This window comes from Streptomyces sp. WMMC940 (assembly GCF_027460265.1).
Classification (GTDB): Bacteria; Actinomycetota; Actinomycetes; order Streptomycetales; family Streptomycetaceae; genus Streptomyces.
Genome location: NZ_JAPZBC010000001.1, coordinates 7419605 through 7630919 on the forward strand (window position 1 = coordinate 7419605; position 211315 = coordinate 7630919).

The window sequence follows — 211315 nt, forward strand, 5'->3', positions numbered from 1 at the left end:
CCGGGTAGCCGGTGATGGTGGGAATCCCGTCGCGGGCGTACTCGGGTGGATAACCGCCCACGGGATCCGGATAGAGCACCGCAAGGATCTTTGCCATGGCCGTCCTCCATCGGTGTGGCCACTGATCCGGTAGACCGGTCGGGCCGAGAACCGGTCTGCACCGATGATCTTGAATATTAGTCGAGTGGGCGTCGGCCGTGCAATCCCGTGGATAATGATGCGGGTGTGCCGGTGGACAGAGATGCGGACGTTTCGTTGACGAGTCGACGCGAGCCGTTCCGGGCCCGGGTGCAGGGAGGAGTCCTGGCTGCGATCGCGCTGGGCGGGCTGCTGGGCGGGACGGCCCGTTACGCCCTGGGGCTGGCGTTTCCCACGTCTGCGGGGACGTTTCCGCTGACGACGTTCGCCGTCAATGTGTCCGGGGCGTTCCTGCTGGCGTTGCTGCTGGTGTACATGATGGATGGCCGGCAGCGGTCCCGGTACGTAAGGCCGTTCGCCGCCGTCGGGTTCCTCGGCTCGTACACCACGTTCTCGACGTGGATGGTCGACACCGATCGCCTTCTGGGCGACGGCCATTACACCCTCGCGGCGCTCAACGTGGTCGGCAGTCTGCTCGCCGGCCTGGCCGCCACCGTGCTGGGCCTGGCGGTCGGTCGGAAGGCAGTGATCTGGACCAGCGGCCGCGCCCGGACCGGGAGCGGGTCCGGGAGGGCGCGATGATCACCCTGCTCGGCGTCGGGGCGGCGGCGGCTCTCGGGGCGGTCGCGCGGTACGTGCTCGACCAGTACGTGCAGTACCGGAAACCCGGTGCGTTCCCGCGTGGCACCTGGCTGATCAACATCACGGGCTCGTTCGTCCTGGGGCTCTTCGTGGGCCTCTTGGCGCGGCACGGGCTTCCTGAGCAAGTCCTGACGATCGTCGGTGCGGGCTTCTGCGGGGCCTACACGACCTTCTCCACGTTCAGCTACGAGCTGGTCCGCCTGTGCGAGCAGGGCAGGGTCGGGAAATCGCTGCTGTACGGCGCGTCCAGCCTCGCGGTGGGATTGCCCGCGGCTGCGGCCGGGTTTGCCGCCGGGACGTTCTGAGACCGCAGTCGGCCCGTCCTGAGAACGCCGTCCGGGGAACAGCGCGGCCCGGATGTCCGGGACTTGACACGCGGATTCGCGAGTCGTCTCCTGGAAGGAGAAGGAACACGTCGTGGCACACGCTGATCAGAGCGACCGCCACACTTTATCTGGTTTGCCAGCACCCACCGGCACCCGGAGGCTGCTGATGGCAACCTATGAATACCTATGCAGCCGTTGCGGGCCTTTCGACGTGAAGTTGGCGATCGGGACAGCGCCCACCCATCACGGCTGCCCTGTTTGCACGGGCACCGCGCGACGCGTGTACTCCTCGCCCGGCCTCGCGCTGACCTCGCACACGGTCGCCGCCCTCCACGAGCGGGACGAGCGCTCCCGTGACGCCCCGGCAGTGGTTTCCGAAGTGCCGCCGGGCGAAAGGGTGCCACGGCGCCCCCATCCCGCCCTCTCGCGGTTGCCGCGACCCTGAGGGCGGTGGTCGCCAGGGCAGAGAACGTTGTCAGACGGGTTTCGGTAGTCTCCATACGGCCTGAGGAGGTGCGTCCCCGGTGGGCAACGTGGGACTGCTCTTCGTCGGTGCGGTGCTCTTCATCAACGGCTTGCTGCTCCTCGGAAAGGTTGACGCCAAGGCGGGAGCGGTGTTCAACCTCTTCATAGGCGCACTGCAGGTACTGACGCCGACCTACCTCATCTTCACCGCCGGCGACGACCCCATGAAGATCCTGGCGGCGTCCGGCATCTATCTGTTCGGCTTCACCTACCTCTACGTAGGTATCGGGCTGCTCGCCGGTCTCGACAGCACCGGTGTCGGCTACTACTCGCTGTTCGTGGCCGTCTCGGCCCTGGGATACGCGTTCGTGAACTTCCGGCTCCTCAAGGACCAGGCCTTCGGCGTCATCTGGCTCTACTGGGCCTTCCTGTGGTTCCTGTTCTTCCTGCTGCTCGGCCTCAAGATGGACGCCCTCAGGGAATATACGGGCTGGGTCACGGCCATTCAGGGCTGGGTCACCGGAGTGATTCCCGCCGGGCTGCTGCTCTCCGGCTACTGGAAGCACCCCACCGAGATCGCCATTGCTCTGGCGGTGTTCGGCGTCGTGGTGTTCGCGGCGCTGTGGCCGCTCACCCGGAGTTCACGGCAACCCACCCGTGCAACTCCGGGGGCAGAAGCGTGAGCACACCAATGTGACCTGATCGGAACTAAGGAGCTGTCATGCCCGAAGTGGTATTCAGTGTGGACCAGAGCAAGTCGATGCGTGATCAGGACGTGCCCGGGCACAACAGGTGGCACCCGGACGTCCCCACAGTCGCGATGGTGAAGCCGGGAGCGGAGTTCCGTGTGGAGTGCCGTGACTGGACCGACTGCCAGGTGGGCAACAACGACTCCGCCAACGACGTACGCGACATCGACCTGACCATCCCTCATATGCTCAGCGGTCCGATAGGCGTGGAGGGCGCCGAACCCGGCGACCTGCTCGTCGTCGACATCCTCGACCTCGGTCCCGTGCCGCAGCAGACCGGCGACATGGCGGGCCAGAACTGGGGCTACACCGGCATCTTCGCCAAGGCCAACGGTGGCGGCTTCCTGACCGACTACTTCCCGGACGCCTACAAGGCGATCTGGGACTTCCACGGGCAGCAGGCCGTGTCCCGTCATCTGCCCGGGATCCGCTTCACCGGGATCACCCACCCCGGGCTGTTCGGAACAGCACCGTCGGCCGAGATGCTCGCTCGCTGGAACACCCGTGAGAAGGCGCTGATCGACACCGACCCGAACCGGGTCCCGCCACTCGCCGTACCTCCGGACACCACCAACGCCCTCGCCGGCACGGCGACCGGCGACCTCGCCGATCGCATCGCAGCGGAGGGCGCTCGTACGGTGCCGGCCCGCGAGAACGGAGGCAACCACGACATCAAGAACTTCACACGCGGCTCGAGGGTCTATTACCCCGTGCACGTCAAGGACGCCAAGCTGTCCGGAGGCGATCTGCACTTCAGCCAAGGCGACGGAGAGATCACGTTCTGTGGAGCCATCGAGATGGGCGGCTTCATCGACTTCCACGTCGACCTGATCAAGGGCGGCATGGAGACGTACGGCATCTCCACCAACCCCGTGTTCGTCCCGGGCAACGTCGAGCCCAGGTACACGGAGTTCCTCACCTTCATCGGGATCTCCGTCGACCACGACACCGACACCAACTTCTATCTGGACGCGACGCTGGCCTACCGCCGGGCCTGCCTCAACGCCGTCGAGTACTTCAAGAAGTTCGGCTACAGCGGAGAGCAGGCCTACCTGCTCATCGGCTCCGCCCCCATCGAGGGACGCATCAGCGGCATCGTCGACATTCCCAACGCCTGTTGCTCGCTGTACGTCCCCACCGCCATATTCGACTTCGATGTCCGGCCCACCGCCGAAGGCCCGATGAAGGCCGATCGCGGCAAGTGCGCGGTGAGCACCGCCTGACCCGCACCGGACGACCACGCGGCCCCGCAGCAGGAAGGACTGTCGGGGCCCTGCGGTGCGGGGATCGGCCCCCCCACCGGGCCCAGGGCGATGGATCAGCTCTGCGAGTCCCCTTCGCGGACGGACGGCACTGCGACGGACGGCGACCACGCTGCCCGTGACCCCCGCGACCCGCGGTCGCCTCACCCCAGGACCGCGGCGAGCTCCGGGAGGTAGTCCGCCAGGAACCCCAGGTCGGTGGCCCGGCCGAAGTCCGGGTGGTCCCGGTGATCGGGCAGACGGGCCAGTTCCCTGCGGCCGAAGTACCCACTGGGGCCGGCGCCGCCGGGGCGGGCCGGATCGCCGTTCCAGGCGGGGTCGGCTGCCACCAGGGGCAGACATCGCTCGAAGAGCCGCTGGCAGATCCGCAGCCCGCGGCGCAGAACCAGGTGGAACGGCTCGTCGGGCCCGATCGGATAGCGATCGGCGGCAAGAACGGGGCCGGTGTCGATGCCCTCGTCCACCTGGTGGAGGGTCGCGGCGAACTCCCGCTCGCCGCGCAGCATCGCGTAGACCAGGGCCACTTCCGGCAGCCCCCGGTAGGCGGGCAGCGGACCGTGGTGGACGTTGAGGACGCGCAGCCCGCTGGACAGCACCGGCGCACGGAAGACGTTCCGGTTGTTCAGCGACCAGACGACGCCGTCCGTGCTGGCGTCGACCAGTTCGGCCGCCATGGAGTTGACGTCCGCGACGGCACGGAAGGGAACATCGGGCCGAGTGGCGTTCGCAGCCGGGGGAGGCCCGCAGACCAGGTCCACCGGCAGGTCGCTGTCGAGGGTGTGCTGAACGGCGCGCCACAGGAGAGCGCCCTCTCCGACGAAGATCACGAGCCGCTCCGCAGCGCCTCGACGGCCTCGACCACCCGGCCCAGTGTCAGTTCGTCGCTCAGGGTGCCGAGTCGGGTCAGGAACCGCTGCTCCGCGTCCCTCCCCAGCAGCTCCTGGCCCAGCGCTGCCAGCATCTCCAGGACGGCGAGCGAGTCGCCGCCCAGAGCATGGAAGTCGGACGAGGCATCGAGGTCCGTGGCTTCGCAGCGCAGGACACGGGCCCAGATCCCGGCCGTCACCGCGGCCACACCCGGACCCGGCTGGTGTGCCGACCCCGCGGGACACGGTCCGCCGGCGGGGGCCGGGACCTCGGTGGCCTCCGCGGGGCGCGGCCCGGCGGCCGGTTCCGGGACGTCGGTCGCCCCGGCAGGAGCGGCTGCCCCGTCGAAGGGGTTCGGCAGCGCGCCGCGGTCGGTCTTGCCGCTGGCTGTCTCCGGCAGTCCGGTGACCGTACACATCACCGAGGGCACCAGGTGGGACGGCAGCGAGCGCTCGAGCTCCGCTCGTACGGCCGCCTCGTCGAAGGCGGCAGTGCTCCGGGCCGGCACCACGAAAGCGCACAGCGCCGGCGCGCCGGTGTCGTTCCTGCGGCGGGCGACCACCGCGGCCTGCGCGATGTCCGGCAGAGCGGTGAGCGCGGCCTCGACCTCGCCCGGCTCGACACGGTGACCGCGGATCTTCACCTGGGAGTCGATCCGGCCGGCGTACTCCAGCTGTCCGTCGGGCAGGCGGAGCGCAAGATCACCCGTGCGGTAGGCGCGTCGGCCGTCCGGGAGATGGACGAAACGGTCGGCGGTCAGGTCGGGGCGGCCGAGGTAGCCGCGGGCCAACTGGACGCCGGTCACGTGGAGTTCACCCAGCTCGCCGTCCGGGACTTCGCGTCCCCGCTCGTCGAGTACGGCCACGGACGTGCGGTGCACCGGCACTCCGATCGGTGCCGACGGGCGTCCGGTGCCGTCGTCGACGACGGCGACGGTGCAGGCCACCGTGGCCTCGGTAGGGCCGTAGATGTTCACGAAGAGACAGTCGGGTCCGAAGGATGCGCGTGCCCGGCTGCTGCCGGCCGTGGTGAGATTCTCGCCGCCGGACTGGAGGGCGCGGATGCCCGTGGCGCGGATTCCGAGGCGCCAGGCGAGATCGAGGTGGGTCGGCGTCATCCCCAGGGTGTTGGCCAGCCGTCCGGAGAACATCTCGCGCAGCTTGACGTGGTCGAGCTCACCGGGCACCGGCACGACGGCACCGCCGTGCACCAGGGGCGGGAAGATCTGCATGATCGAGAGGTCGAATCCGGGGGAGAAGGAGTACGCGGCCCGGGTCTCCTCGTCGCAGCGCATGAAGGGGGCGATCCACCCGACGACGTTGGTCAGGCTGCGGTGCTCGATCTGTACGCCCTTGGGCCTGCCGGTGGAGCCCGAGGTGTAGATGACGTACGCCAGATCGTCGGGACCGGGAGCGGCGGCGGCGAGGGCCGCGCGGTCCTGCTCGTCGACCGTCGCTCCGTCGCCCGCGACGTGCTCGAGGAGGAGCGTCGTGCAACCGCTGCCCCGGGCCCGGTCGCACGAGGCCGTCTCCGAGAGGCAGATGCGAGCCCCCGCGTCGTGCAGCAGTTCCTCGACCCGCCGCGCCGGATTGCGCACGTCGACGGGCAGGAAGGCCGCGCCCGCCTTCAGGACGCCCCAGACTCCGGCCAGGCCCATTGCCGAACGGTCCGCCAGTACTCCGACGACCTCGCCGCGCCGGACGCCGCGGGCGAGCAGCTCGGCCGCGACGGCGTCGGAGCGACGGTCCAGTTCCGCGTACGACCACCGCAGGCCGTCGCCGAGCACAGCGGGTGCGTCCGGCCGGCGGGCGACCTGAGCCCGGAACAGCCGCACCACCGAGTCGTCCAGCGAAGGGAGGCCGCCGGGCCCGGGCGCGAGCAGCAGCTCGGCGGCGCCGGGCTCCCGCGGCGCCGCCGGGGGCGGCGTGCACGAGAGGGGTGCGTCCGCGCCCAGCGCGGAGTCGATGCGATCCAGCAGGGCCTCGCAGTGCTCGCCGACGTCCGCGGCTCCACGGGCGGAGACCACGAGCTCGATGTGCTCGGGCAGTTCCAGCAGCGCGATGCTGACCGGTACCAGGGGAGCGTGCACCGGCAGGGCGTACACGGTCGTCGCGGTGAACTCCCCTGCGCTGAAGTCGGCAGGCGCCAGCCGGCCGGCGTTCGACACGATGGCCGACGCCAGGTACCGGTGCCGTGCCGAGGCGGCGGCCCGCGACGCGCCCACCAGGGCCGCTGCCGCCGGAAGCGGAAGGCGGGCCAGAGCCGCTTCCACGCCGGCCGCCAGTTCCCGCCGGGAGGCCAGCGCGCCCAGCAACCGCCGGTGGACGGCGTCCGCGCCCTGGCCGGACGGGACGTCCAGGAACACCGGTAGCGCCAGATTGGCCGTCGACGACACACCGGGGTCGTGACGTCGCAGATCCACGGGCACCATGATCCGGGCTCCCGGGCCGGGAACGCCCTCCGCGATCGCGGCCGCCACCTTGGCGGCCAGCGCCGGGTGGCGGCCCGCCACCGTACGCCGCCGCCACACCGAACAGCTGCCGGACCGGCCGCCGAGCGGTGAGCGCTGGTCGAGCCCGAGACGGGGGCGCTGCCCGGTTCTGCCCACCGCGTCCAGGAGCGCGTGGTCGGTCAGCGAGTCCCCGGCGCCCCGCGGAGGTTCACCGCGCAGGGCCCGGAACACCTCCGTGGCCCATACCGACACGCCCTTGAGGTCCATCACGGCGTGGGACGCCCTGAAGACCACGGTGCCGGGTTCGCCGGTGAGTAACAGCACTTCGCAGCCCGGGCGGCCCTCCGCGTGGGCGAGCGGGGTGGTGAGCTCCGGCGGTCCCGTGAGCGCCGTGCGGTCGAGCGCCGTTCCTTCGACGACCACGACCCGCGGGGGACGTCCGCCGTCGACCCACATCCTGCCGCGGCGCACCAACCGCGCCCCGGGGCATGACGCCGAGGCCTCCGCCACGGCACGGCTCAGGGCCAGGGCGTCGATCGGCCCGGTGCCCTCGACCACCAGCTGGAGCACCAGCAGTTCGCCCAGCCGGGCGGCGGCGAGATAGGACCACTCGGTGGGGGAGACGGGTCGGCGGAAGGTCGCCCGGCCGCGAGACCCGGTACCGGCACCGCCGCCCACGGCGACGTGCTGCGTGCTCATGACTACCGCACCTTCCTGATGTACTCGTTGACGCCGCCGATGCTGTCGATCCAGGCCTCGAGCCGGGCCATCCCCACGTCGTGGGGGACCGGCGGCGGGGCCAGGTCCCGTCGTGCGGCGGAGGTGTCGTACGTCGCCGAACGCGTCAGCAGGGCCAGCGTGTACCGGGAGAGCGGCGGGGAGGAGTGCCTGGCCAGCGGCGGCAGCTTCCAGAGCGTGTCCGCCGTGGTGGCGAGCGCCCGCAGCAGCCCGTGGGAGATCTGCCGGGTGGGGGCCTTGCCCCCGAACCGTCCGGCGAGGACGGCGAGCATGCTCCACACCTCCACCGGCTCCCGGTCGGCGATGAAGTACGCCCGTCCGCCGACCCCGTCGGCACGTGCCGCCTTCACACAGGCATCGGCGGCGTTCTCGCAGTAGCACAGCGAGGCGTACACCGGCCTGCCACCGGAGAGGTCGGGCAGACGTCCCGTCATCATCTTCGCGATCAGCCGAGGCATGAAACCGGAGTGGTCACGCGGGCCCCACACGGCCCGCGGGCGCAGTGCGACGGTGGTGAACTCCCTGCGGTCCGCGGCCAGGACGAGACGCTCCGCTGCGGCCTTGGTCTCCGAGTAGAGGTTGAGGTGCCGTGCGGGGTAGGGCTCGCTCTCGTCGATGTCGAGCTGGTCACCACCGCGAACGCCCATCAGCGCGCTGGGGCTGCTGATGAACACGAAGCGCCGTGCCCCGGCCCGCCGGGCCGCCGTCATCAGGCGCTCGGTGCCCCCGACGTTCTCGTCCCGGAACTGTGCCCGGGTGCCTCGGTCGGTGACCCGGGCCGCGCTGTGGTGCACGACGTCGATCCCTTCCGTCGCCCTTCGCAGGGACGCGGTGTCACGCAGATCCCCGTACGCGAACTCGATGCCCGTGACGGTGCGCAGATGGCTGAGGTCGCTCTCCTCGCGGACGAGGACCCGCACCTTGTCGCCCGCGCGCAGACAGGCATCGACGATGTGGCTGCCCAGGAACCCGGACGCGCCCGTCACCAGTACCTTCACGCCGCCGCCCCCTTCCGCCTGCCGCCGCGCCGGCGCCACCAGGTCGCACCGAACAGCATCGTCAGCGCGGCCGTCGCCCAGGGCCTTCGCCCGGTGGCCAGCTCCTGCTCCCTGCGCAGGGCGGACGGTATCTGGAGCGCATGGACGACGACGCTGAGGAAGGCGTCGATCCACCACAAGGCCGTCAGCGCCACGTGGTCCCAGGGCAGCAGCGGCCAGGTCGGCAGATAGGCCCAGCCGAGCAGCGGGACGGTGCGCAGCGCCCGGTCCGCGGCGGTCGGGCGGCGACTGCCGGTGAGCCGGTCCTCGGCCCAGCCGGCCAGCAGCTCCCGGCGGATCTTGGCGTTGTGGCGGATGTCCACCGGGAAGGCGGGGTGCGGCAGGAAGTCCTCGATTGCCTTGGTCACCGGGTTGTCGGCGCCCAGAGCGCGCAACTCTCGCTCGATCCGCGGCCAGTGCCCCGGACCTGTGCCCGGTTCGAGCTCCACGCACAGCACGGGTCGCTGCTCGCCATGCGGGCCGAAGCCCACCAGTGCGGTGCGTTTGACCTGCGGATGGGCGTTGAAGACGCCTTCGCATCGCACGGTGTGCAGGTCGCCGTTCGCCGTGCGGACACGGTGGCTCTTGCGTCCGCAGAACCAGATGCGGCCCTCGCCGTCGATCCATCCGACGTCACCCGTGCGGTGCCAGCGACGCCCGTCGTCCTGGATCTTGTGCTCGGCATCGGCCCCGGGTGAGCGGAAGTAGCGCGGGCTGACCGTCCGGCCGCTGACCACGATCTCGCCGATCTCACCTTCCGCGACGGGGAGCTCGGGCGTCCAGAGGGGTACCGGTCCGTCGCTGACCTCGATGGTGCGGACCGTTGTGCCGGGTGCGGGCCACCCGACACAGACACCGAGGGCGGCGGCAGGGCCGTCGGCGCATCCGGCCAGTGCCTCCCTGCTCTCGACCAGCGCCATCGGCAGGGCCTCGGTCGATCCGTAGGTGCTGAACACGTTCGCGTCGTCCGGCAGTACGGCACGCAGCGCTCTCATCAGCCCAGGGCTCACCGGGGCTCCGCCGGAGACGATCAGACGCAGTGACGGCACTCGGGCGCCGGATTCCCCCAGATGTTCCGAGAGCGGTCCCAGCAGGGCGGGCGAGGCGAACATGGCGTCCACCCCGAAGCGCTGGATCGCGTCGGTGAGCAGCACCGGGTCGGCGGCGCCGACGCGGCCCATGTCCATCCTCGGCACCACCACCGTGCGGCCCGCCGCGAGGTCGAACACACCCATCAGCGGCATGGTGACCAGGGTGCTGGTCATGTCAGCGGTGAAGTGGCCGGCCTCGACGCCGTGCGCCATCCCCCGCAGCATGCCGACGGTGATCTCGACCGGCTTGGCCGGACCCGTACTGCCGGTGGTGTAGCCGATCAGCGCGATGTCGTCCGGCCCGGACGCCTGCGGAGGCAGTTGCGGCTGGTCCGCGCCGAGGGCGGACAGCTGCTTGAGCCCGCTTCCCCGGGGCAGCGTGATCACGCTCTTCACTCCGGCGAAGGCACGCGGCCGAAGGCGCCGGAGCATGTGCGCGGACGGTACGCCGATGAAGGCCTGGACCCGCACCCGGCGGATGCAGTCCAGCATGCGGCCCAGTCCCATGCCGGGGTCGACCACCACGGGAACCGCGCCTGTGTGCATCAGGGCGAGGACCAGGACGAGCAGATCGGCGCCGGGAGTGACCAGCAGGGCCGTACGGGTGCCACGGTCGATGCCCCGAGTCCTGAGACCGGCGGCGCATGCAGTGACCCGGGCGGCGAAGTCGCCGTAGCCGACCGAGGTGTAGGCGGGTGGCCCCGACGAGCCCTGCCTCCCGGCCGGATGGATGACGGCCGGCTTGTCGGGGGTACGGATGGCGTGCCGGGCGAGCAGCTCGGCCAGGGACGCGTTCCGGGGCGGCTCGGTCATGGTGCCGGACATCAGCGGGCGGCTCCCTCGGTGTCGCCGGTCAGACGGTAGAGGGACGTCGCCGAGCTCAGGCCCGCGCCGACGGCGAGGAAGAGGATCCGGTCGTGGCCCGTGAGTCGTCCCGAGTCCCGAGCCTGTGCGAAGCCGTAGGTGAGTGCGGAGGTGTGCGGGTCGCCCTTGAGTCCTTCGACGGTCACCGCGGCATCGGATGCCAGGCCCAGGCGCTTGGACAGGCGGGCGGCGAAGTCGTGCGACGGCTGAGAGGTGATCAGCAGTGTGCGGTCCAGGACCGCCGGTGCCCGGGCCGCTTCCGCACCGTACTCGGCTGCCAGCGCGTCGCGCACGGAGTCGACGGCGAGATCGAGCATCCGCTCCACCACGCCGCTGTCGAGGTCGACGGCTATGGTGTTCCGGCCTTCGGAGCCGGCCTCGTGCAGCGGCAGATACCCGTTGACGCCATGGCCGCCCGGCCGCGAACGGTGGCGCACCCGTCCGAAGCCGCGGGCGTCGTCGCTGCGTTCCAGCAGCAGTGCCGCACCGGTGCTCGCATACGGGAACTCGGCCGTCCCCGCTCTGGCCGGGTCCATCGAGGGGTGGGTGTCGGCCGAGACCACCAGCACCCGGCGGGCGCTGCCGGTCGCCAGCAGCGAACCCCCGGCCTGGACGGCGTTGAGCACGCCGCAGGCACCGTTCATCAGGTCGAACGAGAACGCGGCACGCCTGTCGGTGGCGTGCAGGTAGTCCAGGTTGATGCCGATGCGCTTCTGGATCAGCGCGGCGACGGACGGCTCGGAGACGTTGGAGTCGCGGTAGACGCCGACGTTGATCAGCACGTCGACGTCCGCGGGGGTCAGTCCCGCTCGCCGCAGACACGCACTACCGGCGGATGCCGCGTATCCGATCGCGCTGCCGGTCTCGTCGGCCGGGCTGAGCGCCGTCGAGGTGATGACGGTGGCCATGGTCATACCTCCAGGGACGAGACGGTCGCGGACAGGAACCCGGTCACCACGCCGGAGGCGGCGGGCACCATGAGGATCTTCGAGCCCCTGGGTATGCGGCGCTCCTGGAGTGCCTGGTGCAGGACCAGGTAGTGGGATGTGGTCGCGGTGTTGGCGAACTTCTCGACGACCGAGAGCGACTCGGGCATCGGTGTCCCGAAGTTGCTCTCGCCCACGTGGTTCATGAAATCGATGAAGCGACTGCCGACCTGGTGCTGGATCACGAAGTCGTACCCCTCGTCGATGAACCGGCGGCCGTCGTCGGCGAGTCTGTCGCGGTGGAAGGCGGGCCACAGCGAGAGACGGTCCTCGGCGTGCATCTCTCTGTTGTTGGTGTACATGGCCAGATCGCCGGTGTCGTCGCTGGGCATGCCCAGGCACAGGTGGGAGTACTCCGAGCAGGTCATCAGCTCGATGTCGTGGATGACGTCGGCGTCGTCGGTGGCGCGGTCGACGAGGACGGCGACGGCGGAGTCACCGACGGAGAGTGAAGCGAACTGAGGGTCCCGGCTGTCCTCCATCTCGCGCGCGGCGGTGAAGGCGATGGGGGTGATGTGCTCTCCGCTGAGCACCAGACCGCTGCGCACCTCACCCGAGCGGATCATCCGGTCCAGCAGATAGACACCGGTCATCATGCCTGCGCAGGCGTTGGACACATCGAAGTGAATCGCCCTGTCCGCGCCGAGTTCCCCGGCGATGCGGCGGGCGAACGAAGGCTCGAACTGGTGGCGTCGGCCGTCCGTCGTACGGCTGATGGAGCAGGAGATCACGATGTCGATCTCGTCGGCGGCGTGGCGCGACCGGCCGAGGCATGCGCGGGCCGCCGAGACGGCCATGGTGAGGCAGTCCTCGGGGGTGCCGGATGTGTCGTCCGCGACCCGTCGCTCGGCCATTCCGGTAATTTTCAGTAAGTCGAATTCAGGCGCTTTCTCCATGCGGGCGAGGAGTTCCGGCGTACTCATGGAAGCCGATGGCAGATAGGCCCCGATGGACTCCAAGCGACTGGTGTACACAAACATCTCCCGGTGGTTTCTCGTTCACGCGGCGCGGCGTCGCGGTGGATGATGAAACAGACGTCGGAGAATCTTTGTCCGCGTCATGTTCTCGTGCGGTGAAGCCATCGAAAAATTCTGGTTTCACCGTCGGCGGGACGTGGTCCGGCGACAGGAAATCCCGGACGTCGGTGCGCTGCACGCCGACGTTATCGCACCGGTCCGGGTGGTCTCACGCTGCGGGTCTGTGACGATCACCACTCGTCGTCGGCATGGGGTCGCTGTGAGTGATGGCGGAGAATCGGCGTCCGCTTATGGTGGCACGATGGCGGCACATATTCGGAGCGTACGATTCCGTTGAATGCGGAAACTTCTCATGAGGCTGTTGCGGGCCGTTGACCGAACAGTGCCGCAGCCGAAATGCCGTCTCGTCGTTTCCGGTAGATCGACGGCGCGAGAAGAACGGCACCGTGGCCGATTGTTCACGATCGGCCCACGAGTCTGGCTGGATTTCGACCGGGTCGGGTGCCGGCGTCACGACCTGCTTCGGCCGGGGACGAGACGACCGTGGACGAGGCGGAGCAGTGCCGGCCGGCGCAGCGCGGGCAGAAAAGGCAGTCCCCGCATCAGGCGTGTCGCGGCGGTGTCGTGGGCGACGCCGAACTGCGGCGAGGCGAGGAACGGCAGATGCCCGGAGACGTCCATGAGCGGATGGAACCGCCAATGGGTCAGACACGGCAGCTGTAAGTGGTTACATGTACCTGAGGGCCGGTGTGAACCCGTGCCGCAACAGGTGGGAGCGGCGCGCCGGATACAGGGACGGGGGTATCCATGCTGAGTTCCGGCCCCGGGAAACGACCCGTATGGCCGTTCGTGGCGGCGGGCTCGGTTGTCGGTGTGCTGCTCCTGGTCGCCGGGGGCCTGTGGGCGTTCGGCGTGTACAGCATGTCCGTGCCGTCCAGGCCGCTGCTCATCGGCGTCAGGATCGACGGCGCACGCGTCACGGTGAAGGCACCGACGTGCCCCACGGACACGGTGGTGCGGGTCGAGGTGTTCGACGGCGAGTCGACCGAGCCTCTCTGGCAGGCGCGCGAGCCGCGTACCTCCGAGGGGAGGAGCGGCGCCGTCACCCTCTGGGCCGACGACGAGTTCCTGAAACCCGGCTCGGGCACGCGGCCCGAGAAGCTGCCGCGGAGTCTCGACGTCCTCTTCGCCTACGCCGGGACGGGTGACGGAACGGGCGGCGCCATCGACGTCGCCCAGGTCACCTCCACGGAGATCCCCGAGGGCCGGTACTGGACCGAGGACGGGCCGAGGACCGCTCAGGAGATCGACGAGCAGCTGAAGTGCGCTCCGGAGGGGACGACCGCCCCGTAACGGGGATTGTCGGCGTCGACATCAGCGGACGGCCGGAGAGGGGAACTCCCCTCTCCGGCCGTCCGTCCGCGCCCCCTCCGACATGGACGCCGTTCCACTCGGCGAGCCGACGGCAGGTGACCGGCCACCGCCGCGAACGACGCCCCGCGACCGCCTGAAACGCGTGCGATCGACCGCGCCACCTCCGGCTGTTCGCGGGAGGGAACGGGTCAGCGCGGGTTCTGCCGGGCCTTCAGCGGGGTCGTCGGGAGTTCCGGGGCCGGAAGGCGGTCGCCCGGGTAGCCGATGACCTCGCCGAAACGGTCGGACGCGGCCGCCCAGTCCGCGCGGGCCCGGCGGACCTCCTCGTCCGTGCGGGCGACGAAGTTCCACCACATAGCACGGGTTTGCCGTTTCATCCCAGCTCAGGGGCTTGATCGACCATCCGGGGTCAGCAGAAGGTCAGCAAGACGCCCGGGAGTCGACAAACATGGCCACCATCAACCTCGTCCGCGGCATGGGCAGCTTTTCAGCCTGTTCGCCGCCGCCGTCCTCGCCGTCACCCACGCCCGCACCCGCACCGCCGACGGAGCCGGACACGGCCTGGAACTCGCCCCGGCCAGCGGCCGCGAACTCCTGGTCATCCTGCGGATCACCGCACTTCCGCAACCCCGACGCGACCGGGACCACATCCTGCACTGGTCCGCCTGGCGCCGCCATCACCAGCACCAGGCCACCGAGGCCCACCTCCGGTGGAACAACATCACCGCCGCGGCGGCCACGTGACCGAAGCCCGTGGACCAAGACTTACAGCTGCCGTGTCAGACCGGCCGACGACCGGCCGGGACAGGGAATCCGGAGTGGTGCTGAACTGCTCTCGCTCAAGTCGCGGCGGATGTGCGGCGAGTTCGGCCACGCCGGCGGATCGCGTGCTTCAGGGGGAGTGACAGAAGCCAGGTCCCCAGCGCCACCCGAGGGGAGACGGCGAAGGCGATCACCACTGATGCCGCGCAGATCAGGGCGACGGCGCCCTGCTCCGTAACGGTGGTCCAGCCGACACGGTCGGGGATCGGTCGGGCCTGAAGGCGTTCGCGCCGCCAGATGCCGGTGAACAGCGCGAGGTGCAGCAGGCTGATCACAGCGATGGTGGCCGCATAGGAGGACACGGCCAGTGGCTGCTCGCCTCCGTACTCGGACAGCAATGCGGTGGGAAACGGCAGCAGCGCGGCCGCGCCCAGGCCGGCCAGGGTGAGGCGTACCGTGAGGACGTCGGCAAGCCGCACCTGATGGAGGATCTGGCGCTGGTCGCGCCAGAAGGCGCCGAGAACGGCGAAGCTGAGCGCGTATGCACCGAGCTTGGGCCAGACCTGGCTCATCTCGTACCGGAAGCCCGTGGCGTCCAAGCCCTGGGGGATGGAGACATCGAGCACCAGCAGCGTCATGGCGATGGCGTAGATCCCGTCGGAGAGAGCGACCAGCAGTGCAGGGCTCTCCGCGTAAGGCGATTCACATGTGTCGCCCGTACTGCCCGTACCGGTCACAGTCATGACCGCACGCTAGACCGCGATGAGCCCGGTGGCGGGCAATCGCGGCCCGTGTCCTCCGGACACGGACTCGAGGACGATTCCGACGCTTCGCAGGCCGAGCGGATCCGGATGAGCGAAGGCCCGCGCGACTGTTTCCCGTGCCAGACCGAGCGCATCCTCGCCCAGCTCCAGCTCCAGCTCCAGCTCCAGCTCCGGCACCTGGCCGAACCTACTTCCGGGACGACTGGACCGAGCGCAGGGACGAGTCCTCGCGGTGCCGCCGACGGCTCAATGCTCGTCGGGCATCGCGCTGGCCCGGCGTCGACGGGGCCCCAGGCCCCCAGCGCAACCGCCCGCTTCCTTCGATCGACTGTGAGCACGGTGTCGGCCGGACGCCGAGGTGACCACGTGACCGACCGTTGCGGCAGGTGGGCAGCGGACTCATCTTTCACCGACGACCAGGAGGAACGGTGGCGTCGTCCGCTCCGTCGCCCAGCGCTCCGGGGCGGTGGCCCCGGCGCCATGCCGCCGCCGGACGTCGGCCGGCAGCGGTACGGTCTGCCACACACGGGCGAAGCCTGCGTGGCTCAGCATCTCGTGGTAGCTCTCGGCGGGCCAGTACGTGTCCACGATGTCCACCCACGCGCCGTCCGTCCGACGCAGCCGTACCGGTATCTGGTCGCCCGCCCGGTAGGTCCCACCGGGTCGGCCGATCTGGAAGCTGTCGAAGGTCACGCCGACGTGACTGGGGTGGGCGTTGAGGACGGCAAAGCGGCCACCGGGCCGCAGCACCCGGTGCGCCTCGGCCGCCATGGCCTCGGCTTGCTCCCGCCGCGCGATGCAGACGAGCACGAAGCAGGACATCACCGCGTCCGCCGAGGCATGGTCAAGGAACGACAGGTCCCAGCCGAAGGCCTGGTGGAAGGTGATACGGGGTTGGCCGTGTCGGGCGGCCGCGAGGGCCAGCATCCTCGGAGAGATGTCCACCGCGTGCACCTGGAGGCCGTGGTCCTCGGCGGCACGGCGCGCGACCTTCCCGGGGCCGCAGCCCACGTCCACCAGGACCCTTACATCCGGTTGCGCCAAGCGCAGCTGCTCGAACACAAAGGGGTAGCCCCACAGCCACCCGACCGTGTCGTCCCACAGGACGAAGTCGTCGGCAACCTCGGTGGTGTCCCAGACCGTCCGTCGGCCGGATGTGTCCACGAGGACAAGTCAAGCAGACGTCCGCCCCGCAGGCCCGCCGACAGGAAGACATCGGGTGGACGGCAGCCGGCAGCGGCTGTGACTCCTGGCGGAGGGTCGGGCGTCCAGGCTGTCGGACTGCTGGTGAAGAAGCAGAAGCTCGCCATCCACGCGCTGTCCGGGCCGTTCGCCGTCGTGCGGCACGGGGCGGGGGCGGCAGCAAGAGGCGGTCACAGTCGCCGCCGCGCCCCCGCCGTCGCGGCCGCCCGGACAATGTCAGGACGTACAGCACTCCAGTTCCGTCGTGGGATGGCCGGTGCCGGAGAGTGGTTGCCGTGGTGAGGCGTGTCGATCAACGACCCTCGGTATGCCGGTGCCGGTCGTTAGCCTGTTGGTATGGCAAAGCGTGTCACCCCCTGCCGTACGGGCGGCCTGATCCCTTTGGGCGCCGCCGACGCTCTGTGGGCCGGCTTGACGACCGACAGTGCCGTGCCGACGGCTTCCGCGGCGTTCACTTCCTCTCCTGCCGATGCCCGGGCGGGGTACGTCCTGCTCGGCGGTCGTGCGGTGGCGACGGTGCAGGCGAGCGGCGGGCAGTGGAGTGTTCCGGAGATCGAGGTGCGTCGGGCGGCAGCGGAACTGGACGCGGTGGAGATGGACCGCCGGGACCTGGTTCGCGTCGGTCCGTTCCGTGGCGCACCGCAGGGCGACCACATGGAGCGGCAGCCGCTGCGATGGCGCCGGCGCATCATCCGGGAACTGCAGGAGTTGGGCGACCCCGAGCGGGCAGCACGACATGACGGCGGTCGGCCGTACCATCTGGCGGGGATCGACTGGCGGCGGATACTCGTGGAACGAACCGGCGACCGCACGGCGCGTACGTGGTGGCTGCCGCGCGCCGTGGTCAGGCTCCTGGACGCGGCCGAGCACACCGAAGCGCAGTGGCTGCGAGCCGCACGGACCCGTCAGGAAGGCGCAGCCGCCACCGACCCGCCCTCCCGCCACCGGCAGGCCCCAGCCGCCGACGGTCGGCAGACGACGAGCCCTCACTGCCCAACCACCCCACCGCGCGCGTACGACGGGGAACTGCAGGGCCACCTGTACTCGGTGCTCAGCAGGAAACCCGGCATTTCCCGCAAGGTGGCCGGATGGATGTGTGCCGTCTGCCGCACCGCACCTGCCGCCGTACTCGACCACTGCCACGAACACGGCTATGTCCGCGCCCCCGTCTGCCACTCCTGCAACACACAAGAACGCCCCGACCACCTGTACCGCAACGACATCCGCGTGGCCGACCACTACACACCTCTCTTCCACACCCACGCCGTCGACTGGCTCCGCCACTGGCACCGCTGCCCCGGCTGCCGCACCCGCACGACCCTCCCACTGCCACACCTCGCCGCCTGGACCGCCCACACAGCGTGCCGATCACAGCGCCCGACCCACCGGGACCCCCGCGGCTCCCGCGCCCGCAAACCCTGCGGTGTGCTGCGCGTGTCCTGGACGGGTAGTCAGAACGCGCCCCGTTCCTGCCTGCTCACCGTTGCCGTCGACTTCTGCCCGTCCGGTGAGCACCGTGTCTTGGCGCGGGTCCCCTACCGTGAAGCCGCCCATCGGTTCGGCACCTGGCTGGCCGAGACCGCTCCTGCCGTGGCCGCCGCGGCCGGGCCCGACAGCCTGGACGGCCTTCCCACCCGGTTCCGGCCAGTCGTCGCGGACACCAGCAGTGAGGGCCTGGCACTGTTCTGAGCAACAGCGGGCGCCTTCTCAAGCGTCCGGCCGCCGGCTCGAGTCCGTCTGGGAGCAATGCCTGACGCCAGTCACGGCCGGCGGAGACCCTGCCGAAGAGGAGACGCTGACCGAGGCGCCGGAGCCGCCCCCGATGCTGCTTCCGCCCCCGCCCCTCCTGCCCCTCTGGCCTGTGCCGGGCCCCGGCTCCCAGGTCAGGGGGGCGCTCTGCCGTGACCGCAGCGACATGGGCACGCGGTGCCGGCGTGACTTCACCGACAACGGAGGCGGGGGCAGGTCCGCAGTACTAGGATGCGGAACTCGCCTACGACCAGGGCGACATGCCGAAGGGGCGGGGGCCATGGCCTACGGGAGAGTGTTACGAGCGGGGGCACCGGCGGCGCTGTTGGCCGTGCTTGCCCTGGGCGCTACGGCGATCGGCTGTACGAAGGGCGAGCGGGCCCCGAACGGACGCGCCGATCCATCCACCGGAACCACCCCGTCCGTGTCCCCGGGAACGGCCACGCCCGCCCCGGCGCCCACCACGTCCGACCGCCGCAGCGTCGAGGCCGACCCGGCGAAGCTGCCCCGCACGGCGTCCGCCGCGACGGAACTGATCGGCGCCGCGCTGGCGGCACCGGAGGAGTTCGGCCACGGTGTGGTGCGGAGCGCTCCCCACGAGCGAGACCCCGGCTGGTGGCCGGTCCTCGCGGAGAACTGCGTCTGGCAGCGGGCCGGATTGCCCGCCGGCGTGCTGGCCAGCCGGACCCGGGACTACGAACTGCCCGCGGACGGCGGCAAGGGCGCGGTGCGGTTGACCGCCACCGTCACCGTGTATCGCACCACGCACGCCGCCGACTGGGCGAACGCGGAGACCCTGGAGGAGACCATGCGCTGCCCCGACCAGCGGCTGGGCCAACGGGAACGCCTGAAGGCCGTGTTCTCGCAGGCGCACTACTTCGGCGAGGGACAGAACTCCTACGCCGAGGACTCGCTGCTCGAACGGGGCGGATACCTCCGCGACGGACAGGGCGGCCCGTACCCCTACATGTGGTGGCAGGCGCGGATCGGACCGGTGCAGGTGTCCGCCGCCGTGAAGGGTGCGAAGGGCCACTCCGAACAGGAGACCACGGGTCTGTTGGTCAACCCGATGGTGCAGATGATCGCCCGCGTCAAGGCCCGGATCGGCACCACGGCACAGCAGGGGACAGCGAGCCCCCGGGAGCAGGAGACGAAGGGCCGGGATGTGAACGGACAGGGGGCGCGGAGCTGATGGACAGGCTGCTGCCCTCCGACCCGCCGCGCATCGGCGGGTACCGTCTGCTGCGCCGCCTCGGTGCGGGCGGCATGGGCGTGGTGTACGCGGGACGGTCCGCCGGCGGGGACCTGGCCGCGGTCAAGGTGATCCAGCCGCAGTGGGCGGACGAGCCCGGCTTCCGCGCCCGCTTCCGTCGCGAGGTGGAGGCGGCCCGGCGGGTGAGCGACCCCTGGGTGGTGCCTCTGCTCGACGCCGACGTCGAGGCTCGCGCACCGTGGCTGGCGACGGGCTACGTACCGGGACCTTCTCTCGCGGAGGCGGTTGCCGCGTGCGGCCCGATGCCCCCTCGCGCGGTGCGGCTCCTCGGCAAGGCGCTGGCCCGGGCACTGTGTGCCGTGCACGCCGCCGGGCTGGTCCACCGCGACGTGAAGCCCGGAAATGTCCTGCTCGCCCTCGACGGGCCCCGGCTCATCGACTTCGGCATCGCCCGGTTCGCCTCCCCGACGGCGGTCACCGGGGCTGCGGGGGAGCGCACCGATGACGGTGAACCGACCGGCACCGGCGTGGTGGTCGGTACGCCCGGCTTCCTGGCGCCGGAGCAGGCGCGGGCCGCGGAGACCGGCCGGCCGGGCGACGTCTTCTCGCTCGGTTGCGTACTGGCGTACTGCGTGACCGGGCGGTTGCCGTTCGGTACGGGCGCGGTCGAGGCGCAGCTCTACCGGACCGTGCACGACGCCCCGGACCTGGAGGGCATCGTCGACGGCGAGCTGGCGGCACTGCTGGAGCGGTGCCTCGCCAAGGATCCCGCCGCCCGGCCGACCGCCGCCGAGGTGGACGCCTCCCTCGCCGAGGACGCCCCGGACGGAGCGACGCACTGGCTGCCCGACCCCGTGGTCCGCCTGGTCGCCGGGCACTCGGCCGAGGCGCTGGCCCTCCTCGACGCCGAGGCCACCGTCGTCGACCCGTCCCGTGGGCAGCGGGCCGCGCCCGCCCGGCGGCGGGTTCTGGCCTGGGCGGCGGGTGCCACGGTCCTCGCCGCCGGGGGTGGTGCGGCGCTGTGGGCGACCATCGGCCCGGATGACACGGGCGCCGGTAACGCTGCGGCCGGCCGCCCCCGCAGGGTTCTCGGTCTCCAGGCCGACCTGACGGGCCCGGGCAAGGACGAGGGCAAGGCACAGGAGCGCGGAGCGCTGCTGGCCGTCAAGGAGTTCAACGCGCGCGGGGAGCGGCCCTTCACGGCAGTCCTGGAGGTCGCCGACGACCGCGGCGAGGAGGCCCGTGCGGTGACCGTGGCCCGGCGTCTCACCGGCCGCCTCGACATCCTCGCCGTGCTCGGGCCCACGAGCGACCGGACCGCGCTCGCGGTCCAGGGAGTGTACGACGAGGCGGGCCTGCCCCTGCTGAGCGTCTCCACGGGACTGGCCGTCTCGTACAACCTGACGCAGCCTCAATACCACTTCAGGGTCGCCCCGACCTCCCGCGCGACCGTCATCGGCGAGGGGAAGGTGCTCAAGGAGCGCGGCGTCAGGCGCCTCGGGATGCTCTGGGACAGGTCCGGTACGACCGGCGCGTCCGAGACCGCCCTGCTCGGCCAGCGGGTCTTCGCCGAGAACGGGCTCGACGTCCACCCGCGGATCGTTCCGCGCGGTACGACGTCCTTCGGGGACGTCGTCGCCGAGATCCTGGCGCGCGGCGTGGACTCCTTCTTCTTCGCCGGCGCCCCGGCCGGTGCCGTCGCAGTCGTCCGGGAACTGTCCGAGCGCGGATTCGACGGGCTCCGGCTGCTCGGGCATGCGGCGGTGGACGCGGCGTTCCTGCGCGAGGCGGGCGCCGCCGCCGAAGGCTGGCTGACGGTCACCCCCTACCTCGCCCCGACGGCCGGCCCGCTGAAGGACTTCACCGCCGCCCACCAGGATCTCCACGGCCGGACGCCGGACGTCTGGGCGGCGGAGGCGTACGACGCCACCAGGATGGTCCTGGCCCGGCTCACCACCCTGGAGCGGCGGCAGCCCCCAGCGTCCCCGTCCGCACCGGCCTCCTCCGCAGCGGCCTCCGCACCGCCGACGCGTCCCACCCGCGCCCAGGTGGGCGACGCGCTGGCACGCGGCACGTACAAGGGCGTCGTGCGCACCTACGCGTTCCAGGACGACCGCACACTGCACGCCGACGACGGGCAGCCGTATCTGCACGAGATCACCGGCGGCCGGCTGCGCCATGTGAGCGGGTGACCGGATGGGCGCACCACGGGGGCCGCTGAAGCCACTTCGTCCGGAGGACCCCCGTGAGGTCGGCGGTCACCGGCTGCTGGCCCGGCTGGGCGCGGGCGGCATGGGTGTGGTCTATCTGGCGCGGAGCGGCGGCGGGGCGCTCGTCGCCCTGAAGGTGATCCGCGCCGACCGGGTGTCCGACCCGGGCCTGCGCGCGCGTTTCGGGCGCGAGGCGGCGGTGGCGGCCGGACTGACCGGGCCCTGGCTGGTGCCGGTGACATCGGCCGACGCGGAGGCCGCCGAGCCCTGGCTGGCCACCTCTTTCGTGGCGGCCCCGTCGCTGGGGGAGGCGGTCGCCGCGTGCGGGCCGCTGCCCGAGTCCTCCGTACGGGTGCTGGGGGCCCGGCTCGCTGACGCGCTGGCCGAGGTGCACGCGGCCGGGCTGGTCCACCGGGACGTCAAGCCGGCCAACGTCCTGCTCGCCCTTGACGGTCCGCGCCTCATCGACTTCGGCATCGCCCGCCCCACGGGCGCCTCCGCGCTTACCGCACCCGGCGCGATCGTCGGCACGCCCGGCTATGTGCCGCCCGAGCAGGCGGGGGGCAAGGGCGCGGAACCCCTTCCGGCGGGCGACGTGTTCGCGTTGGGCTGTGTGCTGGTGTTCGCTGCGTCGGGTCGCCGGCCCTTCGGGGACGGCGACCCGTACGGCGTCTTCTACCGCACGGTCTTCGAGGGCCCGGACGTGGCCGGCGTCCCCGAAGGGCTGCGCATGCTGGTGATGCGCTGCCTGGCCAAGGAGCCGCGGGACCGACCGACCGCGGCGGCGGTGGCTTACGCTCTCGGCCCGGTGGACGGAGCCGGGGACTGGCTTCCTTCCCCCGTGCTGCGTCTGGTGGCGGAGCGCTCTTCGGTGGCGCTGGACCCCCCGCCCCCGGAGGAGCCCGCCCCTCCCGTGCCCGCGCCTGAGGGCCACAGGCCCGGCCGCCGAGGGGTGCTGTTCGCGGCGGGTGCGGCGGTGGCGGGCGTGACCGCGGGCGGCATTGCGTATCTGGTGAGCCGTCGTCGGCAGACCGGCCGGGCGGGCGCCGCCTCCCCGCCACCCGTGCACACCCTCGCCGTCCAGGCGGACCTGACCGGGCCGGGCCGTACGGACGGAGTCGCAGTGGAGCGTGGCGTCCGGCTGGCGGTGGCGGCGCACAACGCCCGTGCCGGCGCGGCCTATCGGCTCGCCCTCCGGGTGGTCGACGACGGCGGTGCCGCGGAGCGCGCGCGGACGGTGGCCCAAAGCCTCACGGCGGACGGAACGGTTACCGCGGTCATCGGCCCGACGACCGCCGCGGCCGCGGCGGCGGTGGCGGAGCTGTACGAGAGGGCGCGGACGGCGATGCTCCTCGTCAACGTCTCGGACGGCACCACCCTCCACACGTCCCAGCACCGCACCATGGCGGTGACCAGGGCGGGCGAGAACAATTTGCAGGCGGCCCTGATCAGCCACCTCACCCGGGAGGCGAAGGCCACCCGAACCGCTGTGATCGAGGACCGGGCGGCGGGCGCGGCCGGATGGGCGTGGGTGAGCGGACTACGCGCCACCCCGCCCAACGAGGGTACGGTGACGGTGCATTCGGTCGACGCCGGCACGGCCGACTTCGCCCCCGCCGTCCGGGAGGCCCTGGCGGCCGAGCCCCAGGCGGTCGTCCACACCGGTACCTCGCCCGGCCGGGCGGCGGCCTGCGCCCGCGAGCTGGCCCGCCTGGACTTCACCGGCGCGCGGGCAGGCATGTGGCACGTGATGACACCGACCTTCCTCAGCAGAGCGGGCCGGGCAGCGGAGGGCTGGGTGTTCAGCTCCCCCTTCACCGCTGCCGACGCCCCCGGCCTGTCCGACTTCGCCAAGGCCCACCACGACCGCTACGACACGCCCCCGGCCCGTTGGTCGGTCGAGGCGTACGACGCGGTGGGCCTCCTGACGGCCGCCCTCGACACGCTGCCCGCCCCCGACGCCACCGCCGCGACCCTGGCACAGCGTCTGTTCTCGACCACCCACCAGGGCCTGGCCAAACCCCTCGCCTTCGCCCCGGGCGCGACACACGCACTCCAGCTGAGCGACACGTCCCTGTTCCTGTACGAGGCCCGCGACCGGGCCTTCCACTTCCTGGGGCCGTACGGGAGCGCCCCGGCACGATCCGACTGACCGAACATCCCGCGCCGTGCGGTTGCGGCCGCCGCCGAGGCGGTTCGTCAGGGCGTGCCGTGGGAGGACGGCCGGCAGGCGCAGGCAGCGATCACGACCGTGGCCCCGAACGCCCGTTCGTGCCGTGACCCGAGAGCCGCTGAGCAACTGGCAGGCAAGGGAGGTGATCCGGACCCGTCAGGGTGCCAGGGCGGTCCGCCGATGTCACGCGCCTGGCGAGGAGAGACTGCGTGGCGTGCGCTGCCGGGATCGGTGTTCGGCTCGAAGCCCCGGGCTCCGACCGGTCGACCTCCGGGCCACGGTCACGAGCAGCGCCCCACGGCCCCGCCCCGCCGCCGCGGCCGCCTTGGAGACCCCCAGCTCCCCGCGGCCCGGACGGCGGATCCGGAGCCCACCCGCTGGTCCGGTAGCTCGTGGCCACCCGGTGAGCACCATTTGGCGATAATTTGGGGTGGTGTTCTGGCGCCGTTTCGGAATGCGGGAATCCGATTCGGCGAAGAGCGTGCCGCGGTCGATCGGTGGCGCACCCTCTCCGTTCATTGGCCGGAAATATGCCATGGCGTCATGCGCTCGGCCCCGTAGTTCCGGGCGGAACGCACGCAGTGCCCCCGAGATTCGGCGTGTTTTCGCCTGGCGGAGAGTTCGCGGCGTTCTTCGCCGCTGCTCACGACCTCTTGACAAGTGATCAAGTGGGCTGTTGGACTGCCGTGCAGCGATTGGCTCCGGCCAAAGTGACGACGCTTTACTCGTCATGGACGAGGGCGGCATCGCTCCGTTCAGGTAGCCCACTGCACCCGCATCACGCAATGTTTATGCAGGTCGTGGCGCTGCCGGCCTGCTCCGGCGGAGTGACGTCGGGCTCTGACGAGCAGATGTCGAAAAGCGGTTGACGATGCATATCGGCCGTCACTAGCTTGTGTTCGGCCAGGTCACCCCGCCTGGCGGTGCTCACTGAAATACTGCTCGACTTCCTGTGGAGACCATCCCTTTCCGCAGGTCCGTATCTGGTTCATCCATCAGCCGGAGGCAGTGCGTTGTGTACCGTTCCGAAAGTGGCCCGGTGTGTGTTTCCTTCCATGCCGCGCCCAGTTTGTTGCACTTCCGTCCCGCTGGTCCCCGCTGATCTGTCAGCGGCTCTCCAAGTGAACCGCGTGACGTCGCCCGGCAGCCTCTTCTCGTAGAGCGCGCCGAACTTCCCAGTTTCTGCCGCAAGTGCCAGGTGTGCGCGCGGCGATGTGGCTGCGTGCCCTGACACCGAATTCGCACGCCTTGACGCGGACCGTATTGAGCACAGCACCGTCCGCGGGCTTTCATGCTGCCCAAATCATTCGAAAGGTCTATGGCTGAGATGACCACTGCCTCGAAGTTGCCCACCACCACGCGGCGTGTGCTGCCGGTCGGAGAGAACGGCTCGCTCTGGGCCGCCCGGCCGGCGTACGGGATCTTTGAGTTCCGCGGCAAGCAGCTGCGGATCGCGGTCGCCGACCCTTCGGAAGTGCTCTTTCCCACCGACTGCGGTCTGAGCCTCGTCGCGGCCCTCGACGCCGAGGACGGGCCAGATCTCGACGGAGTCAACGCGCTCGACCTCGGGTGCGGATCCGGGCTCTACACGGTCGCGCTGCTCGCTGCCGGGGCCGCACATGTGACCGCCCTCGACATCAACGCGGCCTCGGCCGGCCAGACCGCGGCCAATGTCGAGCGCAACGGCCTGGACACCGCACGCCTCTCGTGTGTCACCGCCGATCTCGCTTCGTACGAGCCGACCGGGAAATTCGATTTGATCGTCACCAATCCGCCGCATCTTCCCTACGACCCCAGCTACGCCGCCGACAACGGCCTGGAGACGGCCCTGGTCGCAGGAGACGACGGCCGGACGCTGTACGACGCGGTCGTGGCACGTGTGGACGATCTGCTCGTGCCCGGCGGGCGGCTGGTCATGGCGCATTCCTCGCTGGCCGACGTACCGCGCACCATTGCGGAACTGGAACTCCGCGGCTACGAGTGGCGAACGCTCGAGGTGTGCGAGATGGACATTCCGCTGCTGGCGTACGCCGAACACAAGAAGACGATGCTGGACCTTCTCGAACGCCTGAGGGACCTGGGAAGAGCTGATTTCGAAGGAGAGCGGTTCAACGTGCACGCCTTGGAGTTCCGACGCGCTGCCTGAAATCGCCGCACAAGCCGATCCACACCGGAAAACAACGAGGGGAACCGGATGACCACTGAGCAGAGCGCGCGACCTGTCGCGGCAGCCGACGTGAACGAACTGCTGGGCCGCCATTTCGCGGAGCAGTTCACGGAGGATCGGATGACCGCGCTACGCACGCAGTTCGAGGCCGAGCACATCGTGCCGCTCCGCCGGCTGTGTCCACCGGAACTCTTCGGCGCCATCAAGGACGAGGCCTGTGTCATCATGGACCGTCATGGCGTCAGCCACGACCTCGTATTCGAGATAACCGACAACACCCCGCGCAGCATGACCACCGTCGGGCAGCCGGTCATCAAGGACGAGGGACCGCTGATCGACGCTTTCTACTTCGCCCCGGAAATTCTGCGACTTGTCGGCGATATCGTCGGTGAGCAGGTGCACACCTGCCCCTACGAGGGCGAGCACTACGTCATCAGCCGGCTCGGGAAGTCGGGTGACACCCACGGCTGGCACTGGGACGACTACACCTACGGCATCATCCTCGTTCTCGAAGCACCTCACTACACGGAGGGTGGGTTCGTCCAGGCGGTGCCCAACACCTCGTGGGACAAGAAGAATCCGGATGTCTACGGCGCGCTGATCAGCAGCCAGGTCCGGTCCTACGCCCTCGAACCGGGCGACGCCTACGTGGTGAAGACGAACACCACGATGCACCGCGTGCACCCCATCCGGGGCGAAGGTCGACGCACCATCGTCAACATGACGCTGGTCAGCACCGAGGACCTGACCAAGTCGCTGACCCACGAGACCAACGACGCCCTCTTCGGCGGTGTCAGGGACACCCGTCATGCGGGCTGAACCGCCGCCGCCCGGCGGAGACACGATGACACGGCCACGCGAGACGATGCGTCGACTGCCGCGCCCCGTCCAGCCCTTCCTGACGTGGGTGACGGGCGTCCCGCTGGCCGGGGACCGGTTGAGGGTCCTCTGGAGACCCACACTCGCGCTGATCGCCGGGGTGGTCCAGACCGCCGTCGGTATCGCCGTCGGAGTGTACGGACTCACCCGGCCCTGGTACCTCCTGCTGCCGTTGGTGCTGCTCTCGTGGCCCACCACGGCCGGCGGGATGCGCAGGCTCGACGTGGTCGTCGTCCACCAGACACTGCACCGCATGTTCACCGCGTCCACCGCGGGGAACCGGGTGGTCAGCGAGCTCGTCACGACGCTGCTGTGGCGGCCCCCGTACGACGGCAACCGTCAGGAGCACCTCACCCACCACGCCTTCCCCTGCTCGCTCAAGGACGGCGACACGCTCTACCTGCGGAGCACCGGGGCCCGGCCCGGCATGACACGGCAGCAGTTCCGCCGCTACCTGCTGCGAGCGGTCCTCTCCCCGGCCCACCACTGGGGGTTCTTCTCCAGTCGGGTCAAGGCCAACTTCCTGACCAGGAAGCCGCTCTACCGGGCCGTCATGGCGTATGCCCACCTCGTGGGCACGGTCGGGTTCCTCGTGCTCACAGGCTGGTGGCTGCAGTGGCTGCTCTTCTGGTTCCTGCCCGTCACGTTCTTCTTCCAGAACCAGACACTCCTCTACACGCTCAGCGAGCACCGGTGGTGGCTGTACGACAACGCCGAGCGCCTTACCAAGGCGCAGCGCGACCAGCTCACCTTCGGCAGGTTCTGCGGCAGACCCGCCCCGGACACCGCGGGCAAGGGGGCCCTCACCCGCTGGGCCGCCTGGACCGGCTGGTGGCTGCGCATGGTCCTGCTCTACGCGCCGTACCGGATGTGGATCCTCGTCGGCGACACCGTGCAGCACGATCTGCACCACGTACGTCCCAAGGTCGACTGGGCCAACTCGTCGTGGATACGCAACGAGGACCTCGCCACCGGCAACGCCGACCGCTACTTCGAGGCGTGGGGCGGCCTGCTCACCCACGTCTACGTCGGCAACAGCGTCCGCGACTGGACCGCAGAGCCGTCCGCCCCGCTCGCCCCGGCCCGAGCGGAGGCGAGCCGGTGACCCGCACGACCGACAACGAGTCCCGCACGACGGCCGCCGGGGCGACCGGCAGGGTCCTCGTGGTGGACAGCACCGGGCGCGGACACGGCATCTGCGAGATGTTCACCCGCACCAATCCGCACGTGGTCGTCCACTACGGTCCCGGCTGCGATGTCATCGACCACCCGCGCATCCTCCCGGCTCCCTCCGTCGACTTGACGGACCCGCGCACCGCAGCCGAATTCCTGGCCGACCACCCGGTCGAGTTCGTCTTCGTGTCCAACATCGACGCCCTGTCGCAGGGGTACGTCGACTTCCTCCGGGCCGCAGGGCACCGCGTGATCGGACCCACGGCCGCAGCGGCCGAACTGGAGTCCAGCAAGGCCCGCGGCAAGGAGTTCTGCCGCGACCACGGCATTCCGGTCGCGGAGTTCGAGGTGTTCACCGACCCGGCGAAGGCCAAGGAGTACGTGACGGCGGTGCCGTACGCGTGCGTCGTCAAGACCGACGGCTTGACCCCTGACGGAGACGGTTCCGTGGTCTGCGACGACGCCGCCGACGCGGTCCGCGCGATCGAACGCTTCGCCGAGCGGGCCGCGCGAACCGGTGAGGACCTGCGGCTGGTCGTCGAGGAGCGGCTGACAGGCCACGAGATATCGGTGTTCGGCCTGCTCGACGGCCAGTCCGCCATGCTGTTCCCGACCGCGATGGACTACAAGCGCACCCTCGAGGACGACGCGGGGAAGAACTGCGACGGCATGGGCTCCATCGCCCCGCACCCCCAGGACAGCTCCGCGCTCCGGGAGCAACTGCGCTCCGTGCTCGTCGACCCGCTGGTGCGCGGTCTGAAGGCGGACGGCCTCGACTTCACCGGCTTCGTCTACATCGGCGCCATGCTGACGTCGCGCGGGCCGGTCGTCATCGAGATCAACGCCAGGTTCGGCGACTCCGAGGCCGAAGTGGTGCTCCCCGGAGTGCGGAGCGACTTCCTCCAGCTGTGCCGGGCAGTTCTCGCCCGCCGGCTGGGCCGGCACCGGCTCGACACCGACGGTCTCGCCCGCTGCTCCGTCGCGCTGGTGCAGGGCTGCCTCGACCCCGAGGACCCCGGCGCCCTCGTCGGCTGGCCCTTCGGCCCCTTCGCCACCGGTCAGGCGGTACTCGGCATGGACCGCGTCGACCCCGAGGAGGCCGTGGTGTTCTGCGCGAACGTGCGCCGCGACGGCTCCGGGACACCGCGCACCACGGGCGGCCGGGTGCTCCACGTCGTGGGTGCCGGCCACACACTGGAACAGGCACGCCGTCGGGCCTACGGGCAGATCGAGCGCATCGCATTCGCCGGCATGCGCTTCCGTACCGACATCGGGGCGGGGGTCGCGGCGCACGTCGCGACCCCGGCCGGGAAGTGAGATGGGCCCATGCCACGCAGAAGAGCGTTCGTGTTCTTCGAGTTGATGAACGCCATGCTGTACACCGCGCAAGCCGTTCAGCGGCGCGGCTTCGACATCGTCGCCCTCAACCACAACCCGCTGTGCTCCGCCGGGCCGTTCGCGGTGCCCGACGGGCTCGTCGACGAGACCGTCCCCATCGCCTCCTGGTCCGACGACGCGGCGGTCGGCGGGGTGCTCAAGGACCTCGCCCAGCGGTACGACGTCGTCGGCACTCACAGCATGTTCGAGCCGACCCTGCCCCACCAGGCCGCGCTCCGGGAGCTCGCCGGTCTGCCGACGACGGACCCGGCCACCCTGTCGCGCATCCTCGACAAGTCACGGGTGCGCGCCGAACTGCACGGCGCGGGGCTCACAGCCCTGCGCTGCGTCCCCCTGGAGGAGGCGCTCGCCTGGGAGAGCTGGCAGTTCTCCGGACCGGCGGTCCTGAAGCCCGCCAACGGAACCGGCAGCGCCCTCTGCTTCGAGGTCGCCACCATCGCCGAACTGCACCAGGCGGCGGCCGCGGCTCGTACGGTCGACGTCGTCAACCCACTGATGCGGGAGTACATCCACGCCCGCGGCGGCTTCCTCGTGGAGGAGAAGGCCGAGGGCGAGCTCCTGTCGGTCGAGTCGATGGTGCACTGCGGCGACGCCGGCTTCGTGACCCTGACCGGCCGGTACGTGCTGGCCGGTGATCCGGTGGTCGAGCAGGGCATGCAGACGCCGTACCACCATCCGCACCTGGACGCCGTCGTCGCCAGGTCCCGGGCGATCCACGAATGTCTGGGGTTCCACCACGGCGGCACGCACCTGGAGTTCATGGTCGCCGACGACGGCACCGCCGAACTCGTCGACTTCAATCCGCGGCCCGGCGGCTTCGCGTCCCCGGTCTCCATCGGCGAGGCGTACGGGGTCGACTACGCCGAAGTGCTCGTCGACGTCGGCTGCGGCATCAGGCCGGATCTGGGCTTCACCCGGCGCCCGCCGCGCTACGCCGTGGAGATGGTCGTCCTGCCGCCGCCGGACGCCACCGAGTTCCGCTCGATCGAGTTCCCCCCGGGCACCCTCGTCGCCCGGGCCACCAAGAACCCGGGGGACCGGCTCAGCGGCCGCTCCGACCAGCTCGACGCGGTCGGCATGTTCATCGTGACCGCCGACACCGCCTCGCAGGCCCACCGAGCCGGCCTGGAGGCCCGGCGGGAGGTCGTGGTCAACGGGGTCCGGCTGGGCGACGGCCCGGCCAACACGGTCGCCTTCTCGCAGTACATCGGCCAGGACCTGCCCGTGCCGGAGCGAGGAAGGTGACGGCCATGACCGTATCGGAGACGGAGGGAAACGTGATCAAGGGTCGAGGCCAGGCCGAGGTGTTCGCGGACCGGGAGTCGGCGGTGCGCTCGTACTCGCGCGCGTTCCCCACGACCTTCGCGACCGCGCACCGCGAGTTCCTGGTGAGCGCCGACGGCACCCGCTACATCGACTTCCTCGCCGGTGCGGGAACGCTGAACTACGGGCACAACCCGGATTTCGCCAAGCGGGCGCTGATCGACTACATCGAACGCGACGGGCTGACACACGGCCTCGACCTGGCGACCACCGCCAAGCAGAGGTTCCTGGAGCTCTTCGAGGAGCATGTGCTCCTGCCCCGTGGCCTGGACCACAAGGTGCAGTTCTGCAGCCCGTCCGGAACCAACGCGGTGGAGGCGGCGCTGAAGATAGCCCGCCTGGCGACCGGACGCAGCAACGTCGTGGCCTTCGGCGGCGGATTCCACGGGGTGAGCACAGGCGCGCTGGCCGCGGGCGGGTCCGTCTTCTACAAGCAGGGCCTGCACCCGATTCTGCCCCGGACCACGCACGTACCGTATCCCGACTCCCCGATGGGGCCCTTCGACAGCCTGGACCTGCTCGACCGGCTCGTGGGCGACACGAGTTCCGGTGTCGAGAAACCGGCCGCGGTGCTGCTGGAGACCGTCCAGTGCGAGGGCGGCGTCTACGTCGCCCCCGATCACTTCCTGGCCGGCCTGCGCCGCTGGTGCGACACCCACAAGGTGCTGCTGATCGTCGACGACATCCAGGTGGGCTGCGGACGCACCGGATCGTTCTTCTCCTTCGAGCAGGCGGGAGTCCGACCGGACCTGATCGCCCTGTCGAAGTCGATCAGCGGTTTCGGCCTCCCGATGGCCCTGCTGCTGATCAGTCCCGAATACGACGTGTGGAAACCCGGTCAGCACAACGGGACGTTCCGCGGCAACCAGCTGGCGTTCGTCACGGCCGCGGAGACCGTGCGCACCTACTGGTCGGACGGTGCCGATCCGGCCTTCGGCGCCGAAGTGCGGCGCAAGGCAGGGCTCGTGGAGGACGTCCTGCAGCGGGAGGTGGCGGCCAGATTCGCCGCACGGGTACGGGGACGAGGCCTCATCCGGGGCATCGACCTGAGCGCCGCCGGCATCTCCGGGACGAAGGTGTCCCGTCGCTGCTTCGAGCGCGGCCTGATCGTGGAGACCTGCGGCCGCGACGGCGAGGTCATCAAGCTCCTCCCCCCGCTGACCGCAGAGGACGGCAGCCTGATGCAGGGCCTCGAAATCCTGGTCGAGGCCCTCTACGACGAGGCGCAGGGCGGTGACCGGCAAGCGACGCCCGTCGCCCCGACCAGGCCGGCCGCGGTGACATCATGACGAGCGAAGGAACTTCCGAAGTGGAAAAGCCCGACACCATCCTGATCATCGGCGGACGGCTGGAGGCCATCCAGAAGGCCAAGGAACTCGGCCTGCGAGTCGTCTTCCTCCAGCACAAGGAGCGGCTGCTGCCCGGTCAGGCGGAAGCGGTGGACGTGCTGCTCCTGGTCGACTACCTGGACTGGAACGTCACCCGGCCGATCGTCCGCGCCGCACACGAGGCGTACGGCTTCACCGCGGTGATGACCCTCGTGGAGCAGGCGACCGAACTGGCCGGGCGCATCAACGACATGCTGGGGCTCGGCGGCACCTCGTACGAAGTGGCCAGGCGCTTCCACGACAAGCTGCGGATGCGCGAGTGGTTGCACCGCACCGGGTTCGAGTCGGTGGGCTGTGCCGAGGTCAAGTCGGCGGAGGAGATCCGCAGGTTCGGCGAGCAACACGGCTTCCCCGTGGTCGTCAAGCCGATGGACGGCACCGCCAGCCGCGGCATCGCCGTGGTCCGCGGCCCGGAGGAGACCGAAGGGGCCTGGGCGGAGCTGACCGGACTGCGAGGCCGCGGCGACCTGCCCATGGCCACCTTCTACCCGGTGGACCGCTTCATCGCCGAGGAGTACATCGACGGCGTCGAGTACAGCGTGGAGAGCTTCTCGTTCGACGGCCACCACATCGTCGTCTCCATCACCGACAAGTTCCACGACGGCTGCGTCGAGATGGGGCACGCCCTGCCGGCGATCCTCGAGGACGAGAAGGAGAACACGATCGTTCGGCACGTGACCGGCTTCCTGACGGCCATGGGCCTCAAGGACGGCGTCGGGCACACCGAGGTCAAGCTCTCCGCCAAGGGCCCCCGGATCATCGAGGGCCACGACCGGGTCGCAGGTGACCGGTTGCTCGACTTCATGGCGGTCACCCACGGGTTCGACATGGAGAAGTACGCATCCGGATGGCCGTTCCGGCGGCTGCCCGCGCTCACCGAGCGCCCCGTCCCGACGCTGGGGGCCGCCACCAAGTGGGTGAACGGAAGGCCCGGGATCGTCGAGGGGGTCGAAGGAGTCGAAGAACTCCGCTCCGAGGCAGGGGTGTTCGGCGTCGATGTCCATGTCCGTCCCGGCGAGGAGATCACGGCGATGACCGACAACTACGGGCGCCACGTCCAGGTCCTGGTGACGGCCGAGACCACGGCCGCCGCGGTCGAACGCATCGACGCCCTGATCGACCGCGTACGGGTCGTCACCCGTCCCGCATCGTCCTGACCCTTCCCGCCCCGCGAGCGACACGAGAGAGAGCCGGGACACGTGGCAACCACCATCGCCCCCGAGTCGATATGGCAGAGATTCGGCGTACCACGACTGAAGGGGAACGGCAGGTTCGTCTCCGCGAGCCTCATCGACAGCCTCGGCACCGGGCTGATCATGGCGTTCACACTGGTCTACTTCACCAGAACCACCGAGGTGTCCGTCACCGCGGTCGGTGCCGCGATGACCCTCGCGCGGCTCCTGGCCCTGCCCACATCGGTGATCGTGGGGCCGCTGATCGACCGGTTCACCGCACGCCGGACAGCCGCCTGGGGCAACCTCGTGTCGGTCGTCGGGTACCTCGGCTTCCTCGTGACCGACTCGGTCTGGCAGATCGTCGTGGTCGTCCTGCTCGTCCAGATCGGCCACACGACGTACTGGACGTCGAGCAGCGGGCTGGTCGTGCTGGCCTCGCCGGAGGACCGGCGCATCGCCTGGTTCGGCTTCATGACGGCTCTGCGCAACACGGCGATGGGCGTCGGCGGCGCACTCGCCGCGTTCGCGTTCGCTCTGGGCGAGGGCGCCGCGCTGCACGCCATCGTCATCGGCAACGCCGCCAGCTACGTCCTGGCCTCGGTTCTGCTACTGGCATGGAGGCCGCCGGAGCACGCGGCGGCGGTGCCGGAGGACACCGGGAGCCCGGACACCGACCCGGAACCGCCCACGCGGAACGCCGGGCAGCAGTCGGGGGCGGGTTACGCGGCGGTGCTGAAGGACGCCTCCTACGCCCTGCTGATCGGCATCAACGCCACGCTGGTCTTCGGACAGATGCTGATCAAAATCCTGCTGGCCATCTACATCGTCGACGTGCTCGGACTGCCGGCCTGGACGGCGGGAGCCCTGATCGTGGTCAACGCGGTACAGGTGTCCCTCACCCAGACACTGGTGGCCAAGCGGACGTCTCGAGCGAGGATGAGCCGGGTCGTCATGCTGGGGTCGGTCCTCAACGCGGCGTCCTTCGGCATGTTCACGGTGATGTACGCGACGCCCGACGTCGTGACCTACGTCGGGCTGTTCCTCGCGATGGTCGTCTTCACGCTCGGCGAGGTCGTCGCCTTCCCCGCCATGGAGAACCTGAGCGTCACGATGGCCCCCAGTCACATCCGTGGCCGCTATCTGGCCACCTACCAGTTGTCCTGGACCGTCGGCGAGATCGCCGCGCCAGGTCTGCTCACCTTCCTGCTGGCCCGCGGTGACGTCCTGCCGATGCTCTTCCTGCTCGGGCTGAGCCTGGTGGCGGTTCCGCTGCTGCTGGCCCTGGAACGTAGGGCACCCACCAAGACGAGCATGGGAGTAAGCGCGTGAAGACGGTCGTAGTGATATCGACGCGTGGGTTCGGCGTGTTCCGCCACGATCTGCTGGTGGAACCGGACCAGGTCCGGTTCGTGGGGATCTTCTCCGAGCAGGACAGCGTCAACGTCTCGGATACCGAGGGCTCCTACTTCCACCGCATCCACGTGGTGCCGTGCGGCCTCGACGACCCCTCGTACACCGAGTCGTCGATCGTGGACCCCGCCGCGACCCGGGCGATCGTGCACGAACTGGCCGGGCAGAGCGGCACCGGCGAACTCACGCTGCACTGCTTCGACGAGCGCAACCTGCTGCTGACCGCCGAACTGCGTGAGGAGCTGGGCCTTCCCGGGCCCACCTACGAGCAGTTGCTGCCCTATCGGGACAAGTGCCTGATGAAGGAGAGGCTGGCCGGCACCGGACTCCGCGTGCCCCGCTTCGGACGGTTCGACGAGCAGGGCTTCCGGGACGACCCGGCGGCCTGCCTGGACCGCATCACCGCGGACGTGGGCATGCCCTTCGTCCTCAAGCCGGTCGACGCGGCCTCGGCAGACGGCGTCTACAAGATCTTCTCCGCCGACGAGTTCTTCGCCCTGCCGCACGACCTGGGCCGCAGCTACGAGTACGAGGAGCACATCGACGGCACCATGTACAGCGTCAACCTGGTCGTCAAGGACGGGCGCACCGTGTTCGGAGGGGTGACCGAGTACTTGGTCAACTCGACCGAGGTGCAGCGCGGCCGGGTGAACGCCGACATCAACCTGATCGACACGGACCCCCGCGTCCCCCGGATGATCGCTTTCGCGGAGACGGTACTCGAAGCCCTCGGCAAGCTGGACGGCGCCAGTCACCTGGAGCTGTTCCACACCGCGGAGGACGAGCTGGTCTTCCTGGAGGTCGGGGCCCGCTTCAAAGGCCTCGCGGGTCTTGCCGCCATGCAGCAGAACTACCAGGTCGCCCTGCTCAACCTCGCCTTCGAGATCGAGGCGGGCCTCAAGAGCCACCCCTGGGACCAGGAGCAGATGTACTGCTTCGACGCCGTGATGCCCAAGCGGCCCGGCATCGTCTCTGAACTGGTGGAGCCCGAGGTGGAGAGCGAAGTCGAGATCAAGTGGAAGGTGACGGTGGGGGAGGAGATCAAGCAGGGCGCCTCACTCATCGACAACGGCGGCACCTTCCTGGTGCGCAACCACGACTACGAGACGCTCTACCGCGACTTCGAACGGCTCGCCACGTACCAGCCGATCCGCTACGAGGACCAGCGTCGCGGGGGCCCTGGAAAGTGATACTCCGCAGACAGGGTGACGACGTCGACGTCGAGTCGGTCCGTTCCGCAGTAAGACACATCATCGAATCGAGACGATTCGACGGCTGGCTGATCGAGATGCCGGATCATGTACTGGTGCAGGTCGCGGCCCCACTCGAAATGCTCGGCTTCCAGCACTACATGACGCCGCCGCAGGACCGTCTGCTGGTCAGGGCGGCCCGGGTGGTGTGGGACGCTGTCGCAGGCCTCCTGGACGACTGCCCGGCCGACCTGGCCGAGGGATTCGCCTCGCTCGGCGCGGCCCTCAGCGCCGCCCCCGCCGTGGCACGCGGCCAGGAGTGGGCCCCATCTCAGCCGCTGCAGCGAAGGACAGGAGTTTCCCCGTGCACTACTCAGGGCTTGAACTCGACCGGGCCGGCGCCCGGCGGGCCGACGCCGCCTGGATCGCCGGGCTGACCGCCCGGCCCGGGACCCGCGTCGTCCCCCTCTGGCGCGACCAGTGCCTGGTCCAGGACGGTTCACCGGTCGAACGCACCGGAAGGATGGCGCGGGCCCTGCTCGAGGCCGCTCCTGAACCCGTGTTCCTGGGACTGGACGGCGACCAGGCCGTATTCGCGGCCGATCTGTCGGAGTTGGCGGAGGACGAGGCGTCCGCCCTGGGCGCCGCCGAGGGCGTTCGGGACGTACGTGCCATGGTGTCCACCCTCACCCTCGCGGAGGCCGGCCTGCTGGCGTATGCCCGGGGCATCCTGCACTGGCACCGCAACCAACGGTTCTGCGGTGCGTGCGGCGGGGTCGCCGCCAGCCGCGACGGCGGCCATCTGCGGGTCTGCCGCGGCTGCGGGAAAATGCTGTTCCCCCGGATCGAGCCGGCCGTGATCGTCCTGGTGGAGTGCGCACAGGAACCCCGGCGCTGCCTGCTGGGCCGACACGCCGGTGCCGGACCGGACAACTTCAGCACCCTGGCCGGCTTCGTCGAGGTCGGCGAGAGCCTGGAGGACGCCGTCCGGCGCGAGGTCCTCGAGGAGGCCGGTGTGGTCGTCAAGGACGTCGTGTACCAGGGCTCCCAGGCGTGGCCGTTTCCCGCCGGGCTCATGGTGGCCTTCCGAGCCGAGGCCGTCGGCGACGAAACCGACGTCGACGGAGCGGAACTGGTCGAGGCGCGCTGGTTCACCACGGCCGAGCTGCGTGACCACATCGACGCCGGAAACGGCTGCCGGCCCGACTCCATCGACAAGTTCCTCATCGAGAGCTGGATCGCGGAAAGAGCGGATGACCACACAGCACAGACAACACGAGCAGCGGCACGGAGAGCATTGGATGGACGGTGAACCACCTCCGGGCAAAGGCGAGTTCTCCCGCGTCCTGGCAACACCCCCCGCACCGCCGCCGGCGGCGCTCGCCTACTTCCGGCAGGCGCGGCTGGCCTGCGAGACGGACCCCTTCGACGTGTACCACGATCTGGCGTCCCGGGCGGGCGGATTCGTGCTGGTGGACGCCCGCACGACGGACGTCTACGACGAGGAGTGCCTGCCCGGTGCGCTGAGCATGCCCCACGAGCGGATGACCGGCGAAGTCCTCCGCATGCTCGATCCCGCGCCGGTCTACGTCACCTACGGATGGGGTCCCGCCTGCAACGCGGGCACCAGAGCCGCCGCCCACCTCGCGGCGGCGGGCTTCCGGGTCAAGGAGATGATCGGCGGCCTCGAGTACTGGAAGCGGCAGAACTATCCCACGACGACGAAGAGGCGTTAGCGGTGTCACACGAGATCAAGCTCGTCATCGACGAGGTCAACGAGATACGAACGCAGCTCGCCAAGGACGCCGATGTCCGCAGCCCGGAGTTCCTGGCGGACCTGCTGCGGCGGCTGGAGTCCTCGGAGCACCTGCGCCGTCAGCCCGTCGTGCGGGCGTTCATGGACGACATACGGCAACAGGGGCCGCAGCCGCGCCTGACGCGCACCAAGGCGCACATCAACACCGAACGCGACAACCATCTGTTCTCGCTGTTCAACGCCTCGTACTTCCCCCGGCTCTCGCTGGACTACCTCACCTATGAGACGCTGCCGACCGATCCGCACCTGGCCCAGCGGTACGGCAGCAACACCATGCCGGTGAACATCACCGCATGCTCGGACGGGTTCAACTCCAGGGTGGTCGTTGCGCTCTTCCCGGAGAACCACATCGACGGCCGACAGGACCCCGACGACCTCATCTTCTATTTCATCAACAAGTTCGTCGCCCGCCACAACCGCGTCACCCGCAAGATGATCGACGAGGTCATGGCGCCCGGCAGCTTCCCGCTCATCCAGGGCGCCGACGACGACCGTGTGCAGGCCGCGTCGTCCTGGTGGGTGCGGCTGCACGAGTTCCACCACAGGCAGGGCGACATGCCGATCCCGGACTACCTGGACGCCAAGAAGCTCAAGCCGCTGGCCGGACTCGAGGAACTCCGCGTCGACGTCTCCGCCATGCTGGTGTGCCTGAACGACCACGATCTCCCCGGCGACCAGGCGCGTGCCGCGTACGAGTACATCCTCGCCGAACGGCTTCTGCGCTACGCCGTCGAAGGGATCCCCCGGCCCAACTACGACGCGGTCGCCTCGCAGGTCCTGTTCAACTACCTCTCCCAGAACGACGGTATCGAACTGAACGGCGACCGCATCCACCTCCGGCCGGAGCTGCCCCGGGTGCTGGCCGGCTTCCTCGGCGAGATCCAGGCCATCGAGCGGCGCATCCGCACGGAGGACGTGTCCGACGTCCGTGCCGGACTGCTGGAGTTCACGAACCGCTACACCGACTACGACGAAGCGGCAGGCGACTACCGCCACATCGCGTTCTTCGCCGAGGTGAAGCAGCGCCTCGGCGTCTGACCGGCGGACCCCCGGTGCCCAGCGGGACCGAAGCCCGGGCCGGCGACTGCACACGTGCGGGAACCGGGCCGGAGTCGGTGTCAGTACGTGCGGGGTGACGTCGTGGGTCCGGTCCCTCGGGGTGCGCTGATGGCGGCGGCGGGGGAGTGCCCGGGAACGGGCACCGCCGGTCTCCCACATGCCCGCCTGGTCCGTGCTCTGGTCGACGAGCCATGACGGGGACGGTGATCGGTGTCGCGAAGGCCGGCCGAGATGATGACGTTGGGACCGTACACCAGGGTGTGCGCGAGCCTTCGGGCCGCCCCGGCGCCCGCTTGGCAGCTGCCCTCGGGATCCGCATGGCCAAGGACGCGCTACTGGACTTGCTCCGCTCGGTTCCGCAGCCGCCGGTCGGTACGGTCAGATCTCTGGGAGTGGACGATTTCGCTCTACGCAAGGGCGACTCCTACGCGACGATCCTGGTTGATCTGGAAGCCCGCCGCCCGGTCGATGTTCTGCCCGGCCCGGACTCCGAGCCCTTGGCCGCCTGGCTGCGCCGGCACCCGGAAGTGGAGGTGATCTGCCGGGACCGGGCCGGCTCCTACGAGGAGGGAGCGAGAACCGGTGCCCCGCAGGCGTTGCAGGTCGCCGACGCCTGGCACCTGTGGCGGAACATCGCCGAGGCGGTGGAGAGGACGGTCGGATCCCACCACGGGTGCATCCGGGCCGCTCTCGCAGAGACTCTGGTCACAGCGGAGGAAACCGTGAGGGACCCGGTCGTGCCGGAGCCGTCTGAGGCGGTGGCCGTGCCGTTCGTCCCACCTGACGGCTTGCTCGACGTCATGGGCCGGCCCCGGGGCCTGGTCGCCCGCACGGCGGAGAGATTCGCCGCGGTCCAGGCACTGCTGGCCAAGGGGCAGTCCCTGGCGGCGATCGGCCGGACACTGCGGCTCGACCACTCCACCGTCCGCCGCTTCGCCCGCGCTGGCAACCTCGAAGAACTCCTGGTCAAAGCCACCGGACGGCTATCCGTGCTGGACGAGCACAAGCCCTACCAGCCCTCCCATTCCCTGGTCAACGGCCTACGACGAGATTTCGACGCCGCCACTGCCGGACTCTCCACATCATGGAGCTCCGGCCAGGTCGAGGGCCACGTCACCCGCGCCAAACTCCTCAAACGCATGGCCTATGGACGAGCCAACCTCGATCTCCTACGCCAACGCGTACTCCTCGGCCCATGACCGTGCGACAGCGCAAGATCCCCGACAGAGCCCTATTGCGCGCACGTCCACAACACCCTTCAGATGTGGGAAGTGAGGCCGGTGACAGGGTCGTGGGAGATCAGCGTCGGCATCCCCGGGTCATACCGGACGGTCTCGCCGTTCAGCAGGGCCCGTCGTTGGCTGGCCGTCGCCACCTCGACCAGGAACCGCAGCACGGAGGCCACCCCAGCCCCGTCGAGGACGTCCTCGGGCCAGACGGAGAACTCGATCTCTTCTTCGTCGCAGGGCAGGGCGAAGAACCACACGGCGCCGAAGCGGGCCCGGAAGGAGAAACTCGTCCCCCGGCCCTCCGGGTCGTCTGCCCAGACGCGGAAGAGGTCGGCGAAGGGCGGACGCACGGGATCGAGCCGGGGGTAGGGGTGCTCCACCTCGGTCTCGTCGGCTACAACACGCAGGCGTTCGAGGACCGCGATCCACTCGCCGCGGGTCGTGTCGAGGACCCGAATGTCCCTCAGGCTGCCGTCGAGATGGAAGACATCGCACATCCACGGCTCGGGCAGGCACCGCGCGCGGGCGCCGTGCTCACCGGCGTGGACGTCCTCGTGCGTCAACTCGACCCGCCGCCTCGCGTTCGACTCTCCCATGGCACCAAGGTAAAGGTCGCCACTGCAGGGAAGGACCTGCCCGGCCGTTCAGGGGCGGCTGATCGAATATTCCGGGTCCTGCGGCACCACAAGATCCCCGACAGAGCCGAGTTACGTGATCGTTGACACCTGGTGCATGACTGGTCCGGTCCGGCGACCGCCACCGCCGGCAATCGCACCACCGTGCCGGGTCAGCCCACATGGGACGACCGGGTCAGCCTGGACGAGCCGCGCACTGCGTTCGCGAAGACCTCGGGTGGCGAGGACAACGGCGCGAGCTGGAATCTCACTCTGGAGATCACCGTACCGCCGGACTCCGGCGGCGGGCTGCACAGCGGGACGTGACGCATTCGGTGGCGGAGCGTGTGACAGGCCGGCGTAACGCCCCAGGCCGGAGTTGCAGTAGGGGTTCAACTTCGCGATCCCCTACTACAGGGAGGGCGGCTACGACCGGGGGACGCGGAACTCATCCATTGCTTTGACCGGGTAGGTTCGCCGGAAGCTCGCGGTGTTCGGCATGGACGGGCCTCGCCGACCCTCCGTAGGCTGGTGATCGCCTACGAAGGGGGCGGGGTGAACGGCAATCCGCTGTACCACTGGATACTGCTGGCGGTGTCCACGGCGCTCATGCTGCCGGTGCCGGTGGCGATACTGGCGGGGTGGACACCGCCGTGGCTGCGGAAGCGACAGGCCGGGTTGCGGCTTCGCGCCTACGGCATTCTGTGCATCTACGCTTTCATGCTCGTCAACGGCATCCCCCGGATCGCCGATGCCTCGTTCGAGACGGTCATGGTCTGCATGATCGTCGGGCTCGGCTGCACCGCCGCCGCTGCGGCCCTGTTCCTGCTCTCGGCACGCAAGGATTCAGGCGCCCGGACAGCCGGCCCAGTCGAACCTCGGGAAGGCGGTGGGCCGGATCCCGAGGGGTCCGAACTCGTCGAACCTTCCCGGTCAGAGCGCTATGAGATCTGATCATGGTGCTGCCCGGGCCTGCTGAGCAACGCGCCCCCTGTACGCCCTTTCCTGTGGAGTCGCCACGAAGGCAATCTTGCAGGCAGCGATCGCTGGTGATTGAAGTGCTGAAGGGGGCGTCCCATGGGCAGGAATCACGACGAGGCCGCGAGGGCGGCGGAGATTCGGCAACAGGAGGAAGAGGCGAGGCGACTCCAAGAAGAACAGGAGGCAGAGGCGAGGCGACTCCAAGAGGAGTCGGACCGCCTCAAGTTCATCGCCGGCGTGGCCGAGGCCGACCTGCACGGACTTAACCCGGACAGGTGACAGGAGCCTGATCGCCCACAGCCTTCCGGGCACGCCCGCCGGGGTCCGGCGCCCCTCGCCATTCGGGGCGCCGGGACGTCTCCGACCGCCGCCGTGGCCCGGGGGTTACTGACGCCCGGGAAAAACAGTGGGCGGCGGCCGGGCCTGCGCCTATCGTCGTCCCTCGATGGAGATGTCCTTCCGGAAGCTGCCGGACAACCAGCACGAGATCCTGGTCCGCGCCCGCAAGGGGCCGGACGTCAGGCTGCCCGCCCAGTCCGTCGGCCCGACCATGCCGCACGACCTCGTCCACGCCGTCGTGGAGACCGCCCTCGGCATCGACGACGGCTTCTGGGGCGCGATGGCGCGCGGCGCCACTTTCCAGGGGTTCGAGCTCGTCACGCCGAGGCGGCACCGCCGCTCCGGGATGAAGGTGCTGCGGAGGGGCGGCGCCGCCGTGATGGCCGCCGAACTCTCCGTGAACTGGGCCTACCGGGTGTGGCGCGGGCTGGCCACGGAGGGCCGTGGTGTCGGCCGGGCTCCGATCGACGCGGAGGCGCTGGCCAGGACGGGGCCCCGTCTGAGCGCCGCCGCCGCCCGCTGGGCCGCGCTGCCCGAAGGCGGGGAGCTCCTCTGGCGCTGGGGCTCGGACCGCTAGGCTCCTCGCCTGGAAGGCGAGTTGCCGGCCACCTCGGTGCGCCGCCGGCGGTCTGCCTGCACGTGATGGCGGTGCTCGACCCGTTCGACAACGCTCCCGCCGTACCGGAGACCGCGGAGCGGCCGGCGGCGGCCCACCGACGCGGGGAGCACCGGAGCACCGTGCCGCTGGCGACGATCGCTACCCTTCGTCGATGTCGCCACCGACGGCGCGAGGAACTCCGCGCCGGTCGTGACCCGATGCCGGGGACGCTCAGCGGGCGATACGTAAGCTGATGTCTGTTATGTCTTCGCCTGAAGGTGTGGCTCGGCGGGCCCGTAGCTGCGGGCAAAGCCGAGCCGTTGGGGGCAGCGACCACATACGCGTTCGCCGAGCGAGGGCAGTGCAAGCAATCATGAAGCATGGCCCTTCAGCGCACGAAGCCGCACATCAGCACACTCTCCCTGCGGCACGTCCTGCCGGAGCCGTTGGCACTGGAACAGTGGGCGGAGATCCGCCCGGTGATCGATGGCCGCGATCTGCTCGCGGCGATCCATCCCGACGGGGTCTCCAGCTGTTCCTACTACGGCTGGATCGGCGCAGTGGAGGACTGTCCGCTCGCGGCGACGCCGGAGGCCCGACAGGTCGAGTTGTCCAACAACGACTGTGACACGGGCTGCTGCGGTGGCGTCTTCGTCACCGTGCGGCGTGACGGGCCCTTCGTGCTGTGGACGGGATGGAAGAACACCAACGACATCCGGGTGCCTTACCCGCCCGAGCTCCGCTTCGACGCTGCCCAGTACGACGCCGCACTGACTGCCGCTGCGGACGACGTCAGCTGGGAGGACCCGGTGCACACTGCTGCCCGTCTGGTGGCACGGGCCCTGGGCGACGGTGAGTGGTTCGAGCGGTGGGGCTACCGGCTGGCAATGGTTCGGCCCTATCGCAGGGAGTTCCCGGCGGACAGGGAGTCGCCCTCGGTCAGCGTGCTCTTCCGCCCCATCGATTCCCGATGTACTTACTACAGTCTGGGATTCGCCGTCACCGGGGACGAGGCCGCCGAGGACCAGGCTCGGCAGTTCGTGACGCGCATCCTGGCAGACGATCCGCGCAAGTCCGCCAGGCTGTGCGGAACGTAGCACCTCAGGGCATATGTGAGTTGATGCCTGTTTGCCCTTTCGGTTGGGGTGGGCGGCCTGTTCGCGGGCTCGCTGGGCGGCTATGGCTGCGGCCGGGTGCACAACCCCTGCTCGGTCTCGGCCGGGATCCCGCGCTCGGCCAGCCGCTTGAGCTTCAGGCGGACGTTGTTGACGTTGTTGGGCGCGATCTCCACGTCCATCGCCTCGCACACCGCCCGCGCCCGCAACGGGCGTCGGCTGCGGCGAACACCGCCATGATCTGCTGGTAGGCCGGATGGTCCGGCAGTTTCGTGGTCGGCGGCGCGGGCGGCTGCGGATCGGGCAACTCCAGCAGCGTCTTGCGGGTGATCCGGATCTCCTCGGCAGCCTTGTCGAACCCGTCCAGCAGTGCGGTCAGCTCCGCGATCTTCTCCCGGGCCGCCTCGGCCTGCGCGGCGATCTCCCGCTCCCGCCCCTCCAGCCGCGCCAGCACCGCCCCCCAAGGTCAGCTCCCCGCCGGTCATGCGCCGCGCCAGGTGGAGGCGGAGGTCCCCGTCAGCATCCTCGACATGCGGTCGCTTATGCCCACCTTCGCCCCGTGGTCCTGGACAATGCTCTTGAACCCCTGGTCCACCAGGGCTTTCTTCACGGCGCCCGGCTCGGTGCCGGCAATCACCCTGTCCAGCAGTGCGGTGCCGAAGGCGTTTGTCGTGGACGGAGGCGGCCAGCACCACCACCGCGATGACCCGGCCCAGCACGTCAACGGCAAGTCCCCGCTTGCGCCCCGGCACCTCAAGGGCACACTCCAGCACGGCCGGACCCTCTGTTCAGCGCCGATACCGCGGTGCCACACCTTCCAGCGACGACAGATACGACATCACGTCACATCCCGCCCTCTCAGGCTGATGTCGGCGAGTTCGTGTTCGCGAAACCGGCCCTCGACGAGCTCGTCGAATGGGCTAGCATCGCCGGGCACCAACGGGTGATCGTCGCGGAGGCGCGGGCATACGGCACGGGCGAACGAGCGCGAGCCGCGCTCGCGGGCGTACCCGTCGCCACAGCCGCGCCTTCGCGCAGACCCCCCGCACCGACCGTATGACGAGAACGGGACCGATGACCGACGAGATATCCGACCGCCAGGACCGCCCCGTGGTGCTGGAGGAGATCACGGACACGAACTGGCGCGACGTCGCCGATGTGGCCCCCGCCGACGACCAGCGCCGCTTCGTCGCCGCTCTCGGCGCGCGCTACCTGCTGTTGTCCATGCGGGGTGGGGTGTGGAACTCCCTGGCCGTGCGGGCCGGGGACGACGTCGTCGGCCATGTCATGTGGGCCTACGACGACGAGGACGGTACCCACTGGATCGGCGGCATGATCGTCGATGCCGCCGAGCAGGGCCGGGGCGTGGGACGGGCCACGATGCGTGCCCTCATGCGGCGCCTCGCCGCGCAGCCCTCCTGCCGAGAGATCCGTCTCTCCTACCACCCCGACAACGCCTCCGCCGCGCGCCTGTACCAGGCTCTCGGCTTCGCTCCGACCGGCGATTTCGAGGATGAGGAGATCGTCGTGGCCGTGGCTGCCGAGGCCGCCGCCGCTTCCCTGCCCCGCTGACTCGCAGGTCGGACGTGACAACCGGCTTCGCATCTTCGCGTCCAACGTTCGGAGCGCAAGGCGGCCGCGTCATCGGGGAGTCGCTCAGGGGAACGGTTCCTGATGCGGTGTGGTGGAGGTCACGAGGGGAGAGGTTGAACCTGGAGCCGTGTCCAGGATCTAGCGTCGAGTGCATGACCACAGCCATCCTGCCGGGGGTATCCCGGTTCAGCATCGGGGCACTGGCGCGCGCCGGTGGTGTCTCGGTGGATGCCATCCGCTTCTACGAGCGGGAGGGACTTCTCCCGGCTGCGGAGAGGACCGTTGGCGACCACCGCCGATACCCGCCCGAGGCGCTCGACAGGCTCGACTTCATCCGGGTCGGCCAGCGCCTGGGCCTGAGACTGGACGAGATCAAGGAGCTCGCGGATGCCTGCGAGCAGGTCCCGGACTGCCCGGTGACCCACGCCGTCGAGTTGTTGCGCGGTCGTATCGCGGCCGTAGAGCGGCAGATGGAGGAACTCACCGGGCTGCGCGCTCGGCTTGTGCACGTCGTCGAGCGGATGGAGTCCCATCGGGACGGCGGCGATCTCATCGCCGATGTCGTTCTTCCCGTCTCCGGAACGGAGAACGCCCGATGAGCACACCCCTGACGCCCCCGGCCCGTGCGCTCCACCGCGCTGGTCTGATCGGGGCGCTGGTGACCTTCGCGTGTGCGGTCGCCTTCCAGATCCTTTCCGCCGTTCACTCGGATGTGCACCTTCAGCCCACTGACGCGCCACTGTCTCCCGACGCCTTCCTGCGGCCCCTCAACGGCAGTCCGGACGCCGTGTTGTTGTGGATGGCCTTCGACACGCTCTTCGTCGTCGCCTACCTGACCACGTTCGCCGCGGCCAGGGCTCTGACCGTCACCCGCCTGCTCGGTACGTTCAGCCTCGCCGCGATGATCGCGGCCGGCGCCCTGGACATGGTGGAGAACGCCGTGCTCGCCGTCCACGCGGCCCAGGCGTCCGTGATGGAGCCGGTCGCCGCGGCGCCGATGACGACCCTGTATGTGATCGCTCAGCTCAAGACGGCCGCGGCGGCCACCGGCATCGCCTTCCTCGCCCTGGCGCTTCCCTGGCGCACCCGGTTGCTGCGCGCGGCGATCGTGGCGGCGGGCGCCTTCGTGCTGGTCACCGTGGCCGGTGTGGCCCGTCCCGAGCAGGCCGCGCTGGAGGCGTTGCCGATCCTGCTGCTCACGGGGTTGCTGGCGGCTGTCTTCGCCCGGCGGCTAAGGGCGTCAGCCGTGGCTCCTGCCGCCGTGGCCGAGGCGGCGTAACCGTACGGAGACGCCGGGCCGTCCATACCGGGCGGCCCGGCTCGTTCTCCTCTCGGCGTCCGGAAGCGGGACGGTGAGCCATCGGCGCAAGGTCCGGTGGCCATGGACTATCGGGTGGCCGGTCTGGGACAGGCCGCCCTCTCGTGATGGCGGTCAGGAGAGCCGGACGGCCCGGCAGGGGCCGCGTCTGGTCGGGCGCCGAGGGTGAATTCGGCGGACCCGTGAGGCTGCCCGTTGATCTGGAGTTCCACGCGGTGAACGCCCAGGTGGTAGCGGCGAGTGCTGAGCTCTCGGAAGGAATGCCGCCGTACGGCCGACCAACGCTCGCCGGCGGCGAGGCTGCGGGTGGTCAGCTTGAAGACCTTCGGGGTGAGAGTGCCGTTCGCCTTGCGGTGGTGGACGACGTAGTCGATGACGAGGGGAAGGGTGCGGGGGCTCGTGTTGGTGACCTCGTAGCCGAAGACGAGATGCTCTCCGATGTGCACCTCGGGTGTGCGGATCTCGGGGCCGACGACCTGAACGGCGACGTCGGGATCGTGGCCGAGGAGTGCCAGGGCATCGGCGTGGCCGTTCTTGACGAGCGTCCGCAGGCCATGGCGGACCAGGGCCGTCGTGGTGGGCGCCGGATCGGTGAGCCAGCGCGCGGCGGTGGCGACGGCCGTGCTCGGGTGGTCCCGGCTGATGTCGTTGAGATGGTTGGCCACCGAGCGTCTGACGTACTCGCTTGTGTCGCGGTACAACGCGTCCAGGACAGGCAGGGTCGGGGTCGGGTCGGCGACGAGGCGGGTCAGCCGCGCCGCCCACGGCAGCCGGGGCCGGGTGCCTTCGCTCGCCAGCCGGCGCACGTGCTCGTCGGGGTGGCGAGTCCACGCCAGGACCGCCGGCAGCGCCCGGGAGAGGTCGTGGCGGAGGAAGGGGCGTACGGCCATCTCCGCGGTCAGCAGCGGGGTGAGCTCGGCGAGCAGGTCCAGCGCGGGCTCGAACACACCGCGTGTCAGGGCGCGTTCGCCGACCGCGGCGTTCACGGGAAAGGTCATCCAACCGGTGAAGGCGGAGTCGCGCAGAGCCGTGCGGACGACCTCCGCGAAGGCCGGGTAGGCGTCGGGCAGATCGGCGAGAACGGCCTCCTTCACCGCGTCGACCCGCTCGCTGAAGGTCAGGCCCTCCAGGAGCGGTCCGCAGTCGTGGATCGCGGTCGCAGGCGCAGCGCCCGCCGCCGCCATGACGGAGGCGAGCCTGTCGGTGGTGTGTGCGTTGATCAGTTCGTCGGCCGTGGGCACGGCAATCCTCTTCGTAGGGCTCCCGGCGGCGGTCGCGCGCCCTCCGGTGAGGTCGGGGCGTGACCGTGCCTCCTCGGTTACGGCCGGGCGCTGTGCAGTATCTGGGCGTGCCGCATCTCGTGGACCTCGCCGATCAGGCTGAAGAACCCCTCGGCGGCCGGATCCCCGGGCATCTCCTGCGCCGCGCGGGCAGCAGCTTCCGGGGAGGCCCAGAGGATGAAGTCGAGCAGGGAGCCGTCCTCGGAGCGGGCGAGGTGCGCGCCGAGGAAGTCGGACCCGTACCGCTCGCGCAGGAGGGCGATCAGACTGGCGCGGTGGGCGGTCAGCTGCTCGGGGTCGGCGCAGGCGAAGCGGACGTACTCGATGGTCGTGCTCATGGGCGTCCTTCCCTGATTGTCTCACGGAATTGTATCGATGAATCCGTGAGAGAAACCTATCACGGATTCGGGGCCGGGAATCCGTGGGTCCGGTAGGTTGATGACATGTCTCTCAAGAACCTGCGCGAGATGCCGTGGATCGGCGAGCGGCCGGTCCTCGACCTGGCCAACACCGTCGTCGTCGGAGCCGGTCACGCGGGTGGCGACGTCGACCTGCTGGCCGACCCGGAGCTGCTGGCGTCCTGGCGGGAGAAGGCGCTCGACCGGGAACTCGCCGACCTGCCCCCGCAGGATCTGACCGAGCTGCGCGGCCCGGTCAGGGCCGCGCTGGACGCGGCGGCGCGGCAGGCGCCGCTGCCGGGGCCGGCGAGGGCACGGCTCAACGCGCTGGCCGCGCGGGCCCCGGTGACGTTCCAGGTCGACGACGCCGGCCACCTCGCGGAGCGGGAAGCCGGCGGGCCGGTCGCGGCGGCGGTCGCCCGGCAGGCGCTCGTGCTGGTCGCCGGGCCGGAGCAGGCGCGGTTGCGACGCTGCCCAGCGCCGAGCTGCGGGATGTTCTTCCTCGCGCGCAGGCGGGATCAGGCGTGGTGCTCGATCGGCTGCGGCAACAGGGCGCGTGCCGCTCGCCGAGGTGGATAGCGCGGGCTGAGCCCGCGCCGGTGCCCGCCCCGCCGCTTCCTCGGCGAGCCGTACCCGGTTCCGTCAGCCGTCGACGAGTGCGCCGGCGGGCCGCTTCATGTGGTTCGGGGAGCTGGGGTGGGCGTGGATCCGTCCCAGGTAGCCGCTGTCGTGGAGGCGGTGGAGGTCACGCTCCAAGGACGGTGCACCCTCCCCTCGTCCGCCGCCGTGCAGTCGGCGGGGCCGAGGGACGTGCCGTTGCGGCGGGTCACCGCCATCAGCTCCCGCCGCAGCAGGCGGAGGCGGAGCAGCTCGCTCGTGAACTCCCCTGGTCCGCAGCGCGTCCCGCACGCCTTGGAGCACCGCTGTGATCGGCGTCGGCTTGATACGCGGCGACACATGGGTCTCCTTGTTCAGCTGCTCGGCGCGCAGAAGGTCCCCCTTTGGTCGTTGATCACGGATTCGATTGTCAAATGCGTGATCACAGGTCAGGCCTGCGCCGTCGGGGCCGGCGCCGCGGGTCGAGGCTTGGGCGACCGGCCGTGCGAACTCCACCAGGGCCGCGGCGATGCCCTTCGGGTCGGCCGCGCGGAGTTCCGCGAGATGTCGCGCACCTCGCGCCCGTGCCGCGCGGTGGCCTCCGTGGGCAGTTGGTCCTTGCCGCCGGGGAAGTGGTCGTGGACGGCACCGAGGGCCGCCCCGACCTGTGCGAGCACATCGGTCACCCCGGGTGAGTAGCTGGGCAGCCCGAACGCCCGCTCCGGCACCTCGTACGAGGTGCCGGAGCGGGCGGGGTTCATGGGGACCGGGGTGGGTGTGACCGGGTGCGGTTCGGCCGTGCCCGGCCGCGCCCATGGTTACAGAGTGCGGGTCAGGTGGTCGGTGAGCAGCCGGGTGAAGCGGGCGGGGTCGGGCAGGTCGCCGCCTTCGGCGAGCAGCGCGCTGCCGTATGTCAGCTCGGCGATCTCCGCCAGTGCGGGGTCGTCGGCATTGGCGTTGTGCGCTGTGCGCAGGGCGGTGATCAGCGGGTGTGCGGGGTTGAGTTCCAGGATCCTCTTGACGGTGGGCAGTTGCTGTCCCATCGCCCGGTACATCTTCTCCAGGGTCGGGGTCATGTCGTGGGCGTCGCCGACGATGCATGCCGCCGAGGTCGTCAGGCGTGACGACAGGCGGACCTGCTTGACCTGCTTGGACAGGGTGGTGGTCAGCCACGGCAGGAGGGCGGCGTAGTCCTGCTCGCGCTGGGCCCTCTCGGCGTCGGTTTCCTGGTCGCCGTCGGCGGACTCGTCGAGGTCGACCTGGCCCTTGGCGATGGACTGCAGTCGGTGGCCTTCGAAGGCCGGGACCCGATCCACCCACACCTCGTCGATGGGGTCGGTGAGGATCAGGACCTCGTACCCCTTGGCGGCGAAGGCTTCCATGTGCGGGGAGTTCTCCACCATCGCGCGAGTCTCGCCGGTCAGGTAGTAGATGGCGTCCTGGCCGTCTTTCATGCGCTCGACGTACTCGCGGAGGGTGGTGGTCCGCTCCGGGTCGTGAGTGGAGGCGGCCGACACCAGCGCAAGCAGTGCCTCGGTGTTGTCCGTGTCCTCGACCAGGCCTTCCTTCAGCGCCCGGCCGAACTGCGTCCAGAGCTTCGTGTAGCGCTCGGTGTCCTTGGACTGCATGTCCTTGATGGCGCCGAGGACCTTCTTGACCAGGCGCCGGCGCACGCCGCGGATCTGGCGGTCGTGTTGGAGGATCTCGCGGGAAACGTTCAGCGACAGGTCGTGGGCGTCCACGACACCCTTGACGAAGCGCAGGTAGTCGGGCATGAGCGCTTCGCAGTCGTCCATGATGAACACCCGTTTGACGTACAGCTGCACGCCGCGCTTGGTCTCGCGGGCGAACAGGTCGAAGGGTGCCTGCGAGGGGATGAACAGCAGCGCCTCGTACTCGAAGGTGCCTTCGGCGCGCATACGGATCGTCTCGGCCGGGGGTAGCCAGTCGTGGCTGATCTGCTGGTAGAACTCGTTGTACTCGTCCTCGGTCACCTCGGTGCGCGGCCGGGCCCACAGCGCCTTCATCGAGTTGAGCGTGTCGACGTCGAGGGCGGTCTCGCCCTCGGTGTCGGTGCGCTCGGTGGCCATCCGGATGGGCCAGCGGATGAAGTCCGAGTACTGCTTGACTATCTGACGGATCTTCGACTCGGACAGGTAGTCGGCGAGCCCGTCCTCGCTGTCGGCGGGCTTGAGGTGCAGGGTGACCGAGGTGCCCACGGGCAGGCCGTCGACGGCCTGGAGGTCGTAGGTGCCCTCGCCGTCGGACTCCCACTGGGTGCCGGAGTCGGTGCCGGCTCGCCGGGTGCGCAGGGTGACCTTGTCGGCAACCATGAACGCCGAGTAGAAGCCGACGCCGAACTGCCCGATCAGGCTCTCGACGGTGGCGGCGTCCTTGGACTCCTTGATCTTCTCCAGCAGTCCGGCGGTGCCGGACTTGGCGATCGTGCCGATCAGCTCCACGAGATCGTCCCGGCTCATGCCGATCCCGTTGTCACGTACGGTCAGTGTGCGGGCGTCCTTGTCGACTTCCAGCGAGATGTGCAGGTCGGTGGTGTCGATCTTGACGAGGCTGGAGTCGGTCAGCGATTCCAGCCGTAGCTTGTCCAGTGCGTCTGAGGCGTTCGAGATCAGCTCGCGCAGGAAGATGTCCTTGTTCGAATAGATCGAGTGAATCACCAGTCGGAGCAACTGGCGTGTCTCGGCCTGGAATTCCAGCGTCTCGACACTGCTGCCCATGTGGGGCCCTTTCTGTGGGAACGTCATGAACCTATTGGACTCTGGCCGAGACGAAGCGTTGCCCGCCGTCGGCGTGATTCGGGCAGTCCGGATTGCACCCGCATTCCGTGACTCTCTGTGGTGGGAGTCAGGCATCGTCGGCTGCTGTCGCCGTGAGCCGGTCGGCGAGGGTGTCCAGGCATTCGACGAGGTCGGTGTGGTGGGCATCGAGGTAGGGGCGCATGCCGGTCAGAGGGGCGATGAGCTCGGCGGCGTCGGTGGAGCCGAGGGCGGCATGCAGGGCGGCCTGGGCTGAGCTTGCTTCGGGCGCGAGGTGGGCGAGCGAGGTGATCTGTCCGGCGAGGCGGCGCAGGTCGGCCGCGTTGGCGCGGGCCCAGGTGGCGGTGGCGCGTTCGGCGGCCCTGGCCTGGCGGGTGGCCGTCACGCGCTGCTCGCCGGTGGTGCCGACGGCGCCGGGGCGGCCGCGCAGGTATCGGCGTTCGGCGGCCTGGCGGCTGGCGACGCCGAGGGGGCGGGCGAGGTCGGCCCAGCTGGCGCCCGCGGCGCGGGCGGTTTCGATCAGACCGGTCTCCCAGCCGGCGAGCTGCTCGCGCACCTGCCGCAGCAGCACCAGGGAGGCCAGTGCCTGCTCGGGACCGGGGCCGGCGGCGTCGGGCGTCTCGTGCTGGGCATCGCGCAGGGCGTCGTCTATGGCGGCAAGGGCCGCCGCGGCGGCGAGGAAGGACGCCGGGCTGTGGGCGTCGGTGCCGGCCGTGGGCGGCTGGTCGGCTGCGGTCATGGGCACCTCCCCTCGGCTGGTCGTCATGTAGACGACATCATGTTTGTCATCCATCGGATGACATGGTACAACAGTGTCAGTGAAGCGCATTGGCAGCAACCGCCTGACCTGCTGGAGGTGTTCTCACGATGTTGATGCGCACCGACCCCTTCCGTGAGCTGGACCGGCTGGCGCAGCAGATGATGGGCCCGGGCACCTGGTCGAAGCCGTCGGCGATGCCGATGGACGCCTACCGCGAGGGCGACGAGTACGTGGTGGCCTTCGACCTCCCCGGTGTCACCGCGGACGCGATCGACGTCGACGTCGAGCGGAACATGCTCACCGTCAAGGCCGAGCGCCGGTCGGCGGTCAAGGCCGACGACGTGCAGATGGAACTGTCCGAGCGGCCGCTGGGCGTCTTCTCCCGCCAGATCGTGCTCGCCGACACCCTCGACACCGAGCACATCCAGGCCGACTACGACGCGGGCGTGCTCACCCTGCGCATCCCGATCGCCGAGCGCGCCAAGCCTCGCAAGATCTCCATCGGGGTCGGCACCGGCCGCAAGGAGATCTCCGGCTGACACCAACCCGGAGACGGTGCGGAGGACGGGCACCTGATCTCCCCCTCCCCCCGCCCTCCGCACCCCTGTGGACACTCCGAAGAGGAAGGGGCGGCCGATGACCCTGCGACACCAAGCGTTCCTCGACCGCGTGACCGAGCGAGGCGAGTACGCCACTCCGAAGGAAGCCGACCGTGCGGCCCGCGTGGTGCTCGCCCTGCTCGGCGCACACCTGGTCGGCGAGGTCCGCGCCCAGCTCGCGGCACGCCTGCCGGAGAGCTTCGCCCTGATCCTGCTCAACCCGCTGCAGAGCGCCGAGCCGCTGCCCCCGGAGCGGTTCGTCCGCGCGACCGCCGCCTGGATCGAGGGCGCCACCGAGCAGACCGCGACCTGGGACGTCAGCGCCGTGCTGTCCACCGTCGCCGACACGGCAGGCGAGGACCTGATGGAGCAGATCCTGCTCCAGCTCCCCGCCGGCTACGACCTCCTCTTCGGCCGCCCCCAGCCCACCTGACCAAGACCGGGCGGGCCGCACCCGGCAGCCCCATGGCTCCACGACAGGCATGCCCCGTAGTGACCTCCGACGCGGGTTGATCGAAACGGGGAGACGCGGCTTCTCGATCCGAGGTGCGTGCTTCCCCGGCCTGTGTCCTGGAGCTCTTGGATCCGGAGTTCACCGGGATCGGAGCGGCTGGGTGCCGGTGGGATGTGGAGTGGATCCTCACGGCGGCGAGCGGCGCCTCGGCGCCCGCGGAGTCTTGGGGCGCAAGCCCTGCAGCCCAGCGAGTGCTGTCACGATGTCGGGCCCTGTGACTGCATCACCCGTTGCAAGCGCAGGATCTCGCCGTGTGCGGCGGCTGACGGTGTGAGGTCCCGCGACGTCTTGGGCAGATTGACTGCAGGGGATGCCGGATGTCACCGGTAGATGCCGGACAGCCGCTACTTCTTCTTCGGTGGGGTCGGCTACCTGCCGAACGAGCACCCCCGCTGGCCCCTGTACCGGGCCGAGCTGCTCGAGTGCGAGGAAGACCTGGTGCCGGCGGCGGCGGGACTGCCCGCACCGGACCGGGAGCCGGTCAGTGTGCTCTACTCGCCGGGCGTCCCAGTCCGTCTGGGCCGTCCCGCCAGGCCGGCCGGCATCCCTACCCCGTGACCTGCCACCGCCATGGGCGATCCGAGGTCCGCCCGAATGCGAAGGATCTCACGGAGCTTTCGCACGAGCCTCGAGGGCTCTGCGCGTTCGCAGAGTCCTCGAGGGGTGGGCAAGGGGTGGCGCCGGGCATCACCTCCGGTATTCGAAGGCCCCGATGTCACACGCCGGCCCTTGAGGCCGCAGGACGCCGCGCTGGTCTGCGGAGGGGCAGTCGGAGGCGGTGTCGAGGGCGGGGCTGTCGGGCAGCAGTGCCACGGTGTCCGTCGGCCCGCCGTAGTCACCGAGGGGCGCGAGGCGGGGATCACGGCTGGGGAGATCACCTTCGGCCGTGAGGTGACAGCTGTTTCCGCTGTCGAGGTTGTTGCCCCGTGACTCGATGGTGGCGAAGACGTTCTTGCAGTCGCTGGTGGCCTGGCCGATGGTGTTCTTGGCGATGATGGTGTTCTGCAGGGCGAGGTGACCCAGCGGCAGATTGATGGGGTCGGTGATGGGCCCTGGCAGGCTGTCCAGGTAGGCGGGGGCAATGTTGATCCCGCCGCCGCCGTCGGTGGCGGTGTTGCCGGTGATCGTGGAGTTGCGGATGTCCACCAGGCCGCGGCCGCGTATGTCGATGCCGCCGCCGTATCCGGACAGGCTGCCCGGCCGGTCCCAGTCGTCGGTCACACGGTTGTCGGCAATCGTGGAGTTGACCACGGTACCGGTGTCGTCGAACCGGATGCCTCCGGCCTCACCCGCTGTGTTGCGGCTGACGGTGCTCTCGATCAGCGTCAGGTGGGAGCCTGGGATGTTGAAGATGCCTCCTCCGTAGCCGGCGCGGTTCCCCGTCACGGTCACCCGGCGCAGCGTCATCTTCTTGCTGTTGGCGATGCCGCCTCCGCCGGGGTCGGTGATGGGTACTTCCCGCTGCTTGGCGTCTCCTCCCGTGATGGTGAGGTCGGACAGCGAGGTGTCGGCACCCATGCGGAAGACCCGATCGACGTGGTTGGCGTCGATGATGGTCTTCCTCGCCCCGGCTCCCAGGATGGTGGTCGGCTCGAGGATGTTCAGATCGCCTGTGGTCGGGTCGGCGGTGCGCCCGTTGAGGTGGTCGGGATTGGGGGGAATGGTCAGCCGGTATCGGGCGGCGGGTAGCTCGATCGTGCTGCCGGGCCGGGCGTTTGCGGCCATGACCGCGGCGCGCAGGGTGCAGGTTCCGGTGGCGGTGCGGCAGATCCCGTCGGACGCGTCGGCATCCACGGCGTCTTCGGCGGAGTCGACCGTGAAGGTCGCGGGCGCGGAGACTGCTTGCGCAGGGGACGGGGGAGCGGCCACGGTTCCCGCGAGGGCCGCCAGCAGGACGGTCAACGCCGAGGGGGCAGTCGATCTTCTCATGGGGGTGGTCTCCTACTTCCTCGCTAGGTGACGCAAGATCAGAAACACTTGTGTATATAACGTGTACCAAACTGTTCCTCACCTATGAAAGATTCATTCCGGCCGCTGCTGCAGCCGAGTCTGACCGACCTACCGCGCGGGCCGCACGGGCTTGCGCGGGAGCTCGTAGCGGGCTCGCAGCGCCAGCGGCTGCTCTACGCGATGACGGTCGTAGTCGCTGAGAAGGGCTATGTCGCCGCGACCGTCGCCGATGTGACGGCACGGGCGGGCGTGTCGCGCAAGACGTTCTACGAGCTGTTCGCGGACAAGGAAGAGTGTTTTGTCGCAGCGGCGGACAAGGGCCGTGAGCTGACCGTCAAGCGGCTTGAGGCGTCGTTCGCACGCTCATCGGCGCAGTCGCTCACTCCGGTGGCGACGTTTCGTGCCTCTGTCCGCGCCTATCTCGGGCTGATCGCCGAAGAGCCGGAATTCGCCACAGCGTTCTTCCTGGAGACGGCGGCGGCCGGCGGCCGAGCGCGGGAGCACCAGGACTCCTGCCGCTCCTGGTTCGCCCAGACGATGCGCGCCTGGCACGCGAAGATTCCCGGCCGCCGCCGTGTCCCCCCTGAGACCTACATGGCCGCCGCAGACGCCACACACGAAGCTGTCTGCCGCTGTCTGCGCCAAGGGCGCATCGGTGAGGTCCCTGCCCTGGAGGACACGGTGCTGTACATCTGTCTCGCCCTGCTGGGCGTGGCCCATCCGGTGGCGGACGCCGAAGAGGGTGGGCCGGGAGAGATGTGAGGACCGGGCCGGGCACGGTCCGCTCAGCACCACCCAGCGCCACCTCCACCCGGACCGCACTCGATCGAACGCCGTCAGGCGAGGTCCCGCACCACCACCCCGAACCCTCAACGCGGCCAGACCGTCCCCCCGAGGCCACAGCCAGTCCGCCGCACCGCCCCACTCACGCTGCACTGCAACAGCGCGCCGCCCTGGCCGACCACGCCACCGGGCCGGCCGTCCGCAAGGCGCACCGGGTGTACACCGCCCGCATCGCCGCCGTGGATCCGCCACTGCCACCAGGCAACTGACCCTCGGAGACGAAGTACTTGTCCAGGTGCCGCGGGCGCCGCCACCATCGACCGGATCAAGACCCCGATCGGCATCCCCGAGATCACCGGCAGGGAACCCGCCACGATCGCCGTGAGTGTCATCGCCGACCTGATGCGGAGCTTCACTTCCGGATGACAACCCCGCCGGGCTCACTCCGCGGGACCATGTTCGTCTTCCGGGGGGAACCATGAGCCGTGAGTCCGTGCGCGCAGGCCGCACCAAGGCCATTTCCGTCGTCGAGCCGCCCCACGGGCGGCAGACCGGCATCCCCGAGCCCGTGAGCTGCTTCACCGGCTGAGAGCCCAAGCCCGGCCCGCCCCTCGCGGCGAGGGCGCCCCGCGGCATGCCACCGCGCGAAGGCGTGAGGACTCTCGTACGCGGACCCGCGCCTTCCCACACCCCTGCCCGTACCGGTGTCACCACGCGACAACTCCCTCATCGTCGCCTCCCGATCTGCCTCGCCCGCATCCACGTCGGACATCCCAGAAAGAAGAGAACGGACCCCATGAAGTTCCACAGACGCCGCTCAGCCCTGGCAGTCGGTGCCGCCGTGACCGCCCTCATGGCCTGCACGGGCACCGCTCAGGCGTGCCCCTCCGCGCCCACGCCCGCCGCCACCGCCGGCGGCATGGACACGCGGCTCCAGGTGAAGTACGGCAGCAAGTGCCTCACGATCGCGAACGGAAGTCTGCGCAACGGGGCCCACGTCGTCGAGGGCACCTGCGACAGCACCGCACTCCACCAGGTCTTCACGCTGAGGGTCGGGGAGGCGTCGGGCTGGGAGCTGGTCGCCGCCCACAGCGGCCGATGCCTCACCTACCGCCCTTCCGGAAGGGTCGGCGTCGTACAGGACTGGTGCAACGGCTCCACCGCTCAGCGCTGGACGACGCAGTTCCTGGACGGCGCCGAGAAGAACCGTCTGCAGCTGCGTCCGGTCGACGCCCCCAACGAGTGTCTGTCCATGGGAGGTACCCCCGCAGGGCAGGAACCGACCGCCTACGTCGTGGCCTGCTTCGACAACCTGCCCAGCCAGGAATGGCGTCTCGCCTTCATCAACTGACCACTCCCGCTTGCTCATCTCGCTAGGCACCTGAACGCATTGTGTCGCCGGCCCATGGAGACGGAGGGGTTTCGACATCAGCATGAACACCAATCACGGGGCTGCTCCCCGAATGCGGTGGACCGTCTCCCGCGGGCTCGTCACCGCGACCGCGCTGGCCGCCGTGACCGCGCGGTGACGCCGAGTACGGCCATGGCCGAAAGCCCCGCCGCGACGCGGGACATGGTGGCCCGCGCGGCCGGCATCGGCACGACCGACACGCAGCGGGTGGAGGCCGCGGCCGTGGTCCGGCTGGACCCGACGGCGGACGTGCTCCTGCTCAGCGACTACGACTTCGTGCACGCGCTGTGGCAGAAGGCCCGGGACGCGGGCGAGAAGCTCGACGCGGTACGGACGGCGGCCGAGCAGGCCATGGCCGGTACGGCGGCCGAGGACCACGTGCGGTTCATCGTCACCGGCGTCCATGAGGCGTACCGGCTCGATCAGCAGCGCGAGCGGGACAAGGCCGAGGCGGAGCGTGTCGCACAGCTCGCCAGGTCGCGGGTGCTGCTGGCCATCGGCATCCCCGGCAACCCCGACCTGCTCGCGCTGACGGACGACAACTTCATCCGCGCGGTCGCCAGGCACCCCGCATCCGGTCCCGAAGTGCGGGCCGCCGCGCTGAAGGCACTGGTCGGGGAGGCGGCGGACTGGCGGGAGTTCATCGTCAACGGTGCCCGCGAGGCGCACGGGCGGGACGTGGCCAAGGAGCTCGAGGAACTGGAGGAGCAGAACCGCAAGGAGGCCGAGCGCCCCAAGGAGCTGGCCGCCCGCAACAACACTGCGGCCCTGTTCCGGCTCACACCCTCCCCGGCCATGCTCACGCTGAGCGACGACAACTTCATCCGCGAACTCCTCCGCCTGGCCCCGGCCGACCTCAAGGGGTCCGAACTGTCGCGGCCGCGCAGCGCGCGGTCCTGAGCTCCAACGCCGTGGACTGGAAGACGTTCATCCACGACGGCGCCGACGCCGCGTACAAGCGGGACGACGAGAACCGCCGCAAGAAGCTCGCGGAGGCCAATCGCAAGCTCGCCTGCAGATCCAGGCCGCCGCCGCGAACAGCGGAGTGAACCCCCACCTGGTCGCCGCCGCGAAGAAGGTGCTCGCCGGGACCGACGACGCCGCCGTGGCGGAGTTCCTCAAGGAGGACACCCAGTACCGGCTCAAACGCCAGTCGCTCCAGGCAGGGGACAAGAAGCTCACGGGCTGGTTCGCCCGTCAGTCCAGCCCGGACGGCGGCGAGGGCTTCATAGGCCCCCTGGACACCAAGAGCAGGCAGTCCGATCGCGAGGACGCCACCTGGGTCATCGTGCCCTCCCTCGCGGGCATGCCGGGCTGCTACTCCTTCGAGTTGGTCAGCAAGCCGGGCCACTACCTGAAGGGCGACAAGCCGTCGCTGCGCGTACGGATCGCCGCCGACGACCGCAGCGCGGCCTTCAGACAGAGCGCGACCTGGTGCGCGACCAAGGGCCAGAACGGCTCGGGTACGTCCTTCAAGTGGGCCGTCGGACCTGAGGAGCGCTCGCTGCGCCACATGGCCGGCGAACTCTACGTGGCGCAGCACCACACCACCGACGACGCCCGACAGGCCTCCAGTTGGCAGATCACAGCCCCTCGCTCCCTGAGCTGGAAGTGCGCGGCCCGCTGGGGGACCAACCAACAGGGCCCCGCGGTGTCCGGCCGTGATGAATCTCGAAGTCCAACGCATCCCCTGAGCTGGGGTGTTGCGACGTCCACTGGAACGGAAGCCCGAGGGGGCCGGTCGGCGGGTCAGAGGCGTATCGAAGGTTCCCCAGCCGCTGCTCAGCGAGGCGCGACTCACACGGATGTCCCCAAGAGCCTGGGCAACAACCCGACACCTCACGAAGCCCAGTCGCAGGACCGACGCTGTTGTGTGGGGTGGTGCCGATGTCGATGCGGCTGAAGGGTTCGGGGGAGATTCCGGCGGAGACGGTACGGGTGGCCCGGGCCGCGTTCCCGAAGGGAAGCCCGGCGATCAGGGTCCCGGACGAGTTGGGGCCGACGTGCCGCGATGAAGGACTTCCCGATCTGCTCGCCTCCCGGGGGCGGCAGCCTTGGTTCCTGCCGCGGTCCGGAGATGCATTCGGGAGCGCGCACTGGGGTGCCACCTCGCCCTGTGACAACCGCGCAACCTTCCGGGCCGCACCGGAGTCTGAAGGGGAAATACGGTCGTCGCAAGGAGGATGCCGGTGGACGAGGTCCTGGTGAAGGCAGTGAAGTGGGCTGCCCGCAGGGTGGCACTCGCACTCGACTACCTCAACCTGCGCGCTGGATTCGAGCAGTCGCGACGCGACGTTCGAAGGAGCCGGCGCTAGTTGTTCCGCCCGGAGGGCCAGGTCAGCGACTCAGCGCACCTTCGGTGCGCGCCGGGGGCGTGGTAAATGCCGTGGCGCGCACCGGAGGTGCTTCTGTCCGCCCTGACGTGAGCTGAGGCCGGTCCGGGAGGCTGAAGGGGTTCGTTCCGGCCGAAACCGAGGCTTCTGTGATGCCGGTGAGCTCGCAGGTCAGCATGGTACCGAGGGCCGTCCACGGGGAGTGTTGCTGTGAGCACGCGCGTCAGAATTCCTGATCCACCCTGGCCCTCCCGGAACGGCGAGTCGCCCGGCCATCCGGTGAGGGAGGGAGCAAGGCCGTGGACGTGCTGCACGAACGCTGTGCCGGCCTGGACATCAGCAAGAAGGACGCCAAGGTGTGCGTCCGCACTCCGAGCACGAAGCGGCGGGGAACGTTCACCGCCCAGACCACGACCTGGGGTTCGACGACGAACTCCGTACTCGCCCTGCGGGAGCATCTGCTCGCCGCCGAGGTCACCCTCGTCGTGATCGAGGCGACCTCGGACTACTGGAAGCCCTTCTATTACCTGCTGGCGCCCACGGCCTGGTACGGCCCTCGTTCGTGCCACCCGCACCGGTGCGCGAGCTGCGGGATCTGACCCGGGCGCGCACCCAGATGACCCGCGAGCGCGGGCAGATCGTCCAGCGTCTGGAGAAGCTGCTGGAGGACACCGGGATCAAGCTTGCCGCGGTCGCCTCCGACATCATGGGCGTCTCCGGGCGGGCCATGCTGGAGGCCTTCATCGCGGGTGAGCGCGACCCACAGGTACTGGCGGACCTGGCCAAACGCAAGCTCCGCAACAAGATCCCCGAACTCACCGAAGCCCTGACCGGCCGCTTCCGCGCCCACCACGTCTTCCTCACCCGGCTGCACCTGGACCACTACGACCAGCTCACCAGCGCCATCGGTCAGCTGGACGAGCGGATCGAGGAGGCGATGGCTCCCATTCGAGGCGCCCTTGAGCTGCTGGACACCATCCCCGGCATCAACCAGGCCGTCGCCGAAGTGATCATCGCGGAGACCGGGGGCGACATGACCCGGTTCGCCTCCGCCAAGCATCTCGCCTCCTGGGCCGGCGTGTGCCCCGGCCACCACGAGTCCGCCGGCCGCACCAAGAACACCAAGGTCCGGCCGGGCAACCCGTATCTCAAGGGCGCCCTCGGACTCGCTGCCTTCGGCGCCGCGAGAACCAAGGACACCTACCTGCAGGCCCGCTACAAACGGCTGACCGCCCGCCGCGGACCGATGAAGGCCCTGGTCGCCGTCGAACACTCGATCATCACCGCGATCTGGCACATGCTCACCGACCACGTCCCCTACCACGAACTCGGCGGCACCTACTTCGCCCAACGCGACCCCGAACGCGCCACCCGACGCGCGATGGACCGATGAAGGCCCTGGTCGCCGTCGAACACTCGATCATCACCGCGATCTGGCACATGCTCACCGACCACGTCCCCTACCACGAACTCGGCGGCACCTACTTCGCCCAACGCGACCCCGAACGCGCCACCCGACGCGCGATCACCGCGCTCAACCAACTCGGCTACACCGTCACCCTCAACCCGATCGAAGGCGCGGCCTGACCGGTCACAGACCAAATGCCCGGCGGTCTCGACGGCCACCGGGCATCCAACCCTGCCCAAACAGACCCTGACCTGGACCTATTTACGCGTCAGAACCACTCGTTGAGGCCTGCGACCAGCACCGTCGCTTCGTAGCGGACGGCGAGTCTGTCGTATCCGGTAGCGACGGCACGGTGGCGCTTGAGCCGGTTGATTCCGCACTCGACTGCGTGCCGCTGCTTGTCGTCGGTCTCTGTCGGACTTCGGCGGTCGGCCGCCCCGTGATCCGTTTGAGGCGGTTGCGGACCCGGTCCGCAGGCACCGGAATCGTGGCCTTGACCTCGCGTCTACGTAATGGTGGAGTCGGGTATTGGAACTCTCTGAATGCCTCCCGTCCTCGGGGCTCCGCGTGGGTCCCCGGCGTGCTGCGGACCTGTAGTCAGGTCAGGTCGGTACGAGGGTCGATAGCCCAGTGGTTGGTTTGCAGGACTCGACCGGCGAAGGGCACGTCTTGCTTGCCCAGGAATCGGAAGCCGAGGGCTCGGCAGATGCCGTTGGACGGGGCGTTGGTTGTTGCCGGAAATGCGTGTATCAACCCCCACCGGCCGTCGTCGCGGGCCAGCTCAAGCAGCGTGCGGACGCCCTGCTTCGCGAGTCCCCGTCCCTGGTACTCCGGCAGCACCATCCAGCCGATCTCGGAGATGCGCTCGCCGTCTGCGTCGTGGGGCCACAACGTCACGGTTCCCGCGACCACGTCCAGCTCGGCCTCACCGGGCACGATCATCTTTGTCCAGTCGGTGTCCGCTGCCACCCGTTGAACATCACGCTGGACCTTCGCCTCCATGTCCTCGCAAGGCAGCGGCCCGCCCAGCTCGGCCATCATGACCGGGTCGCATCGCATCCGGACGTAGGCGTCGACGTCGCCGTACTCAACATCACGTAGCAGCATCTGTGTTGCTCCCTTGCCTTTGGATTCAGACGTCATGATGGCGGCGGCTGACCTCGGCCGCGTAGGCGCCCCAGTCCCCGGCGGCGGCTCGCTGCCATTTGACGGCGACGGTGATGTCGATGCCGAGGGTGCGGGCGAGGACGGCGGCGGGCAGCTCGGTGGCGAGCTGGAACAGCGCGGTCGAGCGGGCTTCCGCGAGCCGGATGCCGAGTTTGCGGAGTCGTTCGCCCATGGCCCAGGCACTGATCGGACGGCCGGGCTGACCGCCGGGAAAGAGCCAGGGTGACTCTGTCCGGCCGAGGACAGCATGGCTGCGGCGAACCGCGACCTGTTGCAGGGCCAGGTCAGCGACGGGTGCGGGAAGCTCGAGCGGGACGGCGCCGAGGCGGATACGGACGGCTCCGTCCGTCTCCTCAATGTGGTCGATGGTGAGGCGGGAGATCGCCGCGGGCCACTGGGCATAGAGGAGCAACAGCAGTCCGGCCAGGCGGTCCTCGGGCTTGACGGTGTCGTCGTGCAGCAGGCGACGGGCGGTGTCCCAGCGGGCCTCGTCGTCCATGGCCTGGGAGGGGCCGTTCCATCGCTCGGCCGGGAAGCTGAGATCGCGGGCGATCTTCTGGGAAAGGGCCCAGCGCACAAAGTGGCCTGCCTCCCGGCGGTGACGGATATCGTCGCTGGTCATCCAGCGTTCGAGGTCGACCTGACGGCAGGTGGCAATGCTCAAATTCTGGTCTTCGAGCCAGTCCAGGAGATGGACGGCCGCTCGCAGATGTTGCCGTGCGCCCGCGAGTTGGTAGTGCGTGATCTCCTTGCCGCGGCTGCGTCGGCGAAGCCGGCGCAGGAGGTGCCACGTCGCGTACCGATGCAGGATTTTCCGTCCCTCGGCAATCGCGTGGGAGGCGATGAGGTTCTCCACGTGCCGTTCGAGACGGACCATCTGCTCGTCCCGCGGAGGCAGGGTTCCGGTGGCGACGAGGACGCTGCGGATGTGCTCGACGACCTTGCCTTCAGGAAGCTCGTCCAGGGCCTCATGGGTGAAAGGCCGGCGGCCGGAACCGAGATCGGACAGGACGGTGGCGACGATGCCCTTGGAGAGCCAGCGCATCGCGGTGCCGGCTCGTTCGGTGTCGGCCAGGGCGTCGTGAAGGGACTGGAGCTTCGGGTTTATGGAACCCGTGTCATCGGCGAGGAGTTCGTGGAGCCGCTGCTTGAGGCTGCAGCGGGGGCACGGGCCCGGCGCGTGCAGCCGTTCGGCTTGTCCGCAGGTGGGACAGGGGCGCCAGAGCTCGGCATCCGGCGTGGTGCAGGGGCCGCAGACGGGGGCGTCCGCAGTGCCGGCGTGAATGCCGCGCATTCGTCCGCAGACGGTGCAGTGAGCTTGGCGCCTGTCACAGCCGCCGCAGCGGGGCAAGCCGGTGAGCTTCGAGAGCATGCAGGGTGCAGTGCGGCCGCAGATCGAGCAAAGCAGGATGGGCAGGGGACGGCAGTTCGGGCAGATCGGCCCGTCCGCGGTGCGGTTGCTGACCATGCGTGACTCGCCGCAGACGATGCAGGTCTCCAGGTTCGCCGGGTCCTTGACCAGGCAGCTCGGACACAGCGGTCGCCCCTCGGCGTCGCGGGTAGCCGGCTCGCGCCGAGCACCGCAGCGTACGCATTCTTCGAAGCGGGACTTGGCGATGCAGTTGCGGCAGACCCGCTGCCCGTCGAGCGGCTTGTCGATGCGGACCACCCGGTGGCAGCGAGGGCAGGCGGGCCGGACGATCCCGGCGACGCCGGCCTCGACCAGCAGGTCGATGAACCGCAGGATGGCGCGATGCGGCGCCAGGAATCCCTCCCCGGTCAGCAGACGAGGGTTCTCCTCCAGAGCCCAGACCAGTCTCTGCCGGTAGGTGGGACGGCTGGGTGCCGTGCGGCGAAGGGCTTCGGCGATCACATCGCGGTCGGCGCCCGGGCCGATCGCGGTGATCAGTTCGTGGACGACCGCGGCAGGATCACGGTCATCGTTGTCGGGACACATCGAACAGCGCGGCAGGCCCCTGCGGTCCCGGAAGCTGACGCGTCGGACGTTTCCGCAGGCGGTGCACTCGGCTCTCTCCTGCCCGCAGACCGAGCAGTACCAGTCCTGGCCCTTGCGCTGGAGAGTTCGCAGCTTCTTGCCGCACTCCGCGCAGACCGGTGCCGCGATCGCCAAGGCGCCGGCCTTGCGGAGCTCGATGAGCAGATCACCGATCGCCCGGGGTGCTGGGGACCGGCCGTCGGTCAGGAGCGCGGGTCGCATCGCCAGGGCCTTGGCCAGGCTCCGCGACTTCGCGCGGCCGCCCGCGACCGCGGTGACCACGGCCCGGATCCTCTCGGCGTCGAGTTCCTTCTCGACATCGGTGACGAGGTCTGTGATCAGGCCGATCGGGTCCGCGACGGCGCGATCAAGCTGGTCAGCCGTGGTCAAGGCCGGTCAACTCCTCTGATCCGAGCACGCTTCGGGCGCAGTCCGCCGAGTCCCTCTGCGTCGGGTGCCGAGCCGCCGGCGGCTGCCTTCTTCGGCTTCTTCACGGCCCCGGCCGCCGCGATGGGCTCGATGAGGTCGCCCATGGTGCAGTCGAGGATGTCGAGCAGGGCCATGAGGATTCTCAGGCTCAGTCGCTCCGGCCGCTCGACGACGAGCCGGTAGACCTGGCTCGTGGACAGCGTGATGCCGCGTTCGGCGAGCGGAGGAAGGAGGTCGGTGGTGGAGAACATCCCGCGGTCGGCCATGACCTTGCGCAGGTGCCAGTGGTAGTCGAGCTTGGCGGCCATCGTCGGATCCCTCCTGTCAGGCCCCAGCGAACGCCGGGGCCAGTGCCTTATGCAGGGAAGTGTTCATGAAGTCGTCGCTGACGTGCGTGTAGATGGCCAGGGAGCTGTCGCACTCGTGGCCGACCTGCTGCTGGATGAAGCGGCGGTCAACCCCGTCCTCGGTCAGGTGCGTGACGTACGAATGCCGAAGACTGTGCGGGGTCAGCTCTTTCGTCAGTCCGAGAGCGTCCCGGTATGCCTCGAACCGGTCGTTGATCGAGCCGGGCTGCAGGCGGCCCCCGCGCTCGGTGATCCACAGAGCAGGGTGATCGGGGAACCCGAAGCGCGGGCGGACGTTCTCGACGTAGTCGGCGACCGCCTCGACGGCCCAGTCCATCACCGACAGCACGTTCCGCCGGCGCGGCGGCTGCCCCTTCTTGGCCTTGCCGTAGCGGACGTTGAGCGTGCCGTACCGGCCGAACTGGCAGGCCTGCGGGTTGCGTCCGAAGTCGACCACATCGAGCTTGGAGGTCTCGGTTCGGCGAAGTCCCCACCCGTAGATCACCTTGAAGAGGGTGGCGTCGCGGTAGGCCGCGAGGGCTCCCTTGCGTTTCGCCCGTACCGCTCGTTCGACCTGGTCGTCGGCGTAGTCGAGGAAGAGCTGCAGCTCTTCTCGCGTGAAGGGCCTGGCCTCGGGGTCTCCTTCGTAATCCTGCAGGTGAGGGAGGGTATTCCACTCATGGCAGATCGCCACCGGGAAGGTGCCGAAGGCTTCCTCGCAGGCCGGGGCCCAGCCGTAGCGGGCGTCGATGAGGAGCTCGGTGAACAGTCGGACGATGCCCTGGTAGCTGCGGACCGTGGACGGCGCCAAGTGTCTCTCGCTCGTCAACGAGGCGGACCACTCGTCCAGGTGGGCGGGCGTCCATCGCCACGGGTACTCGTTCGTGAAGTCGAGAAACCGGCGGATCAGCCGTTCCCTCGGGTCGATCGTGTCGTCCTTCAGCCCTCGTGACTTCTGCTGAGCCCGCCAGCCCCGCAGCATCGCGTCGAGCATCGCGTCCTCGGGACGCAGCTGGACCACCCCGGAGACGAGCTCCAGTTGAGCCGACCCGGCCAGGGCCACCTTGCGCTGATGCACCACTTCAGACCCTCCCTTCTGGAGGGCAGATCATGCATCAGATGGGATCAACTCGGCAACATACCTGCTCAGGAAGCCAGTCCATAGACCCTACGAACTCGTTCCACTTCCCGCATCGACCAGGCCACCTGCAGTTCCTCGCCCGCCTGATGCAATTCCCGAGGGTTCAGGTAGTCAGCGGTTGCTGCCGGCTTCGGATGCCTTGTCCGCGCGGACCCGATCGAGGCGCAGGCGTGGTCGGCGGCACGCGGACCTTTCCAGCACGGGTTCGAACTGTGGCGGGTCTCCGTGCTGTCCGGCCGCGATCACGATCGCCATGGGCTTCTGACCCTGCTCGACGGCCAAGTGGAATTGGGTGGTGAACCCGCCTCGCGACCGTCCCAATCCATACCGTCCCAATCCATGATCACGGGGCTCGGTGGGCGTACAGGACCAGGACGCCGCCGTCCGCGCCCCGCGCCGCCTGGGCCCCGGAGGGCGCCGTGCCGTAGCCCCGGCCACCATGGCGATCCTGGACGCGGCGACCATGTGATGGAGGGCCGTGCTCGAACTGTGCTCTCGGCGAAGCGGAACTTCGACGCCCAGGTGCCCGTGGTCCCGTACGTCCGCAAGCCGTCACGCACGGCCAGGTCGCCCTCTCCGAGCACATTCAGCGGCGACCCGGCCAGCAGGACGATCGCGTCGGGCCGGCGCTTCCAGGCGACGGCACGAGGCGCAGCGCCACCGTGAGGAGGCAGGGTCGTCGCGGAGCGTCTGGGCCACGTGCGCGGCGCACGCCACGACGAGCTCCTCGACGCCGAGGCGCTGGGCCGCGTGCCACTGGAGTTCCGCCGCCAGTCGGCGGGCCCGGTCGGCGTCGCCTCCGTCGAGCAGTGCGAAGACGACGTCGTAGAGCGCGGGGGGAGGTGGGCGGGCCGGATCCCGTTCCGCCCGTCGCCCCCCACCGGGGTAGCCCGACCACTCCCCAGTGGCCACCGGTGAGTGGAGCATCTGGCTCGCCGGAGGCGGGTCTCCAGAACTTCAACTGTTCGAAGGTGCGTTCAGTCGGAACTCGTAGCCGGGCGTGGTCCCGGTTGAACTGTTGAATCGAACACCGAATATCTCGAAGGCATCAATACTCGCGTGGATGGCCGGAGGGGGCTTTACCGGCCGTTTCACAGAGGGGCAGGGAGTGTGACAGGGCTGTCGGTGGAGGTGAGGCGAGCGAGAGCCCGCAGTGGCGAATGGCGGAGATCCAGTGGTTCTGGGGAGTGGGCGTGGTGCGTATGGCTCCGAACTGCCGTGTGCTGACCGCGGCTTCCGTATCTGGCTCACGACCTCTCTGCGGGACTCTTCGTCCCGGTCGGCAGTGCCGTCATCGAACACTCTCCGGGATTCCCGACGTCACCGCCGTCAGCCTCGCCGCAGACCGTTTGCCACGGGTGAGGAGAATGCTGCCGCTCCGTGTCCGGAGTTGCGCGGGCTCGGAGCGGTGACCGAATACTGCCCTGTGTGGGGGCGTGGCCGAATGTGAAGCCTCTGTGTTGTCGCGGAGTTGGCACCGGGACATGATCTGTTCTCGTACAACCTGACTATTCATGCGGGAGTCGAGATGTGATGAACCAACCCCTCCACAGGATGGGCTGGACAGCCTGCGAGCCGGCTTCCGATCCCTGTGTCCTCGGGGCGGCTGTGCAGGGGGCGGTTCCTGGACCGTTGGACACCTCCCCACAGAGGAAGCCAAGGACGGTCCTTGGCCTGGGACCCAACGCGGGCGATCTCGGTTTCCTCCGCGCCACGGACACCGTGCACGCGCATGTTCACCCGGGTCGGGTGCGCCTGACGGCGTCAGTTTCATGGGCTCCGCCTCGCGCGTCGGCGTCCGCTACCGCAGCCCAGGCCACCCGGTCCGGGATGCGTCGTCGTCTCGGGGGCCCGAGGTAGCGCGGCCGGCGGCCCTGCCTGATCGGGCCGGCTCGACAGAGCCCTGATCGTGGTGGCCTCCGGTCGGCAGAGACGACGTGGCCGTCGGTCCGGCCACTCACCACCACCGTCTCGCGCATCCTCTACGTCTCCTTCTGCCGGTGCCTTACCGCTTCCGGCGCAGCGACGCAGGGGTGGGCTGCCCAGGCCCCGCACCGCGTTGTCCCTCTCGCAATGCCATCGCTTCATGACGTTTCACTGCAAAGGAGTTCGTGACTTTCATGCACAAACGCTCGAGATTTCTCGTCTTCACCACTGTGGGCGTAGTGATGTGCACCGCTGGTCTCATACCTTCGGTCAGCCAGGCCGCCAACAGGGTCGAGGGCGAGAAGAGGGGGTCCTTTGCCGAAGAGCACGGCCTGACGGCAGATGATGTCAGGTACATCAACGCACTGAACGAGAAGGCTCTGAGCCTGGGTCAGCCCGGCAAGCCCTCAGGGGCGTCACTGCCGAGTGCCGTCGAATCCCGCAGGGCCTCCGCGGCGGCGAGTGGCAGGGTGACGCCTCCCGCCGAGCCGCTTGACAGCATGCCTGACGCGTACCGGACGTACGGGGGCAGGGCGACTACGGGCATCAGCAACTACATACGCAAGTGGCAGCAGGTCTACAGCCACCGCGATGGCCAGGCACGGCAGATGACCGAAGAGCAGCGAGAACAGCTGTCCTACGGTTGCGTGGGCATTACCTGGGTCAACTCAGGCCCCTACCCGACCAACAGACTGGCGTTCGCCTCCTTCGATGAGAACAAATACCGTAACGCTCTGGAGAACACCACTCCCCGGCCAGGCGAGACGCAGGCCGAGCTTGAAGGGCGCATCGCCAAGGAGAGCTTCGACGAGGGAAAGGGATTCAAGCGGGCTCGTGATGTGGCATCCATCATGAACAAGGCCCTGGAGGACGCACACGACGAGGGGACCTATCTCAACAACCTCAAGGCGGAACTCACAAGAAAGAACGACGCTCTGCGCAACGAGAACGCCCGCTCGAACTTCTACTCGGCTCTGAGGAACACCCCTTCCTTCAAGGACAAGGATGGGGGCAACTACGACCCGTCCAGGATGAAGGCGGTCATCTACTCCAAGCACTTCTGGAGCGGACAGGACCCGCGGAGCTCCTCCGACAAGAGGAAGTACGGCGACCCGGAGGCTTTCCGCCCCAACCGGAGCACAGGTCTGGTCGACATGTCGAAGGACAGGAACACCTCGCGCAGCCCCGGCAACTCCGGTGAAAGCTATGTCAATTTCGACTACGGATGGTTCGGTGACCAGAAGGAAGCAGATCACAACCAGACCGTGTGGACCCACGCCAACCACTATCACTCGCCCAACGGGGGCATGGGCCCGATGAAGGTATACGAGAGCAAGTTCCGGAACTGGTCCGCCGGATACGCGGACTTCGACCGCGGGACCTACATGATCACGTTCATACCCAAGAGTTGGAACACCGCCCCCGCCAAGGTGACGCAAGGCTGGCCGTAACGTCTGACCCTCTCACAGGAACACGGCCTGGCGCAGTGGCCCTCACACAGGGCTCCGGCGTAGTCGCGTGACGTCGACGTGCTGGTCGCGACCACGCCCCGCCAGGTCGGCGAGGGTCTCCAGCAGAGGCTGGAAGGAGGCGACCTCGTTGGTCTTCTGGCCAACGTCGAGTTGGGCCAGGACCAGGCCGGAGAGGTGGTCGCAGGTGGCGGGCAGATGAATCCTGCGGCCCGTGGCCCTGGGCGCTCCGGTCAGAACCGCGCACGCGGTCAGCGCGTGTACGACGACCGGAGCCTTCCGTATGCCGCGCGGATCGCGAGGGTCGGGCACCTCGGCCAGTCGCTCCAGCAGGCCCGGGGCCTCCTCGGGCACGGCCCGAGACGCTCGCGGAGTTGCTGAAAGGGAGGCGGGATCGGCGATGATGCGTCGGCAGGCACGGTTTTCCACTCGGATCACGGGGCGTCGAGAACTCCGTGATCCTGGAAGCCCGTGCCTGTCGCGTTCCCGGAAGCCCCCGTCGAACTGACAGGTCGCTATGAATCGGGCGTCAAGCGACTGCGGCGAAGCCCTGGCTGCCCGCCCAACGACGAACCCCGGCCCCTCCGCGCTGGGGACGGGTTTCGCGGTGGGGCGCGTTCGCAGGTCGCGAATCGTCGGCCAGGACGGTGCGATGCAGGTCAACCGGAATCCACCCAACGGGGCGGAGCGGTGCGGCGGGTGATCGGCGATCCATGTCCATGCGGTCCACGTGCCGTGTCACGGGCCGGCGCTGCTGGCGATTTCACGCCGGTCCTGGGGACGCGTCATCCGCCTGCGGCGTCCTCGGCCTCCCAGCGCAGCAGGTCGCCCGGCTGGCATTCGAGCACCTCGCAGAGCGAGGCGAGCGTCGCGAAGCGTACCGCCTTCGCGCGGCCGTTCTTGAGTACCGCCAGGTTGGCGGGCGTGATCCCTACGCGGTTCGCGAGTTCGCCCACGGACATCTTCCGCCTGGCCAGCATCACGTCGATGTCGACGGCGATCGGCATCAGATCACCTCGTCCAACTCGGCCTGCATCTGCGCCGCTTCGACGTCGCGCGCAACGGCCTGGGCGAGCAGCATCCGCAACACGAGCACGATGAGCGCGACCCCCAGGATGGCCACGCCGATTCCGCCCATGATGACGGTGACGCCCGGATCGTCCCGCTGGCCCGGCGCATTGAGGGCCGTGACCGCGAACCACGCGAGGGCAGCCGCCACGATGGCGCCGATCACGAGGTCCACGTACCGGAAGGCGGCGTGGGAGAACACGGTTCCCCGTCGCACCATCGTCACCAGTCGCCATACACAGACCAGGGCGACCTGGACCGACACCATGCCCAGGATCGTGATCACTCGCAGCGGGGTCAGCGGGAGCGACCCGTCCTCCGGGTCGCTCCCGCTGACCAACGCCCACACCATCCCTGCCTGTACGAACACGGTGCCGGCGAGCACCACCACGAGCACGGCGCGCAGCGCACCCACCGTCAGCTTTCCCATGCTCCATCCTTCCATCGAGTCGCGATGATAATCTATCGACCTTCGATAGATGGGGCAATGGTGGGACGGAGAGTCGGCGACGGTTTCGCACCGTAAGGGGACGCCGCCTCCCCCCCTCCATGGGGGCATCCGTGCCTTCTGCCCCGAACCCCGTGGGCCCGGTCCTCCGCCGGCCGCGGCGACCCTCGTGCACCAGAACGGCGCCTGTCGGCAGCGCGGGCGCGGGGAGGGGACCGGCGTAATCACAGGGAATTCCCAGAGACGGCCGCTGGCCTCCGCTGCCATGGCACGTCATCGAGCCCATCGGCGGTCGCGCCCGTACGCCGCCACTGGCCTGGTACTCCTCCCCGTGAGCGCGGTGGCGGGCAGTGCCGTCCCCGACCGTCGCCACATCACAGCAGGCCGCCGACCGGGAGCAGTCCGGTGAGGCGAAGGACGAACCGTCCCGCAGCAGCGGCTCAGGACGGTCCTGAACGCCTGCGCCACGAGTCGATGCAGGTCGTCGGCCTGCCCGGGCCCGGCCTGTGCGCTGCGGCCGCACCGGAGCGGGAGGCCCGTCAGGGGTTCTGTGAACCTTTCAGGCCGGAATGCCGACTGTCTGTGTGACGGACGGCGTGGGACAGGGAGGCGCGGTGAGCGGTGACGTGCGCGACGGGCTGCTCGTGGTTCGCTGCCAGCTCGGGGAGCGGGAGGCGTTCCGCGAGCTGGTGGGCGTCTGGCATGTCCCGCTGTGTCGCTACCTGCAGGGCATGGTCGGATCGCCCCACCTCGCGGACGATCTTGCTCAGGAGGTGTGGATCGCGGTGGTGCGTGGCCTGCCGCGCCTGCGGCAGCCGAAGCGGTTCACCCCGTGGCTGTTCACCATCGCCCGGCGCACGGTCACCGACCACCTGCGCCAGGCGTACAGGGCGCCGGCGACACCCCTGGAGGAGGCGGACGCCGTCGTCGCCGAAGGGGACGAGCTCAGTGGCGTCCTGACCACCATGCAGATCGAAGCCGGCCTTTCCGAGCTGCCGCCCCTGGAGCGCGAAGTGCTGATCCTGTTCCACCTGGAGGATCTGCCGCTGGCAGCCTGTGCGGAGGTGCTCGGTGTGGCGCCCGGCACGGTCAAGAGCCGGCTGCACCGCGCACGGCGCATGTTGCGGAGCATCCTTGCCGAAAGGGGATACGAGGCATGAGTGAGCAGAAGCCCGCAGCTCAGCGGGGCGTGCCCGAGCAGCTGGACCGCGCGCTGGCAGCGGAGTTGTCGCTGCGCTCCCGGATGCGCCACGTTGCGGTGGGCCTGGCGGGAGGGGGCGGTGCGGCGCTGATCGCGGTGCTGTGGGCGACCGAGCCGGATCCGCTGCCCGCCCGCACGCAGCTGGCTTTCGCCGGGCTGGTCGTCGTCGGGCTGGCCTGGGCCGGCTTCGCCGGATGGGTGCTGAGCAGGCGGCGGCCGCTGTTCGCCCGGGACCGGGTGCTGGGCGCGAGCCTCGCACTCGGGGCGACCGCGGTGACGGCCGTCGCCGGTACGGTGCTGGCCGCTGTCCGCGGTACTGCCGCCGACGTGCTGGCCACCGCTGTGGGAGGAGTCGTCCTCACCGCCGCCGCAGTACTCGTCCTGGTGCGGGCGCGGTCGCGCCGCCGCGAGCTGCTGCGACTTCGGGATGCCCTCCGACGAGGCGCCTCCTGACGCACATCCGGTCCGAGAGCACCCACCGTATTCCAGGAGATGGACATGAACAACAAGCTCGTTCCTGTCGGCCCGTTGGCCCTCGCTCTGCGTCTCCGCGGCGCAAGCGGGCGCACCGCCATCCTGATCGCGGCGCTGGTTTGCACGGGTCTGCTGACCGGGATCGGCCTGCTCCTCATCTGAGCCTGCGGCCGCACCCCCGTTGGCACCGTCCAGGGTTTCCCACGCGGGGCGGATGGTGTTCCGGGGCCGCCGGTCGTCGGCCCCGGAGCCATGGTCACGGTCGTCCGTCGATGGCATGGACGCGCCGGTCGACATCCGCGTGCCGGGCCCGGCGTCCGTGCGCCCCGGCGGAAGAACCGGGGGCCGGGCGACGGGGGAGGCACGCTGCACCGTGTACCACACATGAGGCAATGAAGGCCGGTCGGCCGTCGTTGGGGTCGCCGGGCGGCGGTTCAGGGGCGGTGGCCGCGGCTGTCGGTGTGCGTCTGCCGGCCTTGCGCCGCCGCGCCCCGTGTTCACCGCTGGCCACGCCGCCGAGCAGTGCGGCCTGACGTACGGCTGTGGCCGCATGCCGGGGTGGTGCGGACGCCGGCCGTGTATCGGTACTGCTGCGGCCTTGGGCCGACCGGCGCCCGCTCCATGTGTCTTCCGTCAATCCGCCGCGGTGTGCCGGCGACGCGGTGCACCGGCCGGCGCGTGGGTGCGGGCCGGGGTCCGCCGCCGCACTACTCGGCCGCGTGCCACCAGGGCGAGCTGGCCGTGAACCGCTTGTTGGCGCTGTTGCGCGAGAGGGAGTACCCGTAGGTGCCGGTCGAGGAGTAGCCCTGGAGGGCGAAGCCGTCCATGTTCCAGTTGTCGGCGGTCTCGTGCCACTCGGGGTGCGACACCATCCGGACCGACACCCCGGTGATGGTGCAGGAGTTCACCGCCCAGTTGGGGTTCTGGAAGGTGACCAGACGTGAGGTGCTCGTGTGGTTGGCGAACCGACCCCACACGTGCTGCAGCTCCATGGTTCCGCTGGTGGTTCTGAGCCACACGACGACCTCGGAGTTGCCTCGCAGGTCGTCGCCGCCGGTTCTGAACTCCAGATTGAACGAACGCAGGGAGGTGCAGGGCCCGATCGGCCCGGCGCTCGCCGGTGCGGCGGTGACGCCCATGCCGACCGCGGCGAGCACGGTCGCCGTGGCGAGTACGGAGAGGCGTTTCAGGGAGATGTTGGGTCGGCCACGCACGTTGGCTTCCTTCCTGGTCAATGGCGATGAACCTCGCCGCGCACCATCGGCGGCGGGCACAACGAGAATCGCCGCTCGGAGCCCGCGCAACGACCGGGAAAGCCACGGGCGTCGCGGAGGCGATCCCGTACCACGACGGTGGGGAAACCTGGGTGGCAGGAGCCGCTGTACCACGGGCGGCCTGCGGTCACCGCGGCCCCTCGGCGGCAGCGGCACTGCTGTCAACGGTTCGCAGGAATGCGAGCGTGGCGAGTACACGGACATTCACCCCGCGGCGCGTCGCCTCGCCGATCGGGGCGAGATCCAGCTTCGCGGTGATCGACGAGAGGTGCTTCTCGACGGTGCTCACCCGGCAGGCCATCTGCTCCGCGATGCCCAGGTTGGAGCGCCCCTCGGCGACCAGGGCCAGGATCCGCCGCTCGTGCGGGCTCAACCGCTCCAACGGGTCGCTCGAACGCTGCCTGGACATCAGCCGGTTGATGAGATGACGGTCCACCACCACTTCACCGGCGGCAACTCGCCGGATCGCCTCGATGAGCTCGTTGAGGTCCCCGACCCGCTCCTTGAGCACGTACCCCACCGCCCGGGTGTCCTCCTGCAACCCGAGCAGCCGCTGGGCGAAGTGGAGTTCGGCGTACGAGGAGAGGACGAGCAGTCCGACGGCCGGATACCGGGCCCGTACGGTCTCGGCGAGGCACAGCCCCTCGTCGGAGTAGCCCGGAGGCAACCGGATGTCGAGCAGCACCACTTCGGGTTCCGTCCGCTCGAGGGAAAGCAGGGCCTCGGTGGCGTCCCGGGCCCGGCCGACCACGGTGAGGCCGCGGCTGGTCAGGCCTTCGGCAAGAACGTCCTGCAGGAGCGGCTGGTCCTCGACGACGGCTACGCGCATGGATCCTCCACGGGAAGCAGGGCGGTCAGCCGGGTGCCGCACCCGGCCGGGCTGGTGACGGTCAGGGTTCCTCCGACGGCCGCGAGGCGGTCGTGCAATCCGCTGAGTCCCGATCCCGGCCTCGCGGATGCCCCGCCTCGTCCGTCGTCACTGATCTCGATCACCACGCCGCCGTCCACCGGACGGACCATCAGGCCTATTCGCTGGCAGTCGGCGTGCTTGTACGCGTTCGTCAGCGCTTCGACGATCAGGAAGTAGGCGGTCAGTTCGATGTGTCGGGGCCACCGGCACGGGGGGACATCGGTATGGAGCGGCACCGGCGCGCTGTCGGCCAGTCGGTCCACGGCCGCCGCCAGCCCGTGCGCGACCAGGTCGGTCGGGTAGATGCCCTCGGTCAGGTCCCGTAATCCGGCGATCGCCTCGCCGAGCAGTCGGTGCGCCCGCTCGACCGTCGCCCCGGCTGCCGCCGGGTCGGGCGTCGACGTGCCGGTCAATGCGTGCCGGGCGACGTCGAGGAGCAGAAGCACGGTGTAGAGCTCCTGCTGTGCCCCGTCGTGGAGATCCCGCTGGATACGGTGACGCTCCTCGTACGCGGCGGTCGAGATCCGTTCCCGCGACCGCCGTAGTTCCTCCAGCTGGGCCTGCTGAGCGGCGTACAGACGGGCGTTGTCGATGGCCAACCCGGCGACTCCGACCGCGGCCTCGGCCAGCGGGCGCTGCGCGGCCAGCGCCTCGTCGTGCTCGACGAGGGCGATGAGGGCGCCCCGGCGGCGGACCCCCGTGACGGCCCGGCCGCTCGGGGGACGCTGCGGCCGCGGCTGCGTGCCGTCTGCGGGGCCCGATGGGTGGACGAGGGTGAGCGTGGGGTCGCCCAGGGCGTCGGCGAGCACCTGCTGGAGCAGTTGGGGCGGAAGGTGGGGGTTTCCTTGCTCGATCCGCAGCACCGCACGAGCGGCTCGTCCCTGCGCGATCTCCAGCTGGACCAGCCTGGCCATCGCGACCAGCGGGATGACGAGCAGATCAACGGCCAGCGCGGCGAGCAGGATCGCCACGCGGACGCCGACGGGTGCGCCGAGTGCGCCGGCCGTCGCGGCAGCGATGCCGCCGACCCCGGCCACCGCCGCGGCGACCCACATGGCCGTGGCATGACGACGGCGCAGCCGGGTCGACGAGGCCCAGCGGCGGGCGACCACCGCCATTACGGCCACGGTCAGCCCGATGTAGATCCAGCTGGCGGCCTGAGCCCAGACGGTGTTGGGGCCGGGCGTCATGTCCCACCACCAGGGTGGTCGTGGCGACTCCGCGACGTACCGGCCGATCTGCGTGCCCACCGCGCCGACGTAGCCGGCCACCGCGACGGTCCTTGACGGGCGGTCCGCCAGGCGCCCGTCCGGCAACGCCAGCACGAGGTGGCCCAGTACCGCCGTCCACAGGTACGCGAGGGAGTAGCCGATCGCGAAGAGCGCGAGATGGTGGCTCGCCCGCAGGTCCCCGAGGTGGAACGCGGCGCCGCAGATCATCAGCAGTCGACCGGTTCCGGGCGTGGGGGAGCGGACCCAGACGACCAGCCCGCACAGGATCGCCAGCGCGCCGAATCCGTGCAGCACGGTTCCCATCCAGCCGTGCTCCAGGACCGGACCGGAGAGTGCGGCGGCCGTACCGGCCCAGGTGAGAGCGGCGAGGGCGCAGGCTCCCGCCTCGGTGCGGCGTCGGAGGCGGGGCGACGACCATGCTTTCCGGGCCTTGCGGGTGGCTCTCGTACCGGCCGGAAGCTCCTTCGCGGGACCGCCCTGGCGCCTCAGGTCGGACCCGGACTCCAGGACCTTCGCCGACGTCGGCCCGCCGCCGGATTGCCGGTCTGGCTCGGACACGTCATGCCTCCCCCTGGCACCGCGTCTGTACATGTCAAAGAATGCCCGGACAGTGTATGCCTTCTTGGTCGTTCCCCGGGCCGGGAAGCGGCCACGGTCGCCTCGCAGTGCCCGCTACTCCCGGGAGTTGACGGAAAGACGGGCCTCGAGTCGAAGCAACGGACATCACCCTCGCAGTCACGGCCCTCGCCGCGCCGGTGGGCAGTGACGGGCTCGCTTCCTGGCACCTCCGGCGCATACCGCGCGCCTCGACAGCCTCGTCGCTCTCCAAGGCTGCTCGTCCGAGCCCTGACTGCGTTGCTGGAGGCGCCTCACCGCTTTGCCAGGCGTGATTCGAGACTGTCGAGGATGAGGTCGAGACCGTAGCCGAACTCGTCGGCGTAGGAGTAGTCCCGATGCATGACGTGCTCGGTGATCAGCTCGGCCAGGTGCGGGTAGGCATCGGGGGAGAGCCGGTCCTGGATCTCGCCGACGAATTCTTCGACTCCGGCGTCGGTGTCGAAGGGCAGATTGAGCTCGGTCAGCACGAAGCCGTAGACGTAGGCGTCGATCGCGGAGAAGGCGTGTGACGCCAGCGTCATCGGGAAGCCGTTGTGGCGCAGGCAGCCGAGCACGGTGTCGTGGTGTCGGAGCAGGGCCGGGCCTGGGGAGCGGCGAGACTCGATGAGGCCAAGGGCCCATGGGTGTTGTGACAGGGTGGCGCGGGCCGACGCCGCGCGGTCGGTCATCGCCTGTCGCCACGGTTGCCGGGGTTCGGGCAGCTCGATCTGGGTGAAGGTCCAGTTCGCCAGGGCGTCCAGCAACGCGTCCTTGCCGGCGAGGTGATGGTAGAGCGACATCGCCTCGACGCCGAGTTCCTTGCCGACGTTGCGCATGCTCACCTGGGCGAGGCCGCCGCGGTCGGCGACCTGTACCGCGGCGTCGATGATGCGGTCGTGACTGAGCGCTGGACGCCGGGGCATGACGGAACCTCTCTGATCAGGCTTGCTGACTTACGCCCGTAAGGCTACCGTGAAGCGCAGACTTACACTTGTAAGGAGGGGTGTATGAAGGCAGCAGTCGTCGACCGGTACGGCGCGCCCGACGTTGTGCGTATCGGCGAGGTTCCACGGCCCGCGCCACGCGGAGGCGAGGTGCTGATCCGCGTCAAGGCGGTGGCGGTCACCTCGGCCGACTCGCGTATCCGCGGGGCCCGGTTCCCGGCGGGTTTCGGGTTGTTCGCACGGTTGGCCTTCGGCGTCTTCCGTCCTCGGCGGACGGTCCTGGGCAGCTCCTTCTCCGGGGAGGTCGTTGCCGTTGGTGCGCGCGTCCGTGACATGGCGCCGGGTGACGAGGTGTGCGGCATGGCCGGGGTGAAACTCGGCGCACATGCCGAGTACGTCGTGGTGCCGGCGAAGAAGCTCGCGCGGAAGCCGTCTGCGGTGAGCCACGAGGACGCGGCAGGGGTGCTGTTCGGAGGTTCGACGGCGCTGTACTTCCTGCGGGACAAGGCGTCGGTGGGACCCGGCACGTCGGTGTGCATCAACGGTGCGTCAGGCGCGATCGGCACGAACGCCGTCCAGTTGGCGAAGCACTTCGGCGCGACCGTCACCGCCGTGACCAGCACGGCGAACACCGGTCTGGTGACCGACCTGGGAGCAGCGCGGGTCGTCGACTACACCCGCAACGACCTGGCCGGCATCGCCGACCGGTTCGACGTGGTGCTGGACGTCGTCGGCAACCTTTCGATCGCGTCAGGTCGGCGCCTGCTGAGCCCCAAAGGGGTGCTGCTGCTGGCTGTCGCGGGCCTGGGCGACACCGTACGTGCCCGTGGCAACGTCGTCGCGGGCCCTGCACCCGAACGCGTCGGGGACTTCGAGTTCCTCTTGCGGCTGGCCGCCGATGGCGCGATCACCGTCGTGATCGACCGGATCTACGAGCTGTGCGACATCGCTGAAGCACATCGTCGGGTCGACAGCGGCCGCAAGATCGGCAACATCGTCGTGCGCCCGTAGTCACGGCGATACGGCGCCGCCCGGCCGCCTCTGGCTGGAACGTCCGCGGCGTTCTCCGGACCGGTGGTCCGGCCGGTCACACTCCAGCGTGACTGCGCTGGTCTGCCCCACCCGTTTCATCGCCTACCAGGTCGGCGACGCCCCCGCTGCGTGATCTGCTTGAGGTCGATTACCTACCTGCGGGACACGCGAAAATCTATGCTGGCTGAAGTAGACATTCGGGCGTGATCGGGTTATGGTTTTGCTTGTAGTCGAGAGACCGCAGGGCCCTGGCAGAGACGAACTGCCGGGCAGCAGTACCGCAGTACAGGTAGTCGAAGTACGCAGGACGGTGCGGTGGTGGAGTCCGAAGCCACAGCGGTAGCAGGACGGCGACGGGGCTGACCACCGCACCGGGCGGCCCGCAGTGATCAGGGGCTGCCGCGAGCATTGCCCACGTGCCCGATCGGCAAGTGCAGTGCGAAGTACCAGCAGTGTGGTGACCGTGGTTCCCTGGTAAAGGCGTCAGCTGCAGCGCGCGTACCGGGAAGTTCGGCAGCGGGTTCGCAGTCAGGGCACGGGGCCGGCTGCCGAAGAGCGGCGCTGGGACAGGCCGTTGAGCAGTACCAGCAGAAGACAAGTGATCGATCCCAAAGAAGAACGGAGGGGCCGTCACCATCAGGATCGCCCGGGCGGCACGGCTGAGCCCGGGTACCGCAGGACATCGTTAGCGAGGTGGTCTCCGGTCAAGCAACCGCGATCCCCGCAGACCCGACGGCATCTCGGTCGGCTCTGCGGAAACAGAAAGCCGGCGCAGAACCAGGGCCGGCAGATGGTGTAGTTCCTTCGGGGCCTTGGTGCCGTACGGCACCAAGGCCCCTCCGGCGTGTTCCACAGAGAGGTGCAATGACCACAGACGACTCGTTCGGCCGTCTCGATGACGACGATTACCCCGCCTACACCATGGGTCGAGCCGCCGAAATGCTCGGCACCACCCAGGGCTTCCTCCGCGCCCTCGGTGAAGCCCGCCTCATCACTCCGCTCCGCTCCGCCGGCGGCCACCGCCGATACTCCCGCTACCAACTGCGCCTCGCCGCCCGCGCCCGCGAACTCGTCGATCAGGGAACCGCCATCGAGGCCGCCTGCCGCATCATCATCCTCGAAGACCAGCTCGAGGAAGCCCAGCGCCTCAACGCCGAATACCGCCGCGCCGCCGAATCGAAGAGTCCGCCCCCAGAAGCCTGAGGCAGCCAGACTTGCACCGGCCCCGGGCGGTCTGGAAGGTGAGGGTGCCTGTCGCGAAGGACCCTGCTCAGGACGCGCCTGCCGGGTCGGCGGCGAGTTCCGCACGGAACCGTGCCGACAGATCGGTCTCGGACCCGTTGGTCAGTCGCAGACCGGGTCAGGCCACCGCCCCGGGCGGAACTCCGCCGGTCTCGCAGTCGCAGACGAGTGTGCCGATCTCCGGTTCAACGATGGCGGTGGACGCTCCGCGGGCCATCAGCTCCGGAGGCTCCGGCCACTCCGGCCGCGACCGCCACAGCGCACAGGCCATCCGAGAGGCCGACCACGCGTGCTCATCCGCCTGGCCACGCCCTCGCCCGGAACCTGAACCGCCCCGAAACCCACTGCGGACGCACACGACGAGCGCCCGTACCGCGCGGCCGGTGCGGGCTCACACAGATTTTAGGTCGATCGACCTAAGATTGTGCCCATGACTGATCAATCGATCACCGACCGGCTCCGGCACGACCCGTCCGGCCCCGTACTGATCACCGGCGGCTATGGCACCGTGGGCACCGAGATCGCCCGGCTGATCGCCCCCACGGCCCCCCTGCTGCTCACCGGCCGCTCCCCGGAGCGCGGCCGGGCGCTCGCCCACGAGCTCGACGGGGAGGTGCGCGCCTGGGACCTCGCCGATCCCGCGCCGTTCACCGCCGCCGTCCGTGCCGTCATCAGCTCGGTCAACGACCCCGACGACCGGGTGCTGCGCGCCGCCGCCTCGGCCGGCGTCCCGTACGTGGACATCACCCGATGGACCGCCCGGCTGCAGCGCGCCGTCACCGTGGCCGCGCTGCTGCGCCCCACCGCCCCCGTGCTGCTCTCCTCCGCCTGGATGGGCGGCGTCAGCAGCGTCGCCGCGGCCGCACTGGCCGAGGAACTCGGCGGCGCCGAGCGGGTCGAGACCGCCGTCCGCTGGGACATGGCCGACCGGTCCGGTGCGGACTCCGTGGAGTTCATGGACCGCCTCGGCGTGCGCTTCGAGGTGATCGAGGGCGGCCGTCGCCGCCTGGCCGCCCCGCTCACCGATGCCCGTACCGTCCGGATCGGCGCGGGCCCGGTGCGGGTCGCCCGGATCGACACCCCTGAGCAGTTCACCCTGCCGCTGACCCTGGGCACGGCCACCGCCGCCACCCGGATCGGCTTCAGCTCGGCAGGCGCCACCCGCGCCCTCCTGGCCCTCGGCGGCGCCGGATTCTTCCGCTGGGCCGGCGGCGAACGCTGGACCCCGGTACGCCGCGCCCTGCTGCACGCCCCGGGCGAGGGCGGCACCGCCGGGTTCCGGGTGGACGTCACCCACCGCGGCATCACCCGTACGGCCACCCTCACCGACCCGTCCGGCCAGTGCCACCTCACCGCGCTCGGGGCGCTGCTGGGCCTGCGCCGCGTACTCGGCCTCGACGGTTCACCCGCTCCCGAGGGCCTGGTCTTCCCGGAGCAGCACCCGCGACCGGCCCACGCCCTCGCCGCCCTGACGGAGTACGGCGTCCGCGTGGACATCGACCGCACCTCGGCCCCGGCCGCCGCATGAGCGCCGCCACCTCCAAGGGCCACCAGCGGCGCACGGCCCTGCTGGACGCGGCCCGGCGGATCCTGTTCACCTCGGGAGGCGCGGAGCTGACCATGCGGGCGGTCGCGGACGCGGCCGGGGTCCGCCTCGGCCATCTCCAGTACTACTTCCCGTCCCGCTCCGACCTGCTGGCCGCTCTGCTCGAACGGATCCTGGCCGACTCCCTGGAACGGATCGCCGCCCTCGCACCCACCACCGAGGGTGACGGCGACGCCGACGGCACGGGCGGCCGATGCTGCCGGGCGGATCCCGGCCCCGCCCTGGAGAGCATCCTCGCCGACCACGACGACCCCGACCTGGTGCGGCTGTTCACCGAGGTCTGGGCGATGGCGGCACACGACGCCCAGGCCGCCGAGGCGGTCACCGCCTTCTACGCCGCGTACGCCGCGCAGCTCGCGGCCTTCATCCGGGAGCACGCCCCGCAGACCGGCCCCGAGGACGCCCGGAGCCGTGCCGAGGTGTTCGTGATGCTGATGGAGGGCGCGGCCCTGTTCCGGTCCGGCATCGCGGGCCGACCCGCCGCCCCCACCGAGGCCCTGCTCCGACAGGTGCTGCTCGGCCTGGTGGCGGGAGCCGACGGCGACTGACCCGCGCGGGCCCCGGGGCCGCCGGGCCCCGGGCCGCCCGTGCGGCCGGCGGCGCAGGAGGGGAGCCGCGATGGGCGCAGTACCTCTGAAGGGGGCTGAGCCGGGAGAACACTGATCGGGGCTGTGCTCGGGGCTGCTCTTCTCTACCGTGATGGTGGTGGAGGAGGAGTGGCGAATGGGCTCGCTGTGCGAGGAGTCGGAAGCCCGCGAGGCGGCTGCCGAGCCTTGGCGTCGAAGCCCTTGTCCCACAAGGCCAGCATGTCCGGGCCGGATATGGTGCAACAGGCGACGGGCGTAGGCGGTCTCCCCCTCGCTGGTGGCACACGACCTTCCTGAACACCCCGCTGCCTGCCAGCGACCCCTCGCTCCCGCAACTGCCAGGATCAGCGGATGCGGCCGAGATGGATGACGCTGACGCGGATCTGCTGGTCGTTGATCTCGTACAGCACCCGGTAGGGGCCGATGTGGATGCGCAAGAGGTCGGCGCTGCCGAACGCGCCGTCGGGCCGGGGGTCGTCGGCGAGGCGGTCGACAGCCGTGAACACCTGCCGGACACCGTGGGGGTCGTCCTTGGCGAACCGCTCGGCCTGGGCGAGGGCCTCGGGCTCCCAGACGACCTCGTAGCTCACGCCTCAGACCCGCCGAACACACGGCGGTACGCCTCGCCGTGCGGGACACCCGCGTTCTCGCCGCGTGCCTGGCGGGCGCGGTAGGCGGCCAGCGCCCGCAGCTCCTGCAGCTCCAGCGCGTCGGCGGGGCTGACCAGTATGGCGACGGTCTGCCCGTGGTCGGTGATGGCGACCGGCTCTCGGGTGGCGCTGACCTCGCGGGCGATGGCGCCCAGGCGGGCGCGGGCTTCCACGATCGAGTATGTCGTCTCCGTCATGCACACCACCTTACAGAAGTGTGCATATGGCAGGGCCGTCACTCCGCAGGGCAGCCGCTGGAGCTGCGCGGCGGTCCCGCACACGATCAACGCCATCGGTATCGCGCTGGTGGGTGAGAGGGGTGCCCGGTGCTACGGCGAGGTCCTGGCCGCGGAGGAGAAGAACGTCACAGGCGCCGTACGGCGCTGGTGGGCGCAGGCCATGCTCGACCGAGCCCGTGGCACCGAGAGGAGCCGGGCCAACGACGCCGAAGGCGCGGCCGATCTGGCGGTGCTGCTGGGAATCCTGATCACTGCTGCGGAGCGGCGTCCGTCCCACGGGAGGCAGCCATGAACGAACGCGACGTCCCGCTCAACGAGCTCGCGAAGGATCTGCGCCCGAGGTCGGAGGGCATCGAACAATTCGACGACCTCGTCCAGGGCGAGCAGTCCGAAGCGCTGCCGCTCCTGCGTCATCACTGCGTCCAGGCAAGCGCCGTTGCCGAGGACGCACCGGAGAGCATCCGGCGTGGCGGACGCCAGCGAGCACGGCTTGTCTGTTGGACACGCCGTACCGGGTGGGGGAGTGGGGACTGCTGTCTCCGGTCGTGCTGTTGTCCGGTGACGGCCACTGCTGGATCGGGCTCGACTGCCGGGCCCCTGTCAATCGTCTTCCTGACGGACTTGGGCGACTTCGCGCCGTTGGGTGTGCCAGAAGTCTTTCACCGCCCTTTCATCGGCGTGATCGCGGTCCTCGGCGTTGTAGCTCTCCTGCAGCACTGCCGTCAGAGCGCTGGACGTCGAACCGCGCCCGGGCGAAGGCGGTGAGGTCGAGGTCCGGTTTCTCCCCCAGGGCCAGCAGCGCCAGACACTCCCCGATCGCCGGGGCGAACTTGAAGCCGTGTCCGGAGCAGGCGGCGGAGTACACCAGCCGCGGCGCGGACCGCGCCCGGTCGATGACGAAGCTACCGTCCGGCGTCATCGTGTAGAAGCACATCGCGGACCGCACGGGCTCGGGGTCGATTTCCGTCAGGAACCGCGACACCGCCTCGACGATCTCGGCCTGCTGCGTCGACCCGACCCGGTGGGGAGTCGGGTCGGACGGATCGCCCGGGGTCTGCTGCCTGTTGTGGAAGCCGATCTTGACCTCCCGGCCGCCGCGGCCCCATTCCGGGCAGCCGTAGACGACACCCCCGGAAGCCGACTCGTAGACGAACGCGGGCATTCCCTCGTTAGCCCCGGGGAATCGGGTGCGGAACCAGTACACGGGCACGCGGTGCGGGTGGAGGATGCCGGGGAGCTCGTCGGCGAGGAAGTCGTTCGACCAGGGGCCGGCGGACAGGGCGATTGCTCCGCACGACACCGTCTCTCCGGAACCGAGATGTACGGACGCCCCCTCGGCGGTGGAGGAGACGGCCAGCGCCCGTTCACCGAAGCGAACTACGGCGCCGGCGCGCACGGCCGCGTCGAGCAGTGCCAACCGGGCGCGGTCGGCGAGAAGGGTGTAGGCGCCGGGTTCGTACAGGACGGAGATGTCCGGACCCAGGTTGAGCCAGTCGAAGCGGGCGTTGGCTTCGGCCGCGTCCCAGATCTCGTGCGGGATGCAGCCGTCTTGGGCGGTGTGCCGGCTGAGCTCGACCAGGCCCTCGGTGCTGTCACCCATGAAGAGGCCGCCGGTGCGCACGGTCAGGACGTCGCCGTGCGCTCTCTCCAGTTCGCTCCACATTCGATCGGCCCGGTTCAGGAGTGGCAGGTACGACGTCCCTTCCCAGTACGTGCGCCGGAAGATACGGCTCTCGCCGTGGGAGGAGCCGTACCGGTGGGTCGGGCCATGCGTGTCGACGGCGAGGACGGAAGCCCCGCGCGCCGCCAACGCCGAGACAGTGGCGGATCCGGATATCCCCAGGCCGACGACAACGACGTCATAGGTACTGGTCACGAACGGTGGTTCCCTTCATCAGTTCCGTAGACGGCTGCTGATTCCTCGGCTGTCGGCGTCGCTCACCGAGGACGGCCTCCAGGACGAGGGAGACGAGCGAGAGCCAGACCAGTGCGAAGCAGACGAAGGTGTTGGCGGACGGCACCTGTCCGTAGACGCTGACAGCGATGACGAGCTGGGCGGTCGGGTTCAGGTACTGGACGAAGCCGGACACGGTCAGGGTGATGGCCTTCGCGCCGAGCGAGAAGAGCCAGAGCGGAATGACGGAGATCAGCCCGCAGAGCGCGAGCAGTACGTAGTCGGAGGTGTCGGCGGACGGTTGCAGCGCCAGTGAGTAGGGGGAGAGCGCGGCGACCGCCACGACGCCGACGGCGAGGAAGGACGTCTCCAAGGTGAGACCGGTGACCGGGTCCGCCGGGGAAAGCTTCTTGACGGCGCCGTACAGCCCCCAGCTCGTGCTGATGGTGACGAACACCCACCAGTACAGTTCACCGCTTCTGGTGAGAAGCAGGGCGATACCGAGCAGACAGAGCGCCAGCGCGGCGCGGCGCAGCCGGCTGGCCGGTTCGCGTACGAGGAGCATCCCCACGGCGATGGTGACGGCCGGCGCGATCAGGTACCCGAGGCTGGCCTCGATAACCCGGCCGTGGATCGACGCCCAGATGAAGGCCAGCCAGTTGACGCAGATCAGTACGGCGGCGAGCAGGTGGGTGACGAGTAGTCGCCGGTCGGCCACCGCCGCGCGCAGCGCCCCGGTGCGGCGCAGGACGGCGACGGCCAAGGTGACGGTCACGAGGGAGACCAGGACCCGGTACCCCAGCAGGGTGATCGCCGGAATGTGGCCGAGCGCATGCCAGTAGACGACCGAGGAACCCAGGATCAGGTTCGCGACCACCATGGACGACACTCCGGCGGCCACCCCTGAGGCAGGGGCCGGATGAGTCATCTGGTGGCCCTCGCGGAACGAGAGACTCGGCATTCGACCAGTTCGTAGGAGAAGTAGAGGGTGCCGTCGGCGTGCACGGAGAACGCGGAGCCGTAGTGCTCCTTCCAGAGCTGGAACTCCGTCATGAGCATGCCCATGGAGGCGCGCCATTTCTCCGTGTAGACGAAGAGAGGGAAGGTGTGCCGCTCCAGGAGCCGAAACCTCAAGGGGTAGTGGGCGCCGAACTGTTCTCTGACGTCGGCGAGCACTCTCTGGATTCCGACCATGGAGTTGAAGCCGGCGATGGCCCGCCCGGATTCGGCCAGGTGGTCGGGCAGGCGACCGAGGAATTCCGTGAGCACACGGTCCCCCCAGAACATTGCTTCCAGACCGAGTCCGGTCAGGCCGAGCCGCTCCAGACCCTCCTGGCATTCGGGCGAAGGAGTACGCCAACCAGGGGGGTTGAAGACGATGAGGTCGAATGCCCGGTCGGCGGAGGGTGCGTCGAAGAGGCTGCCCACCTCGAAGGTGACGGCCCGGTCCCCAAAATTCAAGATCTCGTTCTCGCCCGCGATCTTCACGGAGGTTTCCGAGATGTCCGTGGCCACGATGTTCCGGGCGCCGATGCTGCGCAGCAGCAGGGCCTGGACCCCGCTGCCGGTGCCCATGTCGAGTGTCCAACCGTCGCCGGACGGCACTTGCACATGCCGAACCAGCAGGTCGCCGAGGCGCAGCCCGGCCGGGCTGACCCGGAAGACCCCGGACCGGTCGAGGAAGCGAAGCGAGTGGCCAAGCCCGAAGTAGGCCTCGTACGAGTCTTGCGACGATATCATCGCGGACTCGGACTTCCGACTCTCATTGGTCAGACCGAGCACGTGCCCTCCATATCTTCCCCTCCGTCCGACGAGTGGGTTCCCTGCTGGTTGTCCCTGCCCCAACATCACTGCCGGGCTCCGACTGCACTCTCGTGTGCCGGCAAGGTCTCACTTGCCGATCGCGCCGAGCTCACGCGAACGGGCGGCGGCGCTGTCGAGCGCCTCGGTGATCACATCGTGCAGATTCCGCTGCCGAAGCACGGACATGCCGCGCTCCGTGGTCCCTCCCGGGGTCATGACCTGGCGGGCCACCTCTTCCGGGTCGCGCCGTGTGAGCTCCAGCAGATCGGCCGTTCCGCGTAGCACCTGGCAGGTGATGGCCCGCGCCTGGGACGCGTCGAAGCCCGCCGTCACGGCGAAGTCGGCGAAGGCACCCGCGATGTGAGCGACGAAGGCGGGCCCGCCGCCGCACAGCGCGGAGGCGTCGTCCAGCAAGGTCTCGTCCGCGACGCGGAGAACCCCGCCGATCACCGAGAGCACCCGCCGGGCCGCCTCCACGTCGGCCTCGCCGATCGAAGGGGCGGCGCAGAACACCGTCATGCCCTGCCCCACCTCGGACGGGGTATTGGGTATCGACCGCACGACGCGCTGCGCGTCGAGCAGCTTGGTGATCGCGGCGAGGGTCACCCCACCCATCACGGAGATGATGAGGCAGTCCCGGTAGGAGCCTGGGGCGGCCCGCGCGGCGAATTCCTCGAAGGCCTGGGGCGGGATGGCGAGCAGGACCACCGTGCCGGGGCGGGGCGTGTACGCCTCGCGGGCCTCGATGCCGAACTGGTCACGCATGAGGCCGGCCCGCTCCGACGACTGCTCCGCGACTTCGATCCGTACGTCCGGCATCTGCTTCCGGATCCCCGCGATCATGGCTGTCCCCATGTGCCCTGCACCGATCACCGCGACGTTCTGCATGACAAAGCCCCCCTGTTCTGACATATGCGCCCGGGCTGCGTACCGGGCTCAGAGTGGTGGCGAGGTAGGGACCAAAGCAATCGATACTCCATTTCTCGACCGGAAACCACTGCGGGCGGGAGGATCCAAACAGGCCACGCAGGCGTGCGGATGTCCATTCGGCTGGGGTTCCGGATCAAGGGCTGCGCAGCGTGCCGCCCCGCGCGGGGGAGAGCCGGGTCGGGAGCCGGCCACCGAGCGGCACGCGGAGATTGGCCAAGGACGATGTCGGCCACTGAACCGCCCTCAGGGCTGATTCATGGTGAAGGTGGGGCACCGAGCGGGCACGCGGGCAGCCAAGCGTGTGAACGTCGACGCCGCAGCCTGATCACTCGTCACCCAACCCACAACTCTTGACAATTGCTCCGGCCTCTGCCTGGCACAGTACGCCCGCTCCCTGCCGCAGGACTGGACACCCCCGCCGGCGACCACGGCACACTCCTTGACGGGTTTGACTGCCCCGGCGGCCGTCCGGAGAGGCCGCAGCGGTGTGTTTCACGGTCCGCTCGTCGTAACGAACCACCAACTGGCCTTGTCCTGGGAGAAGCTCCAGTCCACTTGAGCAGACGTGTTCGGTGCGGCGGCAAGCGCGTACGCACGCTACCGGCCGGGCGTACGGATGCGGCTGACGTGCATCTCACAACCGGCTGACCGGCCCCTACGACCGAACAAATCAGAACGCCTGTCCGCGCATCACCGCCAAATCGACCTACTGTACGAATCCAGCCGAACTCACCCTGGGGGAAATCGTCGAAGTCTCGTGTGGAGAAGGCGGTGTGCTGGAAAACTGGGCGCCAACTGCGTCAGGGGGGTCTGATGACCGAGGTGGATCTCGTGGTGGCGGCGCTTGCGGCCGGTGCGTCGGCGGGGCTGATGGACACTGCGAGCACAGCTGTGCGGGACGCGTACGACGCGCTCCGTGGGGCGGTGCGCCGTCGGCTGTCCGCACGCGGCGAGGAGGTGCTGGACGCTGAGCAGGTGGAGCCGGGAGTCTGGGAGGCCCAGCTGCGTGAGGAGCTGATCGCGTCCGGTGCCGACCGGGACCAGGAACTGCTGGCGGCGGCCGAGAAGTTCCGGGAGCTGGTCCGCTCGGAAGGCAAGTACCAGGTCGACGCGCGTGGTGCCAAGGGCGTGCAGATCGGCGACCACCCCACCCAGTTCAACACGTTCAACTGAGGGCGTAGCGGGTGGACAGTCAGGACGGCCGACCTCCGCGGATCGACGCCCGAGGAGTGTCGGGGTTACTGATCGGTGATGGCCTGCAGATCAATGTGCTGGCCGGCGAACCGGTCCCGGTCCGCTCGGCCTATCTCTACCAGGTGCGGTCGATCGCGCCGGACAGGCTCCATGGCCGGGAGGCGGAACTCGCCGAGTTGGCCGAGTTCTGCACCCGCCCCGGCGGGAGCGCCTACCGGTGGTGGCGGGCGAAGGCGTGGGCGGGCAAGTCGGCCCTGCTGTCCTGGTTCGTGCTTCACCCACCGGCAGGCGTGCACCTCGTCTCGTTCTTCGTCACTGCGCGATTTGCAGGGCAGAGCGACCGCGAGGCGTTCATCGATGTCGTCATGGAGCAGCTCGCGGCGCTACTGGGCAGGCCCGTGCCCGCGCACCTGACCGGGGCGACCCGCGCCGCGCACCTACTTGCGCTGCTCGACGACGCGGCCACCGTCTGCCGGGAACAGGGGTCGCGGCTCGTCCTGGTCGTGGACGGGCTCGACGAGGACCTGGGGGTGACCACCGGCCCCGACGCGTACAGCATCGCCGCACTGCTCCCGGCCCATCCTCCCGCGGGGATGCGGGTCATCGTGGCCGGACGCCTTGCACCGCCGTTGCCCGGCGACGTGCCCGACCATCACCCACTGCGCGAGCCCGCAGCCGTACGGCTCCTGGAGCCGTCCCGGGACGCCGAGGTCATCCGTGACGCCGCCGAGCGGGAACTCAAACGGCTGCTGACCGGCACACCCACCGAGCAGGACCTGTTGGGCCTGCTGACGGCGGCCGGCGGCGGTCTGTCCGTCCAGGACCTGGTGGAACTCACCGGCACCCGCGACCCGTGGGAGATCTCTGAGACCTTGGACACGGTGTCCGGCCGAACTTTCGAGCAGCGCCCCGCATTGGTCCGGCACGGACCGGAGCGGCCTGAGCACGTCTACCTGCTGGCCCACGAGGACCTGCAGCAGGAGGCGGCGACCTTCCTCGCTGGAGACCGGCTGGTCGACTACCGTCGGCGCCTGCACAACTGGGTGGACGGGCACCGGGGACGGGGCTGGGACGCGCACACCCCCGGCTACCTGCTGCTCGGCTACTTCCGCAGTCTGCGCGCGGACGGCGACATCCCCCTGATGCTCGGCCTCGCGCTCGACCCGGGCCGCCACGCCTGGCTGCTCGACACCACCGGCGGCGACGCCACCGCCCTCGCCGAACTCACCGCGACTCAAGACGCTGTCCTCGCCGCCGCGAGCCCGAACCTGCCCGACCTGGCCAGAATCGCCCTGTGCCGTATGCGCCTGTCGGAACGTAACGCCTCGCTGCCCCTGGACGTGCCCGTCGTCTGGGCGCTGCTCGGTCGCGTCGGCCGGGCCCGGGCGCTGGCCGAGTCCATGTGGAGCGGGAGCTCGGCGAGGGCGCTCGCCGGGGTGGCGAAGGAGGTGGCCGAAGCCGGCAACCGGACGCTCGCCGAGTCAATCGCACGGAGCATCACTGAACCGGACGAGGGGGCCAAGGCGCTTTCGGCGGTTGCCGCGGCAGCAGCCAGGGACGGCGACGGGCATCGGGCCGCTGAGCTGGCCGATGCAGCTGATCGGGCGGCCCGACGGATCGACAACTTCCTTACCCGGGCGTCCTGCTGGGCCACGATGGCAACGGACGCAGCTGCGGCGGGTGACCGGCGCCGCGCCGCAGAGCTGGTTCGCGAGATCAGGGCGCTCGCCGACGATCCGCAGGCCGCTGCCGGGAGATGGTGGCTCGACGCCGATTTGGCCGAGGCGCTGGCCGCGGCCGGCGACCACGGCGACGCCCTGGCGGTGGCCCGCGCCATTGATGACCCTGATCGGCGGGCGAAGGCCCTTGCCGCTGTGGCGCGGGCGTTGGCCCACAGCGGCGACCTGACCTCGGCATATCGGTCGGCTGCTGAGGCAGAGGCCGCAGCCCGCGCGGTCAGCGGAGTCTGGCTCCAGCCTCCGATGGCGGCGGTGATCGAGGCGATGGCCGTCGCTGGGGCCCCGGATCGTGCGGCCGAGCTCACGGCCGAGGCTGTCGTCGGACTCGTCGACGGCTCCGACGACCGCCCGACCTTCCAGGTGGGAGGCGATCTGGCCATCCTCACCGGTGCCGCAGCCCGAGCGGGCGACCACGGCCGTGCCGAGGCACTGGCGCGGGCCAACCCCGACGCGGCGTCCAAGGCGCGGGCGCTGGCTGCAGTGGCCGAGGCGGTCGTGCGGTCGGGAGACCACCGACGCGGGCTCGATCTGGTGTCGGAGGCCCAGGAAGTGGCCCGTGCGGTCCGGCCCCCCGTGCACCACCAGGTGGAACTCGCGGCCTTGGCCGGCGTGGCGGCCCGGTCGGGAGACCTCGACTGGGCCCTGGCCATCGCCGGGACGGTGCACGACCCCGCCCGTGCAGTGGCCGCGCGGAGAGCCGTGGCCAGGGCCGCGGCGAACGCGGGGCACTGCGATCGTGCCGAGGCCATCGCCCGTGCCATCGACAACGAGAGCGGCCAGCGCGACGCTGTACTGGCCCTCGTCGCCGAGGCCGTCCTCGAAACGGGTGCCGTGGAGCGGGCCGTGGAGATCATCGTCACGATCGAGACGTTGCGCCCGCGGATGCTGGCCATGGCAGCGATGGCGGGCATCAGAGAGGCATCTGGCGACCGCGATGATGCGATCAAACTGATGGACTGGCTCCTGGCAGGCATCCCCGAAGCGGGCGAGGACCTGAACGAGTCGAGCGTGCTCGCCCTGGCCGAGGTTGTCGCCGACACCGGTGGCGTCGACCAGTCCGAGCGCGTCGCCCGCGTGATCAAGGACTTTGCGCTACAGGCCCGGGCACTGGCGGCGGTGGCGCGGGCAGCCGCCCGCAGCGGACAGGTGAGCCGAGCCACTGCGCTCGTCGACGAGGCCGAGGCGGTGGCCCGCAGCGTCGGCGGACCTCGCGATCGGGGACGTACCCTGGCATCTCTCATCGAGACGATCAACGGGACGGGAGACCAGGAGCAGGTCGTCGTGGTCGTCGGCGGCGACAGGGCGCTGGCCCGCCCCGTCGACGGAACGTCGGTGCGGATACGCACCCTGGCGGTGGTTACCGAGGCGATCGCCTGGATCGGGGATCACGGACGGGCTGCCGCGCTCGCCGCTGAAATCGAGGACGCACTTGAGGCGGCGGGCTCGCACAAGAACGATGAACTGCTCGCGGGACTCGCCCGGGCAGCGGCCGAGACGGGACAGCCCGAGCGGGCGGAGGAGCTCGCGGACCGGATCACCCGCCCGGAGATCCAAGCCCGAACCCTGGCCCACCTGGCCAACGCGGCCGACCCCGAGGCAGCCCAACGCCTCACGGCACGGGCTTTCGCCATCGACTTGTGGACGGCTGTGGACGCGCTGGACCGGCTGGAACTGGATGTGCTGCTCCTGCTCGCGGAGGACTTGGGCGTCGCTGGGTTGCGCACCGCACCGCCGGACCCCGTCGACCCTCCGCCAGCCAGTCCGGCGTCGGCCCGCCGCCGTCGGATGCGCCCCACCCTGCGCTGGCCCCGCCGCACCGGTCGAGAACCGTGATCACTCTTCTCAGGCTCCGCTCGGCAGGACGATGCTCACATCCCGGGCGTCAGGGTCGACCGCACTCTTCTGGTTGCTCAGGGGTATCCGTTGGCCGAGGTGGGCCCGCTGGTGCCGTTAGCGAGGTACGCCCTGCCGCCGCCTCGTACGATCGTGTCGGGGTGACTCAACGTGGGTACGCGGTGCCCGCTTTGTTTCGGTCTGACGACATTGAGGGGGCGCGGGCCTCCGTCCAGGTCACAGGCCGGAGCGGGCGAGCGCGAGTGAGGTTGCCAGCTCCGGTGCAGCACCAACGCCCCATCACCCGGGAAGCTAGTAGTACTTCGTCAGGTCGATCCGGGTGGGGGGTGTCTCCTGGTCGTGGGTAACTGGCGGTGGCTGGCCCGATATCGCCCGGCCGCTGGACAGCCCGCGCCGTCCACACCTGGGCAAACGAGGAAACCTCGGTGGGTCTGGTTCAACTTCTGCCCTGGTCACAGAGCTGAAGCCCTGTCCCTGACCCTGTGCCCGTCACTGGGAACATGACGTCTGGTGGCTTCTCCGTCCAGTCGGCTGAGGAGTCCGTCGAAGATCTGTTCGCGGGCCACCTGTCCCTTGGCCGATGCGTCGTCCCGCTGGCGTTCGAGCGTGGGCCGGAACTCGATCGTGGTGACGACGAACGTGCAGGACTCGCAGATGGCCTCGAAGTGGCAGTCCATCTCGACGGGGCGCAATAGCCGTTGCCGAGCATTCGGCGGTGCACCTCCCGGCGGAGCTTGGTCATCTCCGAGCCCTCGGCGTCCGCCGGCAGCTGGCGTGGGGCGTCGTAGAGGGCCTCCACCTTTTCCGAGACGGCAAAGTACTCGTCGGCGATGGTTCGGTCGGTTATCCGTAATGGAGTCGGGTATGGGAACTGCCTTAATGCATGCCTGATCACACGTTGCGTTCCTCGGATGTTCCGAAGCGTGCCAGGCAGTGCCACACCTTCTTGAGCGCCTGTTGGTCATGGAGACCGGTGCGTGCGGCGTCGCCGATGATCCGGGGCGTGAGGTCACCGTCGACGGCGATCTCCGTGCCCAGTTCGACGTACTCGTGTCCGCGGTAGTCCGGGTGGAGTGCGAGTTCTTCGACGGTGAGTCGGAGTCCCGGGTGCCAGTCGAGCCGACATGGGAGGCGGCGGGCGGTGGCTTCCACGTCCGTGTCTCGATAGCTCGGGTCCAGGACGAGCGCCTCGACATCGCGAGCCAGTATGAGTGGGCCGTGCACTTGTGCCTCGATGTAGTCGTCGAGTGCGTCCTGGTCGTCGTTCTCAGCCAGCTCTATGAGGGACGAGCTGGCCGCGACTCCGAAGGCCGTTGGTCCGAAGAAGCTGTCCGGGTAGCAGAACGTGGCTCGGGTGAGGGCCTCGGCAGTCAGCCGAAGGTGCGCGGAGCCGAACCGGGGCGCCCCACCGAGCGGCTTGCGCCGGAAGTTCAACGCGCCATAGACAGGTCGCTCATGGGCGGGTGTGTAGTCATAGGCGCCCCCGAAGATCCGGCTCTCCCAGCGCCATCGGTCACCGCCGGGGTGGGCTGTCAAGCCGCCGTTGCTGGTGCCGGTGACGAACTGCGAGCGATAAATGCCGTCCTCGGCCAACGCGAGCAGGATCGGCCGACCGTGCACTGTGCGGTCGGGGTGAAAGTTCAGGGTCACCCGCAGCGCGGGGTCGACCGGGGTTCCGGACGACAGCGAGGCGACGTGGCGGATTGCCTGTTCCTGAGCAGACAGGGCTGGACCAGCGTTCATCAGCGCAGTATGCCCGAGCCTGATCATCGTGTGCATCTGCGTTGGCTGACGTCGGCTAGCTTTGACTCTGTCGGGGATCTTGGAGTTGTCGAGGTCAGGTTCCCAGGGTGCGCCAGGATTTCGGCCGGGGTAGCTGCCTCTGGTCGAGGTAGTTCTGGAAGGCCGTTGGTCGGCGGGGTGCGAGGGCTTCCTCAGCCGGTGACAGCCCGCCGAGGCGCTCGATGTTGACGGCGATGGCCGTCAGCACGTGCTGGACGTGGGCTTTGCTCTGTCCTCGGTAGCGGCAGCGCCGCATACCGTGTCCGTGGGCGAACTCGTTGACCGTGCCCTCCACTCCGGAGCGGACCGCATAGCGGGCCTTCCACTCGGGCGTCTGCTGTTCGGCACGGACGCGGAGTTGCAGGTCACGGAGCTCACGCGGGGGAAAGCCCACGGTGCGGGCGCTGTCGGCGGTGCTGGTGCACTGGGCGCGGGCCGGGCAGGGACGGCACTGGCTCTTGGTAAACCGTGCCACGATCAGTGGGGCCGCGGTGGGCGAGGATGTCGGGTAGGGGCCGTGCCAGCCCGCGCTGACCTGCCCCTGCGGGCAGGTGACCTGCTGACGGTCGAAGTCGATGTGGAAGTCGTCCCGGGCGAAGCCCTCGCCTCGGCGGTGCTGGTGCGTGGGGTTGGTCTTCAGCGGACCGGAGACGGTGACCTGGTGTTCACGGGCGGCGTGTTCGAGGTGGGGCAGGGAGGTGTAGCCGGCGTCGACCAGGTGCTCGGCGGGCAGCAGCCCGCGGCGGGCCAGGCGGGTGTGGATGCCGGGCAGGACCTGGCTGTCGTGGGTGGTGGACGCGGTGGTGGCCACGTCCGTGATCACGTTGGGGCCGTCGGGAGCGCAGGTCTCGGTCAGATGGGCGGCGAACCCCTTCCAGCTGATGATGTGCCCGTGCCGTGCATAGCGGGCCGAGGTGTCGTAGGGCGAGACGACCGCCCCCGACGACGGCGGCAGACCCGCCCCGCCTTCCTTCTCGGCGGTGCGCCAGCGCAGGTGCCCAGCAGCATCACGGTGATAGTTCTGCACCATGATCTGCCGCAGGGCCTGAACGCGGGGACCGGACATGCGGTCCGCTCCGTACCGGTAGAGGTGTTCCAGGAGCCGGACGGCGTCGTTTCCGGTGGCAAGGATCCTGGTCATGGGCTTGGTGGGGTTCTTGCCCAGGCGGACCGGCCGGCCGTAGCGCAGCCCCCAGTCCTCGTCGACCAGCCCGTCCAGCAGGTGAGGGGAGATGCCCGCGATCTCTTCGAGTGCGGCGCGGACCGCCTCGGTGATCAACTCCAGGCGGGTCAGGTCGCGCACCGCGGCCAGGACGTGGGTGGAGTCGGTGCGCTGTGTGGTGCGCTCGCGCACCAGTCCGGCCTCCTTGAGACGGGCCAGCGCCAGGTCGAGAAGACGGTCGGCACGGTCGTCCTCGGTAAGGCGGTCGCGGAAGTCGGCCAGCACGCTGTGGTGGAAGCCTGGATCGTCCAGTTCCATGGCCATCGCGTACTTGAAGTCGATGCGGCAGCGGACCGCCTCGGCGGTCTGCCGGTCCGACAGGCCCAGCAAGAACTGCAGTACGCAGACGGTGGCCAGCTGAGCGGGCGAGAGACCCGGCCGTCCGTCCCTGGGGTACCAGTCGACGAAGTCCTCGTCGCGCCACAGCCCGTCCAGCCGGTCACGCACCCATATCGCCGTCGTGCCGCCCGGGTTGCTTGCCCGCGCGATCTGCGCGGTCAGAGGCGGAACGTGCTCACCGGAACGGGGGCGCAGGGACAACGGGCACCTCGACAGCTGCTTCGGTCGGCAGAACTACCCGAGCATGCCCGTTGACCATGCTGCCGCACCGGGAAACTCCAAGATCCCCGACAGAGTCAAGCTACTGTAAGACCGTGTCCTATGTGGTGAGGCGGATGCTTCACATCCACTGGTCGGGTCCCGGGTCGCCGCCTTCCGCCCGTACGGCCAGGCGCTGCACATAGTGCTTCCAGCCTTCCTCATGCGCGGCGCAGGCCTCGGGCGACGGCAGGCCGCTGTGGACCAGACGCAGCAGGGTGCCGTCCAGGGTGGACTCCAGAGTGATCTCCACGGTGGTCGAGCCGGGCGGTACGGGCATCCCGCCCTCGGCCCAGCCCCAGGTGAACACCAGCCGCCTTGGCGGGTCCACCTCGACGAAGCGGCCCTCGGCCACGTTCTCGCCGGTGACATCGGTCCGGAACGCGCCGCCGGGCGCGAACACGAACTCGCCCTCCCGGCCCATCCATGACAGCCACTTCTCGCGGTCGGTGAAGAAGGAGAACACGGTCTCGGGGCGGGCGGCGATGTGCCGCTCGACCGTGACCACGCCGTCGCTCATGTTGCTGCCCACGCTCACGCGTCCGATCCTTCCGCCCGCTCGGCGGCCTCGGCCAGTTCGGCAAGGGCGTCGAGTTTGGTGGCCCACATGGACTGCAGGTAGTCGGCCAGCGGGCCCATGCCCTCGCGGTCCGCCCGGTAGAACCGCTTCTTGCCGTCCTGCCGCAGCGTAACCAGGCCCGAGTCCCGAAGCACCTTGAGGTGCTGGGAGACCGCGCCGAAGGTGACGTCGAACCGCTCGGCGATGTCGCCGGCCGAAAGCTCCGCATCCCAGACCAGCCGCAGAATCTCGCGCCGTCTGGGCTCGGCGACCGCCCGTACCGCATCCATGCGGATCATTTTAGCGCCCACTGCAATTTGCCATCGCGCCGAGGGTCATTTTAGTGTGAGCTAAAGCGAAGCTCGGCACTCCCGCCGGATTCCGATGAGAAGGACGTCCCATGGCTGACATCGCCCTGCAGATCCGTACCGCCGCCGACCCGGAGACCCTGTACCGCGCGATCTCCACCCCCGAAGGAGTCGGCGGCTGGTTCACCACCGGCGCTGAGATCGGCGAGGGCGTCGGTGCCCTGCACCGGCTGTCGTTTCCCGGTGCGCAGATGACCTGGGACTTCCGCATCGACGAGGCCGCGGTCGGCAAGCGCCTGGCGCAGACAGTGGTCGCAGGGCCGCCGCAGTGGATCGGTACCGAGATCGTTTACGCCCTTGATGTCCAGGCCGAGGGTGAGACGGTGGTCCGGTTCGACCACACTGGGTTCGCCGAGATCGACGACACGTTCCGCGAGGTCACGATGGGCTGGGCCGGCATGCTCGCCCGCCTGAAGGAGTACGTGGAGACCGGCACCCCGGTCCCGTACTTCACCCCTTGAGCTTCTCCCATTCACCCCGACCCCCTGTACACGCAAGGAGCAGCAATGTCCGAGATCACCTTCCGGACCGACATCGACGCCGACCGCAACAAGGTCCACGAGGCGCTGAACACCCACGACGGCCTCACCGGCTGGTGGACCACCGGCGTGAGCCGCGAGGGTGAGGTCCTCCTCTTCGACTTCCCGGAGATTCCCGAGCCCTTCCGGCTCCGCCGGGACCGCGCAGACGAGGAAGAAATCGTGTGGACGTCGATCGGCGCCTTCCCACCCCACTGGTCCGGCACCGTCATCACCTGGCAGCTGACCGGCACCCCCGACGGGGCCGGCACCCTGGTGGACTTCCGGCACACCGGCTTCGCCGACGACGACCCGGGCCTCACGCACACCGCCGACACCTGGGGCGGGCTGATGTACCGGCTCAAGCAGTTCACCGAGTCGGGCACGCCGTGCCCCTTCTTCACCCTCTGAGCAGGGGCAGACGATGTCGATCGACGTGACGGCCGAACGGGTGATCCTGCTCCCGCCCGACCAGGTGGCGGCGTACGCCATGGACTGGCGCCACGACGCGGAGTGGACGCAGGGCATCCGTGAGGCGACTCTGACCCGGCAGGCCGACGGAGGCGGGTTCGGCGTGGGAGCCGAGGTGACCCGCACGGCGTTCTTCCTCGGCAAGCGCATCGACTACGTGCTGCGCGTCGCCGCATACGAGCCCGAGCGGCTGATGGACATGGTTTCGGTCGCGGGACCGATGCCCATGCACGTCACCTACACCTTCGGCCCACACCCGGACGGCACGCTCGCGCGCATCCGCGTACAGGGCGATCCCAGCCGGTACTACAGACTCGCCGCACCCCTGATGGCGAGGAAGGTCCGCTCGTCCCTCGGCAAGGACCTGCGCGACCTCGAGCGCAGGCTGCAGGACCGGCGATGACCAAGATCCTCTTGCCCCTGACGATCCGAGTTCTATGATCGCGTACGACGGAGGACTGGCGGAGCGGATCCGCGCCCGGCTGGGCGCCGATCCGGCGTCAGCGAGAAGCGTACGTCTGGGGGCCTGGCGTTCCTGCACGAAGGGAACATGGCGGTCGGCGTGATCGGGGACGAGCTGATGGTCCATAGGACCCGACGCTGCCTTGGCCCGGCCCGGTGCACGCGTCTTCGACTTCACCGGACACCCCATGCGCGGGTGGGTCGTCGCCGCCCCCGCGCTGAGTGAGGATCCCGACTCTCCATGCCTGGATCGACCCGGAGTGCGTCTTCGCAGAGGGGCTGTCGCCCAAGTGACCTATCCGGCCGTTCGCTCGGCAGTCAACAGGGCGTAGCCGAGGACGCCGTCCGCCACGGCCGTGCGAGCCGCGGCGGACGGCAGTGGTGGCGGCGAGATCGACTTCGGCGGAGGAGAGTCGATCGACGCTTGTGCCGCGGCTCGCGCGGTGGTGTCCGGCCGGGCCGCCAGTGCCCCAGGGCGATACCGTCGCCGGGATCCGGGCTCTGCACAACGCGACACGATCCGCCGTCAAGGCCCGTACAGAGGCCACCAGGAGCAGCAGGACCTCAGCCACCGTGCCACCCTCCCACCCCTCGGGCGGGCGGGAATCGGCGCGGCTGGTACTGGGGGGGCTCACTCATCGGGGGACCATCGCTCTTTCTGCTTCTGGAGGCTCGGAGACCCTCGCTGGTCGCAGGGCCCGGAATCGCTTCGCCACCATCGCAAGGGCTGGGCAGAGTATCGAGGTCAAGCCCCTGGCCGGCCTCGTTGGAGGACGCTTTTCAGACTTTCCCGCCGTAACCCCCGGCACATGCCTTGGAGCGACCTCGGCAGCCATATGCTTCTACGAGTCTGTAGAGGGAATGTGTTGCTGCCAGGGGTGTTCCCCGCGGCGCCCGCCTCTCCCCTGCTCTCACGACGAAAGAGGACGCATGGCTTCGGTAGACCTGAACAAGGTGCTCGACAAGGCGTGGGCCGACAACAGTTTGTCCGAGATCCTTGCAGCACCAGTAAGCGTGCTGAAAGGGGTCTCCGAACGCGACGGAGAGCTGTTACAGGAAGCGTTCGGGGTCAAGACCGTCGCGGATCTGGCCGAATTGAAGTACGTCCGCTGGGCACAGGCGCTGGCCGCACTCGCTGCTGCCAAGTAGCCCGCCGGTCGGGTGTGCGTGGTGCCGTGACGCCTGCACGGGGCACGGCACCGCTCTCACGAAGCACAAGTAGGTTGGAGCTCCTGGCGCCGAAGGCCGACGCGACGAAGGCGAAGGCGGCTCGGGGAGCGGCGGTGCCCGCCTTCCGGTTGTGGTCGCGGCTCTACCCGGCGACGGGTCGCGAAGGGTACGTGCTGGTGGCGTTCGCATTCACCGGGAAGACCAAGGCGCAGCGCGAGAGCCGGATGCCGCGCCTGGAGAGGGCCGCCCGCGCCTACTTCGCGGCCACCTCTCACAGGGGTGGGGGGTTGACGGCCGTCGACTACCACCGGGCGGTGCGCGGGGTCGTGAAACCGAGCTGGATCGGATCACCGCTGACCCGGCCGGGGCCGCGGGCAGGGGTGTGGCGGCGGCTCGGGCGCGAGGAGTGGCAGACCCTCCGAGGCCCTGGACAACCCCGGACGGCGCGCGGCTGTACAAGGTTCAGCTCCAAGAGGCCCGCCGGCGCCAGGCGGAGCGCGAGACCCCTCACCGGTTGGCGCAGCGGCCGGTGTGCACGCAGTGCGGGACCAAGTTCACCGACGAACTCTGGCAGGAGACCAGGCGGTCCTCGGGGCCCGGCGACTTGGACCGGCTGTGCGGGCCGTGCGTGAGGGAGGCCGCCGACCGTGCGGAGCTGGTCCGTTCGGCGATGGCCTTGTGCCGTTCGCCCTCGCGAGGCCAGCCGCGTTCAACGGCGTCCCGGGCGAGCTGATGCTCACGCGCGAGCCGGGACCGTAGGCGCGGTGCGTACTCGCTCGTGGTGAGGAACTTCGAGCAGCGGAGGTAGAGGTCGCACTCGGGGGCCCTTCGGCGGGTGCCCGCAGGCAGTGGCCGAGTTCGGTCTTGAAGAAGTTGGTCTTGAGCCAGTTCAGGGTGTCCTCGCCGATCCTGCTGGTCAGGAGTTCCTCGGCGGCCGAACCCCGCGATGCGTCCGCCGGCGGCGATGACCTTCTCGTACTGCTCCTTCAGGACGGGGTCGCTGATGTGGGAGTACGTTGCCGACATCTGCGCGTTGCGGTGCCCGAGGTTTGCGTGATCGTCTGGATCTGGGTGCCGCCTTCGGCGAGCTGGGTGCCGACCGTGTGGCGAAACTGGTGGGGTTTAGAACTCCTCACGAAATGATCTTCGAGGTGGTTGGATCACTCTGAGACTGGTGCTCCGGGGTGCGGGTGGCTCGGCCGAAGCCGTGGGAAGTCGACGGCGAACTGTGGGCGGTGATCGAGCCGCTGCTGCCGAAGGTCGAGCGTCGGATCCGGCATCCGGGTCGCAAGCGGCATCCGGACCGGCTCGTGTGCCAGGGCATCCTGTTCGTCCTGCACACCGGGATCTCCTGGGAACACCTGCCGCAGGAACTCGGCTTTGGCTCGGGCATGACCTGCTGGCGCCGCCTGGCCGAGTGGACCGAGGCCGGCGTATGGCCCCGGTTGCACGAGGTCCTCCTCGCCGAACTCCGCGGCGCGAACGCCTTGGACTTCTCCCGGGCGGCGGTCGACGGCTCCCACATCCGCGCGTCAAAAGGGGAGCCAAGACCGGACGAGGCCCTGTCGACCGGGGCAGGACGGGCAGCAAGCATCACCTGATCACCGACGCCACGGGCATTCCGCTCGCCGCGACTCTGACCGGCGGCAACCGCAACGACGTCAGCCAGCTGATCCCGCTCCTCCAGGCCGTACCGCCCGTGCGGGGCAAGCGCGGCCGGCCCCGGCGCCGCCCTGATGTGGTGCTGGCCGACCGCGGCTACGACCATGACAAGTACCGCCGCCTGGTCCGGGACCTCGGCGTGAAGCCGCAGATCGCCCGCCGCGGGACCGAGCACGGCTCCGGCCTGGGCACCCAACGCTGGGTCGTCGAGCGAGCGTTCGCCCACCTGCACTGGTTCCGCCGCCTGCGCATCCGCTGCCACGAAGCCTTCCTCAGCCTCGCTTGCGGCATCATCTGCTGGCGACGGCTGAAGAAGCTCCGGCCGCGTTAACGTTCGTTGTCCTGGGAGGCCCTGAAGCCGCGATCTTGGACCACCGGGAAGACTTGCTGTGTGGTGGTGATCCAGGCGTCGATGTCGGCATGGGACGACCTGATGGCGCTGATCAGCGCCTCGATCACGTCCAGCTTCGGCTTGCCGACGTTCAGGCTGAGCTCGTCCATCGACACCTCTTGGTACGACATGACCAGCTGCCACCAGAACCGCATGAGGAAGCGGCATTCCTGCGGGTCACGGTCGTCTGCGAGGCGATCGTGGACGACCCCCTGGACGCGCCGCCGCTGCTCATCGTCACGAAAGCCGTTGCTGAGGTCGGTCAGGGTCACGTCCGGACAGTAGCAACCGCGTTTGTTCACGGCCCCTGAGTTGGCTCTCAAGTCCTCGCAGAGCATTCCGTTAGGGGTTCTAAGACCGTGTCCTATGTGGTGAGGCGGATGAGTCGTTTGTAGCAGCAGAGGGCGGCGGCGAGGCCGGGACTTGCTACCGAGATCGTGAACTGTTGCGTGCTGAGGGTGAACCGCTGGCCAAGGTGGTCGCTGACCTGCCCTACTACGGCCCGCGCACCTGTACTGCAACCTGCGTCAACCTGCTGACCGCGCCGCCCGGTTCGTCGGGATCCTCCAGGCGGCCACAGCGGGGAGATCGGGCACATCCGAGTACGCGACCTCGATGTCGGCCGTCAGCTCAAGCAGTTCATCGACTCGACGGGTGGCCTGTGGAAGCAGGGCGAAGCTCGCCAAGTAGTGAGCCGGTCAGGTCACCTGAGCGGTGCGCTCGAGTAGGTCAGTATCTGTCCTATAGGGCCTCTAGTCTGCGGTTTATGCAGAAATACGAGGACGGCGTCGAGATCCTTGTCCCCGCGAGCCCGGCCGAGCTTGAGGCCTGGCTCGACACGCATCACGGAGAACGGACGGCGCTCTGGGTGAAGATCGCCAAGAAGCACACCGGCATCCCGTCGCTCACCTGGGAAGAGATGGTCGACACGGTGCTCTGCTTCGGCTGGATCGACGGTCTGCGGCGCGGCTTTGACGACAGGTACTTCCTGCAGCGCACGACACCCCGCAGACCCCGCTCCGCCTGGTCGCAGGTGAACGTCGACAAGTCCGAGGTCCTGATCGCGGCAGGCCGGATGCGCCCCCGCGGCCTCGCCGAGATCGAGGCGGCGCGGGCGGACGGCCGCTGGGAGGCGGCATACGCCTCGCAGAAGAATGCCACCGCACCGCTGGATCTCGTCGAGGCGCTCGACGCGAACCCGGCCGCGCGGGCGTTCTACGAGACGCTCAGCAAGTCCGACCAGTTCGCCCTATACCTCCGCCTGGTCTCCGCCCGCACCGAGAAGACCCGGCTGGCCCGCCTGGAGCGGATGGTGGCGGCGATGGCGAGGCCCGAGCGGCCATCATGATCAACCGCTCGGCCAACGCACAGATCAAGGACATCAAGGCCCGCGGAGGCTTGGAAGCTGTTGTCTTTCCGGGCTTGAGAACGGCGTTTGCGCTGGTCGGGCATAGGGTCGGTGATCCTGATGGATTCGACACCCACGAGCTGTTCAGGAGGTCCCTTCCTCATGCCCTCGCCAGGGCAGGATCACCCGACCGGGAACCCGCGTTCGACCGCCACCGCTCAAGATCGAAAAGACAACAGCTACTAAGCTCGCCCGGATCGACCGGCGTTCCCAGCAACGAACCGTCGTCGGTCTCGACACCCCCACGACCAGGAGCGACGGCCAGTGAGCACCGATTCAGATCAAGGGGGACAAGACCGTGATCTGAGTGCTTGGCCGATCGAACGCCTCCGGTCACGTCCGCTGGAGTGGTGTATCGACGGCCACTCGGTGATCTCGTTTTTGAGGCTATGCGGTGAGTTCGGTGGGCACGACGGTCTCGTCGGTTTCTGACCCGATCGGGTGGAGGCGGGCCTTGGCGAGGAGCTCGCGGCCCATGTAGCGGCGAGCCTCGGTCCACTCATCGTTCTGTTCGGCCAGGACAGCGCCGACGAGCCGGATCACGGCGGTGCGGTCGGGGAAGATGCCGACCACATCGGTGCGACGCCGGATCTCCTTGTTCAGTCGCTCCTGCGGATTGTTCGACCAGATCTGCCGCCAGATCTCACGCGGGAACGCGGTGAAGGCCAGCAGGTCGTGCTGAGCTGCGTCCAAGTGGGCTGCCGCTTTGGGGAACTTGGCCTCCAGCGCGTCCAGGACGTGCCGCATCTGGGCCTTCACGGCATCGGTGTCGGGCTGTTCGAAGACCGTCCGCAGCAGGGTGGCCACCCATGGCTGGGCCGATTTCGGAACCTGGGTCAGCAAATTTCGGGCGTAATGGGTGCGGCATCGCTGCCAGGACGCGCCCGGCAGGACCGCGCCGATCGCGTTCACCAGGCCGGTGTGGGCGTCGGAGACGACCAGCTGGACACCGGACAGGCCACGGGCGGTCAGCGAGCGCAGGAAGGCGAGCCAGCCCGCGCCGTCCTCGGCGGTGGCGACGTCGATGCCGAGGATCTCCCGGTGTCCGTCTGCGTTGACGCCGACCGCGATCAGGGCGTGGACGTTGATGATGCGGCCGCCCTCGCGGACCTTCTGGGTGAGCGCATCGACCCAGACGAACGCATAGGGGCCGGCGTCCAGAGGCCGGTTGCGGAATGCGGCAACCTGCTCGTCCAGGTGTTTGGCCATCGCGCTGACCTGGGACTTCGACAGCTGGGTGACGCCGAGGGACTCGGCGAGTTTCTCGACTCTGCGGGTGGAGACGCCGAGAAGGTAGGGGGTGGCGACGACCGAGATGAGGGCCTGTTCGGCCCGTCGGCGCCGTTCGAGGAGCCAGTGCGGGAAGTAGCTGCCCTGCCGCAGCTTGGGGACGGCGAGTTCGACCGTCCCCGCGCGGGTGTCCCACTCGCGCGGGCGGTAGCCGTTGCGGTGGTTGACGCGTTCGTCGCTGACCTGCCCGTATTCGGCGTTGCAGAGCGCGTCGGCCTCCGCGGACATGAGCGCGTCGGCGAACGTCTTGACCATCGCGCGCAGCAGATCGGGACTCGCCGCGGCGAGGTTGTCCTCCGCGAGGGCGTGCAGGGGCAGACTGTCTGGTGCGGTCATCGTGCTGATCTCCTTCGAGGCTTCGACACTTCGAAGATCAGCCGGTGGCCGTTCATCTATGCGGGCACCATCCCAACGCCGGAGCAAACCCCCGGATCAGGTCGAACCCGTACACCACTTCCCTGGACGCAACCACGCCTCCAGGCGTTCGCTGCGGACGCTCAAGACCGGTTGCAGCTCGAGTCGGTCCGCGTTGTTGCCCAGCAACACGCCTACGACTCCGACCAGCCGCGCGAGGCGCGTCGGCACTGGGCTGAGCTGTCGCTGCTGGCGAACCGGCGTATGCGCGGCGCTGGCGCTGGGAGATCAGCGCGCGAGATCCATCAGGAATTCGTGCTGCGAACGTGGGTGATGGAGCACCTCGGTTCCGAGGGTGAGAACCCCGACTGGATTCCGGAGGCATTGGGGGACGACACGCTCGCCGCACTGGCGTTCTCTCCATCGGACGCCGCGGCCCTCGCCAGCAACCGGCGCGCGAGCTCCCCATCGAACAGATCCGCGAGCTGCGGCGGTACAAGAACCTGACAGCGCACCTGGAGAGGCTCATCGGCCGTCTGCAACCCGGCCCGACGCGCGATGGACTTCTCCCCTGGATTGAGACACGTCAGCTGTTGCCTTGACCGCCCTCGGGCTGAACTTCAGCACCCAGGCTTGCAGTTCAGAGAATTCGGCCTCACCCTTTCTACTGCGAGCCGGGGACTTCGCGGCGCTCACGAGAAGGGTGGAGTGGAAGGCCAGGCCGGCGCCTCCGCCGCAGACCCGTACCTCCGTCCGGGAGACTACGGCAGCGATGTCGTACATCTGCAGCGACTGGTGTTCGGGCAGAGCAAGACCAACGTATCGCCCACCGGTGTCTCCGACGTGCGGACCACCCCGGCTGTGACCGAGGTGCAGCAGGAACGTTCCTTGTCAGGAGATCCTCTCGGTGTCTACGGACCGTCACCCGCAGAGCTCTGAATCCAGGACGGACCTGGGCGTGCACCGGGTCCGACCTTCCCCGGCTCGTGAGGGCAATACGCTTCGATCGGGGCCGCGGGTCGGTGTCAGAACGACACCTCGCGCACGCTCGCCCGGTCCGACGGATCAGTGCTCGCCGTGATCTCGGATCGGTGGCGGGCGGCGGAGAAGGTGGCCGTCAGCGTCTGCGGCGTGGTCTGCGACGTGCTGATCGTGAAGCCCTCGTTGGGCACCGCCGAGATCAGGCACACCCCGCCGCTGCCGAAGCGCACGGTCGCCTTGCCGCCCTGCGAGGAGATGGTGTGCACCCCGGATCCGCCATCCTCGCAGCCGGTCTGTTTCGCGGCGGGTTGCTCCTGCGGTGGGGGCGGGGTCGTCCGCGCCGCAGGGGTCGGCGTCCGGGGCGGTGTCTTCTCCGGCGTCGCGGACGGCGTCCTGGACGGCGACGGCCGGGGGCTCGGTGAGGGCGAAGGACCGGCGGCGGGGGAGGAGGACGCCGGATCCGCCAGGAAACCCTCCGGAGCCGACTGCGCGACCGGCGCCGTCGGCCTGGTCGAACCGACCACGAAATGGACCGTGAGCATCACGGCCGTGACGCTGGCCGCGGTGCACGACAGCCAGATGAGCAGGTAGCGCGGAAGGCGGGGCACGACACCATAGTGACGGACCGGCTAACGTGCCTGCCCATGGCCTCCGTACTTGTCGTCGAGGACGACCCCGTCATCCGGGCCGCGCTGATCGAGGTCCTTACCGGTCACGGGTACGCGGTGAAGACCGCCCACCAGGGTTTCGAAGCGCTGCGCGAAGTCACCCAGAGCCCGCCCGACATCGTGGTCCTCGACCTCGGGCTGCCGGATCTGGACGGCCTCGACGTGCTGCGCATGATCCGGGGCGTGTCTCGGGTGCCCGTCCTGGTCGCCACTGCCCGCGACGACGACACGGAGACCATCCGGCTGCTCAACGCCGGTGCGGACGACTACCTGGTGAAGCCGTTCTCGGGGGGCCAGCTCGCGGCCAGGCTCGCCGCCGTCCTGCGCCGCACCGGTCCGGCGTCTGAGGGCCCGGGCCGGCAGGCGGTGGTCCGGGTCGGCGAGCTGCGGATCGATCCGTCGGCCCGTACCGCGCACCTCGCCGGACGTGAGCTGGCTCTCACCCGGCGCGAGTTCGATCTGCTCGCGTTTCTCGCCGCGCACGCCGACGAGGTGATGTCCCGTGAACGAATCCTCGCAGACGTGTGGCAGCAGCCCTATCTGGAGGACCAGACCGTGGACGTCCACCTCTCCGCACTTCGCAGGAAACTGGGCGAAAAGGCATCTGACCCACGTTACCTGCACACAGTACGGGGAATTGGCATTAAGTTGGTGAAAACGCCCTCGTGAGACGTGCACTCGCCGGGATCGCGCTGGCCGTGACGTCGATGGTCGCGCTCTCCTTCCTCATCCCTCTCGCCCTGCTCGTCCGCGAACAGGCCCGGGACCGGGTGACCACGGCCGCCGAGCAGCGGGCGTCCGCCCTGTCGCCGGTCCTCGCGCTCACCACCCGCACCGCCGATGTCCAGCAGGCCGTGGCCGAGATCGACTACCACGACCAACTGGCCGTCCGCCTTCCCGGCGGCGGTTTCGTGGGCAGCCCGCACGCGCCGCGGCACGCGCTCGACCGCGCGGTCCGCAAACGGGAGACGCTCACCCTGGACACCGCGGAGGGGTGGGTCTATCTCCAGCCGGTCGTCCTGCCCGAGGAACGGGTCGCGGTCGTCGAGGCGTTCGTACCCGCCGGGGAGCTCACCCGCGGCGTCTGGGCTTCCTGGGGGGTGATGTCGCTGCTGGCCGTGGGGCTCGTGGGCGGCTCAGTGATCGTCGCCGACCGGTTGGGCGCCCGGGTGGTGCGTTCCTCGCAGAGTCTGAAACGCGCTTCGCTGGCCCTGGGATCCGGGGACCTCGAGGTGCGGGTCGAGCCGGACGGGCCGCCCGAACTGCAGGACGCCGGAGCCGCGTTCAACACGATGGCCGACCGGGTGGTGGAACTGCTCGCCATCGAGCGGGAGATGGTCGCGGACCTCTCGCACCGGCTGCGGACTCCGCTGACCGCGCTCTACCTGGAGGCGGACCTCATGGGCGCCTCACCGGGTGCCCGGCGGATCACCACAGCGGTGTCGCAGCTCGAGGCCGAACTCGACTCGATCATCACCACGGCCCGCACCCCGCTGGCCGCCGGCCCCCCGTCAGGCCAGATATCCGCGAGGCCCTGCGAGACGGCGGAGGTCGTGGCGATGCGGCTCGACTTCTGGTCGGTGCTGGCCGCACAGCAGAACCGGCCCTGTGAGCGTTCCCTCACTCCGCGCCCGACGCCGGTGCGGTTCCCGGAGGACGACCTCGCCGCGGTGGTCGACGCGCTGATCGGTAACGTCTTCCGGCACACCCCGCAGGGCACCGCCTTCGCGGTGCGGGTGGAACTCGACGACCGGTGCGTGCTGCTCACGGTGGACGACGCCGGCCCCGGTGTGGCCGACCCCGAGGCGGCGCTGACCCGCGGCGTCAGCGTGGGCGGTGCCGGCGGCACCGGCCTCGGTCTGGACATCGTCGCGCGGGCGGCGCGGGCGGCGGACGGGGAGCTGGAGATCAGCCGCTCACCGATGGGCGGCGCCCGGGTGCGCGTGTCCTTCGCCCTGGCGTGATCCCTGGCGGCGGTCGCTGCCGTCGGCGGCAGCGACCGCCCCATAGTGCTAGCGCCTGGTGCCGAAGTTCTGGGTCCACCAGGGGCCGCCGTCACCGAAGTGGACGCCGACGCCGAGCTCCTTGAAGGAGCAGTTGAGGATGTTCGCGCGATGGCCCGAGCTGTTCATCCAGGCGTTCATGACGGACGCGGCGTCGGCCTGGCCCCGGGCTATGTTCTCGCCGAGCGTCGACCACACGTACCCGGCGGCCTCGACCCGGCTGCTCATCGTGGATCCGTCGGGCCCGGTGTGGGACATCACTCCGCTGCGGGCCATCACGTCGCTGTAGTCGTCGGCAGCCCGGGTCAGCGCGGCGTTGGAGGTCACCGGCGAGCAGCCGGCCGCGGCCCGCTCCTTGTTGACCAGCGAGAGCACCTGGGCCTCGGGCCCGCCGGACGTGGAGCCGCCCGAGCCGCCCGAAGTACCCGAGCCGCCGGACGTTCCCGATCCGCCCGACGTGCCGGATCCGCCGGAGCTGGACCCTGATCCGCCGCTGCCCCTCGAGGACTGCGTCGGCGTCCTGGTTTGCGTCCGGGGCGCGGCCGTCGGGGTGTGCGTGGGCTTCGGCTTGGCCGAGGCGGTGACGCTCGGACTCGGCGACGCGCTCGCGCTCGGTGTTCCCGATGGAGTGGCCGACGGTGTCGGATCGTTCGTCGCGGTGTCCGTCACAAGCGGCCCGGGCCCCTCCCCGGCGGCGTCGGCCGTCACCCGGCCCGAGGTGGCGCCCTGGTCGTCGTCGCCGGCGGCCAGGGCGATTCCGACCCCGGTGGTGACGGTGATCGCACCCAGCGCCAGTGCGACGGTGCGGGCCCGCAGTCCGCCCTTGGGGCGGCGGGCGCGTGAACGGGCGTTGGGGCTGGCGGCTCGACGAGAACCCATGCGTACGACACCTCGGAAAGGAAGACGGCAGTGCATTCGCGGTCCTGGTAGGCGTTGCCGCGCCCACCAGGACCGCGGTGGGGGTTGCCGAGATCGTAGGCCGCATCGAGGGCCGCACCCCCGCCGTAGTGGCATCTTCAAGAAGCCATAAGAAAGCCATCAGGCGCAGCCAAGGGAGTCCCTGCGGAGGCCGGTGCGCTGCGGCATACAGGTCCGGACCAATCCTCGCCGGCCGTACGCGGAGGCCCGGCTGTGCAACATCCACCCACCGTCGCCGTGTCGGCCGGTTTGACCGCCCTCATCCTCGCCGCACGCACGGCGGCACGCGCAGGTGGCGAAGGGCGAGAAGCCGCCCTGGACACCCTCCGGTGGGGCCGCGCGCGTGGGCGGTGCCACCTCTGTGCCCTCATGCGGGAGAGACGGACGACGGCCCCGGCCCGCAAGCGGATCGCCGAGTTGGAGGCCGAGTTGGCCATCCATCGGCGAGCCGCCGGACTGCTGGGTGAGGTGATGCCCTCAAAAGGCGGGGTTCGAAGCCATCCGTGTGATGGCCCGCGAGCCCTTGCCGGTGCAACCGGCCTGCCGGGTGCTGCATGTCGCGGAGTCCGGGTACTACGCCTGGCGGGACCGTCCGCCGTCGAACCGCCTGGTCAGACACGCCTGGTTGACGGAGGCCATCGTGGGCATCCACGCCGCTTCGCCGAGGCACCTACGGCTCCCACCGGGTGCACGCCGAGCTCCGCCTGGGCCTGAGCATCCATGTCAGCCACGGCAGCAGCTGCTGGCGATGCGGGCGCGGGACCGGCTGGGCGAGGTGTTCGCGGACGAGCCGTTCACCGAGACGTTCGGACGCCGTGGGGCGCCGGGCCTGCCGCCAGCTGTGCTGTCGCTGGTCACGGTGCTGCAGTTCACGGAGAACGTGACCGACCGGCAGGCCGCCGTGATGGCGGTTTGCGCGATCGACTCGAAGTACGCGGTCGGCGCGGAGCTGACCGATACCGTTTCGACGCGACCGTGCTGTCCCGGTTCAGGGCCCGGCTGGCCTAGTTGTTCTGTCCCGGGAGGTTGTGGACGGTGATGCAGGTCTCGGCTGAGGGATCTTGAAATGGGTGAGGGCCTTCTGGCCTGGTGTGGATTGCGACATCTGCACCGGCGACCAGAAAGGCCCTCGTGCCCCACCGTAATGCACCCCTGACCGAGACCGGCCGACTGCGACTGGCCCGATGCGTGGCCGAGGACGGATGGCCGCTTCGGCGGGCTGCCGAGCGCTTCCGGGTCTCGCCCTCCACTGCTCAGCGATGGGCTGATCGCTACCGGGCTCTGGGCGAGGCCGGGATGGCCGACCGCTCCAGCCGCCCGCACCACAGCCCTCGCCGCACACCGACCCGGACCGAGCGGCGGATCATCAAGATCCGTGTCCTGCGCCGGTGGGGGCCGGCCCGCATCGCGCACCTGCTCGGTCTGGTGCCCTCGACCGTGCACCGGGTCCTGACCCGCTACCGGCTGGCCCGCCTGTCCCACCTGGACCGGCCCACGGGCATGCCATCCGCCGCTACGAACGCGAGACTCCCGGGGAACTCGTCCACGTCGACATCAAGAAACTCGGCAACGTCCCCGACGGCGTCGGCCACAAACTTCACACGAAGGTCAATGACCCTCATGATCGCTCCGTTACCACCGAATATGGGACAAGGTCGAACGATTTACAGACCCACGCTCCCACGAACCGAAGTCACTATCGGGTGAGGAAGTCGAGGAGGATCTGTCGACTGGTCTGGGAGGTGAGACTGCCGTAGGCGTCGTCGAAGGCGTGCTCGGCGAAGGGCAGTTTCTTGACCGTGGTGTCGACGCCCTTGGCGCGCAGGGCGTCGGCGAGGCCCTCGATGGTGAGGGGGGTTGCGCTGCGGTCGCGGTCGCCGACGACGAGAAGGGTGGGCTGGAGCCCTGCGGTGACATGCGTGGTGGGCGAGACGGCACGGTAGCGGTCCGGGTGCTGTTGGGGAGTGCCGCCGGTGAACAGTTCGGCAGCCTCACGGCTGCCGGCGACATCGCGCTGCCACATGTCGGTGACGTCGGTGCCGGGGTAGAACCCGACGGCCGAGTCCGGGGGCTTGGGGGTGCGGCCGTCGGTGGCCATGAGGGTGCCGTTCCTCAGGCCCCAGGCAACGTCCAGGGCGAGAGTGCCGCCGGCAGACATGCCGCCCAGGGAAATGCGGTCGGGGTCGATGCCGTAGCGGTCGGCGTGGTCCTCGGTCCAGCGAAGTGCGGTGACGAGGTCCTGGGGAGCTTTGTCCCAGGTGGGCCGGTCGGGACGGGCGAGGCGGTAGTCGATGGCGATCGCGGCGACGCCGTGGTCGGCCAGCCACCGGGCGGTGCCGCGCAGGTCGCTCTTGTCGAACGTGTGGAAGCCGCCGGCATGCGCGAGCACGATCCCAGGGACCTTGCCCGAGCCGGTCTGTGCAGTGTCGGGAAGGTAGAGGTCGGCCTTCAGCTTCTCCCCGTCGCGCATGACGTAGATGGGGGAAGCGTCGGGGACGGTGCCAGGGTAGGCAATCTGGGTGAAGATCTCGCTGAAGGAGATTCGGGTGTCCTCTTTGCTGGCGGTGGCGTACTGGACCGCGGCAATAGCCAGGGCGAAGGCCGCCGACACGGCGGTGAGCGCGGTCAGTGTCCGACCCCAGCGAACAAGACCGCTGCGCCATGCCAGTACACCCAGGCCGAGCCCGACGAGAGCGAACAGCGCGATGTGGAACGGGTACTGGCCTCCCAGGACGGGCCCGATGACGCCGGCTTTCGGGATCGTCGGTATCCAGGCGCCACACACGATCGCTGCGGCGAGGAAGGCGATCAGCGAGGCGATCAGCGCGAGGACGATGCGGAGGATCCTGTGGACGGGCCCGGGGCGTGCCTGACGGCGGGTCGACCGGGCGGCCGTGGCAGAGGGCTGAGGCGTGGACATGTTGGCGCTCCGTGAGATGGGGTCACCGGCTGCCGGATCAGGCTGTGGCCGGATTTGGCACCAGCGTCCCGGCCGGACCTACTGACCGGCGTCCCTCCACCGAGCCAAACCGCCGCCTGGCTCCCCAGGGGTATGCGCGATCACCGCGGCTTGGAGCCGGGCACCACCAGGCCGCTCTCGTAGGCGAGGATGGCGGCCTGGGTGCGGTCCCGAAGCTGCGTCTTGCTCAGGATGCGGCCGATGTGGGTCTTGACCGTCTCCTCGGCGACCACGAGTTTCCGCGCGATCTCCGCGTTGGACAGGCCGAGTGCGACCTGAACCAGGACCTCGGTCTCCCGCGGCGTGAGCTCTTCGATCCGCGCCCCGGATGTGGGCCGGGGACCGGATGTGGCGCGGGCGAACTCGTTAATCAGCCGCATGGTCATGTCCGGGGCGAGCAGGGCGTCACCGCGGGCGACGATCCGCACCGCCTCCGCGAGCCGGTCACCCGAGGCTTCCTTGAGAAGGAAACCCCCCGCGCCGGCACGCAGCGCCTCGTACACGTACTCGTCCAGGTTGAACGTGGTCAGGATCAGGATCCTGCTAGCCGCCTCGAGGTGTGCGGTGATGCGGCGTGTGGCCTCGATGCCGTCCAGGTTCGGCATCCGGATGTCCATGACGACCACGTCCGGCCCGAGTTCCTCGGTGAGCGCGACGGCCTGTTCGCCGTCCTCGGCACACGCGATGACGTCGAGGTCTGATTGGGCGCCGAGCATGACCGAGAACGCGTCACGGACCATGGCCTGGTCGTCGGCGATCAGCACGCGGATCGTCACGGAGTGCGCTCCTTGCCGGTGGGTGGGGCGGGGACAGGGAGCACAGCACGGACCTCCCAGCCGCCGTCGGACGCGGGGCCGACGGTCAGCTCGCCGCCCAGCATCGCGGCACGCTCGCGCATGCCGGTCAGGCCGTGCCCTGCGCCCGGTGACGGTCCGGACGCCACGGGCACGGGAGTGTTGGTGACGCTCAGCGTCAGCATGTCGTGACCGTATCCGATCCGCACGCGGACCTCGGCGCCGGGCGCGTGCCGCAGGGCGTTGCTCAGTGCTTCCTGAACGACCCGGTACGCGGACAACTCCACCCCTGGCGGCAGGGCCCGTACGGTCCCCCGGACCCGCAAGATGACAGTCATCCCCGCGGCGCGGGCCGAGTCCAGCAGGTCGTCGAGTCGAACCAGGGAGGGCTGCGGAGCAGTGCCGGCTGCGCCGTCGCCGGGAGCCTCAAAGCGCAGCACGCCCAGCAGGCGGCGCAGCTCCGTCAGCGCCTCCAGCGCACCCGCCCGGATCGACGCGAACTCGCTGACGAGTTCGGTGGGCGGATCTGGCACACGGTAGCGGGCGGCGTCGGCCTGAACGGAGATCAGAGACATGTGATGGGCAACCACATCGTGCAACTCACGGGCGATTCGGGCCCGTTCCTCCAGCACGGTCCGTGCGGCTCGCTCGTGGGCGGTCGCAACGAACTGCTCAGCCAGCCGGGCACGATCCTCACGCCGTCCTCGCCTGACCGACCCCAAGACCGTCCCCACAACGAGTAACACGCTCCCAATGGCGGTCACGGGCCAGTCCCCGACGGCCGTCCCGGACAGCTTCAGAACCAGCATGAGCAAGGCCGTGACCGCGGTTGCCACAGCCGCCGAGAAGGGACGAACCCGCAGCGACAGCAGGAGCAGCACCAAGGCCTGTACCGCCCACACCCACAGCCAGTTGTCGGGCGTGGGCGGATGCCCCACCACGACGACGACCGTCATGGCCATGGCCAGCCACCATGCCGGCGCGGGCCACCGCAACGCCACCACCACGGTGACGGCGTGCACCGCAGCCAGCACCTGTGCAGTGACATCCGCGCCGGTCCCGCCCAACGCCACAGCGCACAGGAACACCGAGACCTGCGGCAGCCGGCTCAAGCGGCGAGGCCAGGACAGCGGCGGCAAAGGCCGGGCCCTCGCAGTCAGTAGATCCACCCGAAGCCCCGGCAGCGCCGACCTGCATGGCGCAAATCCGCTGACACCCTCCTGTATTCGTAGATTTTCTGACACAACAGGCATCCTCAGGGGTCAGCACGTGGCAATGCCACACGACAGTAGACAGCGAACCTTCTGAGCGCATCCCCCCACAGAGCTCACCAGCGTATGGCTCCCCGGAGCCACATGCGCAGTACACCCGAGGGCAGCGCCGGGCCCGAAACCCGGCCTATCTGGGGCTGCGGAATCTGCCAGCGAAAGTCCGCCGGTGCGGCGACCCGGTCCAGGCCCGTGCGCCGCGCCAGCGGATGGTCAGCGTGCCGAGCGCGGATCCCAACGATCCGGCATACCGCAGGCTGCGCTACATGTCGAGACGCGGACGATCGGCTCCTCGGCCTGAAGCTTCCCTTTGGTCGTGGACGCCTGGAGACTGGGACGTGAGGTTCCAGAGGAAGTAGTGCCAGATGGGAAGCGAGAGCGACAGCAGCAGGCGATATACGGAGGAGTTCAAGCGGGACGCGGTCGCGCTCGTGCGTTCCTCCGGGAAGACCGTCACCGAGGTGGCCGGGCAGCTCGGGGTGAGCTCCGAGGGAACTGGGTCTCAAGCAGGACGCGATCGATCGCGGACAGGGGGCGCCGGGAGAACTCACGACGGCCGAGCGCGATGAGCTGCGTCGGCTGCGGAGGCTGGCCGCCGAGCAGGCGGAGACGATCGAGGCGCTGCGAAAAGTGGCGGTCTTCTTCGCGAAGGAGAGCGATCGATGAGCGAGGTGTAGGCGTTCATCCGCCGCAGTCGTCTATTGCGACAAGAGCGGCTCCCAAGACCAGCTCATGGTCGTCCGCCGTGGCTACGGCAAAGGTGCCGCGGTCGTGTCCCTTCTCGTGGTGTAGCCGATCATCCGGCGGTCGTGTTGGTGGTGTCGGGTAGCGCGGGGGCGCTTTCGGAGCGCTCGGCGGGGTAGAGCTGGTCCATGCTTCCTTCGGGGCAGGTAGCGGCGGGGGAAGGCGATCCATTCGTCGTGCAGTTCGAAGAGCACGGCGGTGACCAGCCGTAGGAGCGCGTCATCGTTGGGGAAGACCTGGACGACGTCGGTGCGGCGCTTGACCTCGCGGTTGATCCGCTCCAGTGGATTGGTGGACTGGATCTTCTTCCCATGTCGCTCCGGGAAGGCGGCGAAGGCGGTCAGATCGTCCTTCGCGTCCAGCAGCATCTCCCTGACCTTCGGGAACTGCTTGCCGAGCATGTCGGCGACGGTGTCGAGCTGGGTGCGGACCGCGTCGGCTGTGGGCTGGGCGAAGATCGTGCGGATCGTCGCGGCGACCATCTCCGCCGCTTCCTTCTTGATCACGCTGAACACGTTGCGCAGGAAGTGAACGCGACAGCGCTGGTAGGCGGCTCCGAGCATGACCTTGCGGATGGCCTTGACCAGCCCCAAGTGGTGGTCTCCGATCACGAGCCGGACCCCGGTCAGACCGCGTTCGCGCAGGTGACGCAGGAACTCGGTCCAGAACATCTCGGTCTCGCTGTCGCCTACCATCACGCCCAGCACCTCGCGGCCGCCGTCCTCGGTGATCCCGGTGGCGATCACCACTGCCCTCGACACGATCTGGTGATCGACCCTCGCCTTGCAGTAGGTGGCGTCCAGGTAGATGTACGGGAAGCGGACGTGGTCCAGGGTCCGGGCACGGAACGCGGTCAGCTGGCCGTCCAGGTCCTGGCAGATCCGTGAGACCTCGCTCTTGGATATCCCGGTGTCCGCGCCGAGGGCCTTGACCAGGTCGTCGACCGACCGCGTGGAGACGCCGTGGACGTATGCCTCCATGATGACCGCGTAGAGGGCCTGGTCGATGCGGCGGCGTCGCTCCAGCAGCGCGGGGAAGAAGCTCCCCGACCGGAGCTTGGGGATCGCAAGGTCCAGGTCGCCGGCCTGCGTGCTGACCGTCTTGTCGCGGTGGCCGTTGCGAAGCGCGGTGCGCGTCTCCGTGCGCTCATTCCACTCCGCGCCGATCCGGGCCGTGGCCTCGGCCTCGATCAGCTCCTGGAGCATCCGCTCGGCCACGCCGCGGACGAGTTCAAGCCCGTCCGCCGAACGTAGTGACTCCAGCAGGCGTAGTAGGTCAGACTGGGACAGGGCCACCGTGCACCTCCCGGGTTGAACTGGCCGTTCACCAAGGAGAGTTGCAGGTGGCCCGCCTGCTGGGCAGGGAGCGGAATCGCTGTCAGCGCACGCCCCCGGCGCACTCCCTAACCGTGATCGGCTACACCACGTCAAGGGACGCCATCGCTTCACCGTTGGACGGTGGCCGATCCCGGCCGCCGATTCGATGACCTGTTCAACTTCGTGCACGATCCGGCGACGCTGTTGGTGGCGTTCGATCGGGTCGCGGGCAACCAGGGAGCCCGGACTCCCGGCGTCGACGGCCTGACGGCCACCGATGTTGAGGAGTCGATCGGTGTTCCCGGGTTCCTGAACGACTTGCGGGCCGCCCTCAAGGACGGTTCGTTCCGTCCTCTGCCGGTGCGGGAACGCAGTATCCCCAAGCCGGGAGGCTCGGGAAAGGTCCGCAAGCTCGGGATTCCGACGATTGCGGACCGGGTTGTTCAGGCGGCGCTGAAGCTGGTGCTGGAACCGATCTTCGAGGCCGACTTCAAGCCGGTCTCCTACGGGTTCCGGCCCCGACGGCGGGCCCAGGACGCGATCGCCGAGATCCACTATTTCGGCAGCCGGGGATACCGCTGGGTGCTGGATGCGGACATCGAGGCGTGCTTTGACTCGATCGACCACACGGCCCTGATGGACCGAGTGCGTCGCCGGGTGGGTCATGTCCCCTGTGGTGGTGTAGCCGGACCGATCTGGTCGTTGTTGGGGTAGATCTTGTCCATACTGCCTTCGGGGAGGTAGCGGCGGGGGAAGGCGATCCACTCGTCGTGCATCTCGATGAGCACGGCGGTGGTGAGGCGTTCGAGGGCGTCGGGGTTGGGGAAGATCTGCACGACGTCGGTCCGGCGTTTGATCTCGCGGTTGATCCGCTCCAGCGGATTGGTCGACTGGATCTTCTTCCAGTGCCGATCAGGGAAGTCCGCGAACGCGGTCAAGTCCTCCTTCGCTTCCAGGAGCATGGACCTGACCTTGGGGAACTGGCGGCCGAGCATGTCGGCGACGGTGTCGAGCTGGGCCCGGACGGCTGCGGCGTCGGGCTGGGCGAAGACCGTGCGGATGGTGGCCGCCACCATCTCCGCGGAATCCTTCGGGATCACCGCGAAGACGTTGCGCAGGAAATGAACGCGGCACCTTTGGTAGCCGGCGCCGAGCATGACCTTGCGCACGGCCTTGACCAGACCGCTGTGGTGGTCGGCGATGACCAGGCGGACCCCGGACAGACCGCGCTCGCGCAGGGAGCGCAGGAACTCGCTCCAGAACGCCTCGGTCTCGCTGTCCCCGACCATCAGGCCCAGCACTTCGCGTCCGCCGTCCTCGGTGATGCCGGTGGCGATGACTACGGCCTGGGACACGATCTGATGGTTCACGCGGGCCTTGCAGTACGTCGCGTCCAGGTAGATGTAGGGGAAACGGGTGTGATCCAGCGGCCGGGTGCGGAAGACGGTGAGTTCGGCGTCCAGCCCGGTGCAGAGCCGGGACACCTCGCTCTTGGAGATGCCGCTGTCAGCACCCAGTGCCCTGACCAGGTCGTCGACGCTGCGGGTGGACACTCCGTGGACGTATGCCTCGACGATGACGGCGTAGAGGGCCTGGTCGATGCGGCGACGGCGTTCCAGCAGGCTGGGGAAGAAGCTGCCGGTGCGGACCTTGGGGATGGCCAGGTCCAGGTCCCCGGCCTGCGTGGTCAGTACTTTGTCGCGGTGACCGTTGCGCCAGGTCGTACGGGTGTCGGCGTGCTCGCCGGGCTCCGCGCCGATGTGGGCGGTGGCCTCGGCCTCGATGAGTTCCTGCAGGATCCGCTGGGCCAGGACCCTGATCAACTCGATTCCGTCCGCCGTACGCAGTGACTCCATCAGCCGAAGTAAGTCATGCTGGGACAAGGCCATCGTGTCACCTCTCTCAACGAGCTTCGCTACTCGGAGAGTTGCGCGATGGCCGCCTCATGACCAGGGGCTATGCGGAGATCGCTGCTACACCACTCGGCGGGACACCATCGCCGGGTGAAGGACAAGCGTGTCCTGGCGCTGGTCAAAGCCTTCCTCAAGGCCGGAGTTTTCACGGAACTCGGCGAGAGCAAGGACACGCTGACCGGCACCCCGCAAGGCGGCATCCTGTCCCCGCTGCTGGCGAACATTGCCCTGTCGGCGCTCGACGAGCACCTGCACGGCCCGTGGGAACCAGGTGGGGCGATGGCTACCGAAGGCAAACGCGCCTACCGGCGCCGCAAAGGTCAACCCACGTGGCGGGTCGTCCGCTACGCGGACGACTTCGTCGTCCTGGTGCACGGCACCGAAGGGGACATCGCGGCACTGCGCGAAGAGGTCGCTGACGTGCTCGAACCTCTCGGTCTGCGGCTGTCGCAGGCCAAGACCAGGATCGTGCACATGAGCGACGGGTTCGACTTCCTGGGCTTCCGCATCCAGTGGAAACGCAAAGGAGGCACGAACAAGTGGCACGTCTACACCTTCATCGCCGACCGGCCCATCCGGTCGCTGAAGGCGAAGGTCCGTGCTCTGACAGGCAGGACATCGCAGCAGGATCTTGCCACCGTGCTGAAGAGACTCACTCAGATCATGCGCGGTTGGGCCAACTACTTCAAGCACGCAGTCGCCAAGCATGTCTTCGACAGGCTCGACGCCTTCGTGTGGTGGCGTCTTATCCGCATGCTGCGGGAACGTCACCGATGGAGTTGGGGCGACGTCCGCCGCCGGTTCACCACCCCCACCGGGCGGTGGCGACCCATCGCGGCGGACGGGATCGAACTGTTCCGGATCGCATCGGTCACGGTCTCCCGTTACCGATACCGGGCCAGCACGACCCCCAACCCATGGCAGCCTGCGAACCACGTCTGACGGCAGAGACCGTGGAGAGCCCGTTGCGTTGAGAGGCGCACGGCGGGTTCGGCGAGAGGTCCGGAGAAACGGGCCGGGAGCAATCCCGGCACCGCGCTCCGGGCCTACTCAGCGAATCGGTCACGAGTGGTGATCAGCGGGTGTTTCGAGTGCTTGGAGGATCTGTCGCACTTCCTGGCGCCACTGATCGGCGTCGGCGCTGTCCACCCAGCCGGTTGTCATCTCCGATCCGCCCTGGAGAACCCGGTCCAGTGCGAGTCTCGCCGACGCGCGAAGCGAGGCCGGCAGTTCGGGCAGTGGTTCCCTGGGGCCGTCATCGGGGTCGATCACGATGGGGCTGTCCGGGAGGGTGCTGGCGGCGAGAGCGCCAGCGGCAACGGCTTCGGCCCGGTCTCCGCCACCGACGCGCTCTCCCGAGTCGGTTACTCGCTGGAACGCCCCCTCCAGCACGTCGATGACCCGGCTGGGGGTGAGTCCCTCGAGTTCATCGGCGAAGTCTGCGGCTGTCGGCGTACACGTGAACGTGGCCCTGGCGATATTTTCGTGAAGCGGGGTTGTGCCTCTGTGCGCTGGTGACGCTCCGTCACGGGTAGGGGGAGGGTCGTGTTATGACTCAATCCCGACATGGAATCGCGTCTCCACCTGACCCGGGGCGGTCACTGCGCGCTGCCGGATCCCAGGAGCAGGGTGGCCGGGGCACCGATGGCGGCGCGGGACAGCAACCTCCTGCAGGGATCCAGCACCCCACCCGTCGCTGAAGCAGCCCGTCGCATTGCCTCGGAGGCGGGGAGACCGTACACTTTCATGTGTAAGAAAAGCCTTACGCATGGAGGAGGTTGATGGTGGCCGCACCGCTGACCGGCGACGAACTGGTCATGATGCTGGCGGCGCTGGCCAACCCCCTCCGGGTCCGCATCGTGGCGAGACTGGCCGTGCGCCGGGACTATGTGAGCAATCTGGCTCGCGAAATCGGTGTGAGCCGTCCTCTCCTCCGTATGCACCTGCAGCGCCTGGAGGAGGCCGGACTGGTCGTCGGCACGATGGAGTTGTCCGACGACGGCAAGGCCATGAAGTACTTCGAAGTCATCGACTTCGACCTGCACCTGTCCGCCTCGGCGCTGACCGAGGCGGCCAAGTCCCTGACCACTTCGGACCCGGGCAAGGGTCCCGCACGCAAGGAGTAGTCCTGATGGACGTCACGACCTGGCCGGGGGCGATTCTCGTTCTCGGCGTGCTGCTCATGGCCACGACGCTGATCGGTGGCTCGATGTCGGTCCACCTGGAGATCCGCAAGGCCAAGCTCCAGGCCATGCAGCGGGAGGACCTGCGGCAACTCGTGCAGCGCTACGAAAAGCTCGCCGAGAGCACCGTCGACGCACAGCAGCGAGCCGCCGCCGATGTGGCCGAGTTGCGGTCGAGGACCGTCTCCATAGAACAGATCCTGCGAACGGTCGAGTAGCAGTGGACGGGGGCACTCATATGAAGGCGGTCGTCCACCGTGCCTTCGGCGCTCCCGAGGTGCTGAGCGTCGAGGAGGTGCCCAAGCCCACGCCCAAGGCCGGCGAACTGCTGATCCGCATTCGTGCGGCGGCGCTCACGGCCGTGGACTGCGCCGCACGCCAGGGCAGGCCCTTCTCGGCGAGGCTGGCCTTCGGGCCCTTCAGCCCGAGGAACCCCGTCCTCGGGGGCGCGTGTGCGGGAGATGTCGAGGTGGTCGGTACGGGTGTGCGGCGGTTCGCCATAGGCGACCGGGTCGTCGCGATCAGCGGATCGTTCGGCATGCACGCCGAGTACGTCTGTGTCCGGGAGGACTCGGCGGTGACCGCCATGTCCTCCGGCCTGACGCATGCCGAGGCCGTGGCTGTTTCCGAGGGGGCGCTCACCGCGCTGCCCTTCCTCCGGGACGCGGCGAACCTGCGGGCCGGGCAGTCGATTCTCGTCAACGGCGCCTCGGGCAGCGTCGGGACCGCGGCGGTGCAACTCGCCCAGCATCTCGGGGCCGAGGTCACCGGGGTGTGCAGCACGGCGAACATCGAGCTCGTGCGATCGCTGGGAGCCCACGAGATCATCGACTACACCAAGGAGGGTTTCGCGCGGAACCGACGGACCTACGACGTCATCTTCGACGCTGTGGGGAAGAGTTCGTTCGCCTACTGCCGCGGTGCGCTCAAGCGGGGAGGGATCTACCTCACCACCGCTCCGAGCATGGCCATCCTTGGCCAGACGCTGTGGACGAAGCTCAGGAGCAAGAAGGCACGCATTGAGTTCACCGGGCTGAGGCCGCCGCGTGAGAAGACCAAGGACCTCGTGCTGCTCGGGGAACTCGCCGGGGCAGGAGCGATCCGAGCTGTCATCGACCGGACCTACCCCTTGGAACAGGCCGCCGAAGCTCACGGATACGTCGACACCGGGCGCAAGAGGGGCGCCGTCATCATGCTTGCTGGTGGACCGGGGTGAGCGATACCGGAGGAGCGACACCGAACGCGGCTGATTGCGCGGCCGGGGCGCATGCGGCCGGGGAAGCGGCCGTACGGTCCGGCCGAACCGTCGCTCGCTCCACCTGCGTGGGGATCTTTGCCGCCACCCCGCGGGGAGCCGGACGTGTGTCGATCCCCTCGCAGCGTGGAGACGGTCTATGCGGCCAGTCCCTCGGCGAGGGTGGCTCGGTAGTCACGTTCGTAGGCGATCGGGCTCTTGAACCCGCACATGCTGTGTAGCCGCCTGGCGTTGTGGAAGTCGGTGATCCAGGTGGCGAACGAGGCGAGGCCAACCGGGTGTCGGCGCGGACCCGCGAGATGATCCGCGCAGTCTGCAGAGTGCGGGCCACATCGTCGGCCTCGGTGACCCGGGTGCGCGTGGGCGCGGGTCCAGGCCGCTGACGCGCTGCTGCAGTCGTCGCAGTGCGAGGCCCGCCCGGGCGATCACGCCCAGCAGGCGGTCTTGACCTTGCGGGGGTCGCGGTCTGCCGACTCTGGTGGATTGCCGGGCATCTGCGCTGCGTCACCGGAAGCCGCGAGCCGTGGCCGTCCGGACACCATCCGTGAACCCTTGGTCCTAAGCAGGGGCGGGGCTCCCGGAGCGAAACTCGCGTGGAGGGGTTTCCGGTTACGGGCCTCGCTGGATCGGGCCGTGCTGCCGACGCGCTTCCCGGGACCCTGGGACCCGAGCTCGGGCCGGTTCAGGGCGAGTTCGAGTTCGGCGCGCAGAGCCGTGAGGGGGGTGCGCAGTTCGTGCGAGGCGTCGGCGACGAACTGCCGCTGCTGGGCGACGGCAGTCTCCAGCTGGTTGAGGGTGTCGCTCATGGTGGTGGCCAGGCGGGTGATCTCGCTGCCGGAGCGGAGACGGGGACGCGCCGGTCGAGGTGGTGGGCGCTGAGATTGACGAATTCGGTACCGATGGCCTCGACGGGCCGTAGCGCGCGGCCCGTGATGAGCCAGGTGCTTGCGGCGACGAGGACACAGCACGGGCGCCGGTCGAGCGCGGCGTCACACGACTGAAGGCGTGGCGGATCTTCCGCAGGCCCCGGTGCGATCCGAATCGAATGCCGTCCATCGCCGTCTTTACCCTGGAGCGGCAGGTTTGAAACGTCTGAGTTAATACTTACGGTCGTTGTCGAGAGCGATCACATCAAGCCATGATGGCCAGGAAGGGCGCTTGAAAGTTTAAATCGAACCTGAAAGCCTTGATCGCTGAGGGACGGGGAAGGATTTTAAATGCCCACAAGGTCATTTCTGGCAGAATCTGCGCGCATATTTCCCAATGCTGGAACATGCGCAAAATGTCAGCTCATCCGACAGGCGATAGCTCTCTGGCTGAATGGCTGGTCCGACCGCAGTCTGCATCTTACTGAAGGACCTGCTGCCAAGACAGCCCCTGACTCTTCATGCGACTGTGACCTGCGTACTAGAATGTGGTTGGCTTTCGTGCTGACAAGGAGAGGAGAATTCAAACGCGTAACGAAACTTCTCTACCATCCAGAGAATCAGAATAGCAGTCTCTTCGGCCCGGTGATCTCCCCGGCCGGACTCTCGCTAGCCCGATCGCACCTGGCTTTCATGGCCGGAGACCTGGACGCAGCAGCGGACCTGAGTGACCAGGTGCTTGCGCAAGCCGAGGGTGACTCTGAAACCCGTATCGCGAGTCACCTCATCCTGGCATTGATCGCTTTGCGGCGTGCAGAAGTGAATGCGGCTTCGTCGCACATGCAGATGATAACCGACGACGCATTCATGGGGCGTCTCACCCTGCTGGCGGGACAGTGCGCATGGGTAAACGTGCGGATACGCGAAGCCCAATGGGGAGCCGAGGGCGTCGCACCAGTCATCGAGGAACTCGTTGACTTCGGCCCGGTCAGCAGGAGTGTACTCCTGTCACAGTCGGCTGCCGCCCCCTGGATCGTGCGGCTGGCGCTGAAATTCGACCAGAAGCCAACGGCGCACAAAGCAGTGAAGCTAGCTCAGAAACTGGCTGAAATGAACCCGCAGCACCATGCGCTAGCGGCATCAGCCCTCCACGCGCAAAGTCTATTCGAGCGAAGTTTGGTCGATCTCCGGCTCGCTGCGAAGACGCAGGTCCACCCCTGGGCGCGAGCTTCGGCTATAGAAGACATCGGAAAGTTCTTGGCCCGTGAGCGGTCGCAACGGGACCAGACCATAAGAATATTCGAGCAGAGCGCCGACGCCTATATCGAGACGGGAGCCCCGCGCGATGCCTTGCGAATCAAGAAGAGACTGTGGGATCTCGGTGTTAGGCACCATCAATCCCGCTGGCGCGCAACCCCGCCGACGGCGATCGCGAATCTCACCGAAACTGAGGCTAAGGTGTCTCAATTGGTAGCGCAGGGAATGACCAACACTCAGACGGCTAGACACCTTTTCATATCTCCACATACTGTGGCCTACCATCTAAAGAAAATCTTCTCCAAGTTGCAGATCTCCTCGCGCGTGGAGTTGGCCAGGGTCTGGACCAATATTGAGGGCTTTCAGGGTGGCCTCCGGACGGTTGACGGCAGGACCGTAGGCAACGGACAGGGCTCCCGTGCCGTCGAGAGAGGTGCCTAGCCAATCGGGCACATGGCCGACAAGGCGCCGGGCCTGCGGGTGAGAGTCACAGGGCGCGACCGGCCGGCTCCGTGATGACCTGCACGTTCACGCCGTGCCGTTGGCCATCGGCGCGGGCGAGTGGGTCACCACTGCCAAGCGTCGGCCGCTCCAGGGGGGAATCGGATCGCCGGGCAGGAACGCCCGGAAAGTAGCCATCCTGAATACCTCCGACATTTCGCGAATTCCAGGGGGACTTCTGTCTGGGGATAATCTGATGGTCGGCGCTCGTCAGGAAGACCCCTAAAGCACGTTACGGAAGGCCGTGACCATGGTGCTTCCCTGGCCTGGCTGGGGTGTTGAGTGATGAGAGCTTGATCACAGACCAAACCAGACCCCTGTCAGCCGGCCCGTATCCCTCAGATTGGTAGTAGCCGAGGCGATCACGTCAAGTCCATGACTCTTCCCTGATGCGCTGGAGGGTGTCGCCGCGACGCTGCTGCTCGGTGCTGTCCATGGTCACGTCCGTCCTCGTGCTCCTCGCATCGCCGCAGATACTTCAGAAGTGGTGTACGACGACGGCCGTCGAGAGCAGGTCCCGGTGTGCGGTCCAGCGGCCGTCGAAGGTCTCGATGCGATGTCCGTCGACCAGCGGGCCCGGGACCAGAAGCCGCGCCCGGAAGGTCCCGGAGGCTTCCGCGGTGGCTGCTGGGGCGATCTCTATGTCGGCCTCCAGGAAGTCGAGCGGCTTTCCGGTCAGGGGAAACCACGCCTTGTAGACGGACTCCTTGGCGCTGAACAACAGCCGGTCCCAGTGGACAGAGGGGTGGCTGCGGGCGAGATTCCGCACTCTGGTCTGCTCAGACGGCAGCGCCACCGCTTCCAGGACACCGTCGGGGAGACGGTCGTGAAGTTCAGCGTCGATGCCCAGCGAAGCCAGTTCCTCGGCGCGCACCAGCGCGGCCGCGCAGTAGCCCTCGCAGTGCGTCATGCTGCCGACCAGTCCCTCGGGCCAGCGCGGTGCGCCACGCTCGCCGGGCAGAACCGGCTGCGGCGCCGCACCGAGCTTCTCCATGGCGAGCCGTGCGCAGCCCCGAACGGCGGTGAACTCGCGGCGCCGTTTCTCCACGGCCCGCGCTATGACCGCCGCCTCCTCGGGGTAGAGGATGACGCCGTCGCCGAGGGCGTCACTGCCCAGCGCCTCCACGACCGCGACCGACCCCGGGAGCAACTCGAACACGTGCTTGGTCCTCCCTCGGAAGAATGTGACGCAGCCTTCCGGGCGGCTGTGCGCGCGGGCCCCATTCTCGGGGGTAGCCCAGCGACACCTCTTCGAAGCGGACGCCCTCGTGGTGGGTGGTCCGCGGAATGTGAAGATGACCGTAGACCATGCATGCGACCCGGAAACGGCGGTGCCAGTCGGCGGTCAGGCGGGTTCCGCACCACATGGCGAACTCGGGGTAGCGCAGGACCCGCGTGGGATGCCGGTCCAGCGGATAGTGGTTCATCAGCACCACGGGGAGATCGCCGGGGATCTCCTGCAGTCTGCGTTGGGTCGCAGCCACCCGGGCCCGGCACCACGCCTCGCGGCTGGGATAGGGATCGGGGTGCAGCAGGTACTCGTCGGAGCACACGACCCCGGTGCCGTGCGCGTACGCGAGTCCCTCCTCCTTGGTCGTGCAGCCATCAGGGAGGAACGAGTAGTCGTAGAGCAGGAAGAGCGGTGCGATGGCTGCGCGTCCGTCCGGGCCGGCCCAGACGGGGTAGGGGTCCTCGGGTGTGGTCACATCCATTTCCCGGCACATGGCGACAAGGTGCTCGTACCGTTCCACGCCGCGCAGGGTGGTCGTGTCTGCTGGGTGGGTCCACAGTTCGTGGTTGCCGGGTGCCCAGATCACCTTGCGGAAGCGGCCGGCCAGCAGTTCGAGGGTCCAGCGGATGTCGGCGACGGTTTCGGCGACGTCACCGGCGACCAGCAGCCAGTCCTCGTCCGACGTGGGCTGGATCTTCTCCACGAGGGCTCGGTTCTCGGCGTAGCCGACATGCAGGTCGCTGATGGCGAGCAGGCGTCCACGGCCGTCCGTCGACTCCACCTTCACCCCTTGGTCCAGGAGCCCATCAGTACAGCGGCGGGCCCAGAGGAAGCTCGGTGCTGGGAGATGCCTGTCGAGCTGCGCATGATGCCAAACCTACATGCCCTCTTCATGGATCTCATGCCTTCGGTCAGGAGCTACCAGACCTGGGGATGCCTCGCGACGACCGCACTGTCTAGCGTCGTGCAGGTCAGCCTCCCGATTTTCGCGGACCAACTGCGGTCTTGCCGAACTGCCCAGCAAATTCAGGGGTCTTTGTGTCTTCTCTGCTTCACATCGATGCGAGCATCCGCCATGAGGGTTCTACGTCGCGTCAGTTGACCTCGTACTTTGCGACCCAGTGGCGGCAAAACCACCCTGACGCCGGCTACGTCTACCGCGACCTGGCTGTCCAGCCCATTCCCCACATCACCCATCCCGTGCGCGAGTACGTTATGGACCCCAGCCGCGATCACGGCCAGACGGACGAGGAGAAGGCGCTCGTCGACACGGTGGTGTCTGAGGTGCACGACGCCGACACGATCGTGCTCGGCGTGCCGATGTACAACTACACGATCCCGTCAAACGTCAAAGCCTGGATCGACCTGCTGGTCAGCCCGGCCCACGCGATTCTCCCGGGGGCCGATTCCGGTCCGCTCAGCGGCAAGCCGGTCATCGTGGTGACCGCGCGCGGCGGCTCCTACGCTCCGGGGACCCCGCGCGAGGGCCATGACTACCAGGAGCCGTACCTGCGGCACATCCTGAAGGCGATCGGTCTCGCGGACAACCTCACTTTTGTGCACGCCGAGTTGACCCTGGCCGCGATCGTGCCGGCCATGGCGGAGCTCAAGCCGCTGGCGGAGAAGTCCCTGGCAACTGCCCATGAGACGCTCAAGAAGCTCGCCGCCTGATGCCTGCACGCCCGCAGATCTCTTAGGAGTTCGCACCCGCTTGCCGCAACCCGCTGGAGACCCCGGGCGGGCGGAAGCACATCGCCCCGGTGACCTGGCGGTCCGCGCCCTGCTGCATGCGACCGGCGCAGGCCGATGACGCGACCAGAAGGAGAAGCCGGCTTCTGAACGAGGCCATCAGCGCTCTCCTCTCCGAGGAGGTCACCGCGACGTTCGAGGGATGGACTCGAAGGCTGCCTCAGTGAGCAGGCCGGGCGGCCGAACGCCTGGCGGGTCTGTTGGCTGTGCCCGTTTCCCGGAGTACCGCGCTGCGTCATCTGCGGCGCCTGCCGCTTGCCACAGCAGGCGGTCCCGGACCTACCAGAGCAGGGGATGCCCCGCGAAGGCCGTCCTGTCTAGTGTCATGCAGGTCAGTCCTCGACCTTCGCGGACCGTTTGGAGTCTTTCGGCCCCGCTCAGGCTGTGCCAGCCGGTCCAGGACATCGCAGGCTCGGAAGCCGACCATCACACGGTCGAGCTGACTCACCCCCATGGACATACACGCTTGCCGAACAGCTGTTGGCCATCCCTGTTAGCCGGTTAGGAGTTCGAGCCGAGGTGCTTCCCGACCTGATCACCCCGCTACCGGTCATCCTGAGTGAGAACGCGGGCCGGTTCCCGGACAAGATCGCTTTCGAGGACGACCGGTACGCGGTCACCTACAGGGAACTCGATGCACGGACGAGGAGACTGGCCGGTCACCTGGTCGGCCTCGGTGTCCGGCGTGGCGACCGGGTGGCTCTGTGTCTCGGCAACTCGGTGGCGATGGTGGAGAGCTACCTCGCCGTGGTACGGGCCGGCGGCATCGGCGTACCGATCAACCCGCAGGCCGCCCCGGCGGAAATCAAATACCTCCTGGCCGACAGCGCAGCGGCGTTCGCCCTCACCGGCACTGCACACGCAGAGACTTTCCTTCAGTCAATTCCCCGTGCAACCGGCGGGGTGTCCGTCGTCGTGGCCGGCGCCCTCGGTGCCGGTGCCGGGCACATGCTGCCCCCGGGCATCGTAGCGTTCGAGGAACTCGCCGCCACCGAGCCTGTCAACGATGCCCCGGACGACCTCGGCCTTGACGAGGTGGCCTGGATGTTCTACACCTCGGGCACCACCGGCCGCCCCAAGGGCGTCCTTTCCACCCAGCGCAACTGCCTCTACTCCGTTGCCTCTTGCTACATCCCCGTGCCCGGCCTCTCCGAGCATGACCGCGTGCTGTGGCCACTGCCGCTCTTCCACAGCCTGTCTCACATTGCCTGCGTCCTGTCCGTCACCGTCTCCGGCGCCACCGCCCGGATCATGGACGGCAGTTCGGCCGACGACATTCTGACCGCCCTACGCGAGGACCGGTCCACCTTCCTGGCCGGCGTCCCCACCACGTACCACCACCTGGTCGACAGGGCTCGCCGCACCGGCCTCTCTCTGCCCGATCTCAGGGTCGGCCTCGTCGGCGGTGCCGTCACCGGCCCCGGACTGCGCCGCTCCTTCGAGGAGACCTTCGGCATCCCCCTCGTCGACGCCTACGGCAGCACCGAGACCTGCGGGGCCATCACCATCAACCCGCCCGACGGCCCCGTGGTCGAGGGCTCCTGTGGCCTTCCCGTGCCCGGTGTCGGAGTCCGGATCGTCGACCCCCGCACCGGGCAGGACGTGCCCGCCGGGCACGAGGGCGAGGTCTGGGTCAGCGGGCCGAACGTCATGGTGGGCTACCACAACAACCCACAGGCCACCGCCGAGGCCCTACAGGACGGCTGGTTCCACACCGGCGACCTGGCCCGGCGCGACGAAGCCGGCTACTTCACCATCTGCGGCCGTCTCAAGGACGTCATCATCCGCGGCGGTGAGAACATCCACCCCGACGAGATCGAGGCCGCATTGCGCGGGGCCGAGGGCGTGGCCGACGTCGCAGTCGCGGGCGTTCCCCACGACACCCTCGGCGAGGTCCCCGTCGCCTGGGTGGTCCCCGGTCCGGCCGGCGTCGACCTCGCCCGGCTGCTCGACCACTGCCGCACCCAACTCTCTCAGTACAAGCTCCCCGAGCGCATGTACGAGGCCCGGACCATCCCCAGGACCGCCTCGGGGAAGGTCGTCCGGCGCCTCCTGGCTGACTTGCCGGCCCGGCTGCGATTCGCCGCCGACGGTCACCACGAGGGACTGATGCTGAGGGACTGGAGCAGGGTGGCAGTCTCCCCTGACGTGCCGGAAGGGCTGCGCTGGGCAGTGGTTGGTCGGACCGCCGTCACCGACAGCCTGGTCGCCGCTCTTCGAAAGGCCGGCATCGCCGACGTACGGCAATACGCTGACCTTTCGACGTCACGCACCACCCCGGACGTGGCCGCCGACGTGACGGTCCTCGCAGAGGCAGACGCGGACACGTTGGCGTCGACCTGCGCTGGAGGGGGCGAGGAACCCGGGTCCCGGCTCGTCGTCCTTACCCGGGGTGCGATGGGCGTCACCGACCGGGACGAGACGCCGGATGGCGCCGAAGTCGCGCTGTGGGCAGCCGCACGGGCTGCACAGGCCGATGAGGGTGACGGCGCGCCGCTGACAGTCGTCGACGTCGAAGCCCGCACCCCGGAGTCCGAGTACGCCGCGGCGCTCATCGCCGCCGTCTCCTCGGGCCTGCCCCAACTCGCCGTACGGGACGGGGAACTGATGCGGCCAAGGCTCGTGCGCCTCCCCGTTGCCGCCGGGGCGGATCTTGCCGCGCCGGGGATTGACGGCGTCGTGGTCGTGACAGGTGCCGACACGAAGACTGGCTCGGTCCTCGCGCGCCACCTGGTCACCGAGTACGGAACACGACACCTCGTGCTCGTCCAGGCAACGAATACCGACGACGAGTGGAGCCAGGACGAGCCGCTGCCGGAGGGGGTGGATGTCGTCCGCGTCGTGGCCGACGGCTCGGATTCGCTGGAGTTGTACGAGGCACTGACCAGGACCGGTCCAGTGACCGCGGTCGTCCACACCGCTGATGATCCCGAACTCGCCCGAACGCTGCATGACTTCACCGCCGACGACGGTCTCGCCGCGTTCGTCGTGGTGACCGACGCTGCCGCACTGGTGGGCGCGCAGTCCGACAGCCTCGTTTCGACGGTGGTTACCGCGGCCCTCACCGAGGCGGTGGTCCGCAACCGCCGACTGCACGGATTGCCCGGCTCGCTGCTGGCCCTCGGCCGGCCGGACGAGGGCCCCGCCGCCTTCGACGCGCTGATCGAGTCCGGAACCCCGGCGCTGGTGGCGTTTTGGCCGGGCACCATCAACCCTGGCGACCGAGTGCAGAAGCTACTCGACACTCTGACGGAACAGGAGCCCCGCGCCACCGCCCAGGCCGACGAGACGATCACCGCCGCCCTACGCGCGCGCCTGGCCGACCTGGACGAGCGGGCCCAGCTCGCGCTGCTCGGCGAGATGATCCGCGAAGAGGCTGCCGCCGTCCGCACCCGCACGAGCACCGAACCCATTCCGGCGGGCCGGTCCTTCCGCGATCTCGGCCTCGGCTCCCTCGCCGTCGTCGAACTGCGCAACCGGCTGACCGAACGGACCGGGCTGCGCCTGCCCACCACCGTGACCTTCGACCACCCGACCCCCGAGGCCCTTGCCGCACACCTTCGGGCCAGGATCCTGGGTCTGCACGACACGGCCAGGGAGGCGACGGCTGACGAGGATCGGACCGGGGCCACCGACCCCGCGGAGCCGATTGCGATCGTGGGCATGGCGTGCCGCCTTCCCGGCGATGTGGCGAGCCCCCAGGACCTGTGGGGCCTGGTCAGCGAGGGCCGGGACGGTGTGTCCGGCTTCCCGGAGGACCGAGGCTGGGATCTGGAGGGCCTGTTCGATGCTGACCCGGAGAAGACCGGCACGTCGTATGTCGATCAGGGCGGCTTCCTGCACGATGCGGGCCTGTTCGACGCCGGATTCTTCGGGATCTCACCGCGTGAGGCGCTCGCCATGGATCCGCAGCAGCGGCTGCTGCTGGAGACCTCGTGGGAGGCGCTGGAGCGGGCCGGGATCGACCCATGGACGCTGAAAGGCCGTGACGTCGGGGTCTTTTCAGGACTGATGGGACAGGGGTACGGGCTGTCGGGTGCGGCTCCGGCGGAAGTCGAGGGCTTCGGCGAGACGGGCACGGCGTCGAGCGTGGCATCCGGGCGCGTGTCGTACGTGTTCGGTTTCGGTGGCCCCGCGATCACGGTGGACACGGCCTGCTCATCCTCCCTCGTGGCCATGCACCTGGCGGTCCAGTCGCTGCGCCAGGGCGAGTGCTCCATGGCGCTGGCAGGCGGCGCGACGGTGATGGCGGACCCCTCCACCTTCGTGGAGTTCTCGCGGCAACGTGCACTGTCCTCGGACGGCCGCTGCAAGTCGTACGCGGATGCCGCGGATGGCACGGGCTGGGCCGAGGGCGCCGGTGTCGTGGTCCTGGAGCGGCTGTCGGAGGCGCGACGCAACGGGCACCGGGTCCTTGCGGTGATCCGTGGCAGCGCGGTGAATCAGGACGGCGCGTCGAATGGTCTGACGGCGCCGAATGGTCTTGCGCAGCAGCGGGTGATCCGTAAGGCGCTCGCCAATGCGGGTCTTTCGACGGCGGATGTGGATGTGGTGGAGGGGCACGGCACGGGCACGGTGCTTGGTGATCCGATCGAGGCGCAGGCGCTGATCGCTACGTACGGGCAGGACCGGCCCGAGGACCGGCCGGTGTGGCTGGGGTCGTTGAAGTCGAACATCGGTCATACCCAGGCCGCGGCGGGTGTGGCTGGTGTGATCAAGATGGTGGAGGCGATGCAGCACGGCGTGATGCCGGCGACGCTGCATTTCAATGTTCCATCGTCGCAGGTGGACTGGTCGGCGGGCGCGGTCGAGCTGCTGACCGAGGCTCGTGCGTGGCCCGACACCGGCCGGCCCCGCCGCGCTGCTGTGTCGTCCTTCGGCCTCAGTGGGACCAACGCGCACCTGATCCTGGAACAGGCCCAGGAGACGGAGCCCGTCACTGCGGAGCCCGTCGCGTCTGAGTCGACGGTGGGCGTCGTCGATGGTGTGGTGCCGTTGGTCGTGACCGCCGCCTCTACGGCATCCCTGGCGGGGCAGTCGGGGAGGCTGGCCTCCTTCGTGGAGTCGAGCGAAGAGGTGCCGCTGACGCACGTGGCGGGTGCGCTGGTCACTCAACGGGCGATGCTGTCTGAGCGTGCCGTGGTGGTGGGTTCGCGTGCTGAGGCTGCGGCGGCGCTTGGTGCGTTGACACGGGGCGAGCTCCATCCCGGTGTTGTCACCGGCAGTTCGTTTGATGCCTCCGCCTCGGGGCGGACGGTGTTGGTGTTTCCGGGGCAGGGTTCGCAGTGGGTTGGCATGGGGCGTGAACTCCTGGACTCGTCGCCGGTGTTCGCGCAGCGGATTGCTGAGTGTGCTGCGGCGTTGGAGCGGTGGGTGGACTGGTCGCTGGTGGATGTGTTGCGGGGGGATGTTCCGGCTGAGGTGCTGGAGCGGGTGGATGTGGTGCAGCCGGCGAGTTTTGCGGTGATGGTGGGTCTTGCTGCGGTGTGGGCGTCGGTGGGTGTGGTGCCGGATGCGGTGGTGGGGCATTCGCAGGGTGAGATCGCCGCGGCGTGTGTGGCGGGTGCGTTGTCGCTGGAGGACGCTGCCCAGGTGGTAGCGGTTCGCAGTCAGGTCATCGCGGGCGATTTGGCTGGCCGTGGCGGTATGGCCTCGGTGGCGCTGCCTGAGGCTGAAGTGGCCGAACGTATCGAGCGGTGGGCCGGCCGGGTGGAGGTGGCCGCGGTCAATGGTCCGTCCTCGGTGGTGATCGCCGGTGATGTCGACGCCCTCGATGAGGCGCTGGAGGTTCTTGCGGCGGATGGTGTGCGGGTGCGTCGGGTGGCGGTGGACTACGCCTCCCACACCCGGCATGTGGAGGCGATCGAGGACGTACTGACAACCGCCTTCACCGACATCCGTGCGCAGGTCCCGCTGATTCCTTTCTACTCGACGGTCACGGGTGAGTGGGTAAAGGAGGCGGATGTCCTCGACGGCGGGTACTGGTACCGGAACCTGCGTAGCCAGGTCCGTTTCGGTCCCGCCATCGCCGACCTCCTGGCCGGCGGCCACACCGTCTTCGTGGAATCCAGCGCTCACCCCGTCCTGGTCCAGCCGGTCAGCGAAATCATCGACCAGGCCGACACGGAGGCCGTGGTCGGTGGTTCGCTACGCCGTGACGATGGCGGCCCCGCGCCGGTTGCTGACCTCGATGGCCGAACTGTTCGTCCGAGGCGTCCCCGTCGACTGGGCGGGTGTCCTCCCGCCCAGTGCCGCCGTCGCCCAGGTCGATCTTCCGACGTATGCCTTCGATCACCAGCATTACTGGCTACGCCCTACTCGTGCTGTCGATGCTGTCGCGCTTGGTCAGGCGGGTGCTGATCATCCGCTGATCGGGGCGATCGTCGGCCGGCCGGATTCCGGTGGGTTCATGACTACCTCGCGGTGGTCGGTGGACGCGTACCCCTGGCTGGGTGATCACGTCGTCGGTGATGTCGTCGTCGTGCCGAGCGCGGTGTTGGTCGAGTTGGCCATCCGGTTCGGTGACGAGGTGGGCAGTCCGGTGGTCGAGGAGCTGACCGTGGACCGGCCCGTGCTGTTGCCGCTGCGCGGTGGCAGAGCCGTACAGATGACCGTCGGGGAGGCCGATGAGCAGGGGCGGCGGCCGGTCGAGGTGTACTCCCGCCCGGACAACGCCAGCATGGAGGCGGTGTGGACACGCCACGCCCACGGCACGTTGGTGCCCGGCCCGGTGACCCCGTCAACTTCCGGCGCCACGTGGCCTACCGGCAGTCCCGCAGTTGATGTGGCCCTCGACGAGGCGGTCGGCGATGCCGACCGCTACGGCCTGCACCCGGCGCTGCTCGACGCGGCGATCTGCACGGCCCTTCCCGCAGGCATGATCGCGACCCGGTGGAGCGGGGTGGCCTTGCTGGCCTCCGGTGCGGCAGCAGTACGGGTACGCGCGGCCCGTGACACCACGGGGGTGACCCGCCTTGAGCTGCTGGACGCCACCGCAGCGCCGGTGCTGACCGCTGATGCCGTTTTCGCCGAGCCGTTTTCGCCCGAAAAGGCAGAGACCGCGGACACGTCGGCCCCTGGCGCCCTGTTCCAGGCCGATTGGGTCGAGCTTCCCCTCTCCCCAGGTGAGATGACTGAGGACGCCGGTACTACAGCGAGTGTCGTCGATGCCGAAGACGTTGCCGCTCTCGCGGCGGACGGTCCAGCGGTACCGGGCCTCCTGGTGTATGAGGCCGCGCACGCGCCCGCCGACCCGCGCGAGGCCGTCGCCGCCGCGTTGGCCGTTGTCCAGGCATGGCTGGCAGCACCGGCCCTGGCGCACACTCGCCTCGTCGTGATCGTCCCCGACGCCGAGGACGATCTCACCGTAGCGGCCGTGTCGGGCCTGCTGCGTTCGGCGCAGTCGGAGCACCCGGACCGTATCGTCCTTGTCGAGAGCGACCATGCCGAGCACTGCGGCAGTGCGGCGGCCTCGGAGCACTCGACGGCCGTGAAGGCCGTGCGGCTCGCGGTGGCCACAGGCGAACCCCGAGTCCGTGTGCGCGGTGGCGTGGCCTTCGTCCCCCGGCTGAAGCGGGCCCCGCTGGCCGAAGGTCCCCGGCGCGAGCTCGACCGTGACGGCACCGTCCTTGTCACTGGCGGCACCGGGGCGCTCGGCAGTCTCCTCGCCCGGCACTTGGCGACTGAACACGGCGTACGGCACTTGCTGCTGGCCAGCCGGAGCGGCCCGGATGCCGAAGGGGCGGCGGCGCTGTATGAGGAACTGACCGACCTCGGCACGAGCGTCACCATCACCGCGTGCGACACCGCCGACCGGGACGCCCTCGCGGCGCTTCTGGCCGCCGTACCGGACGCGCACCCGCTCACCGCCGTCGTTCACACCGCCGGAGTTCTCGACGACGGCGTGGTCACGGCCCTGACCCCGGACCGTTTCGACGCCGTCCTGCGGCCGAAACTCGACGCCGCGCTGCACCTGCACGAACTGACCCGGGACATCGATCTCGCGGCGTTCGTGCTGTTCTCCTCCGCCGCCGGAGTCCTCGGCAACCCCGGCCAGGGCAACTACGCCGCCGCCAATGCCTCCCTGGACGCACTCGCCCTCCACCGCCGCCGCTCCGGCCTGCCCGGCATCTCCCTCGCATGGGGCTACTGGAATGACGCAAGCGGCATGACCCGACACCTCGGTGCCAAGGACCTGCACCGCACCCGGCGCCTCGGCATGGTCGGGCTCTCCGCCGCCGAGGGCATGGCGCTCCTCGACACGGCCCTGCGGGCGGGCGACGAGACCCCTGCCGCGCTCGTGGCCACCCGGTTCGACCTGCCCGCGCTGAGGGCATCCGCCCGCGCCGGAACTCCCGTAGCACCGCTGCTGCGCGGCCTCGCGCCTGCTCCTCGGCCAGCGGCCGAGTCCTCGCACACGGCCGTAACCGACTCCCTGCGTCAGCGGCTCGACCGCCTGGGCAAGCGGGAGTGCACAGAGGCACTGGTGGACCTCGTCCGCCGGAACGCCGCCCAGGTGCTTGGCCACTCCGGCGCTGACGCCATCCGCGCCGACCGTGCCTTCAAGGACGCCGGCTTCGACTCGCTGACCGCCGTCGAGCTGCGCAACCGGCTCGCGACCGCGACCGTTCTCAGCCTCCCTTCCACCATCGTCTTCGACTACCCGAAGCCGACGCTGCTCGCCGACCACCTGCGTGCACGGCTCTTCGGCGATGACGAACAGCGGGGCGACGAACAGTGGGGCGACAGCCAGGAGCGGAGCGCTGAGGAGCACACCACCGCCACCGGGTCTGCCCTCTCCGACGATCCCATCGCCATCGTCGCGATGGCCTGCCGCTTCCCCGGCGGTGTGGAGAGCCCTGAAGACCTGTGGAGGCTGGTCGCCGAAGGCGTCGACGCCATCGGAGAGTTCCCCGACGACCGCGGCTGGGACATCGACCGGCACTACGACGCCGACCCTGACAGCGTCGGCAAGACCTACGTACGGCACGGCGCGTTCCTCGACGACGCGACCGGCTTCGACGCTGCCTTCTTCGGGATCTCACCGAACGAGGCGCTCGCGATGGACCCCCAGCAGCGGCTGCTCCTGGAAACCTCCTGGGAGACGTTCGAACGCGCCGCGATCGACCCGAGCGGGCTCGCCGGGCAGGACATCGGCGTCTTCGTCGGCGTCAACAGCCACGACTACACCGTACGGACGCACCACGCGTCCGGCATCGAAGGCTTCCGCCTGACCGGCAATTCCGGCAGCGTCATCTCAGGCCGGATCGCCTACCAGTTCGGCTTCGAGGGCCCGGCCGTCACGATCGACACTGCCTGCTCGTCCTCGCTCGTCGCCCTCCACATGGCGGTCCGCGCACTTCAGCAGGGCGAGTGCTCCATGGCCCTCGCCGGCGGCGTGATGGTCATGGGCAACCTGGAGACCTTCGTCGAGTTCTCCCGGCAACGCGGCCTCTCCCAGGACGGCCGCTGCAAGGCCTTCGCCGACGCGGCGGACGGAACCGGCTGGTCCGAGGGCGTCGGCGTACTCCTCGTGGAACGGCTCTCCGACGCACGCCGCCGCGGCCACCAGGTCCTCGCGGTGGTCCGAGGCACCGCGGTCAACCAGGACGGTGCGTCCAACGGACTCACCGCGCCGAACGGACTCTCACAACAGCGGGTGATCCGCAAGGCGCTCGCCGACGCCGGTCTGTCGACATCGGATGTGGACGCGGTCGAGGGCCACGGCACGGGAACGGTCCTCGGTGATCCGATCGAGGCGCAGGCACTCCTCGCCACCTACGGGCAGGGCCGACCCGCCGACCGCCCGCTGTGGCTCGGCTCGGTCAAGTCCAACATCGGGCACACGCAAGCTGCGGCCGGTATGGCAGGCGTCATCAAAATGGTGATGGCGATGCGGCACGGCGTCCTGCCCCGCACGCTGCACGTGGACCGGCCCTCAACCCACGTGGACTGGTCCACGGGCGCGGTGGAACTGCTCGCGGAGACTCGCCGGTGGCCCGAGACCGGGCACCCGCGGCGCGCCGGCATCTCGTCCTTCGGTATCGGTGGCACCAACGCGCACGTCGTGATCCAGCAGGCGCCGGTGGAGGACGCTGAGGCCTCCGACCGGGCGGCGACGAACGAACCGGCACCCGGCATCGGATCGGCAACCGCCTCCGACCAGGTGCATGCTGCCGCTGCGGCACCCGCCACCGACCTCGTATCGCCAGGCTCCGCTCTTCTGCCCGTACCCGTACCCGTACCCGTACCCGTGTCGGCCCGGACAGCGGCGGCTCTGTGCGCCCAGGCCGGGCGCCTTGCTCGCTTCGTCGAGGCACGCTCTGAGCTGGCCCTTACCGACACCGCGCACGCGCTGGCCACCACTCGTGCCCAGCTCGACCACCGGGCGGTCCTGCTGGCCACCGACCGGCAGCAGCTTGCCGATGCGCTGCGCGCGCTCGGCAACGGCACGCCTACTGCTGACACCGTCACCGGCAGCCCCTCTGAGGGCAAGCTGGCCTTCCTCTTCACTGGGCAGGGCAGCCAGTGGGCCGGCATGGGCCGCGAACTCGCCGAGCGACACCCGCTTTTCCGGAAAGCCTTCACCGCCGCGTGCGAGGCTGTTGAACGACACTTGGATGGTCATCTGGAGCGTCCGCTGCGCGAGGTGGTGTTCGCCGAGCCCGGCACGGCGGAGGCCGCACTGCTCGACCGTACCCTGTACACGCAGGCAGGTCTCTTCGCCCTGGAGACCGCTCTGTTCCAGCTCTTCGCCTCCTGGGGTGTACGTCCGGACCTGGTCGCCGGACACTCAGTCGGCGAGATCTCCGCCGCCTATGCCGCCGGAGTCCTTGACCTGGCGGAGGCAGGCGAACTGGTCGCCGTCCGCGGCCGGTTGATGCAGGCCCTGCCCGAGGGCGGCGCAATGGTCGCCGTACAGGCGACCGAGGCCGAGGTGGCACCACTGCTGGAGGGGACCACGGGCGAGATTGCGATCGCCGCAGTTAACGGACGCGGCGCCATCGTGCTCTCCGGTGCCGAGGACACCGTCCTCGACCTGGCCGCGCGACTGGCCGAACAGGGCCGGAAGACCAAACGCCTGAAGGTCAGTCATGCCTTCCACTCGCCACTGATGGCCCCCATGCTCGACGAGTTCCGAGCTGCCATTGCCTGGCTGCGTCCCCGCCCAGCCGCCATCCCCGTCATCTCCACGCTCACCGGTGCCCCTGCGAAGGACGGCCAGTTCGCCACCCCGGAGTACTGGGCCGACCAAGTGCGCCATGCCGTGCGGTTCGCCGACGCAGTCACCGCGCTGCGCGACCAGGGCGCCGAAACCCTCCTGGAGGTCGGACCCGGCGGCGGCCTGACCGCCCTCGCCCTCGACACTCTCGGCACGGACCACCGGGGCTGCTTCGCCACCCTGAGCGAGGACGGCTCAGAGGAGACCGCCGTCCTCACCGCACTCGCCGAACTGGATGTCCGCGGCACGGACATCGACTGGTCTGCTCTCCTCGGCACCCCGGCCACGGCGATCGGTACCGAGCTGCCCACGTACGCCTTCCAGCACCAGCGGTACTGGGTCGAGCCCGAGACCACCGCCACCGACGCCGAGGCGCTCGGCGCCCGCCCCACCGGGCACCCGCTCCTCGGCACAGCAGTCGAGATCCCCGACGACGACCACGTCAGCCCGGTCAGCGACGGTGGCACCCGTGTGGTGCTCACCGGGCGGCTCGACCGGCGTGCCCTCGGTCGGCTCCTCGATCCCGGCACCGATACCGTTGTGGCCGCCGTACTCCTCGACCTGCTGGTCCAGGCCGGAACCGAGGCGGGAAGCGGCGTCGTCGAGCAGATCATCGTCGACACCCCGCTGACCGTGCCCGAACACGGCCACCTCCAGCTCCGTGTCCACGTCGATGTCCCCGGCCGCCGGGACGGGCTGCGCCCGGTCGTCGTCCACAGCAGGCGGGCCGGCGACGAGGACAGCACCTGGACGCGCCACGCCCTCGCGCTGCTCCGGCCCGGCCTGCCCACGCCATCCTTCGACTTGCGCACCTGGCCGGCCACCGGAGCCGACGCCCCGGCGGACCTCCTCGACATCCGCGGGGTACGAGGAATACACGGCCTGGCGGAACAAGACGGCCAGCTCTTCGCCGACGTCTCCCTGCCTCCGGAACTCGTCGATGAGGCCGCGGGGTTCACCCTCCATCCCGCACTCCTCGACACCGTTCTTCGCCTCCTGGCCGGCCGCACCGGTGAGAGTGAGCGCGATCTCACCATCTGCGCCGACCTGGCCGTGTACGCCGAGGGCGCCACCGCTCTGCGGCTGCGGGCCACGCCTGTGGAGGGCGGACGCCACCTCGTGGAGCTCGCCGACCACACGGGCGAACCAGTCGCCGCGCTCGGACCACTGACCCTGGGCCGCACGGACAGCACCGTTATCGCCGCCGTGGTCGGCACCCCCGCTCTTCGCGAGGCGCAGGCGACGCAGGACGGGCCGTTCGTCCGACGGGTTGTGGGACGTCCGGCCGCCGAGAGCGGATCGCTGGCCCACCGGCTCGCCGCGCTCGGAGCCACCGAACAGCAGCGCGTCCTGCTGGACCTTGTGAAGGAGAGCGCGGCCGTCGTTCTCGGCCACACCAGCGCCGAAGCCCTCGACGAGAAGCAGCCGTTCAAGGACCTCGGCTTCGACTCCCTCAGCGCCGTCAAACTCCGCAACCGGTTGCACGACTTCACCGGCATGAGCCTCCCCAGCAGCCTTGCCTTCGACTTCCCGAACCCTTCCGCCCTCGCCTGGCACCTGCGCACCGAACTGCTCGGTGAGGAAGCCGCGAACCTGTCGGCTGGAGTCGTCCCATCCGGACCCGCCGTGCTCGCGGACCCCAACGAGCCGATCGCCATCATCGCCATGAGCACACGCCTGCCCGGCGGCGTCGACACCCCCGAGGAACTGTGGCGACTGGTTGCCGAGGAGCGCGACGCGCTCTCCGGCTTCCCGCAGGACCGGAACTGGGACGTCGACAAGCTCTACCACCCCGACCCCACCCACCCTGGCACCACCTACACCCGCGTCGGCGGATTCCTGCACGACGCCGCCCAGTTCGACGCCGGACTCTTCGGGATCTCGCCGCGCGAGGCCCTCGCGATGGATCCACAGCAGCGGCTGCTCCTGGAGACTTCATGGGAGGCCCTGGAGCGGGCCGGAATCGACCCCCTCTCCGCCCGGGGCCGTGACATCGGTGTTTTCACCGGCATCGTCCACCACGACTACGTCACCCGGCTGCGGCAGATCCCCGAGGACGTCCGCGGCTACGTGATGACCGGCACTTCGTCGAGCGTGGCGTCGGGACGCGTGTCGTACGTGTTCGGCTTCGAAGGGCCGGCGGTGACCATCGACACGGCTTGCTCGTCCTCCCTCGTGGCGATGCACCTGGCGACCCAGGCGCTACGGCGCGGAGAGTGCTCGCTCGCCCTCGCAGGCGGTGCGACCGTCATGTCCAGCCCGGACGCCTTCGTGGAGTTCGCCCGCCAGCGCGGTCTCTCCGCCGACGGCCGGTGCAAGGCGTACTCCTCGACCGCCGACGGCACCGGCTGGGCCGAGGGCGTGGGCGTAATCGTCCTGGAGCGCCTGTCGGAGGCCCGCCGCAACGGCCACCGGATCCTGGCCGTGCTGCGCGGCAGCGCCGTCAACCAAGACGGCGCCTCGAACGGCCTGACCGCTCCCAACGGACCCTCCCAGCAGCGCGTCATCCGGCGCGCTCTGTCCGACGCGGGCCTGTCGACGAAGGACATCGACATGGTCGAGGGCCACGGCACCGGCACATCCCTGGGCGACCCGATCGAGGTCCAGGCACTGCTTGCCACCTACGGACAGGACCGGCCCGCCGACCGTCCGCTGTGGCTCGGCTCGCTGAAGTCCAACATCGGCCACACCCAGGCAGCGGCGGGTGTCTCCGGCGTCATCAAGATGGTCGAGGCGCTGCGACACGGAGTCATGCCGCCGACGCTCCATGTGCAGGAGCCGACACCGCAGGTGGACTGGACGGCCGGCGCGGTCGAACTGCTCAGAGAGGCGCGAGAATGGCCGGACACGGGCCGGCCGCGCCGAGCCGCCGTCTCCTCCTTCGGCGCGAGCGGCACCAACGCCCACGTGATCCTGGAGGAGGCGCCCGAAGAGCCCGTCGAGACGCCGGCGGCAGAGAGCGGCCTGGAGCTGCCCGCTGCGCCCGTTGTGGTGCCGCTGGTGGTGTCGGCGCGGAGCCCTGGTTCGCTGGTGGGGCAGGCGGAGCAGCTGATGCCGTTCGTCAGGGAGAACGCGGGCACACTGCCGCACGTGGCGGGTGCGCTGGTCGCTCAACGCGCGATGTTGTCCGAGCGTGCGGTGATCGTGGCCGACTCCGGGGAGGAGGCGTTGGCGGGGCTTGGTGCGCTGGCGCGGGGTGAGTCTCATCCCGGTCTGGTCACTGGCAGCGCGGTGGGTGCGGGGCGGACGGTGTTGGTGTTCCCGGGTCAGGGTTCGCAGTGGGTGGGCATGGGGCGAGAACTCCTGGACTCGTCGCCGGTGTTCGCGGAGCGGGTGGGGGAGTGTGCTGCGGCGCTTGGGCGGTGGGTGGACTGGTCGCTGGTGGATGTGTTGCGGGGGGATGTTCCGGCTGCGCTGTTGGAGCGGGTGGATGTGGTGCAGCCGGCGAGTTTTGCGGTGATGGTGGGTCTGGCGGCGGTGTGGGCGTCGGTGGGTGTGGTGCCGGATGCGGTGGTGGGGCATTCGCAGGGTGAGATCGCCGCGGCGTGTGTGTCGGGTGCGTTGTCGCTGGAGGACGCTGCCCAGGTGGTGGCGGTACGCAGTCAGGTCATCGCGGGCGATTTGGCGGGCCGTGGCGGTATGGCCTCGGTGGCGCTGCCTGAGGCTGAAGTGGCCGAACGTATCGAGCGGTGGGCCGGCCGGGTGGAGGTGGCCGCGGTCAATGGTCCGTCCTCGGTGGTGATCGCCGGTGATGCCGAAGCCCTCGATGAAGCTCTCGATGTCCTTGCGGCGGATGGTGTGCGGGTGCGTCGGGTCGCGGTGGACTACGCCTCCCACACCCGGCATGTGGAGGCGATCGAGGAGATCCTGGGTGAGGCGTTCGCCGACATCCGTGCGCAGGCGCCGCTGGTTCCCTTCTACTCGACGGTGACGGGTGAGTGGGTAAAGGAGGCGGATGTCCTCGACGGCGGGTACTGGTACCGGAACCTCCGTAGCCAGGTCCGCTTCGGTCCCGCCATCACCGACCTCCTGGCCGGCGGTCATACGGTGTTCGTGGAGGCCAGTGCCCATCCGGTTCTGGTGCAGCCGGTCAATGAGATCGTGGACCAGGCGGATGACACGGTCCGGCTGCGTGCTGTCGTCAGTGGTTCGCTGCGCCGTGAGGAGGGCGGTCTGCGCCGGCTGTTCACGTCGATGGCCGAGCTTTTCGTCCGGGGGGTGTCTGTGGACTGGGCGGCAATGCTGCCGGCCGGTGCCGGTGCCTCGCAGGTCGAGCTCCCGACGTATGCCTTCGATCGTCGTCACTACTGGTTGCAGGAGGCCGATGACGTCGACGGCAGCGGCGCCTCGGGAGAGGACACCGACGCGGACTTCTGGAGCGCAGTCGAGCAGACCGACGCGGACTCGCTCGCCGGACTGCTCGCCTCGGACTCCGCCAGTCTGCGAGACGCCTTGCGCACTGTCGTGCCGGTGCTGGCGGACTGGCGCGGCAGGCGTCGGCAGCGGTTCAGCGCTGAGCGCCTCCGCTACGCCATCACCTGGCGGCCTCTGGACCGGGAGGTGTCGGGAGTACCCGCGGGCCGCTGGCTCGCCGTACTGCCGCCGGGATGCCCGATCGAAGGCGCGACCGGTTTCCCGGCTGACTCCACGACCGGCTCCCAGGTGGCCGAGCTCCTCGCGGCGCTCGGTGCCCAGGGACTCGACATCGTGCCCTTGGGGATCGCTCCCTCTGCCTTCACCCGCACGGGGCTCACCGAGCAGTTGAGCGGCATCCGGGCCGAGTACGAGCCGGCAGGAGTTCTCTCCCTGCTCGCCCTCGACGGCACGCAGGACGCCACTGTCACCGCCGCCAGGACCCTCGCGCTGATTCAGGCCCTCGGAGACGCGGGCGTCGACGGGCGACTGTGGTGTGTGACCCGGGGCGTGGTGAACACCGGTATCCAGGACACCGTTACCGATCCTGGCGAGGCCGCGCTCTGGGGCCTGGGCCGCGCCGTGGCCCTTGAACACCCCGACCGGTGGGGCGGCTTGATCGACCTACCGGCGACCGCCGACGTCCGCACCGCGCAGTATCTCGTGGGCGCGCTGAACGGCGCAGCAGGGGACGACCAGCTCGCCGTACGCCGCTCCGGCATCTACAGCAGGCGGCTCACCCGCAAGCCTGCACCTGAGGCGTCCGCCGACGGCGGCTGGCAGCCTCACGGCACAGTCCTTGTGACGGGCGGCGCCGAGGCCCTCGGCGCACATGCCTCGCTCTGGCTCGCCCGGTCCGGCGCGCGCCGTCTCATCATCACGACCACGGCTCAGGCGCCCGCCGACGCCGTCACCGAGTTGCTGGACAAGCTCGCGCTTACCGGGGTGGAGACGACAGTCGTCTCCTGCGCCGACGCCGACCGTGAAACGCTCGCCCGACTCATCGCCGAGACCCCGCAGGAGCAGCCGCTCACCGCCGTCGTGCACGCCGCCGACACCGCCTGGACCAGCAACATCGCCGACACCGGTCTCGCCGACCTCACCGAGGTCTTCGCGGCCAAGGTCGACACCGCTGTATGGCTCGACGAACTGTTCACCGACACCGACACCGACACCGACGCTGGCGGGGCCCGGCTCGACGCCTTCGTGGTCTTCTCCTCGATCGCCGGAATCTGGGGCGGTGGTGGCCAGGGCGTCTCCGGCGCGGCCAACGCGGTCCTGGATGCCCTGGTCGAACGGCGCCGCGGCCGAGGACTCGCGGCCACCTCGATCGCCTGGGGAGCCCTCGACGAAATCGGACCTGCCATGGACGAGGCGACCCTCGCGCAGCTGCGCCGCCGCGGTGTCCTGCCGATGACCCGGCAGATCGCGATGACCGCGCTCGAACAGGCCGTGGAAGCGCGGGAGAAGGCCGTGACGGTCGTCGACATGGACTGGGAGGCGTTCATCCCGGCGTTCACCTCCGTACGGGTCAGCCCGCTCTTCGCCGACCTGCCCGAAGCCGCCGCCGCCCTGCGCGCCTCCCGGCCCGATGCCGAGAACGTCAGCATCACCTCATCCCTGGTGGACTCCCTCCGCAACGTCCCCGAGGCGGAACAGAACCGTCTCTTGCTCCGGCTGGTGTGCGGACAGGCCTCGACCGTCCTCGGACACAGCAGCACGGACAGCATCGGCCCGCTCCAGTCCTTCCAGGAGGTCGGTTTCGACTCGCTCGCCGCGGTCAACCTCCGCAACAGCCTGCACGTGGCCACCGGTCTACGACTGCCCGCGACCCTCATCTTCGACTATCCGACCCCGGACGCCCTCGTCGGTTTCCTGCGCTCTGAGCTGCTGACGGAAACGGGCGACGACGACCTGGACACGCGGGAGGACGAGCTGAGGGGCGTACTCGCGCAGGTCCCGCTCGCCCGGATCCGGGAGGCCGGCCTTCTCGACATGCTGCTCAGCCTCGCCGGTCCCGAGGCCGGCTCCGCCCCCGGGGTGACAACTCCCGCGCCAGACCCGGTGATGCCCGCCGCTGAGGACGACGCCGACCTGATCGACGTGATGGACGTCGCCGACCTCGTGAAGCGAGCCCTGGGAAACGACAGCTGATTCCTCCGTCGCAGGTGCGGCCGCCGGGCGGCGACGCAGCCAGTGGTCCCCGACCTGGACGCAACCGGAGCTACCAGACCAGGGGATGCCCCGCGAAGGGCGGCCCTGTCTAGTGTCGTGGAGGCAGCCCTCGATATTCGCGAACCCTCTGCGGTCACAGAATTGCCCAGCAAGAATTCAGGGGTCTTTATTTGTGTCTTCTCCTTTTCACATCGATGCGAGCACCCGCGATGAGGGTTCGGTGCCGCGTCAACTGACCTCGTACTTCGAAGCTGGCCGCGACTCTCATCTTCGGCTATCCGACCTCGGACGCCCTCGCCGGTTTCCTGCGTTCTGGACCGCTGACGGAAACGGGCGACGACGAGTCCCGCTCGCCCGGTTCCGGAAGGCCGGCCTTCTCGGCATGCTGCGCGCCCCGGGAAAAGACCCCAACTGATCAGCCGACTTACCGCCATTTGGTTTACCGACAGCGACAAAGACGGAGGACCTACCGAGATGACGGCACCGGACGAGCAGATCGTCAACGCACTGCGTGCCTCGCTCAAGGAGAACACGCGGCTCCAGCAGGAGAACCAGCGTCTCTCCGAGTCCTCGGCCGAACCCATCGCGATCGTTTCGATGGCCTGTCGGTACGCGGGCGGCATACGCACCCCCGAGGACCTGTGGCGGGTGGTGACCGACGGCACCGACGTCTACACCACCTTCCCCGAGGACCGCGGCTGGGATCTGGAAGGCATCTACCACCCCGACCCGGACAACCCCGGCACGACGTACGTCCGCGAGGGCGCGTTCCTGCACGACGCCGGCCAATTCGACGCCGCGTTCTTCGGGATATCGCCGCGCGAGGCGCTCGCGATGGACCCTCAGCAGCGGCAGCTCCTCGAGGTCTCCTGGGAGGCCCTCGAACGAGTCGGCATCGACCCGAACTCCGTACGCGGCACTGACATCGGCGTGTTCGCCGGCATGGTCCACCAGGACTACGCGCCCGACCTCAGCGGCCTCGAAGGCTTTCTCAGCCTGGAGCGCGCCCTGGGCACCGCGGGCGGCGTCGCCTCGGGACGGGTCGCCTACACACTCGGCCTCGAAGGCCCCGCCGTCACCGTCGACACCATGTGTTCCTCCTCCATGGTTGCCATCCACCTGGCCGCCCAGGCACTGCGGCGCGGCGAGTGCTCCATGGCTTTGGCCGGCGGCGCCACCGTGATGGCGACCCCCGGCGGGTTCGTCGGCTTCGCCCGGCAGCGCGGCCTCGCCTTCGACGGCCGCTGCAAGTCGTACGCGGCCTGCGCGGACGGCTCCAGCTGGGCCGAAGGCGCAGGTGTGATCCTGCTTGAGCGGCTGTCGGAGGCACGCCGCAACGGACACCGGGTCCTCGCGGTGATCCGCGGCTCCGCCCTCAACCAGGACGGCGCTTCCAACGGCCTGACCGCGCCCAACGGGCCCGCGCAGCAGCGCGTCATCCGCAAGGCGCTGGAGAGCGCCGACCTCACTACGGCCGACATCGACATGGTCGAGGGCCACGGCACCGGCACCGTTCTTGGTGACCCGATCGAGGCGCAGGCCCTGATCGCCACGTACGGCCAGGAACGGTCGGAGGACCGGCCGCTGTGGCTCGGCTCGGTCAAGTCGGTGATCGGCCACACCCAGGCCGCCTCCGGTGTGGCCGGAGTGATCAACATGGTGCAGGCGCTGCGGCACGGTGTCATGCCCGCCACCCGGCACGTCGACGCCCCCACCTCGCAGGTGGACTGGACGGCGGGCTCGGTGGAGCTGCTGACGGAGGCCCGTGCGTGGCCGGAGGTGGGCCGGCCGCGCCGGGCCGGTGTGTCTTCGTTCGGTGCCAGCGGTACGAACGCCCACCTGATCCTGGAGCAGGCGCTGGAAGAAGAGCCCGCCGCAGAAACTGCCTCCGGCCCCTCGCCGGCTCCAGCGGTCGACGGCGTGGTGCCGCTGGTGCTGTCGGCGGCCACGGCCGCCTCGCTCACCGGCCAGGCGGAGCGTCTGCTGTCGTTCGTCGAGGCGTCCGGCACGGTCGCGCTCGCCGACGTGGCGGCCGTATTGGCCACCGGCCGGGCGACGCTCGCCGAGCGCGCGGTCGTCGTGGCCGACTCGCCCGAGGAGGCCCTGGCGGGCCTGGGCGCGCTGGCGCGCGGCGAAGCCGCACACACGGTGGCCGTCGGCAGCGCGTCGACGCCGGGCGGGGCCGGAAAGGTCGTGCTCGTCTTTCCAGGGCAGGGTTCGCAATGGACCGGCATGGGCCGCGAACTCCTCGATTCCTCAACGGTGTTCGCGCAGCGGATCGCTGAGTGCGCGGCGGCGCTTGAGCGGTGGGTCGACTGGTCGCTGGTGGATGTGCTGCGAGGGGATGTTCCGGCCGAACTCCTGGAGCGCGTGGATGTGCTGCAGCCTGCGAGCTTCGCCGTGATGATCGGCCTTGCCGCCGTCTGGTCGTCGGTCGGTGTGGTGCCGGATGCGGTGGTCGGTCACTCGCAGGGTGAGATCGCTGCCGCGTGCGTGTCGGGCGCGCTGTCCCTGGAGAACGCCGCTCGCATTGTGGCGGTACGCAGTCAGGTCATCGCCGCAAGCCTGGCGGGCCGTGGCGGTATGGCGTCGGTGGCGCTGTCCGAGGCAGAGGCCGTCGAGCGTCTGGAGCGGTGGGCCGGCCGGATCGAGGTCGCGGCGGTCAACGGTCCGGTGTCAGTGGTGATCGCCGGTGACGCCGAAGCCCTCGACGAGGCCGTCGACGCGCTGGAGGACCAAGGCGTACGCGTGCGCCGTATCGCAGTCGACTACGCCTCGCACACCCGGCATGTCGAAGCCGTCCAGGAGATCCTGAGCGAGGCCTTCGCCGACATCCGCAGCCAGGCTCCCGCCATGCCGTTCCTCTCCACCGTGACCGGTGAGTGGATTCGCGAGGCGGGTGTCCTCGACGGCGGCTACTGGTACCGCAACCTGCGCCGGCAGGTCCGCTTCGGTCCCACGATCGCTGACCTCCTGGCCGACGGTCACACCGTGTTCGTGGAGTCCAGCGCCCACCCCGTCCTGGTCCAGCCGATCAGCGAGATCGTGGTCGGCGCCGAGGCCGACGCCGTCGTGACCGGCTCCCTGCGCCGTGAAGACGGCGGCCCGCGCCGCCTGTTCACCTCGATGGCCGAGCTCTTCGTCCGAGGCGTCCACGTCGACTGGAGCGGCGTCCTCGCGGCCCGAGCCGACGCCGGCCGCATCGACCTCCCGACATACGCCTTCGATCACCAGCACTACTGGATCCAGCTGACCGGCACCGCCGACGACGCCGTCTCGCTCGGCCTGACCGGCACCGATCACCCGCTGCTCGGCGCGGTGGTCCCGCTGCCGCAGTCCGACGGTCTGGTCCTCACCTCCCGAGTCTCCCTGCGCACCCACCCGTGGCTCGCGGACCACGCCATCGCGGGCGCGGTCGTCGTACCCGGAACCATCTACGTGGATCTGGCGGTGCGAGCCGGCGACGAGTTCGGCTGCGGTGTCCTGGAGGAACTCGTCATCGAGTCACCGCTCGTGCTGCCCGAGCACGGCGGCGTCCGAATCCAGGTAGCCGTCAGCGGCGCCGGCCCCAACGGCTCGCGCACCGTGGATGTCTACTCCCTCCGCGAGGACACCTCCGACGAGGCGGGACAGGGGGGATGGACCCGGCATGCCACCGGCCTGCTCTCCAACGCCACCCCGGCCGACGGTACGACGCCCGCCGTCGACTTCGCCGCCTGGCCCCCGGCCGGCGCGCAGCCCGTCGCCATCGACCACTTCTACTCGGATCTGGCCGCCCGCGGATACGCCTACGGTCCGGCCTTCCAAGGCCTGCGCGGCGTGTGGCGGCGCGGCGACGAACTGTTCGCCGAGGCTGTCCTGCCGCCCGAGCAGCGCGAGAACGCCGACCGGTTCGGCATCCACCCGGCCCTGCTCGACGCCGCCCTGCACACCAACGCCTTCGCCAACCCCGACGACGACCGCAAAGTTCTGCCCTTTGCCTGGAACAGTCTTGTCCTGCACGCCCTGGGCGCCTCCGCCCTGCGCGTACGAGTCGCCCCGAGCGGCCCGGACGCGCTCTCGTTCCAGGCAGCCGACGAGACCGGCGACCTCGTCCTGACCATGGACTCGCTGGTATCCCTGCCGGTCACCGCCGAGCAGCTCGGCGCCGACGCGGTCGGCCGGGAGAGCCGCGACTCGCTGTTCCGGGTGGAGTGGACCGAGCTGCCGGCCCCTGAGGGTGCCTCGGCCCCCGCCTCCTGGGTGCCTCTGGTCACCGTGGACGACGTGACGGCGCTCGCCGCTCGCGAGACGCTGCCGCCGGTTGCCGTCCTTACGGCGATGACCGGTGACGGCGAGGACCCGCTCGGCCTCACCACGCGCGTTGTGGCCGTGCTCCAGGCCTGGCTGGTAGCCCCGGCTTTGGAGAGCGGCAAGCTGGTGGTCGTGACCCGGGGTGCGGTGCCGGCTGGTGGGGATGCTGACGTCACGGACCCGGCAGGCGCCGCCGTCTGGGGCCTGATCCGCGCCGCCCAGGCCGAGAACCCCGACCGCATCGTGCTCGTCGACCTCGACCCCGCCGACTCCGCCGGAGCGGGTCCCGTCCTTGGGCCCGTGCTCGCCACAGCGGAGCCGCTGGTCGCCGTCCGCGGCACGGCTGCTCTGTCCGCCCCGCGTCTGGTACGCGCGGCCGCCGTCGAGACCGAGCCCGCTGTCGACGCCGACGCTGGTGCCGAGACCAAGACCGAGAGTGTGTACGCCTTCGCCCCCGGGGGCACCGTCCTGGTCACCGGTGGCACTGGCTCCCTGGGGGCCCTGGTCGCCCGGCACCTGGTGGCTGAGCACGGTGTGCGGCATCTGCTGTTGGTCAGTCGGCGTGGTCCGGACGCGGAGGGTGCGGCGGAACTGGTTGCCGAGCTTGGCGAGTCGGGTGCGGTGGTGAGGGTCTGCGCGTGTGATGTCGCTGACCGGGACGCGGTGGCGGCTCTTTTGGCGGCTGTGCCTGCCGAGCACCCGCTCACTGGTGTCGTGCACCTGGCCGGTGTGTTGGACGACGGTGTGATCGGCGCGCTGACGCCGGAACGTATCGAGGGAGTCTTCGCTCCGAAGGTCACTGCCGTTCGCCACTTGGACGAGCTGACCCGTGAACTTGCCCCGCAACTTGCCTCGTTCGCTGTGTTCTCCTCGGCTGCCGCTCTGCTGGGCTCGGCCGGCCAGGGCAGCTACGCCGCTGCCAACTCCTACCTCGACGCGCTCATGGCCCATCGGCGGGCCGCCGGCCTGCCCGGTGTCTCGATGGCCTGGGGCCTGTGGGAGCAGAGCACCGGCCTGACCGCCCACCTCAGCGAGACCGACCAGGCCCGCATGAGCCGCGGCGGTGTCCTGCCCCTCACCCCCGCCGAGGCCCTCGCCCTGCTCGACACCGGCCTGCGAGCCGAACACACCCTCCTCGTACCGATCAAGCTCGACCTGCGGTCCTTGCGTGCCGACGCGGCCTCCGGCGGCACCGTCCCGCACCTGCTGCGCGGCCTGGTGCGCAGTGGCCGCCGCCTCGCACGCGCCGGCGCAGGCGACGGCAGTGACCTGCTTCGGCGCCTCGCCGGACTGTCCGAGGCCGAACAGGAAGCCGTCCTCCTCGGCATCGTGCAGGCCGAAGCCACCGCGGTCCTCGGCTTCAACGCCGCCGAACTCGCCCAAGGCACACGAGGGTTCAGCGAGATCGGCTTCGACTCGCTCACCGCGGTCGAACTCCGCAACAGGCTTGGCGCCGCCACCGGCGTCAAGCTCCCCGCCACCCTCATCTTCGACTACCCCACCCCGGTGGCACTCGCCCGCTACCTGCGCGAGGAGCTCGGCAACGACACGGCCGGCGCCACCGCCACCCCCGTCGCCCTCACCGCCGAGCCCGACGAGCCCATCGCCATCGTCGGCATGGCCTGCCGCCTGCCCGGCGGCGTCGACGACCCCGACGGCCTCTGGCGTCTGGTGGCCGAGGGCCGCGACGGCATGGCGGCCCTCCCGGACGACCGCGGCTGGGACCTCGACGGCCTGTTCGACGCCGACCCCGACAAACCCGGCACGGCCTACGTCCACAAGGGCGGATTCCTGCACAGCGCCGCCCAGTTCGACGCCGGCTTCTTCGGCATCTCGCCGCGCGAGGCGCTCGCCATGGATCCACAGCAGCGGCTCCTCCTCGAAACCTCGTGGGAGGCCCTGGAACGGGCCGGCATCGACCCCCACTCCGCGCGCGGCGACAACATCGGTGTCTTCTCGGGCGTCTCCATCCACGACTACGTCGAGTCCCTCAGCAACATGCCCGACGAACTCGAAGGCTTCGTCACGACGGCCACCGCCGGCAGCGTGGCCTCCGGCCGGGTGTCCTACGTGTTCGGCTTCGAGGGCCCCTCGGTGACCGTCGACACGGCCTGCTCCTCGTCCCTCGTCGCCATCCACCTCGCTGCCCAGGCACTGCGTCAGGGCGAATGCTCGCTCGCCCTCGCAGGCGGTGTCGCCGTCATGGGCTCACCCATAGGACTGCGCGGCATGTCGCGCCAGCGCGGCCTCGCCGCCGACGGCCGGGTCAAGGCGTTCTCGGCCGGTGCCGACGGCACCATCCTGTCCGAGGGCGTCGGCATCGTCGTACTGGAACGCCTCTCGGAGGCCCGCAGGCGCGGCCACCGGGTGCTCGCGGTCGTCCGCAGCTCGGCCGTGAACCAGGACGGCGCCTCGAACGGCCTGACCGCCCCCAACGGGCCCTCGCAGCAGCGGGTCATCCGCAAGGCGCTCGCCAACGGTGGCCTCGCCGCGGCCGACATCGACGTCGTGGAGGCGCACGGCACCGGCACGGAGCTCGGCGACCCCATCGAGGCGCAGGCCCTGCTCGCCACGTACGGCCGGGACCGGGACCCGGAGCGCCCGCTCTGGCTGGGCTCGCTCAAGTCCAACGTAGGTCACACGCAGGCCGCGGCCGGTGTCTCCGCCGTGATCAAGATGGTGCAGGCGCTGCGACACGGCATCATGCCGCCCACGCTCAACGTGACGGAGCCGACGCCCCAGGTCGACTGGACGGCGGGCGCGGTCGAACTGCTCACCGAGGCCCGCGCGTGGCCGGAGGAGGGCAGGCCGCGCCGCGCCGGTGTCTCCAGTTTCGGCATCAGCGGCACGAACGCGCACCTGATCCTGGAACAGGCACCGGAGGAGCAGCCCGCGGCGCCGGCCGCATCGACCGCCGGAGTGGTTCCGCTGGTCGTGTCCGCCGCCTCGACGGCATCCCTGGCGGGGCAGGCCGCGCGCCTCGCCTCGTTCCTTGAGACGGCGGAGACGTCCGAGACGGCTGAGATGGCTGAGACCGCGCCGCTGGACGCCGTGGCGGCGACGCTGATGACACGACGGGCGCTGCTCTCCGACCGTGCGGTGGTCTTGGCCGGTTCGCGGGGTGAGGCTGTGGCGGGTCTGGGGGCGTTGGCGCGGGGCGCGTCCCTTCCCGGTCTGGTCACTGGCAGCGCGGTGGGTGCGGGGCGGACGGTGTTGGTGTTCCCGGGTCAGGGTTCGCAGTGGGTTGGCATGGGGCGTGAACTCCTGGACTCGTCACCGGTGTTCGCGGAGCGGGTGGGGGAGTGTGCTGCGGCGCTTGGGCGGTGGGTGGACTGGTCGCTGGTGGATGTGTTGCGGGGGGATGTTCCGGCTGCGCTGTTGGAGCGGGTGGATGTGGTGCAGCCGGCGAGTTTTGCGGTGATGGTGGGTCTTGCCGCGGTGTGGGCGTCGGTGGGTGTGGTGCCGGATGCGGTGGTGGGGCATTCGCAGGGTGAGATCGCCGCGGCGTGTGTGTCGGGTGCGTTGTCGCTGGAGGACGCTGCCCAGGTGGTGGCGGTTCGCAGTCAGGTGATCGCCGCAAGTCTGGCGGGCCGGGGTGGTATGGCGTCGGTGGCGCTGCCTGAGGCTGAAGTGGCCGAACGTATCGAGCGGTGGGCCGGCCGGGTGGAGGTGGCCGCGGTCAATGGTCCGTCCTCGGTGGTGATCGCCGGTGATGCCGAAGCCCTTGATGAAGCGCTGGAGGTTCTTGCGGCGAATGGTGTGCGGGTGCGTCGGGTCGCGGTGGATTACGCCTCCCACACCCGGCATGTGGAGGCGATCGAGGACGTACTGACAACCGCCTTCACCGACATCCGTGCGCAGGCGCCGCTGATTCCTTTCTACTCGACGGTGACGGGCGAGTGGGTAAAAGAGGCGGATGTCCTCGACGGCGCGTACTGGTACCGGAACCTCCGTGGCCAGGTCCGCTTCGGTCCTGCTATCGCCGACTTGCTGGGTGAGGGTTACTCGGTGTTCGTGGAGTCGAGCGCCCACCCCGTCCTGGTCCAGCCGGTCAGCGAGATCGTCGACCACGTGGATGACATGGGCTGGTCTAGTGTCGTGGTCGGTGGTTCGCTGCGCCGTGAGGAGGGCGGCCTTGGCCGACTGCTGACCTCGATGGCCGAACTGTTCGTCCGAGGCGTCCCCGTCGACTGGGCGGGTGTCCTCCCGGCCATCGCCGTCGACACCCAGGTCGATCTCCCCACTTATGCCTTCGATCACGAGCATTACTGGCTGCGTTCCGCTCCTGCTGTCGATGCTGTCGCGCTTGGTCAGGCGGGTGTTGATCATCCGTTGTTGGGTGCGGTGGTGGCGGTGCCGGAGACGGGGGGTGTCCTGTGTACTTCGCGGCTGTCGCTGCGGACGCATCCGTGGTTGGCGGATCACGCGGTGAGCGGGGTTGTGCTGGTGCCGGGCACGGGTCTGGTCGAGTTGGTGGTTCGTGCGGGTGACGAGGTCGGTTGCGGTGTGGTGGAGGAGTTGGTGATCGAGGCGCCGCTGGTGGTGCCGGAGCAGGGTGGTGTCCGGGTCCAGGTCGCGGTCGGTGGCCTGGAGGAGGACGGTGCCCGCGCTGTCACTGTGTATTCGGCGTCTGAGGACACTGCCGGCGATCACGACAGCGACGTCTGGACTCGTCATGCCACCGGCCGGCTGCGGCCGGCTTTGGCCGGGAGTACGGGCACGGCCGGGTTTGATGTCTCGGTGTGGCCGCCGGTCGGGGCTGAGCGGGTGCCGCTCGATGTCGCCGGGTTTTACGAGGAGATGTTTGATCGGGGTTATGTGTTTGGCCCGTCGTTTAAGGGTCTACGTGCGGTGTGGCGGCGGGGTGAGGAGGTCTTCGCGGAGGTCGTTCTGCCCGATGAGCAGCGGGACAACGCGGTGAGGTTCGGTATCCATCCCGCGCTGTTCGATGCTGCCTTGCATGCCAGGAGTCTTGTTCGGCCGGACGAGGTTGCTGCCGGTGAGGGCGGGTCGCGAACTGTGCTGCCGTTTTCTTGGAACGACGTGGCGTTGTATGCGACTGGTGCTTCGGCGTTGCGGGTGCGGCTGGTGTCTCCCGGGCCGGACGTGCTGTCGTTGCAGGCGGCCGATGAGACCGGTGAACCCGTCCTGTCCATGGACTCGCTGGTGTTCCGGGAGGTGTCCGCCGAGCGGTTGGGGGCGGCGGCCGGTGCGGCGGGCGACGACGGCTCCCTGTTCCGGGTGGAGTGGACCGAGCTGCCGGCCCCTGAGGGTGCCTCGGCCCCCGCCTCCTGGGTGCCTCTGGTCACCGTGGACGACGTGACGGCGCTCGCCGCTCGCGAGACGCTGCCGCCGGTTGCCGTCCTTACGGCGATGACCGGTGACGGCGAGGACCCGCTCGGCCTCACCACGCGCGTTGTGGCCGTGCTCCAGGCCTGGCTGGTAGCCCCGGCTTTGGAGAGCGGCAAGCTGGTGGTCGTGACCCGGGGTGCGGTGCCGGCTGGTGGGGATGCTGACGTCAGGGACCCGGCCGGTGCCGCCGTGTGGGGTCTGGTCCGGGCTGCCCAGAGCGAGAACCCCGATCGGATCGTTCTGCTCGACACCGCTACCGGCTCCGGCCTCGACGTCACGGGCGTCGAAATGGGACCGGTCCTCGCCGCTGTGCTCGCTACCGGCGAGCCCCAGATCGCCGTGCGGGGCACGGTGTTGTCCGCGCCTCGTCTGGTCCGTGACACGAGCGGTGCCGCCGTCCCCGACATCTCTGATGTCCCTGCCGTCTTCGACTCTGAGGGGACGGTTCTGGTTACGGGTGGCACTGGCTCCCTGGGGGCCCTGGTCGCCCGGCACCTGGTGGCTGAGCACGGTGTGCGGCATCTGCTGTTGGTCAGTCGGCGTGGTCCGGACGCGGAGGGTGCGGCGGAACTGGTTGCCGAGCTTGGCGAGTCGGGTGCGGTGGTGAGGGTCTGCGCGTGTGATGTCGCTGACCGGGACGCGGTGGCGGCTCTTTTGGCGGCTGTGCCTGCCGAGCACCCGCTCACTGGTGTCGTGCACCTGGCCGGTGTGTTGGACGACGGTGTGATCGGCGCGCTGACGCCGGAACGTATCGAGGGAGTCTTCGCTCCGAAGGTCACTGCCGTTCGCCACTTGGACGAGCTGACCCGTGAACTTGCCCCGCAACTTGCCTCGTTCGCTGTGTTCTCCTCGGCTGCCGCTCTGCTGGGCTCGGCCGGCCAGGGCAGCTACGCCGCTGCCAACTCCTACCTCGACGCGCTCATGGCCCATCGGCGGGCCGCCGGCCTGCCCGGTGTCTCGATGGCCTGGGGCCTGTGGGAGCAGAGCACGGGCCTGACCGCCCACCTCAGCGAGACCGACCAGGCCCGCATGAGCCGCGGCGGTGTCCTGCCCCTCACCCCCGCCGAGGGAATGGGGTTGTTCGATGCGGCCCTGCGGGGTCCTGCAGCCCTGGTGGTGCCGATGAAGCTGGATCTGCGGAGGCTGCGTGCTGATGCCGTGGCCGGCCGGGGTCTCCCGGGGCTTTTGGGTGGTCTGGTGCAGAGCGGACGGCGGCAGGCAGGGGCGGGGGACAGCGGTGGCGGTCTTGCTGCCCGGCTTGCGGGGCTCACATCACAGGAGCAGGAAGCGTTGCTGCTCGACTTTGTCCGTGGTCATGTGGCGGTGGTTCTCGGTCATGCCGGGATCGCGAAGGTCGGGGCGGAGACGGCGTTCAAGGATTCCGGGTTCGACTCGCTCACGTCGGTCGAGTTGCGTAACCGCCTTCGTGGGGCCACCGGCCTCAAGCTTGCCGCCACCGTCGTCTTCGACTATCCCAACCCGCTCGCCCTCGCCCGCTATCTCCACCGCGAACTCGGGACCACAACGCAATCCGCGGCCGCGACGCATCCGCTGCTGGCTGAACTGAGCAGGCTCGATGCCACCTTGGCCGAGACGCCCGCCGACGACTCGGTCCGCGCCCAAGTGACAGCCCGGCTTCAGGGCCTTCTGGCCTCCTGGTCGCTGGCGAACGGAACGCCGTCCGCTGAGGAGGAGCTCGACTTCGATGCCGCCTCGGACGACGAGCTCTTCGACCTGATCGACTCCGAGTTCGGCAACTAGCAACCCCAGACCGTCACAGCCTCTAGGAGCTGAACCCCGATGGCAGATGAGAGCAAGCTTCGCGACTATCTCAAGCGCACCCTCGCAGAGGCACGCCGTTCCCATCAGCGTGTGCTGGAGCTTGAGGCCGAGAAGTCGGAGCCGGTTGCGGTTGTGGGTATGGCGTGTCGTTTGCCCGGTGGTGTGGCGGGTCCGGAGGATTTGTGGCGGCTGGTCAGCGAGGGCCGGGACGGTATGTCCGGTTTCCCATCCGATCGTGGCTGGGATCTGGAGGGCGTGTTCGACTCCGGTCCGGGCCAGGCTTGCACCTCCTACGTGCCCCGGGGCGGGTTCCTGTATGAGGCGGGGGAGTTCGACGCGGGTTTCTTCGGGATCTCGCCGCGTGAGGCGCTGGCGATGGATCCGCAGCAGCGGTTGTTGCTTGAGACGTCGTGGGAGGCGTTGGAACAGGGCGGGATCGACCCGGGGACGTTGAAGGGCCAGGACGTCGCGGTGTTCTCCGGCGTCTATGAACAGGGGTACGGCTTCAGCACGGCGGAACTGGAAGGGTTTATCGGCACGGGGGCGATGACGAGTGTGGCCTCGGGCCGGGTGTCGTATGTGTTCGGTTTTGAGGGTCCGGCGGTGACGGTGGACGCGGCGTGTTCGTCCTCGCTGGTCGCGATCCATCTGGCGGCGCAGGCGTTGCGGCGGGGGGAGTGCTCGCTGGCGCTGGCAGGCGGGGCCACGGTGATGGCGACGCCGGGTGCGTTCGTGGCGTTCTCGCGCCACGGCGGCCTCGCCGTCGACGGCCGGGTCAAGGCGTTCTCGGACGCCGCGGACGGCACTGGCTGGGCCGAGGGTGTCGGCGTGGTGGTTCTGGAGCGGTTGTCGGAGGCCCGGCGGCGCGGGCATCGGGTGCTCGCGGTGATCCGTGGCAGCGCGGTGAATCAGGACGGTGCGTCGAATGGTCTGACGGCGCCGAATGGTCCGTCGCAGCAGCGCGTGATCCGTAGGGCGCTTGCCAATGCTGGTCTTTCGACGGCGGATGTGGACGTGGTGGAGGGACACGGCACGGGCACGGTGCTCGGTGATCCGATCGAGGCGCAGGCGCTGCTGGCGACGTACGGCCGTGACCGGGAACCCGAGCGCCCGCTGTGGCTTGGGTCGTTGAAGTCGAACATCGGTCATACCCAGGCCGCGGCGGGTGTGGCTGGTGTGATCAAGATGGTGCAGGCGCTGCGGCACGGGGTCATGCCCCCCACGCTGCATGTCGATGCCCCGTCTGCGAAGGTGGACTGGTCGGCGGGCTCGGTGGAGCTGCTGACCGAGGCTCGTGCGTGGCCCGACACCGGCCGGCCCCGCCGCGCTGGTGTGTCGTCCTTCGGTGTCAGCGGGACCAACGCGCACCTGATCCTGGAGCAGGCCCCTGAAGAGCAGCCCGTGACGCCGGTGGAGCCTGCGCCTGAGTCGACGGTGGACGTCGGCGATGGTGTGGTGCCGCTGGTGGTGTCGGCGAGGAGTGCCGGTTCCCTGGCGGGCCAGGCCGAGCGGTTGACGTCCTTTGCGGAGTCCGGCGAGAAGGTGCCCCTGACGGATGTGGCCACGGCGTTGGCTGCTCAGCGTGCGGTGTTGTCCCAGCGTGCGGTGGTCTTGGCAGGTTCGCGGGGTGAGGCTGTGGCGGGTCTGGGGGCGCTGGCGCGGGGCGAGTCCCTTCCTGGTGTGGTCAGTGGTGGGTTGTCGTCGGCCGCGGTTGCGGGGCGGACGGTGTTGGTGTTCCCGGGTCAGGGTTCGCAGTGGGTGGGGATGGGGCGTGAACTCCTGGACTCGTCGCCGGTGTTCGCGGAGCGGATTGCTGAGTGTGCTGCGGCGTTGGAGCGGTGGGTGGACTGGTCGCTGGTGGATGTGTTGCGGGGGGATGTTCCGGCTGCGTTGTTGGAGCGGGTGGATGTGGTGCAGCCGGCGAGTTTTGCGGTGATGGTGGGTCTTGCTGCGGTGTGGGCGTCGGTGGGTGTGGTGCCGGATGCGGTGGTGGGGCATTCGCAGGGTGAGATCGCCGCGGCGTGTGTGGCGGGTGCGTTGTCGCTGGAGGACGCTGCCCAGGTGGTGGCGGTTCGCAGTCAGGTGATCGCCGCAAGTCTGGCGGGCCGGGGTGGTATGGCGTCGGTGGCGCTGCCTGAGGCTGAAGTGGCCGAACGTATCGAGCGGTGGGCGGGCCGGGTGGAGGTGGCCGCGGTCAATGGTCCGTTCTCGGTGGTGATCGCCGGTGATGCCGAAGCCCTTGATGAGGCGCTGGAGGTTCTTGCGGCGGATGGTGTGCGGGTGCGTCGGGTCGCGGTGGATTACGCCTCCCACACCCGGCATGTGGAGGCGATCGAGGACGTACTGACAACCGCCTTCACCGACATCCGTGCGCAGGCGCCGCTGATTCCTTTCCTCTCGACGGTGACGGGCGAGTGGGTAAAGGAGGCGGATGTCCTCGACGGCGGGTACTGGTACCGGAACCTGCGTAGCCAGGTCCGTTTCGGTCCCGCCATCGCCGACCTCCTGGCCGGCGGCCACACCGTCTTCGTGGAATCCAGCGCTCATCCGGTGCTGGTCCAGCCGGTCAGCGAGATCGTGGATGAGGCCGACACGGAGGCGGTGGTCGGTGGTTCGCTGCGACGTGAGGAGGGCGGCCCGCGCCGGTTGCTGACCTCGATGGCCGAACTGTTCGTCCGGGGTGTGGCCGTGAACTGGGCGGCGTTGCTGCCGGTCGGCGGTGCTTCACACGTTGAGCTTCCGACGTATGCCTTCGATCACGAGCATTACTGGCTGCGTTCCGCTCCTGCTGTCGATGCTGTCGCGCTTGGTCAGGCGGGTGTTGATCATCCGTTGTTGGGTGCGGTGGTGGCGGTGCCGGAGACGGGGGGTGTCCTGTGTACTTCGCGGCTGTCGCTGCGGACGCATCCGTGGTTGGCGGATCACGCGGTGAGCGGGGTTGTGCTGGTGCCGGGCACGGGTCTGGTCGAGTTGGTGGTTCGTGCCGGTGACGAGGTCGGTTGCGGTGTGGTGGAGGAGTTGGTGATCGAGGCGCCGCTGGTGGTGCCGGAGCAGGGTGGTGTCCGGGTCCAGGTCGCGGTCGGTGGCCTGGAGGAGGACGGTGCCCGCGCTGTCACTGTGTATTCGGCGTCTGAGGACACTGCCGGCGATCACGACAGCGACGTCTGGACTCGTCATGCCACCGGCCGGCTGCGGTCGGCTTTGGCCGGGAGTACGGGCACGGCCGGGTTTGATGTCTCGGTGTGGCCGCCGGTCGGGGCTGAGCGGGTGCCGCTCGATGTCGCCGGGTTTTACGAGGAGATGTTTGCTCGGGGTTATGTGTTTGGCCCGTCGTTTAAGGGTCTACGTGCGGTGTGGCGGCGGGGTGAGGAGGTCTTCGCGGAGGTCGTTCTGCCCGATGAGCAGCGGGACAACGCGGTGAGGTTCGGTATCCATCCCGCGCTGTTCGATGCTGCCTTGCATGCCAGGAGTCTTGTTCGGCCGGACGAGGTTGCTGCCGGTGAGGGCGGGTCGCGAACTGTGCTGCCGTTTTCTTGGAACGACGTGGCGTTGTATGCGACTGGTGCTTCGGCGTTGCGGGTGCGGCTGGTGTCTCCCGGGCCGGACGTGCTGTCGTTGCAGGCGGCCGATGAGACCGGTGAACCCGTCCTGTCCATGGACTCGCTGGTGTTCCGGGAGGTGTCCGCCGAGCGGTTGGGGGCGGCGGCCGGTGCGGCGGGCGACGACGGCTCCCTGTTCCGGGTGGAGTGGGTCGAACTGCCCGTGTCTGCCCTGGGCGCGGAGACGGTGCCGTCGTGGGTAGCGGTCGCCACCGCCGAAGATGTGGCCGCCTTGGCCGTCGATGCTCCGGCCGTGGCCGTTCTGGAGGCATACGGGGAGGGGGCCGACGATGCCGATGAGGTGCTCGCCCTGACGAGCAGGGTGCTGGGTGTCATTCAGGCCTGGCTGGTAGCCCCGGCTTTGGAGAGCGGCAAGTTGGTGGTGGTTACGAGGGGTGCGGTGCCGGCTGGTGGGGACGGCGATGTCACCGATCCGGCCGGTGCCGCTGTGTGGGGTCTGGTCCGGGCTGCCCAGAGCGAGAACCCCGATCGGATCGTTCTGCTCGACACCGCTACCGGCTCCGGCCTCGACGTCACGGGCGTCGAAATGGGACCGGTCCTCGCCGCTGTGCTCGCTACCGGCGAGCCCCAGATCGCCGTGCGGGGCACGGTGTTGTCCGCGCCTCGTCTGGTCCGTGACACGAGCGGTGCCGCCGTCCCCGACATCTCTGATGTCCCTGCCGTCTTCGACTCTGAGGGGACGGTTCTGGTTACGGGTGGCACTGGCTCCCTGGGGGCCCTGGTCGCCCGGCACCTGGTGGCTGAGCACGGTGTACGGCACCTGCTGTTGGTCAGCCGCCGCGGTCCCGATGCGGAGGGCGCGGCCGAACTGGCCGCCGGGCTTGGCGAGTCGGGTGCCGAATCGGTGGCTGTGACGGCGTGTGATGTCGCTGACCGGGATGCGGTGGCCGCGCTTTTGGATTCTGTGTCGGCGCAGCATCCGCTGACCGGTGTTGTGCACACCGCTGGTGTGCTGGACGACGGTGTGATCGGCGCACTGACACCGGAACGGTTGGCGTATGTGTTCGGGCCGAAGGTGACGGCCGTCGGCCATCTGGACGAGCTGACGCGGGACATGGATCTGTCGGTGTTCGCGGTGTTCTCTTCCGCGTCGGGTTTGATCGGTTCGGCGGGGCAGGGCAACTACGCGGCGGCCAATGCCTATCTCGACGCGGTGGCTCACCGGCGGAGGGCGGCGGGCCTGCCTGGAGTGTCGCTGGCCTGGGGCCTGTGGGAGCAGTCCGCCGGATTGACCGCTCACCTGGGTGCGGTCGACCAGGCCCGTATGAGCCGCAGCGGCTTCCTGCCTATCGCCCCTGCCGAGGGAATGGGGTTGTTCGACGCGGCTCTGCGGGTTTCCGCAGCCCTGGTGGTGCCGATGAAGCTGGATCTGCGGAGGCTGCGTGCTGATGCCGTGGCCGGCGGGGGTCTCCCGGGGCTTTTGGGTGGTCTGGTGCAGAGCGGACGGCGGCAGGCACGGGCGGGGGACAGGCAGGCAGGGGCGGGGGACAGCGGTGGCGGTCTTGCTGCCCGGCTTGCGGGGCTCACATCACAGGAGCAGGAAGCGTTGCTGCTCGATTTTGTCCGTGGTCATGTGGCGATGGTTCTCGGTCATGCCGGGATCGCGAAGGTCGGGGCGGAGACGGCGTTCAAGGATTCCGGGTTCGACTCGCTCACGTCGGTCGAGTTGCGTAACCGCCTTCGTGGGGCCACCGGCCTCAAGCTTGCCGCCACCGTCGTCTTCGACTATCCCAACCCGCTCGCCCTCGCCCGCTATCTCCACCGCGAACTGTTCCCCGACGGAGTCACGGCCGGCCCGGACGTGGACGAGGCACGGCTGCGGCGCGGGCTCGCATCGCTCCCACTCGCCCGGCTCCGGGCGGCTGGACTGTTGGACGCCCTGGTCAGGCTGGTTGAAGTCAATGACCACGAACCGCCGATCGGCACGCTGGACGACGCCGATGACGAGACCGCGATCGCCGACCTGAACGTCGACGATCTCGTGCAGCTGGCGCTCGGCGACAAGTGACCCTGCGGCATCTGATGGTTGGGGATTTCAAGTGAGTGCTCCTTACGAAAAGGTCGTCGAGGCGCTCCGAGCATCGCTCGAAGAGGTCGGCTCCCTGAAGAAGCAGAACCGCCAGCTCTTGGAGGCCTCGCGGGAGCCGGTTGCGGTTGTGGGTATGGCGTGTCGTTTGCCCGGTGGTGTGGCGGGTCCGGAAGATTTGTGGCGGCTGGTCAGCGAGGGCCGGGACGGGGTGTCCGGTTTCCCATCCGATCGCGGCTGGGATATGGAGGGCGTGTTCGACTCCGGTCCGGGCCAGGCCGGCACCTCCTACGTGCCCCGGGGCGGGTTCCTGTATGAGGCGGGGGAGTTCGACGCGGGTTTCTTCGGGATCTCGCCGCGTGAGGCGCTGGCGATGGATCCGCAGCAGCGGTTGTTGCTTGAGACGTCGTGGGAGGCGTTGGAACAGGGCGGGATCGACCCGGGGACGTTGAAGGGCCGTGACGTCGCGGTGTTCTCCGGCGTCATGGGCTCCGACTACTTCGCGGATGGCAACGTGCATTCCGACCCGGGGGGTATCGGCACGGGGGCGGCGTCGAGTGTGGCCTCGGGCCGGGTGTCGTATGTGTTCGGTTTTGAGGGTCCGGCGGTGACGGTGGACACGGCGTGTTCGTCCTCGCTGGTCGCGATCCATCTGGCGGCGCAGGCGTTGCGGCAGGAGGAGTGCTCGCTGGCGCTGGCGGGCGGGGCCACGGTGATGGCGACGCCGGGTGCGTTCGAGGCGTTCTCGCGCCACGGCGGACTGTCCTCGGATGGCCGGTGTAAGTCGTATGCGGACGCCGCGGACGGTACTGGCTGGGCCGAGGGCGTCGGGGTGGTGGTGCTGGAACGGCTGTCGGAGGCCCGGCGCAACGGGCACCGGATCCTTGCCGTGATCCGTGGCAGCGCGATCAATCAGGACGGCGCGTCAAACGGGTTGACGGCGCCGAATGGTCCGTCACAGCAGCGCGTGATCCGTAAGGCGCTTGCCAATGCGGGCCTTTCGACGGCGGATGTGGATGTGGTCGAGGGACACGGGACGGCGACGGTCCTGGGTGATCCGATCGAGGCGCAGGCGCTGATCGCCACCTACGGGCAGGACCGGCCCGAGGACCGGCCGGTGTGGCTTGGGTCGTTGAAGTCGAACATCGGTCATACCCAGGCCGCGGCGGGTGTGGCTGGTGTGATCAAGATGGTGCAGGCGCTGCGGCACGGGGTCATGCCGCCCACGCTGCATGTCGATGCCCCGTCGGCGAAGGTGGACTGGTCGGCGGGCGCGGTCGAGCTGCTGACCGAGGCTCGTGCGTGGCCCGACACCGGCCGGCCGCGCCGCGCTGGTGTGTCGTCCTTCGGTGTCAGCGGGACCAACGCGCACCTGATCGTGGAACAGGCCCCGCAAGAGCAGTCTGCGGTGCCGGAGCCTGTCGGGCCTGGGCTGGCGGGGACCGATGAGGGCGTGGTGCCGCTGGTGGTATCGGCGAGAAGCGCCGGGTCCCTGGCGGGCCAGGCCGAGCGGTTGACGTCCTTTGTGGAGTCGAGTGACGTGCCACTGCCGGATGCGGCGGGTGCGTTGGTCGCTCAGCGGGCGATGCTGTCCCAGCGCGCGGTGGTGGTGGGTTCGCGTACTGAGGCGTTGGCGGGGCTTGCTGCGCTGGCGCGCGGTGAGTCTCATCCCGGTGTGGTCACCGGCAGCGTGTCGGCGCTGGGCGGGGCCGAAAAGGTCGTGCTCGTCTTTCCAGGTCAGGGTTCGCAGTGGGTGGGGATGGGGCGTGAACTGCTCGATTCCTCGCCGGTGTTCGCGGAGCGGGTGGGGGAGTGTGCTGCGGCGTTGGAGCGGTGGGTGGACTGGTCGCTGGTGGATGTGTTGCGGGGGGATGCTCCGGCTGCGCTGTTGGAGCGGGTGGATGTGGTGCAGCCGGCGAGTTTTGCGGTGATGGTGGGTCTTGCTGCGGTGTGGGCGTCGGTGGGTGTGGTGCCGGATGCGGTGGTGGGGCATTCGCAGGGTGAGATCGCCGCGGCGTGTGTGTCGGGTGCGTTGTCGCTGGAGGACGCTGCCCAGGTGGTGGCGGTACGCAGTCAGGTCATCGCGGGCGATTTGGCTGGCCGTGGGGGTATGGCCTCGGTGGCGTTGTCCGAGGCTGAAGTGGCCGAACGTATCGAGCGGTGGGCCGGCCGGGTGGAGGTGGCCGCGGTCAATGGTCCGTCCTCGGTGGTGATCGCCGGTGATGTCGACGCCCTTGATGAGGCGCTGGAGGTTCTTGCGGCGGATGGTGTGCGGGTGCGTCGGGTGGCGGTGGATTACGCCTCCCACACCCGGCATGTGGAGGCGATCGAGGACGTACTGACAACCGCCTTCACCGACATCCGTGCGCAGGCGCCGCTGATTCCTTTCTACTCGACGGTGACGGGTGAGTGGGTAAAGGAGGCGGATGTCCTCGACGGCGGGTACTGGTACCGGAACCTGCGTAGCCAGGTCCGTTTCGGTCCCGCCATCGCCGACCTCCTGGCCGGCGGCCACACCGTCTTCGTGGAATCCAGCGCTCATCCGGTGCTGGTCCAGCCGGTCAGCGAAATCATCGACCAGGCCGACACGGAGGCCGTGGTCGGTGGTTCGCTACGCCGTGACGATGGCGGCCCGCGCCGGTTGCTGACCTCGATGGCCGAACTGTTCGTCCGGGGTGTGGCCGTGAACTGGGCGGCATTGCTGCCGGTTGGCGGTGCTTCACACATTGAGCTTCCGACGTATGCCTTCGATCACGAGCATTACTGGCTGCGTTCCGCTCCTGCTGTTGACGCTGTCGCGCTCGGACAAGCCGCCGGCGACCACCCGCTGATCGGGGCGATCGTCGGCCGGCCGGATTCCGGTGGGTTCATGACTACCTCGCGGTGGTCGGTGGACGCGCACCCGTGGCTGGGTGATCACGTCGTCGGTGATGTCGTCGTCGTGCCGAGCGCGGTGTTGGTCGAGTTGGCCATCCGGTTCGGAGACGAGGTGGGCAGTCCGGTGGTCGAGGAGCTGACCGTGGACCGGCCCGTGCTGTTGCCGCTGCGCGGTGGCAGAGCCGTACAGATGACCGTCGGGGAGGCCGATGAGCAGGGGCGGCGGCCCATCGAGGTGTACTCCCGCCCGGACAACGCCAGCATGGACGCGGTGTGGACACGCCACGCCCACGGCACGTTGGTGCCCGACCCGGTGACCGCACCCGCCGTGTGGCCTGCCGGTACACCTGCCACCGAGGTGGCTCTGGACAGTGCGGTCGGTGACGCGGACCGCTATGGCCTGCACCCGGCGCTGCTCGACGCGGCGCTCGGCACGATGCTCCCCGCAGGCGTGATCGCGACCCGGTGGAGCGGGGTGTCCTTGCTGGCCTCCGGCGCCGCAGCGGTAGGAGTACGCGCAGCCCGGGACACCACGGGGGTGACCCGTCTTGAGCTGGTGGATGCCACCGCGGCGCCGGTGCTGATCGCTGATGTTGTGGTCGGCGAGCCGTTCTCGCCCGGAAAGGCAGAGATCGCGGACGGGTCGGCCGCCGGCGCCCTTTTCCAGGTGGAGTGGGCCGAACTTTCCCTTTCCCCGGGTGAGATGACCAAGGACGCCGACACTGTGGCGACGGTCGTCGATGCCGAAGACGTTACTGCCCTCGCGGACGCTCCAGCGGTGCCGGGCCTGTTGGTGTATGAGGCCGGGCGCTCGCCTGCCGGCCCGCGCGAGGCCGTTGCCGCCGTCTTGGCCGTCCTTCAGGCGTGGCTGGCGGCACCGGCTCTGGCGCACAGCCGCCTCGTCGTGATCGTCCCCGACGCCGAGGACGATCTCCCCGCAGCCGCCGTGTCGGGTCTGCTGCGTTCGGCACAGTCGGAGCACCCCGACCGCATCGTCCTGGTCGAGAGCAGTGCGGTGCCCCCGGAGGACTCGACGGTGGTGAGCGCCGTGCAGCTCGCGCTGGCCACAGGCGAGCCCCACGTCCGAGTCCGCGCCGGCGTACCCTTCGCACCCCGACTCCGGCACGCCCCCCGCGCCGAAGGCCCCCGGCGCGACCTCAACCCGGACGGCGCCGTCCTGGTCACGGGCGGCACCGGGACGCTGGGCAGTCTCCTCGCCCGGCACTTGGTGACCGAACACGGCGTACGGCACCTGCTGCTGGCCAGCCGGAGCGGACCGGACGCAGAAGGCGCGGCGGCCCTGCACGAGCAACTGACCGGCCTCGGCGCGACCGTCACCATCGCCGCGTGCGACACCGCCGACCGAGACGCCCTCGCGGCACTCCTGGCCGCCGTACCGGACGCACACCCGCTCACCGCGATCGTTCACACGGCCGGAGTCCTCGACGACGGCGTGATCACCGCCCTGACCCCGGAGCGTGTCGACACCGTGCTGCGGCCGAAACTCGACGCGGCCCTGCATCTGCACGAGCTGACCCGGGACATCGACCTCGCGGCGTTCGTCCTGTTCTCCTCCGCCGCCGGAGTGCTGGGCACCCCCGGCCAGGGCAACTACGCCGCCGCCAACGCCTGCCTGGACGCACTCGCCCTCCACCGCCGCCACTCCGGCCTCCCCGCGACATCCCTCGCATGGGGGGTGTGGGACCACACCGGCACCAGCGGGAACCTGGGCACGGCCAATCAGCGGAGGATGGCCCCGCAGGGCCTGGTGGCACACTCCAGCCAGGAGGGTCTGGAGCTGTTCGACGCGGCGCTGCAGTCGGACGACGCGGTGCTCTTGGCGGCCAGGCCGGACTACGCCGCGCTGCGCGCCCAAGCCGCGTCCGAACCCGAACCCGTACTGCTGCGGAGCCTCGTACGTGCCGGCCGTCGCACCGCTCGGCACCTGGCCTCCCGCGGGAGCGGCCTCGCTGAACGGCTGGCCGCCATGCTCCCGGTCCAGCGAGAGCAGATGCTGCTGGATCTGGTCCGGCGCGAGGTCGCTGCGGTCCTGGGCCATTCGACACCCGGCAAGGTCGACCCCGACCGGGCTTTCCGAGAGGTCGGCTTCGACTCGATGTTGGCCGTTGAACTCCGCAACCGACTCACCGGACTCGTAGGGACCCGCCTCCCTGCCACGATCGTCTTCGACCATCCCACCCCCCGGAGTCTGATGCGCCGTCTGCTCGGGGAGCTGTGCCCCGAGGACGTCGGCGAGTTGGCGGGTCGGGAGGACGAGATCCGCAGGGTCCTGGTCACCACGCCTCTGTCCCGGTTTCAGGAACTCGGGCTCATGGAGAAGCTCCTGCAACTGGTGGCGAGTCCCGGCGGTGAAAGTGCCACAGCGCCGGACACCGCCGAACCGAAGCAGGACGGCAAGCGGCTGATCGAGGAGATGGACGTCGACGACCTGGTGGAGCGCGCGATGAGGAAAGCCGGGAAGCAGTAGCGGACGAGCGGACGAGCGACCGGAACGAATGGAGACAGGGAATGACCAGCTCAGAGGCAAAGCTTGTCGAAGCGCTGCGGGCTTCACTGATCGAGAACGAGCGGCTGGAGAACGAGAACAAGAAGATCCGCGACAGCTTCACTGAACCCATCGCCATCGTGGGCATGGCGTGCCGGTTCCCCGGTGGTGTGTCGACACCTGAAGAGTTGTGGGAGTTGATCGCGGATGGTCGTTCCGCAGTCGGCCCATTCCCCACCGACCGGGGCTGGGATCTTGAGAACTTGTACGACCCAGAGCTCGATCGCGCCGGCACGTCTTATGTAAGGGAAGGCGGGTTCCTGCACGACGCGGGCGAGTTCGACGCCGGCTTCTTCGGCATATCACAGAGCGAGACGCTGGTCATGGACCCGCAGCAGCGTCTGATGCTGGAGACGTCGTGGGAGGCGATCGAACGGGCGGGCATAGACCCGGCCGCTCTGCGTGGCAAGAACGTCGGCGTGTTCGCCGGCATGGGCGGGCACGATTACGCCTCCGGTTTCCACAGCGTCCCCGACGAGCTTGAGGGCTACCTGATGACCGGTGGCTTGGAGAGCGTCCTGTCGGGACGGGTTTCCTACACTCTCGGGTTTGAGGGGCCCGCGGTCACGATCGACACGGCCTGCTCGTCGTCCCTGGTAGCCCTGCACATGGCAGTGCAGTCCCTGCGTTCGGGCGAGTCGTCGTTGGCGCTGGCCGGGGGCTCCAGCCTGATGACCACTCCCGCCGGCATCGTGTTGGCCTCGCGTATGCGGAGTCTTGCGAAGGACGGCCGGTGCAAGGCGTTCGCGGCATCCGCGGATGGAACGAACAGTGCCGAGGGCGTGGGCGTCCTGCTGTTGGAGCGGGTTTCCGATGCCGTCCGTGACGGACATGAGATTCTCGGCGTCGTACGGGCCACCGCGGTGAACCAGGATGGCGCGTCCAACGGACTCACCGCGCCGAACGGGCCCTCGCAGCAGCGGGTGATCCGCCAGGCACTCGCTGCCGCTGGTCTGTCGTCCGCCGATGTCGATGTCGTCGAGGCGCACGGCACCGGAACCCCCCTGGGCGACCCGATCGAGGCACAGGCCCTGCTCGCCACCTATGGTCAGCGCCGTGACCCCGGACTGCCGCTGTGGCTCGGTTCGGTGAAGTCGAACATCGGACACGCGGGCCATGCGGCAGGCGTCGCTGGTGTGATCAAGATGGTGATGGCCATGCGGCATGGTGTGCTGCCGCAGACGTTGAACGTGGACGAGCCCACACCTCAGGTCGACTGGTCCGCTGGAGCGGTCGAGTTGCTGACCGAGGCGCACGAGTGGCCCGAGATCGGCCGTCCTCGTCGTGCGGGGGTCTCCGGCTTCGGTGCCAGCGGCACCAACGCGCATGTCATCCTGGAGCAGGCGCCCGCGCAGACATCCGTGAACCCGTCCGACGAGAAGGCGCGAGTGTTGGGCGACAGGGTCGTGCCACTGGTCCTCTCGGCCCGAGGCGAGGCGGGTCTCGCCGGCCAGGCTCGGCGCTTTGGTTCGTTCCTGAGGCAGCGTCAGGAGCTGGACCTGCTTGACGTCGGCCGGTCGCTGGTGCAGAGCCGGGGACTTCTCCCCGACCGTGCGATCGTGCTCGCCGAGGACCGGGAAGAGGCGCTGACCGCACTGGACGCCGTGGCCGGCGGCGAGTCCGCGACCGGTGTCATCAAGGCAACGGCCGAGAGCGAAGTGGGCGGGAGTGTCTTTGTGTTCCCCGGTCAGGGCAGCCACTGGGCGGGCATGGGAAGGGAACTGCTTGAGACGTCGCCCGTGTTCGCAACCCGCATGGCCGAGTGCGCCGAGGCGCTCGACCCGCTGACCGGCTGGTCGTTGCTCGATGTGGTGCGGCGGGTGGAGGGCACCCCGTCCCTTGACGACCTGGACGTCGTGCAGCCGGTGTCGTGGGCACTGATGCTGTCGCTTGCCGCGCTGTGGGAAGCGTGCGGGGTCGTCCCGGATGCGGTCGTGGGTCATTCCCAGGGCGAGATCGCCGCTGCCTGCTTCGCCGGTGCGCTGTCCCTTCCGGACGCCGCCCGTCTCGTGGTGCACCGGGCCAAGGCCATCCGAGCCGAGTTGTCGGGACGCGGAGGCATGGCGTCCCTCGTTGCCGGTGTCAAGGCCGTCTCCGTGCTGGTCGAGGAGTTGCCGGGTCTGGAGATCGCCGCAGTCAACGGACCCTCGTCAGTGGTCGTGTCCGGTGAACTGCCCGCCTTGGAAGAGCTGCTCGCCCGGTGCAGGACCGAGGGCATCCACGCCCGCAGGATTCACGGGGCCAACGCCGCCGGACACTCCTCACAGATGGAGGTGCTGCGCGACTCTTTCCTTGAGGCATTTGCTGCGGTCTCCGGCGGGCCTTCGCGCGTGCCGCTGTACTCCACGGTGACCGGGCGACTCCAGGACACCACGGAGCTGGACGTTGAGTACTGGTATCGCAACCTGCGGCAGACCGTGCAGTTCGACCCGGCCATTCGGTCCCTGGCCGCTGATGGACATGGAGTGTTCATCGAGGTCAGCTCGCACCCTGTGCTGGCGTCGGGCGTCCAGGACGTGCTGGAGGAGCTTCAGGCACCCGCTGTCGTCACCGGGTCGCTGCACCGCGACGAGGGCGGCCCGCGCAGGTTCCTCGCCTCGCTGGCCCACCTGCACACGCACGGCGTTCAGGTCAACTGGGAGGCCGTTCTCGGCCGCGGTACGGAGCGGCCCGTAGATCTGCCCACGTACGCCTTTCAGCGTCAGCGCTACTGGTTGGACACGGCAGACTCCGGTGGGGACGCGCCAGGTCTCGGTCTTGATGCGGCGGACCATCCCCTGCTCGGCGCGGTCACCGAGATCCCCGGCTCGGACGGTGTGCTGTTCACTTCCCGGCTGTCGCTGCGCACGCACCCCTGGCTCGCCGACCACGCGGCCGCCGGAATCGTCCTCGTGCCCGGAGCAGCCTTCGTGGAGCTCGCGGTCCGCGCCGGCGACGAGATCGGGTGCGGTCTGGTCGGCGAACTGGTCATCGAGCGCCCCCTGCTGCTGCCCGAGAGCGGCGGTGTCCAGGTACGTGTGTGGGTGGGGGAGCCGGACGAATCCCGCCACCGCACCGTCCAGGTTCACTCCCGCTGGGAGGAAGCCGGTCCGCGTGGGAGCTGGACCCGTCATGCCTCCGGACGCCTGGTGCCGGAGGAGGGTGGGGCCGATTTCGACCTCACCGAGTGGCCGCCGTCCGGTGCCACCGCCGTCGCCCCGGACGCACTCGCCTCCGCCTACGACGGCATGGCAGAGGCGGGATACGGCTACGGTCCGGCGTTTCGGGGCCTGCGCGGGGCGTGGACGCGTGGCGAGGAGGTGTTCGCCGAGGTCTCACTGCCCGAGGCGGCAGGGAAGGGCGACGACTACGGGCTGCACCCGGCCCTCCTGGACGCGGCCATGCACGCCTGTGCCTTCAGCACCGGTATGGCCGGTGAGAGCCCGAAGCTGGCTCTGCCGTTTGTCTGGCGCGATGTCAGGCTGCACGCCGTCGGAACCTCCGCGCTGCGGGTTCACCTCACACCGCTCGCCCACGACACGATCCGCTTGCGCCTGGCCGACGCCTTCGGCGCACCGGTGGCTGCCGTCGACTCGATGGTCTTGCGACCGGTGGTCCCGGAACTGCTGCGGGTCGGCTCAGGTGCGGCCAAGGAGCGGATGTTCCGTGTGGCCTGGGAGCCCGTCTCCGTCAGGAGCGTGCAGGACGAGCTGAACGTCGTACCCGTGACAACTGCCGAGGACGTTCGTGCCGTGGCCGGAACGCCCCCCGGCATGTTCCTCCTCGATGTGGCCGGCGACGGACGTACGGACCCCGCCGCCGTCCGGGACCTCACCGGGCGAGTGCTGGAAGTCGTCCAGGCGTGGCTCGCGGAACCCGCCTTCCAGGACACTCCTCTCGTCGCTCTCACACAGGTCGGTGCGGTCGTCCAGGACGGGGACCCGGCTCCCGATCCGGCCGTGGCAACGGCTGCCGGCTTGCTGCGTTCGGCACAGTCAGAGAACCCGGGCCGCATCATCCTGGTCGACACGGACGGCACGGAGGCGTCAGCCCGGCGCCTGCTCGATGTCCTCGCGTCCGGGCAACCTCAGGCGGCACTTCGCACAGGCGCGGTGACGGTGCCGAGGCTCGTCAAGGCTGCTCCCGCAGATGCCCATGGCCGTCCGCTGAACCCCGAGGGCACGGTCCTGATCACCGGCGGTACGGGCCGGCTGGGTCGTCTGGCGGCCAGGCACCTGGTTTCCCAGCACAAGATCAGAAACCTCGTCCTGGTCAGCCGGAGGGGACCGGACGCACCGGGCGCGGCCGAGTTGGAAGCCGAACTCGAGGAGCTCGGCGCGCTCGTCCGAGTCGTGGCGTGCGACGTGTCCGATCGAGACTCCATGGTCGCGCTTGTGGCCTCTGTTCCCGAGGACGCCCCCCTTACCGGTGTGATCCACACAGCCGGCGCGCTGGATGACGGTGTGGTGACGTCCCTGACGCCCGAACAGCTCGATGCGGTGCTCCGTCCGAAGGCCGATGCGGCGCATATCCTGGATGAACTCACGCGCGATCTCGACCTCGCGGCCTTCGTCGTGTACTCCTCCCTTTCGGGGATCTTCGGTTCAGCGGGTCAGGGCAACTACGCTGCCGCGAACTCCTACCTCGACGCGCTGGCTGTACGCCGTCGTGCTTCCGGATTGCCGGCGACCTCACTGGTGTGGGGATGGTGGGGGCAGGGGTCGGGCATGCTGGACAAGCTCGCTGAGGACGACCTGAAGCGTTTCGACCGATGGAACAGCGCCGAACTCACGGTGCAAGAGGGCATGGAGCTGTTCGACCTCGCGCTGCTGGACCGTGATGCTGTTCAGGTCCTGGCGAAGATCGAACTCGAAGCGATCTGGGACCAGGCCGATTCCGCCTCCGTCCCCCCGCTGCTGCGCGGCCTCATCCGCGTCAGTCGGCGGCCCGCCCGTGACGGGGCGTCCGGGGCCGACAAGCTGGCAGACCGGCTGGCCCAGGCGTCCCCGGACCAGCGAGGAAAGATCCTGGTCGACCTCGTCCAGCGCGAGGTCGTCACGATCCTCGGCTACGTGTCCGCGGACGAAATCGGACCGGACCTTTCCTTCTTCGACATCGGTTTCGACTCTCTGACCGCCATCGAATTCAGGAACCGGCTGTCGGCGCTCACCGGCGTCCGCATCCCCGCCACCTTCGCCTTCGAGTTCCCCACCGCGGAACTGGCCGCCGAGCAGCTGCTGGAACGCCTCGAACCCCACGCGGGCTCGCCGGACACTTCACGCACGGTGCGCGGGGATCAATGACCGCCTCGTCTCCCTGCCGGATGACGGGACCAGCGCACCGGTCACCGACCTACCCCCTGCGCCGCTCGCCGACGACGAACACTCAAGGAGATAAAGCATGTTCGACAAGGACAAGTATCTGGAGCACCTCGGCTTCTCGGGAACGCCCGACGCGAGCCTGGCGACCCTGCGGAAGATCCACCGCGAGCACCAGATGCGGATCCCCTACGACAGTGGTTACGCCCTGGACCTGAACAACAGTGGTGACGCCCTCGGCCTGGCCCAGGAGCAGTTCGACCTTGACGCGGCCTTCGAGACGATCGTGCTCAGCGGCCGGGGCGGCATCTGCGTCGAACTGAACTTCATGTTCCATCGGCTCCTCGTCGAGTTGGGCTTCGAGGTGCAGGTGCTGGCCGCGGCGACCGTCCTGCCGGGGGGAGTGTGGGGCCCTGACATCGAGCACATGGTCATGCGCGTCACCATCGACGGCGAGGACTGGCTGGCCGATGCGGGGCACGCGGGCATCTCCATCGTGGAGCCGCTGCCGTTCTCCGGAGAGACCGTGGTCCAGGACGGCATCGAGTTCCGGCTGACCCGTCGGGAGCAGCACTACTTCCTTGAGTACAAGACCCGCGCCAAAGACTGGCGCGACTCCTACCGCTTCCTGCCGCAGACACGTACCACCGCGGACTGGGCCCGCTGGCGCGACGCCCTGCCGTTGGAAGAGCTGGAGTCGCACCCGCGGCGCCGTCGGCGGGTCATCGACAGCGGGCAGGTCACGCTCACCGCGAACCTCTTCGTATCCGTTGAGGACGGCCAGGAGAGGCTTCGTCTCATCCGGGACGAGAACGAGCTCGAAAAGATCGTCAGCACCTACTGGGGCTGAGCGCCTGGCGGGGTGGCCGCCGCCCGGCGTGTCACCGGCTTCCACAGGACAGAGTGAGGCGGAGTGAGAGAACAGATACCGGTCTGCATCGGCGAACGTTCCTACGCTGTGGTGATCGGCCCTGGGGCGCGTGCCATGCTGGCCGAAGTGATCCAGCGCCTCGGCGCCCGGCGGGTCGCGGTCGTGTCGGCCCGGCCCGCGGAATGGGTGCCTGACACCGGAGTGGAGACCGTGCTGCTGCCCGCTCGGGACGGTGAGCCGGACAAGAACCTCGCCACCGTCGAGGCCCTGTGCGCGGAGTTCGTACGCTTCGGCCTCACACGCACCGACGCGGTCGTCTCCTGCGGGGGCGGCACCACCACCGATGTCGTCGGCCTGGCCGCCGCCCTGTACCACCGGGGCGTGCCGGTGGTCCATCTGCCGACCACACTGCTGGCCCAGGTCGACGCGAGTGTCGGCGGCAAGACGGCGGTCAACCTGCCCTCCGGCAAGAACCTGGTGGGCGCCTACTGGCAGCCCGCCGCCGTACTGTGCGACACCGACTACCTGTCCACCCTTCCCCGGCGTGAGATGCTCAACGGCCTGGGTGAGATCGCCCGCTGCCACTTCATCGGTGCGGGTGACCTGCGCGGGCTCGGCCTCGCGGAGCGCATCGCGGCCAGTGTGAGGCTGAAGGCCGGCGTCGTCTCGGCCGACGAGCGGGACACCGGTCTGCGACACATCCTCAACTACGGGCACACCCTGGGCCACGCCCTGGAGGTGGCCGGCGGCTTCGCGCTCCGGCACGGCGAGGCCGTCGCGATCGGCACGGTCTTCGCGGGCCTGCTCGCCGGGGCCCTGGACCGGATCGGTCCCGGGCGAGTGGCGGAGCACCGGGAGGTCGTCGAGTTCTACGGCCTGCCCACCGCGCTGCCCGAGAGGATCGAGACGGCCGAGCTGATCCGCCTGATGCGCCGGGACAAGAAGGCGCTCACCGGCCTCGCCTTCGTCCTCGACGGGCCCGGGGGAGCGGAGCTGGTCCACGACGTGTCCGAACAGGTCGTCGCCGAGGTCCTGGAGCGCATGCCACGGCAGCCACTCGGGCAACTCGTCGAGCCGGCGGGCTTCCAGGGAACGGGAGCCCCGCTGCCATGACGCGCACATCAGAGGCAGCGCACGGCGAGGTCCGGGGCAGGGACACGCGGGAGCCGAGGCTCACGGACCGCCTCGCCGCGGCCCTGGACAGACCCGCGGCGCAGCAGCCCGAGTGGCCGGACCCGGCCCGGGCCCGGGCAGTGGTGGAACTGCTGCGCACCGCGCCCCCGATCGTGGCCGAGTCCGAGACGGCACAGCTCTCCGAGCAGCTCGCGGCGGTCGCCCGCGGCGAGGCATTCCTGCTGCAGAGCGGGGACTGCGCGGAAACCTTCGCCGAGACCACCGAATCGCACCTGCGAGCCAACCTCGGTCTCCTGAAGCGTATGTCGCGGCTTCTTGCCGACGCCTCCGGGCTGCCGGTGGTTCCCCTCGCCCGTATGGCCGGACAGTACGCGAAGCCGCGCTCACGGTCCGTCGACGCGGACGGCTTGCCGGTCTACCGGGGTGACATGGTCAACTCCGCCGAACGCACCCTTGCCGCACGCACGTGTGACCCGGACAGGATGCTGCGCGCCCACGGGCACGCGGCTCGCGCGATGACGTTCGCCCGCCGGGCGTACGCACAGGAGCAGGCGGACCCGCTCACCGGCCTCCCCTCGTACCTGCAAGGCACCTCCGGCGGCGGCCGCTTCGTCCGCGCCGCCAAAGAGATCGGCCGCGATCCGGGCCCGAGCAGCGAACAGATCTATGTGGGCCACGAGATGCTCTTGCTCGACTACGAATGCGCCCCGCTCCACACCGCCGGGTTCACCATCGGTCCGGGACCACGGCTCGTCAGCCCACTCGCACACTTCCTGTGGATCGGCGAGCGCACGCGAGGCCTCGGCGACGCGCACCTCGCCGTCGCCGAACTGCTCGCCAACCCCATCGGGGTGAAGATCGGCCCCAGCGCAACCCCGGAAGAAGCCGTCGAGTACGTCCGCAGGCCGGACCCCCATGCCACGCCCGGGCGGCTGACGCTGGTCAGCAGGATGGGCCATTCCCAGGTCCGCGAGGTACTGCCGCCGATCGTGGAGAAGGTCACCGCCACCGGCCACCAGGTGGTGTGGCAGTGCGACGCGATGCACGGCAACTCCCGCACGACGCCGGACGGCCGCAAGACCCGCCACTTCGACGACATCGTCGCGGAGATCATCGGCTTCTTCGACGTCCACCGCGCCCTCGGCACCCACCCCGGCGGCCTCCACCCGGAGGCGACCGGCGAGGACGTCACCGAGTGCCTGGGCGGGGCCCGCGGCCTCGATGAGGCTGACCTGCCGGCCCGCTACCGTACCGCCTGCGACCCTCGCCTGAATGAGGAACAGTCCATGGAACTGGCCTTCACCGTCGCCGACTTGCTCGCAGAGGCCCTCCGGCCGGCTGCCCAGCAGGTCACCTCTGCCGGCCCCGGGAACCCGCGATGACCGACACCGCCGTTCCGCCGCGGATCCCGATCAGCGGCACCACCCGCTTGTACGCGGTGATCGGCGACCCCGTCGAGCAGGTCCAGTCTCCCGGCCTGCTCAACCCGCTCTTCGCCGAACAGGGCGTCGACGCAGTGCTGGTGCCGGTGAAGGTCCACCCTGGCGATCTGGAACGGGTCGTACGCGGCCTGCAGCGGATCGGTAACCTCGACGGCATCTTCGTCACCGTCCCGCACAAGGCGGACGCCGCCCGGCTCGCCGACCGGCAAAGCCGTACCGTCAAGATCGCCGGAACGGCCAACGTGCTGCGCCGCGAGACCGACGGCAGTTGGCTCGCTGAGAACTTCGACGGTTCCGGTTTCGTGACCGGCCTCGCCCGCGCCGGGCATGAGGTACGAGGCAAGCGGGTCGCGCTCGCCGGGGCCGGCGGGGCGGGTAGCGCCATCGCGTGCGCGCTGCTGACGGCCGGCGCGGACCGGATCGCCGTGACCGACCCGGACCTGCCCAAGCTCGACACGCTGGTCGATCGACTCGCCACGTACTGGCCCGGCCGAATCCACGCCGCCGCCGAACTGCCCCTGTATGAAAGCGATCTCGCGGTCAACGCGACCCCGCTCGGACTGCGATCAGGCGACCCACTGCCGTTCGCGCCCGAAGGCCTCCCGCCCGCGGCGGTGGTGGGCGACATCATCATGAAACCCCACGAGACGCCCCTGCTGCGGCAGGCCGCCGCCCTCGGCCACCACGTCCACCACGGCATCCACATGCTGAACGGTCAAGTGGAGTCCTACTGCGAGTTCTTCGGCCTGAGCGCACCCAGGACCGGCTGACGCACACACCCGCCGGCCGACCCTCGCCCTGACAGACGGCTACCAGACCGGGGGATGTGGGGTGGTGAGCGCGGTGCCTACCGTGAAAGTCGCACTCCTGGGTCTGATCCTCGACGTGGAACCTGCGGTCGGCCGCGTGCCCCGCCGCCTCATGCCGTGCGTCGGCCATCGGCCGAGAAATGTCCGAAGTGGAGATTTGGAGATACATGAACGCGCGACCGGCACCAGAGTTTCCCTCCTGGCCGCAGTACGGCGACGGCGAGCGCACCGGCCTGATCCGGGCCCTGGAGCAGGGGCAGTGGTGGCGCATGGGCGGGTCGGAGGTGGACTCCTTCGAGAGTGAGTTCGCCGACTTCCACGGCGCCGCGCATGCTTTGGCCGTCACCAACGGCACCCATGCCCTGGAGCTGGCCCTTCAGTGTCTGGGGGTCGGTCCGGGCACGGAGGTCATCGTGCCGGCCTTCACTTTCATCTCCTCGTCCCAGGCCGCTCAGCGGCTCGGCGCGGTCGCCGTCCCCGTCGACGTCGATCTCGACACGTACAACATCGACGTGGCTGCCGCGGCGGCCGCCGTCACCCCTCGCACCAGGGTGATCATGCCCGTGCACATGGCGGGGCTCATCGCTGACATGGACGCGCTCGACAAGCTCTCCGCGGACACCGGCGTGCCCGTGCTGCAGGACGCCGCCCACGCGCACGGTGCCCGCTGGCAGGGCAAGCGGGTGGGCGAGTTGGGTACGGTCGCCACGTTCAGCTTCCAGAACGGCAAGCTGATGACCGCCGGCGAGGGTGGTGCCCTGCTGTTCCCCGACGAGGAGACGTACGAGGCCGCCTTCCTGCGGCACAGCTGTGGTCGGCCGCGCACCGACCGCCACTACATGCACCAGACCGCCGGCACCAACATGCGGCTCAACGAGTTCTCCGCGTCCGTGCTCCGCGCCCAGCTGAGCCGCCTCGACGCCCAGCTCACGCTGCGCGATGAGCGCTGGACACTGCTGTCCCGGCTGCTCGGCGAAATCGACGGCGTCGTACCCCAGGGGGGCGATGCGCGCGCCGACCGGAACTCTCACTACATGGCCATGTTCCGGATCCCCGGCATCTCCGAGGAGGGCCGCAACGCCCTCGTCGACACGCTCGTCGCGTCCGGGCTGCCTGCCTTCGCCGCCTTCCGGGCGATCTACCGCACCGACGCGTTCTGGGAGACGGCCGCGCCCGACACCACCGTCGAGAAGCTCGCCGAAACCTGCCCGCACACGGAGGCGATCAGCACCGACTGCATCTGGCTGCACCACCGGGTGCTGCTCGCCTCCGAGGAAGCCCTCCACACCACGGCCGAGATCATCGCCGACGCGGTGGCCTCACGATGAAGGTCCGCGCTGCCGTCGTGGGGCTCGGCTGGGCAGGCCGCGAGCTGTGGCTCAGACTGCTGGGCGAGCACAAGGACTTCGAGGTGGTCGCCGCCGTCGACCCCGACCCGGCCTCCCGGGCAGCCGCCGTGGCGATGGGCCTGCCCGCCCACACCACCATGGACGCCCTCTCCCCTCGCACGGTCGACATCGCCGTCGTCGCGGTACCCAACCATCTGCACGCCGAGGTGGCGGCCGCCCTGCTCCGCCGCGGGATCTCCGTCTTCCTGGAGAAGCCGGTCTGCCTGACCACCGGCGAGGCCGACGCCCTCGCCGCGGCCGAACAGAACGGCGGGATGCTGCTCGCCGGCAGCGCCGCCGCCCACCGCGGCGACGTCCAAGCACTTGCCGGGCTGCTGCCCCAGGTCGGCCGGATCCGCCATGTCACCCTGGGCTGGGTCAGGGCACGCGGCGTGCCACAGCCCGGCGGCTGGTTCACCCAGCGCAGCAAGTCCGGTGGCGGTGTCCTCGTCGACCTCGGCTGGCACCTGCTCGACGTCCTCACCTACCTCCTCGGCCCCGCCCCCGTCACCCAAGTGATCGGCTCGGTCTCCGACGACTTCGTCAACAGCAGTGCCTGGTCCGCTGCCTGGCGCGAGGAACAGCCGACCGATGTCCCGGCCGGCAACGTCGAGGACACTGCCCGGGGCTTCCTGCTCCGCGAGGACGGCGTCTCGGTCTCGCTGCAAGCCGGCTGGGCTTCGCACGAGGCGCTGGACGCCTCCGTCATCACCATCGAGGGCAGCAACGGAACGGCACGGCTGCACTGCACCTTCGGCTTCAGCCCCAACCGGGCCCCCGAACGGGTGCTCACCCTCACCCGGGAAGGCACCACAGAGCAGATCCCGCTGCCCGACGAGCCGATCGGCACCGAGTACGGACGCCAGCTCGACGGCCTCGCCGGGCTCCTGGCCGACCCTGGCCGACGCGGCGTGGCCGTCGCCCAGGCCCGCAACACCGTCCAGCTGGTCGAAGCCTTCTACGCGTCGGCCCGCGCCGCTCGACCTGCGGACCACGCGCCCCGATTCACCGCCCACAAGGAGGTGAGGACCGTATGACCACGAGGTCAGCACACCACGCGGCAACGACCACCGAACAGCACTCCCCGGTCTCCAGACAAGCGGTCATCTTCGACCTCGACGGAGTCGTCGTCGACAGCTTCGCGGTGATGGGCGAGGCATTCTCCCTCGCCTACGCCGAGGTCGTCGGCCCGGGCGAGGCGCCCTTCGAGGAGTACCAGCGCCATCAGGGCCGCTACTTTCCCGACATCATGCGGATCATGGGCCTTCCGCTGGAGATGGAGGAGCCCTTCGTCCGTGAGAGCTACCGGCTCGCCCACCAGGTGCAGGTGTACGACGGTGTGGTCGATGTGCTGAGAACGCTGAACGAGCGCGGCCTCCGGCTGGCCATCGCCACCGGCAAGGCAGGCGAGCGCGCCCGGTCCCTGCTCGACGTCCTCGGCCTGCTTCCGTACTTCACCCACGTCATCGGCTCCGACGAGGTGCCGCGGCCCAAGCCCGCCCCTGACATCGTCAGTCGCGCGCTTGAACTCCTCGACGTTCCCGCGGACCGGGCCATCATGATCGGCGACGCTCCCACCGACCTGGCCAGCGCCCAGGGCGCCGACGTCACCGCCGTAGCCGCGCTGTGGGGCTGCCACGACGAGATCGGACTGCTCGCCGCCGACCCTGACATCGTCTTGCGACGGCCCGCCGACCTGCTCGTTCTCTGCCCGGCCGTCCCCGGTCACTGAGACGGAATGACAGCCTCACCGCCGTTGTGGCATCTGGGCATCGACATAGGGGGCACAAAGGTCGCCCTGCGCGCCGAGTCAGCGGACGGCCGTACCGAGGAGCACACGTTCTCCTGGCCGCACCACCAAGATGGACCGGACAGCGACCTTGCCCTGCTGTCGGACGGCATCACCACCCTGGCGGCCCGCACAGGCGAGGGTTTCCAGGCCGCCGGGGTCGCCGTCCCCGCCACGGTCGGCCCGGACGAGCAGGTCATCTCCTGGCCCAGCCGACCGACATGGACCGGCCTCGCCCTCGGCCCCGCGCTACGCGCCCTCGTGCCCAAAACGGCCGTCGCATGGGCGGATGACGGTGACGTGGCCGCCCTCGCCGAGGCCGCGGCGGCCGACTGCGCCGATCTGCTCTACGTCGGCGTCGGTACCGGCATCGGCGGCGGCCTGGTCCTGGGCGGCTGCCTGTGCCCCGGCCCGGGCCGCGGCTCCTTCGAACTGGGCCATCTGGTCGTCGAGTTGGGCGGCCCCGTGTGTGTCTGCGGCCGCCAGGGCTGCCTCCAGGCGACAGCTTCGGGGCCGGCCACTCTGGCCCGGGCCGGCGAGCTCCGCGGCGAGCCGGTCACCTACGAAGAGCTGCGCGAAGCACTCCGTACCGGCCGCCCGTGGGCCACAGCCGCGATCGACGGCACCTGCCGGGCCCTGGCCACTGCCATCATGGGGGTCACCGAACTGCTCCACCCCAGCCTCGCTGTGATCGGAGGCGGATTCGCGGCAGGCGTCGACGACCTGGTCGACCGCACAGCAACCCACCTGACATCCCTCTCGCGTCCAGGCCGCCCTGCCCCACCACTCGCTCCGGCGCGCCTGGGTGGCCTTTCCTCCCTCCAGGGTGCGGTCCTCCTTGCCCGAGCCGTCACCGACGGAGCGGTACCGCTGCTGTAAAACGACATTGGGGAAATGCGCAATGAGTTCATTAAAGATTCAAGGAGTCTGTGCATAAAGTGGAGGATACGAGGAAGGCGTACTCATCCACCGCGAAGCTCCGATGGCTCACGGATGAGCAGCAGCGCATCTGGCGCTCCTATGTCCACGCGACCACGCTCCTTGAGGACCGCATGGACCGCCAACTGCATCGCACTGCGAATATGCCTCACAGCTACTACAGGCTCCTGGTGAACCTCGCGGAGTCCCCTCACCAGCGGCTGCAGATGACGGAGCTGGCGATGCACGCGAAGATCACCCGACCCCGGCTCTCGCACGCCGTCGCACGTTTGGAGAAGGACGGCTTGGTACGGCGGGAGGAAGCACCCTCCGGCCAACGCGGCAAATTCACGGTGCTCACAGAGGAGGGCCTGGAGGCCCTCAGACGGGCCGCTCCGGGCTATGCGACAGTCGTCCAGCATGCCCTGTTCGGCCGACTCACCCCCCAGCAGCAGGAGTTCCTCGGCGCGATCATGGAGATCGTCACCGATGGACTCCAGACGGACAATGCGGGTGCGGACCTGCCCTGGCTGCGCTAGAAGTGCTGCGCGGATGTGTCAACTCAACGGCTGATCTTGGTTGTTGAGTTATCGCTGGTCGGTGCGGTCAGGTGGCCATCGAAGGCGATCTGGAAGGCGTTCAGGGGCGTCAATCCCCGGACGCACTCGACCTTCAGCACGCTGTTGAACGCCTCGCTGGTCCGTGCCGAAATGACACCTGGCACGTCCCCGCCGGCGGGTCGCCACGGCCATGTGCAGGGCGGCGACGACCAGTTCGGCATCGTGACGGGCACCCATCGCAGGACAGGTCGATGACCGGCCGTCTGCCCGGGTGGGCAGGCGGATGCGGTCTTGTAGAACCACGCCTCGCTCATTCCCAGAGCGCGGCACCCTCACGGAACTCCGCATCGAACTTCCGCCGCTCTCCGCCATGACTCCCAACTGCCCCTGCAGTCAGGATCTTCACACTACGAGGGGAGGGACACGTGCCGGGCCAGACCGTGGTCGGGTCGGTCGTCGGGTCAGGATCCGGAGGGCTCGTCGTACCGGTGGAAGCCGTGGCCCGTCTTGCGGCCCAGTCTGCCCTCCTGGACCATCCGGGCGAGCAAAGGGGGCGGTTCGGGGACCAGGCCGTCGGAGTGCTCCGCCATCGAGCGGGCCACGTCGGTGATCGTGTCGATCCCGATCAGATCGAGCAGCGCGAGCGGACCCATGGGATGTCCGCAGCCCAGCACCATTCCCCGGTCGATGTCGTCGGCGTCGGCGATGCCCTGGTCGTACATCGTGACCGCCGCCATCAGATACGGCACGAGCAGGGCGTTGACCACGAACCCGCTTCGGTCCGCGGTGCGGATCACCTCCTTGCCGAGGGTGTCCTTGGCGAAGGATTCGGCCGACGCGGCGCACTGCTGCGAGGTGCGGTCCGTCACCACCACCTCGACCAGGGGCATCAGCGGTACGGGATTGAAGAAGTGCATTCCCACCACGGACCCGGCTCTACCGGTGGCCTCCGCCAGATCGCCGACCAGCAGGCTGGAGGTCGTCGAGGCCAGAACGGCCGCAGGGTCGGCCAGCACCCTGTCCACCGCCTTGAACACCCGTTGCTTCACATCGAGTCTCTCGGCCACGGCCTCCACGACGAACTGCCGGTCCGCGAGATCCTCGACGTTGGCGGTGACCCGCAACCGGGCCATGGCCGCCGTCTGTTCCGGCACCGTCATCCGGCCCTTGGCCACCGCGCGGGCGAACGCGGCCGCCAGCCGTCCGACCGCGTCCTCGATCCGGTGCGGGGCGGAGACCAGGACCGTCACCTCGACCCCGGCGCGCAGGCTCACCTCGGCAATGCCGGCGCCCATCGTCCCGCCACCGATCACACCCAGTCGTTCCACCGTCGGCTTCATCGAGTCCCGCCCTCGGTCACGGTCCAGCGCAGCAGAGCGGCACCGGCCGCCATACCCGCGCCGAAGCCCACCAGGAGCACCAGGTCGCCGTCCCGTAGCACGCCGGAACGGTTGGCCGCGTCAAGTGCGACCGGCACCGACGCGGAACCGATGTTGCCGCCGTGACGCAACGGCAGATGGGTTTTCGCCCGCTCCAGACCACTGGCCTCGGCCAGTTCCGCCACCAGCCGGCCATTGGCCTGGTGCGGCACGAAGTGCTGGACGTCGGCCGGTTCGTGGCCGGAGCGCTTGAGCAGCCCGGCGATGAGGCCGGGGACGTTGTCCAGGACGAAGTCGCGCACCCCCCGGCCTTGCATGCTCAGCAGGTGGCCACCGTCCGCGACCGTCTCGACGGAGGCGGGACGGCGGCTGCCCCCGGCCGGCATGCTGATCAGCTCGTGGGCGTCGGCCCGGCTCACCAACTCGATCTTGAGCAGGCCGCGTTCCGGATCGCCGGGCGCATGCGGGACGGAGCCGATGACCGCGGCCCCGGCTCCGTCCCCGAACAGAACACTGGTCGCCCGGTTGTCGAAGTCGATGAACCGGGTCCACACGTCGGTGCCGATGACCAGGACCTTCGTCGTCGGGTCCAGCGCCACGTACGCCCGGGCGATGGACAGCGCGGTGACGAACCCGGTGCAGGCGATGTTGACGTCGAAACAGGCGGCCCGGTGGGCGCCGAGCGCCAGTTGCACCAGTGACGCGGTGGAGGGGATCGGGGCGTCACCGGTCGTCGTGGCGACGATGATGAAGTCGATGCCGTCCGCGTCCAGTCCGGCCTGGTCCAAGGCGGCGCGCGCGGCGTGGACGGCGAGGTCGGACGCCGCCTCGTCCGGTGCCGCGTACCGCCGTTCGACGATGGCGGTCCGGTCGGCGATCCACTCGGCGGAGGCACCGGGTACCCGGGCCTCGATCTCCTCGTTGGTCACCACCCGTTCGGGCAGGTAGGAGCCGGTCCCCAGCACGGATGTGACGTACCCCTGTGCCGTTTCCATGGTCACGCCGCCCGCACGCTGTCGTGCGCGTACGCGCGCATCAGGGTCAGTCGGTCCTCGCCGATCCGGGCGCGCCGCTCGGGGTCGGTCACACCCAGGCCCGGACGGTCGGCCAGGCAGAGCACGCCCACCTTGCCGATGTGCTGGTTGAGCTGCACCAGCCGGGTCGCCTCGCCGGCCTCCTCCAGCGGGAACAGCGAGGTAAGTGCGGGCACCAGCGATCCTTGGTCGAACAGTCGTGCGGTGTCGACCTGTTCCTGGAGGTTCGCCACGTGGCTGCCGATGATGCGCTTGAGCCGCATCCACAGATAGCGGTTGTCGAACCGGTGCTCGTAGCCGGTGCTCGAACCGCAGGTCACCACGGTGCCTCCGCGCCGCGCGAGGAACACCGAGAGCCCGAAGGTGGATTTGCCCACGTGGTCGAAGACGATGTGCGGATCCTCGCCCACGCCGTCACGGATGAGCCGGCCCAGCCGCTTTCCCTGCGCCACCGCGACCGCCGGCTCGTCGTCGGCGTCACCGCCGAAGTCGTACTCCTCACGGTTGATCACCAGGTCACAGCCGAGGGCGCGCGCCGCGCGCGCCTTCTCCTCGGAGCCGACGACTCCGACGGCGATGCCGCCGCCGTTCTTCACCAACTGAACGGCGTAGGCTCCCAGTCCGCCGGACGCGCCCCAGATCAGGACCACGTCCCCCTGCTTCATCCGTGCGCCGCGGTCGCTGACCAGCATGCGGTACGCGGTTCCGCCACAGGCCGGGACCGAGGCAGCCTCCTCCCAGGTAAGGTGTGCCGGCTTGGGGATCAACTGGCTGGCCCGGGCGATGGCGTAGTGGGCGAGGCCGCCGTAGTTGGTCTCGAAGCCCCAGGCGAGCTGGTTCTCGCTGAGCATCCCGTCGGCCTGGACGGACGCCTCCTGGTCCTCGACACAGGCCGCGTTGACCAGCACGTGGTCACCGACCCGCCAGCGCCGCACGCCGGAACCGGCGCGGACGATCACTCCGGCGGCGTCCGAGCCGAGGACGTGGAAGGGCTGGTCATGCCGCTTCGCCCAGCCGCCCTGGCGCCCGTAGGCCTGGAGGAAGCCGAAGGTCGACAACGGTTCGAAGGTCGCGGACCAGACCGTGTTGTAGTTGATGGAGCTGGCCATGACGGCTATCAGCACCTCGTCGGGCGCGAGTTCCGGCATCGGTACCGTGCCCACGTGGAGGGTCTCGCGCACGTCGCGGTCGCCTTCGATCCCCTCGAAGGTCTTCTCGTCCTCGATCCGCAGGTGCGCGGCGAGGAACTGCGCCGGTACTTCCGCGGCGGCCAGTTCCTGCGGGCCGGCACCGGCACGTACTGCATCGGAGAGTGACATCATCGGGCTCCTCGTCAAGCCGTGTGAGGCTGGTCGAACGATCGGTACTTCCGTGTCGGGGCCCGGCCCTCACCCGTACAGGACCCGTCTGCTGCCGTCTACGGGCATCGAGGCTCGAACGTGGTGCAGGGGATCGTGTCGGCGAGCTCGCGTCCGTACACGGGCGGGGCCACCAGGTCGTGAGCGAACGAGACCACGCGGCACGGCACAGTGATGTCCGCGCCGCCGGCGCGCCGGTCCGGCGTCGGCCTGGTCATCGGACCATGCCGGTCACGTGCAGCAGGGCTCGGGCCGCCAGGCGGTAGCCGAACGCGCCGAGTCCTACCACGACGCCGGAGGCCAACGGGGCGATGACCGATTCGTGCCGGAACTGCTCTCGCGCCCACACGTTGCTCAGGTGCACCTCGATCCACGGGTGCTCGTAGCTCGCGAGCGCGTCCCGCAGGCTCCAGCCGGCGATCATCAGGGCGCCAGGGTTGACCACGGCGCCGACGCTGTCGGGCCCGTGCTCGTGGACAGCGCTCACCAGATCGCCCTCCGACTCCCGCTGGATCGACAGGACCTTCCAGCCCTGCCCGCTCACCTCGTCGGCGACCGCCTGCTCGATGTCGGCCAGGGTGTCGGTGCCGTAGACCTCGGGCTCGCGACGGCCCAGGATGCCGAGGTTGGGACCGTTCAGTAGGAGCATCGTGCTCATGTGTCACCTCGTCGTTCAAAGGTCCGAACCGCATCCGGTCCGTGGTCCGGGGCCCCATCGGGGCGGCTGTCAGGGTGTCCGTTCGCAGACGCTGAGACGAAGGCCTGTCATTGCCACGATCACCTCGAAGACACCCGAGTTCATGCCGGCGCCGAGGGCCGGCGCCTCCCACCGGTCGAGAGTGCTGAGCCGGGCGCCGATGGGCGGACGAGGACGCCCGCAAGTAGTCCGCCGGTGACCGCGGGCAGACCGAAGCGCGTCCGACGGTCGGCGCGGGGGCGGCGAGGGGCATCTCGGCCTCTCTCCCGATCAAGGGTCGGATTGGTCCGCGGGCCCGGGGGTCTCTCTTGTGGCCTCCGGGCGAGAAGGAGCGGCGCGGTGTTCGGCGCGTGCTTTCGCCGTGTGCTGGCGAGGTCTCGGAACGGTGCGTTCGGTGAGTCGGGGGTTCCTCGCCGGCACTTGAGGCAGCGGGGAAGCGTGTCAGGTGCCGGCGACGTCGCGGTGGTCTTTCAGAACGGCCGCAGCCGCCGGGCCACCAGGTCGATGACCTCGGCTCCACGGTCTACGAGGAAGAAGTGGCCGCCCCGGAAGACCTTCGTTTCACTCGCCCCGGTGGTGTGCTCGGCCCATGCCTCGGCCTCGTCAAGGGAGACCCGGGGGTCGCTGTCTCCGGTGAGCACGGTCACCGGGCAGTCGAGGCGTCGGCCGGGCTCGTGCCGGTACCGTTCAATGGCGGTGTAGTCGCTGCGGATGGCCGGCAGGATCATCGCCAGCACCTCCGGGTCGCCGAGCAGCATCTCGTTGGTTCCGCTGAGTTCCCTGAGCTCGGCCACGAATTCGGCGTCGCTCGCCGCATGCACCCGCTCGTCGCGATAGCGGGACGGCGCCCGCCGACCGGACGCGAACAGCCGTACCGGCGCGGGCAGCCCGGCGTCCTGCATGCGCAGCGCCACCTCGTACGCGAGGACGGCGCCCATGCTGTGGCCGAACAGGGCCAGTGGCTTGTCGTCCAGGTGCCGCAGCACGGCGAAGATCTGGTCCGCGAACTCGGGGATGTTGTCGATCCTCGGTTCGTGGAGCCGGGTCTGCCGACCTGGGTACTGGAGGGCCAGCACCTCCACCGACGGGTGCAGCGCCTTGGACACCGGGAAGAAGAAACTTGCGGAGCCGCCCGCGTACGGAAGGCACGCAAGCCGCACATTGCTCTGCGGCGCGGGGTGCGAGACACTCACCCATTTCTCGAACTGCGCCGTTGCTTGTTGCATGCCGGACGAGCTCCTCGTGGTTGGTGAGGGAATATCGGCAGCCTAGGCTCGTGCAGGTGGAGCCGCGTATCCCCAGATCTGATAGTCCCAAGCCCGCGAGCGGCCCGAACGACGGTGCGGATTGTTAGTCTTTCGCCGTTCCGAATCCGGGCAGTTGTGCCTGCGCCGGCCACCTGCGATGAGGGGTTTCCCGTGCCCGAGACGTCACCGCACAAGCAGCCCGCCGGCGCGAGCGCCGAGACAGATGCGGACGTGATCGTCGTCGGCAATGGGCCGGTCGGGGCCGCTCTCGGGATCCTGCTGGCACAGCGCGGCCGACAGACCATCGTCCTGGAACGGCGCCGACGCCCCTACACCCTGCCCAGGGCGACCAGCTTCGACGGCGAGACGGCACGGCTGCTCTCCGGCTGCGGGGCGGGCCCGAGCCTCGGCCGGATCACCGAGCCCGCCACCGGTTACCAGTGGCATTCCGCCGACGGTGAGGTCCTCCTCGACATCGTCTTTCGCACAGAAGGCCCGTACGGGTGGCCTGACGCCAGTACCATGCACCAGCCCGCCCTCGAGGGACTGTTAGCCTCGCGGGCAGCCGGGCTGCCCGGAGTGACTGTGGTACGGGGCAGCCAGGTGGTGGGAATCGAGGAGCAAGACGACCGGGTCGTGGTGACGGCCGAGGACGAGGACGGCGTAGCCCAGACGTACACCGCGAGGTGGGTGGTGGGCTGTGACGGTTCCAACAGCTTCGTCCGGGACCATCTGGATGTGCCGGTCACCGATCTCGGCTTTTCCTACGAGTGGCTGCTGTGCGATGTGCAGCTGCGCGAGCCGGGCGAGTTCGTCCCCACCAACGTCCAGATCTGTGACCCTGCTAGGCCTACTACCCTGGTCGGCAGCGGTCCGGGGCATCGGCGCTGGGAGTTCATGCGGCTGCCCGGCGAGCGTGCCGCGGACCTGAACCGGGAGGAAACTGCCTGGCGGCTTCTCGCTCCCTACGGGGTGACCCCCGACAGGGCGACGCTGCTGCGCAGCACCACGTACATCTTCCAGTCCCGCTGGGCCGAGCAGTGGCGGGTCGGTCGGGTACTGCTGGCCGGGGACGCGGCCCATCTGATGCCGCCGTTCGCCGGGCAGGGCATGTGCTCGGGCATCCGCGACGTCGTCAACCTGGCGTGGAAGCTGGACCTGGTAGTGGGCGGCCTCGCCCCGGAGTCGCTTCTCGACACCTACACAGAGGAACGCCGCGCGCAGGTACACAAGTCGATTCTGTCCTCGGTCCAGCTAGGCCGGGTGATCTGTGTGACGGACCCCGTGGCTGCGGCCGAGCGCGATTCCACGATCCTGGCGGGCCGCCGCGGCCGCAGTCCGGCGGTCCCGGACCCGGCGTTGCCCCTCACAGAAGGGCTCCTTCACCGGAGTGTGGACGGGTCGCCCATATCCCCGGCGGGCGAGGTGGTCCCCCAAGGCCAGATACGCGGCCTTAGAGGCACGGGCCTTTTCGATGATGTGGTCGGCCGCGGCTTCGTTCTGATGCTGGCAGAGGGCGCTGACGCCGACCTCAACGCGGAGCAGTCGGCATTCCTCACGGATCTGGGTACGCACGTGGTGACGCTGCTCCCCGAGGACGGGACGCCGCATAACAGGTCGGTGGTCGACGTGGGCGGCGTCTACCGCACTTTCCTGGCTCGCCACGGGGCCGACGCGGTATTGATCCGTCCGGACTACCACGTGTACGGGGCGGCCTCAGGCCTGGGGGCAGCGGCGGCGCTGGTGGACGACCTGCGGGCCCGCCTGTACTCCAGCCGTAGTTCGTGATCTCGATGGTGAGGGGCGCCGAGGCGACAGTCGGACAGCGTCGACCATCTGGCCGAGACCGCCCACGCCGTCGGCTCCTTCTCCCTCTATCCGAGTTCACCGCGACGGAGGGCGTCCCTCATCTCGCTGAGCTTCGCGGTCATTGCCGGGGTCTGCTCCTGCGGTTGTTCAGCGAGTCGGAGGGCATCGTCAATCTCGCTGAGCTTCGCCGAGGACAGGACGGCTGCCCGCTCGATCAGGTCGTCCCGTGACACAGTGGTCAGCCATGTGCAAGGGGTAAAGCCTGGACGCCTGAACGCGAACCGCAGCACGCCCTCAAAGGGCAGCCCTTCCATGGCGCCAACTCGCACTTCGACGCCCAGACCGCTCATGTCGACGCCCGCCGGAGCGACGACCTGCATCGCCCGGATCCCGGACGCGTCGTCTACCGCCAGCAGTACGAACAGTCGCCGCTCGTCGAAGTCCACCCACCAGACCTCGCCACGTTGCACATGTCCTCCTGACCCGGGACGGCAGGCGAACCTGCGCGCCCCTGACGCACTGTGGAGACGGGTGCGGCCACCGTTGATCATCGGTGTGTGAAGACAAACGATCACGCGGTGGGCGCAGCTCACAGTGTATCCAGCCCGCCCGCGGGAGGCGTTCGAGGGCCTGATGAGCCGGATCGCAGGCCGGTTCACGCGGGTCGAACCCCCGTGCGGAGCCAGGAAGTTGGTCAAGCCGGTTCCCCCAGCCACCTGCCCTGCGATCCACACTCCGAGATGCTCGCCCTGAACGACGACGTCCCCTGGCCCGGCAGGGAGCGTCCTATCCGCCGTCGCGTGCGTGAGCACCAGCCGATACAGGGTCTGTCAAACGAGCCGGTGTAACTGGGGTTGTTGGGTTACTGACGGGCCGCGGAGAGACGGCCGTCGAAGGTGATGTCGAAGGCGTTCAGTGCGGTCTTCCAGCGCATGGTCCAGCGAGCCTGGCCCATGCCGGTGGGATCGAGCGACATGATCGCCATGTAGACGCACTTCAATGCGGCCTGCTCGTTGGGGAAGTGACCGCGGGCTTTGACTGCCCGCCGGATCCTGGCGTTGACGGACTCGATGGCGTTCGTGGTGCAGACGCTCCGGCGGATCTCGGTGTCGAAGCGGAGGAACGGGGTGAACTCTTCCCACGCGTTCTCCCAGAGCCGCACGATCGCCGGATACCTCCGCCCCCAGGCGTCGGCGAACTCCGCGAACCGCTCCAGGGCGGCTTCCTCGGTCGGTGCGGTGTAGACGGGCTTGAGGAGCTTGGCGATCTTGTCCCAGTCCTGGCGGGCGGCATAGCGGAAGGAGTTCCGCAGCAGGTGAAGCCGTAAGGATTCAATGGTGTTTCGCTGTCTTCTGTGACGGATGCGAGTACGTCGGCGGCCGCGGCAAAGCGTCGTTCGGCGAGCGTCGGGACGTACGTGTCCTGTTCGAGGAGGGGACGGACGTCCTCGATGGCGTCGCGGATGGTGCCGCGGCTGACACCGAACAAGGTGGCCAGGGATTGCTGGTCGCATAGATCTCGCTGGGAAAGGACCGTCGCCAGGACCCGGTCCGCGTCGGTGATCTTTTGACGGAAGACGCCACCACGGGTTCCCGGGCGCCGATCACCACCGCGCTGGCGATGCCGACGTTGTTCGAGCGCGGCCTGATAGGGCACGGTGATTCGGTCGATCAGCGCCTGGAAGTCCGGGCGGGACATGCCAGTGAGGGCGGGGTGCGACAGGGTCTGGGAGAGTTCCATCCGGCTGGTGGTCGCGCCGTCCTCCGCCCAGTCGCGCAGCTCCTGGGCGGAGGAGAAGTAGTGTGCGGTCTGCGAGACGGTGACCTGCTGGGCATCCATGAGTATGCGGGTCTCACTGATGACCTTGCCGATCGTGACCGCGTTGATGGCGAGCAGCTCGACGAGAACCTTCTGGGAGCAGACGCGGCGTAGGTAGATCACTGTGGTGAGGACGCGGTCGGCGTTCGAGAGCAGGGGTCTGCCGTGTGCTCCGGGGGCTTTCAGACGGCGGCCGCCGCGCTGCTGGAACTTGCGTTGTTCGGCCTGGGCGGCTTGCGCGGGGGCCAGTTGGGCGCACAGTGCGTCCAGCTCCGATGAGGTCATGCCGCTCAGACGCGGGTCGGCGAGCATCGCCAGGACCTGTGACCTGGTCTGGTCCCGGTCGCTCGTGTTGATCGCGCAGTTGCCGGCGGCGCCGGCCGGGGCGATCGTGTAGTTCCAGGATCCGTGCTGGTCATGAGGTGTGATCGGCAGTGAGCGCAGGTGCTCGCAACTGACGGAAGTTCCCACCGGGTAGGTCCCGGTGTCCAACTCTGCGCGAACGCGCAGGCCAGTGCGGGTGCGGGTCGCGGCAATGCTGTTGACCACGACTTCGTGGCTGGTCAGGGGCCTGCCACGCCAGTTTATGGTGATGTGGGAGAACAGCCGATGCTCGACCTTATTCCATTTCGAAGTGCCCGGCGGAAAGTGGCAGACGGTCACCGTGAGCCCCATCTGGGCGGCGAACGCAACGAGTTCGGCCTTCCATAACCTGTAGCGGTAGCTGTTGGACCCTCCGCAGTCCGCGGTGATCAACAATCTGTCGGCATCCGGGTAGTCCACCCGACCGCGGGCCGGCCCCCAGCGGCGGATCGACTCGACGGCGAACACGGAGGTGTCGTGATCGATGCCGACGTTCACCCAGCCGCTGTCGTGGGCCAAGTCGTAGATGCCGAAGGGGATCGCCACGTCGACGTCGGGGCCGATGAAGTAGAAGCTGTGGTCCTCCACCTGCACGGGATCGCCGGCGGGGCGCCACTGCCGCCCGGGGTTCGGCAGCTGCCCCAGCTGTTCCTTCTTCTTGGCATCGATGCTGATCACCGGCTGACCGCCGGACTGGTACTCCGTGACCTGCTCGTTGATGTAGTGGAACTGCGCGTCTCGATCGGGGTGCTGCTTGCCCTCCAGCGTCTTGGCGCTGGCCTGCAGGCTGAAGCCCTGCCTTTTCAGAAGCCGCCCGACGGTCGGATCAGAGACCGGGTGACCCTGCCGGGTCAGCTCCTCTGCGAGGTTGCGCAGGGACTTGGTGGTCCAGCGCAGCGGCGACATCGGATCACCCCGCTCGTCCGGCTCCACCAGCTTCAGCAACGCCGGAACCAGGGAAGGATCTTGTTCCTCGGCGGGCTTGCGGCCACCACCGGGGCGCCGGATGCAGCCATCCGGCAGCGGATCCCCACCGGCCTCCAGCTCGAACACCCCGTTACGGACCGTGCTCTCGCTCACCCCGGCCACCCGCGCAACGGCCCCGTACCCCACCGTGTCCGAGCAGTCGCGCCTCCTGCGCCAGCATCAGACGCCGCTGACGCTCGTTCAGATGCGGCAAGACGACCTGGAACCGCAGCGCAAGCTGATCCAGAACGTCGGCGGCGAAGCTCATACCAGAGCAACGATCTTGTCCTATGAAAGCAACGCGTTGATTCTTTACGGCTTCACTTCCTGCGCAACGTGTTCAGCGTGATCAAGAAGGACGCGGCGGAGATGGTCGCCACGACGATCCGCACGATCTTCGCCCAGCCCACAGCCGACGCGGTCCGCACCCAGCTCGACACCGTCGCCGACATGCTCGGCAAGCAGTTCCCGAAGGTCAGGGAGATGCTGCTGGACGCGAAGGACGAACTGACCGCCTTCGCCGCCTTCCCGGAGCCACTGGAGCGGATCAACCGCGAGGTCAAGCGCCGCACCGACGTCGTCCAGGTCTTCCCCAACGATGACGCGCTCCTACGGCTGGTCACCGCCGTGCTCTTCGAACTGCACGACGAATGGATCGCCTTCCCCCGCCGCTACCTGCCCGAAGGAAGCATGGACCAGCTCTACCCCGCCGAGCGCTCCGAACGCGCCCCCGCGCTACCCGACACCACCAACACGACCGCCGGATGATCGGCTACACCACGAGAAGGGACACGACCGGAAGGCCGGGACCGAGTCGGCGGCCGCGTGTGGACTCGCCGGATAGCCGGAGCGCCGGCGGAGATGGGCGCCTCCTGGATCCACGGTACCTCGGGCAACGCCCTCACCGGCATCCTCGAACACACCGGCGACCCCCGCCACACCTTCGACGACGACAACTCCACCGGCGGGAACGACGAAGCGATGCGTGAACTCGCCCGGTACGAAAGGAAGCTGGACGACGTGGAGGACCCGGACGAATCCACCGTCGCCTCGGTGACACCGCAGTGCCCCTCCGCCGCACTGCGCACCGCGCTCACCATCAGCTACCCGCTGGAGTACGCCGCCGAGCCCCGTCAGCTCTCCGTGACGGCCACGCTCGAGGGCCGCAGCCCCGAGGGCCCCGACCTCCTGCTGCCCCTCGGCTACGACCGACTTCTCGGCCACATCCGCGGCGACATCCCGGTGCGCACCCGGCACGTCGTCACCGGCATCCGGTACGGGCCGGAGGGGGTGACGGTGGCCCTGCGGGACGGGAACACCGTGCGGGCGGACCGTGTCGTGGTGACCGTCCCGATCGGAGTCCTCAAGGCCTCGGCGATCGACTTCGACCCGGCGCTGCCCGACGGCAAGCAGGAGGCCGTCCGCGCACTCGGAGCAGGTCTCCTGGACAAGTTGTGGCTCGCGTTCCCCAGGCCCTTCTGGGACGAGGACGCCGATGTCATCGAATGGTTCGACCCCGACGATCCCGGCCTGTGGGCCTGGTGGGTCAACGGGTACAAGGCCTTCGGCGAGCCCGTACTGCTCGGCCTCAACGGCGGCGACCACGCACGCAGGCTCGCCGGTGCCGGCGACGAGGAGTGCGTCGCCGGTGCGATGAGAGCCCTGCACCGGATGCACCGCTGACCCGCTGCGCGGGGCCAGCGGTGCCGACTCGGCACGGTGTGCGCCCCGGCTCCCCGCCGCCCCCGGCCCCCTCCGCGGACCGGCGCCGCCGCGGTGCTGACGTCTCCCGCGGGCAAGGCGCGTGGCCGGCCCGCCTCTTGCCCGCGGTACCGGCCAGAGCCGCGGGGTACTCGGTGTCATCGTCCGCGGTCGCCAACCCGGCCCGGAGAGGCGCTCGCCGCGTCCGGTGCGTGACCGCCGCGTCCGGTGCGTGATCGTTCGCGTGCTCCCGTGCCGCAGAGGGCAGCCGGGCAGGATCCGGCAGGGTGCCCATGGCGGTGGCGCCTCACGGGCCCCGCGGTGGCTGCGGAGGGGGCCGTACGGTCAGCCGGAGCTCAGGCAGAACGGGTGACCGGCGGGGTCGAGGAGCACCCGCCACCGCTCGCCGCCGGGCTGGTGGTCCGGCTTCACCGCGCCGAGCCCCAGCGCCAGCGCCTCGGCCGCATCGAGGCCTTCGACGCGGAAGTCCAGATGGGACTGCTGGGGTACGTCCTGACCGGGCCAGGACGGCGCCCGGTACTCCTCGACCCGCTGGAAACCCAGGTCGCAGCCATCGCCGGTCAAGGCGACAAACCCGGCCGTGCTGAAGGCGATCGGCATACCGGTCAGCTCCTGGTAGAAGCGGGCCAGCACCCCCGGGTCGGAACAGTCCAGCGTGACGCCTCGCAGTGTGGCCTTCGGCATCGTGCGCCCCCTCGGTCGTCCATGCGCGGTCTCTTCGTCCATGCGCGGTGAGCGGGCCGGCCCTTCGACAGCGCGGCAGCCCCGGACGGCAGGGGCCGGCGCGACCGGCACGGCCGGTTCGCGGACACCGCCCCGACCGCCGACACGGTACCCATCCCGCTGCCCTCGGCGGTACCGGTTTTCTCCGCGCACGAAGCCGGGGCACCGGGGCACCGCCAGGCCAGGCCAGGCCGGGCCAACGCCGCGCGCGACGCGGACCCTCACCGCCCGTTGCCGGCCGCCCGGGCAGCGGGTGGGGTCAACCCCCGGCGCGGTTCGTCTCGTAGGCCCACATCGCGATCTCGACGCGGTTGCGGGCGCCGAGCTTGTCCATCAGGCGAGCGACATGGGTCTTGACCGTACTGAGACTGATGTGCAGCTCGGCGGCGACCTCGGCGTTGGTCCGCCCCCGGGCCACCGCGGCGAGCACCGCCTCCTCGCGGTGGGTCAGCGCCTCGACCGGCTGCGGCGGCGCCGTCGAGGCCTCCCCGGTGTGGGCGAACGCCGCGAGCAGACGCGCCGTGACGCTCGGCGCGATCAGCGCATCCCCGCGCGCCGCCGCATGAACGGCCTGCGCGAGCATGTCGGGTCCGGCGTCCTTGAGGAGGAAGCCGCGGGCGCCCGCCTTGAGGGCGGCGTGGACGTACTCGTCGAGATCGAAGGTGGTGATCACCACCACCGCCGGCGGGTCGGCGGCCCCGCTACCGGTGAGCCGCCGGGTCGCCTCGATGCCGTCGATCCCCGGCATGCGGATGTCGAACAGACAGACCTCGGGGCGCAGCGAGCGGGCGAGTTCGACGGCGCGGTGGCCGTCGGCGGCCTGGCCGACGACCGTGATGCCGGGCTGCGCGTTCAGGATCATGGTGAGCCCGGTCCGTACGATCTCCTGATCGTCGGCGACCACCACACGCACGCTCACGATGCCGATCCGTTCCTCGGAAGCACGGCGGTCACGGTCCATCCGCAGCCGGGGTTCGGGCCGGCGCTGAGCGAACCGCCGAGCAGACCCGCCCGTTCCGCCATCCCCAGGAGACCATAGCCGGGCGAGCTGCCCGACCGCGGGTGAACGGCGTCGCCGTCGTCGCTCACCCGCAGGCGCACCGACCGCTCGCCGGCCGCGACCCGCACCTCGATGCGCGAGGCGTGGCGTGCGTGCCGGCGGGCGTTGGTGACCGACTCCTGAACGAGCCGGTAGACCGCCGTCGACAGCGCGGGAGCGAGACCGGCGACGTCACCGGTGATCTCGACGTCGACCGCGGGGCCCGCGCCGACGCCGCGGAGGTCGTGCAGATCGGCGACCAGCGGCAGCGGGGCCAGGCCGGCGCGCTCGCCGGCGCGGCGCAGGACGCGGACCATCGAGCGCATCTCGGCCAGGGTGAGCGACGCCTCCGTCTCGATCACCCGTAGCGCCTCGCCGGCGGCGGCGGGGTCGGTCGCCGACACGGCCAGCCCCGCCTGGGCCCGGATCGCGATGGCCGACACGTGGTGGGCGACCGTGTCGTGCAAATCGCGAGCCAGTTGCTCGCGCTCGACCAGTTTGACCTGTTCGAGCTGCCGGGCGCGGGCGTACGCCCGGAACCGCAGTGCCTCGCCCAACACCATCGAGGCGAAGAGGATGGCCAGCCCGGCGATCGCGTCGCCCGGGCCGGTACTGGTGAGCGGGACCGAGAGCACAGCAGGCACCAGTATCACCGGCAACCCGAGCATCGCCTCGCGCTTCGATCCCCAGCGGAACAGCGCGTAGGGCAGCAGCAGCATATAGACCATCATGTTGAGCCCCGGCTGCCCGCCGCCCAGCACCAGCATCCACACCTGGGTGAACAGCAGCGTGCCGAACGCGATCCCGACCATGAGCAGCGGCTTCGTCCGCCGCCACAGCAGCGTCGGGATGAGGCCGACCCCGACGACCAACGACAGGGCCCGCGACGGGACATCCGGCCGGAGGACCCCCTCCAGCACGGCCGCGGGCACCAGCACCCCGACCAGCGCCCAGTCGCGCCAGCCGGGGCGGGGCGAGTCCGGCGCACTGGTCTCGCCCCACAGGGCGCGGCCCTTGTCCCACAGAGCGCGGGTCTCGCCCCACAGAGCGCGCATGAGGTGTCGCACGCGACCCATCGTAGAGGCCCCCGCGCACCGCCCGGATCGGCCGAAAGTACGGTGCCGGCTTCGTGCTTTCGGCGCCGGTTCCCGGCCCCTGGGCCGAGGTGCACGGACAGGGCCGACCCACACCATGGCGAAGCCAGGCGTGCACACCGGCGCCGGGTACACCCATTCACCGAGGAGAAGTGACGTGTCGTCCCTGCTGTTCCGGCTCGGCCGGTTCGCCGCCCGGCACCCCTGGCGCGCGATCGGCGCCTGGGTCCTGGCCGCCGTCGTCGTCATCACCGCCTCGGCGGCGGTCGGCCGCGACCTCGAGGACACCTTCGACGCCCCCGGGCTCGACTCGCAGCGCGCGGTCGAGCTGCTGTCCGCCGCGGGTTCGGGCGATGCCGGACTGACCGCCCGCGTCGCGGCCACACCGCGGGACGCCGGCGTGACGTTCTTCGACAGCCCTGCCGCCCGCCGGGCACTCGCCGACGTCCAGGCCGAGCTCTCCGAACTGCCGGCGGTGCTGGCGGCTTCCGACCCGGCCGGCGGTCTGCGCGACGGGGGGAGAGCGGCCGTGGCCGGGGGCACCGTCTCGCCCGACGGGCGCGTGGCGCTGGTGACCCTGCGGTATCCGGTGCTACAGAAGCTCGACGCCGGAGATCTGGAGGACCTGAAGGAGGTCGTCGCCGCGCATGCGGACGACACCGTGCTGCGGGTGGAGGCGGGCGGCGATCTGTTCGTCTCCTTCGAGGAACCGGAGACCGGCACCGGTGAGGTGATCGGGCTGCTGGCCGCCGTCGTCATCCTGCTCGTCGCCTTCGGGTCGCTGATCGCCATGGGCCTGCCGATCGGCATGGCGCTCGTCGGCCTGGCCCTAGGCGTGAGCGCCATGCCGCTCGTCACCTACCTGGTGGAGATACCGAGCTGGGCGCCGGTGGTCGCCTCCATGGTCGGACTCGGGGCGGGCATCGACTACGCGCTCTTCCTGGTCACCCGCCATCGCGAGCAACTGGCCGCCGGGATGGGCGTCGAGGAGTCGGCCGGGCGCGCCGTCGCGACCGCCGGCCAGGCCGTCGTCTTCGCGGGCGGCACGGTGGTCGTCTCGATCATGGGGCTCGCCGTCGCCGGCATTCCCTTCATCGCCGCCGCCGGTATCGCCATCGCCGCCGTGGTGCTCATCATGGTGGCGGCCTCGATCACCCTGCTGCCCGCCTTCCTCGGACTCGCCGGGCACTCGATCGACCGGTTCGGCCTGCCCCGGCGCCGCGCCCCGCGCGACGGCCGCGCCCTGAGCACCCGGCGCCGCTGGCAGCGCTGGGGCGCGCACGTCTCCCGCCACGCCGCCGCCTACGCCGTCGGCACGACGGTGCTGCTGCTCGCGCTAGCCGCGCCCGTGCTCGCGCTGCGCCTGGGCTTCCCCGACGAGGGCACGCTGCCCGCCTCCCGGACCGAGCGGCAGGCGTACGACCTGGTCGCCGAGGGCTTCGGGCCGGGCGCCAACGGCCCGCTCGCCATCGCGGTCGACCTCGCCGGCGACGCCTCGGTGGTCGAGCCGCTCCACGACGCCGTCACCGGGGACCCGGGGATCGCCTCGGTGGCACCACCGCGGATCGACACCGGCGCGGGCGTGGCCGTGCTCCTGGCCGTGGCCAACACCGCTCCCCAGGACGACGCGACGCGGGAGACGGTCGAGCGGCTGCGCTCCGAGGTCTTCCCCGCGGTGCTCGAGGGCAGCCGGGCCCGCGCCCATGTCGGCGGGCAGACGGCCGCCTTCGCCGACCTGGGTGACCGGGTGAAGGACCGGCTGCTGCTCTTCGTCACCGCGGTGGTCGTGCTGTCGCTGCTGCTGCTGGCGGTGGTGTTCCGCTCGGTCCTGGTGCCGCTCAAGGCCGCCGTGCTGAACCTGCTGAGCATCGGCGCGGCGTACGGCGTGCTCGTGATGGTGTTCCAGTGGGGGTGGGGGGCCTCACTGATCGGTCTCGAGTCCTCCGTGCCGATCGTGTCGTTCATCCCGATGTTCATGTTCGCCATCGTGTTCGGGCTGTCGATGGACTACGAGGTGTTCCTGCTGTCCCGGGTGCGCGAGCACTATCTCGCGACCGGCGACAACGACGGCTCCGTGGTGCGCGGGCTGGCCGGAACCGCCCGGGTGATCACCTCGGCCGCGCTCATCATGGTGTCGGTGTTCCTCGGGTTCGTCCTCGGTGAGGATCCGACCACCAAGATGCTGGGACTCGGTCTGGCGACCGCCATCGCCGTCGACGCGACGGTCGTGCGCATGGTGCTCGTCCCCGCCACGATGAAGCTGCTGGGCGATGCCTGCTGGTGGCTCCCGGCGTGGCTCGACCGCCTCCTGCCGTCCCTCGACATCGACGGCGGCACCGCCGGCGACGCCGGCGAAGAAGCGCGCCAGGACCGGGAAGCCACCCTGCCCACCCGCTGAGCCCCTCGGCGCGCAACCCGAAGGAATGGACAGTGCCATGAAGCCCGTGCGCCCCGGAGCACCCGGAAGGCCGATGCGAGCGTTCGTCCAACGTGCCTACGGCGCACCCGGCGACGTCCTGCGGCTCGAGGAGGTCGAGCGGCCGGTGGCCGATGACGACGGGGTGCTGGTGCGGGTGCACGCTGCGTCCGCCAACCCCGCCGACTGGCACCTGGTGAGGGGCGAGCCCTATGTCGCGCGGCTCCAGTTGGGCCTGCGCCGGCCGTCGAACCCGGTCCCGGGCTGCGATCTCGCCGGGCGGGTCGTGGCCGTGGGCGCCCGTGTGACCACCGTGCGGCCGGGCGACGAGGTGTACGGGTCACCGTTCGGCAGCGGCCTGGGCGCCTTCGCCGAGTACGCGTCCGTACCCGAGCGGCAACTGGCCCGCAAGCCGCGGAACCTCACCTTCGAGCAGGCGGCGGCTGTCCCGCTCGCCGCGCAGACCGCCCTGCAGGCGCTGCGCGACCGGGGACGGATCGAGCCGGGGCAACGGGTCCTGATCGCCGGTGCGTCGGGAGGCGTCGGTACCTTCGCCGTGCAGATCGCCAAGGCTCTGGGCGCCGACGTCACCGGTGTGTGCAGCACGCGGAACACCGACCTGGTCCGGTCCATCGGCGCCGACCACGTCATCGACTACACGCACGAGGACTTCACCACGCACGGCCGGCGCTACGACCTGGTGCTGTACCTGGCCGGGACGCAGACACCGCGGGCCTGCCGCCGGGTCCTCACCCCGAAGGGCACCCTCGTCGTCATCAACGGAGATGCCGAGGGCCGCTGGGTGGGAGCCGTCGGCCGGATCGCCGGGGCACTCGCGATGTCACCGTTCGTGAGCCAGCGGATGGTGGCCTTCACGGTGCGACCCGAGCGGGCCGATCTGGAGTTCCTGACGGAGCTCGTCGAGTCGGGCAGGGTGACGCCGGTGATCGGCGCCACCCGTGTGCTGGCTGACGTCCCCGAGACCATTGGCCAGTTGGAAGGCGGACACACGCGAGGCAAGATCGTCATCACTGTCTGAGCCGTCTGAGCCGTCTGAGCCGTCTGAGCCGTCCGGGCTGTCCGGGCCGTCTTACGGAAGAAGGCAGGGCCGGGTCCGGTGGCCGGATCCGGCCCGGCGCACGCCCGGAGGAGAGCGACAGCGGACGGAGCGGCGGGCACTCGCACCGAAGCCGGAGGAGGACGACGGTGATCGACCCGACCGACTACGCGGCACTGTCCGCCCTGGACATCGCCCGCCGTGTGCGGCGCGGCGAGTTCACGGCCGTGGAGGTCGTCACGGCCGCGCTGGGCGCCATCGGTGAACGCGACGACGACCTTAACGCGTTCACCGAGGTCTGGACGGAGGAGGCCCTCGACCGTGCCGCCGGCGTCGACGCGCAGCTCGCCCGCGGCGCCCAGCTGCCGCTCAGGGGCGTGCCGATCGGTGTGAAGGCGAGCGAGGGCCCCAGTCATAGCGGTGAGCGGGCGGGGAGGAAGCCACCGGCACCCCGGGCTGCACCCGGATGGCCCTGCTCCGGCCACACCCGCACGTTCCCAGGGCGCGCGCCCGGGAACGTCCGCCGCGTTCTTCCCGGGATGACGCCCGGGGAGGGCCCGAACGAGGCGGCAGCCAGCCGGAGGCGGCGCAGGTGGCCGGACTCGCGGTCGTGACCGACCCGCACTCTCCTCGGCCCGGGCAGCCGTACTCCGCATCTCCATCGGCGCCACGGCGTTCAGGAGGTGGACCACCCGGTTGTGCGCGCACGGATCGGCGCCCTCTGCGGTCACCCACCGCATCGGACCCTCGGCCGTCCCGGCGTGGCGCGGAGCGTGCCGACGGCCGGTCACTCCGAGATGCTCTTCCGAGGCCGAGACGTCTGGCTTCGCCGGTGTGAGATGAGATACGAGTGATGCCGAGTCCGGTGCGGCAGATGTCGATCAGGCAGGTCCGCGATGTAGCCGGATTCCGGGAACATCCGGTAGGCGTGTGGGGGGACCGGGAGGGTTGATGAGCGGGATGGATATCGTCCTGACATGACAGCGGATTTCGACCTTGCCGCGTCGCTCGCCAGAGGCGTCGGCGGTCGCTGTGGTGCCTGGACCTTCATCCGGGGTTTCGCCGCCCACTGGGCCGGCGCCGCCCTGGGAGGCAATGACGGATGGACGGAAAGCGATCTCGGCGCTGCCGAGGAAGGACTCGGTCTCCGGCTGCCGACGGCGCTGCGCGAGGCGTATCTGCTGTTCGGGCGCAGGCAGGATCTCACCAGCAACCACGATGTACTGCTCGGTCCTGCGGAGCTGTATGTCGACGACGCCAAGGAGGCGCTGGTCTTCCGTCACGAAAACCAGGGAGCCGCATCCTGGGGCGTCCTCCTCGACAACCTCCAGGATGACGATCCTCCGGTGGTCATCCGGCCCGACCTTGCCGACAAGAGCGCCGAGCGGTGGGAGGGCTGGCTGGAGCGCCTTTCCCTCTGCTTCGTCGAGATCGTCTTGTCGGAGGCCCTGCAGGCTGACGAAGAGCTCTGCGACTTCCTCGACCTCGATGGCGACAGCCTGGAACTGCTGGAGACGCACTTCGTCCGACTTCCGTTCCCCGACTACCCGACCGGCGAGGAGACCCGGTGGTTCCTGGGCCGTGATGTCCTGCTGCGCGACGATGACGGCGTGGCCATCCTGGCCCGCGGCCGGACAGCGGAAGATCTCGCCCGCGTCCGTGACCTGATCCCGGGCGACTGGCTCAACGGCGGTAGCTGACCATGTCCCAGGCTCCTCCCGGCCGGGCCGCCCACGTTGTCAGACCGGGCTCCGCTGTCGATCGTGGTTGTCGGCTTCTTCGCGTCGGTGGCCTCGACCGGTTCATCGCCCTCGGCACCGCGGAGGCGACGGCCGGCTTCCGAGTCACGTACATCCTCGCGACCGAGCTGGTCGAGACCGGGCGACTGACATCTGGGCGACGGGCGTTCTCGCAACTCGCCCACGAAGCCAAGACGGCTGAGGGCCGCCGGTGGATCTCTGAGGGTGCTCTGCGGAGAGCCGTGGCGGCCACCGAGCCCATCTGCCCTCCCGCGCTGGGGCGCGGCGCTCCGCACGGGCTCCGGGAACTGCCGTGCGCCTTTCCGCGCGAGTCCCGGCTCTCTGCGGACTGCCCGGCCCGGCGTATCACCTCGCCGATGGCTTGCGTCGGCAGACCGGCCGACGAACGGTCGGTCGCGGATTCCGCGGGGACGGTGTGGCGCCCGGAGCCGAGGCGGAGGACCGGCAGCGGTTCCGGGCCGCGCGTGTTCTGCGCGGCCCGGAGCCACTTCTCAGGCCGCCCCGGACTCAGGCCACCCGGACCTGGCCCCGGAGAGGGATGCCCGCGCGTCTCGGCGGACGTGGCGGGTGGTCCCTACGGCGCCCCGGTTCAGGCGATGAAGTCCCGCACCTTGGTGTAGTTGCCGGCATGGTCGTTCATGTCGTTGTGGCTGATGCAGCCGACGGACACGTTCGTCGCACCGTTCAGCTTCGCCGACGAGTCCGGGTTGACCAGGGCGTCGCACGTCGAGTACAGCGCCAGGTAGCCGACGCTGCCGGGCGTCTCGTCCCCGGAGTTCAGGGTGCCGAGAAAGCTGCTGCCGGCGACCATCTCCCAGCACGAGGTGTAGAAGGCGCAGAAGGCGCTCAGGTCCGTGCCGTGGTTGACGCCGGCCACCGAGACGAAGTCGTCGACGTACGAGGTGCCGCCGTTGAACTTGACGTACCAGCGGGCGCTCAGGGCGCCCATGGAATGGGTGACGATGTCGACTCTCTCCGCGCCGGTCGCCGCGCGTACCTGGGCGACCTTGGCGGCGAGTTGGGACGCCGTGGTCTTGTTCGACTGCTTCCAGTCGTAGGACCAGGTGAACAGCTCCGAGGAGTCGTAGCCGTCGGCCTTGAACTTGCCGACCCAGGTGTTCCAGGTGCCGGCCGAGCTGCTCAGGCCGTGGACGAACACGACCGGGTTGCGGGTCTCGGCCTGTGCGGGCGACGCCGCGAGCAGGGGAGTGACGACGGCGGCCACGGCGCCGAGGGCCACGGTGCGAGCGGAGCACTTCATGGAGCTGTCTCCAGCGTTCGGCCACACCTCGTCCCGTGCGGGAGCGCGGTGTGGGTGGGGGATGGGGAGTGAACACCGGCCGGTGGCGTCGGAAAAGGTGGCACAGGGCAACTGGTTACCGCTAGGTAGCTAAATGTTTCATTCAGATGACAACACTCCGCGTGAGCAGCTTCATGACGGCATGTCAGAGAATGGTTGTATGCGATGTGGGCGCTCGGGGCTGTCCGTCACGTCGTTCCGGGAGAGGCTGACGACCTCCGGCGAGACGCCGCCGGCGCACATCGCGGCGGGTGCGCGTGCCGCCGAGCCGACCCGGTGAGCCCCGCGCGCGGACACCCTCTCGACGGAAGGTCCGGTCCGTCCGTCGGAGGAGTACGGGGAGTCGAGGAGATGTCCGTGGGCTTCGAGTCCCTGCCCCGTGAGCGGGAGGGTTCCGACCGGAACCGACGGAGTCGTGACGCGAGAGGGAGGAGGGGATCGGCGGGGGCCGCCCTCCGAACGCGCGGATCCGGTCGACCGATCCGGCGACGCGGTCGTCGCACCCCGGCCCCGCCCGACCCGGTCCGGCGAGACCCGGGCGGTCACGGCGCTAACCGCGGCCGCGCAGCATCGACATCAGCAGTCCGTGGGTCTCCTCGCCGGCGGCGACCACCAGCCCACGGCCTCCCTCGCCGATCGGGGCACCGTCGATCCCGGAGACAACGCAACCGGCGGCCCGACACAAGGCGATCCCCGCCGCGAAATGCACGCTTCCGGAAAGGTCGCCACCATCGGTGACATACGCGGCGCGCTTGCCGGCGGCGACCCACGCCAGCGCCAGCGTCGTGGAGACGACGCGCGCCCGGAAACGTTCGACGAAGTCAGGGTGGGCCGGCAGATCCACGACCCGGATTCCGGGCGCGCTCGGGTTCGATGGCCTCGTCGCGGTTGAGTGCCTACCCGAGGAGTGGCGGGTGCGGTCCGTGTTGCTGGCGGAGGCCGGGCGGCGGGAGTGCGTTCTTCTCGGCGCCGCGGTGACGCTTGCCGTTCGCTCCTTGTCGGGCAGCGGGGCCGGTTGACGGGTCTGATGCTGGTTCGGGTGACAGGTTGAGTCACGCGGCCTGGAGGGCCGGTGTGGTCATGACGGTCTGGAATTCGACGGGGGTCAGTCGGCCGAGTGCGGCTTGCCGGCGACGGCGGTGGTAGGTCCGCTCGATCCAGGTCACGATGGCGATCCGTAGTTCCTCGCAGGTGGCCCACTTTCTGCGGTCGAGGACGTTCTTCTGCAGCAGGCTGAAGAAGGACTCCATGGCCGCGTTGTCGCCGGCTGCTCCGACCCTCCCTATCGATCCGTCCATCCGGTGGCGGTCGAGCGCCCGGACGAACTTCCGTGACCTGAATTGACCGTATTCAACCGGTCGTTGCAACACCAGCTTGTTGAGGCAACTGTAGCTGCTCGTTGAACGCCTCGGCGGGTGTCTTCCAACCGAGCGTCTTGCGGGGTCTGCTGTTGAGAGTGTGAGCGACGGCCTCGACTTCCTCGGCGGACCATCTCGAGAGATCGGTGCCTTTCGGGAAGTACTGGCGCAAGAGCCCGTTGGTGTCCTCGTTCGTGCCACGCTGCCACGGACTATGCGGATCGGCGAAGAAGACGGGAATGCCTGTCTCGACTCTGAATTGCGCATGGGCCGACATCTCCTTGCCGCGATCCCAGGTCAGCGACCGTGCCAGCTGTTCGGGCAGCGTCGACATCGTATTGGCGAGGGCGGTCTTCATCGTGATCGCCCCATAACCGGCCAGCGCAGGACCATTCTTGACCGATTGCTTGTGCCGGTAGCCTTCCTCGCGCGGCAGGTGAACCAGCATCGTGAATCGAGTTGACCGCTCGACGACAGTGAGCCTTTTCCATCCTCACTCTGAGCTGGCCAGATGCAGGGCGAGGACGGCCTGGACGAGGCTGGTGACGCGGGTGGTCGAGCACCGGAGCCTGCGGAGGAGCCGCCAGGATTTGAGGGTGGCCATGGCCTGCTCGACGAGTGCGCGAATCTTCGCGTGGGACCGGTTGACGGCCTGCTGGCCGGTGGAAGGGGTTTCCCAGCGGCCCCAGTAGGGGGTTCGAACGGTCCCGCCGGCGCCCCGATATGCCTTGTCCGCCCAGCACTTGATGTCGGCTGCGGCAAGGGCGTCGACGATGCCGTGCTCGCGGGCCGCGCGGACATCGTGGACGGCGCCGGGCAGTGCCGGCGAGGCCCACAGCAGCCGGCCGAAGGGATCCGTGAGGACCTGCAGGTTCATCCCGTGTTTCTTGTGTTTCCCGGAGTAGAAGGGCCGGTCCGCGGCGATGCGGTCGGTCGGCAGGAGTGTGCCGTCGAGGATTACGAACGCCTTCGTCGACGCGACCCGGATCGCGTCGGCCAGGGTGGGCGCGAGGCCTGCCAGGAGTTCGACAGCCTCGGTGGCATACCGGTAGGCGGTCGTGGTTCCGATACCGAATCCGGCCGCGAGCTGGGCATACGTGTTTCCCATCCGCAGGTGGGCGAGTGCGAGCAGGCCTGGCGGCCGGGGTTCAGACGCCTCCAGCGGGAGCCGATCGCGCGACGGTGCTGCCGCAGACGGGCGGACAGGAAGCGCAGGGCAGAGCTGGACACGTCGACGCCCGAAGGGTAGACAAGCATGCGAAGCCTCTGGTGGAGACGGTTCTCTTGGTCGAAAACCCATCTACCAGGGGCTTCACCACGTTGTCACCCCAACTGGCTCGCTGTTGCCGCAAGTTGGAAAGGGCTCACTGTTCGCCGCGGGTCTCGGCGGCCGTCTCGGAGTCGAAGGCGTCGACAATTGCCGGTCGTCGGCGAGCGCACCTGACAGTCCGCCTCTCCGCACTCGACGGCGGCCTCCTCGACCTTCGATGTCGGGGAGGTTGTCGTCCGCCATTCCCAGGTCGGAGGATCGCTGGCTCGAGGTGCTGGGAGGGGGCCGGCGGCGCTGTACGGGATGAGTCACGCGGATGTCGGAAGGTCCCGGGCAGGGGTGGCGGCGCGCCATAGCGCGGCACTGCCCTCGGCGGTTGCGGCCGACGGGTGCTCAGCTGACGTGCCCCGATTCTACCGGGAATTCCGGCGGCCAGGGCTTGCTCGCGTCGTACAACGAGGTCCGGTCGGCCATTAGCTCGTACTCGGCCTCCCGCCAGGACGGGTGGCCTCCGACGACGAAGCTGTCGCCGTCCCGCTCCAGCATCCAGGTGTAGGTGGCGTCCTGCGCCGGGATGCCGTGCCGTTCGTGGAGCACAGCGAATTCCGCGGCGGTCGCCCGCCGGATGTGGAGCCCGTGCGGGTAGAGGGGCTTGAGGAACATCAGTTCCACATGCCCGATGTAGACCTCGATCCTCGTCGTGGTCCGGTCCATGAGTAGGGCCTCACTGGTCAGAAAGAGCTGACGATGCGAGGGGTTGAAGCCGGTGACTCTGAAGAGCCGTCCGTCCCGGATGAAATCTGTCATGCCCACTATTCCCTCATCACGTGGGCACCGGCTCTCCGTAGGGGGTACCTGAAGTGCTGCGGGTGGACGCGTACGCCCTTGCCCGCTTCGTCGGTCCTGTGCGACTCGATGGATGGTTGTGTGTCGTGTTGTGGTGTAGGTGACCTTGTTCGAGGCGCTGCGGCATGCCGGGCGTCGGGCACCCCTCGTGCTGCGCGGCTCCCGCGTCGCGGGCGGCTGACCGACCAGTCAGTGTCAAGGGCGGCCTCAAGCTGCGTCGATGTGGCGATGCCCGGCGTATTGCGAGTGTTTGATCGGCTGCACCGCGAAGAGGGACACCACCACGTATGAACGAGCTCAGCGGGCGGCACTGCAGGCGATGCGCAGGGCGAATCGGATGGCCGGGTCTTCCAGTCGCATGTCGAGTAGTTTCTCGATCCGGTCGAGTCGTTTGAGTACGGTGTTGCGGTGGACGTGGAGGCTCTTGGCGGTGGCGGAGGCTGAGGACTCCAGGGTCAGATACGTCTCCAGGGTGTCCAGGAGCGTCTTGTTGGCAGGTGCCAGAAGCGCGCCGAGTAGGAGGTGGCTCCGGCGTACGGTTTCGTTGCCCGACACGACGGCTAGGATGAGGCGCCGGGGGTCGGTCGTGCCGGCGTGCTCGATTCGGTGCCGGCCGGGGGAGAAGCCGGCGATCTGGGCGAGTTCCCAGGCTTCGGTGAGTGACTTGGCCAGTCCCGTGGGTCCTGGTTGTGCCCTGCCGATTCCTGCCACCAGCGCGGTGCCGGGCATGGAGGTGAGTGAGCGGCGGACTGCGGCGATGACGGCGGAGAATCGGTTGGGGGTGGGCTCGTCCGGTTCGCTTAGCCACGCGGCCCAACTGCCGCCGAGTTCTACCAGGGGAGCGGGGAGCTGGTGGGCTTTCAGTGCGTGGTGGAGACGGGTGGTAGTGGCTTGGCTCCGCCGAGCGGTTGTGTCGGTGGGGCGGATGCGTACGCCGATGTGCCAGCCGTCCAGGGTCCAGCCTGCCTCCAGGGCCTGCTCGACGGTTTGGGGAGTGACCTGATCGCCAGCGGTCAGTAGCTCGGTGAGCACCGAGGCCTGGAAGGCGGCGTTGTGTGCGGCTTCGAGTTGGTTGGTTGTCGACCAGGCTGTGACGGCCCATGCGGCGATATCCAGGGCAGCTTTGATGGTGTGGAGTTCGGTGTCGGTCATCCCGGCGGTTTCGGCGATCAGCCAGAGTGGTGCTCCGCGCCTGGCTGTTGCGCCGGCCGGGAGTGCGATGAGCACACCGGCTTCGTCTCGGATCGTCGCGGGAACTGCTGTGCGCAGGGTGTCATCGAGCTGTCGGGTCGGAGGGTCGCCGGCCAGGGGGGTTCCCTCGGAGCTCAGGATTGCGCAGTGGGCGGGTAGAAGTGTGTTCAGGGCGCGCACGGTGCTTGCTGGGCTGGCGGGGCGTCGACTGAGTTGAGCGGCGAGCCGAGCGCAGGTGAGTCCGCGGTGTGTTTCGGCGCCGTGTACCAGGGCGTGCAGGCGTTGCGCGAGGCCTAGAGGCGTGGCTTCGGGCATGGCGATGAGAGGCAGCGCCAGTCGATCGGCCAGCCACCTGGTCGAGCTGAGGACCGCTGCCGGTCCGGTTCGCACGATCAGCACGCTCGCCTGGGATGCGCGGGCCCGGGGCAGTATGGTCTCGAGTTGGTACCCGCTTGGGGTATCGAGGATCAGGGCCGCATGAGCACTGAATTGTGCCAGGTCCGGTTCGGTCGGGGCACAGACATGTACGTCGGCCACGGTTTGTTCAAGGCCGCCTGCGCCGCCGATCAGGGAGGCTCCGTCGAGCACTGGGCTGGCCATGAGCTGATGGACTGTGGGGTGGCCGTTCACGTCTCTGCCCAGCTGTATCCGAATGCCGCGGGTGAGGCGAGAGGGGAGAATGCCGGCTCGTTCCATCGGCTGGGGGCGGGGTAGACGAGCACGTCGACCTGGTAGCCGGTGGTGACCGTCTCCGTGAGCAGCGGCGTCCTGGTGCGCTGATCGAGGAGGCAGATGATGTCCGGTGCTGTGGCGACGATCTGGCCGCGGTCGAGGACCATGAGGAACTCGTTGCGGGTTTCGATGCGCAGTGGGCGGTCGTCGGGTGGCCCCAGCCATACGACGATGCTGCCGTGCGCGGCTTCGACTCCGGGTTGCCACGTCACCTCGCTGACACGTCCGGATCCGAGGTGGCGGCTCGGCTCGGCGTCCAGGGAGCGGCCGAGCCGCATCGCGCGGGCGAGAGCCCCGTGGACGCCCGCGGTTCCTGCTGCAGTGGCGTCGACCGGGTAGCCGGCGAATGCCGACCAGCCACCCATGGTCACCGTGAGGGTGCGGATGTACCGCTCGGCTTCGTGTCCCGTGATGGCCTCGGCGAGGATGGTGTGACCGAGGGAGTCGGTGAGGGTGAACGGCGCGATCGGGATGCCGACCGCGTCATAGGTGGTCTGGTCCAGCCAGGACAGCCCTCGCCCCATGCAGTCGACGTCGACCAAGGGGGTTTGCGTCTGCGCGGCGACGATCAGGGGGAGGAAGGCGTTCACGCCGGCAGTTTCGTAGCCGCAGACGTACACGGGAGGAGACGGGGCGAGTGCGTCGCGTAGGCGGGTGAACGCGTGGGTGCACTCGTAGCCGTTGCTCGGTTTCTCGCTGAATGCGGTGACGGACCCGACCAGGCCGGTGCTGATCAGTATGCCTTCGTCCGGCAGGTCGGCGTGTTCGTAGACGGTGACCGGCCCGTGCGTGGCGAGCACTTCCCTGGCCAGTAGTTCGAAGAGGGTGGGGTCTCCGGCGCCGCCTGAGCCCAGTACCGCAGCACCGATGGCCAGCGGCCGCAGATCGACCGTGTCAAGACTCCAGCTCATGGCTTGCCACCTCACCAGAGAGGGCACTTTGCCCACCTGAATTGGGATTGATGGACAGTCTGCCCACTGACAGTCACCCGTTCAAGACCTAGCGTCGGAGACAACCGCAGTGGTCCAGTTCATCCTGATTTGAACAGAGGTGTTCCATGGAACAAAGACAGGCCGGGGACGACTATGTGCTCGAACGTGTCCCTGAAAGTGCCCGCTACTCCTGGTGGACCGTCGCGGTCCAGCGGTTCGGTCAGATCTCCGCTCTGTCGCAGTTCCTGCTCGGTGCGGCGCTCGGATTCGGCATGACGTTCTGGCATGCCCTGCTGGCCATCACGCTGGGCTCGGTGATTCTCGAGGTGGTGGCGATCTGCACCGGCCTGATCGGGCAGAAGGAGGGGCTGAGCACATCGGTGCTCGCTCGATGGACGGGCTTCGGCCGGTATGGCTCGAGCCTCATCGGCTTGGTCATCGCGCTGAGCCTGATTGGCTGGTTCGGTGTGCAGAGTGCCGTATCCGCTCAGGGGCTGCACCAGTTCATACCGGGGCTGCCGGTGTGGGCGCTGTCGCTCCTCTTCGGCCTCGTGGTCACGGCAGTGGTGATCTTCGGCTTCCATTCGATGGCCTGGACCGCCTACCTGACCGTTCCCGCCTTCCTCGCGCTGGCTGGGTGGTCGATCGTCTCCGAACTGTCACGGCATGACATCGGCGCACTCGTCACTGAGGGCCCACCCGGCGAGGTCCTGAGTCTGGCTGCCGGGACCACCCTCGTCGCCGGCGGCTTCATGGTCGGCATGGTGATAACCCCGGACATGACCCGCTTCAACCGCAAGC

Annotated in this window: 163 protein-coding genes and 20 pseudogenes (1 of these 183 only partly in view); 105 read left to right on the forward strand and 78 right to left on the reverse strand. The window is 69.4% G+C overall.

What is annotated here, in order from left to right; translation table 11 throughout:
• Positions 1-97, reverse strand: partial view of an NAD-dependent formate dehydrogenase gene (locus O7595_RS32545; RefSeq protein ID WP_269732170.1) — the 5' portion only. Its footprint begins 1067 nt before the window's first position; the window shows 97 of its 1164 coding nt (coding positions 1-97); the start codon lies at positions 95-97; its stop codon lies off the left edge, out of view.
• Between the two features lie 158 nt (positions 98-255).
• Between O7595_RS32545 and O7595_RS32550 the strand changes: the two genes are divergently transcribed.
• From O7595_RS32550 to fmdA, 5 genes are all read left to right on the forward strand, one after another.
• The gene (locus O7595_RS32550) at positions 256-720 is read left to right on the forward strand and encodes a fluoride efflux transporter FluC (protein ID WP_269732171.1); all 465 of its coding nucleotides are present in this window, start codon (positions 256-258) and stop codon (positions 718-720) included.
• Positions 717-1085, forward strand: a complete 369-nt coding sequence (gene crcB, locus O7595_RS32555) for a fluoride efflux transporter CrcB (RefSeq protein WP_269732172.1) — start codon at positions 717-719, stop codon at positions 1083-1085. Before O7595_RS32550 ends, crcB begins: the two co-directional genes overlap by 4 nt.
• 187 nt (positions 1086-1272) lie before the next feature.
• Complete coding sequence (locus O7595_RS33995; RefSeq protein ID WP_443071789.1) at positions 1273-1551, forward strand: FmdB family zinc ribbon protein; 279 nt, start codon at positions 1273-1275, stop codon at positions 1549-1551.
• A gap of 79 nt (positions 1552-1630) precedes the next feature.
• Complete coding sequence (locus tag O7595_RS32560) at positions 1631-2254, forward strand: AmiS/UreI family transporter (protein ID WP_269732173.1); 624 nt, start codon at positions 1631-1633, stop codon at positions 2252-2254.
• Between the two features lie 38 nt (positions 2255-2292).
• On the forward strand, positions 2293-3543 hold the full coding sequence (gene fmdA / locus O7595_RS32565; RefSeq protein ID WP_269732174.1) for a formamidase: 1251 nt from the start codon (positions 2293-2295) through the stop codon (positions 3541-3543).
• A gap of 182 nt (positions 3544-3725) precedes the next feature.
• On the opposite strand, the gene O7595_RS32570 is transcribed toward fmdA, so the two are convergent.
• From O7595_RS32570 to O7595_RS32605, 8 genes are all read right to left on the reverse strand, one after another.
• On the reverse strand, positions 3726-4409 hold the full coding sequence (locus O7595_RS32570; RefSeq protein ID WP_269732175.1) for a formyltransferase family protein: 684 nt from the start codon (positions 4407-4409) through the stop codon (positions 3726-3728).
• Positions 4406-7600 (reverse strand): non-ribosomal peptide synthetase, encoded by a 3195-nt coding sequence (locus O7595_RS32575; RefSeq protein ID WP_269732176.1) that lies wholly within the window; start codon positions 7598-7600, stop codon positions 4406-4408. The genes O7595_RS32570 and O7595_RS32575 overlap by 4 nt, the downstream gene beginning before the upstream one ends.
• Positions 7601-7602: 2 nt before the next feature.
• Positions 7603-8637, reverse strand: a complete 1035-nt coding sequence (locus O7595_RS32580; RefSeq protein ID WP_269732177.1) for an NAD-dependent epimerase/dehydratase family protein — start codon at positions 8635-8637, stop codon at positions 7603-7605.
• The gene (locus tag O7595_RS32585; protein WP_269732178.1) at positions 8634-10592 is read right to left on the reverse strand and encodes a fatty acid CoA ligase family protein; all 1959 of its coding nucleotides are present in this window, start codon (positions 10590-10592) and stop codon (positions 8634-8636) included. Before O7595_RS32585 ends, O7595_RS32580 begins: the two co-directional genes overlap by 4 nt.
• Positions 10592-11539 carry a hypothetical protein gene (locus O7595_RS32590; RefSeq protein ID WP_269732179.1) on the reverse strand — a complete coding sequence of 316 codons (948 nt, stop codon included), beginning with the start codon at positions 11537-11539 and terminating at the stop codon, positions 10592-10594. Before O7595_RS32590 ends, O7595_RS32585 begins: the two co-directional genes overlap by 1 nt.
• A gap of 2 nt (positions 11540-11541) precedes the next feature.
• Complete coding sequence (locus O7595_RS32595; RefSeq protein ID WP_269732180.1) at positions 11542-12471, reverse strand: 3-oxoacyl-ACP synthase III family protein; 930 nt, start codon at positions 12469-12471, stop codon at positions 11542-11544.
• 25 nt (positions 12472-12496) lie between these two features.
• Positions 12497-12772 (reverse strand): hypothetical protein, encoded by a 276-nt coding sequence (locus O7595_RS32600; protein ID WP_269732181.1) that lies wholly within the window; start codon positions 12770-12772, stop codon positions 12497-12499.
• 332 nt (positions 12773-13104) lie between these two features.
• Entirely contained in the window at positions 13105-13275 is a 171-nt protein-coding gene (locus tag O7595_RS32605) for a hypothetical protein (RefSeq protein WP_269732182.1), read from the reverse strand.
• Between the two features lie 126 nt (positions 13276-13401).
• On the opposite strand from O7595_RS32605, the gene O7595_RS32610 reads away from it, so the two are divergent.
• On the forward strand, positions 13402-13947 hold the full coding sequence (locus O7595_RS32610) for a hypothetical protein (protein ID WP_269732183.1): 546 nt from the start codon (positions 13402-13404) through the stop codon (positions 13945-13947).
• Between the two features lie 209 nt (positions 13948-14156).
• Here the strand turns inward: O7595_RS32610 and O7595_RS32615 are convergent, their stop codons facing one another.
• The 4 genes from O7595_RS32615 to O7595_RS32630 form a co-directional block, all read right to left on the reverse strand.
• On the reverse strand, positions 14157-14324 hold the full coding sequence (locus O7595_RS32615; RefSeq protein WP_443071790.1) for a pirin: 168 nt from the start codon (positions 14322-14324) through the stop codon (positions 14157-14159).
• A gap of 483 nt (positions 14325-14807) precedes the next feature.
• Positions 14808-15473 carry a TMEM175 family protein gene (locus O7595_RS32620; protein WP_269732184.1) on the reverse strand — a complete coding sequence of 222 codons (666 nt, stop codon included), beginning with the start codon at positions 15471-15473 and terminating at the stop codon, positions 14808-14810.
• A 9-nt stretch (positions 15474-15482) separates the two neighbouring features.
• Positions 15483-15671, reverse strand: coding sequence for a hypothetical protein (locus tag O7595_RS32625; protein ID WP_269732185.1), 189 nt, complete (start codon positions 15669-15671; stop codon positions 15483-15485).
• Between the two features lie 222 nt (positions 15672-15893).
• On the reverse strand, positions 15894-16658 hold the full coding sequence (locus tag O7595_RS32630; RefSeq protein WP_269732186.1) for a class I SAM-dependent methyltransferase: 765 nt from the start codon (positions 16656-16658) through the stop codon (positions 15894-15896).
• Between the two features lie 375 nt (positions 16659-17033).
• Between O7595_RS32630 and O7595_RS32635 the strand changes: the two genes are divergently transcribed.
• The 18 genes from O7595_RS32635 (at position 17034) to O7595_RS32720 (ending at position 40219) form a co-directional block, all read left to right on the forward strand.
• A complete protein-coding gene (locus O7595_RS32635; protein WP_269732187.1) occupies positions 17034-18386 on the forward strand; it encodes an endonuclease domain-containing protein in 1353 nt (450 codons plus the stop codon).
• 484 nt (positions 18387-18870) lie between these two features.
• Complete coding sequence (locus O7595_RS32640; protein WP_269732188.1) at positions 18871-19638, forward strand: hypothetical protein; 768 nt, start codon at positions 18871-18873, stop codon at positions 19636-19638.
• Complete coding sequence (locus O7595_RS32645; protein WP_269732189.1) at positions 19638-21851, forward strand: bifunctional serine/threonine-protein kinase/ABC transporter substrate-binding protein; 2214 nt, start codon at positions 19638-19640, stop codon at positions 21849-21851. The genes O7595_RS32640 and O7595_RS32645 overlap by 1 nt, the downstream gene beginning before the upstream one ends.
• Before the next feature lie 4 nt (positions 21852-21855).
• Positions 21856-24021 carry a bifunctional serine/threonine-protein kinase/ABC transporter substrate-binding protein gene (locus O7595_RS32650; RefSeq protein WP_269732190.1) on the forward strand — a complete coding sequence of 722 codons (2166 nt, stop codon included), beginning with the start codon at positions 21856-21858 and terminating at the stop codon, positions 24019-24021.
• A 1348-nt stretch (positions 24022-25369) separates the two neighbouring features.
• Positions 25370-26188: a methyltransferase gene (locus O7595_RS32655; RefSeq protein ID WP_269732191.1), complete on the forward strand. Its 819-nt coding sequence runs from the start codon at positions 25370-25372 to the stop codon at positions 26186-26188.
• A gap of 48 nt (positions 26189-26236) precedes the next feature.
• Positions 26237-27028 carry a HalD/BesD family halogenase gene (locus O7595_RS32660; protein ID WP_269732192.1) on the forward strand — a complete coding sequence of 264 codons (792 nt, stop codon included), beginning with the start codon at positions 26237-26239 and terminating at the stop codon, positions 27026-27028.
• A 25-nt stretch (positions 27029-27053) separates the two neighbouring features.
• Positions 27054-28193 carry a fatty acid desaturase gene (locus tag O7595_RS32665; protein ID WP_269732193.1) on the forward strand — a complete coding sequence of 380 codons (1140 nt, stop codon included), beginning with the start codon at positions 27054-27056 and terminating at the stop codon, positions 28191-28193.
• A complete protein-coding gene (purD, locus tag O7595_RS32670; protein WP_269732194.1) occupies positions 28190-29578 on the forward strand; it encodes a phosphoribosylamine--glycine ligase in 1389 nt (462 codons plus the stop codon). The genes O7595_RS32665 and purD overlap by 4 nt, the downstream gene beginning before the upstream one ends.
• Positions 29579-29587: 9 nt before the next feature.
• The gene (locus tag O7595_RS32675; protein ID WP_269732195.1) at positions 29588-30904 is read left to right on the forward strand and encodes an ATP-grasp domain-containing protein; all 1317 of its coding nucleotides are present in this window, start codon (positions 29588-29590) and stop codon (positions 30902-30904) included.
• Between the two features lie 5 nt (positions 30905-30909).
• Complete coding sequence (locus O7595_RS32680; RefSeq protein WP_269732196.1) at positions 30910-32271, forward strand: aspartate aminotransferase family protein; 1362 nt, start codon at positions 30910-30912, stop codon at positions 32269-32271.
• A gap of 20 nt (positions 32272-32291) precedes the next feature.
• A complete protein-coding gene (locus tag O7595_RS32685; protein WP_269732197.1) occupies positions 32292-33527 on the forward strand; it encodes an ATP-grasp domain-containing protein in 1236 nt (411 codons plus the stop codon).
• Between the two features lie 42 nt (positions 33528-33569).
• Positions 33570-34874, forward strand: a complete 1305-nt coding sequence (locus O7595_RS32690; protein ID WP_269732198.1) for an MFS transporter — start codon at positions 33570-33572, stop codon at positions 34872-34874.
• Positions 34871-36145, forward strand: a complete 1275-nt coding sequence (locus O7595_RS32695; RefSeq protein ID WP_269732199.1) for an ATP-grasp domain-containing protein — start codon at positions 34871-34873, stop codon at positions 36143-36145. Before O7595_RS32690 ends, O7595_RS32695 begins: the two co-directional genes overlap by 4 nt.
• Positions 36142-36582, forward strand: coding sequence for a hypothetical protein (locus tag O7595_RS32700; RefSeq protein WP_269732200.1), 441 nt, complete (start codon positions 36142-36144; stop codon positions 36580-36582). The genes O7595_RS32695 and O7595_RS32700 overlap by 4 nt, the downstream gene beginning before the upstream one ends.
• Positions 36510-37457, forward strand: coding sequence for an NAD(+) diphosphatase (nudC, locus tag O7595_RS32705; RefSeq protein ID WP_269732201.1), 948 nt, complete (start codon positions 36510-36512; stop codon positions 37455-37457). Before O7595_RS32700 ends, nudC begins: the two co-directional genes overlap by 73 nt.
• Complete coding sequence (locus tag O7595_RS32710) at positions 37447-37881, forward strand: rhodanese-like domain-containing protein (RefSeq protein ID WP_269732202.1); 435 nt, start codon at positions 37447-37449, stop codon at positions 37879-37881. Before nudC ends, O7595_RS32710 begins: the two co-directional genes overlap by 11 nt.
• Positions 37882-37883: 2 nt before the next feature.
• On the forward strand, positions 37884-38999 hold the full coding sequence (locus O7595_RS32715) for a DUF6421 family protein (protein ID WP_269732203.1): 1116 nt from the start codon (positions 37884-37886) through the stop codon (positions 38997-38999).
• 212 nt (positions 39000-39211) lie between these two features.
• Positions 39212-40219: an ISL3 family transposase gene (locus O7595_RS32720; protein WP_269732204.1), complete on the forward strand. Its 1008-nt coding sequence runs from the start codon at positions 39212-39214 to the stop codon at positions 40217-40219.
• Positions 40220-40278: 59 nt separating this feature from the next.
• Here the strand turns inward: O7595_RS32720 and O7595_RS32725 are convergent, their stop codons facing one another.
• On the reverse strand, positions 40279-40845 hold the full coding sequence (locus O7595_RS32725) for a hypothetical protein (RefSeq protein ID WP_269732205.1): 567 nt from the start codon (positions 40843-40845) through the stop codon (positions 40279-40281).
• A 132-nt stretch (positions 40846-40977) separates the two neighbouring features.
• On the opposite strand from O7595_RS32725, the gene O7595_RS32730 reads away from it, so the two are divergent.
• From O7595_RS32730 to O7595_RS32750, 5 genes are all read left to right on the forward strand, one after another.
• Entirely contained in the window at positions 40978-41190 is a 213-nt protein-coding gene (locus tag O7595_RS32730; RefSeq protein WP_269732206.1) for a hypothetical protein, read from the forward strand.
• Between the two features lie 204 nt (positions 41191-41394).
• Entirely contained in the window at positions 41395-41817 is a 423-nt protein-coding gene (locus O7595_RS32735) for a hypothetical protein (RefSeq protein ID WP_269732207.1), read from the forward strand.
• 123 nt (positions 41818-41940) lie between these two features.
• On the forward strand, positions 41941-42123 hold the full coding sequence (locus O7595_RS32740) for a hypothetical protein (protein ID WP_269732208.1): 183 nt from the start codon (positions 41941-41943) through the stop codon (positions 42121-42123).
• Between the two features lie 166 nt (positions 42124-42289).
• Positions 42290-42760, forward strand: a complete 471-nt coding sequence (locus tag O7595_RS32745) for a hypothetical protein (protein WP_269732209.1) — start codon at positions 42290-42292, stop codon at positions 42758-42760.
• A gap of 401 nt (positions 42761-43161) precedes the next feature.
• On the forward strand, positions 43162-43878 hold the full coding sequence (locus O7595_RS32750) for a hypothetical protein (RefSeq protein WP_269732210.1): 717 nt from the start codon (positions 43162-43164) through the stop codon (positions 43876-43878).
• Between the two features lie 154 nt (positions 43879-44032).
• Here the strand turns inward: O7595_RS32750 and O7595_RS32755 are convergent, their stop codons facing one another.
• Both O7595_RS32755 and O7595_RS32760 read right to left on the reverse strand, forming a co-directional pair.
• On the reverse strand, positions 44033-44350 hold the full coding sequence (locus O7595_RS32755; protein WP_269732211.1) for a hypothetical protein: 318 nt from the start codon (positions 44348-44350) through the stop codon (positions 44033-44035).
• 87 nt (positions 44351-44437) lie between these two features.
• Positions 44438-44651: pseudogene (locus O7595_RS32760) on the reverse strand (IS5/IS1182 family transposase); the annotation flags it as partial.
• A gap of 319 nt (positions 44652-44970) precedes the next feature.
• On the opposite strand from O7595_RS32760, the gene O7595_RS32765 reads away from it, so the two are divergent.
• The 3 genes from O7595_RS32765 to O7595_RS32775 all read left to right on the forward strand — a co-directional run bounded on the left by O7595_RS32765 (position 44971) and on the right by O7595_RS32775 (position 46768).
• On the forward strand, positions 44971-45468 hold the full coding sequence (locus O7595_RS32765) for a GNAT family N-acetyltransferase (RefSeq protein WP_269732212.1): 498 nt from the start codon (positions 44971-44973) through the stop codon (positions 45466-45468).
• Between the two features lie 173 nt (positions 45469-45641).
• Positions 45642-46088 carry a MerR family transcriptional regulator gene (locus tag O7595_RS32770; protein WP_269732213.1) on the forward strand — a complete coding sequence of 149 codons (447 nt, stop codon included), beginning with the start codon at positions 45642-45644 and terminating at the stop codon, positions 46086-46088.
• Positions 46085-46768, forward strand: a complete 684-nt coding sequence (locus tag O7595_RS32775) for a hypothetical protein (RefSeq protein WP_269732214.1) — start codon at positions 46085-46087, stop codon at positions 46766-46768. The genes O7595_RS32770 and O7595_RS32775 overlap by 4 nt, the downstream gene beginning before the upstream one ends.
• 107 nt (positions 46769-46875) lie before the next feature.
• Here the strand turns inward: O7595_RS32775 and O7595_RS32780 are convergent, their stop codons facing one another.
• The gene (locus O7595_RS32780) at positions 46876-48048 is read right to left on the reverse strand and encodes a DNA alkylation repair protein (protein ID WP_269732215.1); all 1173 of its coding nucleotides are present in this window, start codon (positions 48046-48048) and stop codon (positions 46876-46878) included.
• A 77-nt stretch (positions 48049-48125) separates the two neighbouring features.
• On the reverse strand, positions 48126-48425 hold the full coding sequence (locus tag O7595_RS32785) for a hypothetical protein (RefSeq protein WP_269732216.1): 300 nt from the start codon (positions 48423-48425) through the stop codon (positions 48126-48128).
• Between the two features lie 105 nt (positions 48426-48530).
• On the opposite strand from O7595_RS32785, the gene O7595_RS32790 reads away from it, so the two are divergent.
• On the forward strand, positions 48531-49064 hold the full coding sequence (locus tag O7595_RS32790) for an ABATE domain-containing protein (RefSeq protein WP_269732217.1): 534 nt from the start codon (positions 48531-48533) through the stop codon (positions 49062-49064).
• Positions 49065-49531: 467 nt separating this feature from the next.
• On the opposite strand, the gene O7595_RS32795 is transcribed toward O7595_RS32790, so the two are convergent.
• The 3 genes from O7595_RS32795 to O7595_RS32805 form a co-directional block, all read right to left on the reverse strand.
• A complete protein-coding gene (locus tag O7595_RS32795) occupies positions 49532-49843 on the reverse strand; it encodes a hypothetical protein (protein ID WP_269732218.1) in 312 nt (103 codons plus the stop codon).
• A 57-nt stretch (positions 49844-49900) separates the two neighbouring features.
• Positions 49901-51820 carry a molecular chaperone HtpG gene (gene htpG / locus O7595_RS32800; RefSeq protein ID WP_269732705.1) on the reverse strand — a complete coding sequence of 640 codons (1920 nt, stop codon included), beginning with the start codon at positions 51818-51820 and terminating at the stop codon, positions 49901-49903.
• Between the two features lie 127 nt (positions 51821-51947).
• Positions 51948-52598, reverse strand: a complete 651-nt coding sequence (locus O7595_RS32805) for a type III effector protein (RefSeq protein WP_269732706.1) — start codon at positions 52596-52598, stop codon at positions 51948-51950.
• Positions 52599-52726: 128 nt separating this feature from the next.
• Between O7595_RS32805 and O7595_RS32810 the strand changes: the two genes are divergently transcribed.
• The 3 genes and pseudogenes from O7595_RS32810 to O7595_RS32820 all read left to right on the forward strand — a co-directional run.
• Positions 52727-53158: an Hsp20/alpha crystallin family protein gene (locus O7595_RS32810; protein WP_269732219.1), complete on the forward strand. Its 432-nt coding sequence runs from the start codon at positions 52727-52729 to the stop codon at positions 53156-53158.
• Positions 53159-53255: 97 nt separating this feature from the next.
• A complete protein-coding gene (locus O7595_RS32815) occupies positions 53256-53651 on the forward strand; it encodes a DUF2267 domain-containing protein (RefSeq protein ID WP_269732220.1) in 396 nt (131 codons plus the stop codon).
• 432 nt (positions 53652-54083) lie between these two features.
• Positions 54084-54290: pseudogene (locus tag O7595_RS32820) on the forward strand (DUF2071 domain-containing protein); the annotation flags it as partial.
• A gap of 129 nt (positions 54291-54419) precedes the next feature.
• Here the strand turns inward: O7595_RS32820 and O7595_RS32825 are convergent.
• Positions 54420-55661 carry a right-handed parallel beta-helix repeat-containing protein gene (locus O7595_RS32825; protein ID WP_269732221.1) on the reverse strand — a complete coding sequence of 414 codons (1242 nt, stop codon included), beginning with the start codon at positions 55659-55661 and terminating at the stop codon, positions 54420-54422.
• An 84-nt stretch (positions 55662-55745) separates the two neighbouring features.
• On the opposite strand from O7595_RS32825, the gene O7595_RS32830 reads away from it, so the two are divergent.
• The 10 genes and pseudogenes from O7595_RS32830 (at position 55746) to O7595_RS32870 (ending at position 61796) form a co-directional block, all read left to right on the forward strand.
• Positions 55746-56444, forward strand: a complete 699-nt coding sequence (locus O7595_RS32830; protein WP_269732222.1) for a TetR/AcrR family transcriptional regulator — start codon at positions 55746-55748, stop codon at positions 56442-56444.
• A 330-nt stretch (positions 56445-56774) separates the two neighbouring features.
• Positions 56775-56891 (forward strand): annotated as a pseudogene (locus O7595_RS32835) (xanthine dehydrogenase accessory protein XdhC); the annotation flags it as partial.
• Positions 56892-57261: 370 nt separating this feature from the next.
• Complete coding sequence (locus tag O7595_RS32840) at positions 57262-57816, forward strand: RICIN domain-containing protein (protein WP_269732223.1); 555 nt, start codon at positions 57262-57264, stop codon at positions 57814-57816.
• A 192-nt stretch (positions 57817-58008) separates the two neighbouring features.
• On the forward strand, positions 58009-58776 hold the full coding sequence (locus O7595_RS32845) for a hypothetical protein (protein ID WP_269732224.1): 768 nt from the start codon (positions 58009-58011) through the stop codon (positions 58774-58776).
• 11 nt (positions 58777-58787) lie between these two features.
• Positions 58788-58925 carry a hypothetical protein gene (locus O7595_RS32850; RefSeq protein ID WP_269732225.1) on the forward strand — a complete coding sequence of 46 codons (138 nt, stop codon included), beginning with the start codon at positions 58788-58790 and terminating at the stop codon, positions 58923-58925.
• A complete protein-coding gene (locus O7595_RS32855) occupies positions 58922-59779 on the forward strand; it encodes an AbfB domain-containing protein (RefSeq protein ID WP_269732226.1) in 858 nt (285 codons plus the stop codon). The genes O7595_RS32850 and O7595_RS32855 overlap by 4 nt, the downstream gene beginning before the upstream one ends.
• Positions 59764-59934, forward strand: a pseudogene (locus tag O7595_RS34000) (IS5/IS1182 family transposase); the annotation flags it as partial. The gene O7595_RS32855 and the pseudogene O7595_RS34000, both read left to right, overlap by 16 nt.
• A gap of 131 nt (positions 59935-60065) precedes the next feature.
• On the forward strand, positions 60066-60191 hold the full coding sequence (locus tag O7595_RS32860; protein WP_269732725.1) for a hypothetical protein: 126 nt from the start codon (positions 60066-60068) through the stop codon (positions 60189-60191).
• Between the two features lie 317 nt (positions 60192-60508).
• Positions 60509-61602: pseudogene (locus O7595_RS32865) on the forward strand (IS110 family transposase).
• Complete coding sequence (locus O7595_RS32870) at positions 61599-61796, forward strand: hypothetical protein (protein WP_269732227.1); 198 nt, start codon at positions 61599-61601, stop codon at positions 61794-61796. The pseudogene O7595_RS32865 and the gene O7595_RS32870 overlap by 4 nt, the downstream one beginning before the upstream one ends.
• A gap of 89 nt (positions 61797-61885) precedes the next feature.
• On the opposite strand, the pseudogene O7595_RS34005 reads toward O7595_RS32870, so the two are convergent.
• From O7595_RS34005 to O7595_RS32895, 6 genes and pseudogenes are all read right to left on the reverse strand, one after another.
• A pseudogene (locus O7595_RS34005) lies at positions 61886-62130 on the reverse strand (IS5 family transposase); the annotation flags it as partial.
• A gap of 84 nt (positions 62131-62214) precedes the next feature.
• Positions 62215-62724 (reverse strand): GNAT family N-acetyltransferase, encoded by a 510-nt coding sequence (locus tag O7595_RS32875; protein ID WP_269732707.1) that lies wholly within the window; start codon positions 62722-62724, stop codon positions 62215-62217.
• Between the two features lie 25 nt (positions 62725-62749).
• Positions 62750-65170: a site-specific integrase gene (locus O7595_RS32880; RefSeq protein WP_269732228.1), complete on the reverse strand. Its 2421-nt coding sequence runs from the start codon at positions 65168-65170 to the stop codon at positions 62750-62752.
• Positions 65167-65517: a helix-turn-helix domain-containing protein gene (locus O7595_RS32885; protein ID WP_269732229.1), complete on the reverse strand. Its 351-nt coding sequence runs from the start codon at positions 65515-65517 to the stop codon at positions 65167-65169. The genes O7595_RS32880 and O7595_RS32885 overlap by 4 nt, the downstream gene beginning before the upstream one ends.
• Positions 65518-65533: 16 nt before the next feature.
• Positions 65534-66637, reverse strand: coding sequence for a tyrosine-type recombinase/integrase (locus O7595_RS32890; RefSeq protein ID WP_269732230.1), 1104 nt, complete (start codon positions 66635-66637; stop codon positions 65534-65536).
• A 171-nt stretch (positions 66638-66808) separates the two neighbouring features.
• Positions 66809-66979 carry a hypothetical protein gene (locus O7595_RS32895; RefSeq protein WP_269732231.1) on the reverse strand — a complete coding sequence of 57 codons (171 nt, stop codon included), beginning with the start codon at positions 66977-66979 and terminating at the stop codon, positions 66809-66811.
• 1838 nt (positions 66980-68817) lie between these two features.
• Between O7595_RS32895 and O7595_RS32900 the strand changes: the two genes are divergently transcribed.
• Positions 68818-70074, forward strand: a complete 1257-nt coding sequence (locus O7595_RS32900) for a protein-glutamine gamma-glutamyltransferase (protein ID WP_269732708.1) — start codon at positions 68818-68820, stop codon at positions 70072-70074.
• 42 nt (positions 70075-70116) lie between these two features.
• On the opposite strand, the gene O7595_RS32905 is transcribed toward O7595_RS32900, so the two are convergent.
• The 3 genes from O7595_RS32905 to O7595_RS32915 form a co-directional block, all read right to left on the reverse strand.
• Positions 70117-70446 (reverse strand): hypothetical protein, encoded by a 330-nt coding sequence (locus O7595_RS32905; protein WP_269732232.1) that lies wholly within the window; start codon positions 70444-70446, stop codon positions 70117-70119.
• A 431-nt stretch (positions 70447-70877) separates the two neighbouring features.
• Complete coding sequence (locus tag O7595_RS32910) at positions 70878-71099, reverse strand: helix-turn-helix domain-containing protein (RefSeq protein ID WP_269732233.1); 222 nt, start codon at positions 71097-71099, stop codon at positions 70878-70880.
• Entirely contained in the window at positions 71099-71590 is a 492-nt protein-coding gene (locus O7595_RS32915) for a DUF2975 domain-containing protein (protein WP_269732234.1), read from the reverse strand. Before O7595_RS32915 ends, O7595_RS32910 begins: the two co-directional genes overlap by 1 nt.
• Before the next feature lie 632 nt (positions 71591-72222).
• Here O7595_RS32915 and O7595_RS32920 point away from each other — a divergent pair.
• The 3 genes from O7595_RS32920 to O7595_RS32930 are packed head-to-tail and all read left to right on the forward strand — an operon-like array spanning position 72223 to position 73445.
• Entirely contained in the window at positions 72223-72768 is a 546-nt protein-coding gene (locus O7595_RS32920) for an RNA polymerase sigma factor (protein ID WP_269732235.1), read from the forward strand.
• Positions 72765-73262, forward strand: a complete 498-nt coding sequence (locus tag O7595_RS32925) for a transmembrane transport protein (protein ID WP_269732236.1) — start codon at positions 72765-72767, stop codon at positions 73260-73262. Before O7595_RS32920 ends, O7595_RS32925 begins: the two co-directional genes overlap by 4 nt.
• 45 nt (positions 73263-73307) lie before the next feature.
• Positions 73308-73445: a hypothetical protein gene (locus tag O7595_RS32930; RefSeq protein WP_269732237.1), complete on the forward strand. Its 138-nt coding sequence runs from the start codon at positions 73308-73310 to the stop codon at positions 73443-73445.
• 545 nt (positions 73446-73990) lie between these two features.
• Here O7595_RS32930 and O7595_RS32935 read toward each other — a convergent pair.
• The 4 genes from O7595_RS32935 to O7595_RS32950 all read right to left on the reverse strand — a co-directional run bounded on the left by O7595_RS32935 (position 73991) and on the right by O7595_RS32950 (position 78219).
• Positions 73991-74497 carry a hypothetical protein gene (locus O7595_RS32935; RefSeq protein ID WP_269732238.1) on the reverse strand — a complete coding sequence of 169 codons (507 nt, stop codon included), beginning with the start codon at positions 74495-74497 and terminating at the stop codon, positions 73991-73993.
• A 187-nt stretch (positions 74498-74684) separates the two neighbouring features.
• Positions 74685-75386, reverse strand: a complete 702-nt coding sequence (locus O7595_RS32940) for a response regulator (protein WP_269732239.1) — start codon at positions 75384-75386, stop codon at positions 74685-74687.
• Positions 75377-77257, reverse strand: coding sequence for a histidine kinase (locus tag O7595_RS32945; protein WP_269732240.1), 1881 nt, complete (start codon positions 77255-77257; stop codon positions 75377-75379). Before O7595_RS32945 ends, O7595_RS32940 begins: the two co-directional genes overlap by 10 nt.
• A gap of 311 nt (positions 77258-77568) precedes the next feature.
• Complete coding sequence (locus O7595_RS32950; protein WP_269732241.1) at positions 77569-78219, reverse strand: TetR/AcrR family transcriptional regulator; 651 nt, start codon at positions 78217-78219, stop codon at positions 77569-77571.
• An 84-nt stretch (positions 78220-78303) separates the two neighbouring features.
• Here O7595_RS32950 and O7595_RS32955 point away from each other — a divergent pair, with 84 nt between their 5' ends.
• The 4 genes from O7595_RS32955 to O7595_RS32970 all read left to right on the forward strand — a co-directional run bounded on the left by O7595_RS32955 (position 78304) and on the right by O7595_RS32970 (position 82668).
• Positions 78304-79251 carry an NAD(P)-dependent alcohol dehydrogenase gene (locus O7595_RS32955; protein ID WP_269732242.1) on the forward strand — a complete coding sequence of 316 codons (948 nt, stop codon included), beginning with the start codon at positions 78304-78306 and terminating at the stop codon, positions 79249-79251.
• Positions 79252-80136: 885 nt separating this feature from the next.
• Positions 80137-80475, forward strand: coding sequence for a MerR family transcriptional regulator (locus O7595_RS32960; RefSeq protein WP_269732243.1), 339 nt, complete (start codon positions 80137-80139; stop codon positions 80473-80475).
• A 469-nt stretch (positions 80476-80944) separates the two neighbouring features.
• On the forward strand, positions 80945-82042 hold the full coding sequence (locus O7595_RS32965; protein WP_269732244.1) for a saccharopine dehydrogenase: 1098 nt from the start codon (positions 80945-80947) through the stop codon (positions 82040-82042).
• Entirely contained in the window at positions 82039-82668 is a 630-nt protein-coding gene (locus O7595_RS32970) for a TetR/AcrR family transcriptional regulator (RefSeq protein WP_269732245.1), read from the forward strand. The genes O7595_RS32965 and O7595_RS32970 overlap by 4 nt, the downstream gene beginning before the upstream one ends.
• A 383-nt stretch (positions 82669-83051) precedes the next feature.
• Here O7595_RS32970 and O7595_RS32975 read toward each other — a convergent pair whose 3' ends face one another.
• Together O7595_RS32975 and O7595_RS32980 are read right to left on the reverse strand one after the other, a co-directional pair.
• On the reverse strand, positions 83052-83297 hold the full coding sequence (locus O7595_RS32975; protein ID WP_269732246.1) for a type II toxin-antitoxin system RelE family toxin: 246 nt from the start codon (positions 83295-83297) through the stop codon (positions 83052-83054).
• A complete protein-coding gene (locus tag O7595_RS32980) occupies positions 83294-83554 on the reverse strand; it encodes a type II toxin-antitoxin system Phd/YefM family antitoxin (RefSeq protein WP_269732247.1) in 261 nt (86 codons plus the stop codon). Before O7595_RS32980 ends, O7595_RS32975 begins: the two co-directional genes overlap by 4 nt.
• Between O7595_RS32980 and O7595_RS32985 the strand changes: the two genes are divergently transcribed.
• Both O7595_RS32985 and O7595_RS32990 read left to right on the forward strand, forming a co-directional pair.
• Positions 83553-83888, forward strand: coding sequence for a hypothetical protein (locus O7595_RS32985; protein ID WP_269732248.1), 336 nt, complete (start codon positions 83553-83555; stop codon positions 83886-83888). The two genes, O7595_RS32980 and O7595_RS32985, sit on opposite strands and share 2 nt — an antisense overlap.
• The gene (locus O7595_RS32990; protein WP_269732249.1) at positions 83885-84361 is read left to right on the forward strand and encodes a DUF5958 family protein; all 477 of its coding nucleotides are present in this window, start codon (positions 83885-83887) and stop codon (positions 84359-84361) included. The genes O7595_RS32985 and O7595_RS32990 overlap by 4 nt, the downstream gene beginning before the upstream one ends.
• Here O7595_RS32990 and solA read toward each other — a convergent pair.
• The 4 genes from solA to proC form a co-directional block, all read right to left on the reverse strand.
• Positions 84267-85472 carry an N-methyl-L-tryptophan oxidase gene (gene solA, locus O7595_RS32995; protein ID WP_269732250.1) on the reverse strand — a complete coding sequence of 402 codons (1206 nt, stop codon included), beginning with the start codon at positions 85470-85472 and terminating at the stop codon, positions 84267-84269. The genes O7595_RS32990 and solA overlap by 95 nt on opposite strands.
• Entirely contained in the window at positions 85456-86451 is a 996-nt protein-coding gene (rarD, locus tag O7595_RS33000) for an EamA family transporter RarD (RefSeq protein ID WP_332328337.1), read from the reverse strand. Before rarD ends, solA begins: the two co-directional genes overlap by 17 nt.
• On the reverse strand, positions 86415-87230 hold the full coding sequence (locus O7595_RS33005; RefSeq protein ID WP_269732251.1) for a 50S ribosomal protein L11 methyltransferase: 816 nt from the start codon (positions 87228-87230) through the stop codon (positions 86415-86417). The genes rarD and O7595_RS33005 overlap by 37 nt, the downstream gene beginning before the upstream one ends.
• A 150-nt stretch (positions 87231-87380) precedes the next feature.
• Positions 87381-88205 (reverse strand): pyrroline-5-carboxylate reductase, encoded by an 825-nt coding sequence (proC, locus tag O7595_RS33010; protein ID WP_332328338.1) that lies wholly within the window; start codon positions 88203-88205, stop codon positions 87381-87383.
• An 831-nt stretch (positions 88206-89036) separates the two neighbouring features.
• On the opposite strand from proC, the gene O7595_RS33015 reads away from it, so the two are divergent.
• Both O7595_RS33015 and O7595_RS33020 read left to right on the forward strand, forming a co-directional pair.
• A complete protein-coding gene (locus O7595_RS33015) occupies positions 89037-89396 on the forward strand; it encodes a hypothetical protein (protein WP_269732253.1) in 360 nt (119 codons plus the stop codon).
• Between the two features lie 11 nt (positions 89397-89407).
• Positions 89408-92989 carry a hypothetical protein gene (locus tag O7595_RS33020; protein WP_269732254.1) on the forward strand — a complete coding sequence of 1194 codons (3582 nt, stop codon included), beginning with the start codon at positions 89408-89410 and terminating at the stop codon, positions 92987-92989.
• Positions 92990-93462: 473 nt separating this feature from the next.
• On the opposite strand, the gene O7595_RS33025 is transcribed toward O7595_RS33020, so the two are convergent.
• The 5 genes from O7595_RS33025 to O7595_RS33045 form a co-directional block, all read right to left on the reverse strand.
• On the reverse strand, positions 93463-93687 hold the full coding sequence (locus O7595_RS33025; RefSeq protein ID WP_269732255.1) for a hypothetical protein: 225 nt from the start codon (positions 93685-93687) through the stop codon (positions 93463-93465).
• A 214-nt stretch (positions 93688-93901) separates the two neighbouring features.
• A complete protein-coding gene (locus O7595_RS33030) occupies positions 93902-94753 on the reverse strand; it encodes a DUF3626 domain-containing protein (protein ID WP_269732256.1) in 852 nt (283 codons plus the stop codon).
• 94 nt (positions 94754-94847) lie between these two features.
• Positions 94848-96554: an IS1182 family transposase gene (locus O7595_RS33035; RefSeq protein WP_269727945.1), complete on the reverse strand. Its 1707-nt coding sequence runs from the start codon at positions 96552-96554 to the stop codon at positions 94848-94850.
• Positions 96555-96693: 139 nt separating this feature from the next.
• Entirely contained in the window at positions 96694-97149 is a 456-nt protein-coding gene (locus O7595_RS33040) for an SRPBCC family protein (RefSeq protein ID WP_269732257.1), read from the reverse strand.
• Positions 97146-97460, reverse strand: a complete 315-nt coding sequence (locus tag O7595_RS33045) for an ArsR/SmtB family transcription factor (protein WP_269732258.1) — start codon at positions 97458-97460, stop codon at positions 97146-97148. Before O7595_RS33045 ends, O7595_RS33040 begins: the two co-directional genes overlap by 4 nt.
• 110 nt (positions 97461-97570) lie before the next feature.
• On the opposite strand from O7595_RS33045, the gene O7595_RS33050 reads away from it, so the two are divergent.
• The 6 genes from O7595_RS33050 to O7595_RS33075 all read left to right on the forward strand — a co-directional run bounded on the left by O7595_RS33050 (position 97571) and on the right by O7595_RS33075 (position 102152).
• Positions 97571-97999 carry an SRPBCC domain-containing protein gene (locus O7595_RS33050; protein ID WP_269732259.1) on the forward strand — a complete coding sequence of 143 codons (429 nt, stop codon included), beginning with the start codon at positions 97571-97573 and terminating at the stop codon, positions 97997-97999.
• 45 nt (positions 98000-98044) lie between these two features.
• Entirely contained in the window at positions 98045-98467 is a 423-nt protein-coding gene (locus tag O7595_RS33055) for an SRPBCC family protein (protein ID WP_269732260.1), read from the forward strand.
• A 13-nt stretch (positions 98468-98480) separates the two neighbouring features.
• A complete protein-coding gene (locus tag O7595_RS33060) occupies positions 98481-98930 on the forward strand; it encodes an SRPBCC family protein (RefSeq protein ID WP_269732261.1) in 450 nt (149 codons plus the stop codon).
• 989 nt (positions 98931-99919) lie between these two features.
• Positions 99920-100138: a hypothetical protein gene (locus O7595_RS33065; protein WP_269732262.1), complete on the forward strand. Its 219-nt coding sequence runs from the start codon at positions 99920-99922 to the stop codon at positions 100136-100138.
• A gap of 900 nt (positions 100139-101038) precedes the next feature.
• The gene (locus O7595_RS33070; protein WP_269732263.1) at positions 101039-101302 is read left to right on the forward strand and encodes a hypothetical protein; all 264 of its coding nucleotides are present in this window, start codon (positions 101039-101041) and stop codon (positions 101300-101302) included.
• Between the two features lie 47 nt (positions 101303-101349).
• A protein-coding gene (locus tag O7595_RS33075) for an IS5 family transposase (protein WP_443071795.1) occupies positions 101350-102152 on the forward strand; the annotation gives its coding sequence in 2 pieces (ribosomal slippage) (positions 101350-101698 and positions 101698-102152; 804 coding nt in all).
• Here O7595_RS33075 and O7595_RS33080 read toward each other — a convergent pair.
• A complete protein-coding gene (locus O7595_RS33080) occupies positions 102149-102484 on the reverse strand; it encodes a hypothetical protein (protein ID WP_269732265.1) in 336 nt (111 codons plus the stop codon). The two genes, O7595_RS33075 and O7595_RS33080, sit on opposite strands and share 4 nt — an antisense overlap.
• Positions 102485-102978: 494 nt before the next feature.
• Between O7595_RS33080 and O7595_RS33085 the strand changes: the two genes are divergently transcribed.
• Positions 102979-103560 (forward strand): YdeI/OmpD-associated family protein, encoded by a 582-nt coding sequence (locus O7595_RS33085; protein WP_269732266.1) that lies wholly within the window; start codon positions 102979-102981, stop codon positions 103558-103560.
• Positions 103561-104007: 447 nt separating this feature from the next.
• On the opposite strand, the gene O7595_RS33090 is transcribed toward O7595_RS33085, so the two are convergent.
• Positions 104008-105246, reverse strand: a complete 1239-nt coding sequence (locus tag O7595_RS33090; protein WP_269732267.1) for an IS256 family transposase — start codon at positions 105244-105246, stop codon at positions 104008-104010.
• 171 nt (positions 105247-105417) lie between these two features.
• Here O7595_RS33090 and O7595_RS33095 point away from each other — a divergent pair, with 171 nt between their 5' ends.
• The 5 genes from O7595_RS33095 to O7595_RS33115 all read left to right on the forward strand — a co-directional run bounded on the left by O7595_RS33095 (position 105418) and on the right by O7595_RS33115 (position 108877).
• On the forward strand, positions 105418-105771 hold the full coding sequence (locus O7595_RS33095; RefSeq protein WP_269732268.1) for a hypothetical protein: 354 nt from the start codon (positions 105418-105420) through the stop codon (positions 105769-105771).
• 201 nt (positions 105772-105972) lie between these two features.
• Positions 105973-106203, forward strand: a complete 231-nt coding sequence (locus O7595_RS33100; RefSeq protein ID WP_269732269.1) for a hypothetical protein — start codon at positions 105973-105975, stop codon at positions 106201-106203.
• Between the two features lie 138 nt (positions 106204-106341).
• A complete protein-coding gene (locus tag O7595_RS33105) occupies positions 106342-106836 on the forward strand; it encodes a hypothetical protein (RefSeq protein WP_269732270.1) in 495 nt (164 codons plus the stop codon).
• 53 nt (positions 106837-106889) lie between these two features.
• Positions 106890-107582, forward strand: a complete 693-nt coding sequence (locus tag O7595_RS33110) for a response regulator transcription factor (RefSeq protein WP_269732271.1) — start codon at positions 106890-106892, stop codon at positions 107580-107582.
• Complete coding sequence (locus O7595_RS33115; RefSeq protein ID WP_269732272.1) at positions 107579-108877, forward strand: sensor histidine kinase; 1299 nt, start codon at positions 107579-107581, stop codon at positions 108875-108877. The genes O7595_RS33110 and O7595_RS33115 overlap by 4 nt, the downstream gene beginning before the upstream one ends.
• 48 nt (positions 108878-108925) lie before the next feature.
• Here the strand turns inward: O7595_RS33115 and O7595_RS33120 are convergent, their stop codons facing one another.
• A complete protein-coding gene (locus O7595_RS33120; protein WP_269732273.1) occupies positions 108926-109795 on the reverse strand; it encodes a CAP domain-containing protein in 870 nt (289 codons plus the stop codon).
• A gap of 1170 nt (positions 109796-110965) precedes the next feature.
• On the opposite strand from O7595_RS33120, the pseudogene O7595_RS33125 reads away from it, so the two are divergent.
• Positions 110966-111427 (forward strand): annotated as a pseudogene (locus O7595_RS33125) (helix-turn-helix domain-containing protein); the annotation flags it as partial.
• Positions 111428-111530: 103 nt separating this feature from the next.
• Here the strand turns inward: O7595_RS33125 and O7595_RS33130 are convergent.
• From O7595_RS33130 to O7595_RS33140, 3 genes are all read right to left on the reverse strand, one after another.
• On the reverse strand, positions 111531-112754 hold the full coding sequence (locus O7595_RS33130) for an alpha/beta hydrolase (protein ID WP_269732274.1): 1224 nt from the start codon (positions 112752-112754) through the stop codon (positions 111531-111533).
• Between the two features lie 140 nt (positions 112755-112894).
• Positions 112895-113569 carry a response regulator gene (locus tag O7595_RS33135; RefSeq protein ID WP_269732275.1) on the reverse strand — a complete coding sequence of 225 codons (675 nt, stop codon included), beginning with the start codon at positions 113567-113569 and terminating at the stop codon, positions 112895-112897.
• A complete protein-coding gene (locus O7595_RS33140) occupies positions 113566-114699 on the reverse strand; it encodes a sensor histidine kinase (protein WP_269732276.1) in 1134 nt (377 codons plus the stop codon). The genes O7595_RS33135 and O7595_RS33140 overlap by 4 nt, the downstream gene beginning before the upstream one ends.
• Before the next feature lie 521 nt (positions 114700-115220).
• Between O7595_RS33140 and O7595_RS34010 the strand changes: the two genes are divergently transcribed.
• Positions 115221-115424: a transposase gene (locus O7595_RS34010; protein WP_443071796.1), complete on the forward strand. Its 204-nt coding sequence runs from the start codon at positions 115221-115223 to the stop codon at positions 115422-115424.
• A 227-nt stretch (positions 115425-115651) separates the two neighbouring features.
• On the opposite strand, the pseudogene O7595_RS33145 reads toward O7595_RS34010, so the two are convergent.
• Positions 115652-116894, reverse strand: a pseudogene (locus O7595_RS33145) (IS256 family transposase).
• Between the two features lie 162 nt (positions 116895-117056).
• Here O7595_RS33145 and O7595_RS33150 point away from each other — a divergent pair.
• Positions 117057-117575 (forward strand): annotated as a pseudogene (locus tag O7595_RS33150) (reverse transcriptase domain-containing protein); the annotation flags it as partial.
• Between the two features lie 2 nt (positions 117576-117577).
• Here O7595_RS33150 and O7595_RS33155 read toward each other — a convergent pair.
• Positions 117578-118804, reverse strand: a complete 1227-nt coding sequence (locus O7595_RS33155) for an IS256 family transposase (protein ID WP_269726693.1) — start codon at positions 118802-118804, stop codon at positions 117578-117580.
• Positions 118805-118918: 114 nt separating this feature from the next.
• Between O7595_RS33155 and O7595_RS33160 the strand changes: the two genes are divergently transcribed.
• Entirely contained in the window at positions 118919-119770 is an 852-nt protein-coding gene (locus O7595_RS33160; protein ID WP_269732277.1) for a group II intron maturase-specific domain-containing protein, read from the forward strand.
• A gap of 120 nt (positions 119771-119890) precedes the next feature.
• On the opposite strand, the gene O7595_RS33165 is transcribed toward O7595_RS33160, so the two are convergent.
• On the reverse strand, positions 119891-120307 hold the full coding sequence (locus tag O7595_RS33165; protein WP_269732710.1) for a DUF4259 domain-containing protein: 417 nt from the start codon (positions 120305-120307) through the stop codon (positions 119891-119893).
• Positions 120308-120609: 302 nt separating this feature from the next.
• Here O7595_RS33165 and O7595_RS33170 point away from each other — a divergent pair, with 302 nt between their 5' ends.
• The 3 genes from O7595_RS33170 to O7595_RS33180 are packed head-to-tail and all read left to right on the forward strand — an operon-like array spanning position 120610 to position 122227.
• Positions 120610-120954, forward strand: a complete 345-nt coding sequence (locus O7595_RS33170) for an ArsR/SmtB family transcription factor (RefSeq protein WP_269732278.1) — start codon at positions 120610-120612, stop codon at positions 120952-120954.
• A gap of 5 nt (positions 120955-120959) precedes the next feature.
• A complete protein-coding gene (locus O7595_RS33175) occupies positions 120960-121229 on the forward strand; it encodes a hypothetical protein (protein ID WP_269732279.1) in 270 nt (89 codons plus the stop codon).
• Positions 121230-121249: 20 nt separating this feature from the next.
• Positions 121250-122227, forward strand: coding sequence for an NAD(P)-dependent alcohol dehydrogenase (locus O7595_RS33180; RefSeq protein WP_269732280.1), 978 nt, complete (start codon positions 121250-121252; stop codon positions 122225-122227).
• Positions 122228-122691: 464 nt separating this feature from the next.
• Here O7595_RS33180 and O7595_RS34015 read toward each other — a convergent pair whose 3' ends face one another.
• Entirely contained in the window at positions 122692-123072 is a 381-nt protein-coding gene (locus O7595_RS34015) for a histidine kinase dimerization/phospho-acceptor domain-containing protein (RefSeq protein ID WP_443071797.1), read from the reverse strand.
• A gap of 158 nt (positions 123073-123230) precedes the next feature.
• On the opposite strand from O7595_RS34015, the pseudogene O7595_RS33190 reads away from it, so the two are divergent.
• Both O7595_RS33190 and O7595_RS33195 read left to right on the forward strand, forming a co-directional pair.
• A pseudogene (locus O7595_RS33190) lies at positions 123231-123353 on the forward strand (IS5/IS1182 family transposase); the annotation flags it as partial.
• Positions 123354-123693: 340 nt separating this feature from the next.
• Positions 123694-124830, forward strand: a complete 1137-nt coding sequence (locus tag O7595_RS33195; RefSeq protein ID WP_269732711.1) for a helix-turn-helix transcriptional regulator — start codon at positions 123694-123696, stop codon at positions 124828-124830.
• A 538-nt stretch (positions 124831-125368) separates the two neighbouring features.
• Here the strand turns inward: O7595_RS33195 and O7595_RS33200 are convergent.
• Entirely contained in the window at positions 125369-126049 is a 681-nt protein-coding gene (locus O7595_RS33200) for a 4'-phosphopantetheinyl transferase family protein (RefSeq protein ID WP_269732281.1), read from the reverse strand.
• Positions 125997-126902, reverse strand: coding sequence for a metallophosphoesterase family protein (locus tag O7595_RS33205; protein ID WP_269732282.1), 906 nt, complete (start codon positions 126900-126902; stop codon positions 125997-125999). The genes O7595_RS33200 and O7595_RS33205 overlap by 53 nt, the downstream gene beginning before the upstream one ends.
• 257 nt (positions 126903-127159) lie before the next feature.
• On the opposite strand from O7595_RS33205, the gene O7595_RS33210 reads away from it, so the two are divergent.
• The 17 genes and pseudogenes from O7595_RS33210 to O7595_RS33285 all read left to right on the forward strand — a co-directional run bounded on the left by O7595_RS33210 (position 127160) and on the right by O7595_RS33285 (position 182382).
• Complete coding sequence (locus tag O7595_RS33210; protein ID WP_269732283.1) at positions 127160-127792, forward strand: FMN-dependent NADH-azoreductase; 633 nt, start codon at positions 127160-127162, stop codon at positions 127790-127792.
• Between the two features lie 597 nt (positions 127793-128389).
• A pseudogene (locus tag O7595_RS34020) lies at positions 128390-129895 on the forward strand (class I adenylate-forming enzyme family protein); the annotation flags it as partial.
• A gap of 1338 nt (positions 129896-131233) precedes the next feature.
• Positions 131234-134230, forward strand: a complete 2997-nt coding sequence (locus O7595_RS34025; RefSeq protein WP_443071875.1) for a type I polyketide synthase — start codon at positions 131234-131236, stop codon at positions 134228-134230.
• 61 nt (positions 134231-134291) lie between these two features.
• Positions 134292-145658: pseudogene (locus tag O7595_RS33220) on the forward strand (type I polyketide synthase); the annotation flags it as partial.
• Positions 145659-146153: 495 nt separating this feature from the next.
• The gene (locus O7595_RS33225; RefSeq protein ID WP_269732285.1) at positions 146154-157085 is read left to right on the forward strand and encodes a type I polyketide synthase; all 10932 of its coding nucleotides are present in this window, start codon (positions 146154-146156) and stop codon (positions 157083-157085) included.
• 111 nt (positions 157086-157196) lie between these two features.
• Positions 157197-162734: a type I polyketide synthase gene (locus O7595_RS33230; RefSeq protein WP_443071876.1), complete on the forward strand. Its 5538-nt coding sequence runs from the start codon at positions 157197-157199 to the stop codon at positions 162732-162734.
• Positions 162735-162765: 31 nt separating this feature from the next.
• Positions 162766-168117, forward strand: a complete 5352-nt coding sequence (locus tag O7595_RS33235) for a type I polyketide synthase (RefSeq protein WP_269732287.1) — start codon at positions 162766-162768, stop codon at positions 168115-168117.
• 41 nt (positions 168118-168158) lie between these two features.
• Positions 168159-173477 carry a type I polyketide synthase gene (locus O7595_RS33240; RefSeq protein WP_269732288.1) on the forward strand — a complete coding sequence of 1773 codons (5319 nt, stop codon included), beginning with the start codon at positions 168159-168161 and terminating at the stop codon, positions 173475-173477.
• 97 nt (positions 173478-173574) lie between these two features.
• Positions 173575-174342: an arylamine N-acetyltransferase family protein gene (locus O7595_RS33245; RefSeq protein WP_269732289.1), complete on the forward strand. Its 768-nt coding sequence runs from the start codon at positions 173575-173577 to the stop codon at positions 174340-174342.
• Between the two features lie 63 nt (positions 174343-174405).
• The gene (locus tag O7595_RS33250) at positions 174406-175476 is read left to right on the forward strand and encodes a 3-dehydroquinate synthase family protein (protein ID WP_269732290.1); all 1071 of its coding nucleotides are present in this window, start codon (positions 174406-174408) and stop codon (positions 175474-175476) included.
• Complete coding sequence (locus O7595_RS33255) at positions 175473-176879, forward strand: 3-deoxy-7-phosphoheptulonate synthase (protein ID WP_269732291.1); 1407 nt, start codon at positions 175473-175475, stop codon at positions 176877-176879. Before O7595_RS33250 ends, O7595_RS33255 begins: the two co-directional genes overlap by 4 nt.
• The gene (locus tag O7595_RS33260) at positions 176876-177709 is read left to right on the forward strand and encodes a shikimate dehydrogenase family protein (RefSeq protein WP_269732292.1); all 834 of its coding nucleotides are present in this window, start codon (positions 176876-176878) and stop codon (positions 177707-177709) included. Before O7595_RS33255 ends, O7595_RS33260 begins: the two co-directional genes overlap by 4 nt.
• A gap of 206 nt (positions 177710-177915) precedes the next feature.
• The gene (rifK, locus tag O7595_RS33265) at positions 177916-179076 is read left to right on the forward strand and encodes a 3-amino-5-hydroxybenzoate synthase (protein ID WP_269732293.1); all 1161 of its coding nucleotides are present in this window, start codon (positions 177916-177918) and stop codon (positions 179074-179076) included.
• Positions 179073-180173, forward strand: coding sequence for a Gfo/Idh/MocA family protein (locus O7595_RS33270; RefSeq protein ID WP_269732294.1), 1101 nt, complete (start codon positions 179073-179075; stop codon positions 180171-180173). Before rifK ends, O7595_RS33270 begins: the two co-directional genes overlap by 4 nt.
• A complete protein-coding gene (locus O7595_RS33275; protein ID WP_269732295.1) occupies positions 180170-180868 on the forward strand; it encodes an HAD-IA family hydrolase in 699 nt (232 codons plus the stop codon). Before O7595_RS33270 ends, O7595_RS33275 begins: the two co-directional genes overlap by 4 nt.
• A gap of 6 nt (positions 180869-180874) precedes the next feature.
• Entirely contained in the window at positions 180875-181804 is a 930-nt protein-coding gene (locus O7595_RS33280; RefSeq protein WP_269732296.1) for an ROK family protein, read from the forward strand.
• Positions 181805-181863: 59 nt separating this feature from the next.
• Positions 181864-182382: a MarR family winged helix-turn-helix transcriptional regulator gene (locus O7595_RS33285; RefSeq protein WP_269732297.1), complete on the forward strand. Its 519-nt coding sequence runs from the start codon at positions 181864-181866 to the stop codon at positions 182380-182382.
• A gap of 23 nt (positions 182383-182405) precedes the next feature.
• Here the strand turns inward: O7595_RS33285 and O7595_RS33290 are convergent, their stop codons facing one another.
• The 6 genes from O7595_RS33290 to O7595_RS33315 all read right to left on the reverse strand — a co-directional run bounded on the left by O7595_RS33290 (position 182406) and on the right by O7595_RS33315 (position 188097).
• The gene (locus O7595_RS33290; RefSeq protein WP_269732298.1) at positions 182406-182717 is read right to left on the reverse strand and encodes a hypothetical protein; all 312 of its coding nucleotides are present in this window, start codon (positions 182715-182717) and stop codon (positions 182406-182408) included.
• 147 nt (positions 182718-182864) lie between these two features.
• Positions 182865-183743 carry a 3-hydroxybutyryl-CoA dehydrogenase gene (locus O7595_RS33295; protein ID WP_269732299.1) on the reverse strand — a complete coding sequence of 293 codons (879 nt, stop codon included), beginning with the start codon at positions 183741-183743 and terminating at the stop codon, positions 182865-182867.
• On the reverse strand, positions 183740-184777 hold the full coding sequence (locus O7595_RS33300) for a 3-oxoacyl-ACP synthase III family protein (RefSeq protein ID WP_269732713.1): 1038 nt from the start codon (positions 184775-184777) through the stop codon (positions 183740-183742). The genes O7595_RS33295 and O7595_RS33300 overlap by 4 nt, the downstream gene beginning before the upstream one ends.
• 2 nt (positions 184778-184779) lie before the next feature.
• Positions 184780-186138 (reverse strand): crotonyl-CoA carboxylase/reductase, encoded by a 1359-nt coding sequence (ccrA, locus tag O7595_RS33305; RefSeq protein ID WP_269732300.1) that lies wholly within the window; start codon positions 186136-186138, stop codon positions 184780-184782.
• Positions 186139-186388: 250 nt separating this feature from the next.
• Positions 186389-186832 carry a type II 3-dehydroquinate dehydratase gene (locus tag O7595_RS33310; protein ID WP_269732301.1) on the reverse strand — a complete coding sequence of 148 codons (444 nt, stop codon included), beginning with the start codon at positions 186830-186832 and terminating at the stop codon, positions 186389-186391.
• 509 nt (positions 186833-187341) lie between these two features.
• Positions 187342-188097: a thioesterase II family protein gene (locus O7595_RS33315; protein WP_269732302.1), complete on the reverse strand. Its 756-nt coding sequence runs from the start codon at positions 188095-188097 to the stop codon at positions 187342-187344.
• 192 nt (positions 188098-188289) lie between these two features.
• Here O7595_RS33315 and mhpA point away from each other — a divergent pair, with 192 nt between their 5' ends.
• Positions 188290-189906, forward strand: a complete 1617-nt coding sequence (gene mhpA, locus O7595_RS33320; protein WP_269732303.1) for a bifunctional 3-(3-hydroxy-phenyl)propionate/3-hydroxycinnamic acid hydroxylase MhpA — start codon at positions 188290-188292, stop codon at positions 189904-189906.
• A gap of 86 nt (positions 189907-189992) precedes the next feature.
• Here mhpA and O7595_RS33325 read toward each other — a convergent pair whose 3' ends face one another.
• From O7595_RS33325 to O7595_RS33335, 3 genes and pseudogenes are all read right to left on the reverse strand, one after another.
• Positions 189993-190397 (reverse strand): type II toxin-antitoxin system PemK/MazF family toxin, encoded by a 405-nt coding sequence (locus O7595_RS33325; protein ID WP_269732304.1) that lies wholly within the window; start codon positions 190395-190397, stop codon positions 189993-189995.
• Between the two features lie 392 nt (positions 190398-190789).
• A pseudogene (locus O7595_RS33330) lies at positions 190790-191245 on the reverse strand (transposase); the annotation flags it as partial.
• Positions 191246-191262: 17 nt separating this feature from the next.
• Positions 191263-193342, reverse strand: a pseudogene (locus tag O7595_RS33335) (ISAzo13 family transposase); the annotation flags it as partial.
• 47 nt (positions 193343-193389) lie between these two features.
• Here O7595_RS33335 and O7595_RS33345 point away from each other — a divergent pair.
• The 3 genes and pseudogenes from O7595_RS33345 to O7595_RS33355 form a co-directional block, all read left to right on the forward strand.
• Positions 193390-193842 (forward strand): annotated as a pseudogene (locus tag O7595_RS33345) (transposase); the annotation flags it as partial.
• 42 nt (positions 193843-193884) lie between these two features.
• Positions 193885-194010 (forward strand): annotated as a pseudogene (locus O7595_RS33350) (FAD-dependent oxidoreductase); the annotation flags it as partial.
• Between the two features lie 45 nt (positions 194011-194055).
• Complete coding sequence (locus O7595_RS33355; protein ID WP_269732714.1) at positions 194056-194757, forward strand: flavin monoamine oxidase family protein; 702 nt, start codon at positions 194056-194058, stop codon at positions 194755-194757.
• Positions 194758-195120: 363 nt separating this feature from the next.
• Here O7595_RS33355 and O7595_RS33360 read toward each other — a convergent pair whose 3' ends face one another.
• The 3 genes from O7595_RS33360 to O7595_RS33370 form a co-directional block, all read right to left on the reverse strand.
• The gene (locus O7595_RS33360; protein WP_269732306.1) at positions 195121-195480 is read right to left on the reverse strand and encodes a VOC family protein; all 360 of its coding nucleotides are present in this window, start codon (positions 195478-195480) and stop codon (positions 195121-195123) included.
• 298 nt (positions 195481-195778) lie between these two features.
• Positions 195779-196438, reverse strand: coding sequence for a response regulator (locus O7595_RS33365; RefSeq protein WP_269732307.1), 660 nt, complete (start codon positions 196436-196438; stop codon positions 195779-195781).
• Positions 196435-197625, reverse strand: coding sequence for a sensor histidine kinase (locus O7595_RS33370; RefSeq protein ID WP_269732308.1), 1191 nt, complete (start codon positions 197623-197625; stop codon positions 196435-196437). The genes O7595_RS33365 and O7595_RS33370 overlap by 4 nt, the downstream gene beginning before the upstream one ends.
• 184 nt (positions 197626-197809) lie before the next feature.
• Here O7595_RS33370 and O7595_RS33375 point away from each other — a divergent pair, with 184 nt between their 5' ends.
• From O7595_RS33375 to O7595_RS33390, 4 genes are all read left to right on the forward strand, one after another.
• Positions 197810-200050 (forward strand): MMPL family transporter, encoded by a 2241-nt coding sequence (locus tag O7595_RS33375; RefSeq protein ID WP_269732309.1) that lies wholly within the window; start codon positions 197810-197812, stop codon positions 200048-200050.
• 37 nt (positions 200051-200087) lie between these two features.
• Positions 200088-201107, forward strand: coding sequence for an NAD(P)-dependent alcohol dehydrogenase (locus O7595_RS33380; RefSeq protein ID WP_269732310.1), 1020 nt, complete (start codon positions 200088-200090; stop codon positions 201105-201107).
• 167 nt (positions 201108-201274) lie between these two features.
• Complete coding sequence (locus tag O7595_RS33385; protein WP_269732311.1) at positions 201275-201739, forward strand: amidase family protein; 465 nt, start codon at positions 201275-201277, stop codon at positions 201737-201739.
• Positions 201740-202102: 363 nt separating this feature from the next.
• Positions 202103-202825 carry an SMI1/KNR4 family protein gene (locus O7595_RS33390; RefSeq protein ID WP_269732312.1) on the forward strand — a complete coding sequence of 241 codons (723 nt, stop codon included), beginning with the start codon at positions 202103-202105 and terminating at the stop codon, positions 202823-202825.
• A 649-nt stretch (positions 202826-203474) separates the two neighbouring features.
• Here O7595_RS33390 and O7595_RS33395 read toward each other — a convergent pair.
• The 8 genes and pseudogenes from O7595_RS33395 to O7595_RS33430 form a co-directional block, all read right to left on the reverse strand.
• Positions 203475-204146 carry an esterase/lipase family protein gene (locus O7595_RS33395; RefSeq protein WP_269732313.1) on the reverse strand — a complete coding sequence of 224 codons (672 nt, stop codon included), beginning with the start codon at positions 204144-204146 and terminating at the stop codon, positions 203475-203477.
• 589 nt (positions 204147-204735) lie between these two features.
• Positions 204736-205062: pseudogene (locus O7595_RS33400) on the reverse strand (inositol monophosphatase family protein); the annotation flags it as partial.
• Positions 205063-205237: 175 nt separating this feature from the next.
• Positions 205238-205528 (reverse strand): annotated as a pseudogene (locus O7595_RS33405) (integrase core domain-containing protein); the annotation flags it as partial.
• A gap of 7 nt (positions 205529-205535) precedes the next feature.
• Positions 205536-206021 (reverse strand): annotated as a pseudogene (locus O7595_RS33410) (IS30 family transposase); the annotation flags it as partial.
• Between the two features lie 15 nt (positions 206022-206036).
• Positions 206037-206800 (reverse strand): annotated as a pseudogene (locus tag O7595_RS33415) (transposase family protein).
• A 406-nt stretch (positions 206801-207206) separates the two neighbouring features.
• Positions 207207-207620: a hypothetical protein gene (locus O7595_RS33420; RefSeq protein ID WP_269726692.1), complete on the reverse strand. Its 414-nt coding sequence runs from the start codon at positions 207618-207620 to the stop codon at positions 207207-207209.
• A gap of 336 nt (positions 207621-207956) precedes the next feature.
• Entirely contained in the window at positions 207957-209450 is a 1494-nt protein-coding gene (locus O7595_RS33425) for a helix-turn-helix domain-containing protein (protein ID WP_269726691.1), read from the reverse strand.
• Between the two features lie 26 nt (positions 209451-209476).
• Positions 209477-210493 carry a DUF917 domain-containing protein gene (locus tag O7595_RS33430; protein WP_269726690.1) on the reverse strand — a complete coding sequence of 339 codons (1017 nt, stop codon included), beginning with the start codon at positions 210491-210493 and terminating at the stop codon, positions 209477-209479.
• A gap of 146 nt (positions 210494-210639) precedes the next feature.
• Between O7595_RS33430 and O7595_RS33435 the strand changes: the two genes are divergently transcribed.
• A partial coding sequence (locus O7595_RS33435) for a purine-cytosine permease family protein (RefSeq protein ID WP_269732314.1) occupies positions 210640-211315 on the forward strand: 676 nt, incomplete at its 3' end.

Excerpts from the sequence above, each read along its gene's own strand:
- O7595_RS32970 (WP_269732245.1), top strand. The coding sequence starts at position 82,039 with ATGAGCGCCGCCACCTCCAAGGGCCACCAGCGGCGCACGGCCCTGCTG.
- O7595_RS33295 (WP_269732299.1), bottom strand. The coding sequence starts at position 183,743 with ATGAAGCCGACGGTGGAACGACTGGGTGTGATCGGTGGCGGGACGATG.
- proC (WP_332328338.1), bottom strand. The coding sequence starts at position 88,205 with ATGTCAGAACAGGGGGGCTTTGTCATGCAGAACGTCGCGGTGATCGGT.
- O7595_RS32680 (WP_269732196.1), top strand. The coding sequence starts at position 30,910 with ATGACCGTATCGGAGACGGAGGGAAACGTGATCAAGGGTCGAGGCCAG.
- O7595_RS33030 (WP_269732256.1), bottom strand. The coding sequence starts at position 94,753 with ATGAACGCTGGTCCAGCCCTGTCTGCTCAGGAACAGGCAATCCGCCAC.
- O7595_RS33360 (WP_269732306.1), bottom strand. The coding sequence starts at position 195,480 with ATGCCGAAGGCCACACTGCGAGGCGTCACGCTGGACTGTTCCGACCCG.
- O7595_RS32950 (WP_269732241.1), bottom strand. The coding sequence starts at position 78,219 with ATGCCCCGGCGTCCAGCGCTCAGTCACGACCGCATCATCGACGCCGCG.
- O7595_RS34015 (WP_443071797.1), bottom strand. The coding sequence starts at position 123,072 with ATGAGCGACACCCTCAACCAGCTGGAGACTGCCGTCGCCCAGCAGCGG.
- O7595_RS32585 (WP_269732178.1), bottom strand. The coding sequence starts at position 10,592 with ATGTCCGGCACCATGACCGAGCCGCCCCGGAACGCGTCCCTGGCCGAG.
- O7595_RS33155 (WP_269726693.1), bottom strand. The coding sequence starts at position 118,804 with ATGGCCTTGTCCCAGCATGACTTACTTCGGCTGATGGAGTCACTGCGT.
- O7595_RS33015 (WP_269732253.1), top strand. The coding sequence starts at position 89,037 with ATGACCGAGGTGGATCTCGTGGTGGCGGCGCTTGCGGCCGGTGCGTCG.
- O7595_RS33055 (WP_269732260.1), top strand. The coding sequence starts at position 98,045 with ATGTCCGAGATCACCTTCCGGACCGACATCGACGCCGACCGCAACAAG.
- O7595_RS33025 (WP_269732255.1), bottom strand. The coding sequence starts at position 93,687 with ATGGACTGCCACTTCGAGGCCATCTGCGAGTCCTGCACGTTCGTCGTC.
- O7595_RS32590 (WP_269732179.1), bottom strand. The coding sequence starts at position 11,539 with ATGGCCACCGTCATCACCTCGACGGCGCTCAGCCCGGCCGACGAGACC.
- O7595_RS32985 (WP_269732248.1), top strand. The coding sequence starts at position 83,553 with ATGCACACCACCTTACAGAAGTGTGCATATGGCAGGGCCGTCACTCCG.
- O7595_RS33420 (WP_269726692.1), bottom strand. The coding sequence starts at position 207,620 with ATGACAGATTTCATCCGGGACGGACGGCTCTTCAGAGTCACCGGCTTC.
- O7595_RS32840 (WP_269732223.1), top strand. The coding sequence starts at position 57,262 with ATGAAGTTCCACAGACGCCGCTCAGCCCTGGCAGTCGGTGCCGCCGTG.
- O7595_RS32875 (WP_269732707.1), bottom strand. The coding sequence starts at position 62,724 with ATGCTGCTACGTGATGTTGAGTACGGCGACGTCGACGCCTACGTCCGG.
- O7595_RS33090 (WP_269732267.1), bottom strand. The coding sequence starts at position 105,246 with ATGACCGCACCAGACAGTCTGCCCCTGCACGCCCTCGCGGAGGACAAC.
- O7595_RS33275 (WP_269732295.1), top strand. The coding sequence starts at position 180,170 with ATGACCACGAGGTCAGCACACCACGCGGCAACGACCACCGAACAGCAC.
- O7595_RS32870 (WP_269732227.1), top strand. The coding sequence starts at position 61,599 with ATGAAGGCCCTGGTCGCCGTCGAACACTCGATCATCACCGCGATCTGG.
- O7595_RS33995 (WP_443071789.1), top strand. The coding sequence starts at position 1,273 with ATGGCAACCTATGAATACCTATGCAGCCGTTGCGGGCCTTTCGACGTG.
- O7595_RS32925 (WP_269732236.1), top strand. The coding sequence starts at position 72,765 with ATGAGTGAGCAGAAGCCCGCAGCTCAGCGGGGCGTGCCCGAGCAGCTG.
- O7595_RS33120 (WP_269732273.1), bottom strand. The coding sequence starts at position 109,795 with ATGGGTTCTCGTCGAGCCGCCAGCCCCAACGCCCGTTCACGCGCCCGC.
- O7595_RS32770 (WP_269732213.1), top strand. The coding sequence starts at position 45,642 with ATGACCACAGCCATCCTGCCGGGGGTATCCCGGTTCAGCATCGGGGCA.
- O7595_RS32645 (WP_269732189.1), top strand. The coding sequence starts at position 19,638 with ATGGACAGGCTGCTGCCCTCCGACCCGCCGCGCATCGGCGGGTACCGT.
- fmdA (WP_269732174.1), top strand. The coding sequence starts at position 2,293 with ATGCCCGAAGTGGTATTCAGTGTGGACCAGAGCAAGTCGATGCGTGAT.
- O7595_RS32750 (WP_269732210.1), top strand. The coding sequence starts at position 43,162 with ATGGCCCTTCAGCGCACGAAGCCGCACATCAGCACACTCTCCCTGCGG.
- O7595_RS32955 (WP_269732242.1), top strand. The coding sequence starts at position 78,304 with ATGAAGGCAGCAGTCGTCGACCGGTACGGCGCGCCCGACGTTGTGCGT.
- O7595_RS33045 (WP_269732258.1), bottom strand. The coding sequence starts at position 97,460 with ATGGATGCGGTACGGGCGGTCGCCGAGCCCAGACGGCGCGAGATTCTG.
- O7595_RS32615 (WP_443071790.1), bottom strand. The coding sequence starts at position 14,324 with ATGTGGTGGAACTTCGTCGCCCGCACGGACGAGGAGGTCCGCCGGGCC.
- O7595_RS33060 (WP_269732261.1), top strand. The coding sequence starts at position 98,481 with ATGTCGATCGACGTGACGGCCGAACGGGTGATCCTGCTCCCGCCCGAC.
- O7595_RS32965 (WP_269732244.1), top strand. The coding sequence starts at position 80,945 with ATGACTGATCAATCGATCACCGACCGGCTCCGGCACGACCCGTCCGGC.
- O7595_RS33085 (WP_269732266.1), top strand. The coding sequence starts at position 102,979 with ATGCAGAAATACGAGGACGGCGTCGAGATCCTTGTCCCCGCGAGCCCG.
- O7595_RS32650 (WP_269732190.1), top strand. The coding sequence starts at position 21,856 with ATGGGCGCACCACGGGGGCCGCTGAAGCCACTTCGTCCGGAGGACCCC.
- O7595_RS33355 (WP_269732714.1), top strand. The coding sequence starts at position 194,056 with ATGCGTGAACTCGCCCGGTACGAAAGGAAGCTGGACGACGTGGAGGAC.
- O7595_RS32775 (WP_269732214.1), top strand. The coding sequence starts at position 46,085 with ATGAGCACACCCCTGACGCCCCCGGCCCGTGCGCTCCACCGCGCTGGT.
- O7595_RS32610 (WP_269732183.1), top strand. The coding sequence starts at position 13,402 with ATGCTGAGTTCCGGCCCCGGGAAACGACCCGTATGGCCGTTCGTGGCG.
- O7595_RS32710 (WP_269732202.1), top strand. The coding sequence starts at position 37,447 with ATGGACGGTGAACCACCTCCGGGCAAAGGCGAGTTCTCCCGCGTCCTG.
- O7595_RS32885 (WP_269732229.1), bottom strand. The coding sequence starts at position 65,517 with ATGGCCGCCAAGCTCGACTACCACTGGCACCTGCGCAAGGTCATGGCC.
- O7595_RS32900 (WP_269732708.1), top strand. The coding sequence starts at position 68,818 with ATGCACAAACGCTCGAGATTTCTCGTCTTCACCACTGTGGGCGTAGTG.
- O7595_RS32930 (WP_269732237.1), top strand. The coding sequence starts at position 73,308 with ATGAACAACAAGCTCGTTCCTGTCGGCCCGTTGGCCCTCGCTCTGCGT.
- O7595_RS32805 (WP_269732706.1), bottom strand. The coding sequence starts at position 52,598 with ATGACCGCAGCCGACCAGCCGCCCACGGCCGGCACCGACGCCCACAGC.
- O7595_RS32660 (WP_269732192.1), top strand. The coding sequence starts at position 26,237 with ATGACCACTGAGCAGAGCGCGCGACCTGTCGCGGCAGCCGACGTGAAC.
- O7595_RS32825 (WP_269732221.1), bottom strand. The coding sequence starts at position 55,661 with ATGAGAAGATCGACTGCCCCCTCGGCGTTGACCGTCCTGCTGGCGGCC.
- O7595_RS32960 (WP_269732243.1), top strand. The coding sequence starts at position 80,137 with ATGACCACAGACGACTCGTTCGGCCGTCTCGATGACGACGATTACCCC.
- O7595_RS32990 (WP_269732249.1), top strand. The coding sequence starts at position 83,885 with ATGAACGAACGCGACGTCCCGCTCAACGAGCTCGCGAAGGATCTGCGC.
- O7595_RS33430 (WP_269726690.1), bottom strand. The coding sequence starts at position 210,493 with ATGAGCTGGAGTCTTGACACGGTCGATCTGCGGCCGCTGGCCATCGGT.
- O7595_RS33175 (WP_269732279.1), top strand. The coding sequence starts at position 120,960 with ATGGACGTCACGACCTGGCCGGGGGCGATTCTCGTTCTCGGCGTGCTG.
- O7595_RS33180 (WP_269732280.1), top strand. The coding sequence starts at position 121,250 with ATGAAGGCGGTCGTCCACCGTGCCTTCGGCGCTCCCGAGGTGCTGAGC.
- O7595_RS32745 (WP_269732209.1), top strand. The coding sequence starts at position 42,290 with ATGGAGATGTCCTTCCGGAAGCTGCCGGACAACCAGCACGAGATCCTG.
- O7595_RS33315 (WP_269732302.1), bottom strand. The coding sequence starts at position 188,097 with ATGCAACAAGCAACGGCGCAGTTCGAGAAATGGGTGAGTGTCTCGCAC.
- O7595_RS32830 (WP_269732222.1), top strand. The coding sequence starts at position 55,746 with ATGAAAGATTCATTCCGGCCGCTGCTGCAGCCGAGTCTGACCGACCTA.
- rarD (WP_332328337.1), bottom strand. The coding sequence starts at position 86,451 with ATGCCGAGTCTCTCGTTCCGCGAGGGCCACCAGATGACTCATCCGGCC.
- O7595_RS32785 (WP_269732216.1), bottom strand. The coding sequence starts at position 48,425 with ATGAGCACGACCATCGAGTACGTCCGCTTCGCCTGCGCCGACCCCGAG.
- O7595_RS32980 (WP_269732247.1), bottom strand. The coding sequence starts at position 83,554 with ATGACGGAGACGACATACTCGATCGTGGAAGCCCGCGCCCGCCTGGGC.
- O7595_RS33395 (WP_269732313.1), bottom strand. The coding sequence starts at position 204,146 with ATGAAGTGCTCCGCTCGCACCGTGGCCCTCGGCGCCGTGGCCGCCGTC.
- O7595_RS33065 (WP_269732262.1), top strand. The coding sequence starts at position 99,920 with ATGGCTTCGGTAGACCTGAACAAGGTGCTCGACAAGGCGTGGGCCGAC.
- O7595_RS33050 (WP_269732259.1), top strand. The coding sequence starts at position 97,571 with ATGGCTGACATCGCCCTGCAGATCCGTACCGCCGCCGACCCGGAGACC.
- O7595_RS32795 (WP_269732218.1), bottom strand. The coding sequence starts at position 49,843 with ATGAACCCCGCCCGCTCCGGCACCTCGTACGAGGTGCCGGAGCGGGCG.
- O7595_RS32815 (WP_269732220.1), top strand. The coding sequence starts at position 53,256 with ATGACCCTGCGACACCAAGCGTTCCTCGACCGCGTGACCGAGCGAGGC.
- O7595_RS32665 (WP_269732193.1), top strand. The coding sequence starts at position 27,054 with ATGACACGGCCACGCGAGACGATGCGTCGACTGCCGCGCCCCGTCCAG.
- O7595_RS34010 (WP_443071796.1), top strand. The coding sequence starts at position 115,221 with ATGGGAAGCGAGAGCGACAGCAGCAGGCGATATACGGAGGAGTTCAAG.
- O7595_RS33005 (WP_269732251.1), bottom strand. The coding sequence starts at position 87,230 with ATGATATCGTCGCAAGACTCGTACGAGGCCTACTTCGGGCTTGGCCAC.
- O7595_RS33245 (WP_269732289.1), top strand. The coding sequence starts at position 173,575 with ATGTTCGACAAGGACAAGTATCTGGAGCACCTCGGCTTCTCGGGAACG.
- O7595_RS33390 (WP_269732312.1), top strand. The coding sequence starts at position 202,103 with ATGACAGCGGATTTCGACCTTGCCGCGTCGCTCGCCAGAGGCGTCGGC.
- O7595_RS32620 (WP_269732184.1), bottom strand. The coding sequence starts at position 15,473 with ATGACTGTGACCGGTACGGGCAGTACGGGCGACACATGTGAATCGCCT.
- O7595_RS32605 (WP_269732182.1), bottom strand. The coding sequence starts at position 13,275 with ATGGACGTCTCCGGGCATCTGCCGTTCCTCGCCTCGCCGCAGTTCGGC.
- O7595_RS33240 (WP_269732288.1), top strand. The coding sequence starts at position 168,159 with ATGACCAGCTCAGAGGCAAAGCTTGTCGAAGCGCTGCGGGCTTCACTG.
- O7595_RS33425 (WP_269726691.1), bottom strand. The coding sequence starts at position 209,450 with ATGGCCAGCCCAGTGCTCGACGGAGCCTCCCTGATCGGCGGCGCAGGC.
- O7595_RS33290 (WP_269732298.1), bottom strand. The coding sequence starts at position 182,717 with ATGAGCGAGGCGTGGTTCTACAAGACCGCATCCGCCTGCCCACCCGGG.
- O7595_RS32940 (WP_269732239.1), bottom strand. The coding sequence starts at position 75,386 with ATGCGCGTAGCCGTCGTCGAGGACCAGCCGCTCCTGCAGGACGTTCTT.
- crcB (WP_269732172.1), top strand. The coding sequence starts at position 717 with ATGATCACCCTGCTCGGCGTCGGGGCGGCGGCGGCTCTCGGGGCGGTC.
- O7595_RS33225 (WP_269732285.1), top strand. The coding sequence starts at position 146,154 with ATGACGGCACCGGACGAGCAGATCGTCAACGCACTGCGTGCCTCGCTC.
- O7595_RS33270 (WP_269732294.1), top strand. The coding sequence starts at position 179,073 with ATGAAGGTCCGCGCTGCCGTCGTGGGGCTCGGCTGGGCAGGCCGCGAG.
- O7595_RS32655 (WP_269732191.1), top strand. The coding sequence starts at position 25,370 with ATGACCACTGCCTCGAAGTTGCCCACCACCACGCGGCGTGTGCTGCCG.
- O7595_RS32845 (WP_269732224.1), top strand. The coding sequence starts at position 58,009 with ATGGCCGAAAGCCCCGCCGCGACGCGGGACATGGTGGCCCGCGCGGCC.
- O7595_RS32790 (WP_269732217.1), top strand. The coding sequence starts at position 48,531 with ATGTCTCTCAAGAACCTGCGCGAGATGCCGTGGATCGGCGAGCGGCCG.
- O7595_RS33380 (WP_269732310.1), top strand. The coding sequence starts at position 200,088 with ATGAAGCCCGTGCGCCCCGGAGCACCCGGAAGGCCGATGCGAGCGTTC.
- O7595_RS33280 (WP_269732296.1), top strand. The coding sequence starts at position 180,875 with ATGACAGCCTCACCGCCGTTGTGGCATCTGGGCATCGACATAGGGGGC.
- O7595_RS32595 (WP_269732180.1), bottom strand. The coding sequence starts at position 12,471 with ATGGCCGAGCGACGGGTCGCGGACGACACATCCGGCACCCCCGAGGAC.
- O7595_RS33300 (WP_269732713.1), bottom strand. The coding sequence starts at position 184,777 with ATGGAAACGGCACAGGGGTACGTCACATCCGTGCTGGGGACCGGCTCC.
- O7595_RS32810 (WP_269732219.1), top strand. The coding sequence starts at position 52,727 with ATGTTGATGCGCACCGACCCCTTCCGTGAGCTGGACCGGCTGGCGCAG.
- O7595_RS32675 (WP_269732195.1), top strand. The coding sequence starts at position 29,588 with ATGCCACGCAGAAGAGCGTTCGTGTTCTTCGAGTTGATGAACGCCATG.
- O7595_RS33260 (WP_269732292.1), top strand. The coding sequence starts at position 176,876 with ATGACCGACACCGCCGTTCCGCCGCGGATCCCGATCAGCGGCACCACC.
- O7595_RS32740 (WP_269732208.1), top strand. The coding sequence starts at position 41,941 with ATGGGCAGGAATCACGACGAGGCCGCGAGGGCGGCGGAGATTCGGCAA.
- O7595_RS32575 (WP_269732176.1), bottom strand. The coding sequence starts at position 7,600 with ATGAGCACGCAGCACGTCGCCGTGGGCGGCGGTGCCGGTACCGGGTCT.
- ccrA (WP_269732300.1), bottom strand. The coding sequence starts at position 186,138 with ATGATGTCACTCTCCGATGCAGTACGTGCCGGTGCCGGCCCGCAGGAA.
- O7595_RS33255 (WP_269732291.1), top strand. The coding sequence starts at position 175,473 with ATGACGCGCACATCAGAGGCAGCGCACGGCGAGGTCCGGGGCAGGGAC.
- O7595_RS32765 (WP_269732212.1), top strand. The coding sequence starts at position 44,971 with ATGACCGACGAGATATCCGACCGCCAGGACCGCCCCGTGGTGCTGGAG.
- O7595_RS33130 (WP_269732274.1), bottom strand. The coding sequence starts at position 112,754 with ATGTCCACGCCTCAGCCCTCTGCCACGGCCGCCCGGTCGACCCGCCGT.
- O7595_RS32725 (WP_269732205.1), bottom strand. The coding sequence starts at position 40,845 with ATGGGAGAGTCGAACGCGAGGCGGCGGGTCGAGTTGACGCACGAGGAC.
- O7595_RS32720 (WP_269732204.1), top strand. The coding sequence starts at position 39,212 with ATGACGGGGACGGTGATCGGTGTCGCGAAGGCCGGCCGAGATGATGAC.
- O7595_RS32915 (WP_269732234.1), bottom strand. The coding sequence starts at position 71,590 with ATGGGAAAGCTGACGGTGGGTGCGCTGCGCGCCGTGCTCGTGGTGGTG.
- O7595_RS33110 (WP_269732271.1), top strand. The coding sequence starts at position 106,890 with ATGGCCTCCGTACTTGTCGTCGAGGACGACCCCGTCATCCGGGCCGCG.
- O7595_RS33310 (WP_269732301.1), bottom strand. The coding sequence starts at position 186,832 with ATGAGCACGATGCTCCTACTGAACGGTCCCAACCTCGGCATCCTGGGC.
- O7595_RS32910 (WP_269732233.1), bottom strand. The coding sequence starts at position 71,099 with ATGCCGATCGCCGTCGACATCGACGTGATGCTGGCCAGGCGGAAGATG.
- rifK (WP_269732293.1), top strand. The coding sequence starts at position 177,916 with ATGAACGCGCGACCGGCACCAGAGTTTCCCTCCTGGCCGCAGTACGGC.
- htpG (WP_269732705.1), bottom strand. The coding sequence starts at position 51,820 with ATGGGCAGCAGTGTCGAGACGCTGGAATTCCAGGCCGAGACACGCCAG.
- O7595_RS32635 (WP_269732187.1), top strand. The coding sequence starts at position 17,034 with ATGGCAAAGCGTGTCACCCCCTGCCGTACGGGCGGCCTGATCCCTTTG.
- O7595_RS33170 (WP_269732278.1), top strand. The coding sequence starts at position 120,610 with ATGGTGGCCGCACCGCTGACCGGCGACGAACTGGTCATGATGCTGGCG.